Origin of the sequence: Pseudomonas sp. JV241A (assembly GCF_900275665.1) — a bacterium.
GTDB lineage: Bacteria > Pseudomonadota > Gammaproteobacteria > Pseudomonadales > Pseudomonadaceae > Aquipseudomonas > Aquipseudomonas wadenswilerensis.
The window spans coordinates 1-182,865 of record NZ_OPYO01000008.1; the positions used below are offsets into that span (position 1 = coordinate 1).

Annotated in this window: 177 protein-coding genes, 1 other RNA gene, 1 pseudogene and 1 riboswitch; of the genes and pseudogenes, 101 read left to right on the plus strand and 78 right to left on the minus strand. The window is 63.0% G+C overall.

What is annotated here, in order from left to right:
- The coding region (locus tag JV241A_RS04090; RefSeq protein WP_166675642.1) for a transposase at nucleotides 1–238 on the plus strand (238 nt) is incomplete at its 5' end.
- A gap of 87 nt (nucleotides 239–325) precedes the next feature.
- Here the strand turns inward: JV241A_RS04090 and algW are convergent.
- A complete protein-coding gene (algW, locus tag JV241A_RS04095; protein ID WP_100782540.1) occupies nucleotides 326–1,483 on the minus strand; it encodes a Do family serine endopeptidase AlgW in 1,158 nt (385 codons plus the stop codon).
- A gap of 229 nt (nucleotides 1,484–1,712) precedes the next feature.
- On the opposite strand from algW, the gene JV241A_RS04100 reads away from it, so the two are divergent.
- The 4 genes from JV241A_RS04100 to cysN all read left to right on the plus strand — a co-directional run bounded on the left by JV241A_RS04100 (nucleotide 1,713) and on the right by cysN (nucleotide 5,923).
- The gene (locus JV241A_RS04100; RefSeq protein WP_134061422.1) at nucleotides 1,713–2,471 is read left to right on the plus strand and encodes a Nif3-like dinuclear metal center hexameric protein; all 759 of its coding nucleotides are present in this window, start codon (nucleotides 1,713–1,715) and stop codon (nucleotides 2,469–2,471) included.
- A 136-nt stretch (nucleotides 2,472–2,607) separates the two neighbouring features.
- Nucleotides 2,608–3,525, plus strand: a complete 918-nt coding sequence (gene cysD, locus JV241A_RS04105) for a sulfate adenylyltransferase subunit CysD (protein ID WP_038998836.1) — start codon at nucleotides 2,608–2,610, stop codon at nucleotides 3,523–3,525.
- Nucleotides 3,526–3,626: 101 nt separating this feature from the next.
- Nucleotides 3,627–3,968 carry a four helix bundle protein gene (locus tag JV241A_RS04110; protein ID WP_010220745.1) on the plus strand — a complete coding sequence of 114 codons (342 nt, stop codon included), beginning with the start codon at nucleotides 3,627–3,629 and terminating at the stop codon, nucleotides 3,966–3,968.
- Nucleotides 3,969–4,021: 53 nt separating this feature from the next.
- Nucleotides 4,022–5,923, plus strand: a complete 1,902-nt coding sequence (gene cysN, locus JV241A_RS04115) for a sulfate adenylyltransferase subunit CysN (protein ID WP_115085408.1) — start codon at nucleotides 4,022–4,024, stop codon at nucleotides 5,921–5,923.
- Between the two features lie 100 nt (nucleotides 5,924–6,023).
- Here cysN and JV241A_RS04120 read toward each other — a convergent pair whose 3' ends face one another.
- Nucleotides 6,024–6,503, minus strand: coding sequence for an Lrp/AsnC family transcriptional regulator (locus JV241A_RS04120; RefSeq protein ID WP_134061423.1), 480 nt, complete (start codon nucleotides 6,501–6,503; stop codon nucleotides 6,024–6,026).
- A 128-nt stretch (nucleotides 6,504–6,631) separates the two neighbouring features.
- Here JV241A_RS04120 and JV241A_RS04125 point away from each other — a divergent pair, with 128 nt between their 5' ends.
- Nucleotides 6,632–7,828 (plus strand): methionine gamma-lyase, encoded by a 1,197-nt coding sequence (locus JV241A_RS04125; RefSeq protein WP_134061424.1) that lies wholly within the window; start codon nucleotides 6,632–6,634, stop codon nucleotides 7,826–7,828.
- 37 nt (nucleotides 7,829–7,865) lie between these two features.
- Nucleotides 7,866–10,562: an alpha-ketoglutarate dehydrogenase gene (mdeB, locus tag JV241A_RS04130; protein WP_166675643.1), complete on the plus strand. Its 2,697-nt coding sequence runs from the start codon at nucleotides 7,866–7,868 to the stop codon at nucleotides 10,560–10,562.
- Between the two features lie 154 nt (nucleotides 10,563–10,716).
- On the opposite strand, the gene JV241A_RS04135 is transcribed toward mdeB, so the two are convergent.
- The gene (locus JV241A_RS04135; RefSeq protein WP_115085412.1) at nucleotides 10,717–11,151 is read right to left on the minus strand and encodes a DUF1043 family protein; all 435 of its coding nucleotides are present in this window, start codon (nucleotides 11,149–11,151) and stop codon (nucleotides 10,717–10,719) included.
- 138 nt (nucleotides 11,152–11,289) lie between these two features.
- Between JV241A_RS04135 and JV241A_RS04140 the strand changes: the two genes are divergently transcribed.
- From JV241A_RS04140 to zapE, 3 genes are all read left to right on the plus strand, one after another.
- Nucleotides 11,290–11,922, plus strand: a complete 633-nt coding sequence (locus JV241A_RS04140; protein ID WP_115085413.1) for an alpha/beta fold hydrolase — start codon at nucleotides 11,290–11,292, stop codon at nucleotides 11,920–11,922.
- Between the two features lie 24 nt (nucleotides 11,923–11,946).
- Nucleotides 11,947–13,296: a tryptophan--tRNA ligase gene (locus JV241A_RS04145; RefSeq protein ID WP_134061426.1), complete on the plus strand. Its 1,350-nt coding sequence runs from the start codon at nucleotides 11,947–11,949 to the stop codon at nucleotides 13,294–13,296.
- Between the two features lie 82 nt (nucleotides 13,297–13,378).
- Nucleotides 13,379–14,473, plus strand: a complete 1,095-nt coding sequence (gene zapE, locus JV241A_RS04150) for a cell division protein ZapE (protein WP_115085415.1) — start codon at nucleotides 13,379–13,381, stop codon at nucleotides 14,471–14,473.
- 126 nt (nucleotides 14,474–14,599) lie between these two features.
- Here zapE and JV241A_RS04155 read toward each other — a convergent pair whose 3' ends face one another.
- The gene (locus tag JV241A_RS04155) at nucleotides 14,600–15,496 is read right to left on the minus strand and encodes a GlxA family transcriptional regulator (protein ID WP_166675646.1); all 897 of its coding nucleotides are present in this window, start codon (nucleotides 15,494–15,496) and stop codon (nucleotides 14,600–14,602) included.
- Nucleotides 15,497–15,710: 214 nt separating this feature from the next.
- Nucleotides 15,711–16,751 carry an NADP(H)-dependent aldo-keto reductase gene (locus JV241A_RS04160; RefSeq protein ID WP_115085416.1) on the minus strand — a complete coding sequence of 347 codons (1,041 nt, stop codon included), beginning with the start codon at nucleotides 16,749–16,751 and terminating at the stop codon, nucleotides 15,711–15,713.
- A gap of 252 nt (nucleotides 16,752–17,003) precedes the next feature.
- Between JV241A_RS04160 and rplM the strand changes: the two genes are divergently transcribed.
- The 7 genes from rplM to JV241A_RS04195 all read left to right on the plus strand — a co-directional run bounded on the left by rplM (nucleotide 17,004) and on the right by JV241A_RS04195 (nucleotide 21,874).
- Nucleotides 17,004–17,432: a 50S ribosomal protein L13 gene (gene rplM, locus JV241A_RS04165; RefSeq protein ID WP_115085417.1), complete on the plus strand. Its 429-nt coding sequence runs from the start codon at nucleotides 17,004–17,006 to the stop codon at nucleotides 17,430–17,432.
- A gap of 14 nt (nucleotides 17,433–17,446) precedes the next feature.
- Complete coding sequence (rpsI, locus tag JV241A_RS04170; RefSeq protein WP_115085418.1) at nucleotides 17,447–17,839, plus strand: 30S ribosomal protein S9; 393 nt, start codon at nucleotides 17,447–17,449, stop codon at nucleotides 17,837–17,839.
- A 263-nt stretch (nucleotides 17,840–18,102) separates the two neighbouring features.
- The gene (petA, locus tag JV241A_RS04175; protein ID WP_010220763.1) at nucleotides 18,103–18,696 is read left to right on the plus strand and encodes a ubiquinol-cytochrome c reductase iron-sulfur subunit; all 594 of its coding nucleotides are present in this window, start codon (nucleotides 18,103–18,105) and stop codon (nucleotides 18,694–18,696) included.
- Nucleotides 18,696–19,907 (plus strand): cytochrome bc complex cytochrome b subunit, encoded by a 1,212-nt coding sequence (locus JV241A_RS04180; RefSeq protein ID WP_115085419.1) that lies wholly within the window; start codon nucleotides 18,696–18,698, stop codon nucleotides 19,905–19,907. The genes petA and JV241A_RS04180 overlap by 1 nt, the downstream gene beginning before the upstream one ends.
- Nucleotides 19,907–20,686: a cytochrome c1 gene (locus tag JV241A_RS04185; RefSeq protein ID WP_134061427.1), complete on the plus strand. Its 780-nt coding sequence runs from the start codon at nucleotides 19,907–19,909 to the stop codon at nucleotides 20,684–20,686. The genes JV241A_RS04180 and JV241A_RS04185 overlap by 1 nt, the downstream gene beginning before the upstream one ends.
- Before the next feature lie 118 nt (nucleotides 20,687–20,804).
- A complete protein-coding gene (locus JV241A_RS04190) occupies nucleotides 20,805–21,422 on the plus strand; it encodes a glutathione S-transferase N-terminal domain-containing protein (protein WP_010220766.1) in 618 nt (205 codons plus the stop codon).
- A gap of 17 nt (nucleotides 21,423–21,439) precedes the next feature.
- A complete protein-coding gene (locus JV241A_RS04195; protein WP_115085421.1) occupies nucleotides 21,440–21,874 on the plus strand; it encodes a ClpXP protease specificity-enhancing factor in 435 nt (144 codons plus the stop codon).
- Nucleotides 21,875–21,925: 51 nt separating this feature from the next.
- Here the strand turns inward: JV241A_RS04195 and JV241A_RS04200 are convergent, their stop codons facing one another.
- The 5 genes from JV241A_RS04200 to JV241A_RS04220 form a co-directional block, all read right to left on the minus strand.
- The gene (locus tag JV241A_RS04200) at nucleotides 21,926–22,144 is read right to left on the minus strand and encodes a YgdI/YgdR family lipoprotein (RefSeq protein ID WP_038998857.1); all 219 of its coding nucleotides are present in this window, start codon (nucleotides 22,142–22,144) and stop codon (nucleotides 21,926–21,928) included.
- Between the two features lie 80 nt (nucleotides 22,145–22,224).
- On the minus strand, nucleotides 22,225–22,803 hold the full coding sequence (locus JV241A_RS04205) for a BON domain-containing protein (protein WP_134061428.1): 579 nt from the start codon (nucleotides 22,801–22,803) through the stop codon (nucleotides 22,225–22,227).
- Complete coding sequence (locus tag JV241A_RS04210) at nucleotides 22,800–23,393, minus strand: phosphoheptose isomerase (RefSeq protein WP_115085423.1); 594 nt, start codon at nucleotides 23,391–23,393, stop codon at nucleotides 22,800–22,802. Before JV241A_RS04210 ends, JV241A_RS04205 begins: the two co-directional genes overlap by 4 nt.
- Before the next feature lie 134 nt (nucleotides 23,394–23,527).
- On the minus strand, nucleotides 23,528–23,899 hold the full coding sequence (locus JV241A_RS04215) for a YraN family protein (RefSeq protein WP_045197304.1): 372 nt from the start codon (nucleotides 23,897–23,899) through the stop codon (nucleotides 23,528–23,530).
- On the minus strand, nucleotides 23,899–25,719 hold the full coding sequence (locus JV241A_RS04220) for a penicillin-binding protein activator (RefSeq protein ID WP_115085424.1): 1,821 nt from the start codon (nucleotides 25,717–25,719) through the stop codon (nucleotides 23,899–23,901). The genes JV241A_RS04215 and JV241A_RS04220 overlap by 1 nt, the downstream gene beginning before the upstream one ends.
- Before the next feature lie 186 nt (nucleotides 25,720–25,905).
- On the opposite strand from JV241A_RS04220, the gene rsmI reads away from it, so the two are divergent.
- From rsmI to lpxC, 18 genes are all read left to right on the plus strand, one after another.
- Nucleotides 25,906–26,781, plus strand: coding sequence for a 16S rRNA (cytidine(1402)-2'-O)-methyltransferase (gene rsmI / locus JV241A_RS04225; RefSeq protein WP_115085425.1), 876 nt, complete (start codon nucleotides 25,906–25,908; stop codon nucleotides 26,779–26,781).
- Nucleotides 26,782–26,848: 67 nt separating this feature from the next.
- Nucleotides 26,849–27,208: RNase P RNA component class A (rnpB, locus tag JV241A_RS04230), an RNA gene on the plus strand.
- 308 nt (nucleotides 27,209–27,516) lie between these two features.
- On the plus strand, nucleotides 27,517–27,972 hold the full coding sequence (gene mraZ / locus JV241A_RS04235; RefSeq protein ID WP_010220775.1) for a division/cell wall cluster transcriptional repressor MraZ: 456 nt from the start codon (nucleotides 27,517–27,519) through the stop codon (nucleotides 27,970–27,972).
- Nucleotides 27,973–27,974: 2 nt separating this feature from the next.
- Entirely contained in the window at nucleotides 27,975–28,916 is a 942-nt protein-coding gene (rsmH, locus tag JV241A_RS04240; protein WP_134061484.1) for a 16S rRNA (cytosine(1402)-N(4))-methyltransferase RsmH, read from the plus strand.
- On the plus strand, nucleotides 28,913–29,206 hold the full coding sequence (gene ftsL, locus JV241A_RS04245) for a cell division protein FtsL (protein ID WP_115085426.1): 294 nt from the start codon (nucleotides 28,913–28,915) through the stop codon (nucleotides 29,204–29,206). Before rsmH ends, ftsL begins: the two co-directional genes overlap by 4 nt.
- Nucleotides 29,206–30,939: a penicillin-binding protein 2 gene (locus JV241A_RS04250; protein ID WP_166675647.1), complete on the plus strand. Its 1,734-nt coding sequence runs from the start codon at nucleotides 29,206–29,208 to the stop codon at nucleotides 30,937–30,939. Before ftsL ends, JV241A_RS04250 begins: the two co-directional genes overlap by 1 nt.
- Nucleotides 30,939–32,402, plus strand: a complete 1,464-nt coding sequence (locus JV241A_RS04255) for a UDP-N-acetylmuramoyl-L-alanyl-D-glutamate--2,6-diaminopimelate ligase (protein ID WP_115085428.1) — start codon at nucleotides 30,939–30,941, stop codon at nucleotides 32,400–32,402. Before JV241A_RS04250 ends, JV241A_RS04255 begins: the two co-directional genes overlap by 1 nt.
- Nucleotides 32,395–33,765, plus strand: a complete 1,371-nt coding sequence (gene murF / locus JV241A_RS04260; RefSeq protein ID WP_134061429.1) for a UDP-N-acetylmuramoyl-tripeptide--D-alanyl-D-alanine ligase — start codon at nucleotides 32,395–32,397, stop codon at nucleotides 33,763–33,765. Before JV241A_RS04255 ends, murF begins: the two co-directional genes overlap by 8 nt.
- Entirely contained in the window at nucleotides 33,765–34,847 is a 1,083-nt protein-coding gene (gene mraY, locus JV241A_RS04265) for a phospho-N-acetylmuramoyl-pentapeptide-transferase (RefSeq protein ID WP_115085430.1), read from the plus strand. The genes murF and mraY overlap by 1 nt, the downstream gene beginning before the upstream one ends.
- 6 nt (nucleotides 34,848–34,853) lie before the next feature.
- Nucleotides 34,854–36,200, plus strand: coding sequence for a UDP-N-acetylmuramoyl-L-alanine--D-glutamate ligase (gene murD / locus JV241A_RS04270; protein ID WP_115085431.1), 1,347 nt, complete (start codon nucleotides 34,854–34,856; stop codon nucleotides 36,198–36,200).
- On the plus strand, nucleotides 36,200–37,411 hold the full coding sequence (ftsW, locus tag JV241A_RS04275; RefSeq protein ID WP_177414830.1) for a putative lipid II flippase FtsW: 1,212 nt from the start codon (nucleotides 36,200–36,202) through the stop codon (nucleotides 37,409–37,411). The genes murD and ftsW overlap by 1 nt, the downstream gene beginning before the upstream one ends.
- The gene (gene murG, locus JV241A_RS04280) at nucleotides 37,401–38,480 is read left to right on the plus strand and encodes an undecaprenyldiphospho-muramoylpentapeptide beta-N-acetylglucosaminyltransferase (protein WP_115085433.1); all 1,080 of its coding nucleotides are present in this window, start codon (nucleotides 37,401–37,403) and stop codon (nucleotides 38,478–38,480) included. Before ftsW ends, murG begins: the two co-directional genes overlap by 11 nt.
- Complete coding sequence (murC, locus tag JV241A_RS04285) at nucleotides 38,473–39,927, plus strand: UDP-N-acetylmuramate--L-alanine ligase (protein WP_115085434.1); 1,455 nt, start codon at nucleotides 38,473–38,475, stop codon at nucleotides 39,925–39,927. Before murG ends, murC begins: the two co-directional genes overlap by 8 nt.
- Nucleotides 39,924–40,883, plus strand: coding sequence for a D-alanine--D-alanine ligase (locus tag JV241A_RS04290; RefSeq protein ID WP_115085435.1), 960 nt, complete (start codon nucleotides 39,924–39,926; stop codon nucleotides 40,881–40,883). Before murC ends, JV241A_RS04290 begins: the two co-directional genes overlap by 4 nt.
- A gap of 4 nt (nucleotides 40,884–40,887) precedes the next feature.
- A complete protein-coding gene (locus JV241A_RS04295) occupies nucleotides 40,888–41,757 on the plus strand; it encodes a cell division protein FtsQ/DivIB (protein WP_115085436.1) in 870 nt (289 codons plus the stop codon).
- 15 nt (nucleotides 41,758–41,772) lie between these two features.
- The gene (ftsA, locus tag JV241A_RS04300; RefSeq protein ID WP_134061430.1) at nucleotides 41,773–43,032 is read left to right on the plus strand and encodes a cell division protein FtsA; all 1,260 of its coding nucleotides are present in this window, start codon (nucleotides 41,773–41,775) and stop codon (nucleotides 43,030–43,032) included.
- Nucleotides 43,033–43,088: 56 nt separating this feature from the next.
- Nucleotides 43,089–44,276: a cell division protein FtsZ gene (gene ftsZ / locus JV241A_RS04305; RefSeq protein WP_115085437.1), complete on the plus strand. Its 1,188-nt coding sequence runs from the start codon at nucleotides 43,089–43,091 to the stop codon at nucleotides 44,274–44,276.
- Nucleotides 44,277–44,388: 112 nt separating this feature from the next.
- On the plus strand, nucleotides 44,389–45,300 hold the full coding sequence (gene lpxC / locus JV241A_RS04310; protein WP_115085438.1) for a UDP-3-O-acyl-N-acetylglucosamine deacetylase: 912 nt from the start codon (nucleotides 44,389–44,391) through the stop codon (nucleotides 45,298–45,300).
- Between the two features lie 137 nt (nucleotides 45,301–45,437).
- On the opposite strand, the gene JV241A_RS04315 is transcribed toward lpxC, so the two are convergent.
- On the minus strand, nucleotides 45,438–45,905 hold the full coding sequence (locus JV241A_RS04315; RefSeq protein WP_115085439.1) for a DciA family protein: 468 nt from the start codon (nucleotides 45,903–45,905) through the stop codon (nucleotides 45,438–45,440).
- A 283-nt stretch (nucleotides 45,906–46,188) separates the two neighbouring features.
- Here JV241A_RS04315 and secA point away from each other — a divergent pair, with 283 nt between their 5' ends.
- The 4 genes from secA to JV241A_RS04335 all read left to right on the plus strand — a co-directional run bounded on the left by secA (nucleotide 46,189) and on the right by JV241A_RS04335 (nucleotide 51,920).
- Nucleotides 46,189–48,921, plus strand: a complete 2,733-nt coding sequence (gene secA, locus JV241A_RS04320) for a preprotein translocase subunit SecA (protein ID WP_134061431.1) — start codon at nucleotides 46,189–46,191, stop codon at nucleotides 48,919–48,921.
- A 126-nt stretch (nucleotides 48,922–49,047) separates the two neighbouring features.
- Entirely contained in the window at nucleotides 49,048–50,265 is a 1,218-nt protein-coding gene (gene argJ, locus JV241A_RS04325) for a bifunctional glutamate N-acetyltransferase/amino-acid acetyltransferase ArgJ (protein ID WP_115085441.1), read from the plus strand.
- 81 nt (nucleotides 50,266–50,346) lie between these two features.
- Nucleotides 50,347–50,979: a glutathione S-transferase gene (locus JV241A_RS04330; protein ID WP_115085442.1), complete on the plus strand. Its 633-nt coding sequence runs from the start codon at nucleotides 50,347–50,349 to the stop codon at nucleotides 50,977–50,979.
- Entirely contained in the window at nucleotides 50,976–51,920 is a 945-nt protein-coding gene (locus JV241A_RS04335; protein WP_134061432.1) for a Nudix family hydrolase, read from the plus strand. The genes JV241A_RS04330 and JV241A_RS04335 overlap by 4 nt, the downstream gene beginning before the upstream one ends.
- A gap of 48 nt (nucleotides 51,921–51,968) precedes the next feature.
- Here the strand turns inward: JV241A_RS04335 and JV241A_RS04340 are convergent, their stop codons facing one another.
- Genes JV241A_RS04340 through JV241A_RS04350 form a run of 3 tightly spaced genes read right to left on the minus strand, consistent with a single transcriptional unit; the run spans nucleotide 51,969 to nucleotide 55,513 of the window.
- On the minus strand, nucleotides 51,969–52,529 hold the full coding sequence (locus tag JV241A_RS04340) for a cob(I)yrinic acid a,c-diamide adenosyltransferase (protein WP_115085444.1): 561 nt from the start codon (nucleotides 52,527–52,529) through the stop codon (nucleotides 51,969–51,971).
- A gap of 2 nt (nucleotides 52,530–52,531) precedes the next feature.
- Nucleotides 52,532–54,544 (minus strand): ATP-binding protein, encoded by a 2,013-nt coding sequence (locus JV241A_RS04345; RefSeq protein ID WP_115085445.1) that lies wholly within the window; start codon nucleotides 54,542–54,544, stop codon nucleotides 52,532–52,534.
- A 51-nt stretch (nucleotides 54,545–54,595) separates the two neighbouring features.
- Nucleotides 54,596–55,513, minus strand: coding sequence for a putative 2-dehydropantoate 2-reductase (locus JV241A_RS04350; protein WP_115085446.1), 918 nt, complete (start codon nucleotides 55,511–55,513; stop codon nucleotides 54,596–54,598).
- A 113-nt stretch (nucleotides 55,514–55,626) separates the two neighbouring features.
- On the opposite strand from JV241A_RS04350, the gene JV241A_RS04355 reads away from it, so the two are divergent.
- The 3 genes from JV241A_RS04355 (at nucleotide 55,627) to JV241A_RS04365 (ending at nucleotide 58,488) form a co-directional block, all read left to right on the plus strand.
- The gene (locus JV241A_RS04355) at nucleotides 55,627–56,112 is read left to right on the plus strand and encodes a YajQ family cyclic di-GMP-binding protein (RefSeq protein ID WP_010220808.1); all 486 of its coding nucleotides are present in this window, start codon (nucleotides 55,627–55,629) and stop codon (nucleotides 56,110–56,112) included.
- Nucleotides 56,113–56,228: 116 nt separating this feature from the next.
- A complete protein-coding gene (locus JV241A_RS04360; protein ID WP_115085447.1) occupies nucleotides 56,229–57,071 on the plus strand; it encodes a mechanosensitive ion channel family protein in 843 nt (280 codons plus the stop codon).
- A gap of 166 nt (nucleotides 57,072–57,237) precedes the next feature.
- On the plus strand, nucleotides 57,238–58,488 hold the full coding sequence (locus JV241A_RS04365; protein ID WP_134061433.1) for an MFS transporter: 1,251 nt from the start codon (nucleotides 57,238–57,240) through the stop codon (nucleotides 58,486–58,488).
- A 24-nt stretch (nucleotides 58,489–58,512) separates the two neighbouring features.
- Here JV241A_RS04365 and JV241A_RS04370 read toward each other — a convergent pair whose 3' ends face one another.
- Both JV241A_RS04370 and JV241A_RS04375 read right to left on the minus strand, forming a co-directional pair.
- Complete coding sequence (locus tag JV241A_RS04370; RefSeq protein WP_134061434.1) at nucleotides 58,513–60,054, minus strand: AmpG family muropeptide MFS transporter; 1,542 nt, start codon at nucleotides 60,052–60,054, stop codon at nucleotides 58,513–58,515.
- Nucleotides 60,055–60,097: 43 nt separating this feature from the next.
- Nucleotides 60,098–60,451: an MGMT family protein gene (locus JV241A_RS04375; RefSeq protein WP_115085450.1), complete on the minus strand. Its 354-nt coding sequence runs from the start codon at nucleotides 60,449–60,451 to the stop codon at nucleotides 60,098–60,100.
- A gap of 152 nt (nucleotides 60,452–60,603) precedes the next feature.
- Here JV241A_RS04375 and JV241A_RS04380 point away from each other — a divergent pair, with 152 nt between their 5' ends.
- From JV241A_RS04380 to groL, 5 genes are all read left to right on the plus strand, one after another.
- Nucleotides 60,604–61,611: a DUF481 domain-containing protein gene (locus JV241A_RS04380; RefSeq protein WP_115085696.1), complete on the plus strand. Its 1,008-nt coding sequence runs from the start codon at nucleotides 60,604–60,606 to the stop codon at nucleotides 61,609–61,611.
- Nucleotides 61,612–61,718: 107 nt separating this feature from the next.
- On the plus strand, nucleotides 61,719–62,450 hold the full coding sequence (locus tag JV241A_RS04385) for a HugZ family protein (RefSeq protein ID WP_134061435.1): 732 nt from the start codon (nucleotides 61,719–61,721) through the stop codon (nucleotides 62,448–62,450).
- Between the two features lie 64 nt (nucleotides 62,451–62,514).
- The gene (locus JV241A_RS04390) at nucleotides 62,515–63,018 is read left to right on the plus strand and encodes an FxsA family protein (protein ID WP_115085452.1); all 504 of its coding nucleotides are present in this window, start codon (nucleotides 62,515–62,517) and stop codon (nucleotides 63,016–63,018) included.
- Nucleotides 63,019–63,275: 257 nt separating this feature from the next.
- On the plus strand, nucleotides 63,276–63,569 hold the full coding sequence (locus JV241A_RS04395; protein ID WP_003260750.1) for a co-chaperone GroES: 294 nt from the start codon (nucleotides 63,276–63,278) through the stop codon (nucleotides 63,567–63,569).
- A 47-nt stretch (nucleotides 63,570–63,616) separates the two neighbouring features.
- On the plus strand, nucleotides 63,617–65,269 hold the full coding sequence (groL, locus tag JV241A_RS04400) for a chaperonin GroEL (RefSeq protein WP_115085453.1): 1,653 nt from the start codon (nucleotides 63,617–63,619) through the stop codon (nucleotides 65,267–65,269).
- 162 nt (nucleotides 65,270–65,431) lie between these two features.
- Here the strand turns inward: groL and JV241A_RS04405 are convergent, their stop codons facing one another.
- Nucleotides 65,432–66,166, minus strand: a complete 735-nt coding sequence (locus JV241A_RS04405) for a phosphatase PAP2 family protein (RefSeq protein WP_115085454.1) — start codon at nucleotides 66,164–66,166, stop codon at nucleotides 65,432–65,434.
- 189 nt (nucleotides 66,167–66,355) lie between these two features.
- On the opposite strand from JV241A_RS04405, the gene colR reads away from it, so the two are divergent.
- The 5 genes from colR to JV241A_RS04430 all read left to right on the plus strand — a co-directional run bounded on the left by colR (nucleotide 66,356) and on the right by JV241A_RS04430 (nucleotide 70,089).
- Nucleotides 66,356–67,039, plus strand: coding sequence for a two-component system response regulator ColR (gene colR, locus JV241A_RS04410; protein ID WP_100782556.1), 684 nt, complete (start codon nucleotides 66,356–66,358; stop codon nucleotides 67,037–67,039).
- Nucleotides 67,029–68,327, plus strand: a complete 1,299-nt coding sequence (locus tag JV241A_RS04415) for a HAMP domain-containing sensor histidine kinase (RefSeq protein ID WP_115085455.1) — start codon at nucleotides 67,029–67,031, stop codon at nucleotides 68,325–68,327. Before colR ends, JV241A_RS04415 begins: the two co-directional genes overlap by 11 nt.
- A gap of 136 nt (nucleotides 68,328–68,463) precedes the next feature.
- Nucleotides 68,464–69,144 (plus strand): class I SAM-dependent methyltransferase, encoded by a 681-nt coding sequence (locus JV241A_RS04420; RefSeq protein ID WP_115085456.1) that lies wholly within the window; start codon nucleotides 68,464–68,466, stop codon nucleotides 69,142–69,144.
- Nucleotides 69,145–69,151: 7 nt separating this feature from the next.
- Nucleotides 69,152–69,862: a lipopolysaccharide kinase InaA family protein gene (locus tag JV241A_RS04425; protein ID WP_115085457.1), complete on the plus strand. Its 711-nt coding sequence runs from the start codon at nucleotides 69,152–69,154 to the stop codon at nucleotides 69,860–69,862.
- Entirely contained in the window at nucleotides 69,862–70,089 is a 228-nt protein-coding gene (locus JV241A_RS04430; protein WP_134061436.1) for a hypothetical protein, read from the plus strand. Before JV241A_RS04425 ends, JV241A_RS04430 begins: the two co-directional genes overlap by 1 nt.
- 61 nt (nucleotides 70,090–70,150) lie before the next feature.
- Here the strand turns inward: JV241A_RS04430 and JV241A_RS04435 are convergent, their stop codons facing one another.
- The 9 genes from JV241A_RS04435 to JV241A_RS04475 all read right to left on the minus strand — a co-directional run bounded on the left by JV241A_RS04435 (nucleotide 70,151) and on the right by JV241A_RS04475 (nucleotide 83,586).
- Nucleotides 70,151–73,219, minus strand: coding sequence for a multidrug efflux RND transporter permease subunit (locus tag JV241A_RS04435; RefSeq protein ID WP_115085459.1), 3,069 nt, complete (start codon nucleotides 73,217–73,219; stop codon nucleotides 70,151–70,153).
- Between the two features lie 13 nt (nucleotides 73,220–73,232).
- Nucleotides 73,233–74,384, minus strand: a complete 1,152-nt coding sequence (locus tag JV241A_RS04440) for an efflux RND transporter periplasmic adaptor subunit (protein ID WP_134061437.1) — start codon at nucleotides 74,382–74,384, stop codon at nucleotides 73,233–73,235.
- Nucleotides 74,385–74,509: 125 nt separating this feature from the next.
- Nucleotides 74,510–75,607: a DUF1513 domain-containing protein gene (locus tag JV241A_RS04445; protein WP_134061438.1), complete on the minus strand. Its 1,098-nt coding sequence runs from the start codon at nucleotides 75,605–75,607 to the stop codon at nucleotides 74,510–74,512.
- A 2-nt stretch (nucleotides 75,608–75,609) separates the two neighbouring features.
- Nucleotides 75,610–76,674 carry an imelysin family protein gene (locus tag JV241A_RS04450; protein WP_115085462.1) on the minus strand — a complete coding sequence of 355 codons (1,065 nt, stop codon included), beginning with the start codon at nucleotides 76,672–76,674 and terminating at the stop codon, nucleotides 75,610–75,612.
- A 15-nt stretch (nucleotides 76,675–76,689) separates the two neighbouring features.
- On the minus strand, nucleotides 76,690–78,117 hold the full coding sequence (locus tag JV241A_RS04455; RefSeq protein WP_134061439.1) for a di-heme oxidoredictase family protein: 1,428 nt from the start codon (nucleotides 78,115–78,117) through the stop codon (nucleotides 76,690–76,692).
- A gap of 196 nt (nucleotides 78,118–78,313) precedes the next feature.
- Nucleotides 78,314–79,654: an imelysin family protein gene (locus tag JV241A_RS04460; RefSeq protein ID WP_115085464.1), complete on the minus strand. Its 1,341-nt coding sequence runs from the start codon at nucleotides 79,652–79,654 to the stop codon at nucleotides 78,314–78,316.
- 148 nt (nucleotides 79,655–79,802) lie between these two features.
- Nucleotides 79,803–81,854, minus strand: coding sequence for a bifunctional diguanylate cyclase/phosphodiesterase (locus tag JV241A_RS04465; protein WP_134061440.1), 2,052 nt, complete (start codon nucleotides 81,852–81,854; stop codon nucleotides 79,803–79,805).
- A 346-nt stretch (nucleotides 81,855–82,200) separates the two neighbouring features.
- Entirely contained in the window at nucleotides 82,201–82,797 is a 597-nt protein-coding gene (locus tag JV241A_RS04470) for a Fe-Mn family superoxide dismutase (RefSeq protein WP_134061441.1), read from the minus strand.
- Between the two features lie 189 nt (nucleotides 82,798–82,986).
- Nucleotides 82,987–83,586, minus strand: coding sequence for a LysE/ArgO family amino acid transporter (locus JV241A_RS04475; RefSeq protein WP_115085466.1), 600 nt, complete (start codon nucleotides 83,584–83,586; stop codon nucleotides 82,987–82,989).
- Between the two features lie 121 nt (nucleotides 83,587–83,707).
- Here JV241A_RS04475 and JV241A_RS04480 point away from each other — a divergent pair, with 121 nt between their 5' ends.
- The 3 genes from JV241A_RS04480 (at nucleotide 83,708) to JV241A_RS04490 (ending at nucleotide 86,585) form a co-directional block, all read left to right on the plus strand.
- Nucleotides 83,708–84,598: a LysR family transcriptional regulator ArgP gene (locus JV241A_RS04480; protein ID WP_134061442.1), complete on the plus strand. Its 891-nt coding sequence runs from the start codon at nucleotides 83,708–83,710 to the stop codon at nucleotides 84,596–84,598.
- Nucleotides 84,599–84,650: 52 nt separating this feature from the next.
- Nucleotides 84,651–85,655: an NAD(P)-dependent oxidoreductase gene (locus JV241A_RS04485; RefSeq protein WP_115085468.1), complete on the plus strand. Its 1,005-nt coding sequence runs from the start codon at nucleotides 84,651–84,653 to the stop codon at nucleotides 85,653–85,655.
- A gap of 87 nt (nucleotides 85,656–85,742) precedes the next feature.
- Nucleotides 85,743–86,585, plus strand: coding sequence for an ATPase (locus JV241A_RS04490; protein WP_115085469.1), 843 nt, complete (start codon nucleotides 85,743–85,745; stop codon nucleotides 86,583–86,585).
- A 127-nt stretch (nucleotides 86,586–86,712) separates the two neighbouring features.
- Here the strand turns inward: JV241A_RS04490 and JV241A_RS04495 are convergent, their stop codons facing one another.
- From JV241A_RS04495 to JV241A_RS04505, 3 genes are read right to left on the minus strand one after another with little or no spacing between them, the layout of a single operon-like run.
- Complete coding sequence (locus tag JV241A_RS04495; protein WP_134061443.1) at nucleotides 86,713–87,762, minus strand: alkene reductase; 1,050 nt, start codon at nucleotides 87,760–87,762, stop codon at nucleotides 86,713–86,715.
- 17 nt (nucleotides 87,763–87,779) lie between these two features.
- Complete coding sequence (locus tag JV241A_RS04500; protein ID WP_115085471.1) at nucleotides 87,780–88,949, minus strand: MFS transporter; 1,170 nt, start codon at nucleotides 88,947–88,949, stop codon at nucleotides 87,780–87,782.
- A 13-nt stretch (nucleotides 88,950–88,962) separates the two neighbouring features.
- A complete protein-coding gene (locus JV241A_RS04505) occupies nucleotides 88,963–89,265 on the minus strand; it encodes a helix-turn-helix transcriptional regulator (RefSeq protein WP_028943335.1) in 303 nt (100 codons plus the stop codon).
- 155 nt (nucleotides 89,266–89,420) lie between these two features.
- Between JV241A_RS04505 and JV241A_RS04510 the strand changes: the two genes are divergently transcribed.
- Nucleotides 89,421–89,993, plus strand: coding sequence for an ACP phosphodiesterase (locus tag JV241A_RS04510; protein ID WP_115085472.1), 573 nt, complete (start codon nucleotides 89,421–89,423; stop codon nucleotides 89,991–89,993).
- Here JV241A_RS04510 and JV241A_RS04515 read toward each other — a convergent pair.
- Both JV241A_RS04515 and olsB read right to left on the minus strand, forming a co-directional pair.
- Nucleotides 89,990–90,775 carry a lysophospholipid acyltransferase family protein gene (locus tag JV241A_RS04515; protein WP_134061444.1) on the minus strand — a complete coding sequence of 262 codons (786 nt, stop codon included), beginning with the start codon at nucleotides 90,773–90,775 and terminating at the stop codon, nucleotides 89,990–89,992. The two genes, JV241A_RS04510 and JV241A_RS04515, sit on opposite strands and share 4 nt — an antisense overlap.
- Nucleotides 90,775–91,530, minus strand: a complete 756-nt coding sequence (olsB, locus tag JV241A_RS04520) for an L-ornithine N(alpha)-acyltransferase (protein ID WP_134061445.1) — start codon at nucleotides 91,528–91,530, stop codon at nucleotides 90,775–90,777. The genes JV241A_RS04515 and olsB overlap by 1 nt, the downstream gene beginning before the upstream one ends.
- A 133-nt stretch (nucleotides 91,531–91,663) precedes the next feature.
- On the opposite strand from olsB, the gene JV241A_RS04525 reads away from it, so the two are divergent.
- The 6 genes from JV241A_RS04525 (at nucleotide 91,664) to JV241A_RS04550 (ending at nucleotide 96,417) form a co-directional block, all read left to right on the plus strand.
- The gene (locus tag JV241A_RS04525) at nucleotides 91,664–92,551 is read left to right on the plus strand and encodes an acyl-CoA dehydrogenase (RefSeq protein WP_134061446.1); all 888 of its coding nucleotides are present in this window, start codon (nucleotides 91,664–91,666) and stop codon (nucleotides 92,549–92,551) included.
- A 42-nt stretch (nucleotides 92,552–92,593) separates the two neighbouring features.
- A complete protein-coding gene (locus tag JV241A_RS04530; protein ID WP_240047833.1) occupies nucleotides 92,594–93,691 on the plus strand; it encodes a serine hydrolase in 1,098 nt (365 codons plus the stop codon).
- Complete coding sequence (locus tag JV241A_RS04535; RefSeq protein WP_115085476.1) at nucleotides 93,688–93,984, plus strand: amidase; 297 nt, start codon at nucleotides 93,688–93,690, stop codon at nucleotides 93,982–93,984. Before JV241A_RS04530 ends, JV241A_RS04535 begins: the two co-directional genes overlap by 4 nt.
- A 45-nt stretch (nucleotides 93,985–94,029) precedes the next feature.
- Nucleotides 94,030–94,611 (plus strand): YceI family protein, encoded by a 582-nt coding sequence (locus tag JV241A_RS04540; protein ID WP_115085477.1) that lies wholly within the window; start codon nucleotides 94,030–94,032, stop codon nucleotides 94,609–94,611.
- Between the two features lies 1 nt (nucleotide 94,612).
- A complete protein-coding gene (locus tag JV241A_RS04545; protein WP_134061447.1) occupies nucleotides 94,613–95,770 on the plus strand; it encodes a phosphatidylserine/phosphatidylglycerophosphate/cardiolipin synthase family protein in 1,158 nt (385 codons plus the stop codon).
- Nucleotides 95,771–95,835: 65 nt separating this feature from the next.
- The gene (locus tag JV241A_RS04550; protein ID WP_134061448.1) at nucleotides 95,836–96,417 is read left to right on the plus strand and encodes a DJ-1/PfpI family protein; all 582 of its coding nucleotides are present in this window, start codon (nucleotides 95,836–95,838) and stop codon (nucleotides 96,415–96,417) included.
- A 185-nt stretch (nucleotides 96,418–96,602) separates the two neighbouring features.
- Here the strand turns inward: JV241A_RS04550 and JV241A_RS04555 are convergent, their stop codons facing one another.
- Nucleotides 96,603–98,126 carry a fumarate hydratase gene (locus JV241A_RS04555; protein ID WP_045197431.1) on the minus strand — a complete coding sequence of 508 codons (1,524 nt, stop codon included), beginning with the start codon at nucleotides 98,124–98,126 and terminating at the stop codon, nucleotides 96,603–96,605.
- Nucleotides 98,127–98,441: 315 nt separating this feature from the next.
- Between JV241A_RS04555 and JV241A_RS04560 the strand changes: the two genes are divergently transcribed.
- Entirely contained in the window at nucleotides 98,442–99,554 is a 1,113-nt protein-coding gene (locus JV241A_RS04560) for a GGDEF domain-containing protein (protein WP_134061449.1), read from the plus strand.
- Nucleotides 99,547–100,485: an iron-sulfur-binding ferredoxin reductase gene (locus tag JV241A_RS04565; protein ID WP_134061450.1), complete on the plus strand. Its 939-nt coding sequence runs from the start codon at nucleotides 99,547–99,549 to the stop codon at nucleotides 100,483–100,485. Before JV241A_RS04560 ends, JV241A_RS04565 begins: the two co-directional genes overlap by 8 nt.
- 67 nt (nucleotides 100,486–100,552) lie before the next feature.
- Here JV241A_RS04565 and pyk read toward each other — a convergent pair whose 3' ends face one another.
- The gene (pyk, locus tag JV241A_RS04570; RefSeq protein ID WP_115085482.1) at nucleotides 100,553–102,004 is read right to left on the minus strand and encodes a pyruvate kinase; all 1,452 of its coding nucleotides are present in this window, start codon (nucleotides 102,002–102,004) and stop codon (nucleotides 100,553–100,555) included.
- A gap of 229 nt (nucleotides 102,005–102,233) precedes the next feature.
- Here pyk and JV241A_RS04575 point away from each other — a divergent pair, with 229 nt between their 5' ends.
- From JV241A_RS04575 to sbcB, 3 genes are all read left to right on the plus strand, one after another.
- The gene (locus JV241A_RS04575) at nucleotides 102,234–102,620 is read left to right on the plus strand and encodes a tetratricopeptide repeat protein (RefSeq protein ID WP_115085483.1); all 387 of its coding nucleotides are present in this window, start codon (nucleotides 102,234–102,236) and stop codon (nucleotides 102,618–102,620) included.
- Nucleotides 102,621–102,746: 126 nt separating this feature from the next.
- Nucleotides 102,747–103,106: a PilZ domain-containing protein gene (locus tag JV241A_RS04580; protein ID WP_115085484.1), complete on the plus strand. Its 360-nt coding sequence runs from the start codon at nucleotides 102,747–102,749 to the stop codon at nucleotides 103,104–103,106.
- 61 nt (nucleotides 103,107–103,167) lie between these two features.
- Nucleotides 103,168–104,598 (plus strand): exodeoxyribonuclease I, encoded by a 1,431-nt coding sequence (gene sbcB / locus JV241A_RS04585; RefSeq protein WP_115085485.1) that lies wholly within the window; start codon nucleotides 103,168–103,170, stop codon nucleotides 104,596–104,598.
- A gap of 77 nt (nucleotides 104,599–104,675) precedes the next feature.
- Here the strand turns inward: sbcB and mvaT are convergent, their stop codons facing one another.
- Nucleotides 104,676–105,053, minus strand: a complete 378-nt coding sequence (gene mvaT / locus JV241A_RS04590; protein WP_045197447.1) for a histone-like nucleoid-structuring protein MvaT — start codon at nucleotides 105,051–105,053, stop codon at nucleotides 104,676–104,678.
- A 312-nt stretch (nucleotides 105,054–105,365) separates the two neighbouring features.
- On the opposite strand from mvaT, the gene purU reads away from it, so the two are divergent.
- The gene (gene purU, locus JV241A_RS04595; protein ID WP_115085486.1) at nucleotides 105,366–106,217 is read left to right on the plus strand and encodes a formyltetrahydrofolate deformylase; all 852 of its coding nucleotides are present in this window, start codon (nucleotides 105,366–105,368) and stop codon (nucleotides 106,215–106,217) included.
- A gap of 23 nt (nucleotides 106,218–106,240) precedes the next feature.
- Nucleotides 106,241–106,414: a hypothetical protein gene (locus JV241A_RS27395; protein ID WP_166675645.1), complete on the plus strand. Its 174-nt coding sequence runs from the start codon at nucleotides 106,241–106,243 to the stop codon at nucleotides 106,412–106,414.
- On the opposite strand, the gene JV241A_RS04600 is transcribed toward JV241A_RS27395, so the two are convergent.
- The 4 genes from JV241A_RS04600 to JV241A_RS04615 form a co-directional block, all read right to left on the minus strand.
- Nucleotides 106,389–107,393, minus strand: a complete 1,005-nt coding sequence (locus JV241A_RS04600) for a lysylphosphatidylglycerol synthase transmembrane domain-containing protein (protein ID WP_134061451.1) — start codon at nucleotides 107,391–107,393, stop codon at nucleotides 106,389–106,391. The two genes, JV241A_RS27395 and JV241A_RS04600, sit on opposite strands and share 26 nt — an antisense overlap.
- Nucleotides 107,390–108,151 carry a polysaccharide deacetylase family protein gene (locus JV241A_RS04605; RefSeq protein ID WP_115085488.1) on the minus strand — a complete coding sequence of 254 codons (762 nt, stop codon included), beginning with the start codon at nucleotides 108,149–108,151 and terminating at the stop codon, nucleotides 107,390–107,392. Before JV241A_RS04605 ends, JV241A_RS04600 begins: the two co-directional genes overlap by 4 nt.
- Entirely contained in the window at nucleotides 108,144–109,265 is a 1,122-nt protein-coding gene (locus tag JV241A_RS04610; protein WP_115085489.1) for a glycosyltransferase family 1 protein, read from the minus strand. Before JV241A_RS04610 ends, JV241A_RS04605 begins: the two co-directional genes overlap by 8 nt.
- A 209-nt stretch (nucleotides 109,266–109,474) precedes the next feature.
- Nucleotides 109,475–111,355 (minus strand): methyl-accepting chemotaxis protein, encoded by a 1,881-nt coding sequence (locus tag JV241A_RS04615; protein ID WP_115085490.1) that lies wholly within the window; start codon nucleotides 111,353–111,355, stop codon nucleotides 109,475–109,477.
- A 170-nt stretch (nucleotides 111,356–111,525) separates the two neighbouring features.
- Between JV241A_RS04615 and JV241A_RS04620 the strand changes: the two genes are divergently transcribed.
- Complete coding sequence (locus JV241A_RS04620; protein ID WP_115085491.1) at nucleotides 111,526–113,004, plus strand: helicase HerA-like domain-containing protein; 1,479 nt, start codon at nucleotides 111,526–111,528, stop codon at nucleotides 113,002–113,004.
- Between the two features lie 55 nt (nucleotides 113,005–113,059).
- Here the strand turns inward: JV241A_RS04620 and JV241A_RS04625 are convergent, their stop codons facing one another.
- The gene (locus JV241A_RS04625; RefSeq protein ID WP_115085492.1) at nucleotides 113,060–114,532 is read right to left on the minus strand and encodes an inorganic phosphate transporter; all 1,473 of its coding nucleotides are present in this window, start codon (nucleotides 114,530–114,532) and stop codon (nucleotides 113,060–113,062) included.
- A gap of 166 nt (nucleotides 114,533–114,698) precedes the next feature.
- Here JV241A_RS04625 and JV241A_RS04630 point away from each other — a divergent pair, with 166 nt between their 5' ends.
- Nucleotides 114,699–114,878 carry a hypothetical protein gene (locus JV241A_RS04630; RefSeq protein ID WP_134061452.1) on the plus strand — a complete coding sequence of 60 codons (180 nt, stop codon included), beginning with the start codon at nucleotides 114,699–114,701 and terminating at the stop codon, nucleotides 114,876–114,878.
- Here the strand turns inward: JV241A_RS04630 and JV241A_RS04635 are convergent.
- The gene (locus tag JV241A_RS04635) at nucleotides 114,875–115,075 is read right to left on the minus strand and encodes a hypothetical protein (RefSeq protein ID WP_038998948.1); all 201 of its coding nucleotides are present in this window, start codon (nucleotides 115,073–115,075) and stop codon (nucleotides 114,875–114,877) included. The two genes, JV241A_RS04630 and JV241A_RS04635, sit on opposite strands and share 4 nt — an antisense overlap.
- 602 nt (nucleotides 115,076–115,677) lie before the next feature.
- On the opposite strand from JV241A_RS04635, the gene pcaR reads away from it, so the two are divergent.
- The 8 genes from pcaR (at nucleotide 115,678) to pcaC (ending at nucleotide 123,970) form a co-directional block, all read left to right on the plus strand.
- A complete protein-coding gene (gene pcaR, locus JV241A_RS04640) occupies nucleotides 115,678–116,553 on the plus strand; it encodes a pca regulon transcriptional regulator PcaR (RefSeq protein WP_174242307.1) in 876 nt (291 codons plus the stop codon).
- A 277-nt stretch (nucleotides 116,554–116,830) separates the two neighbouring features.
- Nucleotides 116,831–118,177, plus strand: coding sequence for an MFS transporter (locus tag JV241A_RS04645; RefSeq protein ID WP_134061453.1), 1,347 nt, complete (start codon nucleotides 116,831–116,833; stop codon nucleotides 118,175–118,177).
- Nucleotides 118,178–118,431: 254 nt separating this feature from the next.
- Nucleotides 118,432–119,289 carry a CoA transferase subunit A gene (locus JV241A_RS04650; RefSeq protein WP_115085494.1) on the plus strand — a complete coding sequence of 286 codons (858 nt, stop codon included), beginning with the start codon at nucleotides 118,432–118,434 and terminating at the stop codon, nucleotides 119,287–119,289.
- On the plus strand, nucleotides 119,286–120,065 hold the full coding sequence (locus JV241A_RS04655) for a CoA-transferase subunit beta (protein ID WP_134061454.1): 780 nt from the start codon (nucleotides 119,286–119,288) through the stop codon (nucleotides 120,063–120,065). Before JV241A_RS04650 ends, JV241A_RS04655 begins: the two co-directional genes overlap by 4 nt.
- Nucleotides 120,062–121,267, plus strand: coding sequence for a 3-oxoadipyl-CoA thiolase (gene pcaF / locus JV241A_RS04660; protein WP_177414832.1), 1,206 nt, complete (start codon nucleotides 120,062–120,064; stop codon nucleotides 121,265–121,267). Before JV241A_RS04655 ends, pcaF begins: the two co-directional genes overlap by 4 nt.
- Nucleotides 121,268–121,401: 134 nt before the next feature.
- Nucleotides 121,402–122,766, plus strand: coding sequence for a 3-carboxy-cis,cis-muconate cycloisomerase (locus JV241A_RS04665; protein WP_166675648.1), 1,365 nt, complete (start codon nucleotides 121,402–121,404; stop codon nucleotides 122,764–122,766).
- A gap of 11 nt (nucleotides 122,767–122,777) precedes the next feature.
- Complete coding sequence (gene pcaD, locus JV241A_RS04670) at nucleotides 122,778–123,575, plus strand: 3-oxoadipate enol-lactonase (RefSeq protein ID WP_134061456.1); 798 nt, start codon at nucleotides 122,778–122,780, stop codon at nucleotides 123,573–123,575.
- Between the two features lie 2 nt (nucleotides 123,576–123,577).
- Entirely contained in the window at nucleotides 123,578–123,970 is a 393-nt protein-coding gene (pcaC, locus tag JV241A_RS04675) for a 4-carboxymuconolactone decarboxylase (protein ID WP_115085499.1), read from the plus strand.
- 102 nt (nucleotides 123,971–124,072) lie between these two features.
- Here pcaC and JV241A_RS04680 read toward each other — a convergent pair whose 3' ends face one another.
- Nucleotides 124,073–124,597 carry an Mpo1-like protein gene (locus JV241A_RS04680; RefSeq protein WP_134061457.1) on the minus strand — a complete coding sequence of 175 codons (525 nt, stop codon included), beginning with the start codon at nucleotides 124,595–124,597 and terminating at the stop codon, nucleotides 124,073–124,075.
- Nucleotides 124,598–124,685: 88 nt separating this feature from the next.
- Here JV241A_RS04680 and JV241A_RS04685 point away from each other — a divergent pair, with 88 nt between their 5' ends.
- A complete protein-coding gene (locus tag JV241A_RS04685; RefSeq protein ID WP_115085501.1) occupies nucleotides 124,686–125,375 on the plus strand; it encodes a Crp/Fnr family transcriptional regulator in 690 nt (229 codons plus the stop codon).
- On the opposite strand, the gene JV241A_RS04690 is transcribed toward JV241A_RS04685, so the two are convergent.
- The 3 genes from JV241A_RS04690 to JV241A_RS04700 are packed head-to-tail and all read right to left on the minus strand — an operon-like array spanning nucleotide 125,347 to nucleotide 129,374.
- Nucleotides 125,347–126,948, minus strand: a complete 1,602-nt coding sequence (locus tag JV241A_RS04690; protein WP_134061458.1) for an arylsulfatase — start codon at nucleotides 126,946–126,948, stop codon at nucleotides 125,347–125,349. The two genes, JV241A_RS04685 and JV241A_RS04690, sit on opposite strands and share 29 nt — an antisense overlap.
- A gap of 9 nt (nucleotides 126,949–126,957) precedes the next feature.
- Nucleotides 126,958–127,782, minus strand: a complete 825-nt coding sequence (locus JV241A_RS04695; protein WP_134061459.1) for an ABC transporter ATP-binding protein — start codon at nucleotides 127,780–127,782, stop codon at nucleotides 126,958–126,960.
- Nucleotides 127,779–129,374: an ABC transporter permease gene (locus JV241A_RS04700; RefSeq protein WP_134061460.1), complete on the minus strand. Its 1,596-nt coding sequence runs from the start codon at nucleotides 129,372–129,374 to the stop codon at nucleotides 127,779–127,781. The genes JV241A_RS04695 and JV241A_RS04700 overlap by 4 nt, the downstream gene beginning before the upstream one ends.
- A 278-nt stretch (nucleotides 129,375–129,652) precedes the next feature.
- On the opposite strand from JV241A_RS04700, the gene JV241A_RS04705 reads away from it, so the two are divergent.
- Nucleotides 129,653–130,696, plus strand: coding sequence for an ABC transporter substrate-binding protein (locus tag JV241A_RS04705; protein WP_115085505.1), 1,044 nt, complete (start codon nucleotides 129,653–129,655; stop codon nucleotides 130,694–130,696).
- Here the strand turns inward: JV241A_RS04705 and JV241A_RS04710 are convergent.
- Nucleotides 130,653–131,579, minus strand: a complete 927-nt coding sequence (locus JV241A_RS04710) for a LysR family transcriptional regulator (protein WP_036996727.1) — start codon at nucleotides 131,577–131,579, stop codon at nucleotides 130,653–130,655. The two genes, JV241A_RS04705 and JV241A_RS04710, sit on opposite strands and share 44 nt — an antisense overlap.
- A gap of 182 nt (nucleotides 131,580–131,761) precedes the next feature.
- Between JV241A_RS04710 and JV241A_RS04715 the strand changes: the two genes are divergently transcribed.
- Nucleotides 131,762–132,667 (plus strand): TauD/TfdA family dioxygenase, encoded by a 906-nt coding sequence (locus JV241A_RS04715; protein WP_134061461.1) that lies wholly within the window; start codon nucleotides 131,762–131,764, stop codon nucleotides 132,665–132,667.
- A gap of 75 nt (nucleotides 132,668–132,742) precedes the next feature.
- Here the strand turns inward: JV241A_RS04715 and JV241A_RS04720 are convergent, their stop codons facing one another.
- Entirely contained in the window at nucleotides 132,743–133,672 is a 930-nt protein-coding gene (locus JV241A_RS04720) for an IS110 family transposase (RefSeq protein ID WP_134061462.1), read from the minus strand.
- Nucleotides 133,673–134,030: 358 nt separating this feature from the next.
- On the opposite strand from JV241A_RS04720, the gene JV241A_RS04725 reads away from it, so the two are divergent.
- The 4 genes from JV241A_RS04725 (at nucleotide 134,031) to JV241A_RS04740 (ending at nucleotide 136,969) form a co-directional block, all read left to right on the plus strand.
- Entirely contained in the window at nucleotides 134,031–135,221 is a 1,191-nt protein-coding gene (locus tag JV241A_RS04725; protein WP_115087605.1) for an FAD/NAD(P)-binding oxidoreductase, read from the plus strand.
- Between the two features lie 26 nt (nucleotides 135,222–135,247).
- Nucleotides 135,248–135,610, plus strand: a complete 363-nt coding sequence (locus JV241A_RS04730) for a DUF1641 domain-containing protein (protein WP_115087606.1) — start codon at nucleotides 135,248–135,250, stop codon at nucleotides 135,608–135,610.
- Between the two features lie 26 nt (nucleotides 135,611–135,636).
- A complete protein-coding gene (locus JV241A_RS04735; RefSeq protein WP_134061463.1) occupies nucleotides 135,637–136,461 on the plus strand; it encodes a methyltransferase domain-containing protein in 825 nt (274 codons plus the stop codon).
- Nucleotides 136,462–136,618: 157 nt separating this feature from the next.
- Nucleotides 136,619–136,969, plus strand: a complete 351-nt coding sequence (locus tag JV241A_RS04740) for a hypothetical protein (protein WP_134061464.1) — start codon at nucleotides 136,619–136,621, stop codon at nucleotides 136,967–136,969.
- A gap of 6 nt (nucleotides 136,970–136,975) precedes the next feature.
- On the opposite strand, the gene JV241A_RS04745 is transcribed toward JV241A_RS04740, so the two are convergent.
- The 7 genes from JV241A_RS04745 to JV241A_RS04775 form a co-directional block, all read right to left on the minus strand.
- Nucleotides 136,976–137,665 carry a YoaK family protein gene (locus JV241A_RS04745; RefSeq protein WP_115087609.1) on the minus strand — a complete coding sequence of 230 codons (690 nt, stop codon included), beginning with the start codon at nucleotides 137,663–137,665 and terminating at the stop codon, nucleotides 136,976–136,978.
- A gap of 31 nt (nucleotides 137,666–137,696) precedes the next feature.
- Nucleotides 137,697–138,779, minus strand: a complete 1,083-nt coding sequence (locus JV241A_RS04750; protein ID WP_115087610.1) for a helix-turn-helix transcriptional regulator — start codon at nucleotides 138,777–138,779, stop codon at nucleotides 137,697–137,699.
- A gap of 138 nt (nucleotides 138,780–138,917) precedes the next feature.
- The gene (locus JV241A_RS04755; protein ID WP_134061465.1) at nucleotides 138,918–139,889 is read right to left on the minus strand and encodes a PDR/VanB family oxidoreductase; all 972 of its coding nucleotides are present in this window, start codon (nucleotides 139,887–139,889) and stop codon (nucleotides 138,918–138,920) included.
- Nucleotides 139,890–139,946: 57 nt separating this feature from the next.
- On the minus strand, nucleotides 139,947–141,395 hold the full coding sequence (locus tag JV241A_RS04760) for an NAD-dependent succinate-semialdehyde dehydrogenase (RefSeq protein WP_134061466.1): 1,449 nt from the start codon (nucleotides 141,393–141,395) through the stop codon (nucleotides 139,947–139,949).
- A 51-nt stretch (nucleotides 141,396–141,446) separates the two neighbouring features.
- Complete coding sequence (locus JV241A_RS04765) at nucleotides 141,447–142,568, minus strand: ring-hydroxylating oxygenase subunit alpha (protein WP_115087613.1); 1,122 nt, start codon at nucleotides 142,566–142,568, stop codon at nucleotides 141,447–141,449.
- Between the two features lie 187 nt (nucleotides 142,569–142,755).
- On the minus strand, nucleotides 142,756–144,354 hold the full coding sequence (locus JV241A_RS04770; protein ID WP_115087614.1) for a BCCT family transporter: 1,599 nt from the start codon (nucleotides 144,352–144,354) through the stop codon (nucleotides 142,756–142,758).
- 196 nt (nucleotides 144,355–144,550) lie between these two features.
- Entirely contained in the window at nucleotides 144,551–145,642 is a 1,092-nt protein-coding gene (locus JV241A_RS04775) for a tartrate dehydrogenase (RefSeq protein ID WP_115087615.1), read from the minus strand.
- Nucleotides 145,643–145,741: 99 nt separating this feature from the next.
- On the opposite strand from JV241A_RS04775, the gene JV241A_RS04780 reads away from it, so the two are divergent.
- Nucleotides 145,742–146,659, plus strand: coding sequence for a LysR substrate-binding domain-containing protein (locus JV241A_RS04780; protein ID WP_134061467.1), 918 nt, complete (start codon nucleotides 145,742–145,744; stop codon nucleotides 146,657–146,659).
- A gap of 111 nt (nucleotides 146,660–146,770) precedes the next feature.
- Here the strand turns inward: JV241A_RS04780 and JV241A_RS04785 are convergent, their stop codons facing one another.
- From JV241A_RS04785 to JV241A_RS04835, 11 genes are all read right to left on the minus strand, one after another.
- The gene (locus JV241A_RS04785; RefSeq protein ID WP_134061468.1) at nucleotides 146,771–148,912 is read right to left on the minus strand and encodes a TonB-dependent receptor; all 2,142 of its coding nucleotides are present in this window, start codon (nucleotides 148,910–148,912) and stop codon (nucleotides 146,771–146,773) included.
- Nucleotides 148,913–149,020: 108 nt separating this feature from the next.
- Nucleotides 149,021–149,227, minus strand: a riboswitch (cobalamin riboswitch).
- Between the two features lie 172 nt (nucleotides 149,228–149,399).
- Complete coding sequence (locus tag JV241A_RS04790; RefSeq protein ID WP_115087618.1) at nucleotides 149,400–149,957, minus strand: GNAT family N-acetyltransferase; 558 nt, start codon at nucleotides 149,955–149,957, stop codon at nucleotides 149,400–149,402.
- Between the two features lie 95 nt (nucleotides 149,958–150,052).
- On the minus strand, nucleotides 150,053–150,397 hold the full coding sequence (locus tag JV241A_RS04795; protein WP_115087619.1) for a carboxymuconolactone decarboxylase family protein: 345 nt from the start codon (nucleotides 150,395–150,397) through the stop codon (nucleotides 150,053–150,055).
- 193 nt (nucleotides 150,398–150,590) lie between these two features.
- Nucleotides 150,591–151,490: a lipid A hydroxylase LpxO gene (gene lpxO / locus JV241A_RS04800; protein ID WP_010225312.1), complete on the minus strand. Its 900-nt coding sequence runs from the start codon at nucleotides 151,488–151,490 to the stop codon at nucleotides 150,591–150,593.
- Between the two features lie 157 nt (nucleotides 151,491–151,647).
- Complete coding sequence (gene ribD / locus JV241A_RS04805; protein WP_115087620.1) at nucleotides 151,648–152,112, minus strand: bifunctional diaminohydroxyphosphoribosylaminopyrimidine deaminase/5-amino-6-(5-phosphoribosylamino)uracil reductase RibD; 465 nt, start codon at nucleotides 152,110–152,112, stop codon at nucleotides 151,648–151,650.
- Nucleotides 152,113–152,188: 76 nt separating this feature from the next.
- Nucleotides 152,189–153,094: a MurR/RpiR family transcriptional regulator gene (locus JV241A_RS04810; RefSeq protein WP_115087621.1), complete on the minus strand. Its 906-nt coding sequence runs from the start codon at nucleotides 153,092–153,094 to the stop codon at nucleotides 152,189–152,191.
- 82 nt (nucleotides 153,095–153,176) lie between these two features.
- The gene (locus JV241A_RS04815) at nucleotides 153,177–153,941 is read right to left on the minus strand and encodes an ATP-binding cassette domain-containing protein (RefSeq protein ID WP_115087622.1); all 765 of its coding nucleotides are present in this window, start codon (nucleotides 153,939–153,941) and stop codon (nucleotides 153,177–153,179) included.
- An 18-nt stretch (nucleotides 153,942–153,959) separates the two neighbouring features.
- Nucleotides 153,960–155,072 (minus strand): succinylglutamate desuccinylase/aspartoacylase family protein, encoded by a 1,113-nt coding sequence (locus JV241A_RS04820; RefSeq protein WP_115087623.1) that lies wholly within the window; start codon nucleotides 155,070–155,072, stop codon nucleotides 153,960–153,962.
- 9 nt (nucleotides 155,073–155,081) lie between these two features.
- The gene (locus tag JV241A_RS04825; protein WP_115087624.1) at nucleotides 155,082–155,780 is read right to left on the minus strand and encodes an ABC transporter permease; all 699 of its coding nucleotides are present in this window, start codon (nucleotides 155,778–155,780) and stop codon (nucleotides 155,082–155,084) included.
- A 10-nt stretch (nucleotides 155,781–155,790) separates the two neighbouring features.
- Entirely contained in the window at nucleotides 155,791–156,480 is a 690-nt protein-coding gene (locus JV241A_RS04830; RefSeq protein ID WP_134061469.1) for an ABC transporter permease, read from the minus strand.
- 24 nt (nucleotides 156,481–156,504) lie between these two features.
- Nucleotides 156,505–157,281 carry an ABC transporter substrate-binding protein gene (locus JV241A_RS04835; protein WP_115087626.1) on the minus strand — a complete coding sequence of 259 codons (777 nt, stop codon included), beginning with the start codon at nucleotides 157,279–157,281 and terminating at the stop codon, nucleotides 156,505–156,507.
- 149 nt (nucleotides 157,282–157,430) lie between these two features.
- Between JV241A_RS04835 and thpR the strand changes: the two genes are divergently transcribed.
- On the plus strand, nucleotides 157,431–157,970 hold the full coding sequence (thpR, locus tag JV241A_RS04840) for an RNA 2',3'-cyclic phosphodiesterase (protein ID WP_134061470.1): 540 nt from the start codon (nucleotides 157,431–157,433) through the stop codon (nucleotides 157,968–157,970).
- Between the two features lie 172 nt (nucleotides 157,971–158,142).
- Here the strand turns inward: thpR and JV241A_RS04845 are convergent, their stop codons facing one another.
- The 3 genes from JV241A_RS04845 to JV241A_RS04855 all read right to left on the minus strand — a co-directional run bounded on the left by JV241A_RS04845 (nucleotide 158,143) and on the right by JV241A_RS04855 (nucleotide 162,166).
- The gene (locus tag JV241A_RS04845) at nucleotides 158,143–160,593 is read right to left on the minus strand and encodes a TonB-dependent receptor (protein WP_134061471.1); all 2,451 of its coding nucleotides are present in this window, start codon (nucleotides 160,591–160,593) and stop codon (nucleotides 158,143–158,145) included.
- A gap of 86 nt (nucleotides 160,594–160,679) precedes the next feature.
- Nucleotides 160,680–161,663, minus strand: coding sequence for a FecR family protein (locus tag JV241A_RS04850; protein WP_134061472.1), 984 nt, complete (start codon nucleotides 161,661–161,663; stop codon nucleotides 160,680–160,682).
- A complete protein-coding gene (locus tag JV241A_RS04855; RefSeq protein ID WP_115087630.1) occupies nucleotides 161,660–162,166 on the minus strand; it encodes a sigma-70 family RNA polymerase sigma factor in 507 nt (168 codons plus the stop codon). Before JV241A_RS04855 ends, JV241A_RS04850 begins: the two co-directional genes overlap by 4 nt.
- Nucleotides 162,167–162,328: 162 nt before the next feature.
- On the opposite strand from JV241A_RS04855, the gene JV241A_RS04860 reads away from it, so the two are divergent.
- Nucleotides 162,329–163,222 (plus strand): GNAT family N-acetyltransferase, encoded by an 894-nt coding sequence (locus JV241A_RS04860; protein ID WP_115087631.1) that lies wholly within the window; start codon nucleotides 162,329–162,331, stop codon nucleotides 163,220–163,222.
- Nucleotides 163,223–163,227: 5 nt separating this feature from the next.
- Here the strand turns inward: JV241A_RS04860 and JV241A_RS04865 are convergent, their stop codons facing one another.
- A complete protein-coding gene (locus tag JV241A_RS04865; RefSeq protein WP_134061473.1) occupies nucleotides 163,228–164,433 on the minus strand; it encodes an NAD(P)/FAD-dependent oxidoreductase in 1,206 nt (401 codons plus the stop codon).
- 192 nt (nucleotides 164,434–164,625) lie between these two features.
- On the opposite strand from JV241A_RS04865, the gene JV241A_RS04870 reads away from it, so the two are divergent.
- Nucleotides 164,626–165,135 carry an Rrf2 family transcriptional regulator gene (locus JV241A_RS04870; protein WP_115087633.1) on the plus strand — a complete coding sequence of 170 codons (510 nt, stop codon included), beginning with the start codon at nucleotides 164,626–164,628 and terminating at the stop codon, nucleotides 165,133–165,135.
- Nucleotides 165,136–165,144: 9 nt separating this feature from the next.
- Here JV241A_RS04870 and JV241A_RS04875 read toward each other — a convergent pair whose 3' ends face one another.
- Complete coding sequence (locus JV241A_RS04875) at nucleotides 165,145–165,744, minus strand: NAD(P)H-dependent oxidoreductase (protein WP_115087634.1); 600 nt, start codon at nucleotides 165,742–165,744, stop codon at nucleotides 165,145–165,147.
- Nucleotides 165,745–165,833: 89 nt separating this feature from the next.
- On the opposite strand from JV241A_RS04875, the gene JV241A_RS04880 reads away from it, so the two are divergent.
- Both JV241A_RS04880 and JV241A_RS04885 read left to right on the plus strand, forming a co-directional pair.
- The gene (locus JV241A_RS04880; protein ID WP_115087635.1) at nucleotides 165,834–166,424 is read left to right on the plus strand and encodes a TetR/AcrR family transcriptional regulator; all 591 of its coding nucleotides are present in this window, start codon (nucleotides 165,834–165,836) and stop codon (nucleotides 166,422–166,424) included.
- 96 nt (nucleotides 166,425–166,520) lie between these two features.
- The gene (locus JV241A_RS04885) at nucleotides 166,521–167,216 is read left to right on the plus strand and encodes a DUF1963 domain-containing protein (RefSeq protein ID WP_134061474.1); all 696 of its coding nucleotides are present in this window, start codon (nucleotides 166,521–166,523) and stop codon (nucleotides 167,214–167,216) included.
- Between the two features lies 1 nt (nucleotide 167,217).
- On the opposite strand, the gene JV241A_RS04890 is transcribed toward JV241A_RS04885, so the two are convergent.
- Complete coding sequence (locus tag JV241A_RS04890) at nucleotides 167,218–167,832, minus strand: cell wall hydrolase (protein WP_134061475.1); 615 nt, start codon at nucleotides 167,830–167,832, stop codon at nucleotides 167,218–167,220.
- Nucleotides 167,833–167,966: 134 nt separating this feature from the next.
- On the opposite strand from JV241A_RS04890, the gene JV241A_RS04895 reads away from it, so the two are divergent.
- A complete protein-coding gene (locus JV241A_RS04895) occupies nucleotides 167,967–168,818 on the plus strand; it encodes a CAP domain-containing protein (RefSeq protein WP_134061476.1) in 852 nt (283 codons plus the stop codon).
- A gap of 6 nt (nucleotides 168,819–168,824) precedes the next feature.
- Here JV241A_RS04895 and JV241A_RS04900 read toward each other — a convergent pair whose 3' ends face one another.
- Together JV241A_RS04900 and JV241A_RS04905 are read right to left on the minus strand one after the other, a co-directional pair.
- Entirely contained in the window at nucleotides 168,825–170,267 is a 1,443-nt protein-coding gene (locus tag JV241A_RS04900; RefSeq protein WP_134061477.1) for a SulP family inorganic anion transporter, read from the minus strand.
- Nucleotides 170,268–170,324: 57 nt separating this feature from the next.
- The gene (locus tag JV241A_RS04905; RefSeq protein ID WP_134061478.1) at nucleotides 170,325–172,976 is read right to left on the minus strand and encodes an excinuclease ABC subunit UvrA; all 2,652 of its coding nucleotides are present in this window, start codon (nucleotides 172,974–172,976) and stop codon (nucleotides 170,325–170,327) included.
- Between the two features lie 102 nt (nucleotides 172,977–173,078).
- On the opposite strand from JV241A_RS04905, the gene JV241A_RS04910 reads away from it, so the two are divergent.
- Nucleotides 173,079–173,414, plus strand: a complete 336-nt coding sequence (locus JV241A_RS04910; RefSeq protein WP_134061486.1) for an SH3 domain-containing protein — start codon at nucleotides 173,079–173,081, stop codon at nucleotides 173,412–173,414.
- Between the two features lie 113 nt (nucleotides 173,415–173,527).
- Here the strand turns inward: JV241A_RS04910 and argC are convergent, their stop codons facing one another.
- Nucleotides 173,528–174,460, minus strand: a complete 933-nt coding sequence (gene argC / locus JV241A_RS04915; protein WP_115087642.1) for an N-acetyl-gamma-glutamyl-phosphate reductase — start codon at nucleotides 174,458–174,460, stop codon at nucleotides 173,528–173,530.
- A gap of 111 nt (nucleotides 174,461–174,571) precedes the next feature.
- Here argC and JV241A_RS04920 point away from each other — a divergent pair, with 111 nt between their 5' ends.
- On the plus strand, nucleotides 174,572–175,459 hold the full coding sequence (locus tag JV241A_RS04920) for a LysR family transcriptional regulator (protein WP_134061479.1): 888 nt from the start codon (nucleotides 174,572–174,574) through the stop codon (nucleotides 175,457–175,459).
- On the opposite strand, the gene JV241A_RS04925 is transcribed toward JV241A_RS04920, so the two are convergent.
- Complete coding sequence (locus JV241A_RS04925) at nucleotides 175,456–176,178, minus strand: GNAT family N-acetyltransferase (protein WP_134061480.1); 723 nt, start codon at nucleotides 176,176–176,178, stop codon at nucleotides 175,456–175,458. The genes JV241A_RS04920 and JV241A_RS04925 overlap by 4 nt on opposite strands.
- 167 nt (nucleotides 176,179–176,345) lie before the next feature.
- Here JV241A_RS04925 and JV241A_RS04930 point away from each other — a divergent pair, with 167 nt between their 5' ends.
- The 3 genes from JV241A_RS04930 to JV241A_RS04940 are packed head-to-tail and all read left to right on the plus strand — an operon-like array spanning nucleotide 176,346 to nucleotide 179,734.
- A complete protein-coding gene (locus JV241A_RS04930; RefSeq protein WP_240047837.1) occupies nucleotides 176,346–177,680 on the plus strand; it encodes an iron-containing redox enzyme family protein in 1,335 nt (444 codons plus the stop codon).
- 12 nt (nucleotides 177,681–177,692) lie between these two features.
- Nucleotides 177,693–178,643, plus strand: coding sequence for a class I SAM-dependent methyltransferase (locus JV241A_RS04935; protein WP_134061481.1), 951 nt, complete (start codon nucleotides 177,693–177,695; stop codon nucleotides 178,641–178,643).
- Nucleotides 178,640–179,734 carry a carboxylate-amine ligase gene (locus JV241A_RS04940; RefSeq protein ID WP_134061482.1) on the plus strand — a complete coding sequence of 365 codons (1,095 nt, stop codon included), beginning with the start codon at nucleotides 178,640–178,642 and terminating at the stop codon, nucleotides 179,732–179,734. Before JV241A_RS04935 ends, JV241A_RS04940 begins: the two co-directional genes overlap by 4 nt.
- Nucleotides 179,735–179,803: 69 nt before the next feature.
- Here JV241A_RS04940 and JV241A_RS04945 read toward each other — a convergent pair whose 3' ends face one another.
- Entirely contained in the window at nucleotides 179,804–180,013 is a 210-nt protein-coding gene (locus tag JV241A_RS04945) for a 4-oxalocrotonate tautomerase family protein (RefSeq protein WP_115087648.1), read from the minus strand.
- 19 nt (nucleotides 180,014–180,032) lie between these two features.
- Nucleotides 180,033–180,773 carry an SDR family oxidoreductase gene (locus JV241A_RS04950; RefSeq protein WP_115087649.1) on the minus strand — a complete coding sequence of 247 codons (741 nt, stop codon included), beginning with the start codon at nucleotides 180,771–180,773 and terminating at the stop codon, nucleotides 180,033–180,035.
- A gap of 125 nt (nucleotides 180,774–180,898) precedes the next feature.
- Here JV241A_RS04950 and JV241A_RS04955 point away from each other — a divergent pair, with 125 nt between their 5' ends.
- Entirely contained in the window at nucleotides 180,899–181,810 is a 912-nt protein-coding gene (locus JV241A_RS04955) for a LysR family transcriptional regulator (RefSeq protein WP_134061483.1), read from the plus strand.
- A gap of 4 nt (nucleotides 181,811–181,814) precedes the next feature.
- Here the strand turns inward: JV241A_RS04955 and JV241A_RS04960 are convergent, their stop codons facing one another.
- Nucleotides 181,815–181,997 (minus strand): DUF1289 domain-containing protein, encoded by a 183-nt coding sequence (locus JV241A_RS04960; RefSeq protein ID WP_010225542.1) that lies wholly within the window; start codon nucleotides 181,995–181,997, stop codon nucleotides 181,815–181,817.
- A 3-nt stretch (nucleotides 181,998–182,000) separates the two neighbouring features.
- Nucleotides 182,001–182,312 carry a hypothetical protein gene (locus JV241A_RS04965; RefSeq protein WP_115087651.1) on the minus strand — a complete coding sequence of 104 codons (312 nt, stop codon included), beginning with the start codon at nucleotides 182,310–182,312 and terminating at the stop codon, nucleotides 182,001–182,003.
- 68 nt (nucleotides 182,313–182,380) lie between these two features.
- Between JV241A_RS04965 and JV241A_RS04970 the strand changes: the two are divergent.
- Together JV241A_RS04970 and JV241A_RS04975 are read left to right on the plus strand one after the other, a co-directional pair.
- Nucleotides 182,381–182,458, plus strand: a pseudogene (locus tag JV241A_RS04970) (dienelactone hydrolase family protein); the annotation flags it as partial.
- Nucleotides 182,459–182,633: 175 nt separating this feature from the next.
- Nucleotides 182,634–182,865: transposase (locus JV241A_RS04975; protein ID WP_240047835.1), on the plus strand; the 232-nt coding region annotated here is incomplete at its 3' end.

The following is a 182,865-nucleotide window of genomic DNA, read 5'->3' on the forward strand; positions in this document are numbered from 1 at the left end:
TGGTAGCCATCGAGGGCACCGCCAGATATGGGGTGGTCGGGCCCATGTAAGGCGAGTGCTGTACATGTCGAGCTGGATCATCATCCGTCACAACACAGAATTTAAAGCACGCTACGAAGCACTTCGGGCACGTGGCAAGTGCGCCAAGGTGGCACTCGTAGCTTGCATGCGGGTGCTGATCGTCAGGCTGAATGCAATGCTGCGGGACAATACCCCTTGGCGAGAGCAAACAGCCTGATCAAGACAGTTGCTCCCACAGGTTCGGCGGTGGGAGCCGGCCTTGCCGGCGATGGGCTGTGAAACAGCCCCGCTTCTTGGTAGAAGGTCAGTTTTCTTCTTTGGCAGCAAGTGCCGGCGGTGGACGCAAGCCAATCTCGGCGGTCAGCTTGAGCTCCTTGCCGTTGCGCATGACCTGGATCGCCACCTTGTCGTTAGGCTTGATCCGCGCCACCTGGTTCATCGAGCGACGGCCATCGCCAGCCGGCTCGCCGTTGATGCTCAGGATCACGTCACCCAGCTCCAGGCCGGCTTTCTGCGCCGGGCCATCACGGAAAATCCCCGCCACGACGATCCCCGGGCGCCCCTGCATGCCGAACGACTCTGCCAGTTCCTGGCTCAGCGGCTGCACCTCGATACCCAGCCAGCCACGGATCACCTGGCCGTGCTCGATGATCGACTTCATTACCTCCAGCGCCAGTTTGGTCGGGATGGCAAAGCCGATGCCTTGCGAACCGCCGGACTTGGAGAAGATTGCCGTGTTGATGCCGGTAAGGTTGCCGTTGGCATCGACCAGCGCGCCACCGGAGTTGCCCGGGTTGATCGCGGCGTCGGTCTGGATGAAGTCTTCGTAGTTGTTCAGGCCCAGCTGGTTGCGCCCGGTGGCGCTGATGATGCCCATGGTCACGGTCTGGCCGACACCGAAGGGGTTGCCGATGGCCAGGGCGACGTCGCCGATATGGATGTTGTCGGAGCGGCCGATGGTGATCGACGGCAGGTTCTTCAGGTCGATCTTCAGTACCGCGAGGTCGGTTTCCGGGTCGCTGCCGATCACCCGAGCCAGGGTTTCGCGGCCGTCCTTGAGCGCCACCACGATCTGGTCGGCACCGGAGGTCACGTGGTTGTTGGTCAGCAGGTAGCCTTCCGGGCTCATGATCACTGCCGAACCCAGGCTCGATTCCCAACGGCGCTGCTTGGGCAGGTTGTCACCGAAGAAGCGGCGGAACTGCGGGTCTTCGAACAGTGGGTGGGCGGTCTTGTTGACCACTTTGGTGGTGTACAGGTTGGCCACCGCCGGGGCGGCGATGCTCACGGCGTCGGCGTAGGACACCGGCCCCTGCATGATCCGCGTGGTCTGCGGCGCCTGTTGCAGGTTGACGTCCTGGCTGGGCAGGCCGACCCATTGCGGAAAGCGCTGGATGACCAACAGGGCGATCAGCACGCCGACCAGCAGCGGCCAGCCAAAGTAACGCAAAGCCTTGAACATTGAAGGAATCCTGGGAGTTGGCAGAGGGCCGATGACAGCTGGGAGCGTGAACGCGCGCGATCATACTGTGCCCGGGCTCGGGCAGGAACTGCTAAATCGTCACGAAAGCCAACAATGCCGGCCCCCAGGCAACTGCCGTCGGTTTCCCCAAACCCGGCGACGGCCCATAATGGCGTTCATTATACGGGGCCTTGGGCCGCGCTGAACTGCGAAATTGAGGAGTCTTTCCATGGCTGTTGCCCTGAGTACCCTGGTCGAGGAAGCCGAACGCTACCTCGGCAGCGCGAAAATCCAGGACTACTGCCCCAACGGCCTGCAGGTCGAGGGCCGTCCGCAGGTGACCCGCATCGTCAGCGGCGTCACTGCCAGCCAGGCATTGCTCGACGCCGCGGTCGAGGCCGATGCCGACCTGGTGCTGGTGCACCACGGCTACTTCTGGAAGGGCGAGAACCCGTGCATCACCGGCATGAAGCAGCGCCGGCTGAAAACCCTGCTGAAGAACGACCTGAGCCTGCTGTCCTACCACCTGCCGCTGGACCTGCACCCGGAAGTGGGCAACAACGTGCAGCTGGCGCGGCAGCTCGACATCACCGTCGAAGGCCCGCTGGACCCCGAGAACCCGCGGCTCGTCGGCCTGGTCGGGTCGCTGGCCGAACCGATGTCGGCACGGGATTTTGCCCGCAAGGTGCAGGACGTGATGGGCCGCGAGCCGCTGCTGATCGAAGGCGAGCAGATCATCCGCCGGGTCGGCTGGTGCACCGGCGGCGGCCAGGGCTACATCGACCAGGCGATTGCCGCCGGAGTCGACCTGTACCTGAGTGGCGAAGCCTCCGAGCAGACCTTCCACAGCGCCCGCGAGAACGGCATCAGTTTCATCGCCGCCGGCCACCATGCCACCGAGCGTTACGGCGTGCAGGCGCTGGGCGATTACCTGGCCCGGCGCTTTGCCCTGGAGCACCTGTTCATCGACTGCCCGAACCCGATCTGAAGCTAAAACGGCAGGGCATATTCTTATACTGTTTCGTTCTAGTTGGCCGCCTAAATAGAATCGGGTGCTGTGATAAAGTGGCTCGCTCGAACACGGCCCGCTGGCCGTCCATAAGATCGTATTTCCGTGAGTAACCATGGTCGACAAACTGACGCATTTGAAACAGTTGGAGGCGGAAAGCATCCACATCATTCGTGAGGTGGCCGCCGAGTTCGATAACCCGGTGATGCTGTACTCGATTGGCAAGGACTCGGCCGTGATGCTGCACCTGGCGCGCAAGGCCTTCTTCCCGGGCAAGCTGCCATTTCCGGTGATGCACGTCGACACCCAGTGGAAATTCCAGGAGATGTACAGCTTCCGCGACAAGATGGTCGAGGAAATGGGCCTGGAGCTGATCACTCACGTCAACCCGGACGGCGTCGCCCAGGGCATCAACCCGTTCACCCACGGCAGTGCCAAGCACACCGACATCATGAAGACCGAGGGCCTCAAGCAGGCGCTCGACAAGTACGGCTTCGATGCTGCCTTCGGTGGCGCGCGCCGCGATGAAGAGAAGTCGCGGGCCAAGGAGCGCGTCTATTCGTTCCGTGACAGCAAGCACCGCTGGGACCCGAAGAACCAGCGCCCCGAGCTGTGGAACGTGTACAACGGCAAGGTCAACAAGGGCGAATCGATTCGCGTGTTCCCGCTGTCGAACTGGACCGAGCTGGACATCTGGCAGTACATCTACCTCGAAGGCATCCCGATCGTGCCGCTGTACTTCGCAGCCGAACGCGAAGTGATCGAGAAGAACGGTACCCTGATCATGATCGACGATGCGCGCATCCTCGAGCACCTCTCGGAGGAAGAAAAGGCCCGTATCGTCAAGAAGAAGGTGCGTTTCCGTACCCTTGGCTGCTACCCGTTGACGGGCGCGGTGGAGTCGGAGGCCGAAAGCCTCACCGACATCATTCAGGAAATGCTCCTGACGCGCACTTCCGAGCGCCAGGGCCGGGTCATCGACCACGATGGCGCCGGCTCAATGGAAGACAAGAAACGGCAAGGGTACTTCTAAGCTTCAAGTTACAAGCGGCAAGCTGCAAGTTAGAAGCAAGATGCGTAGCTTCTGGATTTTGTCGGCTGCCGCCCCATTGTGGGCGCGTGAGAGTGCTCACCATGGACTTTGAGAAGCTTGCTGTTTGGCAGAGAAGCAAAGATTTGACGGTAGCGATTTACAGGCAGCAGAGGGTGTGCCGGGATCTTGGATTCAAGGATCAGATCACGCGGGCGGCACTTTCCATCCCGTCGAATATCGCTGAAGGCATGGAACGGAGAACGGCAAAAGAAAAGGTTCGTTATCTGTGTATTGCCAAGGCTTCCTGCGGTGAGTTGCGTACGCAGATCATCATCGGGGGAGAGGTAGGCTATCTGCCAAAGCCTTTGTCGAATGAGTGGATTACAGAGACTCGTGAGCTTTCAAGAATGCTGAGCGGGTTGATCAACAAAATTTCTGACTAGTTGTATGCCGACAAGCTTGCCGCTTGAAGCTTACAGCTTGGAGCTTGAATGTAATGAGCCACCAATCTGATCTGATCAGCGAGGACATCCTCGCTTACCTGGCCCAGCACGAACGTAAAGAGCTGCTGCGCTTCCTTACCTGCGGTAACGTCGATGACGGCAAGAGCACCCTGATCGGGCGCCTGCTGCACGACTCGAAGATGATCTACGAAGATCATCTGGAAGCCATCACCCGCGATTCGAAGAAAGTCGGCACCACCGGTGACGATATCGACCTGGCGCTGCTGGTCGACGGCCTGCAGGCCGAGCGCGAGCAGGGCATCACCATCGATGTGGCCTACCGCTACTTCTCTACCGCCAAGCGCAAGTTCATCATTGCCGACACCCCGGGCCACGAGCAGTACACCCGCAACATGGCCACCGGTGCGTCGACCTGCGACCTGGCGATCATCCTCGTCGATGCCCGCTACGGCGTGCAGACCCAGACCCGCCGGCACAGCTACATTGCCTCGTTGCTGGGCATCAAGCACATCGTCGTCGCGGTCAACAAGATGGACCTCAAAGGCTTCGACGAGGGCGTGTTCGAGAGCATCAAGGCCGACTACCTGAAGTTCGCCGAAGCCATCAACATGAACCCGAGCAGCCTGCACTTCGTGCCGATGTCGGCGCTCAAGGGCGACAACGTGGTCAACCGCAGCGAGCGTTCGCCGTGGTACACGGGGCCGGCGCTGATGGAGATCCTCGAAACCGTCGAAGTCGCGGCCGACCGCAACTTCACCGACCTACGCTTCCCGGTGCAGTACGTCAACCGCCCGAACCTGAACTTCCGTGGCTTTGCCGGCACCCTGGCCAGCGGCGTGGTGCACAAGGGCGATGAAATCGTCGTGCTGCCGTCGGGCAAGAGCAGCCGGGTCAAGTCCATCGTCACCTTCGAGGGTGAGCTGGAAAACGCCGGCCCCGGCCAGGCCGTGACCCTGACCATGGAAGACGAGATCGACATCTCCCGCGGCGACCTGCTGGTGCACGCCGACAACGTTCCGCCAGTGACCGACCAGTTCGACGCCATGCTGGTGTGGATGGCTGAAGAGCCGATGCTGCCGGGCAAGAAATACGACATCAAACGCGCCACCAGCTACGTGCCGGGCTCGATTGCCAGCATCGCCCACAAGGTCGATGTGAATACCCTGGAGCAGGGCGCTGCCAGTGCCCTGCAGCTCAACGAGATCGGCAAGGTCAAGGTCAGCCTCGACGCCCCGATCGCGCTGGACGGCTATGACAGCAACCGCACCACCGGTGCCTTCATTGTCATCGACCGCCTGACCAACGGCACCGTTGGCGCCGGCATGATCATCGCGCCACCGGTTGTGCCTCATGGCACCGTCGGCCAGCACGGCAAGCTGGCCCACGTGGACACTGCGGAGCGTGCCCTGCGCTTTGGCCAGCAGCCAGCCACCGTGCTGTTCAGCGGCCTCTCGGGCGCGGGCAAGAGCACCCTGGCCTACGCCGTGGAGCGCAAGCTGTTCGACATGGGCCGTGCGGTGTACGTGCTCGATGGCCAGAACCTGCGTCACGACCTGAACAAGGGCCTGCCGCAGGACCGCGCCGGGCGTACCGAGAACTGGCGCCGCGCCGCACATGTCGCGCGTCAGTTCAACGAGGCCGGCCTCCTGACCCTGGCCGCCTTCGTCGCCCCGGATGCCGAAGGCCGCGAACAGGCCAAGGCGCTGATCGGCAAGGAACGCTTGCTCACCGTCTACGTCCAGGCTTCGCCTCTGGCTTGCCGCGAGCGCGACCCGCAGGGCCTGTATGCCGCCGGCGGCGACAACATCCCGGGCGAAAGCTTCCCGTATGACGTACCGCTGGATGCGGATCTGGTGATCGACACCCAGAACGTCAGTTTGGAAGACGGCGTCAAGCAGGTGCTGGATCTGCTGCGCAAGCGTGGCGCGATCTAAGCGTTAGCGCGCTGAACAGGAAACCCCACCCCGGTGGGGTTTTTTGTTGCGTGCCGACAGGGTGGGAGCGGGCTTGTCCCGCGCATATGACGGCTCGAACTTAGATGTGTTTTTCCGACACCGGAATCACCCGTTTCTCCTTCACCGCCTTGAACGAGAAGCTTGAGTAAATCTCCTTCACCCCCGGCAAGGTCTGCAGCACTTCCCGCGCAAACTCACCGAATGACTCCAGGTCCCGCGCAAGGATTTCCAGCAGGAAGTCATAGCGCCCGGAGATGTTGTGGCAGGCGACGATTTCGGGGATTTCCATCAGCCGCTGCTCGAAGGCGCGGGCCATTTCCTTGGTGTGCGAGTCCATCATGATGCTGACGAAAGCAGTCACGCCAAAGCCCAGGGCCTTGGGTGAGAGGATGGCCTGGTAGCCGGTGATGTAGCCGGACTCTTCCAGCAACTTGACTCGCCGCCAGCACGGCGAGGTGGTCAGCGAGACCTGGTCGGCCAGTTCGGAAACAGTCAACCGTGCGTTGTCCTGCAGGGCCGCGAGCAATGCGCGGTCGGTGCGATCAATGGTCGTAGGCATGTTTTACCCTCCGTGGTCTGAAATCGTTGTTTTTATGTCAATAACCATCCGAAGAGGTGGCTACATTTGGAAAAAAATCAGCACCTCAGTGGCATAAGCTTATAACAAACCACTAGAGGCTGTTTGCCATGAGCGGCACCAACAACAAATCAGGTTTTGCCACCCGCGCCATTCACCACGGTTACAACCCGCTGGACCACAATGGTGCCCTGGTACCGCCGATCTATCAGACGGCCACCTTTGCTTTCCCCACGGTCGAATATGGTGCTGCCTGCTTCGCCGGGGAAGAGGCCGGGCACTTCTATAGCCGCATTTCCAACCCGACCCTGGCCCTGCTGGAGCAACGCATGGCTTCGCTGGAGGGCGGGGAGGCGGGGCTGGCGCTGGCCTCGGGGATGGGCGCGATCACTGCCACCCTTTGGACGTTGCTGCGTCCCGGTGATGAAGTACTGGTGGGGCGGACCCTGTACGGCTGCACCTTCGCCTTTTTGCACCATGGCATCGGCGAGTTCGGGGTCAAGGTCCGGCATGTCGACATGAGCGATCTGCAGGCGGTGGCCGCTGCGATCAGCGATAGGACCCGGGTGATCTACTTCGAAACCCCGGCCAACCCCAACATGCACATGACCGATATCGCCGCCGTGGCCAAGCTTGCGCACCAGCACGATATCAGCGTCGTGGTCGACAATACCTATTGCACCCCGTACCTGCAGCGGCCGTTGGAACTGGGGGCCGACCTGGTGGTGCATTCGGCGACCAAGTACCTCAGCGGCCATGGCGATATCACCGCCGGTCTGGTGGTGGGACGCAAGGCGCTGGTTGATCGGATTCGTCTGGAAGGCTTGAAGGACATGACCGGCGCAGTGCTGTCGCCCCATGACGCCGCCTTGCTGATGCGCGGGATGAAAACCTTGACCCTGCGTATGGAACGCCATTGCAGCAATGCTCAAACCATCGCTGAATACCTGGAGCAACAGCCAGAAGTTGAACTGATCAGTTACCCCGGCTTGCCCGGTTTTGCCCAGTACGAACTGGCACAGCGGCAGATGCGCTTGCCCGGCGGCATGATCGCTTTCGAACTCAAAGGTGGCGTCACTGCCGGTCGGCGTTTCATGAACGCCCTGCAATTGTTCAGCCGTGCCGTCAGCCTCGGTGACGCCGAGTCCCTGGCTCAGCACCCGGCAAGCATGACCCATTCCAGCTATACCCCAGAGGAGCTTGCCCAGTACGGCATTTCCGAAGGGCTGGTAAGGCTGTCGGTGGGCCTTGAGGACATCGACGACCTGCTGGCGGATATCCAACAGGCGCTCAAGGCCTGCGCCTGAACCCTTCACGGACGAGGTCAATGCAATGGTGGCAATGATGAACCTTGTGCCTGGCGAAGGTGTGCCGCGGCGCCTGGGTGATCCACAGCTAGACAGCGACCCGGGGGAAACCGCCGAGTGGCTGGAGGCGCTGGATTCGACCCTGCTGCACTGCGGCCCGGAGCGTGCGCGGTTTTTGCTCGAACAGCTGGAAGCCCACGCTCGTGAGCTGGGCCTGGAACGCGGCGCCCAGGCCTTTTCGGCCTATCGCAACACCTTGTCGGTGGAGCAGCAGGGCGTCTACCCGGGCGACCTCGAACTCGATGAACGCATCACCAGCATCCTGCGCTGGAATGCCCTGGCCATGGTAATGCGGGCCAACCACGCCTATGGCGACCTGGGGGGGCATATCGCCAGTTACGCTTCGGCAGCGGAGATCTTCGAAGTCGGCTTCCAGCATTTCTTTCGCGGCGAAGCGGGCGCTGAACAGCGTACGGCTGACCTGGTGTTTTTCCAGCCGCATTCGGCACCGGGCATTTATGCCCGGGCCTTTCTCGAAGGCCGCCTGAGCGAAGAGCAACTGGCCAGCTACCGCCAGGAAGTGGCAGGCAACGGCCTGTGTTCTTATCCACACCCATGGCTGATGCCCGACTTCTGGCAGTTCCCTACCGGCTCCATGGGCATCGGGCCGATCAACGCCATCTACCAGGCGCGGTTCATGCGTTATCTGCATAACCGCCAGTTGCTCGACACCAGCGCCCGGCATGTTTGGGGCGTGTTCGGCGATGGCGAGATGGACGAGCCGGAGTCCATTGCCGGCCTGACCCTGGCCGCCCGCGAGCAACTGGATAACCTGACGTTCGTGGTCAACTGCAACTTGCAGCGCCTGGACGGCCCGGTGCGAGGCAACGGCCAGATCATCCAGGAACTGGAAGCGCTGTTCAGTGGCGCTGGCTGGAACGTGATCAAGGTGCTCTGGGGTTCGGAGTGGGATGCACTGTTCGCCCGTGACACCGAGCACGTACTGTTGCGTCAGTTGGCGGCAACACCCGACGGGCAGTTCCAGAACCTCGGGGCCAAGGATGGCGCCTACAACCTCGAGCACTTTTTCAATCAGCAGCCGGCCTTGCAGAAACTGGTCGAGCACATGAGTTCGGCCGAGATCAACGCGCTCAAGCGCGGTGGCCACGACTTTCGCAAGCTGTATGCCGCCTTCACCGCCGCCAAGGCCTGCAAGGGCCAGCCGACGGTCATTCTGGCCAAGACCAAGAAAGGCTACGGCATGAGTGCCGCCGGTGAGTCGCGGATGACCGCGCACCAGGCCAAGAAACTCGACGTGCGGGCCTTGCTGGCGTTCCGTGATCGTTTTCATTTGCCGCTGTCGGATGCGCAGGTCGAGCAGTTGCAGTTCTATCGGCCGGCCGAAGGCAGCGCGGAAATGCGTTACCTGCGCGAGCGTCGCTCCGCCCTGGGTGGCCCGCTGCCTGCCCGGCGCAGTGACGTGCGCCCGGTGCCGGTGCCCGCCCTGGAGACCATGGGCGGCTTCGCCCTGCAGGCCGAGGGCAAGGAAATGTCCACCACCATGGCCGCCGTGCGCATGCTCAGCGCCTGGCTCAAGGCGCCGCAGTTGGGGCCACGGGTGGTGCCGATAGTGGCCGACGAGGCGCGCACCTTCGGCATGGCCAGTCTGTTCCGCCAGATCGGCATCTACTCGCCTCAAGGGCAGTGCTACGAGCCGGAAGACGCAGGTTCGCTGCTGTCCTACAAGGAAGCGCGTGATGGCCAACTGCTGGAGGAAGGTATCACCGAGGCCGGGGCGATTTCTTCCTGGGTGGCAGCGGCAACGTCTTACGCCGTGCATGGCGAGCCGATGCTGCCGGTGTACATCTATTACTCGATGTTCGGCTTCCAGCGCGTCGGTGACCTGATCTGGGCCGCCGCCGACCAGCGTGCCCGTGGCCTGCTGCTGGGGGCAACGGCCGGGCGTACCACGCTGGGGGGTGAGGGGTTGCAGCACCAGGACGGCTCTAGCCTGGTAATGGCCTCGATGGTGCCCAACTGCCGCGCCTGGGAACCCTGCTTTGCCGGTGAGCTGGCGGTGATCCTCGAGTACGCGGCGCGGCGCATGCTCACCGAACAGCGCGACGAGTTTCACTACGTTGCGGTGATGAACGAAAACTATCCACAGCCGTCCCTGCCGGCGCAGGTGCATGAAGAGGTCTTGCGCGGCATGTACCGTTATGTCGAACAGCAGGTGGCGGATGCCCGGGGGCAGGTGCGCCTGCTGGGCTCCGGGGCGATCCTGCGGGAGGTCATTGCCGCCAGTGAGTTGCTGGCCAGCGAATGGCAAATTGCCAGTGAAGTGTTCAGTGTCACCAGCTTCAGCGAGCTGGCGCGGGAGGCACGGGATGTTGATCGCGCCAGCCGGCTGGGGCAGGGCAGTGGTGATGTCAGTCATGTGCAGCGCTGCCTGGACGGTGATGCGCCGGTGATTGCCGCAACCGACTATGTGCGTGCCTGGCCGCAATTGATTGCTGAATATGTACAGGCGCCTTATGTGACGCTTGGGACTGACGGTTTTGGCCGTAGTGACACCCGCCAGCAGTTGCGGCGCTTCTTCGAGGTCGATCGCTTCAGTATCGTGCTGGCCAGCTTGCACAGCCTGGTGCGCCAGGGTGGGGTGGAGCGGCGGGTGCTGGATGCGGCGCGGGAGAGGTACGGCTATCGGGAGGGGGAGGCGCCTTGGTATTGCTGAGGCTGGCAGGGGCTACTGCGTAGCCCATCGCCGGCAAGGCCGGCTCCCACAAGTGACCCTGTGGGAGCTGGCCTTGCCAGCGATCGAGCGCATAGCGCTCGCAACGCAGGCGACGCTTATAAAAAAGGCCCCTCACAGGGGCCTTTTATTTTGCTCAGCGCTTGAGCCCGTAATGCTCATCGAGCATGCCCGGCGAGTTGGGCGCTTTCGGTGCGTAGTCGCGCGGCACCTCGGTGTCCTTCGGCGGGGTCAGGCGATCACGCGCAGGCTGCACGGCTTCGGAGTGCAGGGCGGCCAGCAGGCGCTGACGGGTGAGTTCGTCCAGGGCCAGGCGGTTGGCGCCTTCGGCCAGGTGATCCTGGACGTCCTGGTAACTTTGGGTCAGTTTCTTGACCAGCGCAGCCGTACTGTTGAAGTGAGTAACCACCTCATTCTGGTAGCTGTCGAAACGTTCCTGGATATCATCCAGCTGACGCTGGGTGCTGCTCGGTGCAGCATTAGGCAACAGGCGGGCGACCAGGAAACCAACGACGACACCCACGACGAGGGCCAGGGTCGGCAACAACCAAACTAAGAGCGAGAGTTCCACGAGTCCTTCCTCTATAAACGGCTTTGCTTTACGTTAACGGCTCGGACCTGCGCTGTATACCGCGAACCATCGCAAATATCTCAGACAGAATCATTCAGCTAGACGAGTCGACCCTTTCCGAGGTCACGGAGTTTATCCTTGCTTATCCGCGAAACCCCCGTATTCATCGATGGCCCGGTCGGCCAACTGGAAGCCTTGTACCTCGATGTCGCCGACGCCCGCGGCGTTGTGCTGCTGTGCCACCCCAACCCGGTGCAAGGTGGCACCATGATGAACAAGGTGGTGTCGATGCTGCAGCGCACCGCCCGCGATGCCGGCTACATTACCCTGCGTTTCAACTACCGCGGCGTTGGCCAGAGTGCCGGCAGCCATGACATGGGCAGCGGCGAGGTGGACGACGCCGAGGCGGCGGTGAGCTGGCTGCGGGAACAGCACCCTGAGCTGCCACTGACCCTGATGGGCTTCTCCTTCGGCGGCTTCGTCGCAGCCAGCCTCGGTGGTCGCCTGGAAGCCCAGGGCGTTGCCCTCAAGCACCTGTTCATGGTCGCCCCGGCGGTGATGCGCCTGGGCGATAACCCCTTGGCGCAGCAGGGCGAACTCAGCGTGATCCAGCCGGAAACCGACGAAGTGATCGATCCGCAGATCGTCTACGATTGGTCCGACGCACTGCCACGCCCCCATGAGCTGCTGAAAGTGGCAGAATGCGGACACTTTTTCCATGGCAAGCTCACCGACCTCAAGGAACTGGTGCTGCCGCGCCTTTCGAACTGATACAAGCCTGATAAGCGATTACCCATGACTACGCGCATCCTTACCGGTATCACCACCACGGGCACGCCTCACCTGGGCAACTATGCCGGTGCCATCCGCCCGGCGATCCTCGCCAGCCGTGAACCGGGTGTCGACTCGTTCTATTTTCTGGCCGACTACCACGCCCTGATCAAGTGCGATGACCCGCAGCGCATCCAGCGCTCGCGCCTGGAAATCGCCGCGACCTGGCTGGCCGGTGGCCTGGACCCGGAGCGAGTGACCTTCTATCGCCAGTCCGACATCCCGGAAATCCCCGAGCTGACCTGGCTGCTGACCTGCGTCGCGGCCAAGGGCCTGCTCAACCGCGCGCACGCCTACAAGGCTTCGGTAGACAAGAACGTCGAAAGCGGTGAAGACCCGGATGCCGGTATCAGCATGGGCCTGTACAGCTACCCGGTGCTGATGGCCGCCGACATCCTGATGTTCAACGCCAACAAGGTGCCGGTCGGTCGCGACCAGATCCAGCACGTGGAGATGGCCCGTGATATCGGCCAGCGCTTCAACCACCTGTTCGGCCAGGGCAAGGAGTTCTTCGCCATGCCCGAGGCGCTGATCGAAGAAAGCGTCGCCACCCTGCCGGGCCTGGACGGACGCAAGATGTCCAAGAGCTATGACAACACCATCCCGTTGTTCACCAGTGCCAAGGACATGAAGGATGCCATCTCGCGCATCGTCACCGACTCCCGCGCCCCGGGCGAAGCCAAGGACCCGGACAACTCGCACCTGTTCACCCTGTTCCAGGCCTTCGCCACGGCTTCGCAAGCCGACGAGTTCCGCAGCGAACTGCTCCAGGGCCTGGGCTGGGGCGAAGCCAAGCAGCGTCTGTTCCAGCTGCTCGACGGTCAGCTGAGCGAGCCGCGCGAACGTTATCACCAACTGATCAGTCGCCCGGCCGACCTTGAGGACATCCTCCTGGCCGGTGCGCAGAAAGCCCGCAAGGTGGCCACGCCGTTCCTTGAGCAACTGCGCGAAGCGGTGGGCCTGCGCTCATTCCGCAACATCGAGCAGGCCACTGCCCAGGTCAAGAAGAAGGCCGCCAAGACCGCGCGCTTTGTCAGCTTCCGCGAAGACGACGGCAGTTTCCGCTTCCGTCTGCTGGCTGCCGATGGCGAGCAACTGCTGCTGTCGCGCAACTTCGCCGATGGCAAGACTGCGGGTGCGGTGAGCAAGCAACTGCAACAGGGCGGCGAGCTCGACGTGCGCCACGAAGGCCTGGGCTTCAGCCTGTGGCTGGAAGGCGAGTGCGTCGGCGACGGCCCGCAGTTCGCCGATGCCGCTGCCCGCGACAGCGCGATCGAAACCCTGCGCGCGGCCCTGGTGCCCCAGCAGGACTGAACGGCTTATCGCAAGTCTGATTGCCATTATCCCGGGCCGTCGCTACAGTGACGGCCCGTTTTTGTTACCTTGCTAACGAATTATGACGCCCCTAGAACGATATCAAGCAGATCTGAAACGTCCCGAATTCTTCCATGACGCGGCGCAGGAAACTGCAGTGCGTCATCTGCAGCGCCTGTACGACGATCTGATCGCGGCGCAGAACAACAAGCCGGGCGTGTTCGGCAAATTGTTCGGCAAGAAGGACCAGGCACCGGTCAAGGGCTTGTACTTCTGGGGTGGGGTAGGCCGCGGCAAGACCTACCTGGTCGATACCTTCTTCGAGGCGCTGCCGTTCAAGCAGAAAGTGCGTACGCACTTCCACCGCTTCATGAAGCGCGTCCACGAGGAAATGAAAACCCTCAAGGGCGAGAAGAACCCGCTGACCATCATCGCCAAGCGTTTTTCCGATGAGGCCCGGGTGATCTGTTTCGACGAATTCTTCGTCTCCGACATTACCGACGCGATGATCCTCGGCACCCTGATGGAGGAGCTGTTCAAGAACGGCGTGACCCTGGTGGCCACCTCCAACATCGTCCCGGACGGCTTGTACAAGGACGGCCTGCAGCGTGCGCGCTTCCTGCCGGCAATTGCCCTGATCAAGCAGAACACCGAGATCGTCAACGTCGACAGCGGCGTCGACTACCGCTTGCGCCACCTGGAGCAGGCCGAGCTGTTCCACTTCCCGCTCGACGAAGCGGCCCACGAAAGCCTGCGCAAGAGCTTCCGCGCGCTGACGCCGGAATGCACCCAGGCGGTCGAGAACGATGTACTGGTGATCGAGAACCGTGAAATTCGTGCCCTGCGCACCTGTGACGACGTGGCCTGGTTCGAATTCCGCGAACTGTGCGACGGCCCGCGCAGCCAGAACGACTACATCGAACTGGGCAAGATCTTCCATGCCGTGCTGCTGAGCGACGTCGAGCAGATGAGCGTGGCGACCGATGACATCGCCCGGCGCTTCATCAACATGGTCGACGAATTCTATGACCGCAACGTCAAGCTGATCATCTCGGCCGAGGTTGAGCTCAAGGACCTGTACACCGGTGGTCGCCTGACCTTCGAATTCCAGCGGACCCTGAGCCGCTTGCTGGAAATGCAGTCCCACGAATTCCTGTCGCGGGCGCATAAGCCTTAAAAGCAGCTGCAAGTTTCAAGCTTCAAGCTGCAAGCAGGATCAAGAGCCAACCGCGCGCTGCTCTTGATCCTGCTCTTGCTTGCCGCTTGAAGCTTGAGGCTTGAAGCTTGAAGCTGAGGAGGCCTTTCAGGCCTCCTGCATAAACTGCTGCCGATACTGATTCGGCGACAACTCCGTGTGCTGCCTGAACAACCGGGCAAAGAAACTCGCATCGTCATAGCCAACTTCATAGCTGATGGTCTTGATGCTCTTGCGCGTGCCCGACAGCAAGCCCTTGGCCGTTTCGATCCGCAGCCGTTGCAGGTAGTGCAGCGGCTTGTCGCCGGTGGCGCTCTGGAAGCGACGCATGAAGTTGCGGATGCTCATGCCGTGGTTGCGGGCCACGTCCTCGAAGCGGAACTTGTCGGCGAAATGCTCTTCGAGCCAGTGCTGGATCTGCAGGATGATCAGGTCCTGGTGCAGTTTCTGCCCGCCAAAGCCCATGCGCCCCGGGGTGTAGTTGCGCTGCACTTCGTAGAGGATGTCGCGGGCCACCGCTTGCGCCACGTTGGCGCCGCAGAATCGCTCGATCAGGTAGATGTACAGGTCGCAGGCAGAAGTAGTGCCGCCGGCGCAGTAGAGGTTGTCGGCGTCGGTCAGGTGCTTGTCCTGGTTGAGGCTGACCTTGGGGAAGCGTTCTTCGAACTGGTTGAAGAAACGCCAGTAGGTGGTCGCCTCCTTGCCATCGAGCAGCCCGGCCTCGGCCAGCCAGAACACGCCGCTGGCTTCGCCACAGAGCACGGCGCCGCGGGCGTGCTGCTCACGTAGCCAGGGCAGTACTTGCGGGTAGCGCTGGCAGAGGGCATCGAAGTCGTCCCAGAAGGCCGGCAGGATGATGATGTCGGCCTGTTCCAGGCCGCTGTCGACCGGCAGCATCACATCGCTGAAACTACGCACAGGCTGGCCGTCAGGGCTCACCAGGCGGGTTTCGAACATCGGTTGCAGGCCCAGGCCCAACTGCTTGCCGTAGCGCAGGCTGGCCAGGTGGAAGAAATCCTTGGCCTGCATCAGGGTCGATGCGAAGACATTGTCGATGGCCAGGATACTGACGCGCCGCAAGGACGCCGTGGGTTGGGTAAACATCATTTTCTTTATTCTTATAGGGTAGAGTGGTCAATCACCGGCTGGATCGTCTTATTTTTTGGCGATTGTGTCTACCCTCGGTTCCCACCTTGTTTGTGGGAACCGGGATCGCGTCTCAGGGCGCGGGGTTGGGCTGGTCCTGATGGATGGCCTCGATGCCCGCCAGCAGCTCGTCGCTGAGCTTCAGGTCGAAGCTGGCCAGGTTGCTGTCCAGTTGCTCGAGGGTCGTGGCGCCGATGATGTTGCTGGTCACGAACGGCTGGCGGGTGACGAACGCCAGGGCCATCTGGGCCGGGTCCAGGCCGTGGTCGTGGGCCAGCTTCACGTAGCGGCTGCAGGCGGCCACGGTTTGCGGGTTGGAGTAGCGCGAGAAGCGGCTGAACAGGGTCAGGCGCCCTGCGGCCGGGCGCGCGCCGTTCTCGTACTTGCCCGAGAGCATGCCGAAGGCCAGTGGCGAGTAGGCCAGCAGGCCGCACTGTTCGCGGATGGCGATCTCCGCCAGGCCCACCTCGAAGCTGCGGTTGAGCAGGTTGTAGGGGTTCTGGATTGAAACCGCACGGCTCCAGCCACGGCTTTCGGCCAACTGCAGGAATTTCATGGTGCCCCACGGGGTTTCGTTGGACAGGCCGATGTGGCGGATCTTGCCGGCCTTGACCTGTTCGTCGAGCACCTCGAGGGTTTCTTCCAGCGGGGTGAACAGGTCCTGCGGCGCGTGCTGGTAACCCAGCTTGCCGAAGAAGTTGGTGCTGCGCTCGGGCCAGTGCAACTGGTAGAGGTCGATCCAGTCGGTCTGCAGGCGCTTGAGGCTGTCGTCCAGGGCGGCGACGATGTGCTGGCGGTTGTGCTTGAGCAGGCCGTCGCGAATATGGTTGATGCCGTTGCCGGGCCCGGCCACCTTGCTGGCCAGGATCCACTGGGCACGGTCGCCGCGCTGGCTGAACCAGTTGCCGATCATGCGCTCGGTGGCGGCGTAGGTTTCCGGGCGGGGAGGGACGGGATACATCTCGGCAGTATCGATGAAATTGATCCCGGCGGCCTTGGCCCGTTCGATCTGGGCGAAGGCCTGGGCCTGGTCGTTCTGCTCGCCCCAGGTCATGCTGCCCAGGCACAGGGCGCTGACGTTGAGATCGGTTCGGCCCAGCTGGCGATAGTCCATTCGGCTGCTTCCTGTCTAAAAGAAGCATAAAAGCAGGTTGAATTTTTTTTCGCAATCTGGATAATTCAGCCCCTCTCCGTGCAGCGGAAGTGATGCCCCGCTCCATAGAAGAACCCTGCCGAATATTGGACGCGCTGACCCGAGCCCCCGATAGCGTCCGTGTGCGGCTGTGTCCTTGACTTGTCAAGGTGCGCACTATCCAGTAAGATCTGCCGTCTTATTTTCGCTGGGCGGCCCCTGAGGCTATAAAGAATGAAAACTTTTACTGCTAAACCGGAAACAGTAAAGCGTGACTGGTTCGTCGTTGACGCTGCTGGCAAGACCCTGGGTCGTCTGGCCACTGAGATCGCGAGCCGTCTGCGTGGCAAGCACAAGCCAGAGTACACTCCTCACGTTGACACCGGCGACTACATCGTCGTCATCAACGCCGAGCAGGTTCGCGTCACTGGTGCCAAGACTTCGGACAAAATGTACTACTCCCACTCCGGCTTCCCGGGCGGTATCAAGGAAATCAACTTCGAGAAGTTGATCGCCAAGGCCCCAGAGCGCGTGATCGAGACCGCGGTTAAAGGCATGCTGCCTAAGAACCCACTGGGTCGCGACATGTACCGTAAGCTGAAAGTCTATGCGGGCGCTGCTCACCCTCATACTGCTCAGCAGCCCCAAGAACTGAAGATTTAACGGAATAGTTCATTATGTCGGCGACTCAAAATTACGGCACTGGCCGTCGCAAGACCGCAACCGCTCGCGTTTTCCTGCGTCCAGGTACCGGTAACATCTCCATCAACAACCGTTCTCTGGACGTGTTCTTCGGTCGTGAAACCGCGCGCATGGTAGTACGCCAGCCGCTGGAACTGACCGAGACCACCGAAAAGTTCGACATCTACGTCACCGTTATCGGTGGTGGTGTCAGCGGCCAGGCCGGTGCGATCCGTCACGGTATCACCCGTGCACTGATGGACTACGACGAAACCCTGCGTGGCGCTCTGCGTCGTGCTGGCTTCGTCACCCGCGACGCTCGTGAAGTCGAGCGTAAGAAAGTGGGTCTGCGTAAAGCACGTAAGCGTCCTCAGTACTCCAAGCGTTAATTTCGCTTCGGTGTTCAAAAAAAGCCCGGTTCCTGGTGGAACCGGGCTTTTTTTATGTCTTGAATAACTATGCTGTTGTTTGCTGTGACAACTTGCCGCATAGACGCAAGTCAAGAGTTACAAGGGATAGCGGGGTGGCACAAGGCTAATCACCTTGTCAGAGAAGGGTCTTTTCATTACCATGCGGCAAATTTTTAGCAGTTCAGAAATTACTTAGTAGATGCCTGTTGCAACAGGCCATAAAGCTGATGGGAGAGGACTGAATGAGCAATGACGGCGTCAATGCAGGCCGGCGTCGCTTCCTCGTAGCAGCCACGTCCGTGGTGGGTGCTGCAGGAGCGGTGGGGGCTGCGGTCCCGTTCGTAGGGTCATGGTTCCCCAGTGCCAAGGCGAAAGCCGCAGGTGCACCGGTGAAGGTCAATATCGCCAAGGTAGAGCCTGGTCAGCAGATGATTGCTGAGTGGCGCGGCCAACCGGTGTTCATCGTCCGCCGTACCGAAGAGATCCTCGGTAACCTCAAGAAGATCACCGGCGACCTCTCCGACCCTGAGTCCAAGGCATCGGTTCAACCGACTTATGTCGATCCGTCGAACCGCTCGATCAAGCCGGAGATCCTGGTGCTCGTCGGTTTGTGCACCCACCTGGGCTGCTCGCCAACCTTCCGTCCGGAAGTGGCACCTGTCGACCTGGGTCCGAAGTGGGTCGGCGGCTACTTCTGCCCGTGCCACGGTTCCCACTACGACCTGGCTGGCCGCGTCTACAAATCTCAGCCGGCGCCGCTCAATCTGCCAGTGCCGCCGCACTCTTATGAGTCGGACGACATTATCGTCGTCGGCGTCGATCAGGAGAACGCGTGATGAGTAAGTTAATGGACTGGGTTGACGCCCGCTTCCCCGCGACCAAAATGTGGGAAGACCATCTCAGCAAGTATTACGCGCCGAAGAACTTCAACTTCTTCTACTTCTTCGGCTCCCTGGCACTGCTGGTGCTGGTCAACCAGATCGTCACCGGTGTGTGGCTGACCATGAGCTTCACGCCGTCGGCCGAAGAGGCATTCGCCTCGGTCGAATACATCATGCGTGACGTCGAATACGGCTGGATCCTGCGCTACCTGCACTCCACCGGCGCTTCGGCGTTCTTCATCGTGGTCTACCTGCACATGTTCCGCGGCCTGCTGTACGGCTCGTACCAGAAGCCTCGCGAGCTGGTGTGGGTGTTCGGCATGCTGATCTACCTGGCACTGATGGCCGAGGCCTTCATGGGCTACCTGCTGCCGTGGGGCCAGATGTCCTACTGGGGTGCCCAGGTGATCATCTCGCTGTTCGGTGCCATTCCGGTGATCGGCGACGACCTGACCCAGTGGATCCGTGGTGACTACCTGATCTCCGGCATCACCCTGAACCGCTTCTTCGCCTTGCATGTGGTGGCCCTGCCGATCGTCATTCTCGGCTTGGTGGTGCTGCACATCCTGGCGCTGCACGAAGTGGGTTCGAACAACCCTGATGGCGTCGACATCAAGAAGCTCAAGGATGAAAACGGCGTTCCGCTGGACGGTATCGCGTTCCACCCTTACTACACCGTGAAGGATATCGTCGGCGTCGTCGTGTTCCTCTTCGTGTTCTGCGCCATCGTGTTCTTCTTCCCGGAAATGGGCGGTTACTTCCTGGAGAAACCGAACTTCGAACAGGCCAACGCCTTCAAGACCCCTGAGCACATTGCCCCGGTCTGGTACTTCACGCCGTTCTACGCGATCTTGCGGGCGGTTCCGGACAAGCTGCTCGGCGTAATTGCCATGGGCGCTGCGATTGCCGTGCTGTTCGTCCTGCCGTGGCTGGATCGCAGCCCGGTCAAGTCCATGCGCTACAAGGGCTGGATGAGCAAGACCTGGCTGCTGGTGTTCTGCATCTCGTTCGTGATCCTCGGTGTGCTCGGCGTTCTGGCGCCTACCCCGGGCCGTACGCTGCTGTCGCAGGTGTGCACCTTCCTGTATTTCGCCTACTTCCTTCTGATGCCGTTCTACACCCGGCTCGAGAAGACCAAACCGGTTCCGGAAAGGGTGACTGGCTGATGAAAAAGCTATTTGCAGTATTGATTCTGGCAGTGATGCCCGCGTTGACCTTCGCCGCCGAACACGGCCTGGAGCTGGACAAGGTCGATATCGACCTGACCGACAAGGCCGCCATGCAGGACGGCGCACGCACCTTTGCCAACTATTGCATGGGTTGCCACAGCGCCAAGTTCCAGCGTTACGAGCGAGTGGCTGACGACCTGGGTATTCCTCACGAGCTGATGCTCGAGAAGCTGGTGTTCACTGGGGCCAAGATTGGCGACCACATGAAGATCGGCATGAAGCCTGACGATGCCAAGACCTGGTTCGGTGCCGCTCCGCCTGACCTGACCCTGGTTGCCCGCGTGCGTGGCACCGACTGGCTGTACAGCTACCTGCGCAGTTTCTATGAGGACAAGTCGCGTCCGTACGGGGTGAACAACAAGGTTTTCCCGAACGTCGGCATGCCCAACGTGCTGGTTGGCCTGCAAGGCAACCAGGTGATTGGCTGCAAGCAAGTGCAGACCGTGGTCGATGGCAAGAAGCAATATGACCCGCTGACCGGCTCGCCGTTGACTCATGAAGCATGTGACCAGCTGACCGTGGAGCCGAAATCCGGTACCCTGACGCCAGAGCAGTTCGACGAGAAGGTCAAGAACCTGGTGACCTTCCTGGCTTACTCGGCTAACCCGGTCAAACTGGAAAGCCAGCGCATCGGTACCTATGTGCTGCTGTATCTGGCCTTCTTCTTCGTATTCGCTTATCTGCTCAAGCGCGAATACTGGAAGGACGTGCACTGATCACGCAGTAGTTTCTGGTAGTTGAACGCGCCCTGGGGCGCCTCTGGATTCACAGGGGCGCCCGCAGGGCGCGTTTGCATTTGCAGCATTTATAAATTCATACGCGAGGAGGACCACTATGGGCGTGACCAACCGGTTAGCCTGCTACTCCGACCCCGCTGACCATTATTCTCATCGGGTGCGCATCGTTCTCGCCGAGAAGGGTGTCAGTGTCGAGATCATCAACGTCGATCCTGGTCGCCTGCCGCCCAAGCTGGTTGAAGTGAACCCCTATGGCAGCGTGCCAACCCTGGTCGATCGCGACCTGGCGTTGTACGAGTCGACCGTGGTGATGGAATACCTCGATGAGCGTTACCCGCACCCGCCACTGTTGCCGGTGTATCCGGTGGCGCGGGCCAACAGCCGCCTGCTGATTCACCGCATCCAGCGCGACTGGTGTGCACTGGTCGACCTCATACTCGACCCGCGCAGCAAGGAGCCTGCACGCGTGCAGGCGCGCAAGGAATTGCGCGAGAGCCTGACCGGGGTGTCGCCGTTGTTTGCCGACAAGCCTTGTTTCCTCAGTGAGGAGCAAAGTCTGGTCGATTGTTGTCTACTGCCCATACTCTGGCGTTTGCCGGTGTTGGGTATCGAACTGCCGCGGCCGGCCAAGCCGTTGCTCGATTACATGGAGCGACAGTTTGCCCGCGAAGCCTTCCAGGCAAGCCTGTCCGCTGCTGAACGTGAAATGCGCTAGGTTTTAAGGAGCTGTCGATGAACTCCAGTCGCCCCTATTTGGTACGTGCACTCTATGAGTGGATCGTGGACAACGACTGCACGCCGCATATGCTGGTCAATGCCGAATACCCGGCCGTCCAGGTACCCCAGAGCTTCGCCAGTGACGGCCAGATCGTCCTGAACATCTCACCCAGTGCCGTACGTCACCTGCACATGGATAACGAAGCAGTGAGCTTCGAGGGCCGCTTTGGCGGCGTTGCCCACACCCTGTTCGTGCCGGCGGGTGCGATTCTGGGTATTTATGCCCGGGAAAACGGCCAGGGCATGGTCTTCGAGCTCGAGCCGCCGCTGCTCGACGATGAAGACGAAGAAGATGACGATACCGTCGAGCCGGATGACGACGGTCCGCCTACCAGTGGCGGCCAGCCGCCACGGCCAAGCGGGCGTCCGAGCCTGAAGGTGGTCAAGTAACAAAAAAGGCGATCCGCAGGGATCGCCTTTTTTGTGTCTGCCCGGCCTGGATTACAGGTCGGTGATGGTGCGGACCTGGTCCTTGTTGACCTTGATCACCTTGCCATCGAGTTGCTTGAATTCGTAGAAGCCGGCGGCGCGATCGTAGCGAGGCGCGTCGACTGCCTGGAATTCGCGGCCGTCGTTGAGGGTGATCTGGCTTGGGGTGGAGCAGCCGGCCAGGGTGGCGAAGGCGCCAATCAGCAAGGTTGGCAGCAGGCCGTTTTTCATGGGGACTTCCTAGAGATGGTTGGATCGCGGGGCAAGCCCGCTCCCACAGGTGGGAGCGGGCTTGCCCCGCAATGGGTTTATCAGTCGATGTATTCGAACAGTTTGACGATCTTCTGCACGCCCGACACACCCTGCACCAGGTTGGTGGCGCGGGTGGCTTCCTGTTGGGTCAGCAGGCCGAGCATGTAGACGATACCGTTCTCGGTGATCACCTTGATGCGCGAGCCGGGAATGTTGCTGTCGGTGAGCATCTGGGTCTTGATCTTGGTGGTCAGCCAAGCGTCGTTGTTACGCGCCAGGATCGAGGAGGGCGGCAGCACCTGCAGTTCGTTGTGCACCTTCTTCACTCGCTGGACCTGGCCTGCGGCCTGTTCGGCCAGGCTCTTGAGGTCGGCGCGCGGAGTTTGTCCGGCGAGCAGGACGATACCGTTGAAGCTGCTGACGACAATGTGCGAGCTCTTGTCCAGGTCAGGGCTGGCCTTGGCAACGTTGACCGATACCTTGGTTTCGATCAGCGAGTCATCGATCTTGCTGCCGAAGGTGCGGGTGCCGCGGTCGTCCTCGATCGGCTTGTCGCGGGTGGCGGTGAGCACCGAGCTGCAAGCAGTGAGGCTCAGGCACAGGGTCAGGGCCATCAGGCCGAGGCGGTTAGGGGTCATTCTTCACTCCCGAACAATTGGCTGTCGATCAGGTCGCAGAGGCAGTGGATCGCCAGCAGGTGGACTTCCTGGATACGTGCGGTGACGTTGGCCGGTACGCGAATCTCGACGTCTTCAGGCAGCAGCAGCGAGGCCATGCCGCCGCCATCGCGTCCGGTCAGAGCTACGACAATCATTTCGCGATCATGTGCGGCCTGGATCGCCTGAATAACGTTCGCCGAGTTACCGCTGGTCGAAATCGCCAGCAACACATCGCCGGGTTGGCCCAGGGCGCGGATCTGCTTGGAGAAGATTTCGTTGTAGCTGTAGTCGTTGGCGATCGAGGTGATGGTCGAGCTGTCGGTGGTCAGGGCGATGGCCGGCAGGCTCGGGCGTTCGCGCTCGAAGCGGTTGAGCAGTTCGGAAGAGAAGTGCTGGGCATCGCCGGCCGAGCCGCCGTTACCGCAGGCAAGCATCTTGCCCTCGTTGAGCAGCGCATTGACCATAACCTGACTGGCTTGCTCGATGTGTGGTGCAAGGACTTCCATCGCCTGTTGCTTGGTGTTGATGCTGGCCTGAAAAAGCTGGCGAATTCGGGATTGCATGTCCATCAGTGTGACCTTAAGTAGGGCGGCTGGCCGGGCGCGTCGGGAGTATACAAAAAAGGTCCCGGCACATGACTGTGCAGCCCGTGAAGCAAAGAGCAAAAAAGTTGTAGGGGTAATGGGGCGCGGGTATGGCGGGTTCAACACTCGAAGGCATTTTTCAGCCAGTCCAGCGGTGGGCCCGAATGACCTCTGCCTTGCAAGGCGATGACATCGAAACGGCAGGGGTGATTGGCCCAGCGTGTTTCCTTTTGCAGAAAAGACTCGGCGGCTAGCACCAGTTTGTCCTGCTTGCGCCCGTCGATACTGGCGAGCGCACCGCCAAAGTCCGCGTGCAGCCGGTAGCGGACTTCGACGAATACTACTGTATCGCTGTCGAGCATGACCAGATCAAGCTCGCCGCGTTTGCATCGCCAGTTCTGCGCCAGCAGCCGCAGGCCTTGCCCTTGAAGGTATTCAAGGGCTTGCCGTTCGGCGGCCTGGCCGGCCTGTTGGCGCGAACTGTCGGGCATCAGCGTGGGGTGTCGGGCAGGCGTTTGACCTGGCCGCCGGAGAACTCGGCCCAGGGCAGTTGCCGCTCGATGCGCTGGTTCTCGTTCATGCTCAGGCTGCCGGACAAGCCGTCGATGCGGTTTTCAGGCAGCGCGCGCAGCTGGCCCAGACGCGGTGCCAGGCTGAAGGCGTCGATGCCCATGGCGTACAGGCGGCCCAGGCTGCCGGCAGCTTGTGGCCACTGGCGCTCGACCTGCTGACGCAGCGGATTGCCGCTGTCGAGCAGCCACGGGGTATCGCAGAAGCGCACGCCGGTGAGGTCGTTGTACTGGTTGACGTCGCCGCTGGCGCTGTACACGTGCGAGGTGGCGTACACCGGAACATCGCCGGCGTACTGGAAGTTCAGGGTCGGCTTGATCTGCTGGCCTTGCTGCGGGGTGGCGGCAAGGAAGATGAAGTCGATGTCCTGGCGGCGCGAAGGCTGGGCCGATACCGCACCGCCTACAGTGTTTTGCAGGCTCTTGGCGCGGCCTTCGCTCTGGCGCAGCTGGAACAGGTCAGCGATCTGCTGAGCCAGGGCCACTGGCTGATCGATGTGCTGGGCGGCCAGCAGGCTGCCGCCGTTGGCTTCCCAGTCCTGGCGGAAGGCCTTGAGCACGCGGTCGCCCCATTCACCTTTTGGCACCAGGGCTACGGCGCGAACCATGCCGTCGGCGCGGGCGCGACGGGACACTTCACGGGCTTCGTCTTCGGCGGCGAGACCGAACTGATACAGCTGCTCCGGGCCTTTCTGGCCTACGTCGCTGTAGTTCAGGGCCAGGGTGGTAATAGGCAGCTGCGGGTAGGCGGCGAGCTTTTTCACCAGCGGTTTTTCCAGCGGGCCAACCACCAGTTGCACGCCCGAGGCCTGGGCCTGGCGATAGAAGTCATCCAGCGAGGTCAGTCGCGAGCTGTCGAAGACTTCGATGGTTGGCGGCTTCTGCCCGGCTTGCTGGGCCTGGAAGTGCGCAGCCATGAAGCCGTCACGCAGGGCGCGGGCCACACCGGCCAGTTGGCCTTCCTGTGGCAGCAGCAGGGCGATCTTGGTCAGCGGCTGGCTGGTCAGCTCCATCAGTTTGATCAGCGAGGGCGGCAGCTGGGCGGCGGCCGGGTGATCGGCGTGCTGGGCGCGCCAGGCATCGATGGCGGCTTGTTGCTGCTCGACGGTGCCGGCGCCTTTTACTGCCAGGGCCAGGCTGGCCCAGCCGGCCATGGTGTCGGTGCCGGTGCTCAGGTCTTTGAGCTGGTCGCGCGGGACTGCCGCTACCAGGTTCCAGATCGCGTCGTTGTTGGTATTGGCGGCATCACCCTTGAGCAACGGCGTCAGTTGCGCGCGCTCCTGGGCGGCAGCCAGGGGCTGGCCATTGGCTTCGAGCACCGCGGCATGCACGCTGCGGGTACGGATCTGTTGATCTTCCGGCAGCTCGTTGAGGCGCGCCAGGCTCGGGTGGCTCAGGGCGGTCAGGGCCAACTTCGGCTGGTTGCGGCTCATGGCCAGTTCTGCCGCCAGAGTGCTGGCGAAGATCTGCTGGGCCGGTTTGAGCTGCTCCAGTGGCACTTGCTCGAGGATGCGCGCGGCGCGGGCATTGTCCTTTTGCTTGTAGGCCAGGTCGGCGGCGCTCAGGCGCAGCAGTGCAGCTTGCTCCGGCGTCTTGCTGGTGGTGGCCTGTTCAAGCAGTTGCTCGATGCTGGCATCCGGTGTGCGCGGCAGTTCGCCGAGGCTCGACGAGGGCGAGCTGGCGCAGGCTGCCAGCAGGGCGGCGAGGCAAAGGGCTGTGAGCAGCCGCAGGCAAGCGATCATGTAAGGGTCCTGTTACTCGATCAAATTAACTGGCAATTGTACCCAAGCGCTGGCCGGGGCGCGATCTTGCTGGCGTTAATCCTTCAATATAGGTCGTGGAGCGCCGGTTTGCGGCAATCCTGATTGCCCAATGTTGCCGAGTCTCGGGCTACAATGGCGCTTTGATCATGATGACAGGTGTGTGCAGTGACTGATGTTCCAGGGGCTTCCCAATCCACTTCGGGCACGCTTTACGTGGTGGCCACGCCGATCGGCAACCTGGATGACATGAGTGCCCGGGCGCTCAAGGTGCTCGGCGATGTGGCGCTGATTGCCGCCGAGGACACCCGTCACTCCATTCGTCTGTTGCAACACTTTGGTATCAATACCCCCTTGGCCGCCTGCCATGAGCACAACGAGCGTGATGAGGGCAGCCGCTTTCTCACCCGTTTGCTGGCCGGGGACAACGTCGCACTGATTTCCGATGCCGGCACGCCGCTGATTTCCGACCCTGGCTATCACCTGGTGCGCCAGGCCCGTGCCGCGGGCATATCGGTGGTGCCGGTGCCTGGCGCCTGCGCGCTGATCGCGGCGCTGTCGGCCGCTGGCCTGCCGTCGGACCGGTTCATCTTCGAAGGCTTCCTGCCGGCCAAGGCGGTAGGACGTCGTGCGCGCCTGAGTCAGGTAAAGGAAGAACCGCGGACGCTGATCTTCTACGAAGCGCCGCACCGGATTCTCGAATGCCTGCAGGATATGGAAGAGGTGTTCGGGGGTGAGCGTCCGGCGCTGCTGGCCCGCGAGCTGACCAAGACCTTCGAGACCCTCAAGGGCTTGCCGCTGGCTGAACTGCGCGCCTTCGTCGAGGCCGACAGCAATCAGCAGCGTGGCGAGTGCGTGGTGCTGGTGGCGGGCTATACCGCGCCGGAGGATGAGCAGGCGGTAAGCACCGAGGCGATGCGCATCCTCGACCTGCTGCTGGCGGAGATGCCGCTCAAGCGCGCCGCGGCGCTGGCGGCGGAAATCACCGGTGTGCGCAAGAACCTGCTGTACCAGGTGGCGCTGGAAAAACAGAAAGACCACTGATGTTATAGTGCTATTATTGGTTTTATCGCTTGTTCTTGGCGCCCGCTACCGTTAACCTTTGCGGCGGAGAGTCGATTGGACAGTCGCTGCCTTCTATTGTTCCGCAATAGAGGGGGGAGGAAAGTCCGGGCTCCATAGGGCAGAGTGCCAGGTAATGCCTGGGGGGCGCGAGCCTACGGAAAGTGCCACAGAAAATAACCGCCTAAGCACTTCGGTGCCGGTAAGGGTGAAAAGGTGCGGTAAGAGCGCACCGCATGACTGGCAACAGTTCATGGCTAGGTAAACCCCACTCGGAGCAAGACCAAATAGGGTTCCATATGGCGCGGCCCGCGTTGGAACCGGGTAGGTTGCTAAAGGCGTCCAGTGATGGCCGTCGTAGAGGAATGACTGTCCTCGACAGAACCCGGCTTACAGATCGACTCTCCACCTCTTCCCTCCTGCTTGAATCGATAGCAGATGCGTCTTCGTAATACCGAAAAAATCTTACTCTTAATAAATTACTTTAACTTCTCACTCTATCCGTCTGAGTGGGTTTGAGTTTTTTCGTCAAAATCCCTTCCGAATTGTCCTTCTATCTTCTCTGTGCGCGCTAAATCTCCGATCTGTAAGGGATTTCCTTATAAGCGTGCCTTGACGGTGTGGTAGGCGGATTCCTATAGTGTGCGCAAGTGGCAGAAAGTGGCATGAAGTGGGTTTTCTGACACAAAAACGCTAACATTGTGGGGAATCGCAGCCGTGTTCCGCGGAGCCAACGCCATCAACCTCGACGCAAAGGGCCGTCTCGCAATGCCGAGCCGGTACCGTGACGAGCTCGATTCGCGTAGTTCCGGGCAGTTGATCGTGACCATCGATGCGGTTGATCCCTGTTTATGCGTGTACCCGCTCGATGAGTGGGAACTGATTGAAGCCAAGTTGCGCGCCTTGCCGTCATTGCGTGAAGAGAACCGTCGCCTGCAGCGTTTGCTGATCGGCAATGCGGTGGATCTGGAGCTTGATGGCAGTGGTCGTTTCCTGGTGCCGCCGCGTTTGCGCGAGTACGCCAAGCTCGACAAGAAGGCAATGCTGGTGGGGCAACTGAACAAATTTCAGCTGTGGGACGAGGATGCCTGGAACGCGGTTTCGGCAGCCGACCTTGCAGCTATCCAACAACCGGGCGCCATGCCTGATGAACTGCGTGATTTGATCCTGTGACTATAGATAGCGGCTTTAACCACATCACCGTACTGCTTGACGAAGCCGTCGAGGCTCTCGCCGTACGCGCCGATGGCTGCTATCTCGATGGCACCTTCGGACGCGGCGGGCATAGCCGGTTGATCCTCAGCAAGCTCGGGCCGCAGGGCCGGCTGCTGGGTTTTGACAAAGATCCTCAAGCGATTGCCACCGGGCAAGCGCTGGCGGCCGAAGACGGCCGCTTTGTCATTGTGCAGCGCAGTTTTGCCGAGCTGGGCGCCGAAGTCGCCGAGCGCGGCCTGGCCGGCAAGGTCAGCGGCATCCTGCTCGACCTGGGCGTGTCGTCGCCTCAGCTGGACGACCCTGAGCGTGGCTTCAGCTTCCTCAACGATGGCCCGCTGGACATGCGCATGGACCCGACCCGTGGCGTCAGTGCTGCCGAGTTCATTGCCAACGCGCCCGAAGAAGAAATCGCCCGGGTGTTCAAGGAATACGGCGAGGAGCGCTTTGCCAAACGCATGGCCCGTGCCTTGGTACTGCGCCGCGAAGAAACCCCGTTCACCCGCACCGCCGACCTTGCCGAAGTGCTCAAGGTCGCCAACCCGGCCTGGGAAAAGGGCAAGAACCCGGCTACCCGTGCCTTCCAGGGCCTGCGCATTCACGTCAACAACGAGCTCGGTGATCTCGAAGCCGGCCTTGATGTTGCGCTCGAAGCACTGGAAGTCGGTGGGCGGCTGGTGGTGATCAGCTTCCACTCCCTGGAAGACCGCATCGTCAAACTGTTCATGCGCAAGCTGGTCAAGGGCGAGGCCGACAACCTGCCGCGCAACCTGCCGGTCCAGCACAAGCATTTCGAACCGAAGATCAAGGTCCACGGCAAGGCCCAGTTCGCCTCCGAGGCCGAGCTCAAGGCCAACCCACGTTCGCGTAGCGCGGTCATGCGCGTCGCCGAGAAGCTGCGGTGAGCCGCTTGTTCGCCAAGCCTTTGCCAGGCGGAAGCTTCCTGATGCTTCTGCTGTTCATCGGCGTGCTCGTTTCCTCGGTGGCGGTGTCCTACAGCGCGCACTGGAACCGTCAGTTGCTCAACAGCCTGTACGGCGAACTCAGCGAGCGCGACAAGGCGCAGGCCGAATGGGGCCGGCTGATTCTTGAACAGAGCACCTGGACTGCCCACAGCCGCATCGAGAACCTCGCCAGCGAACAGCTGAAGATGCGCATTCCGGCGGCTGACGAAGTGCGGATGGTGGCGCCATGATGAAACTCGACGGCGCACTCTACCCCTGGCGGTTCCGCGTGGTCATCGCCCTGCTGGCGCTGATGGTCGGCGCAATTGCCTGGCGCATCATCGACCTGCAGGTGGTCGACCGTGACTTCCTCAAGGGCCAGGGCGATGCCCGCAGCCTGCGCCATATCCCTATTCCTGCGCACCGCGGGCTGATCACCGACCGTAATGGCGAGCCGCTGGCTGTCAGTACTCCCGTGACCACCCTGTGGGCCAACCCGAAAGAAATGCAGGCTGCCAAGGAGCGCTGGCCGGCCCTGGCCGCCGCGCTGAAGCAGAACCCGCAGCAGTTGGCGGCGCGCCTGGAGCAGCAGGCCAGCAAGGAATTCATCTACCTGGTCCGCGGCCTGACCCCGGAGCAGGGCCAGGTAGTGCTCGATCTCAAAGTCCCCGGTGTCTATGGCATCGAGGAATTCCGCCGTTTCTACCCGGCCGGCGACGTCGCCGCGCACATGGTCGGCTTTACCGACCTCGATGATCACGGTCGCGAAGGGGTCGAGCTGGCCTACGATGAATGGCTGGCCGGCGTGCCCGGCAAGCGACAGGTGATCAAGGACCGGCGCGGCCGGCTGATCAAGGACATCCAGGTAACCAAAAACGCCAAGGCCGGAAAGACCTTGGCGTTGTCGATCGACCTGCGCCTGCAATACCTGGCCACCCGCGAGTTGCGCAACGCCATTGCCGAACAGGAAGCCAAGGCCGGCAGCCTGGTGATTCTCGACGTCAAGACCGGCGAAGTGCTGGCCATGGTCAACCAGCCGACCTACAACCCCAACAACCGCCGCAGCATGTTCCCGGCGGCCATGCGTAACCGGGCGATCATCGACGTCTTCGAGCCCGGCTCGACGGTCAAGCCGCTTTCCATGAGCGCGGCCCTGCAGAGCGGGCGCTGGAAGCCGACCGACAAGGTCGAGGTCTATCCCGGCACCCTGCAACTGGGGCGTTACACCATTCGTGACGTGTCCAGGAGCGAGGGGCCGATCCTTGACCTGACCGGCATCCTGATCAACTCCAGTAACGTCGGCATGAGCAAGATCGCCTTCGATATCGGTGGCGAATCGATCTACCGGGTGATGTCCCAGTTGGGTCTCGGTCAATACACCGGCCTGGGGTTCCCGGGCGAGCGCGTCGGCAACCTACCGAACCACCGTGAATGGCGCAAGGCCGAAACCGCGACCCTGTCCTATGGCTACGGCCTGTCGGTCACCGCGCTGCAACTGGTGCATGCCTACGCGGCGCTGGCCAATGACGGCAAGATGGTGCCGCTGAGCATTCTCAAGGTCGACAAGGCGCCGGAGTCCACCCAGGTGGTGCCCAAGGAAGTCGCCGAGACCATCCAGGGCATGGTCCAGCAGGTCATCGAAGCGCCGCGCGGGGTGTTCCGCGCCCAGGTGCCGTTCTACCACGTGGGTGGCAAGTCGGGTACGGCGCGTAAAGCCACCATCGGTTCCAAGGGCTACACCGAAAATTCGTACCGTTCGCTGTTCGCCGGCTTCGGGCCGATGAGCGATCCGCGCTATGCGGTGGTCGTGGTCATCGACGAGCCGAGCAAAGGCGGCTACTTCGGTGGCCTGGTATCGGCACCGGTATTTAGCAAGGTCATGTCCGGTACGTTGCGCCTGATGAACATTCCGCCGGACAACCTGCCGCCGGCAACCCCACCGCAGCAGGTCAATGCTGCGCCCGCCAAAGGAGGGCGCGGTTGATGACGATGCCATTGAGCAAGCTTTTTACCCAGGCCAGCCGCGATCCGTCGATCCGCGAACTGACCCTGGACAGCCGTAACGTACGCCCGGGCGACCTGTTCCTGGCGGTGCCGGGTACGCGCATGGATGGCCGTGAACACATTGCCGACGCGCTCAAGCGCGGTGCGGCGGCGGTTGCCTACGAAGCCGAAGGCGCCACCGTGCTGCCGATCACCGAAGTGCCGCTGATTCCGGTCAAGGGCCTGGCGGCGCAACTCTCGGACATCGCCGGGCGTTTCTATGGTGAGCCAAGCCGTCTGCTCGACCTGGTGGGTGTCACCGGTACCAACGGCAAGACCAGCGTCACCCAGCTGGTGGCCCAGGCGCTGGACCTGCTCGGTCAGCACTGCGGTCTGATCGGCACCCTCGGTACCGGCTTCTATGGCGCCCTGCAAAGCGGTCGCTTGACCACGCCGGACCCGATCGCCGTGCAGGCCACCCTCAACGACCTGAAGAAGGCCGGGGCCAAGGCCGTGGCCATGGAAGTGTCTTCCCATGCCCTGGACCAGGGCCGGGTCGCCGCCCTGGCATTCGACATCGCGGTGATGACCAACCTGTCCCGTGATCACCTCGATTACCACGGCAGCATGCAGGCCTACGAAGACGCCAAGACGCGCCTGTTCGGCTGGCCGAACCTGCGTTGCCGGGTGGTCAACCTCGATGACGACTTTGGTCGGCGGCTGGCAGCCGAGCAGGGTGAGTCGCGCCTGATCAGCTACAGCCTGAAGGATCCAGCCGCTTCGCTGTACTGCCGCGAAGCGCATTTCGATGATGATGGCGTGCGCGCCGTGATCGTCACTGCCCAAGGTGAGCACTCGCTGCGCAGCCGCCTGCTCGGGCGCTTCAACCTGAGCAACATGCTCGCGGCGGTCGGCACCTTGATGGCCCTGGATTACCCGCTGGACGAAATTCTCAAGGTCACCCCGGTGCTGGAAGGCCCGGTCGGGCGCATGCAGCGCCTGGGTGGCGGCAGCAAGCCGCTGGTGGTGGTCGATTACGCGCATACCCCCGATGCCCTGGAGCAGGTGTTGCAAGCACTGCGCCCGCATGCCAAAGGCCAGTTGCTGTGCCTGTTCGGCTGCGGTGGCGACCGTGATCGCGGTAAGCGTCCGCTGATGGCCGAAGTGGCCGAGCGCCTGGCGGATGGCGTGCTGGTCACCGATGACAACCCGCGTACTGAAGATCCGCAGCAGATCTTCGCCGATATCCGCCCTGGCTTTGCCCAGGCCGATGCCGTCGAATTCGTTGCCGGTCGTGGCCCTGCCATTGCGCAGTTGATTGCCAGTGCTGGCGTTGACGATGTCATCGTCCTGGCCGGCAAGGGGCATGAGGACTATCAGGAAATCAACGGCGAGCGTCACGACTTCTCCGACCTGGTCGAAGCCGAGAAAGCCCTTGCCGTGTGGGAGGCCCCCGATGCTTAAGCCATTGTCCCTCAGCCAGCTGACCGCGCCGCTCAACGGCCGCCTGCAGGGTCAGGATGCAACCTTCAATGGCGTCAGCATCGACAGCCGCGCTATCACTGCCGGGCAGCTGTTTGTCGCCCTGGCCGGGCCGCGCTTCGACGGTCACGACTACCTGAACGACGTTGCCGCCAAGGGCGCGGCCGCCGCCCTGGTGCAGCGCGAAGTGCCGGGCAGCAACCTGCCGCAGCTGGTGGTTAGCGACACCCGCCTGGCCCTGGGCCAGCTGGGCGCGCTGAACCGCGCCGCATTCGACAAGCCGGTTGCCGCCATCACCGGTTCCAGCGGCAAGACCACGGTCAAGGAAATGCTTGCGAGCATTCTGCGTACCCGTGGCCCGGTGCTGGCCACTCGCGGCAATCTCAACAATGATTTCGGCGCACCGCTGACCCTGCTCGAACTGGCCCCGGAGCATACCGCGGCGGTCATCGAGCTGGGTGCCTCGCGCATCGGTGAAATCGCCTATACCGTCGGCCTGACCAAGCCACAGGTAGCGCTGATCAACAATGCCGGAACCGCTCATGTCGGCGAGTTCGGCGGGCCAGAGAAGATTGTCGAAGCCAAGGGCGAGATCCTCGAAGGTCTGGGTCAGGATGGCGTGGCGGTATTGAACCTTGATGACAAGGCCTTCGCCATCTGGAAAAAGCGCGCCGGCAATCGCTCGGTGCTGACCTTCGCCCTGAACAACGCCGGCGCGGATTTCCACGCTGGCAGCATTGCTCACGACGAGCGTGGTTGCCCGTCGTTCGACCTGCACAGCCCGCTGGACGTGGCGCGGGTCCAGCTCAACCTGCTCGGTACCCACAACGTGGCCAATGCACTGGCCGCCGCCGCTGCCGCCCATGCCTTTGGTCTGACGCTGGACGGTATCGTCCAGGGCCTCAATGCCGTGCAACCGGTCAAGGGCCGCACTGTGGTGCAGATGGCGCCCAACGGTGTGCGGGTAATTGATGACACTTACAACGCAAACCCCACCTCCATGTGCGCTGCCGTTGATATACTCGCCGGCTTTTCCGGCCGCACCGTCCTGGTGCTCGGGGATATCGGCGAATTGGGCCAGTGGGCTGAGGAAGGGCATCGGCAGGTAGGCGAGTACGCCAAAGACAAGGTTTCGGCACTCTATGCGGTGGGCAGCAACATGGCCCACGCGGTAGCAGCGTTCGGCACCAATGCCCGACATTTCGCTAATCAAGCTGACCTGATCGACGCCGTTCGCGCCGCCGAGCAGGCCACCAACACCACTATTTTGATCAAGGGTTCGCGCAGCGCTGCGATGGAGAACGTCGTGGCGGCTTTGTGCGGTTCCAGCGGGGAGAAACATTAATGCTGCTGCTGCTGGCTGAGTATCTGCAACAGTTCTACAAAGGCTTCGCGGTCTTCCAGTACCTGTCCCTGCGCGGGATCCTTGGTGTACTGACCGCGTTGTCGCTGGCCCTTTGCCTGGGCCCATGGATGATCCGTACCCTGCAGATTCGCCAGATCGGTCAAGCGGTCCGTAACGACGGCCCGCAATCGCACCTGTCCAAATCCGGCACCCCGACCATGGGTGGCGCACTGATTCTTTCCGCGATCGGCATCAGTACCCTGCTGTGGGCCGACCTGACCAACCGTTATGTCTGGGTGGTGCTGATCGTCACTCTGCTGTTCGGCGCAATCGGCTGGGTCGATGACTACCGCAAGGTGATCGAGAAGAACTCGCGCGGCCTGCCAAGCCGCTGGAAGTATTTCTGGCAGTCGGTGTTCGGCCTCGGCGCAGCAATCTTCCTGTACATGACCGCTCCGACCAGCGTCGAAACCACCCTGATCGTGCCAATGCTCAAAGACGTCACCATCCCGCTGGGTATCGGTTTCGTGGTCCTGACCTACTTCGTCATCGTCGGCTCGAGCAACGCGGTGAACCTCACCGACGGCCTCGACGGCCTGGCGATCATGCCGACGGTGATGGTTGGCGGCGCCCTGGGCATCTTCTGCTACCTGTCGGGTAACGTGAAATTCGCTGAATACCTGCTGATCCCTTACGTGCCGGGCGCAGGTGAGCTGATTGTGTTCTGCGGCGCGTTGATCGGTGCCGGCCTGGGCTTTCTGTGGTTCAACACCTATCCGGCCCAGGTGTTCATGGGCGACGTCGGTGCCCTGGCACTGGGCGCCGCACTGGGCACCATCGCCGTGATCGTGCGTCAGGAAATCGTCCTGTTCATCATGGGCGGTGTGTTCGTCATGGAGACCCTGTCGGTGGTGATCCAGGTGGCCTCCTTCAAGTTGACCGGCAAGCGCGTGTTCCGCATGGCGCCGATCCACCACCACTTTGAACTCAAGGGTTGGCCCGAGCCTCGGGTGATCGTCCGCTTCTGGATCATCACCGTGATTCTGGTGCTGATCGGCCTTGCCACCCTGAAACTGAGGTAGAAACGCGTGTCCTTGATCGCTTCTGACCACTTCCGCATCGTTGTCGGCCTCGGCAAGAGCGGCATGTCCCTGGTTCGCTTCCTGGCGAACCGGGGCGTTGCCTTTGCGGTTGCCGACACCCGTGACAACCCGCCGGAACTGGATACCCTGCGCCGTGATTTTCCGCAGGTGGAAGTGCGCTGTGGCGAGCTGGACGTAGAGTTCCTCTGCCGCGCCGACGAGCTGTATGTCAGCCCCGGCCTGGCCCTGGCCACCCCGGCCCTGCAGCAGGCAGCTGCCCGTGGCGTGAAGCTGTCGGGCGACATCGAACTGTTCGCCCGCAACGCCAAGGCGCCGATCATTGCCATCAGCGGTTCCAACGCGAAAAGCACCGTGACCACCCTGGTCGGCGAAATGGCCGCCGCGGCAGGCAAGCGTGTGGCAGTCGGCGGCAACCTCGGTACCCCGGCGCTGGATCTGCTCAGCGACGACGTCGAGCTGTACGTGATGGAACTGTCGAGCTTCCAGCTGGAAACCACCGACCAGCTCAACGCCGAAGTGGCCACCGTGCTCAACGTCAGCGAAGACCACATGGACCGCTACAGTGGCTTGCCGGCCTATCACCTGGCCAAGCACCGGATCTTCCGTGGTGCGCGCCAGGTGGTGGTCAACCGTCAGGACGCCCTGAGCCGTCCGCTGCTGGCTGAAGGCCAGCCGGTATGGACCTTCGGTTTGAACGCGCCCGACTTCAAGGCCTTCGGTCTGCGTGAAGAAAACGGCGAGAAATACCTGGCGTTCGAGTTCCAGAACCTGATGCCGGTTCGTGAACTGAAAATCCGCGGCGCGCACAATCAGTCCAACGCCCTGGCAGCCCTGGCCCTGGGCCACGCTGTTGGCCTGCCGATGGACGCCATGCTGTCCAGCCTGCGCACCTTCGCTGGCCTGGCGCACCGTTGCCAGTGGATTCGTGAGCGCAATGGCGTGAACTGGTACGACGATTCCAAAGCGACCAACGTCGGTGCCGCCCTCGCGGCCATCGAAGGCCTGGGCGCCGATATCGACGGCAAGCTGGTGCTGGTCGCCGGTGGCGACGGCAAAGGCGCCGACTTCAGCGCGTTGACTGCGCCGGTTGCCGCCAACTGCCGCGCCGTCGTGCTGCTGGGCCGCGATGCCGAGCGCCTGGCCGAGGCCCTGGGTGACGGCGTGCCGCTGATCCGGGTGAAAACCCTCGATGAAGCGGTGCAGCAATGTGCCGAACTGGCCCAGCCCGGCGACGCCGTGCTGCTGTCGCCAGCTTGCGCCAGCCTGGACATGTTCAAGAACTTTGAAGAGCGTGGGCGCCTGTTCGCCCAGGCCGCAGGAGGGCTGGCATGATCTTCGGCATCATCAAGCCTTATCCATCGCCGCTGATCAGCGGGCGCGGCGTCGATCTCGATTTCGCCATGCTCGCCGGGTGCCTGGCACTGCTGGGCCTGGGCCTGGTGATGATTACCTCGGCTTCCTCGGAAGTGGCCGCGGTGCAGTCGGGCAACCCGCTTTACCACATGTTCCGCCACCTGGTGTACGTGGCAATCGGCGTGTTCGCCTGCATCGTCACCATGATGGTGCCCATCGCCACCTGGCAGAAGATGGGCTTCACCATGCTGGTCGGCGCCTTCGCGCTGTTGGTACTGGTACTGGTGCCAGGCATTGGCCGCGAAGTGAACGGTTCGATGCGCTGGATCGGCTTCAGTTTCTTCAACGTCCAGCCCTCGGAAATCGCCAAGGTATTCGTGGTCATTTACCTGGCCGGATATCTGGTGCGTCGCCAGCAGGAAGTGCGCGAAAGCTGGATGGGTTTCTTCAAGCCGTTCATCGTGCTGCTGCCGATGGCCGGCCTGTTGCTGATGGAGCCGGACTTCGGCGCCACGGTGGTAATGATGGGCGCGGCGGCGGCGATGCTGTTCCTCGGCGGCGTCGGCTTGTTCCGCTTCAGTCTGATGGTGGTGCTGGCGGTTGCAGCGGTGTTCATTCTGGTCCAGGCCCAGCCCTACCGGATGGCGCGTCTGATCACCTTCACCGACCCCTGGTCGGATCAGTTCGGCTCCGGCTACCAGTTGACCCAGGCACTGATCGCCTTCGGTCGCGGCGAGTGGCTCGGCGTTGGCCTGGGCAACAGCGTGCAGAAGCAGTTCTACCTGCCCGAAGCGCACACCGACTTCGTCTTCTCGGTACTGGCCGAAGAGCTGGGTGTGGTCGGCTCGCTGGTTACCGTGGCGCTGTTCGTGTTCGTCACTGTGCGCGCGCTGTACATCGGCCTGTGGGCAGAAAAAGCCAAACAATTCTTTGCCGCCTATATGGCCTTCGGCCTGGCGTTCCTGTGGATCGGTCAGTTCCTGATCAACATCGGCGTGAACGTCGGCCTGTTGCCGACCAAGGGCCTGACCCTGCCGTTCCTCAGCTACGGCGGTAGCTCGCTGGTGATCTGCTGTGCCTGCGTCGGCTTGCTGCTACGCATCGAATGGGAGAGCCGTACGCACCTGGGCAGTGAAGAACACGAATTCAATGAAAGCGATTTTGCCGAGGAGCCGAATCATGGCCGCTAACGGCAAGAGCGTATTGATCATGGCAGGCGGCACCGGGGGCCACGTGTTCCCGGCGCTGGCCTGCGCCCGTGAATTCCAGGCGCGCGGTTACAGCGTGCACTGGCTGGGCACCCCGCGCGGTATCGAAAACGAACTGGTGCCCCAGGCCGGCCTGCAGTTGCATCTGATCCAGGTCACTGGCTTGCGTGGCAAAGGCAAGCTGTCGCTGCTCAAGGCGCCGTTCACCCTGGTCAAGGCCGTGCTGCAGGCGCGGCGGATCATTCGTCAGCTCAAGCCGGTGTGTGTGGTTGGCTTTGGTGGTTACGTGACCGGTCCGGGGGGCGTCGCTGCCCGGCTGTGCGGCGTACCCGTGGTGATTCACGAGCAGAACGCCCGCGCCGGTACCGCCAATCGGCTGCTGGTGCCTTTGGCTGGCCGAGTCTGCGAAGCTTTCCCCGACACCTTCGCGGCGTCGGACAAACTGCGCACCACCGGTAACCCGGTGCGCAGCGAACTGTTCATGGAAACCCTGCGCGAGCCCCTGGGTGCGCGCAAGCCTCGTTTGCTGGTGCTCGGCGGAAGCCTGGGTGCCGAACCGCTGAACAAATTGCTGCCCCAGGCTTTGGCCCAGGTGCCTCAGGAGATTCGTCCCGAGGTATTCCACCAGGCTGGCAAGCAGCATGACCAGATTACCGCCGAGCGTTATCGCGAGGCCGGTGTCGAGGCTCAGGTAGAGCCGTTCATCAAGGACATGGCCCATGCCTATGGCTGGGCTGATCTGGTGGTCTGCCGCGCGGGTGCGCTGACTGTCAGCGAGCTGGCCGCGGCCGGCTTGCCCTCGATGCTGGTGCCCTTGCCCCACGCCATCGACGACCACCAGACCCACAACGCCCATTATCTGGCCCGTGAAGGCGCTGCCTTCCTGATGCCACAAGCGACAACTGGCGCAGCGCAACTCGCTGAACGCCTGAACGAGGTGCTGATGCAACCGGAAAAACTCACCACCATGGCCGCCACTGCCCGGCGCCTGGCCAAGCCCGCTGCCACCCGCACCGTGGTCGATATCTGTCTGGAGGTGGCCCATGGTTGAGAACAAAAAAGCCATGCCACAACCGGAAATGCGCCGTATCCGTCGCATCCACTTCGTCGGTATCGGCGGTGTGGGCATGTGCGGTATTGCCGAAGTGCTGCTGAACCTGGGTTACCAGGTGTCGGGTTCCGACCTCAAGACCTCGCCGGTTACCGAGCGTCTGGAATCCTTCGGTGCGCAGATCTTCATCGGTCACCGTGCCGAGAACGCCGCCAGCGCCGATGTGCTGGTGGTGTCCAGTGCCATCAATACTGCCAACCCGGAAGTCGCCACTGCCCTTGAGCGGCGCATTCCGGTGGTGCCGCGGGCCGAGATGCTCGCCGAGCTGATGCGCTACCGCCACGGCATCGCCGTGGCCGGTACCCATGGCAAGACCACCACCACCAGCCTGCTGGCCTCGGTATTCGCCGCCGGTGGCCTGGACCCGACCTTCGTCATCGGTGGCCGCCTGAATGCAGCCGGCACCAATGCCCAGCTCGGCACCAGCCGCTACCTGATCGCCGAAGCCGATGAAAGCGACGCCAGCTTCCTGCACCTGCAGCCGCTGGTGGCCGTGGTCACCAACATCGACGCCGACCACATGGCGACCTACGAAGGCGACTTCAACAAGCTGAAGAAAACCTTCGTCGAGTTCCTGCACAACCTGCCGTTCTACGGGCTGGCGGTGATGTGCCTGGACGACCCGGTGGTGCGCGAGATCCTGCCGCAGGTCAAGCGTCCGGCGGTTACCTACGGTTTCAGCGAAGAAGCCGATGTGCGTGCGATCAATGTTCGCCAGTCGGGCATGCAGACCCACTTCACCGTGCTGCGCCGCGATCGCGAGCCGCTGGACGTGTCGGTCAACATGCCGGGCAACCACAACGTGCTCAACGCCCTGGCGACCATCGCCATTGCCACCGACGAAGGCATCAGCGACGAAGCCATTGTCCAGGGCCTCTCGGGGTTCCAGGGGGTAGGGCGGCGCTTCCAGGTCTACGGCGAACTGCCGGTGGACGGCGGCAGCGTGATGCTGGTCGACGACTACGGCCACCACCCGACCGAAGTCGCGGCGGTGATCAAGGCCGTGCGCGGTGGCTGGCCTGAGCGGCGCCTGGTGATGGTGTACCAGCCGCACCGTTACAGCCGCACCCGTGACCTCTACGACGATTTCGTCCAGGTCCTGGCCGATGCCAACGTGCTGCTGCTGATGGAAGTCTACCCGGCCGGCGAAGAGCCGATCCCGGGCGCCGACAGCCGTCAGCTGTGCCACAGCATCCGCCAGCGCGGCCAGCTCGACCCGATCTACATCGAGCGCGGCATCGAGCTGGCGCCGCTGGTCAAGCCGCTGCTGCGCGCCGGCGACATCCTGCTGTGCCAGGGGGCCGGTGACATCGGTGGCCTGGCCCCGCAATTACTCAAGAGTCCGTTGTTCGCTGGTGCAGTTGCCAGTCAGGGGAAGTCGAAATGACTGATAACGCATACGCCACTTTGCACTCGACCATCGAGCCGAAAGCCTTCGGCCGCGTAGCCGTGCTTTATGGCGGCAAGAGCGCCGAGCGCGAGGTTTCGCTCAAGTCCGGTGCCGCAGTCATCGAAGCGCTGACCAGCGCCGGTGTCGACGTGGTCGCCATCGATGTCGGTGACGACCTGCTGCAGCGCCTGCAGAGCGAGAAGATCGATCGCGCCTTCATCATCCTCCACGGTCGTGGCGGTGAAGACGGCAGCATGCAGGGCCTGCTGGAGTGCCTGGGCATTCCGTACACCGGCAGCGGCATCCTCGCTTCGGCGCTGGCCATGGACAAGCTGCGGACCAAACAGGTCTGGCACAGCCTGGGTATTCCGACCCCGCGTCATGCCGTGCTTAGCAGCGAAGTTGACTGTATTTCTGCAGGTGCGGAACTGGGCTTCCCTTTGATCGTCAAACCGGCCCATGAAGGTTCCAGTATCGGTATGGCGAAAGTGAACGGTGTCGACGAATTGATCGCCGCCTGGAAAGACGCCGCTACCTACGATTCGCAAGTGTTGGTCGAACAATGGATTCACGGTCCGGAGTTCACCGTCGCGACCCTGCGTGGCCAGGTGTTGCCACCGATCGCCCTGGGCACGCCGCACACGTTCTACGACTACGACGCCAAGTACCTGGCCTCCGATACCCAGTACCGGATCCCGTGTGGCTTGAGCCCTGAGAAAGAGCAGGAACTCATCGACCTGACCGCCCGCGCCTGCGACGCCATTGGCATCGCTGGCTGGGGCCGGCTGGACGTGATGCAGGACGAGCAGGGGCGTTTCTGGCTGCTCGAGGTCAACACCGCACCAGGCATGACTGATCACAGCCTGGTCCCGATGGCGGCACGCGCGGCCGGCCTGGACTTCCAGCAGTTGGTGCTGGCGATCCTGGCGGCAAGCGTCGAGGCGCGAGGTTAAGCCCATGCAAGGCGCGATGTTACGTCATCAGCAACCCGCCCCCGGCCGTAACAAGCCGGTGCCGCGTGGTGCCAGCCGGATGGTGGCCAAGGAGCCACTGTCGGCGCGCCTGCCCAAGGCCAACTTCAGCGTGTTCAAGCGCCTGCTCTGGCCGGTGTTGCTGGTCGCCGCCGGGTTTGGCGCCTACGAGGGTGCCCAGCGCCTGATGCCGTACGCCGACCGGCCGATCACCAAGATCGCCGTGCAGGGCGACCTCAGCTACATCAGCCAGCAGGCGGTGCAGCAGCGGATCGCTCCGTACGTGGCGGCAAGCTTCTTCACCGTCGACCTGGCGAGCATGCGTGCGGAACTGGAGCAGATGCCCTGGATCGCCCACGCCGAAGTGCGCCGGGTATGGCCGGATGAAGTGGTGATCCGCCTGGAAGAGCAGTTGCCGGTAGCGCGCTGGGGTGACGAAGCCTTGCTCAATAACCAGGGCCAGGCCTTCACCCCGCGCGAACTTGCCAACTACGAGCACCTGCCGCAGCTGTTCGGGCCGCAGCGGGCGCAGCAAAAAGTAATGCAGCAATATCAGGTCCTGAGCCAGATGTTGCGGCCGATGGGCTTTTCGATTGCCCGGCTGGAGTTGCGCGAGCGCGGCAGCTGGTTCCTGACCACCGGTGCCGGTAGCGCCGGGCCAGGTATTGAACTGCTGCTGGGACGCGATCATCTGGTGGAAAAGATGCGCCGCTTCATTGCCATTTACGACAAGACACTCAAAGAACAGATCACGAACATCGCCCGCATCGATCTGCGTTATGCCAATGGCCTGGCCGTTGGCTGGCGGGAACCGAATGCACCGACAACGGCCCAACCCGCCGTTGCGAAGAATTAGAGAGAGGCAGGACCCATGGCAAATGCGCATAGCGGCAAAATGATCGTCGGGCTGGATATCGGCACCTCCAAGGTTGTGGCACTGGTGGGCGAAGTCGCCGCCGACGGCACCCTGGAAATCGTCGGTATCGGCACCCACCCATCGCGCGGGCTGAAGAAGGGCGTGGTGGTCAATATCGAGTCCACCGTGCAGTCGATCCAGCGCGCGGTCGAAGAGGCCCAACTGATGGCGGGCTGCCGGATTCACTCGGCGTTCGTCGGTGTTGCCGGCAATCACATCCGCAGCCTGAACTCCCACGGCATCGTCGCCATCCGCGACCGCGAAGTCAGCGCGGCGGACCTGGAGCGCGTGCTCGACGCCGCCCAGGCCGTTGCCATCCCGGCCGATCAGCGGGTCCTGCACACCCTGCCGCAGGACTACGTGATCGACAACCAGGAAGGCGTGCGCGAGCCGCTGGGTATGTCCGGCGTGCGTCTGGAAGCCAAGGTCCACGTGGTCACCTGCGCCGTCAATGCCGCACAGAACATCGAGAAGTGCGTGCGTCGCTGCGGCCTGGAAATCGACGACATCATCCTCGAGCAGCTGGCCTCGGCCTACTCGGTCCTGACCGACGACGAAAAAGAGCTGGGCGTGTGCCTGGTCGACATCGGCGGCGGCACCACCGACATCGCCATCTTCACCGAAGGCGCGATCCGTCACACCGCGGTGATCCCGATTGCCGGCGACCAGGTGACCAACGACATCGCCATGGCCTTGCGCACGCCGACCCAGTACGCCGAAGAGATCAAGATCCGTTACGCCTGCGCCCTGGCCAAACTGGCCGGTGCCGGTGAAACCATCAAGGTGCCGAGCGTCGGCGACCGTCCGCCGCGCGAACTGTCGCGCCAGGCCCTGGCCGAAGTGGTCGAGCCGCGTTACGACGAGCTCTTCACCCTGATCCAGGCCGAACTGCGTCGCAGCGGCTACGAAGACCTGGTACCGGCGGGCATCGTCCTGACCGGCGGTACCTCGAAAATGGAAGGCGCGGTAGAACTTGCCGAGGAAATCTTCCACATGCCGGTACGCCTGGGCGTACCGCACAGTGTTCGCGGCCTTAGCGATGTGGTGCGCAACCCGATCTATTCCACCGGTGTGGGCCTTTTGACCTACGGCCTGCAGAAGCAGTCCGACGGCTTGACCCTGACCGGTATCAGCAGCAGCAGCAACGGCTATGGCGATGAACCGAAGGCTCCAGCGTTCGAACGCTTCAAACGTTGGGTCCAGGGCAACTTTTAAAGTTTCAAAGCAGTAGTAGTAGGCGCAAAAACTAGAGAACTGTAAGGAGAGGGAAAATGTTCGAGCTCGTAGACAACGTCCCGCAAAGTCCGGTCATTAAAGTGATCGGCGTCGGTGGCGGCGGTGGCAACGCCGTCAATCACATGGTCAAGAGCAACATCGAAGGCGTCGAATTCATCTGCGCCAACACTGATGCTCAAGCGCTGAAAAACATCGGCGCGCGCACCATCCTGCAACTGGGTACCGGCGTGACCAAGGGCCTGGGTGCTGGTGCCAATCCGGAAGTCGGCCGCCAAGCCGCGCTGGAAGACCGTGAGCGCATCGCCGAAGTGCTGCAAGGCACCAACATGGTGTTCATCACTACCGGCATGGGTGGCGGTACCGGTACCGGTGCGGCGCCAATCATCGCCGAAGTGGCGAAAGAGCTGGGCATCCTCACCGTTGCCGTGGTCACTCGTCCGTTCCCGTTCGAAGGCCGCAAGCGCATGCAGATTGCCGACGAGGGCATCCGTGCACTGGCTGACAGCGTCGACTCGCTGATCACCATCCCCAACGAGAAGCTGCTGACCATCCTCGGCAAGGACGCCAGCCTGCTGTCGGCATTCGCCAAGGCTGACGACGTTCTGGCCGGTGCCGTTCGCGGTATCTCCGACATCATCAAGCGTCCGGGTATGATCAACGTCGACTTCGCCGACGTGCGTACCGTGATGAGCGAGATGGGCATGGCGATGATGGGTACCGGCTGCGCCAGCGGTCCTAACCGTGCACGTGAAGCGACCGAGGCAGCCATCCGCAACCCGCTGCTCGAAGACGTCAACCTGCAGGGCGCTCGCGGCATCCTGGTCAACATCACGGCGGGTCCTGACCTGTCGCTGGGTGAATACTCGGACGTCGGCAGCATCATCGAAGCCTTCGCTTCCGATCACGCCATGGTCAAGGTCGGTACCGTTATCGATCCGGACATGCGCGACGAGCTGCACGTTACCGTGGTTGCCACTGGTCTGGGTGCGAAAATCGAGAAGCCGGTCAAGGTTATCGACAACACCATGCAGACTGCTGCGGCGCAGACCCCGGCACCGGCTCCTGTTCGTCACGAATCTTCGGTGAACTACCGTGATCTGGAGCGTCCGACCGTGATGCGCAACCAGGCTCACGCCGGTGCGGCAGCGGCTGCCAAACTTAATCCGCAAGACGATCTGGACTACCTGGACATCCCGGCATTCCTGCGTCGTCAGGCCGATTAATGAAATTTATCAGGGGTATAAGGGTGATTGGTGTTCAGCAAAGGCCGGGTCTGGTATTATCCTCAGCCTTTGTTGATACCAGTTCGCAATTTGCGCTGAAGCGGCCAATGCCATGATTAAACAACGCACCCTGAAAAATATCATCCGTGCCACAGGTGTCGGCCTGCACTCCGGGGAAAAGGTTTACCTGACCCTCAAACCCGCACCTGTGGATACCGGCATCGTATTTCGTCGTGCCGACCTCGACCCCGTGGTGGAAATTCCTGCCCGCGCGGCGAATGTCGGCGAGACCACCATGTCGACGACACTGGTCAACGGCGATACCAAGGTAGACACGGTTGAGCACTTGCTCTCGGCCATGGCTGGCCTGGGCATCGATAACGCCTACGTCGAGCTCTCCGCGTCCGAAGTGCCGATCATGGACGGTAGCGCTGGGCCCTTTGTATTCCTGATTCAATCTGCCGGCCTGGAAGAACAGGACGCAGCCAAGAAGTTCATCCGCATCCTGCGCGAAGTGACAGTGGAAGACGGCGACAAGCGCGCCACTTTCCTGCCGTTCGACGGGTTCAAGGTGAGTTTCGAGATCGATTTCGATCACCCGGTGTTCCACAACCGGACTCAAAGTGCCAGCGTGGACTTTTCCAGCACCTCGTTCGTGAAGGAAGTCAGCCGCGCCCGTACCTTCGGGTTCATGAGTGACATCGAGTACCTGCGCAAGAACAACCTCGCACTCGGTGGCAGTGTGGAAAACGCCATCGTGGTCGACAAGGACGGCGTGCTCAACGAAGACGGTCTTCGCTACGAAGACGAATTCGTCAAGCACAAGATCCTCGACGCCATCGGCGACCTCTACCTGCTGGGCAACAGCCTGATCGGCGAGTTCAAGGGCTACAAGTCCGGACACGCGCTGAACAACCAGCTGCTGCGCAAGCTGATCGAGGAAAAAGACGCCTGGGAAGTGGTGACTTTCGAAGATGCCAGCACGGCACCGATCTCTTACATGCGTCCGGTTGCGGCAGTGTAAGTACGAACACTCTCTTCTTTAGTTTTTTTGGGCCACCTTCGGGTGGCCTTTTTTATGCCTGGTTTTTGCTCGACACAGTACCTGTGGGAGCCGGTCTTGCCGGCGATGGGCTGCGCAGCAGCCCCATGTACGGAATATCAGCCGTCCGCCGAATCCTTGTCTCGCGCATGACTGGCCAGCCGCTCCAGCGCCGCCCGCAGCTTGGGATCGCTGATGCCCTCAGCCGTCGCCTGAATGCTCTCGGCCGCGCGGCTCGACAGGTCTGCGGTGTGCCCGACCGCCCGGCTCTGGGTGGTCGGTGGCTGCACCTTGAACAGGATCCGGGTCAGGCTGGCGAAGACCTCCAGGGTCTGCAACTGGCGTTGCAGGCGTTTTTGCTGGTACCGCAGGCGGGTGGCCCAGTGGCCGTCGGTGACGATCAGCAGCAGCGTGCCTTCGCGCCAGGAGGCGATGTGGCAATGCTCACGGGCAGCCGGCTGCAACTGGCTGTCGAGCAGCTTCTGCAGTTGCGCCAGGCGCTGGGCCTGGCTGAACAGGGCTTTGAGCGGCCGGGCTTCGCGCAGAAGAACAGCGGGGGCGCGGGCTGGCGAGGGGCGAAAAGCCATGAAGGGACACCTGAAGTTACAGAGCTGCCATCTTAGCAGATCGCCTGTGGTAAGCCTTGGCCAGGCAGTCAGGGTAAAACTTCATGTTGCAATGGGTTGAAGTTGGCGAAAAAGGCCTTATTTTAACCATGCCCCGTCAAAGCGCTGTGCCAGCATCGTGGAAATCCGCCACTTTCCTCACCATCGTTTCCGGGTAGAATGCTCGTTCGCATGCGGCCATAAGGGCTGCACGGGCGACTTACGGGGCCGCCCTCCATCCCCACGTGTGGAAGATCCTGCCGATATGTTTGCGCCTTTGTTAAAAAAACTTTTTGGAAGCAAGAACGAGCGTGAAGTCAAACGCATGCTCAAGACGGTACAGATCGTCAATGCCTTCGAAGAGCAGATGGTGGCCCTCTCGGATGAGCAGCTGCGCGCCAAGACCGCAGAGTTCAAAGAGCGCCTGGCCAAAGGCGAGACCCTCGACCAGCTGTTGCCTGAAGCCTTCGCGGTTGCCCGTGAAGCCGGCAAGCGGGTCATGGGCATGCGTCACTTCGATGTGCAGCTGATCGGCGGCATGACCTTGCACGAAGGCATGATCGCAGAAATGCGTACCGGTGAAGGCAAGACCTTGGTCGCAACCCTGGGCGTGTACCTCAATGCCTTGTCGGGCAAAGGCGTGCACGTGGTCACGGTGAACGACTACCTGGCCCGCCGCGACGCCAACTGGATGCGTCCGCTGTACGAATTCCTCGGCCTGACCGTCGGCGTCGTTACGCCGTTCCAGCCGCCGGAAGAGAAGCGCATCGCCTATGCCGCCGACATCACCTACGGCACCAACAACGAATTCGGTTTCGACTACCTGCGCGACAACATGGCCTTCAGCATGGAAGAGAAATTCCAGCGTGAGCTGAATTTTGCCGTGATCGACGAAGTCGACTCCATCCTGATCGACGAAGCCCGTACCCCGCTGATCATCTCCGGCCAGGCCGAAGACAGCTCCAAGCTGTACATCGAGATCAACAAGCTGATCCCGCGCCTCAAGCAGCACATCGAGGAAGTCGAGGGCCAGGTTACCCAGGAAGGCCACTACAGCATCGACGAGAAGAGCCGTCAGGTTGAACTCAACGAAGCCGGCCACCAGTTCATCGAAGAGATGCTCACCCAGGTCGGCCTGCTGGCCGAGGGCGAGAGCCTCTACTCGGCGCACAACCTGGGCCTGCTGACCCACGTCTACGCCGGCCTGCGCGCGCACAAGCTGTTCCATCGCAACGTTGAATACATCGTCCAGGACGGCCAGATCCTGCTGATCGACGAACACACCGGCCGTACCATGCCGGGCCGTCGTCTGTCCGAAGGCCTGCACCAGGCGATCGAAGCGAAAGAGAACCTGAACATTCAGGCCGAGAGCCAGACCCTGGCTTCGACCACCTTCCAGAACTACTTCCGCCTGTACAACAAGCTGTCCGGCATGACCGGTACCGCCGACACCGAAGCGTTCGAGTTCCAGTCGATCTACGGACTCAACGTGATGGTGATCCCGCCGAACAAGCCGTTGGCCCGTAAGGACTTCAACGACCTGGTGTACCTGACTGCCGAAGAGAAGTACCAGGCGATCATCGCCGACATCAAGGAAAGCATGACCCAGGGCCGCCCCGTCCTGGTGGGTACGGCGACCATCGAAACCTCCGAGCACATGTCCAACCTGCTGCAGAAGGAAGGCATCGATCACAAGGTCCTCAACGCCAAGTACCACGAGAAAGAAGCCGAGATCATTGCCCAGGCCGGTCGCCCGGGTGCGCTGACCATCGCCACCAACATGGCCGGCCGTGGTACCGACATCCTCCTGGGCGGTAACTGGGAAGTCGAAGTCGCCGCCATGGAAAACCCGACGCCTGAGCAAGTTGCGCAGATCAAGGCCGACTGGCAGAAGCGTCACCAGCAGGTGATCGAGTCCGGTGGCCTGCACGTGATCGCCTCCGAGCGTCACGAGTCGCGCCGTATCGACAACCAGCTGCGTGGCCGTTCCGGCCGTCAGGGCGACCCGGGTTCGAGCCGTTTCTACCTGTCGCTGGAAGACAGCCTGATGCGTATCTTCGCCTCCGACCGGGTGAAGAACTTCATGAAGGCGCTGGGCATGCAGTCCGGTGAAGCCATCGAACACCGCATGGTCACCAACGCCATCGAAAAGGCCCAGCGCAAGGTCGAAGGCCGCAACTTCGACATTCGTAAACAGCTGCTCGAATTCGACGACGTCGCCAACGAGCAACGTAAAGTCATCTACCACATGCGTAACAGCCTGCTGGCAGCTGACAATATTGGCGACACCATCGCCGACTTCCGCCAGGAAGTGCTCGACGCCACCGTCGCCCAGCACATTCCGCCGCAGTCGCTGCCCGAGCAGTGGGATGTTGCCGGCCTGGAAGCGTCGCTGGCCAGCGATTTCGGGGTCAAGCTGCCGATCCAGCAATGGCTCGACGAAGACGACCACCTGTACGAAGAAACCCTGCGCGAGAAGCTCATGGCCGAGCTGCTGGCGGCCTACAACGAGAAGGAAGAGCAGGCCAGCGCCGAAGCCCTGCGCACCTTCGAGAAGCAGATCCTGCTGCGCGTCCTCGACGACCTGTGGAAAGACCACCTGTCGACCATGGACCACCTGCGTCACGGTATCCACCTGCGCGGCTATGCGCAGAAGAACCCGAAGCAGGAGTACAAGCGCGAGTCGTTCAACCTGTTCCAGGAACTGCTCGATTCGATCAAGCGCGACACCATCCGCGTGCTCTCGCACGTTCAGGTTCGCCGCGAAGATCCGGTCGAGGAAGAAGCCCGTCTGCGCCGCGAAGCCGAAGAACTGGCCGCGCGCATGCAGTTCCAGCACGCCGAGGCCCCAGGCCTGGAAGCTGAGCCGCAGGAAGAGGGCGCTGACGTTGCCGTGGCCACCGCGCCCGTACGCAACGAGCAGAAGCTGGGCCGCAACGAGCCATGCTGGTGCGGTTCGGGCAAGAAGTTCAAGCAGTGCCACGGCAAGATCGACTGATCAGACCGTCGTTGCACCTCGCTGACATCTGAACACCGCGCCGCGACTGGTACTTACCGTCGCGGCGTTGTTCCATCTCAAGCGCCGGTTATCTCGACCCGGCGCATTTTTTCTAGGAGCGCTTTCATGGCTGTTGGTCTTGGTCCTTTGCCAACGTTGCACCCGGTTCCAGGTTTCGAACTCGGCATCGCCTCTGCGGGCATCAAGCGCCCGGGGCGCAAGGACGTGGTGGTAATGCGCTGCGCCGAAGGCTCCAGTGTTGCCGGCGTGTTCACCCTGAACGCGTTCTGCGCCGCTCCCGTGATCCTTGCCAAGCAGCGCGTGCAGGGCACCGTGCGCTACCTACTGACCAACACCGGCAACGCCAACGCCGGCACCGGCGCGCCGGGCCTGGCCGCCGCCGAACGCACCTGTGCCAAGCTGGCCGGGCTGACTGGCGTCGACGCCAGCGCCGTGCTGCCGTTTTCCACCGGCGTGATCGGCGAGCCGCTGCCGGTCGAGAAGATCGAAGGCGCCCTGCAGGCTGCCCTGGATGACCTGTCGGAAAACAACTGGGCCGCTGCCGCCACCGGCATCATGACCACCGATACCCTGCCAAAAGGCGCCAGCCGTCAGTTCCAGCATGACGGCGTGACCATCACCGTCACCGGCATCAGCAAGGGCGCGGGCATGATCCGTCCGAACATGGCGACCATGCTCGGCTACATCGCCACCGATGCCAAGGTGGCGCCGGCGGTGCTCAAGGACCTGATCCTCGACGGCGCCAACAAGTCGTTCAACCGCATCACCATCGACGGCGACACCTCGACCAACGACTGCTGCATGCTGATTGCCACCGGCAAGGCCGATGTCGCCGAAGTCACCGAAGCCAGCGGCCCGTTGTTCGAAGCGCTGAAAAAGGCCGTGTTCGAAGTGTGTATGGAAGTGGCCCAGGCCATCGTCCGTGACGGCGAAGGCGCGACCAAGTTCGTCACCGTTGAAGTCAATGGCGGCGGCAATCACCAGGAATGCCTGGACGTCGGCTACGCCGTGGCTCACTCGCCGCTGATCAAGACCGCGCTGTTCGCCTCCGACCCGAACTGGGGCCGGATCCTCGCCGCCGTCGGCCGTGCCGGCGTGCCGGACCTGGACGTCAGCCTGATCGACGTCTACCTGGGTGATGTGTGCATCGCCAGCAAGGGCGGGCGCAGCGCCAGCTACACCGAAGCCCAGGGTTCGGCAGTAATGGCCAAGGAAGAGATCACCATCCGTATCGAGCTGGGCCGTGGCCAGTGCAGCGAAACCATCTGGACCACTGACCTGTCCCACGAGTACGTGAAAATCAACGCCGAATACCGTACCTAACCTCATCGCGGGTCAAGCCCGCTCCTACAAAACCAGTAGGAGCGGGCTTGACCCGCGAAAAGTCCCTGATGGAGCCGCACCATGAGCTACCAACTGATCATCGGCGACAAGCTGTATTCCTCCTGGTCGCTGCGCGCCGCCCTGGCCCTTGAGCTGGCCGGTGCTTCCTATGATGAAACCCTGATCAAACTCAACCAGCCCGATACCCGCCAGCGTCTGCTCGAGCATTCGCCCACTGCCAAGGTGCCGCTGCTCAAGAGCGAGCATGGGGTAATCGCCGACTCCCTGGCGATCGCCGAGTACCTGGCTGAACGCTACCCGCACGCCAACCTCTGGCCCACCGACATCGCCGCCCGGGCCCAGGCCCGTTCGGCCTGCGCGCAGATGCACAGCGGCTTTTTCGCCCTGCGCGGCAACATGCCGTTCGACCTGTCCCGGGATGAAGCGCTGGAAACCGTGCCGCTGGACGTGCAGGTGGATATCGACCGCATCGTCGCGCTGTGGTCCGAATGCCGCCTGGCCGCCAAGGAAGCAGGCCCGTACCTGTTCGGCCGCGTCAGCCTGGTCGATGCCTTCTTTGCCCCGATCGCCGTGCGCCTGCGCACCTATCGGGTAGAGGTGCCGGCAGAAGCGGCGGCCTATATCGAAACCATCTACCAGTGGCCAGCCTTCCAGGCCTGGCAAAAGGCTGGCCTGGCGGAGCGTGAAGGGTGAAACGTGTGCATGTAGCCGCTGCGGTCATCCGCGGTACCGACGGGCGCATCCTGATTGCCCGCCGTGCCGACAGCCAGCATCAGGGCGGCCTGTGGGAGTTCCCGGGCGGCAAGGTTGAAGACGGCGAAGCGGTCGAGCGGGCCCTGGCGCGGGAGCTTCATGAAGAGCTGGGCATCGTCGTCACTGCGGCGCGGCCATTGATCAAGGTCAAGCACGATTACCCGGACAAGCAGGTGCTGCTGGATGTCTGGGAGGTCAACGGTTTTACCGGCGAGCCCCACGGCGCAGAAGGCCAGCCTCTGGCCTGGGTAAGCGCGCGGGAGCTGCCGCATTACGACTTCCCCGAAGCCAACCAGCCGATCGTTGCTGCCGCGCGCTTGCCGGGGCAATACCTGATCACGCCCGAAGGCCTGGAAGTTCCGCAGATGCTGCGTGGCATCCAGAAGGCCATTGCCGGCGGGATCAAGCTGGTGCAACTGCGTGCGCCGAACATGTACGACCCCAAGTACCGCGATGTGGCGGTGGATGCGGTCGGGCTGTGTGCGGGCAAGGCGCAGTTGATGCTCAAGGGCCCGTTGGAGTGGCTGGGTGACTTCCCGGCGGCCGGTTGGCACCTGACCTCCGAGCAGTTGCGCAAGTACGCCAGCAAAGGCCGGCCGTTCCCCAAGGAACGCTGGCTGGCGGCGTCCTGCCACAATGCTGAAGAATTGGCGTTGGCCGAGCAGATGGGCGTGGATTTCGTCACCCTGTCGCCGGTGCAGGCGACCCAGACTCATCCGCACGCCGTGCCGTTGGGTTGGGAGCAGGCGCAGCAACTGATCGAAGGCTTCAGCAAGCCCGTGTATTTGCTCGGTGGCGTGGGTGCTGCCGAGCTGGACAAGGCCTGGCTGCATGGCGCTCAGGGTGTGGCGGGGATCCGCGCATTTTGGCCTGAGCTCTGATAGGGGGCTGCTTTGCAGCCCATCGCTGGCTTGCCAGCGATGAGGCCCTCAAGGCTTGGCCGCAGCCTGCCACAACACCTCGGCAACGCCCTGACGCCGCGCAATCAACCGCGCCGCGACAAACAGCAAATCCGACAACCGGTTGATATACGCCAGCCCCACCCCGGCCAAAGGCTCGACACTGTTCAACTGCTGGCAACGCCGCTCGGCACTGCGCGCCAGGCTGCGGCACACATGGGCCTGGGCAATCAGTGCCGAACCACTGGGCAGGATAAAGTTCTCCAGCGGCCCCAGCTCTTCGTTCCAGCGGTCGATCGCCGCCTCCAGGCGCTCCACTTCAGCACTGTTCAGCGCCTGGTAAGCGGGCATCGCCAATTCCCCGCCCAGATCGAACAACCGGTGCTGACAAGGCGCCAGCACCTCGCTGAGTTCATCCAGCCTGTGCTCGGCCAACCCGGCCAGCAACAAACCCAGCTGGCTGTTGAGGCTGTCCACCTCGCCAATGGCTTCGATCCGCGGGTGGTCCTTGGGTACCCGGCGGCCATCGCCCAGGCCGGTCTCACCTTTGTCGCCGGTGCGGGTGTAGATCTTCGACAAACGAAAACCCATGCTCATGACTCCGTCTTCAGGGGGGCAAGCGGCAGGCGCAAGGTGAAGCAGGTGCCTTGGCCAGGTGCCGATTGCACCTCCATCTGCCCCTTGTGATTGTTGGTGATGATGAAATATGACACTGACAGGCCCAAGCCCGTGCCCTGGCCGATTTCCTTGGTGGTGAAGAACGGCTCGAAGGTACGTTTGCGCACTGCTTCGGGCATGCCGATACCGTTGTCCTCGACCTGGATCTCCGCCCACGGCGGATTCAGCCGGGTGCGCAGGGTGATACGCCCGGGCTCGCTGTCATCCTGGCGCAGGTGAATGGCCTGGGCGGCGTTTTTCAGCAGGTTGAGCAGCACCTGTTCCAGTTCGTTGGCGGTGCACGGCACCGGGCCCAGATCAGGGTCGAACTGGCGGACGATGGCCTGGCCCTTGAAATCGAAACCGATGGTCAGGTCGAAGTCGTTGCCGGCAATTTCCACCGCCTGGTCGATCAGCGCCGGCAGGTCGCAAGGCGCCAGCTGGCGATTGCTGCGGCGGCTGAAGCTGAGCATGTGGGTGACGATCTTCGCTGCACGGGCACCGGCCTGCTGGATGCCGTCGAGCAACTGCGGTACTTCGCGGCTTTCCAGGTAGCGGTTGACGGTGGGCAGATCAATGCCGATCTCATCGGCCTGTTCCTGGTTCTTGGCCAGGTCCGGCGACAGCCGCCGGCGAATGTTCTGCACATTGTGCAGGATGGCGCCAAGGGGGTTGTTGATTTCGTGAGCCATGCCGGCTGCCAGGCCGCCGACTGAAAGCATCTTTTCCGACTGAACCATCATTTCTTCCAGCGACAGACGCTGGGTGATGTCGTCGATCCGGATCACCACGCCGCGGCCACCACCGCCCATCAGCGGGTAGAAGGTCAGGGCATAGTGGCGGGCGTCGTCGTCCTTGGTCCAGGTCACCCGCTCGATCTTCGCCACCCGGTGCTTTTCGACGCTCTCCTTGAGCTGCGGCAGGAACGGCTTGAGCGGTTCGAAAGCGAGGAAGATCGGCTGGTTCAACGCTTCGTCAAGCGGTGTGCCGGAGAGCGCGCTGGCTTCCTGGTTCCACTGAGTGACGTAGAGCTGTTCGTCAAGGGCGATCAGCGCCGAGGGCATGGAGTCGATGATGCTGTTGAGATAATTCTGAAAGCCGGTGAGTTTTTTCTCGATCTTGCTGCGTACCTGAACTTCCAGCTCCAGTTTGCGGTTGGTGTGACGGGTTTCTTCGGCCAGACCCTGGGCCTGGTCGTAGGCGTCCTGAAATTCGTCGCGGGTGCGCTTGAGCTGCTGCTCGCGGGCTTCGATGCGCGAAAGCATGGTGTTGAAGGCGTCGGCCAGGCTGCCGATTTCGTCGTCATTGCCGCGTTTGGCGCGCAGGGCGTAGTTCTCTTCGCGGGTGACCTGGCGCGACAGTTCTTCGAGCTGGTAGATCGGCTGGGTGATCAGGCGCTTGATCTGCCGGGCGATGATCATCCACAGCAGGATACTGAACACCAGGATGCCCAGGCTGGCAGTCAGGGTGCCGGTGTAGAAGGCCATCGGCAGTTCGCTGCTGGCCACCAGCAACAGGTGGCCGGGCGGGCCGCCCGCACGGGGCAGGCTCACCAGTTGCGTGCTGCGAAATTCGGTCAGGCGCCAATTGTCGATGTTGCGGTAGCGCTTGGGCAACGGCAGGGCTTCACCATGCTGCAACTGCGCCAGCATCTTGCCGTCGCTGCCGTACAGGGCGGCGGCGCGCAGTGGGGTGTAGCTGTCGAGTTCCTTGAGCAGGGCTTTGGCGGCTTCCGGCGAATCGCTGGCCTGTTGCGCCAGTTGCGGATTGGACACCAGTCGGCCGATAGTCTGCAGGGCCTGCGGGGCCATGCTCTCCTGGGAGATCCAGTAGGCAGCGCTGATAAAGGTCAGGTTGGCCACCAGCAGGATGGTGATCAACAACACCAGCAGGGCGGCCAGCAACTTCTGGCCGACCGGCAGGTTCTCCAGGCGTTCGCGCAAGGTCATGTGAAAGGCGTTATCCCGGTCTGTAGGTGAAAGGGCAGGGTAGCGCCGTGCTCAGTCGCTGGGCAATCCGCGCGTGTTCAGGTGTTCGACCAGGCGCCGGTACAGCCGTTCCAGGTGCGGCAGCTGCCGGCCGTGACGGCTGGCGGTGCGGCAAGCATGGCCGAGCAGATAGTGGATTTCGGTGCGCCGGCCATGGCGAACATCCTGGTACATGGAAGAGTAGTTGGCCGCGGTGGCATGGATCACCCGTTCGACTTCCTCGTTGAGGCCCTCGGCCGCTTCCGGCTGGCCGCAATACTGCAGCAGCTCGGCCAGTTCTGCACACAGGGTGGCGACTTCGCAGTGATGCGCCTGCAGGCCGCCATTGCGACAGTCATGCAGCACGGTCAGCGGGTTGATCGCGCAGTTGAGCGCCAGTTTGCGCCACAGGCGGGTGAGGATGTCCGGGGTCCACTGGTGGGGAATGCCGGCGTCGCTCAGGTCTTCGAGCCAGCCCGGAGGGCCGGGGTTGGCCGGATCGCCCAGCCAGTTGAAGCCGTGACCGGCGAAATTCACCTGCCAGTCCTGTTCGCGGAACGCGCCTTCGGTGCTGGAGGCGAACACGCAGCGGGCGTGTGGCACGCGATTGGCCACTGCTTCCTGGCTGCCCAGGCCGTTCTGCAGCAGGATCAGCTCGGCGTCCCGGGCCAGGCGCGGCGCCAGTTGCGCCACCGCCTGTTCGGCGTCGTAAGCCTTGCAGGCCACCAGCAAACGGTGGATCGGCGTGTTGTCGTCGGCCAGTTGCGCCGGAATCGCCTGCAGTTGCGCCTTGCCCTGTTCGACCAGGGTCAGGCCGCCTGCGGCTTCATAGGCCTGTAACCGCGCCTTGTCGCGCAGGACCAGCCGGACCGGTTTGCCGGCGCGGGCCAGCCGGCAGGCCCAGAGGCTGCCCAGACTGCCGGCGCCGAGAATATGCCAGGTGCTGCTCATCAGCGTTTCGCAACCGTTATAATGATCCGGTATTTTAACCGTCAAACCCTGCGCGCTCCATCGCGCTCTTTCAGCAGAGCCGCGAGGGTGCCTTTATTTTTTGGAGAAAAGGTATGCCGTCGTTCGACGTGGTATCGGAACTGGACAAGCACGAAGTCACCAACGCCGTGGAAAACGCGGTCAAAGAGCTGGATCGCCGCTATGACCTCAAGGGCAAGGGCAGCTTCGAGTTCAAGGAAAAGGAACTGACCGTCAACCTGACCGCCGAAGCCGAATTCCAGCTCGAGGCGATGATTGACATCCTCAAGCTGGCCCTGGTCAAGCGCAAGATCGACGTGCAGTGCCTGGAAGTGAAGGACGCCTTCGCCTCGGGCAAGGTCATGAAGCAGGAAGCGGTGCTCAAAGAGGGTATCGATAAAGAACTGGCGAAGAAGATCGTCGCTCATATCAAGGACGCCAAGCTCAAGGTCCAGGCCGCCATCCAGGGCGAGCAGGTGCGCGTCACCGGCAAGAAGCGCGACGACCTGCAAGAGGCCATCGCCGCCTTGCGCGCCAAAGAGTTCGGCATGCCCCTGCAGTTCAACAATTTCCGCGACTGAAGTCACGGAGCCCGGAACCTTGGCGCCTTTTTGGCGTCCGAGGGCCGAGGTGCCGCTGAAACGTTTGCGGCAGGTCTTATTCAGCTTTGTGCCGCCCGGCATCAGGAGAACACACTATGGATTTGAACGCTGAGGTCGACCAGCTGGTCAAGGCTTCGCAAACCTGGCTTCCGATGATCATGGAATACGGTAGCCGTCTGTTGCTGGCGTTGTTGACCCTGGCCATCGGCTGGTGGGTAATCAACAAGGTCACCTATCGCCTGGGCAAACTGCTTGCCCTGCGTAACGCCGACCTGGCCCTGCAAGGTTTCATCAGCAGCCTGGCCAACATCATTCTGAAGATCCTGCTGATTGTCAGCGTGGCCTCGATGATCGGCATCGAGACCACCTCGTTCGTCGCTGCCATCGGTGCTGCGGGCCTGGCCATCGGTCTGGCCCTGCAAGGTAGCCTGGCCAACTTCGCGGGCGGCGTGCTGATCCTGCTGTTCCGTCCGTTCCGTATCGGCGACTGGATCGAAGCCCAGGGTGTGGCGGGTACCGTCGACAGCATCCAGATCTTCCATACCGTGCTGCGTACCGGCGACAACAAGACCGTGATCCTGCCCAACGGCAGCCTGTCCAACGGCATCATCACCAACACCAACCGCCAGCCGACGCGCAAGGTGGTGTTCGATGTTGGCGTTGACTACGACGCCGACCTGCAAAAGGCCCGCAACGTGCTGCTGGAACTGGCCCAGGACCCGCGGGTGCACCAGGATCCGGCGCCACAGGCAGTGATTTCGACCTTGGGCGACAGCTCGATCACCGTATCGCTGCGCATCTGGGTCAACACCGCCGATTACTGGGACGTGCTGTTCATGCTCAACGAGCATGCCCGTGACCGCCTGAAGGCCGAGGGCATCGACATTCCCTTTCCACAGCGGGTGATCCGCGTGGTGCAGGAAGCGGCGGTGCAGTAACGACCGACGCAATCGCGGGGCAAGCCCGCTCCTACACAATCCTGTAGGAGCAGGCTTGCCCCGCGATGCTTTCAGCAGCCATTACACTTGTTCACGTCTTCGCGCTATCTGCGCCCAGTGCTTTCTGGCATATAGGCTCGCTTACTTCTGTTTGCCCGGTCTTATCATGCTTACCCCCCTGATCAACATTACGCCGCTACGGGCGTTTTGTTTCGCCATGACCCTGGCGCTGTTCGAACTGCTTACCTACCTCGCCAGCGACGTGGTGATGCCGGCCATGCCGGTGGTGGTCGGTGAGCTCAACGCCAGCCCCGAATTCATCCCCCATGCCCTGAACCTCTACCTGCTCGGTGGCGTGCTGCTGCAATGGCTGATCGGCCCGCTGGCCGACCGTTACGGCCGTCGTCCGTTGCTGTTGGGCGGCTGCGCGTTCTTCTGCCTGGCCTGTATCGCCACCTTCTGGGTGCAGAGCATCGAGCTGTTCAACCTGCTGCGCCTGTTGCAGGGGATTGGCCTGGGCTTTGTGGTGACGGTCAGCTACCCGGCACTCAACGAGGCGTTCAGCGAAGCCGATGCAGTGCGGATGATGGCCTTGCTGGCCAATATCGCCCTGCTGTCGCCGCTGCTTGGCCCGCTGGTCGGTACCCTGCTGCTGGAGTGGGTGTCCTGGCGCTGGCTGTTCGTGCTGTTCGGTGCGGCTGCGGTGCTGGCCTGGTTTGCCCTGTACCGGTTCATGCCGGAGACCCTCGGCGTCGAACGCCGGGATGGCTCGCGCCTGGCGTTCCAGCCGATCCACTTGCTGCCGTTGCTGGCCGGCTACGGGCAACTGTTGGCCAACCGCCGCTTTGTCGCCGGCAGTGCCGCGCTGGGCCTGGTCGGCCTGCCGCTGATCGGCTGGATCGGCCTGTCGCCGGTGCTGTTGATCCACGACGAGGGCCTGAGCACCCTGGATTATGCCCTGTGGCAATTGCCGGTGTTCGGCGGCCTGATCCTCGGCAACCTGGTGATCAACCGGATTGCCGATCGCCATGCGCTCACCACCCTGGTGCGATTGGCGTTGTGGCCGTTTCTGATCGGTTTGCTGGGCATGATGCTCGGCACCTGGCTGTACCCTTCGGTACCGAGCCTGGTGATCGGCATGTCGGTGTATGCGCTGGGCCTGGGTATTGCCAACGCCGTGCTGTACCGCATGACGCTGTTTTCCAGCGAGCAGAGCAAGGGTCTGGTGTCGGCGATGCTGGGGATGATCACCATTGCGCTGCTGGGCCTTGGCGGGGCGTTGCTGGCGATGCTCGGGGCTGGCGCCAGCCTTGTGCACTTCGCCCTGGCGGCGGGGGCGGCGGGAATTCTGGCGCTATGGCCGCTGAGGGTCGTTCTGAGCGCTTCCACCAACTTGTCAGAGGCTATCCCGGAGTAGCTCCGGTAATAGCCTCAGCGCGGTTCAGGGGCGTTCTCCAACCTGGTTCTCGAGCGGTTCCTGCTTGCCCCGCTCCTGGCGCCATTGCAGGGCGATCAGGATCAGGGTCGGCACGCCGAGCAGGGCGGTGATCAGGAAGAAGTCGTGGTAGCCGAATTTCTCGACCATGACCCCCGAGTAACCGCCGATCAGCCGCGGCAACAGCAGCATGATCGAACTGAGCAGGGCGTACTGCGTCGCCGAGAACTTCAGGTTGGTCAAACTCGACAGGTAGGCGACGAACGCCGAGGTGGCCAGGCCCGAGCTGAAGTTGTCCAGCGAAATGGTCACCACCAGCATCTGCAGGTTGGCGCCCATGTCGGCGAGCATCAGGAACAGAATGTTGGTCGCCGCCGACGCCACGCCGCCGATGAACAGGATCGGCAGGATACCGAAGCGCACGATCAGCAGGCCGCCAAAACCGGCACCCACCAGGGTCATGATCAGGCCGAAGATCTTGCTGACGCTGGCGATCTGGTCCTTGGTGAAGCCCTGGTCGATGTAGAACACGTTGGCCATCACGCCCATCACCGTGTCGGACATCCGGTAGGTGGCGATCAGCCCGAGCAGCAGCAGGGCCTGCCAGCGGTAGCGGGTGATGAAGTCGTTGACCGGGGTCAGCACCGGTGCCAGGCCACGGCGGCCCATGGACGACAGGCACAGGACGGTCAGGGTGATGTACAGGATCGCCCGCAGGAAGGCGCGGTCTTCGAGCAGCAGGTCGAGCAGGCTCACGCCTTCGAACAGCACGCTGGCGAAATCGGTGTTGTACAGCTGGGTGAACGTTGCCGGTACCGATACCAGCAGGATGATCAGCACGAACACCGACACCAGCTGGTGGCTCAGGCCGTAGCGCGCCGCCGACAGCTGGGTGCGCAGCGGCACCGGAGGCTCGCGCATCAACAGGGTGGTGATCACTGCCGGCAGCATCATCACACCGAACAGCACGTAGGTGCCGGTCCAGGCCTTGTGCAGGTAGCTGAAGCCGGTGGAGCCGAAGCCCTCGGCGAAGAACAGCGCACCGGCGGTGGCCAGCAGCGCGGCAACCCGGTAGCCGGCCATGTAGCTGGCGGCAAGCGCAGCCTGGCGCTGGTCGTCGGCGATTTCCAGGCGATAGGCGTCGACGGCGATGTCCTGGGTGGCCGAGGCAAAGGCCACCAGTACCGCCAGGGCAATCAGCCACGACAGGTGTTTTTGCGGGTCGCAGAAGCCCATGCCGACCAGGCCGATGACCACCAGCACCTGAGACAGCACCAGCCAGGAGCGACGGCGCCCGAGTTTGCCGAGCAAGGGCAGGCGCCATTGGTCGAGCAGCGGCGACCACACCCATTTGAAGGCATAGGCCAAGCCGATCAGGCTGGCATAACCGATGGTTTCACGGGCCACGCCGGCCTCGCGCAGCCATACCGACAGGGTCGAAAACACCAGCATGTAAGGCAAGCCGGCGGCAAAGCCGAGCAACAACAGTACCAGTGTCGACGGGCTGGCATAGGCAGCGAGCGCAGCGCGCCAGGTTTTACGGGGCATGGGCCAACATCTGCCTCAAGTTTACGAAAACAAAGCGCGCACTCTAACCGCTGTGCTCCATCGGGCGCCAGCCATGGCGCAACATATCCACACGATTATTGTGCAGGGTGATGCCTTCTGCCCGTAGCCGGGCACGCTGCTCGTCGCCCGATGGGGTGCCCAGCGCCAGGCTCAGGCGACCGCCGGCGCCCAGCACCCGGTGCCAGGGCAACTGGGTGTCACTGGGCAGCTGGCTCAGGGTACGCCCGACCCAGCGCGCTGCACGGCCAAGGCCGGCCAGGTGGGCGAGCTCGCCGTAGCTGATCACCTTGCCGGCGGGTACCTGGCCAAGCACCAGATAGAGTGCCATTCGTCGGGCTTCGGCGCTTTCGGTCGGATCGCCAGGAATCCCGCTCATCGCGCAATTGACCCAGACCACGCGGAATGTGCCGGGTAGAGCGGGCAAATAAGAATTGAACTCATCGACATGGTGCAGGTCAGTCCTTGCTCTGATGGCGGGTATCTGGATAATGCCCGACTTTTTTCGCGAACCCGAGTCCGTTGCTGCTTATGTCTCCTAGAGCCCTGTTGTGCGTTGCCCTGGCCGCTGCCTGTACCCCAGCCCTTGCCGATACCGTGTGGATGAAAAACGGTGACAAGCTGAGCGGCAAGATCAAGGTCTTTGATGGCGGTAAACTGCTGCTCGAAACGCCCTATGGCGGCTCCATTGCACTGGACTGGAAGCAGGTCAAGACTCTGGAAAGCGACCAGGAACTGCTGGTCAAGCAGGACGCCTACACCGGCGAGAAGGCCAAGTCGCTGCACGCTGCGGACAACGGTAAGGTCACTCTGGCCAACGGCGAGACACCCAGGACGGTCGAGCTGGCCAGCATCCAGCAGATCATGAAGCCAAAGCCGGTGGTCGAGGACCTGACCTGGAAGGGTAACGTCGACCTGGCCCTGGACTACAAACGCGCCGAAACCAACAGCGACGACTACGACATCGACTTCAAGACCACCGCCCGTCACGGCCGCTGGCGCCACCAGGCCGAGGGCGAATACAACCGCGAGAGCAAGGACGACGTCACCACCACCAACAACTGGAGCGCCGAATACGCGCTGGACCGCTTCATTACCGAGAAGTGGTTCTGGCAGGGCCGTCTGGAATACAAGCGTGACCATATCGAAGACCTGGCCCGCCAGCGCACCGTGGGTACCGGCCCGGGTTACCAGTTCTGGGACAACGAGCTGGGCGCGTTCTCCCTCGGCTCGCTGATCAACCGTACCGACTATGAATACGCTGATGGCGGCAAGGACAACTTCTACTCGCTGGCCATGAAGTGGGACTACAACCGCTACCTGATCGGCAAGCGCGTCGAGTTCTTCACCAACGGCGAGGTCGGCAAGCCGCTCGGCGGCGTCGCCGAGTACGCCCTGGATGCCGAAGTCGGCCTGCGCTACAAGGTCACCGAATGGGCCTCGCTCAATCTCAAGGCCGAGAAGGACATCATCAGCGGCACCCGCGACAGCGACCTGGACAAGACCCGCTACACCGCAGGTTTTGGCGTCGCCTGGTAAGCACGCTGGCAACCCCGGGCGATAATGATTATTTTGTCGGTTAACCAGGCTGGTCGGGCACTTTCACCGCCAGCCACGACGACGATTATCGAGCGGGGAGACATACAGTGAGCGCGAAAGCCGCAACACAGGCACGGGAGCTGCTGCTCAAGGAATACCGCGGGGTGCTGTCGACCCATTCCAAGTCGATGCCGGGGTTTCCCTTCGGTTCGGTGGTGCCCTACTGCCTGGATGCCGACGGCAACCCGCTGATCCTGATCAGCCGCATTGCCCAGCACACCCACAACCTGCAAAAAGACCCCAAGTGCTCGTTGCTGGTAGGCGAGCGTGATGCCCAAGACGTCCAGGCAGTGGGCCGCCTGACCGTGCTGGCCGAGGCGCACAAGCTGGTTGAGCCCGAAGCGGTCGAAGCCGCAGCAGAGCGCTACTATCGCTATTTTCCAGAGTCGGCCAACTACCATCAAGCCCACGATTTTGACTTCTGGGTGCTCAAGCCGGTGCGCCATCGCTACATCGGCGGCTTCGGCGCGATCCACTGGGTCGATCACCTGAGCCTGGCCAACCCCTTTGCCGGCAAGGCCGAACAGAGCATGATCGAGCACATGAACAGCGATCATGCCAATGCCATCGAACACTACGTCCAGCTCCGCGGCCTGCCCCAGGGCGTGGCGGCGCAGATGGTCGGCATCGACAGCGAGGGCATGCACCTGCGCATTGGTCAGGGCTTGCACTGGTTGCCGTTCGCTGCGCCCTGCAATACGCCGATACAAGTGCGCGAGGCCCTGGTTTTTCTGGCCCGCGCCGATCAATGGCCGCAACGTGCAACCGCCGAGGCTTGAAATGGCGATGGATCGCATCCATTAAAGGTCTACTGCAAGGACATCTTGCGCAGAGGAACCGTTGATGCGTGCTTTTCTATTGCTGTTTCTGATTTTTCCGGTGCTGGAGCTGTATGTGTTTTTCAAGGTCAGCACCGCGATCGGCTTCTTTCCGGCGCTGCTGCTGATCATCGCCGGCTCTGCCCTGGGCGTGCTGGTGGTGCGGGTGGCGGGTCTGGCCACCGCCCTGCGTGCCCGCGAGAGCCTGCAGCGTGGCGAATTGCCTGCCGAAGACATGTTCCACGGGCTGATGCTGGCGCTGGGTGGCGGCCTGCTGCTGTTGCCAGGTTTCATCAGTGACGTGATCGGCCTGGTCTGCCTGTTGCCGTTCACCCGCCGCCTGCTCGGGCGCAAGATGCGCGAGCGCGCCGAGGCCCAGGCCATGCGCCAGCGCGCCTTTGGCGATGACCCGTTCATGGCGCGCCCAGGTCAGTCCAGCCGTGGCCATCAGCCAACGGTGATCGAAGGCGAAGTGGTCGGCCGTGAAGATCCTGCTCAGCCCAACCTGCGCAATCCTCGGGATCTGTAAAGGTTGCTTGTGCTGTGCCAGCGGCCCCTTTTGGGGCCGTTTTGCTGTACAGGGGGCTGATCGCTAAAAATTTTCATCAGCAAGCCTTGTAATTGCTCTTGGCGACCTCATGTATGGGTCACCGCAAGGTTTCTGGTGATTTGCACCAGACATTACATGTGTGGTCCGCCCCGCGGGCTACGAGCGGCCAAGCCGCAAGCATCAACCCGCCGGTGTCGATACCGGCCGATGAAAACCACAATTAGGAGAGATCGACAATGAAGCTTCGTCCTCTGCATGACCGCGTCGTTATCCGTCGCAGCGAAGAAGAATCGAAAACCGCTGGCGGTATCGTTCTGCCAGGTTCGGCCGCTGAAAAACCTAACCGTGGCGAAGTCGTCGCTGTAGGTACCGGTCGCATCCTGGACAACGGTGAAGTGCGTGCGCTGGCCGTGAAAGTGGGTGACAAGGTGGTTTTCGGCCCTTACTCGGGCAGCAACACTGTGAAAGTTGACGGCGAAGACCTGCTGGTGATGGCTGAGAACGAAATTCTCGCTGTCATCGAAGGCTGATTCCGCTGGTTTCCCGTTACTCCAAAGTATTCAAGGATTAAACGATCATGGCTGCTAAAGACGTAAAATTCGGCGACTCCGCCCGTAAGAAAATGCTCGTTGGTGTCAACGTTCTGGCTGACGCTGTAAAAGCCACCCTGGGCCCGAAAGGCCGTAACGTTGTTCTGGCCAAGAGCTTCGGCGCTCCGACCATCACCAAAGACGGTGTTTCGGTTGCCAAAGAAATCGAGCTGAAAGACGCTTTCGAAAACATGGGCGCCCAGCTGCTCAAAGACGTTGCCTCCAAGGCCAACGACGAAGCCGGTGACGGCACCACCACCGCAACCGTTCTGGCTCAGGCCATCGTCAGCGAAGGCCTGAAAGCCGTTGCTGCCGGCATGAACCCGATGGACCTGAAGCGTGGTATCGACAAGGCCACCATCGCCATCGTCAAAGAGCTGAAGACCCTGTCCAAGCCATGCGCCGACTCCAAGGCCATCGCCCAGGTCGGTACCATCTCGGCCAACTCCGACAACTCCATCGGTGACATCATCGCCGAAGCCATGGAAAAAGTCGGTAAAGAAGGCGTGATCACCGTCGAAGAAGGCTCGGGCCTGGAAAACGAACTGTCGGTCGTGGAAGGCATGCAGTTCGACCGTGGCTACCTGTCCCCTTACTTCGTCAACAAGCCAGACACCATGGTCGCCGAGCTGGATGGCCCGCTGCTGCTGCTGGTTGACAAGAAGATCTCCAACATCCGCGAACTGCTGCCAGTTCTGGAAGCCGTTGCCAAGGCCGGCCGTCCACTGCTGATCGTGGCTGAAGACGTCGAAGGCGAAGCGCTGGCTACCCTGGTAGTCAACAACATGCGCGGCATCGTCAAGGTTGCAGCGGTCAAGGCACCTGGCTTCGGCGACCGCCGCAAGGCCATGCTGCAGGACATCGCTGTCCTGACCGGCGGTACCGTGATCTCCGAAGAAATCGGCCTGAGCCTGGAGTCCGCTACCCTGGAGCACCTGGGTAACGCCAAGCGCGTGACCCTGTCCAAGGAAAACACCATCATCGTCGACGGTGCTGGCGTAGAAGGCGACATCCAGGCGCGTATCGCCCAGATCCGCACTCAGGTCAACGAGACTTCCTCGGACTACGACCGTGAAAAACTGCAAGAGCGTCTGGCCAAACTGGCTGGCGGTGTTGCCGTGATCAAGGTCGGTGCTGGCACCGAAGTCGAAATGAAAGAGAAGAAAGCCCGCGTTGAAGACGCCCTGCACGCTACCCGTGCAGCCGTCGAAGAAGGCGTGGTGCCTGGCGGTGGTGTTGCACTGGTTCGCGCTCTGCAAGCCATCGAAGGCCTGAAAGGCGACAACGAAGAGCAGAACGTTGGTATCCAGCTGCTGCGTCGCGCTGTTGAAGCGCCGCTGCGCCAGATCGTTGCCAACGCCGGCGACGAGCCAAGCGTAGTGGTCGACAAGGTCAAGCAAGGTTCCGGCAACTTCGGTTACAACGCTGCTACCGGCGAGTACGGCGACATGATCGAAATGGGTATCCTGGACCCTGCCAAGGTAACCCGTTCGGCCCTGCAAGCTGCAGCTTCGATCGGCGGTCTGATGATCACCACCGAAGCCATGGTTGCTGACGCTCCAGTTGAAGCTGGTGCTGGCGGCGGCATGCCAGACATGGGCGGCATGGGTGGTATGGGCGGCATGGGCGGCATGATGTAAGCCAGCCTTACCCGTTCGATAAAAAGCCCCGTCTAGTGCGGGGCTTTTTTTTGCCTGAATTCTGGGGTTGCTGTGCAACCCATCGCCGGCAAGACCGGCTCCCACGGGGGACTGTATGTGGGAGCTGGCTTGCCAGCGATGCAGTCACCGCACATTCCAGCCTTACGAGGTCGGCACGGTAACCGCAGCCTTGTGCTTCAGTTCAACCGGCCGGCGATACAACACCCAGTAGTAACAGCCCAGGCTGATCAACCAGCAAAACACCGCGGTCCACACGTTGTGCGAAAAGAAGTGCGCGCCCTGCAGCATGCGCCCTACCGAAAACAGCGTGCCCAGGCCAAAGGCGAACAACAGTGCCGCCTTTGCCAGGCGCGGGCGCCGGTCGCGCAGGACAAAGAACAGCGCAAACAGGGTAAAGCCAGTCGCCGCGTGGCCACCCGGCCAGCAGCGCCCGGGCTTGTCCGTCGCCGGGCGCGGGCTGAGCAGCTCGCTGTAGGTCTCCTTGCCACCAAACTCGGTCAGGCTCCACGGGCACTGCACCGCCGTCACTGCCTTGACCGGTGTGACAAAGCTGGTCGACAACCCCATGGCCAGCACCAGGCAGCCCAGTTCCCGACGCCAGCTGAACAGCCGCGACCAGAAGAAACTCATCGCAAAGGCGACGATCGCCAGCAGACCCAGGACGATCACGGCCTGTTTCGCCCGGTCATGCAGGATGTCTTCGAGGAAGTAGCTGTGCCGGCCAATGAACTGCCCGGCCAGCGGGTCGAACGCCAGCTTGGCCAGGTCCATGTCCAGTGAGGTCAGCTCCAGCAGGATCAATATCACCGCGGTGACGGCGGGGATGCCCAGGGCAATCCAGAAATTCAGCGGACGGGAGTAGGCAGGTAGCGACATGGCAAGTCCAGGTGAATGGAGGGGACAATCCGACCGGCAATTCTCGGGCAGCCGCCATCACCTGTCCGTGAAGGCTCGGTGAAAAAAACGTTAACCTGCAATAAAGTCGCGCCGACCTAGCCGGGCGTCGCCGATGGCCTTAAGCTGCGCCTGCCAAGCAGGCAAAAGCGCCAGACGGGAGATACCCCAATGCGAATTCTACTGGTTGAAGACAACCGCGATATCCTTGCCAACCTGGCCGACTACCTTGGCCTGAAGGGCTATACGGTGGACTGTGCCCAGGATGGTCTGTCCGGCCTGCACCTGGCGGCGACCGAACACTATGACCTGATCGTGCTCGACATCATGCTGCCGGGCATCGACGGCTACACCCTGTGCAAGCGCCTGCGCGAAGATGCCCGTCGTGACACCCCGGTCATCATGCTCACCGCCCGTGACCAGCTGGATGATCGCCTGCAGGGCTTTCGCTCCGGCGCCGACGATTACTTGCTCAAGCCTTTTGCCCTGTCGGAACTGGCCGCGCGCATCGAAGCGGTGCTGCGCAGGGCCCAAGGCGGCGGCCGGCGTACCTTGCAGGTCAGCGACCTGGTGTATGACCTCGACACCCTGGAAGTCAGCCGCGAAGGGAAGCTGCTCAAGCTCAACCCGGTCGGCCTGAAGCTGCTGGCGGTGCTGATGCAGAAGAGCCCCCACGTGCTGCGCCGCGAAGTGCTCGAAGAGGCCCTGTGGGGTGATGATTGCCCGGACAGCGACAGCCTGCGCAGCCACGTTCACCAACTGCGCCAGGTGATCGACAAGCCGTTCGAAAAGCCCCTGCTGCATACCGTTCACGGCGTGGGCTATCGTCTGGCCGAGGGCCGTGATGGAGTTTAGACAGAGCCTTGCCCAGCGGATCATCATTGCCTTTGCCCTGATGAGCGCGCTGGTGGCCGGGGCTTTCGCTTTCGGCATTGTCGCTACCGTCCACCTGGTTGAAGAACGGCTGATTTCCGCAGTGCTGGGCGGCGACCTCCAGCGTTTGCTGCGCATGGACAGCGTCGGCGACTGGAGCCACCGGCCGCGACCGGATCAACTGTTCTATTTCAGCGGCGGGCGCGATGACTTCGAGCTGCCCAAGGATCTGCGCCACCTCGACCGTGGCTTTCACGAAGTGTTTCGTGAAGATCTGTCCTACCACGCGATGGTTGAGATCGTCGATGGCCGGCACTATGTACTGCTGCAGGACCAGAGCGACTTCGAAGAACGCGAGCGCGTGCTGTTCGCGGTGGTGGTGGTCGGCTTCATCCTCAGCCTGGCACTGGCGGTGTTCCTCGGCTGGGTCCTGGCCCGGCGGGTGATGGCACCGGTGATCCGCCTGGCGCGCCAGGTACGTCACCGTGACCAGTTGCTCGGCCTGGCGCCACCGTTGGCACCTGATTACGCTGCGGACGAAGTCGGCCAGCTGGCGGTGGCGTTCGACGACACCCTGGGGCGTCTGCGTGATGCCCTGACCCGTGAGCGGCTGTTTACCAGCGATGTCAGCCATGAGCTACGCACCCCGTTGATGGTGCTGGCCAGCTCCTGCGAGCTACTGCTGGTCAATCCCAACATTGACACCCGTGCGCGTTCTCAGGTCGAGCGCATCGCCCGCGCCACCGAAGAAATGCAGGAACTGGTGAAGACCTTCCTGATGCTCGCCCGCGCCCAGCGCGACGAAGGGGCCGTGGCGTCGCAGGCGAGCATGAAGGAAGTGGCGGACGACCTGATTGGCGTCTGGCGCGACACCATCGAGCAAAAGGGCCTGACCTTGCTGTACGACGTCAGGGCTGCAAGCGCGACCCTGTATAACGCCACGTTCCTCCAGGCAGTGATGGGCAACCTGTTGCGCAACGCCGCGCACTATACCGATCAGGGTTTTATCCGCCTGACCCTGGAGCCGGCCGGGTTCCTGGTCGAAGACAGTGGCGTCGGGATTCCTGAAGAGCAGCGCGAAGCCATGTTCCGGCCGTTCGTGCGCGGTGATGAGAGGCGTGGTGAAGGGCTGGGCCTGGGGCTGTCATTGGTGCAGCGGATCTGCGACGACCAGGGCTGGACGGTGAGCCTGACCGCCATGGTGCCCCACGGCTGCCGCTTTCATGTGGACCTGAGCCTGGCCCCGGATCGGACGGTCGAGGCGCAATAGGGCCATTGGCCAGCTGTGAAAGTTTGTAATTAATTGAAACCTTTGCCGCGCTAACTCACAAATTTTTCACACCCGCATGACCTGACGCCAACGCTTGCCTGCCTAAGGTGGGCGTATTGGAGTCAGGAGATGCACCATGCGTAGCCCCATCAAGCTCGAGTTTTCGGAAAAGTACGACCAGCAGCACGCCAAGGAATACTTCCACAAGCACCAGGACGGTCTGGCGCGCAGGATGTCCCACCAGCGTGACGAGCAAATGGCCCGTCGCGCCCTGGCGCTGGCTGGCGAACCCGGGCTGGTCCTCGACCTGCCGTGCGGCGCCGGGCGTTTCTGGCCCCTGCTGGCAGAAAAACCCAACCGGGTAATCATCGGCGCCGACAACTCCGAAGCCATGCTCGAAACGGCACGTGCCTCGCAACCGGCCGAAGTGGTGGAACGGGTACGCACTTTGCAGACATCTGCGTTCGCCATCGATTTACCGGATAACTCGGTCGACAGCATTTTTTGCATGCGCCTGATGCATCACATCGGCGAGGCCGCCCACCGCAAGACATTACTTTCGGAATTTCAACGAGTTACCCGCGACAGCGTGATCGTGTCGCTGTGGGTCGATGGCAATTTCAAAGCCTGGCGGCGCAAGAAGCTCGAACAGCGGCGTTACACCGAAAAGGGGCAGGGCAGTTACCAGAATCGCTTTGTGTTACCAGCTGCTACGGTTGAGGAAGAGTTCGAAGCCGCAGGATTCCGTATTCAGGAACGATTGGACTTCTTGCCGTTCTATGCCATGTGGCGAGTCTATCTATTGCGTAAGGGGTAAGCTGGGCATGGGGTTTGAGCGCACAACAGCATCGACGAACAAGGATCAGTTCGATCATTTCTGGCACCAGCAGGGCGAATGGGTGGAAGAGCCCAATCAGCGCCGCGGCGGCGAGAGTGGTGTACAGCGACTGAGCGATGACACTGGCCATACGTTCTACGCCAAGCGCCAGATCGGCCATATCTACCGCAGCCTGTTGCATCCCTTCGGCCGCCCTACCGTGCTGCGTGAGTACGATGCCTTGAACAGTTTCGAGCAGCTCGGCGTGCGGGTGCCGCATATTGTCTATTGCGGTGTTGACCGCGACACCGAGCATCAGTGGCGAGCCCTGCTGGTCAGCGAGGCACTGGAAGGTTTCGAGGATATCGACAGCTGGTTCGCCGACGGCGCCCGTGAACGTTACCACCCGGCGCTGCATGAGCGGGTCCTGCAGGACCTGGCGCAGAACCTGGCGCGGATGCACCGTGGCCACTGGCAACATGGTTGCCTGTACGGCAAGCATGTGTTCGTCAAGGTTATCGGCGAAGGCGCCGAAGCCAGGGCTGAGGTGGCGTTGCTCGACCTGGAGAAATGCCGCCGGCGTATCAGCTGCCAGCGCGCCGCCGCCAACGACCTTAAACAATTGCGCCGCCATTCGTCTTTCACTGACGCAGAGTGGCAAAAACTGCTCTATTTTTATCAGAGGGCGTTTGGCAGCGCAGTCAAAGGTTTAGAGTAATGAAACTAGAAATTGCTCGAGGTGTGTTTCTGTTGATTGCGCTGGGGGTGGCAACCGCCGCCGTGGCCGCGTGGGAGGAGCCGCGCCCGGAGATTTTCAGCAAGGTCGATGCGGGTGCGCAATGCCCGCTGCCACGGGTAGTGAAACCCCAGGTCGATGCCAAACCTGACCACGATCTGCTGCTGTTGCTGTTCGGGCTGAGCCAGGGCGTACGCGCCAGCGGCTGAACCCTGAGGGAGCGGCGGTGCGACGATTCGACTTGCCCCGCGGTCGATCCCGAAGCGAAGGTTATTCAGGCAGCACCTCATCGCGGGTCAAGCCCGCATTCACCTGCGGCGCGTCGGCCTTGGCCAGCAGGGTGTAGATACAAGGCAGCACGAACAGGGTGAACAAGGTGCCCACCGACATGCCGGTGGCGATTACCGTGCCGATGTCGAAGCGGCTGACCGCACCGGCGCCGGTGGCGAGGATCAGCGGCACCATGCCAAACACCATCGCCGCAGTGGTCATCAATACCGGACGCAAACGGATGGCCGCCGCTTCTTCCACCGCTTCGCGGGCACTCAGGCCTCTTTGCTGGCGCAACTGGTTGGCGAACTCGACGATCAGGATGCCGTGCTTGCTGATCAGCCCGATCAGGGTCACCAGCCCCACCTGGGTGTAGATGTTCATGCTCGATATGCCCAGGAACAGCGGAATTAACGCCCCGCAGATCGACAACGGTACCGTCACCAGGATCACCAGCGGGTCGCGGAAGCTTTCGAATTGGGCTGCCAGCACCAGAAAGATGATCGCCAGGGCCAGGCCAAAGGTTACCCACAGAGCACTGCCTTCCTGGACGAACTGGCGCGCCGCGCCGCCATAATCGAAACCGTAGCCCTCCGGCGCTTCTTCACGGGCGATGCTGCGCACGGTTTCCAGTGCTTCGCCCATGCTGACCATCGGGAAACCCTGGATGATCGCCGAGTTCAGTTGCTGGAACTGGTTGAGCTGACGCGGGCGGGCACGATCGCTGATGCTGATCAGGGTCGACAGCGGCAGCATCTGCCCTTGCTGGTTCTTCACGTAGTAGTTGTTCAGCCAGTCGGGATTGTCGCGGTAGGGCCGCTCGACCTGGGCAATGACCTTGTAGCTGCGCCCGTCGATGGTAAAACGGTTGATCTCCGCCTCACCGAGCAGGGTCGCCAGGGTGCCGCCAAGGGCGTCCATGGACACGCCCATCTGCGCGGCCTTGGCCCGGTCGATATCGACCACCACTTCCGGCTTGTCGAAGGCCAGGTCGATGTCGAGGAAGGCGAATTTACCGGACGCCTGGGCACGCGTCTTGACCCGCTCGGCCACCTCCAGCAGCGACGCGTAGTCGTTGGCTGTGTTGATCACGAAGGCAAATGGCAAGCCTTCGCCGGTGCCGGGCAGCGAGGGCAGGTTGAAGCCGAAAATCTGCAGGCCGCTGATGCCTTCAAGCTTGGCCTGTACCAGCGGTAGCAGCTCCATCTGGGTGCGCTCGCGCTCGTTCCACGGTTTGAGCAGGAAGCCGCCGATACCCGACTGCACACCGTTGAAGCCGTTGATCTGGAACGACGAGTAGTACTCGGGAAACGCCTTGAAGATCTTGAGGAACTCCTCGGTGTAGCTGTTCAGGTAGTCGAGGTTGGTCGGCTGCGGGGCGGTGGCCATCATGAAAATGATGCCCTGGTCTTCATCTGGCGCCAGTTCGTTCTTGGTGAACATCAGGAACACCGGAATCAGGCACAGCATGATCAGTGCGAACACCAGCACCACCGGCCGTGTGTTGAGGGTGCCGTGGAGGATTGTCTGGTAGCGCTGCTTGAGCCGCTCGAACAGTACATCCAGACGGTGGGCCAGGCCGGTGGGGTTCTGTTCGTGGCGCAAGAGCAGGGCGCACATCATCGGTGACAGGGTCAGGGCGACGATCCCGGAGATCACCACGGCGCCTGCCAAGGTCAGGGCGAACTCCTTGAACAGCGCGCCCGTGAGCCCTTCCAGGAAGCCGATAGGGGCATAGACCGCCGCCAGCGTGATGGTCATCGATACCACCGGCATGGCGATCTCCCGCGCGCCTTCCAGGGCTGCGTCGTAGGGCGATTTACCTTCTTCGATATGCCGATGGATGTTTTCCACCACGACAATGGCGTCATCGACCACCAGGCCGATCGCCAGCACCATCGCCAACAGGGTCAGCAGATTCAGCGAGTAGCCCATCAACTGCATGAAGAACAGCACGCCGATCATCGACAGCGGGATGGTGATCACCGGGATCAGCACCGAGCGCAGGGCGCCGAGGAACAGGAAGACCACGACGATGACGATCAGCACCGCTTCGACCAGGGTTTTCACCACTTCGTCGATCGAGGCCTGGATGAACAGCGTGGCGTCGTAGGCGATCGAGGATTTCAGGTTTGGCGGCAACTGGCTCTCAAGCTCGGGCATGAGCTTGCGCACCTCCTTGATCACCTCCAGCGGGTTGGCCGCCGGGGTGGCCTTGATGCCGATGTACACCGATGGCGTGCCGTCGAAGGAGCTGACCGTGTCGTAGTTTTCCGCACCCATTTCGACCCGTGCCACATCACCCAGCAGCACCCGGCTGTCGCCACTGGTCTTGAGCGGGATGTTGGCAAAGGCTTCGGCGGTTTTCAGCTCGGTGGTGGCGTTGATGCTGGTGACGATGTACTCGCCCTTGAGTTCGCCGGCCGCGGAAAGGAAGTTGTAGCCGCGCACCGCCTGGGTCACGTCATTGGCGCTCAGGCCGTAGCCGGCCAGCTTGACCGGGTCGATCCACAGGCGCATGGCGAACAACTGGTTGCCGAGGATCTGCGCTTCGGCCATGCCCGGCAGGGTTGCAAGCTTGGGCTGGATCACCCGTGACAGGTAGTCGGTGATCTGCGGGTTGCTCAGTTCACTGCTGTAGAAACTGATGTACATCAGCGCCGAAGCGTCGGCGGCTTCCTTGCTCAGCACCGGGTCTTCGGCGTCCTGAGGCAGCTTGTTCTTGACCTCGTTGCCCTTGGCCAGCAGCTCGGTAAACAGCCGGTCGCTGTCCGAGCCGATGCGCGCGTAGATCGAAATCACCGAGAAGTTCTGCCGGCTCACCGAGGTCATGTAGTCGATGCCTTCGGCGCTGGCCAGGCTCTGTTGCAGTGGCTGGGTGATATAACCCTGGATGGTCTCGGCGTTGGCTCCGGGGTAAGCGGTGGTTACCGTGATCAGGGCATTTTCCATCTGCGGATACTGCCGGATCGGCAACTTGCTCCAGGCCTGAAAGCCGAGCAGGACGATCAACAGGCTGACCACAGTGGCCAGTACCGGGCGGCGGATGAACGGATCGGTAAAAGCCATGACGGTTCCTCGCTCAGTTGACGCGCGACTGGCTGTTCGGTGCTGCCTGGGTCTTGTCCGGACTGATGCTGATCGCCGCGCCCTGGGTGAGTTTCAACTGGCCGGCGGTCACAACGGTTTCACCGGGTTTCAAGCCTTTGCTGATCACCACCAGGCCGTCACGCCGTTCGCCGGTCTCGACGAAGCGCCGCTCGGCGATCAGCGCCGGCGGCTGGCCATCGGCGTTGTGCGGCGGCTGAGCGTCGTCGGTTTTTTGCGGTACGGCGACATACACCGAGTTGCCATACAGGGTGTAGGTCACCGCGCTTTCCGGGACCACCACCTGTGGCTGCGGGTCGGGCAGCAGCACCTGCAGGCTGGTGAACATGCCGGGTAGCAGCTTGCCCTCGGGATTGGCCAGGGTGGCGCGAACCTGCACGTTGCGCGTGCTGTCCTCGACCTTGGGATTGATTGCGCTGATGCTGCCGGGGAAGTTTTCTTGCGGGTAAGCGGCGACGTTGACCAGCACCTGCTGGCCGATGCTCAACTTGGGAATCGACTGTTCCGGGACGAAGAAATCGACGTAAAGGCTGCTAAGGTCTTGCAGGGTGGCGATTACCGTACCGCTGGCCAGGTAGTCGCCGACGTCGACCTGGCGGATGCCGATGGTACCGCTGAAGGGCGCATTGATGCTCTTTTTCGCCAGTGAGGCCTTGAGCTGGTCGACCACCGCCTTGTTGCGCTTGAACTGGGCGCTGAGCCGATCGAACTCGCCCTTGGAAATGGCCTGGCTGCCGACCAGCTGGCTGCCGCGGTTGTAATCGACCTGGGCCAGGCCCAGATCGGCCAAGGCGGTACCGAGCAGGGCAGTTTCGACATCGCTGTCCAGTTGCAGCAGCGGTTGACCCTTGCTGACCTGCTGCCCGGACTCGAACAGCAGCGTCTTGACCGTACCGGCGATCTCCAGGCTCAGGTCGACCCCTTGCAGGGCCTTGAGGCTACCGACGGCGGGCAGGCGGTTCTGCCAGGCGCGCTCGCGGGCCTCGGTCGCCGCCACGCTGATCGGCGGCTTGGGGACCGAGAACATCTGCACCTGCTGGTAAATCGTGAAGGCTTTATAGCCCCCCAGGATCAGTACGAGCAGCAGGACAACACCTAACATGATCAGCATGCGGCGGCGCAGCATAGTCCAGTTCCTTGGATACGATTTTTTGTTCGATTGGCACGACTGCGGGCGCTCCTGCCCACGTGCGATGTAGCCGAATATTACTCTGTTGACCGGGCCTGGGAAGCCTGTGTTCCAGGCTAATTTCAGGCCAGGTGCAGGTGGTTGTCCCAGAGCCCTGAAGGCAGTTGCAGCGGCTGGCCGATCAGCTCGCTTTTGCGGCAATCGTACAGGCGGCAGCGGCCCTGGCCGGAGGTCACGACAAAGCCGTCTGCCACGGCGCCGACGCCGGCGCAATCGGGCATCGGTGCATCCAGGCGCACCTGGGCAGTGTCCAGGTCCCAGATGAACAGGCGGTTGGCCCGTGGCGCGGTCAGGGCGACCAGGCGCAGCTCGTTGTGAATGGCGACGCTGGCGGTGTAGTGGGCCATGGACTGCAACTGCTGCTCGGGCACCGGAAAGGCTTCGAAAGCCTGGCCCGGGCGCTTGATCGCCAGCAGCTCGGCGGTTTCGTGGCTGGCCCCCATGAACTGCTGGCCGGCAACGATGGTGCCATCGGCGGCAATCGCCAGGTGGCGCACGCTGTTCATCTGCTGGCTCAGCACCTCTTTGCTCAGCAGGGTGCCGTCGCGCTGCATCAGCACCAGGCTTGGCTGCATGGCGTCGAGGTTCATCTCTACCCGGCTTTCGGCTTCGGTGCGGATGCCGCCGTTGGCCACCACCAGGGTTTCGCCGTCGGGCATCCACGACACCTGATGCGGGCCGATACCGTGGGTGGAGATTTCACCGCTGTGCTGCAGGCGTTCGCCGTCGAACCGATACACACCCAGCACGCCACGACCGGGCTCGGTGGTGTCGTTCTCGGTGGCGTACAGCCATTCACCGCTCTTGTGAATCACCGCGTGGCCGTAGAAATGCCGGTTCGGCTGCGAAGTGATGGTCTGCAGCAAGCGACCATCACGCAGGTCGATCAGGTAGCTCTCGGTGCCGGGGCGGCGGGCGACGAACAGGGCAATCGGCTGCTCGGGATGGTTGATGATGTCGTGGCAACGCAGGCCCACCTGGGTGGCGAACACCTGGGTACCGTCCAGGCGGTAGCCGACGGCGTAGTGCTTGCCATCGCCATCGTCCCGCGCCGAGAGCAGCAGCGGGGTGCTGCCCTTGTTGCGAAACAGGGCCCAGCCGCCGAGGGTGAGGGCACTGAGCACAACGCTACCGAGTTTGAGAGCCTGGCGTCGCAACATGATCAGTCACCGTCGTTGGCGTTGAAGCCCAGCTGGATGCCCAGCGCCTTGGCCAGCTCGCCTTCGTGCAGGCGGTGGACGACGTTGAGGCTGTCGTAAAGGGTGTTCAACTGCTGGCGACCGGCTTCGTCGTCGAGCAACTCGCCCAGGGTTTTCTGGTTGCTGGTCAGCAGCTTGATCGCGTTGGCGTAGGCGGCGTCGATCTTGTCGGCCAGGGCTTGCTGGTCTTTGCCCAGCAGGCCGCGCAGGCCCTTGTTGTCGACCCCGACCCAGACAGTCTGGGCAGCGTTCAGGCTGGCTTCCAGGCTTTTCAGCGAAGAGTGGCTGCGCCAGGCTTCGGCCTGCAGTGGCTGCGGGATGCCCTTGCTCAGGCGGCCCATGGGTGCGCCGAGCTTCTTCTTCAGGGTGTCCAGGGCGGTGACCTGGGCACGCAGCAGGTCGGCAATGGCCTCGTGGGAATCGGCATAACGCTGGTTGGGGAACTTGGTCATCTGCGCCAGCATGCCGTCGGTGGTGTTCCAGCCTTTGAGGATTTCTTCGGCCAGGGCCTTCTGGTGCTCGCCGATGGCCACCAACAGCGGGCAGTAGCGGGCTTTCTGTTCGGCGTTGGCGGTATCCGGCTTGCTGTCGAAGAGGATGTATTCGTAAGCCGACAGGCCGCGCACGACGACACTGGATTTGCCCAGGGTTTCGGCGTCGACCGGCTTGTCACCGTTGACCAGTTGCTCGACCTGACGGCCGACCAGGTTTTTCTTGTCGGGCCAGAACTGCACCTGCCAGGCGCGGTTGCCTTCAGCCAGCGGGCCGATCAGCAGCGGCTGCAGCTCTGCCCAGGCTTTTTGCGCGTGGAGGAAGTCGGCGCGGGCAGTGGCAAGGTCCGCCTTGCCTTCGCAGAAGGCCAGGGCACTGACGGCCAGTTGGCGGTCGGCTTCGACCCAGCGGCTGTAGGTCGGCAGGATCACTTGTTTGGCGATCGCTGCCGAAGTCACCGCTTGCGGGTCTTGCGGCGAGCAGGCGCCGAGGGCGAGGGCGGCAAGGCTGGTGAACAACAGTTTGGGACGGAACATGCCCGGCTCCTTTGCTTAAAGTGAATTCAGGAAGGCCAGCAACGCGGCGCGCTGCTCGGCATTGAAGGTCAGTACGTACTGCTTGGCCGCTTCGGCCTCGCCGCCATGCCAGAGCACGGCTTCGAGCAGGCTGCGGGCGCGGCCATCGTGGAGAAACTGGGTGTGACCGCTGACGGTCTCGTTCAAGCCGATGCCCCACAGTGGCGGGGTGCGCCAGTCCTGGCCGCTGGCGGCGAACTCGCTGCGGTTGTCGGCCAGGCCCGGGCCCATGTCGTGCAGCAGCAGGTCGCTGTAGGGGCGGATCAGCTGGTTGGCCAGCTCCGGCTCGGCGGCGTTGCTGGCGGTGGTGAATTGCGGGGTGTGGCAGCTCTGGCAGCCGGCCTGGTGGAACAAGTTCTTGCCGGCCAGCACCTGGGGCGAGTCGACGTCCTTGCGCACCGGCACCGCCAGGTTGCGGGTGTAGAACAGCACCAGGCGCAGGATGTTGTCGCTGACCTCCTGCTCGCCATTGGCGCCGTTGCCGTTGGGGGCGTTGAGGCAGTCGGTCTGCGCCGGGGTGCAATCGTCCATCGGCCGCAGGCTGGTGGTCAGGCCCATGTCGCCGGAAAACGCGTGGACATTCTGTTGGTTGAGGTTCGGTTGCCCGGCCTTCCAGCCGAAGCGGCCGACCACGGTCTTGCCCAGGGCATCATCCCAGACCCGGTTGGCGCGACCACGGATACCGTCGCCGTTGCGGTCATCGGGGTCGGCATTGGCCAGGATCGCCGCCTCGGGGATGGCCTCGAGCAGGCCCAGGCCGATCATCGGCGGGGCGACGCGGGCGGAAAAGCGCGTGTCCGGATGCATCGGACCGTAGCCCAGTTGACTGATTTGCAACCTGGGCTGGCGCAGCTCGACCTGAGTGCCGTCCTTGAAGGCCACGGCTACCGGGTCGTATTCGACCCTGACCTTGCCCTCGGGGGCGACACCGGGCACTGCCATGTCCTGAAACTGACCGCCATACACCGGCTCCGGAACGATGCCCAGTTGCTCGATGACCTTGGCGTACTGCGGCTGATCCGGGATCGACAGGCGCACCAGCATCGACACCGAGTTGGCGGCGGTGGGCCCGGGCGGGTGGCCGCGGCCGTCCTTGATGTGGCAGTTCTGGCAGGCATTGGTATTGAACAGCGGGCCCAGGCCGTCGCGGGCGGTGGTGGTCGACGGCGCGATCACCCAGGGGCTGCGGAAGAAGCTGTTGCCGACACTGAAGTCCAGGCGCCGGCTCGGCGGCAGGTTCGCCGAAGGCATGGAATAGGCGTTCTGGTCGCGCTTGTTCACCGTCGCCTTGCCACCGGCCAGCGCTTCACCGGGCTCGGCCTGGGTGAAACGCGGTGCGTCGTCGCAACCGGCCAGAAGGACGGCCAGAAGCAGGGGACTGAGGCGGGGAAGCAACGAGGACATCAATAATCCTGGGGCTTGGGCAAAAAACCGGCGTGCAAGCTTAGCAGGCTCAGGGTAATTGAATAAGAGGGATTTGCGTTTGCTGGATGAAATCTATCGCGGGGCAAGCCCGCTCCTACAGGTGGTAGCGGGCTAGCCCGCGATGATGCGCATAAAAAAGGCGACCCGAAGGTCGCCTTTTTAAACCGCCGCTGAATCAGAACTCGTGATCGGCGGTGTCTGGCGCCAGGTTGGCGATGCCCAGTTTGCTCGACGCCTGTTCGATTGCACCGGTCTGCTTGACCAGGGCGGCGATGGCGTCACGCACGATCTGGTTGCCGGCAGCATTGTCGGCTGCGATCAGCTGGTCGTAGTGCTCGCCTTTGGCCGCGTGGTCGACCATGACCTGGATCTTGGCTTCGGTCGCTTCCAGGTCGGCCTTGAGGGTGGTGTCGGTGGCCGCGTCGACCTTGGCCACCAGCGACGACAGGCTCGGGCCGGTCAGCTTGGTGCCGTCGGTGCGGGTGTACTCGCCCAGGTAGACGTTGCGGATGCCTTTGGCGTCGTAGAAGTGCGAGTTGTGGGTGTTGTCGCTGAAGCAGTCCTGCTCGTCTTCAGGCGAGTTGGCCTCCAGGGAAACCTTCATGCGCTCGCCAGCCAGTTCGCCCAGCGACAGGCTGCCCATGCCGAACAGCATTTTGCGCAGGCCGTCGGCAACCGGCTCGGCTTCGAGGGTGGCGCGGTAGTTGGTGGCGACGTTCGGCGCCCAGTTGCCGACCATTTCTTCGAGGTCGTTGACCAGCAGTTGGGTCACGGCTTTCAGGTAAGCGCGACGGCGTTCATTGTGGCCACCGGTAGCGCCCTTGCCTTCGAGGTAGTCGGAAGCAGGACGAGCGCCAGCGCCTGGGCCGGTGCCGTTGAGGTCCTGGCCCCAGAGCAGGAATTCGATGGCATGGTAACCGGTGGCAACGTTGGCTTCGGAGCCGCCCAGCTCGTTCAGGCTGGCCAGTTTCTCCGGGGTGATGTCCTTGACGTCAACCTTGTCTTCGCCGACCTGCACTTGCGTGTTGGCGATGATGTTGGCGGTGGCGCCAGGGTTGCCCAGGGCATGCTCGTAGCTCTTGTCGACGTAGTCGATCAGGCCTTCGTCCAGCGGCCAGGCGTTCACCTGACCTTCCCAGTCGTCGATGATGGTGTTGCCGAAGCGGAACACTTCGCTCTGCAGGTACGGCACACGGGCAGCGACCCAGGCGGCCTTGGCGGCGTTCAGGGTTTCATCGTTGGGCTTGGCGAGGAAGGCATCGATGGCGGTTTGCAGGGTCTTGGCGGTGCTCAGCGAGTCGCTGTAGACGGCATGGACCATGTCGGCGTAATGCTTGACCACGGCTTTTGCCGCTGCCTCGTCGACGGCGCCAGCGGCGGCCGGTGCGGCAGCCGAGGAGGTGGCAGCCGGGGCTTGCGGTGCGGCGGCCTTGTCCTTGTCCTTGCTGTCGCCGCAACCGGCGAGAGAGATGGCAATGGCCAACAGACTGGCGGTGGCCAGAGGCATACGAATCATGGCGAATTCCTGCGTCGAGAGGTTGGACAGGCGTACCGGGGCACGCAAAACTGCAACATAATGCGAAAGATTTGCATTTTGTGTAAAGGGGCAGTCACGTAAATATTCAAATGCGTGTTTCCACCCCTTCGGGCAATGCGAACAGGGGTTACAGAATCGAAACCTGGTTGCGCTGCGCCTGCTTGAGGAACGCGGTCAACTCCCGGGCAGGCAGCGGTTTGCTGTAGTGATAGCCCTGACCTTCGTGGCAACCCTGGGCGATGATGTAGGCCTCTTGTTCAGCTGTCTCGACACCCTCGGCAATGACCTGCATGCCCAGGCTCTTGCCCAGCTGGATGATGGCGCGAACGATGGTGGCATCGTCGTCGTCATCGAGCAGGTCCTGGACGAAACTCTTGTCGATCTTGATCTTGTCCAGCGGCAGCGACTTCAGGTAGCTGAGCGATGAGTAGCCGGTACCGAAGTCGTCAATGGCGATCAGCGCCCCGGAGCGGCGCAGGCTCAGCAGGTGCTGGGCGGCGGTGCTGATGTCTTCCATCAGGCCGGTTTCGGTGACTTCCAGCTCCAGGCTGCGCGGTGGCAGGCGGTAGATCTGCAGCAGGTTGTTGACCACCCGCGGCAGCTCGTTGTGGTGCAGTTGCACGGTCGACAGGTTGACCGCCATGCGCAGTTCGCTGAAGCCCTGGTCGTGCCAGTCGCGCAGTTGCCGGCAGGCCTGGTCGAGCACCCACTCGCCGATGGTGATGATGTTGCCGTTCTGCTCGGCCAGGGGGATGAACTGGTCCGGCGGAACCATGCCCAGTTCCGGATGCTGCCAGCGCAGCAGCGCTTCCACACCGACCACGCGATGGTCGCGGTAGCTGATCTGTGGCTGATAGACCAGAAACAGCTGGTTGCGCGGCAGGGCTTCGCGCAAGTCTTTTTCCAGTTCGCGACGGCGGCGCATCTCGCTGTCGACGCTGGCAATGTAGAACTGATAACGGTTGCGCGAGCGGGCCTTGGCCAGCGTCATGGTCTGTTCGGCCTTTTGCAGCAGCTTCTCGGTGCAGTCGCCGTCCTCGGGGAACAGGGTGATGCCGATGGTGGCACGCAGGCGGATTTCCTGATGGTCGAGGGCGAACGGCGCCTCGAGATCATCAAGAATGCTCTGGGCCAGCTCGGCAGCTTCGTAGGGCTGCTCGATATCGGCCTGGACCAGGGCGAACTGGTCGCCGCCCAGGCGCGCCAGGGCGCCAAGCCGGCCACTGTGGGCACGCAGGCGATCGGCCAGGGCCAGCAGCAACTGGTCGCCGGCCTGGTAGCTGAACTGCTCGTTGATGCCCTTGAAGTCGTCCAGGCCGACGCACAGCACCGCTACCCGGCGTTGCAGGCGGCCGGCGTCGACGAGGATCTTGTCCAGTTGCTGCTGCAGTTGCTGGCGGTTGGGCAGGCCGGTGAGGAAGTCGTACTGGGCCATGCGCAACAGGCTGTTCTCGGCTTCGTGGCGCAGGTGGGTGTTGCGCTCGATCGACGCCAGCAGCTGGTTGGCGGTATTGACCCACAGGCCCAGCTCGTTCTTTTCGTGGCCCTTGATCAGCGGCAGTTGATGCTGGCTGGGACGGTCGGGGTTGATCTGGGTGAGGTGCTCGATGATCTTCGACAGCGGCTTGGTCAGCATCCAGTGATAGACCAGGTACAGCACCAGGCCCATGGCCAGGGCGCGCAGCACGCCGGAAATGAAGATGATCACCGAACTGACCAGGAAGCCCTCGCCATATGCGGCGGTGTCGAGGGTGATGCTCAGGTCGCCGTAATATTCGCTATAGGGGCCACGGCCGACCAGTTGGGTGGTGAAGCTACGTTCCTGGCCGAGAATCAGGTCGGTTAACCAGCGGCTGGAAACTTCCTGCAGCGGGCGGGATTTTTCCGCCAGCATGGTTTCGTTGGGATGGCCGATGGCGGCCATGCGCACGGATTCGTCCTGGAACAAGCCCTCCATGACCTGCATGCCCATTTCCTTGTCGAGGCTGTACACCGCCTGGGTCGAAGGGTCACGGAACATGTCGAGGATCCGTTGAGCGTCATTGGCGACGGCCTGGCGGGTCTTGTAGACATCGAAGACGATCTGCGCACAACTGAGAACTACACCGACGACCAACGCCGAGAGCAGTACTACCCTGAGCAACTTGACCGATAAGCTGTTCTTGAGTTCCAGCTTCAATGGGGTTTCCTTAATCCATGCGCATGGCATCATTTTGCCATCAAACTTGGCAATCCACTATCGGCCGTCAACAGGACTTCTCCAGCTCCGCGAGGGCGCTTTTTTTGCACCCGGAGCAGGTTGGCTACCTGCCGTCACTGTATCGGTTGCCCGGCCTCGCGACTTTAATCCGTGGGAACGAGTTTCCCAACGTTTGATGTTAGCGCGCTCTGCGTGCGCGGCAAGATACACGGCGCGTGAATAGGATGAAAAATGTTGCAGCGAAGGCGCCCATAAAAAAGCCCACCGCTAGGGTGGGCTTTTCGGTCGCTCGATACCTTGTGCAACGTATCGATCAGCAGCCGGCTCAGGCAGTGAAGGTCTTGCCTTCGAAATGCTCGGCCACGAACTTCCAGTTGACCAGGTTCCAGAACGCCTCGACGTACTTCGGACGCAGGTTGCGGTAGTCGATGTAGTAGGCGTGTTCCCAGACGTCGCAGGTCAGCAGCGGGGTGTCGCCGCTGGTCAGCGGGTTGCCGGCGCCGATGGTGCTGGCCAGGGCCAGGGAACCGTCGGCTTTTTTCACCAGCCAGCCCCAACCGGAACCGAAGGTGCCGACCGAAGTCTTGGTGAACTCTTCCTTGAACTTGTCGAAGGAACCGAACGCGGCGTTGATGGCTTCAGCCAGGGCGCCGGTTGGTTGGCCGCCAGCGTTTGGCGCCAGGCAGTTCCAGTAGAAGGTGTGGTTCCAGACCTGAGCGGCGTTGTTGAAGATACCGCCCGAGGAGGTCTTGACGATCTCTTCCAGGGTTTTGCCTTCGAACTCGGTGCCTGGCACCAGGTTGTTCAGGTTCACGACATAGGTGTTGTGGTGCTTGTCGTGGTGGTATTCCAGGGTTTCCTTGGAAATGTGCGGCTGCAGGGCGTCGTGGGCGTAAGGCAGCGGCGGCAATTCAAAAGCCATGGTGATTCTCCTAATCAGGTCTGTTGCGGTGAGCGCAAGGCCGATCACGGGCGGCCGGTGTGCGTCGGCGAGTTTGTACTCTTTGCGACGCAAGGGCTGGATCATAGCACCGGGCCCGGTGCTTAACCACGCAACAAGTGTACGGGAAAGAGGTTCCAGAGCCTTTGCCGGTGCCGGACGAGCGGCGCCTCAGGTAAAGATCAACTGTGCCGCCACGGCAAACATCATCACCGCCACCATCAGGTCGAGCAGCCGCCAGGTGCCTGGTCGCGCCAGCCACGGTGCCAGCCAGGCGGCGCCCAGGGCCAGGGTGAAGAACCACAGCAGCGAGGCGCTGGCGGCACCGGCCACGTAGGCGCCGGGCACGGTTTGCTGGGCACCCAGGGAGCCGATCAACAATACGGTATCGAGGTACACATGCGGGTTGAGCAGGGTCACCGCCAGGGCGCTGAGCAGCACCGCCCGGCGCGAGCGCAGGCCCTGGCCCTCACCCTGATGCAGGCTCTGTTGCGAGCAGGCGCGCAGCAGGGCCTTGCCGCCGTACCAGATCAGAAACACCGCGCCGCCCCAGCGCGCCACTGCCAGCAGGGTCGGGTTCTGCGCCAGCACCGTGGCCAGGCCGAATACCCCGGCCGCCACCAGGATGGCATCGCAGACCACGCACAGCGCCGCCACCGGCAGGTGATGTTCACGGCGCAGGCTTTGCGCCAGGACAAAGGCGTTTTGTGTGCCGATCGCCATGATCAGGCCGAAGGCGACCAGCAGGCCGTTCAGGTAGCTTTGCCACATAGGGAAGACTCCGCAGACACCCGCAGGGCGCGGGCGCAAACACAAAGAAGATGCTGGCCATTGTGGGGATTTCATCTGTATAAGAAAAACAAATAAAGCTGATCAGGCATTAGGAAAAATAATGTTCGATTACAAACTGCTTTCAGCCCTCGCTGCCGTTGTCGAGCAGGCCGGCTTCGAGCGCGCCGCCCAGGTGCTGGGTTTGTCGCAGTCGGCGATTTCCCAGCGCATCAAGCTGCTCGAGGCGCGGGTCGGCCAGCCGGTGCTGGTGCGCGCCAATCCGCCGAGCCCCACCGATGTCGGCCGGCGCTTGCTCAACCATGTACAGCAGGTGCGCCTGCTCGAACGCGACCTGCAAAGTCAGGTGCCGTCGCTGGACGAGGAGGGCATGCCCGAGCGTCTGCGCATTGCCCTGAACGCCGACAGCCTGGCGACCTGGTGGGCAGGAGCGGTGGGTGAGTTTTGTGCCGATCAGCAAGTGCTGCTGGACCTGGTCGTGGAAGACCAGGAAGTCGGCCTCAAGCGCATGCGCGCCGGTGAAGTGGCCGCCTGCCTGTGTGGCAGCGAACGCCCGGTGGCAGGCGCACGCAGCCTGTTGCTCGGCGCCATGCGCTATCGGGCCCTGGCCAGCCCGGCGTTCATGGCCCGCTACTTTCCAGCGGGCTTCGATGCCGCCCGCTTGTCGCGCACCCCGGCGCTGGTGTTCGGACCGGATGATTTTCTCCAGCATCGTTATCTGGCTTCCCTGGGTATTCAGGACGGTTTCCTTCATCACCTGTGTCCCTCTTCCGAAGGCTTTTTGCGCATGACCGAGGCAGGCCTGGGTTGGGGCCTGGTGCCGGAACTGCAGGTACGCGATCAGCTGGCCAGCGGGCGTCTGGTAGAAATATCAGCGGATAAACCCATCGACGTGCCCTTGTACTGGCATCATTGGCGCAATGGCGGGCAGTTGCTCGGCCAACTGACGGAACACCTGCGCCTCACAGCCGGGCAGTGGCTGGTGCCCTTGTAGGCCCTGGCGGCGTCAGCAGTATCTGAAAAACCTGTTTTAGGCGGAGTGCTACATGCGAATTCTGGTCACCGGCGCGAGCGGCTTCATTGGCGGGCGCTTTGCGCGCTTTGCCCTGGAGCAGGGCTTTGACGTTCGGGTCAACGGCCGACGCGCCGAAGGCGTCGAGCACCTGGTGCGGCGCGGCGCGCAGTTCATCCCGGGTGACCTGAACGACCCGGACCTGGCCCGGCGCCTGTGCCAGGGCGTCGAGGCGGTGGTGCATTGTGCCGGTGCGGTGGGTAACTGGGGGCGATACCAGGACTTCTATCAAGGCAACGTGGCGGTCACTGAAAACGTTGTCGAGGCTTGTTTGAAGGAGCATGTGCGGCGGTTGGTGCACCTGTCGTCGCCATCGATCTACTTCAATGGCCGCTCGCAGCTGGGTATCACTGAAGACCAGGTGCCGCGGCGCTTCCATGATCATTACGGGGCGACCAAGTACCTGGCCGAGCAGAAGGTCTTTGGGGCCCAGGAGTTCGGTCTCGAAGTGCTGGCCTTGCGTCCACGCTTCGTCACCGGCGCGGGCGACGTGAGTATCTTCCCGCGCTTGCTGCAGATGCAGCGCAAGCGGCGCCTGGCAATCATCGGCAATGGCCTGAACAAGGTCGATTTCACCAGCGTGCAGAACCTCAACGAGGCGTTGGTCAGTGCCTTGCTCGCCGACGAGGCAGCGCTGGGCCAGGCCTACAACATCAGCAATGGTCACCCTTTGCCATTGTGGGATGTGGTCAATTACGTGATGCGGCAAATGCACCTTCCGCAGGTTACCCGCTACCGTTCCTACGGCCTCGCCTACAGCCTTGCCGCCTTGAACGAAGGCGCCTGCCTGCTCTGGCCGGGCCGCCCGCAACCGACCCTGTCGCGCCTGGGGATGCAGGTGATGAGCAAGGACTTCACCCTCGACATCAGCCGCGCCCGGCAGTTTCTTGATTACCGCCCCAGTGTCAGCCTGTGGTCGGCGCTGGATGAGTTCTGCGGCTGGTGGAAAGCCCAGGACCTTCCGTCCGGCAAGGACTGAACCGGATCAAGGCTTTGCGGTCGATCAGTGCGCTGATCAGGCTTTATACTACTGACCATTTGCTATCACCGTGGTTGAAGGGATCCCATGCGTAACGATGCTCCAGATGATTTCGATAACGTGCCGACCTTGACCGCCGGTAGCCGTGATGACGATGATTTCGTACCGGTAGCGGGTGCGCGACGTGGCCATGCATCGGCTCCGCGCGCTGTACCGAAGGCGGCAAATACTGGCCCGCTGTGGGCATTGCTCGGCGCCTCGTTCATTGCCCTGGCCGGCCTTGGCTGGTGGAGTTTTCAACAGATTTCCCTGATGGAGCAGCAACTGGTTGCCACCCAGGAGAGCTTTGCCCGCATCAGTGAAGACGCGGCGGGGCGCCTGCAGGCGATCAGCGGTAAGGTTGCGGCCAGCGAGACCAGCGTCAGCACCGACAGCGAGGCCCTGAAGCTGCAGATCAAGCAACTGCAGGCGAGCCTGACCGAGCAGGGTAAGCAACAGCAAGGTGTGGCCGGGCAGACCGGCGATCTGGGCAAACGCCTGGAACTGGTACTGGCTCAGGCCAGTGAGCAACAGGCGGCCAATGCCAAGTTGCAGGAACAGCTGCAGGCTCAGCTCAAGCGGGTGAACGACGAGCTGGCTGCATTGAAGACGGCCCAGGTGGATGGCGGCAAGCTTGATGGTGAGCTCAAGAGCCTGAACGCTGAGGTGACGGCGTTGAAGAAGCAGGGCAACCCGACGGCGGCGATCCAGCGCCTGGAGCAGGACCTGATCGTGCTCAAGAGCGAGCAGGAGAACCGCCCGGCGCCTGCGGCCAGTGGCGGTGCGTCAACGGCGGAGTTCGATGCGTTTCGTGGCCAGGTGACTCGAAACATCAATACCTTGCAAAGCCAGGTGCAGAACCTGCAACAGCAGATCAACGCCCGGCCTTGATCGGCGCTAAACAGGGTCGCTGTTGCGGCCCATCGCCGGCAAGGCCAGCTCCCACACTGGATCTGCTTGCAGCGGACTTTGTGGGAGCTGGCCTTGCCGGCGATGGGCTGCAAGGCAGCCCCAAGGTTTACATCCGCGGATAATCGATATAACCCACCGGCCCCTTGGCATAGAAGGTCTCCGGGTGCGGCTCGTTCAGCGGTGCATCCGCCGCCAGCCGCGCCGGCAGGTCCGGGTTGGCAATGAACGGGATACCGAAGGCCACTGCATCGGCTTTGCCACTGGCCAGCGAAGCATTGGCGCTGGCTTTGGTGAAGCGCTCGTTGACGATATAAGGGCCGCCAAAGGCTTGCTTGATCAGCGCGCCAATGCTGTCGTCCGCTTCCTTCTCCCGCGAGCAGATAAAGGCAATACCGCGCTTGCCCAGTTCCCGGGCCACATAGGTGAAGGTATCGGCACGGTTGGCATCGCCCATGTCATGGGCATCGGCCCGTGGCGCCAGGTGCACGCCAACCCTTTGCGCGCCCCAGACTTCGATCACCGCGTCAGTCACTTCCAGCAGTAGCCGTGCACGGTTCTCCAGCGAACCACCGTACTGGTCATTGCGCTGGTTGGTGCTGCTCTGCAGGAACTGGTCGATCAGGTAACCGTTGGCGGCATGCACTTCGACGCCATCGAAACCAGCCGCCTTGGCGTTCTCGGCACCGGTGCGGTAGGCCTCGACGATGTCGGCGATTTCTGCGCTTTCCAGCGCACGCGGGGTTGGGTAGTCGGCCAATGGACGCACCAGACTGACATGGCCTTTCGGCTGGATGGCGCTCGGCGCGACCGGGGCTTCACCATTGAGGTAGCTGGGGTGCGAGATACGCCCCACATGCCACAGTTGCAGGAAAATCCGCCCGCCGGCGCCATGCACCGCCTTGGTCACGTTGGTCCAGCCACGCACCTGATCGTTCGACCAGATGCCCGGGGTGTCCGGGTAGCCCACGCCCATCGGCGTGACCGAGGTGGCTTCGCTGAGGATCAGCCCGGCACTGGCCCGTTGTACGTAGTACTCGGCCATCAGTGCGTTGGGCACCCGGCCTTCATCGGCGCGGCAACGGGTCAGCGGGGCCATGATGATGCGGTTCGGCAGGTCGAGGTCGCCGAGGGTGATCGGATCGAAAAGAGTCGTCATATGTACCTCAAGGCCTATCAGTGAGTGGCAGGTGCCAGTTCGGCTTTGTTACCGCCCTGGCTGAAAGTGATCAGGGTGACGATCAGCGCCAGTACCGCCAGCGCTGCGGCGGCCAGGGGCACGCGGGTCAGGCCCAGGCCCTGGGCGATGACGGTGCCGCCGACCCAGGCGCCGAGGGCGTTGCCCAGGTTGAACGCGCCGATGTTCAGGGTCGAGACCAGGTTCGGGGCAGCCTTGCCGAAGGTCACCACGTTGACCTGCAGGGCGGGGACGGCGGCAAACGCTGCAGTGGCCCAGAGGAACAGGGTGATTTCCGCCGGAATCAGCGCAACGCTGGTCCAGCTCAGTACGGTAGAGACTACCGCCATGCTGGCGAACACGCCGATCAGGGTGGCGCCCAGGCGCTTGTCGGCAAGCTTGCCACCGAGGATGTTGCCCAGGGTCAGGCCCACGCCGATCAGCAGCAGGGTCCAGGTCACGCCTCGTGGCGACACCCCGGTAACATCACCCAGCAGCGGCGCGACATAAGTGAACAGGGCGAACATCGAGGCCGAGAACAGCACGGTCATCGACAGCGACAGCCAGATGCCGGCGCCTTTGAGCGCAGCCAGTTCGGCGCGCATGTCGAGTTTTTCTTCGTCATGCCGGAACGGCAGGAAGCGGATCAGGCCGATCAAGGCAATCACGCCGATCACGGTTACCGCCCAGAAGGTCGAGCGCCAGCCGTATTCCTGACCCAGCGCGGTACCCAGCGGCACACCCAGCACGTTCGCCAGGGTCAGGCCGGTGAACATCAAGGCGACCGCCGAGGCACGGCGGTTGGCCGGCACCAGGCTTGCCGCCACCACCGAACCGATACCAAAGAAGGCACCGTGGCACAGGGCGGTCACCACCCGGGCGAACATCAGCAGGTTGTAGTCGCTGGCCACCGCACACAGCAGGTTGCCGACGATGAACACGCCCATCAGCGCAATCAGCGCCGCTTTGCGCGGCAGGCGCGAGGTGGCCAGGGCCATGAACGGCGCACCGATGGCCACGCCCAGGGCGTAACCGGTGACCAGCCAGCCGGCGCCGGGAATCGATACCCCCAGGTCTGCCGCCACATCGGGCAGCAGACCCATGATGACGAACTCGGTGGTACCGATGGCGAAGGCGCTGAGCGCCAGGATTATCAGCGAAAGGGGCATTGCAAGGTCCTTGTCAGAGCTCTTGGCTCATCTGCTTGAGGAAGGCCTGGATGGTTTCCTCGTTGCGTTTGAAAAAATGCCACTGGCCAATCTTCTGGCTGCTGATCAGGCCCGCGCGCTGCAAGGTCGCCAGGTGGGCGGAGACGGTCGACTGCGACAGGCCGCAGCGTTGATCGATCTGCCCGGCACACACACCGTGTTCGGTGCTGTGGTGCTGGTCGGGGAACTGCGCGTCGGGGTCCTTCAGCCAGTTGAGGATTTCTCGCCGTACTGGGTGGGCCAGGGCTTTTATTATTTCGTCGAGATCGAGAGGCATGGTTGGGCTCGTGGTGTGTGTAGCGTTATATCGCGATGGGGCGAAATATAAATCGGTATTTCGCGATATACAAATATGATGTGGTTCTGAGCTCAGCTTGAATCGCTATATCGGGTTATAACGATATGGGTGGCAGGGTGCTAGAATCCCTCCCCATGAACTACCTCGCACACCTTCATCTCGGCGGTCAGCAGCCTGAGCAATTGCTCGGCAGCCTCTATGGCGATTTCGTCAAAGGGCCGCTGCAGGGGCGCTTCCCCTTGCCGCTGGAAGCGGCGATCCGTCTGCACCGGCAGATCGATGTCTACACCGACAGCCATCCGCTGGTGCTGGCGGCGCTGTCGCGCTTTCCGCGGGAGCGGCGGCGTTACGCCGGGATCATCCTCGATGTGTTTTTCGACCATTGCCTGGCCTTGCACTGGCAGGACTATGCCGAGCAGCCCTTGAGCCAGTTCACCGACCGCGTGTATCGGGTGCTCGCCGCAGAGCCGGCCCTGCCCGGGCGCCTGGCGCAGATTGCACCGTACATGGCCGCTGATGACTGGCTGGGGTCTTACCGCGATTTTGCGGTACTTGAACAGGTGTTTCGCGGTATCGCCCGGCGCCTGTCGCGGCCCGAAGGCATGGACGGCGCGGTGGAGGAGGTGGCGGCGCTGTATGCGCCGTTGCTGGATGACTTTCGCAATTTCTATCCGCAGCTGCAGCGCTTTGCCCGGGCCAATACCTAGGCAGCCCTGGCCCGGCGTTGCTGTTGGACCGCCGGTTCGCTACCGAACAATGCCTGCTGGATCGCCTGCTGCGCCTTGAAGGCCAGGGCAGCGCGTTCTTCACCGGCGCTGGCAATCGGCGCGAGCAAATGGATCTCGACCTCAGCGCAATCATTGCTGAACAGCCGCAGCAGGTGCGAGAGCAGGTCGTCATCACCGATAAACGGCGCGATCGAATCGGTTTGCCCGTTGCGCAGGTAGCGCAGGGCCACCGGTTGCAGCGGTGTTTGCGTGTCGATGGCGCTGGCCAGCAGACGGCCGTGGAAGGTGCGCAGGCTGCGCCCGTCGGTGGTGGTGCCTTCAGGGAAAATCAACAGCGCGCAGTCTTGTTGCAGGTGCTGGCTGATTTGCTTGCGCAGCAACTGGCTGTCGTTGCCGCCACGGCGGATGAACAGGGTGCCGGCCTTGAGCGCCAGCCAGCCGGCCACCGGCCAGGTGCGCACTTCGGCCTTTGACAGGAACGACAGTGGCGCAAGCATGCCCAGCAACGGGATGTCGGTCCACGATACATGGTTGCTGACCCAGAGCGTCGGCTGTTGCGGCAACTGGCCCACCACCCGCACCTTGAACGGCAGGGCGTTGCTCAGTTTGCCCATGAACAGTTGCGACCAGCGCTGGCGGCGCTCGGTCGAGGCCGGCACGCGCAGGCGTTCATAGAGGGTGAACAGTGCGGCCATGGCCAGGCCGAACAGCACCACCAGCAGCACCCGAACCACGCGCCCATAGACGCGCAGGCGCTGCATCAGACCGCCGCCTTGAAGTGACGGGCATAGCGCGGGCACAGCTCGTCGCGCTTGAGCAGGATGAACACGTCGGCCACCTGGAAGTCTTCGTCCCAGCACGGCTCGCCGCAAATCTTCGCTCCCAGGCGCATGTAGGCCTTGAGCAGTGGCGGCATTTCGGCGATGACGTTGCTCGGCAGGGCCAGGCTCGGCAGCGGCTTCTTCGGTTCGGCGCGCAGATGCTCGGTACACAAGTAGCGTTCGCGCAGGCGCTGCATGATCGCATGGGCCTGCACGCCACCATCCTGCATGGGAATGCTGGCGCAGCCCATCAGGTAGCTGTAGCGGCCTTCGTTGAGCACTTCGGCCAGTTCCGCCCAGAGCACGGCGATGGTGCCGCCGTTGCGGTAGGCCGGGTCGACACAGGTGCGGCCCAGCTCGAGGATCGGCCCTTGCAGGTGGCCGAGGCCGTGCAGGCTGAACTCCTCTTCGCTGTAGAAGCGCCCCAGGCTGCTGGCCGCCTGATGATCGAGCAGGCGGGTGGTGGCGACCAGGCGCCCGCTATTGAGGTCGCGCACGCCGATGTGGCGGCAATGAATGTCATAGTCATCCATGTCCAGGCCCAGTTCGGCGCCTTTGAGCTTGGCCTTGAATTCACCGCTGAATACGCTGAAACGAAGGGCCTGTGCTTCCTGCAGGGCCGCCGGGCCGACCAGGCGTTCGGCTTGCAGACGGCGTTCAGTGCTGTTGTCGCCAGAGCGAGCGATCCGAGTCATTGCGTGTCTCCATAAGCCAGCCATGGGGTTGCGGCCGGTCGACTTTGTTGTGCAAGCTCAGCCTAGGTAGATGCGGTGTCACCCCCATGAACAATTGGTGATGCTTGTATGACAGCCCTCAAGGAGCGCTTCGATGACCTGGCTGCAACGACTCAACGACCGACAGCGACACCCTCAGGCGGCCAATCTGGCCGACACCTATTCCAGCCTGCTGGCGCGCCTGGGCCCGGTCAGCCCGTTCGAGCTGGCGGTGCTCGGCGGGCGGGCCATGGCCACCCCGGGCCTGGCCTTTCTGGTCGGTTATCAGGCAGCCCTGAGGGTGCTGTGGCCGAGCGCGCCGCAGAGCCTCGGTGCCCTGTGCGCCAGCGAGCGGCGCAGCGTGCGCCCGGCGGACATGCAGGTGCGTCTGGATGACCTGCGCCTGAGCGGCAGCAAGGACTTTGTCACCGCTGGGCTCGATGCCGAATGGCTGCTGGTGGCGGCGCGCTGCGAGGCGCAAGGGCAGCCGGTGGAACTGAGCCTGGCGGTGGTCTATGCCGGCGAGCCTGGCGTACGCCTCGAACCGCTGCCGGCCTTGCCGTTGATGCCGGAAGTCGGCCATGCCCGCCTGCATCTGCAAGGGGCGTTGTGCGAGCGCCTGGCGGGGGACGGCTGGGATGCCTACGTCAAACCCTTCCGCTCGCTGGAAGATCTCTATGTGCTCAGTGCCTTGTGTGCCTGGCTCTATGGCGTCGGCCAGGAAACGGGCTGGCCGCAAGGTCTGCAATTGCGCCTTATCGGCCTGCTCGGCGCGTGTGCCGAAAGCACCCGCCAGAGCGCTGATGCCGCGGCCAGTCATCTGCTGCTGGGCGGTCTGTTTGCCCAGTTCAACGCTTTGAAGGAGGAACTCAACCAGGCGCTGCTGGCCAGCCCAGGCGAGTGGGCAACCCTGTGGCAACGCGATCAGGGCTTGCTGGAGATCGCCAGCGCCGCCCGGGCCAAACGCCTGGCCAAGGCCTGGGCCGCCGCCGGACTGTCATGAAACGCTGGCAGGCTGGGCGAACCCTGGCCTTGAGTAAGCGGCATGAGCAAAGTGGCGTGGTGGATGCTGGCTGTGTTCGCCTTCAGCAAGGCAGTGCCGGCCGAGGAATACTGGCCTGTACCTGACTGGGCGGTTGCGCACGCTACCCGCCAAAACGCCTGGCAGGCGGTCGAACGCTATGCCTTCGCCCCACGCGATGATCAGCAACGCCGGGGTGTACGCACCGACGCGCTGCTGGTGATCGCCGACGGGCGCATTGTCTACGAGCACTATGCCGCGCCCAGCACCGCCGAAACTGCGCACCTGACCTGGTCGATCAGCAAGAGCGTACTGGCGACCCTGCTCGGCGTTGCCCACGCCGAAGGCCGCTTTGACCTGCAGGATCCGGTCGCGCGTTTTTATTCACCGATGCGTGCCCATCCCCAGGTGCGCATCGAGGACCTGATGCACTGGGCCAGCGGCCTGGACTGGCAGGAAGACTACGAATATGCACCGCTCAAGTCCTCGGTGGTGGCCATGCTCTACACCCGCGGGCGCGGCGATATGGCCGGCTACACGGCGGCCAGGCCCGAAGCGGTCAGCCCCGGGCAACGCTTTCGCTACTCCAGCGGCGACAGCAACGTGCTGGCGGCTGCTTTGCGTGGCATGGTCGGCGACGCTGGTTATGCGGAGTATCCCTGGCGCGCTTTGTTCGAACCGTTGGGCATCGGCAGTGCAGTCTGGGAGCGTGACGCCAAAAGTACCCTGGTGGGTTCTTCCTACCTGTACATGAGTGCTCGCGATCTGGCCCGCATCGGCCTGCTGATGTTGCGCGAAGGGCGCTGGCACTCACGGCAGTTGCTGTCCAGCGAGTGGGTTACCTTCAATCGCCGGCCGTTCCTGCAGGCTACGGCCCAACCCGGTGAAGCCAATCCGGGTGGGCACTGGTGGCTCAACCTGCCGTTGCCCGGCAGCCCGCCACCCTGGCCGGATGCGCCGCCTGATACCTACGCAGCCCTGGGACACTGGGGCCAGGCGATGTATGTGCTACCGACGCACAGGCTGGTGATCGTGCGATATGCCGATGATCGCGACGCCAGTTTCGCCCACAACGAACTGCTCAAGCGGGTACTGGCTGCGCTCAACGAGGTGCGGCCATGAAGCGCGTGTTGCTGGTGCTGTTGCTGCTGACAGGCGGCTGGGCCTGGTACGAACGCCAGGCCTTGATGGATTTCCCCGGCATTCTCAGTGCCTACTCGGCCAAGGAATACTGTTCGTGCCGTTATGTCATGGGCTTTGATTCGCAGTATTGCCAGGGCTACGTGCAGCAGTACCTGCCGCTGAGTCGCCTGGACGAGGACCTGCAGCAGCGGCTGATCAGCGCTGCCGGGCTGGGGGTAGAGAATCGTGCGCAGTGGCTGGGCCCGCGCGAGGGCTGTCGCTTGCTGCCGTGAAGGCAGCCGGGTAAGGTTGGCGATCATTGTGTTACAGGATTTCACATGTTCAGTCTGCCGCGTCTTCTGCTTGCCCTGCTGGTCGTCTTGAGTCTCCCTGCCCAGGCCAATTGGCACCTGGATGGCGAGTCGTCACGCCTGTCGTTCGTTTCCAGCAAGAATGGCGACACCGCCGAGGTGCATCGCTTCCTCGTCCTGCATGGCAAGGTCGATCGCAAGGGCGCCGCCGAGTTGCAGATCGAGATGGACTCCAACAGCAGCAGCGTGCCGCTACGTGATGAGCGCATGCGCAAGGAGCTGTTCGAGTTCAGCAAATTCCCCGAGGCCAAGGTCAACGCACAGATCGACCTGCGCCCGATCAACGACCTGGCCAACGGCGCCCAGGTGGAACTGCGCCTGCCGCTGACCGTCAGCCTGCATGGCAAGCAGCACAGCTACAGCGCCCTGTTGCTGGCCACGCGCCTGGATGAGCGGCGCTTTCAGGTGGTAACCCTGGAGCCGTTGATGCTGCGTGCTGATGATTTCGATCTGCTCCCGGGGCTTGCCACTCTGCGCAAGCTGGCCGGGCTCAAGTCCATCAGCCCGTCAGTGCCGGTGGCCGCGGTGCTGATCTTCACGGCGCGCTGATATGGCCGGACCGGTCTTTCCCTGGCGCGATGGCAATCAGTTCGAGCTATTGATCGACGGTCCGCAATTCTTCCCGCGCATGCTCACCGCGATCGTGCGCGCTGAGCATCAGGTCGACCTTGAGTTGTACCTGGTCGAAGCGGGGGCCTGTGCCGAAACCATGGTCCAGGCCCTGGTACAGGCCGCCGAGCGCGGTGTGCAGGTGCGTTGCCTGTTCGATGACTACGGTTCACTGGCCTTCACCCTGAGCTTGCGCCAGCGCTTGCTGGCCGCCGGCGTCGAGTTGCGCTGGTACAACCGCCTGCGCTGGCGCCGGGGCTTTCGCAACTTGTTTCGCGATCACCGCAAGTTGCTGTTGGTTGACCAGAGCTGGGCAGTGGTGGGCGGCACCGGCGTTACCGACCAGTTCTGGACGCCAACGGAAGACGTCAGTGAATGGCACGAAGTGATGGTGCAGATGCAAGGCCCGCTGGTGGCCGACTGGCAGATGCTGTTCGACCGCCAGTGGCGGGCCAACTTGCGCCGTACGGCCTGGCGGCCACCGACCCATTTCGGCCTGTCGCGTTTGCCACGGATACCGCTCAGTGGCGCCGGCATGGGGCGGGTAGCCTACGCCGATGCCCGCCAGCACCGGGATATCCTGCAGTCGCTGGTGCGTGCCCTGAACAGCGGCCAACGGCGCATCTGGCTGGCCACGCCGTATTTCTTGCCGACCTGGAAAGTCCGTCGCTCCCTGCGCCGCGCCGCGTCCCGGGGTGTCGATGTGCGATTGCTGCTGACCGGGCCACGCACCGATCACCCTTCGGTGCGTTACGCCGGCCATCGCTATTACCCGCGGCTGTTGCGCGCCGGGGTGAAAATCTTCGAGTACCAGCCGTGCTTCCTGCACCTGAAAATGGTGCTGGTGGATGACTGGGTGAGCATCGGCTCGTGCAACTTCGATCACTGGAACCTGCGCTTCAACCTTGAGGCCAACGTCGAAGCAATCGACCCGCCGTTGACCGCAGACGTGGCGGCAAGCTTCGAGCGCGACTTTGCCCAAAGCCTGGCCGTCGACCTGGCCCACTGGCATGCGCGGCCGTTGTGGAAGCGGGTGCAGCAACGCTTGTGGGGCTGGCTTGATCGCCTGGTGGTCAACCTGCTCGACCGGCGTGATTGAGCCTGTCGCAAGCTGACGGTCTATGGTGTCTTTACCTTTCCATTGCACCTGAAGGAGTTGATGACATGGCTGCGAAGAAGATTCTGATGCTGGTTGGCGACTACGTTGAAGATTACGAAGTGATGGTGCCGTTCCAGGCCCTGCAGATGGTTGGCCATAGCGTGCATGCAGTGTGCCCGGGCAAGAGCGCCGGGCAGACGGTGCGCACTGCGATCCACGATTTCGAAGGCGATCAGACCTACAGCGAAAAACCCGGGCACAACTTTGCGCTCAACTTTGATTTTGCCCAGGTCAAGGCTGATGACTACGACGCGCTGGTGATTCCGGGGGGCCGGGCACCGGAGTATCTGCGCTTGAACGAACAGGTGCTGGCGCTGGTCAAGGCGATCGATCAGGCCGGCAAACCCATTGCCGCGGTGTGCCATGGCGCACAGCTGCTGGCGGCGGCTGGCGTGCTCGAAGGGCGCGAGTGCAGCGCTTACCCGGCCTGTGCCCCGGAAGTGCGTCTGGCCGGAGGGCAGTATGTCGAGATCGCCGTCGATCAGGCCCATGTGCAGGGCAATCTGGCCTCGGCACCTGCCTGGCCGGCGCACCCGGCGTGGCTGGCGGGTTTCCTGCAACTGCTGGGTACGCGCATTACCCTGTGAACCAAGGTGCTGGCCGAAATACGAGCGCTTCGCGCTCGATCGTCGGCAAGGCCGGCTCCCACAGGTCAGGTGCATGAAGAGCCATTGTGGGAGCTGGCTTGCCAGCGATGAGGCCGGTACAGGCAAAAAAAAGCGGCAGGGGAATAATCCCCTGCCGCTTTTTTCTATCAGCAAACCTTTACGGCTTACTTCACTTCCACCGCCAGGCTTTCAGCGATCTTGTGCTGCCAGATCGCTGGGCCGGTGATGTGTACCGATTCGCCGTTGCTGTCGACCGCGACGGTGACCGGCATGTCCTTGACCTCGAACTCGTAGATCGCTTCCATGCCCAGTTCGGCAAATGCCAGGACCTTGGACTTCTTGATCGCCTGGGCTACCAGGTAGGCAGCGCCGCCGACGGCCATCAGGTACACGGCCTTGTTGTCCTTGATCGCTTCGATGGCGGTCGGGCCGCGCTCGGATTTGCCGATCATGCCCAACAGGCCGGTTTGCTCGAGGATCTGACGGGTGAACTTGTCCATCCGCGTCGCGGTGGTCGGGCCGGCCGGGCCAACCACTTCGTCACCAACCGGATCAACCGGGCCAACGTAGTAGATGAAGCGACCCTTGAGGTCGACCGGCAGTTCTTCGCCCTTGTTGAGCATCTCGACCATGCGCTTGTGCGCAGCGTCGCGACCGGTGAGCATCTTGCCATTGAGCAGGATGGTCTCGCCCGGCTTCCAGCTCTGCACGTCTTCCGGGGTCAGGGTGTCGAGGTTGACACGGCGGGCCGACGGGCCGGCTTCCCAGACGATTTCCGGGTAGGCGTCCAGCGATGGCGCTTCCAGGTCGGCCGGGCCGGAACCGTCGAGCACGAAGTGGGCGTGACGGGTGGCGGCGCAGTTAGGGATCATGCACACCGGCAACGAGGCGGCGTGGGTCGGGTAGTCCATGATCTTGACGTCGAGCACGGTGGTCAGGCCGCCCAGGCCCTGGGCGCCGATGCCCAGCTGGTTGACCTTGTCGAACAGCTCCAGGCGGATCTCTTCGATGCGGTTCTGCGGGCCACGGGCCTTGAGCTCGTGGATGTCGATGGATTCCATCAACACTTCCTTGGCCATCACCGCGGCTTTCTCGGCGGTGCCGCCGATGCCGATGCCGAGCATGCCCGGTGGGCACCAGCCAGCACCCATGGTCGGAACGGTCTTGAGCACCCAGTCGACGATCGAGTCGGACGGGTTGAGCATGGCCATCTTCGACTTGTTCTCGGAGCCGCCGCCCTTGGCCGCCACGTCCACTTCCACGGTGTTGCCCGGGACGATGGAGTAGTGGATGACCGCCGGGGTGTTGTCCTTGGTGTTTTTACGCGCACCTGCCGGATCGGCCAGGATGGAGGCACGCAGGACGTTTTCCGGCAGGTTGTAGGCGCGGCGCACGCCTTCGTTGATCATGTCGTCCAGGCTCATGGTCGCGCCGTCCCAGCGAACGTCCATGCCGACGCGCACGAACACGGTGACGATACCGGTGTCCTGGCAGATCGGCCGGTGGCCGGTGGCGCACATGCGCGAGTTGATCAGGATCTGGGCGATGGAATCGCGCGCAGCAGGCGACTCTTCACGCAGATAGGCCTCATGCATGGCCTGGATGAAATCAACGGGGTGGTAGTACGAAATGAACTGCAGGGCGTCGGCAACGCTCTGAATCAGGTCGTCTTGCTTGATCACGGTCATGCAGCGCGCTCCTCTTAAAGACGGGAACATTCATTAAGGTATTCCGACGCGGACTGGCCGAGGTGTCGAAACGACCTTCAACAGGCGCCAACGCAAGGCTGTCGGCGCAAAAAAGGCGCGGCAGTATAGCGCGCATCCGCCGCTGGTACACGTACCAAAGGTCCCCACCAAGGTCGGCAGTGGCCGGGCACTGTTCTTGCCTGAGCGTTTGCCCGAGCGATTTGTGCAAACATGGCAATTATTCTTCACACACCCTAAAGTGGCGGTTGGCCATGCCCCATTCCTCTGCCCTGGCCAGAGCACGGTGAGTCACCTGTGACCGAAACAGCGCTGCAGAAACTTCTCCTCAAACGCTTTCTCATGGCGGCTGGCACTTATCTGCTGGTGTTGACGCTGGTCTGGGTGGCGCTTTTGAGCGGTCATCTGCAAGCCTCCCTGAATGCTTTGCTGCTGGGTAGTGGCCTGTTGCTGGTGTGCCAGTTGCTGCTCGGCTGGGTATTTGCCAGCGGCCACAACCTGCGTTTTAGCGACCCGAGCCTGACCGAATTCCAGGTGCTGCTGGCGATCGCCTGGCAAACCTGGCTGTTGGCCCAGCTTGACCAGGGCCGCGGCACCTTCCTGATGTTCTACCCCTTGATCCTGATGTTCGGCCTGTTTCACCTGAGCGGGCGGGTGTTTGTGCGCTGCGCGCTGCTGGTGTTGTGCAGTTTCGTTGGGCTGATTGCCTGGGAGGCTTGGCAGGCAGCACATTTCGATGGGTCGTTGCTGGCGTTGCAGGCCTGTGCCTTGCTGGTGGTGCTGTGCTGGTTGTGCCTGTATGCCCGCTATGTTCAGGCCGCACGCCAGCGCATGCGCCAGCGGCGCTATGCCCTGCAAGCCCATCAGGACACCTTGCGCGGCATGATGCGCCAGCTTGAAGACCTGGTCGCCACCGACGAGCTGACCGGCCTGTTCAACCGTCGGCACTTCCTGAGCCTGGCCACCTGCGAACTGGAGCGGATGCGCGCGGACAGTTGCCATGGCCTGGCGCTGATCGACCTCGACCATTTCAAGCGTATCAATGATGTGTATGGTCATGCCGCCGGTGACCAGGTGCTGCAGGTGTTTGCCACGATCGCCAGCGACTGCCTGGGTGACACTGCAGTACTGGCCCGTTACGGCGGTGAAGAGTTCGTGCTGTTGCTGCCTGATTGCAGCGAAGAGCAATTGGCCAGCTGTTGCGAGCGGCTGCGCAAGGCCTTTGCGCTGGCCCAGCCACCGGCCGTCGGATTGCGGGTCGAACCGTTGAGCCTGTCGGCAGGGATGACTCTGCTGAGCGAAGGTGATGACCTCGATGATGCCCTGCAGCGCGCCGACCAGGCCCTGTATCGGGCCAAGCGCAGCGGACGCAATCGCTGCCTGGCCGCCTGGGAGGCCGTCGATGCCTGAGTTGCGGGTCGGTGAGCGGCAATGGACGGTGGCGCCGGGCAGCAACCTGCTCGATGCCTTGAATGATGCCGGGTTGTCGGTGCCCTACAGTTGCCGCGCGGGCAGTTGTCACGCCTGCCTGGTGCGCTGCCTGCAGGGCCAGCCGGGGGATGCCCGGCCCGATGCCCTGGCGGCGGACAAACGCCAGCAAGGCTGGCGCTTGTCGTGCCAGTGCAGCGTCGAGGAAGACTTGCAGGTGGCCTTGTTCGACCCGCTCCAGGATGGCTTGCCGGCCCAGGTTACCAGCCTCGACTGGCTGAGCCCGACCGTGCTGCGCCTGCGTCTTGAGCCACAAAGATCGCTGCGCTATCAGGCCGGCCAGCACCTGGTGTTGTGGAGCCCGAACGGGGTCGCCCGGCCTTACTCGCTGGCCAGCCTGCCGGGGGAGGAGGGCTTTCTGGAGTTTCATCTCGATTGCCGGCAACCCGGCGCTTTCTGCGATGCCGCGCGGCAACTGAGTCTCGGTGCAACGCTGCGCCTGGGCGAGTTGCGCGGCGGGGCCCTGCATTACGATCCGGACTGGCAGGAACGCCCGTTGTGGCTGCTGGCCGCCGGTACGGGGCTGGCGCCGTTGTGGGGGATTCTGCGCGAGGCGCTGCGCCAGGAGCATCACGGCCCGATTCGCTTGCTGCACTTGGCCCATGACGAACAGGAACATTACCTGGCGCCGGCCCTGGCGGCGCTGGCCAGCCGCCACCCGCCGCTGCAGGTCGAGCTGCTGACCCCGGCTCAATTGCCCCAGGCCCTGGCGGCGTTACGTTTGCAGTCACGCCAGACCGTGGCCCTGGCGTGTGGCTCTGCAGCCAATGTCGAACAGTTTTCCCGGCGCATGTTCCTCGCCGGCCTGCCGCGCAACCAGCTGTTCGCCGACATTTTCATCGGTCACGCCTGATTCCGGCCAGGCAAAAAAAAAGCCCCGCAGCACAGGCTGCAGGGCTTTGTTCAGCAGTGTCCGAGCATCAGACCAGCGAATCACCGACGTGCAGGATCTTCATGCCGTTGGTGCCACCGATGGTGTGGTAGCTGTCGCCTTTGGTCAGGATCGCCCAGTCACCTGGCTCGACCGCGCCACGCTGCAGCAGCTCGTCGACTGCCGCCTGGCTGACTTTCTCGGCCGGCAGGGCTGCCGGGTCGAAGGCCACCGGGTACACACCACGGAACATCGCGGCGCGGGCCAGGGTGGCGCGGTGCGGCGAGAAGGCGTAGATCGGCACCGAAGAACGCAGGCGCGACATGATCAGCGGGGTGTAGCCACTTTCGGTGAGGGCGATGATCGCCTTGACGCCGGGGAAGTGGTTGGCGGTGTACATGGCCGCCAGGGCGATGCTTTCGTCGCAGCGCTCGAAGCGGGTGTGCAGACGGTGGCTGGACTTCTGGCTGGTCGGATGCTTTTCCGCGCCCAGGCAGATGCGCGCCATGGCCTGTACGGCTTCGATCGGGTAGGCACCGGCGGCACTTTCGGCCGACAGCATCACCGCGTCGGTGTTATCCAGCACGGCGTTGGCCACGTCGGATACTTCGGCACGGGTCGGCATCGGGTTCTGGATCATCGACTCCATCATCTGGGTCGCAACGATCACCGCCTTGTTGTTGCGGCGGGCGTGCTGGATGATCTTCTTCTGGATCGCGATCAGCTCGGCATCGCCGATTTCCACGCCCAGGTCGCCACGGGCAACCATGACCGCGTCACTGGCGGCGATCAGGCCGTCGAGGGTCTCGTCATCGGCGACCGCTTCGGCGCGCTCGATCTTGGCCACCAGCCAGGCGCTGCCGCCGGCTTCGTCGCGCAGGCGACGGGCGTATTCCATGTCGGAGGCATCGCGCGGGAAGGAAACGGCCAGGTAGTCCAGGTCCATTTCGGCTGCCAGCTTGATGTCGGCCTTGTCTTTTTCGGTCAGGGCCGGGGCGGTCAGGCCGCCGCCGCGACGGTTGATACCTTTGTGGTCGGACAGCGGGCCGCCGATCAGTACTTCGCAGTGCAGGGCATCGGCAGTGGCGCTGGTTACGCGCATGACCACGCGGCCGTCGTCGAGCAGCAGTTCATCACCGACGCCGCAGTCCTTGACCAGGTCCGGATAGTCGATGCCGACGATTTCCTGGGTGCCTTCGGTCAGCGGGTGGGCGGTGGAGAAGGTGAAGCGGTCACCGACCTTGAGTTCGATACGCTTGTTGCTGAACTTGGCGATACGGATCTTCGGCCCTTGCAGGTCACCGAGCAGCGCCACGTGGCGGCCCAGGCGGGCGGCGATTTCGCGGATCAGGCGCGCGCGAGCCTTGTGCTCGTCAGGCGTGCCGTGGGAGAAGTTCAGGCGAGCGACATCCAGGCCGGCGAGGATCAGTTGCTCGATCACTTCCGGCGAGTTGCTGGCGGGGCCAAGGGTGGCGACGATTTTGGTACGGCGGATGGTCATGCACAGACTCCTATAGTGAAGCGCAGCGAAAGGCTACTCCGGAAAATCGCTGTAGTCATTGTTCCTTTGCACTACCTGCCGGTTAGCGCGGGTGGCGTTTGAACGGCGGCAGGGCCCGAGCGCGGCCGCTGTGGGGGCGGGCTTGCCCGGCGATGAGGCCCTTGCAGCCAGCAACGTCTACAGATTTTCCGTACAAAGCCGATACACTGCTCAATACAGGAGATCCCCCATGCGAGCCTTGATCGTTTTAGCCCTGGCCACCAGCGTCGTCGGCTGTACCCGCTGGTCGATGGACCATCATTTGAACAACGCCTACCGCGCCTATGACCGGGGCAACTGCGAGAAGGTGATGCTGGAGCTGTCCCAGGTCGAACGCACCAGCCGTGCCCGACCGTTCATCCAGCCGGAAGTGTCGCTGCTGCGCGGCCAGTGCCTGGAACGGCAGAAGCTGTTCGTCGATGCGGCACAGACCTACCAGTTCATCCTTCAGCGCTACCCACAGAGCGAATACGCCTTCCGTGCCCGTGCCCGCCTGCAGACCCTCGAGCAACTGGGCCACTACCGCACCGGCGAAGCGGCGATTGCCCGCCCGGTCACGACCACGCCTTGGCGTTAATACTAAAGTCAGCAGGTCTGATTGTGACGCGCGGGTCAGGGTGCGCTAATCTTGTTGCTGAGATGAATGAAAATCAGCAGCCCTAGCGCGGCCCTGCTAAAAGGGTCTTCGACAGCGATCCCGACCATGTTTGACGAGCGCCGCATCGAGCGTCACCAGCTCCCTTATTTTCTCAAAGTCTTCAACCGCTTCACCGACCAGCCCATCGGCTACCTGGGAAATGTGTCTGAAGACGGCCTGATGCTGATCAGCCAGTTGCCGATGCTGGTCGGCCCGGATTTCGAGTTGCAACTCAAAGTCCCTGGTCGCGACGGCACCGTGCACCCGATCAACCTTACCGCCAGCTGCCTGTGGAGCCATGAAGACCAGACGCCCGGGCATTACGACTCCGGCTTCATGCTGCTACAGGCGCCGCGCGACTACGAGCAACTGGTGCGCGCCCTGCGCAACTATTTCAGCTTCCATCCGTTGAACGCTTCGGCCTGACGCTGGCCGTGACGGGCCTGTGGCCCTAGACTCTGGTCGATCTTCTGTTCAGGACGACCCCGTGAGCTCCAGCATTTTCTGGCACGACTACGAAACCACCGGCATCAACCCGCGCAACGACCGGCCCTTGCAGGTCGCCGGGGTGCGCACCGACCTTGACCTCAACGAGATCGAGGCGCCGATCAACTTCTATTGCCAGCCCAGCGACGACATCCTGCCCCACCCCAAGGCCTGCCTGGTCACCGGCATCACCCCGCAGCAGCTGGCCAGCCAGGGTTTGAGCGAAGCCGAATTCATGACCCGGGTGCATGCCGAACTGGCGCGCCCAGGTACTTGTGGTGCTGGTTACAACAGCTTGCGTTTCGACGATGAGGTCACCCGGTACAGCCTCTACCGCAACTTCTTTGATCCGTACGCCCGCGAGTGGCAGGGCGGCAACAGCCGCTGGGATTTGATCGACATCGTCCGCACTGCCTATGCCCTGCGCCCGGACGGGATTGTCTGGCCGCAACAGGACGGTCGCACCAGTTTGCGCCTGGAGTTGCTGACTGCCGCCAACGGCATCGACCATGGTCAGGCCCATGAAGCGCTGTCAGACGTGCGCGCCACCATTGCACTTGCGCGATTGATCCGACAGAAACAGCCCAAGCTTTATGACTGGTTGTTTCAACTGCGCAGCAAGCAGAAAGTCCTCGACCAGATTCGATTATTACAACCGCTGGTGCATATTTCCGGACGCTTCTCTGCCGCACGCAATTATTTAGGCGTGGTATTACCCCTGGCCTGGCATCCGCGTAATCGCAATGCCTTGATTGTCTGTGACCTGCATCTGGATGCTCAACCCTTGATAGATGAGGATGCTGATTCACTGCGTCAGCGTTTATACACACGTCGCGAGGAAATGCCTGACGGACAATTGCCGGTGCCGCTGAAACTAATCCATATCAATCGCTGCCCGGTGGTCGCGCCCTTGAGTGTATTGCGCGGCGAAGATCAGCAGCGTCTGGAACTGGATATGGCTGTTTATCAGGCGCGAGCCGCGAGCCTGATAGCTGCAGCAGGACAATGGCAGGACAAATTGCCGGTGATCTACAGCGCCGAGGAGTTTGCCCCCAGTGAAGACCCGGAACAGCAGTTGTATGACGGTTTTCTTGGCGACCGCGATCGTCGTTTGTGCGAGCAAGTGCGCAGTGTCGATCCGCAGCAATTGGGGCAGGGCCAGTGGATGTTCGATGATGAACGTTTGCCGGAACTGTTGTTTCGCTACCGCGCGCGTAATTTTAGCGAAACCTTGAATGCCGAAGAACGCCAGCGCTGGCAAACCTTCTGCCAGCAACGCTTGAGCGATCCGCTGATGGGCGCACCCAATACCCTCGGGGATTTCGAGCGGGCCTTGCAGGACTGCTGGGCGCAAGCCGATGCCGAACAACAGGCGCTGCTTGGCCAGTGGCGCAGCCATGTGCAGGCATTGAAGTTGCAATTGGGGATGTAAGCAATCGTTGAAAATAAAAAACGCCAGCTAAGCTGGCGTTTTTTTTAGCGAGTAACACATGGTTACCAGCGGGCGTATTAACCCAGCAGGGTTGCCCAGCCTTCAACCACGTCACCACCCCATTTGGCTTTCCATTCTTTCAGGGTTTTGTGGTTGCCGCCTTTGGTTTCGATGACTTCACCGTTGTGCGGGTTTTTGTATTGCTTGACCTTGCGCGCACGTTTGGTGCCGGTGGTCTTTACCGCGCCACGAGGGGCTTTGTTCAGTTTGGCTTCTGGATCCAGCAGCGCAATGATGTCACGCAGGGACTTCGAATATTCGCCCATCAGTGCACGCAGTTTGCCTTCGAACTCCAGCTCGGTTTGCAGCTTGTCGTCTTGCGACAGGTTCTGCAAACGCGCCTGCAGTTCTTTGATGGCTTCTTCGGTAGCGCGATATTCGTTGATCAGGGACATGAGGCGTTCCTTGGAAATGAAGGTTTAGAGAGACAGTGCGGCAATAATAATCAGACGGTACCCCCAAGTAAACATTAAAGCGGGCAATTAGCTCAATGAATTGTTAATCACCTCGATAGAATAGGTTAAGAAAAATTTACAAACTAAGACTTTTTTCCAATAGTTAACTTAGTCGCCGGCCCACCGCACCAGGCGGGTGCACCCCGTACGGTGCTACCTGGGCAGGCGACAGGCCGCGCGCAATGAGTACTGCAGTTTTGTCGGGCACTCGCTAGAATGTGCGCCTTTGCGAAAGTTTCTGGAGTCCATTTCATGCGCACCTACCGGCTGGTGATTGCCTGCCCCGACCGTGTTGGCATCGTCGCCAAAGTCAGTAATTTCCTGGCGTCCTATAACGGCTGGATCAACGAAGCGAACCATCACTCCGATGAGCAGAGCGGCTGGTTCTTCATGCGCCACGAAATCCGCGCCGAAACCCTGCCATTCGGCATCGAGGCGTTCCGCGAAGCGTTCGCGCCGATCGCCGAAGAGTTCTCGATGGTCTGGCGTATCACCGATACCGACCAGAAGAAGCGCGTGGTGCTGATGGCCAGCCGTGAGTCCCACTGCCTGGCTGACCTGCTGCACCGCTGGCACACCAAGGAACTCGATTGCGATATTCCCTGCGTGATCTCCAACCACAATGACCTGCGCAGCATGGTCGAGTGGCACGGCATCCCGTTCTTCCATGTCCCGGTCGACCCGCAGAACAAGCAGCCGGCCTTTGCCGAAGTGTCGCGCCTGGTCAAGGAGCACGGTGCCGACGTGGTGGTGCTGGCGCGCTACATGCAGATCCTGCCGCCGCAACTGTGCCAGGAATACGCCCAGCAGGTGATCAACATCCACCATAGCTTCCTGCCGTCGTTCGTTGGCGCCAAGCCGTACCACCAGGCTTCGTTGCGTGGGGTCAAGCTGATTGGTGCTACCTGCCACTACGTCACCGAAGAGCTGGATGCCGGCCCGATCATCGAGCAGGACGTGGTCCGCGTCAGCCATAGCGACAGCATCGAAGACATGGTGCGTTTCGGCCGTGATGTCGAGAAGATGGTCCTGGCCCGTGGCCTGCGCTACCACCTGGAAGACCGCGTGCTGGTGCACGGCAACAAGACCGTGGTGTTCAACTAAGCCTCAGTGCAGGAGGTTGCCCCATGGCCGATCCCCTCGACAAGGCCACCTCCAAGGCCCCGCCGACCCTCGGCGAGGGCTGCCTGAGCCGCTACGACCCGGATGCGCTGGACAGCGAAGACGGCACCGATTTTCCCGGTGCCGCCGAGCTCTGGGAGCGGGTCAAGCCGGCTAGCGACGAATCCGCGCTTGACTGAGCCGCAAGCGCTGCAGCAATGGCCGACCCAGCAGGCAGAGGAACACCGGGCCACCGGCGAGCAGATAGAAGTAATAGGTCACCAACCGCCAGATCAGGATTGCCGCCGCCGCGGTGGACGTTCCCACCATGGGCGAAAGCAACGCGGCCGAGGTCATTTCGGCGGCGCCCGCGCCGCCCGGCAGCAGGCTGAACTGACCGGCGCTGAGCGACAGCATCTGTACCAGAAAGCTCGGTATCCATTGCAGGTCGACGCCCAGCCCGCGCAGCGCCAGGTACAGCACGCTGTAACGTAACCCCCAATGCACGCAGGTCAGGGCAAAAACCAGTGCCAGGGTGCGCTTGGGCAGGCGCCAGGTTTCGCCGAAGGCGCGAAAGAAGTGCAGCAGCTTGCGCGTCCAGCGCCGACGCCTGGGGGCGGCCATCTTGAGCCTGCGCAGCAGCCGGCCATTAAGGCACAGCAGCGCGCGGCGGTAGCGCACCAGGCCGAGCAACGCGCCAAAGGCTGCGAACATCAAGACCGCGCTGCCGAGCAACATGCTTTCCAGGCTGCGGTTGAGGTTGTGGAACAGCGTGTAGCCGGCGATCCCCAGCATGGCGCAGAAAAAGAACAGCAGGTCGTTGAGCTGGTCGGCGGCAAACACTGCGCTGCTGCGCGCAGGACCAATGCGGTCGCGGGCCAGAAAGGCCATCAGCGCCAGCGGGCCACCGCTGCCGCCCGGGGTGGTGCAGATGGCGAACTCGGTGGCCATGATCACGCCGAGGCTGCGCCAGCGTCCCAACGCCGCGCCCTGGCTGCCGAGCAGCAAGCGCAGGCGGACGGCGTTGATGATCCAGCACAGCACGATCATGGCGAACAGGCCGAGCAGCAGGTGCGGGGCAAAGCCACGCAGACGCGGCAACAGCTCGCTGCCGCCGAGCAACGCCGGCACCAACAACGCCACAATCAGCGCCAGGAGCAGCCAGAGCAGGCGGTTCACCGGCCGTGCCTGCTGGCCAGCCAGGCGGATTTGGTCAGCGGTTCGCGGCCTTGGCGCAGCAGGCGTTGCACGGTTTGCAGCCAGTAGCGGCGGGAAAAGCCATGGCGCATGTCCACCGGGTGCAGGCCCAGGCGGATGACCGGGGCCTGGCGCAGGCGCGTTTCACGCATATCACAGAGCACTTTCGACAGGCCTCGCCGCCAACGGCTACGGGCGCTCCAGACCAGGCCGGGCGCGGGGATCGGGCTGAAGTCTGGCAGTTGATAGATGTGCTGCGAGTCGCTGGTATAGCGCAGCGGCAAGCTGCGCAATACCTGGCGTGTACCGTCGCTCATCAGCCATGCCGGGGCGACGAAGCCCGCCAGTGGCCAGTCATAACGCTGGAACAGCGCGATGCCGGCCTCCAGACGCTCGCGTGCCTGGGCCTGGTCGAGGCTGTAGAACTCGCCTTCCCAGGTGTAGATCCGGCGCATGAAGTAGTCCCGCGGCGAGCGTGGCGGCGGGCTGTCATCAGCATGAAAGTAGCCATGCAGCGCCATTTCGTCGCCACGCTGCAGGCGCCGGTCAAGCATCAGGCGAAAACCGGGCGAATGCTCCAGGGCATTGCGTTTGTGAAAGTCCGGCACCACCAGCCAGGTCATGGGAATGTCGCCCAGGGCATCGACCGCTTCGACGAAGGGCTGGTAGTCCGGCCAGGTTTCCGGCGCAACATCATGCAGCACCAGCAGCAGGCTTTGTCGATCAGCATGCTCAGGCATGAGCGCGCACCAGCATCGGGTGGCCCAGCACTGCCCGGTAATGTTCCAGCAGCCCGTTGACCACGGTGTCCCAGGCGTAGTGCTGCTCGACATGGGCGCGGGCCTGCAGGCCCATTTGCCGGGCGCCGACCTCGAACACCTCCCTGACCGTGCGGGCCATGGCCAAGCCATCGTTGGGCGTACACAGGCGGCCGCACTGGTCATTGACGATTTCGGTGAAGGCCCCGGCGGCCACGGCAATGACCGGGATGGCGCTGGCCATGGCTTCGAGAATGACCAGGCCGAAGGTTTCCTGGTCGCCAGCGTGCAGCAGGGCATCGGCACTGGCCAGCAGGCGGGCGACTTCGCTGGCCGGGCAGAAGTGATCGATGACACTGACATTGGCTGGCACATTGGCCGGCATGTGCGAGCCGACCAGCAGCAGATGGTAGTGCTTGCCCAGGCGTTTCATGCAGTCGAGCAGCACCGGCAGGTTCTTCTCCCGCGAGCCGCGCCCGGCGAACACCAGCAGGCGGGTGGTATCGGTTATACCCAGTTCACGGCGCAGAGACAGGTCGCGGTGCTGCGGGTTGAAGGTCGTCAGGTCGACGCCCAGGCGTTGCACGTGAACATTATCGATGCCCAGGCCGCGCAGCTTGTCGGCCATCACCTGGCTCGGCGCCAGGACCCGGTCGAAGTTGCCGTAGAGCTTGCTGACGTAGGCTTCGACATTGGGCGTAAACCAATTGCCCATGCGGTTGCTCACCAGCAGCGGGAGGTCGGAATGGTAGAAGCCGATCACGGGTACGTCGAGCTGGCGGCGGGCATCCAGGGCTGCCCAGGCGGTCAGGTAAGGGTCGCCGACTTCGATCAGATCGGGCTGAAGATCCTGCAGGACGTTGCGCCAGGGCGCCAGGCGCAGAGGAAAGCGGTAGCCGTTGCCGAACGGCAGGGCCGGTGCCGGTACCTTGTAGATACCGTTGTCGTGGCTGGCGCTGGCGCCGGGGATCAACAGGCTGTGACGGACACCGGGAGTAAGGCCCAGGCGGCGGTGTTTGGCATCAAGATAGGTACGCACGCCGCCACTGGCAGGGGCGTAGAACATGGTGATGTCAGCGATGTGCACGATCAGCATCCCTCCGAGATCGTCTCCAGAGTGTGTCGCCAGGCAGCTTTTCGCCGCTGGAGACGCGCCCTAAGGTTGACCTCTATGAAGGATAGTTTGTTCGATGGGGTTCGGCAGCGGCTGGCTGCAAGCTACAAGCTGCAAGAAAAAGACAAGCGCACTCGGCTCTGTTTCTTCTTGCAGCTTCAAGCTTGCCGCTTGCCGCTTGCAGCTCAAGTTCAGATACGGAAGCTGCCCACCAGTTGTTTCAGGCGGCTGGCCTGCTGCTCCAGGTCGGCGCAGGCGCGCAGGGTCGACTGCAGGTTCTCGACGCCTTCCTGGTTGAGCATGTTGATTTCGTTGATGTCCATGTTGATCGAATCGACCACGGCGGTCTGTTCCTCGGTGGCGGTGGCCACCGACTGGTTCATGCCGTCGATCTCGCCGATGCGCAGGGTCACGCTGCCCAGGCGCTCGCCGGCCTGGTTGGCGATCTCGACGCTGTCCTGGCTGTGGCGCTGGCTCTGGCCCATGGTGTCGACCGACTCGCGGGCGCCGACCTGCAGCTCTTCGATCATGTTCTGCACCTGTTGCGCCGACTCCTGGGTGCGGTGCGCCAGGTTGCGCACTTCATCGGCGACCACGGCAAACCCGCGACCGGCTTCACCGGCCCGTGCTGCCTCGATGGCGGCGTTGAGCGCCAGCAGGTTGGTCTGCTGCGAGATGCTGGTGATCACTTCGAGGATCTGGCCGATGTTCACAGTCTTGCTGTTGAGCGTCTCGATGTGCGCGCTGGAGGTGCAGATCAGGTCCGACAGACGGTTCATCGCCTGGATGCTGCGATCGACCACCTGCTGACCTTCTTCGGCCAGATGCCGTGCCGAGCTTGCCTGTTGCGAGGCTTGCGCGGCGTTGTGGGCAATTTCCTGGGCGGCAGCACCCAACTGGTTGATCGCCGCGGCCACGCTGTTGGTGCGGTTGGACTGCTCGTCGGAGTTGACCATCGACGAGTTCGAGGCGCTGACCACCCGCAGGGCCACTTCGTTGACCTGCTCGGTGGCCGAGGACACTTCGCGGATCGAGCCATGGACGCGCTCGACGAAGCGGTTGAAGGCGCTACCGAGGATGCCGAACTCATCGTGGTTATGAATGGCCAGGCGCTTGGTCAGGTCGCCTTCACCTTCGGCGATGTCTTCCATGGCCCGGGTCATGGTGTGCAGCGGTTGCATGAGCACGCGGATCAACAGGCCGAGCAGGGCGATGATGATGACCACGGCGACCAGGGTGGCAATCACCGCGGAGGTGCGGAACTTGCTCAGCATCGAGTAGGCCTCGTCCTTGTCTACCGACAGGCCGATGTACCAGTTGGCCGAAGGCAGGCCCTTGACCGGGGCGAAGCTGAGGATCCGGGTCTTGCCGTCGAGCTGGACTTCACTCGGTTCCTTGCTGATGCGCGGGGTGTTCTGCGGGAACAGGTCCGACAGCGACTTCATCACCAGGTTCTTGTCCGGGTGCACGAGGATCTTGCCTTGATCGTTGATCAGGAAGGCGTAGCCCATGCCGCCGAAGTTCAGCGAGTTGATGATCTCGGTCAGGCCATCGAGGGCCAGGTCGCCACCGACCACGCCGACATTGCGCGCAGCGGTCGCGACTACCGAGATGACCATCTTGCCGGTGCTGACATCAATATAGGGTTCGGTCAGGATCGGTCCGTTGGCCGCCATGCCGTCCTTGTACCAGGGGCGTACGCGCGGGTCGTAGCCGTCCGGCATCTTGGTTTGTGGGCGGATGGTAAAACCACCGTTGACGTCACCCAGGTAAATCGTCAGGAAACTTGAGACCAGGGCCTGTTGGCCGAGCAGGGTGCCGATTTTGTCGGCCTCGGGAAACGCGGCAATGTTTTGTGCAACGTTTTGTACCAGCAGAATACGACCGTCAAACAGGTTCTTGATATTGGTCGAAGTGGTTTCGCCCATTTCCTCAAGATAGTTTTCCAGATCCTCGCGAATGGCATTACGCTGCAAGAAATCGTTGTACAAAGTAAACAGGGTAAAGGCGATCATGACGATCAGCGAGGCGGCCAATAGGATCTTGTGGCTGAATCGGAGGCTTTTGTTCATAACGTGTCGGTCCGCTAAGGTCTTGTTATCCGGGTCGTTCGCACAAAGAACAGCGTGAAAAGCGGTGCAGGTCCCAATTCCTTGTCGGGCTATTCCTGTCTTCCTGGTGGTCTATCGCTATTTAATATCGGCCGTTTCAAGCCAAAGCTTTAAACAGAGGGTGAAAAAACATGCCTGACTCTTCGCAATTCGTGCTCGGCGCCGACCTTGCCGGACAGCCGGTGGCCCAGGCCATGCGCCTGGCCAATCGTCACGGCCTGGTGGCCGGGGCGACCGGTACCGGCAAGACCGTGACCCTGCAACATATGGCCGAAGCCTTCAGTGACGCGGGCGTGGCGGTATTTGCCGCCGACGTCAAAGGCGACCTGTGCGGGCTGGGCGCAGTGGGCAACCCCCAGGGCAAGGTGGCCGAACGCATTGCCGGCATGCCCTGGCTGGGGCATCGGCCTCAGGCTTATCCAGTAAGCTTGTGGGATATCCACGGTCAGTCCGGTCATCCGTTGCGCACCACCCTCAGTGAAATGGGCCCGCTACTGCTGGGTAATCTGCTGGAACTGACCGACAGCCAGCAGGCCGCACTGTATGCCGCGTTCAAGGTCGCCGACCGCGAAGGCCTGTTGCTGTTGGATATCAAGGACCTCAAGGCCCTGCTGGCGCACTTGAAGGACAACCCGCAACTGCTCGGTGAAGACAGTGCGCTGATGACCACAGGCTCCAGCCAGGCCCTGTTGCGGCGACTGGCAACCCTGGAGCAGCAGGGCGCCGAAGCGCTGTTCGGCGAGCCGGCCTTGCAGCTGGAAGACATCCTGCAACCGGATGCCGATGGCCGCGGACGCATTCACCTGCTCGATGCCAGCCGCCTGGTGCATGAAGCGCCGAAGGTCTATGCGACCTTCCTGCTCTGGCTGCTGGCCGAGCTGTTCGAGCAATTGCCCGAGCGCGGCGATGCCGACAAGCCGTTACTGGCGCTGTTCTTCGATGAAGCTCATCTGCTGTTCAACGGCACCCCCAAGGCCCTGCAGGACCGCCTGGAACAGGTGGTGCGGCTAATCCGATCCAAAGGCGTAGGGGTGTATTTCGTCACTCAGTCGCCGAGCGACCTGCCGGATGATGTCCTGGCGCAGTTGGGCTTGCGCGTCCAGCATGGCCTGCGGGCCTTTACCGCCAAGGAGCAGAAATCCCTCAAGGCCGTGGCCGATGGCTTCCGTCCCAACCCGGAATTCGACACCCTGAGCGTATTGACCGAGCTGGGTATCGGTGAGGCACTGGTCGGTACCCTGCAGGAAAAAGGCACGCCGGGCATGGTCCAGCGTGTGCTGATTGCGCCGCCGCAGTCGCGTATCGGGCCGCTGAGCGCTGCTGAACGGGCGGCGCTGATTGCCGCTTCGCCATTGGTCGGGCGTTATGACAAGCCGGTAGACCGTGAATCGGCCTATGAGCTGCTCAATGCCCGCAAAGGCGGCGCGGTTGCGCCTGAACAAGCACCGGCAGCGGCTGAAGAGAGCTTTGCCGACAAGGCCGGCGAGTTCCTCCAGAGCGCGGCGGGGCAGGCGATCAAGTCGGCGGTACGCCAGGCGGCGAACCAGTTCGGTCGCCAGCTGGTGCGTGGCCTGATGGGCTCGTTGCTCGGTGGCAGCAAGCGCCGCTGATTGTATCAGGCATAAAAAAGGCGCCCCTCGGGGCGCCTTTTTACTGCGGGGTGCTTTAGCCGATGGCTTTGGTCGCCAGCCAGAACAAGCCTGCCGACAGGCCCACAGTGGCCGGAAGGGTCAGTACCCAGGCCAGCAGGATGGTCCTGACGGTGCCACCTTGCAGGCCGCTCTTGTTCGCCACCATGGTACCGGCCACACCCGAGGACAGTACGTGGGTGGTCGATACCGGCAGGCTGAAGATGTTGGCCATGCCGATGGCGCAGGCTGCGGTGATCTGTGCCGACATGCCCTGGGCGTAGGTCATGCCCTGCTTGCCGATCTTCTCGCCGATGGTCAGCACTACGCGTTTCCAGCCGACCATGGTACCCAGGCCCAGGGCCAGGGCGACCGCGAGAATCACCCAGAACGGGGCGTACTCGGTGGTGGCAGTGAGGTCCTTGCGCAGTTTGTCCAGGTCCGCCTTCTCGCGTGCCTGCAGGCCTGGCAGCTTGCCGACCTTCTTGGCGGTGTCGTCCAGGCAGAGCAGGTAACGACGTACTTCAATGCGTTTTTCCGGCGTCAGCGACCGGTAGTCGGCCACGCCTTTGAGCGAATCGAGCAAGGCATTGATGGTCGGCTCGGTCTGCTGCGGGTTGCAGCTGAACTGTTCTGGCAGGTCGCCTTCTTTGGCTTTGCCCAGGGCCAGGAATTCGCCCAGGGTCGCTTCGTTGCGCTGATAGAACTGGTTCAGGTGCAGGGTGGCGTCGCGGGTCCGCTCGATCTGGTAGGTCGTGCTGTTCAGGTCGAGAACGAACGCGGACGGAACGATACCGATCAGCACCAGCATGATCAGGCCGATACCTTTCTGACCGTCGTTGGAGCCGTGCACGAAGCTTACGCCCATGGCTGAAATCACCAGGACCAGGCGGTTCCAGAATGGCGGGTGCTTCTTGTCGTCGAGCTTGCGGCGCTGTTCCGGCGTCTTGTGCATCTTCGACAGCGGCCGCCACCATTTCAGGCCCAGCAGCACCAGCGCGGCGACAGCGAAACCGGCCATCGGCGACAGTACCAGCGACATGCCGATATCGATTGCCTTCTGCCAGTTGACCCCGTCACCCAGTGGAATGTCGCTGATCAGGGCGTTGGCCAGGCCCACGCCCAGGATCGAGCCGATCAGCGTATGCGAACTGGACGCCGGGATCCCGAAGTACCAGGTGCCCAGGTTCCAGGTGATGGCGGCAGCCAATAGAGAGAAGACCATCGCCAGGCCGTGGCCGGTGTTCACATTGATCAGCAGTTCGACCGGCAGCAGGTGAACGATGGCATACGCCACGCCGACACCGCCGAGCAGAACCCCGAGGAAGTTGAACACGCCGGAGAAGAACACGGCCAGGTGCGGCGGCATGGCTTTGGTATAGATGACTGTAGCTACCGCGTTAGCGGTGTCATGAAAGCCATTGATGAACTCGAAGGCGAGTACGAAGGTCAGAGCGAGCAGCAAGCTCACCAGTACCCAGGCATCAAGTCCGCTGAATAAATCGATCATGAAGGAATTCTGACCCGGTCATAAGGGGGCGCGATTATGCCAGAAATCCCCGGTAATCGATGCCCCTGCTGCTGACCGCTCGACGACTTTTCTAGCCCGGCGCCCAACCCGTTGAGGCGGCGATGCTTCGCTTAACGTCGGCTAAAATGCTAAAAAATCGAGAAAAATGAAAGGTTTGCACTCAGGTCTGGTTGTCAGGAAAAAATCAAACGACCGTATGAAATTTGTGAAATTCCGTTACGGCATGCTGTGGACCGCGCAAAAATCCGCAGCATTGCGGGCCGGCAAAAGCGCCCCCGGTACGCCGTTCAATGGCCTGCTTGCGCTGCCTGCAGCAGCGGGCTAGGGCGCCTGGTCCTTGAGTTCTTTCTCGATTTTTTCCAGTTCCTGGGCGAAGGCCTGGTCAAGCACGCTTGCTCGCTTGCGCCATGGCTTGCGCTCCGGATCGGGTTGCGCGGCGTAAGTGGTGACTTCACCACCATAGACTTCCTTGTAACGTTGCTCCTGGCGCTCTAGTTCTGCGCGCAGTTCATCTTTGGTCACAGTACTACCTGTAGTGTGGATATAAACCCTGGCGTTTACGCGGGCAAACAGCGCGGGGCGCAATATGCACACGGCTACGCTGCCAGAGCGGCATAACTGTCGCAGCAACAGTAGGTTCTGGTTGTGCAAGCGAATGTGAACAACGGGCTATTCACGTTAATGGCACTTGCAGCGGTCCGCTTCTGTCTGCCTGGGCAGAGGCGGTTGGATCCGCAGCAACCCTACTTGGGGCAGGGTTACGAAGTTTTATTATAGCAAGCAGATAGTCTGACAGTAGCACTCTCTATTGTAGATAGGACCAAACAAGCGCCAGTTTTGTTACCAAGTTATGAAAGTCGTCAGACGGCCGAGATTGGCATTGGCACAGGAGGCAATAGAAAAGTTTTCGGCTTACAGCCCCGCGTTGTACGGAGGAAGGAAAAACGGCCTCGCTTCGTGGGCAAGGCCGTGCCTGGGACTTCTACGGTGGGTACCTGACCAGTCTCTCCAAGAAGCCACGTTGTGGCGGTAGAAAGGTATAAGCAATTGTGGGTAGCGGTCAATTGCGATTATCGGTCGATGGTTCGATAATCGCACCAGTGACCGTTTTTCCGAGGTTAGCCATGACAGAAGAAACAACGCCCAAAGGGCCAGGGTTGAACGATAACGTGCGTAGCTCGTTTGCGTCCCTGGCGCCGCCCATCGTCGCCTCGCCGGCCAAACGCATCCAGGCCTTTACCGGTGACCCCGATTTCATGACCTCGCTGGCCCGCGGCCTTGCAGTGGTGCAGGCATTCCAGGAGCGCAAGCGTCACCTGACCATCGCCCAGATCAGCCACCGCACAGAGATTCCTCGGGCGGCGGTGCGGCGTTGCCTGCATACCCTGATCAAGCTGGGCTATGCCACCACCGACGGGCGCACTTACTCGTTGCTGCCCAAGGTGTTGACCCTGGGCCACGCCTATCTGTCGTCGACCCCCCTGGCGGTGTCGGCGCAGCCTTATCTGGACCGGATGAGCGATCAACTGCACGAGGCCTGCAATATGGCTACCCTGGAAGGCGATGACATTCTTTACATCGCCCGTTCGGCCACCGTGCAGCGTCTGATTTCGGTCGACCTCTCGGTCGGCGGGCGCCTGCCGGCCTATTGCACCTCCATGGGCCGTATCCTGTTGGCGGCGCTGGACGACGCGACCTTGCACGAATACCTCGAGCATGCCGACCTGCAGGCCAAGACCAGTCGCACCATTCACGACCCGGTGGCTTTGCTCGAGTGCCTGCAGCTGGTTCGCCAGCAGGGCTGGTGCGTGGTCGATCAGGAGCTCGAACAAGGGTTGCGCTCGATCGCCGTGCCGGTCTATGACGCCTCTGGCCAGGTCCTGGCGGCGCTCAACGTCAGCACCCATGCCGGCCGGGTCAGCCGCACCGAGCTTGAGCAGCGCTTCCTGCCGATCATGCTCGCCGCCAGCCGCGACCTCAGCGCGCAACTGTTCGCCTGAACGTTCCTGTTCGATAAACGCACAGAGATGCGTTTATCGAATTGCGCCGCGCCCGCCTGCTTATTAATGTCCCTCGCAGCGGTCAACCTGCCTTGACCGCCCATAATAATGAGCGAGAGGCAAACGCCCCATGACCGACTTCCTGTCCCCGCACGGCTTGCACCTGTCCTACGCTGGACTGCGCGGCAGCTGATCCAGCTTTCCGAACCTGTTCCTGTTCGCCTGTGCCGTTCATGCGCGCACCCGCACCCTCGCGCGCTTCTTCTGGATAAAAATAATGAATAGTCCTCAAGCTGCTGTCGGAAACTGCCTTGATGTGCAGTCCTTTATCAATAGCCAACCGCTGTCGCGCTACCAATGGCGGGTGGTAATCCTGTGCTTCCTGATTGTCTTCCTCGACGGCCTCGATACCGCCGCCATGGGCTTTATCGCCCCGGCCCTGTCCCAGGAATGGGGCATTGACCGGGCCAGCCTGGGGCCGGTGATGAGTGCCGCCTTGATCGGCATGGTCTTCGGTGCGCTGGGTTCCGGGCCGCTGGCCGACCGTTTCGGGCGCAAGGTGGTACTGGTGGGGGCGGTTGTGCTGTTCGGCGCCTTCAGCCTGGCGTCCGCCTACAGCACCAACGTCGACCAGTTGCTGGTGCTGCGCTTTCTGACCGGGCTGGGCCTGGGCGCGGGCATGCCCAATGCCACCACGCTGCTGTCCGAATACACCCCGGAGCGGCACAAGTCGCTGTTGGTGACCAGCATGTTCTGCGGCTTCAACCTGGGCATGGCCGGTGGCGGCTTCATTTCCGCCAAGCTGATCCCGGCGTTCGGCTGGCACAGCCTGTTGCTGATCGGCGGTCTGCTGCCGTTGGTGCTGGCAGTGGTGCTGGTGTTCTGGCTGCCGGAGTCGGCGCGCTACCTGGTGGTACGCAACCGTGGCACCGACAAGGTGCGCAAGACCCTTGCCCCGATCGAGCCGGCCATTGTCGGCCAGGCGTCGAGCTTCAGCGTGCCGGAGCAAAAGACGGTCAAAGCCCGCAACGTGTTTGCGGTGATCTTCTCCGGTACCTACAGCGTCGGCACCCTACTGCTGTGGCTGACGTATTTCATGGGCCTGGTGATTGTCTACCTGCTGACCAGCTGGCTGCCAACGCTGATGCGTGACAGTGGCGCGAGCATGGAACAGGCCGCCTTTATCGGCGCGTTGTTCCAGTTTGGGGGTGTGCTCAGCGCCGTGGCAGTGGGTTGGGCCATGGACCGTTACAACCCGCACAAGGTCATTGGTGTCTTTTACCTGCTGGCAGGGGTATTTGCCTACGCAGTAGGGCAGAGCCTGGGCAACATCACCTTGCTGGCAACCCTGGTGCTGGTTGCCGGTATGTGCGTCAACGGTGCGCAATCGGCGATGCCGTCACTGGCGGCGCGTTTCTACCCGACCCAGGGCCGCGCCACCGGTGTGTCGTGGATGCTCGGCATCGGCCGCTTCGGCGCGATCCTCGGGGCCTGGATGGGCGCGACCCTGCTGGGCCTGGGCTGGAATTTCGAGCAGGTGCTGACCGCGCTGGTGATCCCGGCGGCCCTCGCCACTACCGCGGTGATCATCAAGGGCATGGTCAGTCACGCGGATGCGACCTGATATCGGCAGCCTGTGGGAGCTGGCCTTGCCGGCGATGGTATCGACGCTATGCCTGGCTTTGCGCGGTGCCCGCATCGCTGGCAAGGCCAGCTCCCACAAGGGTTCTTAGCAAGACAACAATCGGTTCGATAATCGAACAATTAGTCGATTATCGGATTGAACCGCCCCCAAGCCCCCCTTAATCTGAACCCATACCCGGCGCCGCCCAAGGCGCCTTGAAACCGACCCCGACTCAGCATATCCAGGAGTCTGCAATGGCTGAAATCCTCTCGCTCCACGACGCCGTGAAGCAGTTCGTCAACGACGGCGACAGCGTCGCCCTCGAAGGCTTCACCCACTTGATTCCGACTGCCGCCGGGCATGAAATCATTCGTCAGGGCAAGAAAGATCTGACCCTGGTACGCATGACCCCTGACCTGATCTACGATCAGCTGATCGGCGCCGGTTGCGCCCGCAAGCTGATCTTCTCCTGGGGCGGCAACCCGGGTGTCGGTTCCCTGCATCGTCTGCGCGACGCCGTTGAAAAACAGTGGCCGCACGCGATCGAAATCGAGGAACACAGCCACGCCGACCTGGCCAACGCCTACGTCGCCGGTGCCTCGGGCCTTCCGTTCGCAGTACTGCGGGCTTACGCCGGTTCCGACCTGCCCAAGGTCAACCCGCTGATCAAGAGCGTTACCTGCCCATTCACCGGCGAAGTCCTCGCCGCCGTGCCATCGGTACGCCCGGACGTTACCGTGATCCACGCGCAAAAGGCCGACCGCAAAGGCAACGTGCTGCTCTGGGGCATCCTTGGCGTGCAGAAGGAAGCGGCCCTGGCGGCCAAGCGCTGCATCGTTACGGTCGAGGAGATCGTCGACGACCTCAAGGCACCGATGAATGCCTGCGTGCTGCCGACCTGGGCGCTGTCTGCGGTGTGCCTGGTACCCGGTGGTGCGCATCCGTCCTACGCCCATGGTTACTACGAGCGCGACAACCGCTTCTACCAGGCCTGGGACCCGATTGCCCGCAGCCGCGAAAGCTTCACGGCGTGGATCGACCAGTACATTCGCGGCACCGCCGACTTCACTGAATTCAAGGCAAAACTGGCCAGCGCGGAGGTTGCACAATGAGCTACTCCACCAATGAAATGATGACCGTTGCCGCAGCCCGTCGCTTGCGCAATGGCGCAGTCTGTTTCGTCGGCATCGGTCTGCCGTCCAAGGCCGCCAACCTGGCGCGCCTGACCTCGTCGCCGGATGTGGTGCTGATCTACGAGTCCGGCCCGATCGGTGCCAAGCCGAGCGTGCTGCCGTTGTCGATTGGTGATGGCGAGCTGGCTGAAACGGCCGACACCGTGGTGCCGACCGGCGAGATCTTCCGCTACTGGCTGCAGGGCGGGCGCATCGACGTGGGTTTCCTTGGCGCCGCCCAGGTCGACCGCTTCGGCAACATCAACACCACTGTGGTCGGTGATTATCACCAGCCGAAAGTGCGCCTGCCGGGTGCCGGTGGCGCGCCGGAGATCGCCGGTTCCGCCAAGCAGGTACTGATCATCCTCAAGCAGTCGAACCGCGCCTTTGTCGACAAGCTCGACTTCATCACTTCGGTCGGCCACGGCGAAGGCGGCGATTCGCGCAAACGCCTGGGCCTGCCAGGCGAAGGTCCGGTGGGGATCATCACCGACCTGTGCATCATGGAGCCGGAAGCCGGCACCCATGAGTTTGTCGTGACCTCGATCCACCCGGGCGTGACCCGCGAGCAGATCACCGACGCCACCGGCTGGGCCATCCGTTTTGCCGACGACGTGCAAACCACCGTCGCGCCGAGCGAAGTCGAGCTCAATGCCTTGCGTGACCTCGAAGCGCGCACCGCCGCCGCCCACGGCCAAGCGCCAGGAGAAGCCTGATGCGTGACGTCTTTATCTGCGATGCCATTCGCACCCCCATTGGCCGCTTCGGTGGCGCCCTGGCCGGCGTGCGCGCCGACGACCTGGCGGCGGTGCCGCTCAAGGCGCTGATCGAGCGCAACCCGCAGGTACAGTGGGAGCAACTCGACGAAGTGTTCCTCGGCTGCGCCAACCAGGCCGGTGAAGACAACCGCAACGTCGCGCGCATGGCGCTGTTGTTGGCGGGCTTGCCGCAAAGCGTGCCGGGAGTGACCCTCAACCGCCTTTGCGCTTCGGGTATGGATGCGGTGGGCACGGCCTTTCGCGCCATCGCCAGCGGTGAAATGGAGCTGGCGATTGCCGGTGGCGTCGAGTCGATGTCCCGTGCGCCGTTCGTCATGGGCAAGGCTGACAACGCCTATTCGCGCAACATGAAGCTGGAAGACACCACCATCGGCTGGCGCTTCATCAACCCGCTGATGAAGGCTCAGTACGGGGTCGATGCGATGCCGCAGACCGCCGACAACGTCGCCGATGACTACCAGGTATCACGTGCCGATCAGGACGCCTTCGCCCTGCGCAGCCAGCAGCGCACGGCCGCCGCCCAGGCTGCGGGCTTCTTCGCCGAAGAGATCGTGCCGGTACGCATCGCCCATAAAAAGGGCGAAACCGTGGTCGAGCACGACGAGCACCCGCGCGCCGACACCACCCTTGAAGCCCTGGCCCGGCTCAAGCCGGTCAACGGCCCGGACAAGACCGTCACCGCCGGCAATGCCTCGGGCGTCAATGACGGCGCCGCGGCGTTGATCCTGGCCTCGGCCGAAGCCGTGAAGAAACATGGCCTGACCCCGCGGGCGCGGGTGCTGGGCATGGCCAGTGCCGGCGTTGCGCCACGGGTCATGGGCATCGGCCCGGTACCGGCCGTGCGCAAGCTGACCGAGCGCCTGGGCGTGGCGGTGGCCGATTTCGATGTCATCGAACTCAACGAAGCCTTTGCCAGCCAGGGCCTGGCCGTGCTGCGCGAACTCGGCCTGGCCGACGATGCACCGCAGGTAAACCCCAACGGTGGCGCCATTGCCCTCGGTCATCCGCTGGGCATGAGCGGCGCGCGTTTGATCCTCACCGCCTTGCACCAACTGGAGAAATCCGGCGGGCGCAAAGGCCTGGCGACCATGTGTGTCGGCGTCGGCCAGGGCCTGGCCCTGGCCATCGAGCGGGTGTAAAGCAATGATCCCGAGCCGCCGGCCTCCACGCAAGGTTGGCGGCCTGGGGTGATTGTTCTGTGGATCGTGGATGTTACTGGGTGTATCTAGACTCTCTGTAGTTCCAAGAGAAAGTAGCCATGACTTCAGCCAATTTGAAGCAACGACCGGGCAATCAGCTGTTCGATGCCTATTTCACCGCGCAGGGGATGCGCGAGATCTTCAGCGACCGTGGCCGGGTGCAGGGCATGCTTGATTTCGAAGCAGCCCTGGCCCGTGCCGAAGCGGCCACCGGGGTTATCCCCCAGGTGGCGGTGGCAGCGATCGAAACCGCCTGCCATGCCGAGCGCTATGACTTTGCCGCGCTGGCCGAAGCCATTGCGGTGGCCGGTAACTCGGCGATCCCGCTGGTCAAGGCGCTGGGCAAGGTGATTGCCAGTGGCGTGCCGGAGGCCGAGCGTTATGTGCACCTGGGCGCCACCAGCCAGGATGCCATGGACACCGGCCTGGTGTTGCAACTGCGGGCGGCGCTGGCATTGATCGAAACGGATCTGGCGCGGCTGACGGATGCCCTGGCCCGCCAGGCCCAGACCTACGCAGAGACCCCCTTGGCCGGTCGCACCTGGCTGCAACATGCCACGCCAGTCACCTTGGGCATGAAGATCGCCGGCTGGCTCGGCGCCTTGAACCGCCACCGCGAGCGCCTGCAGGAACTCAAGCCGCGCCTGCTGACCCTGCAGTTTGGCGGCGCTTCCGGCACCCTGGCGGCGCTGGGCGACAAGGCCTTGCCGGTGGCTGAGGCCTTGGCCGCAGAGCTGAAACTCACACTGCCTGAACAACCCTGGCACACCCAGCGCGACCGCCTGGTGGAGTTTGCTTCGGTGCTTGGCATGATCGCCGGCAGCCTCGGTAAGCTCGGCCGTGACGTCAGCCTGCTGATGCAGACCGAAGCGGCCGAGGTATTCGAACCCTCGGCGCCCGGCAAAGGCGGGTCCTCGACCATGCCGCACAAGCGCAATCCGGTCGGCGCCGCGGTGTTGATCGGCGCTGCCACCCGGGTGCCGGGTCTGCTGGCCACGCTGTTTGCCGCCATGCCCCAGGAGCACGAGCGCAGCCTCGGCCTGTGGCATGCCGAATGGGAAACCCTGCCGGAAATCTGCTGCCTGGTGTCCGGTGCACTGCGCCAGGCACAGATCATCGCCGACGGCCTGGAAGTGGACGCCGAGCGCATGCGTCGTAACCTCGACCTGACCCAGGGCCTGGTCCTGGCCGAAGCGGTCAGTATCGTTCTGGCCCAACGCCTGGGTCGTGACCACGCCCACCATTTGCTGGAAACCTGCTGCAAGCGTGCAGTGGCCGAGCAGCGCCACCTGCGCGCCGTGCTTGGTGACGACCCGCAAGTCAGCGCCGAACTTTCGCCAGACGAACTTGATCGTCTGCTCGACCCAGCCCACTACCTCGGCCAGGCCCGTGCCTGGGTCGAGCGGGCGCTGGCTGAACATCACCGCGTCAATGCCTGAAGGAGGCTGCAGTGGCACAGGTACAACTCGCCGATGGCGTACTCAATTATCAACTCGAAGGCCCGGAACACCTGCCGGTGCTGGTGCTGTCCAACTCCCTGGGCACCGACCTGCACATGTGGGACACCCAGGTACCGGCCTTGACCGCGCATTTTCGCGTGCTGCGCTACGATACCCGCGGCCATGGCGGCTCGCTGGTCACCGCAGGGCCGTACAGCATCGAGCAACTGGGGCAGGATGTGCTGGCCCTGCTCGATGCCTTGCACATCGAACAGGCGCATTTCTGCGGCCTGTCCATGGGCGGGCTGATCGGCCAGTGGCTGGGGATCAATGCCGGTCACCGGCTCAAGCGCCTGGTCGTGTGCAACACCGCGGCCAAGATCGGCGCGCCGGACACCTGGAACCCGCGTATCGAGATGGTCCTGCGCGATCAACAGGCGGCAATGGTCGGCCTGCGTGATGCGTCGATCGAGCGTTGGTTTACCCCGGCCTATGCTGCGGGCAACCCCGAGCAGGCCAAGCGTATTACCGACATGCTCGCCGCCACCTCGCCTGAAGGTTATGCGGCTAACTGCGGGGCAGTGCGCGATGCCGACTTCCGTGAGCAGTTGGGCGAGATCAAGGTGCCGCTGCTGGTGATCTCCGGCACCCATGACGCGGTCACGCCGCCGTCGGGCGGGCGCTTCATCCAGGAGAACGTGGCGGGCGCCGAGTATGCCGAGTTCCACGCTGCGCACCTGTCCAACGTTGAAGTCGGTGCGCCGTTCAGCCGCCGGGTGATCGATTTTCTGCTGGCCCGTGAGGAATGACCATGGACGAGAAACAACGTTATGAAGCCGGCATGCAGGTGCGCCGCGCGGTGCTGGGCGATGCCCATGTCGAGCGCAGCCTGGACAACCTGACCGAGTTCAACGGCGAGTTCCAGGAAATGATCACCCGCCACGCCTGGGGTGACATCTGGACCCGCCCGGGCCTGCCCCGGCATACCCGCAGCCTGATCACCATCGCCATGCTGATCGGCATGAACCGCAACGAGGAGCTGAAACTGCACCTGCGCGCGGCGGCCAACAATGGCGTGACCCGTGAAGAGATCAAGGAAGTGCTGATGCAGAGCGCGATCTACTGCGGGATCCCGGCGGCCAATGCCACCTTCCACCTGGCCGAGTCGGTGTGGGATGAGTTGGGGGTTGAGTCGCGGGGCTGACCTTCAGGGCCTTATCGCCGGCAAGGCCGGCTCCCACAGGTATTGCAACCACCCAACCTGTGGGAGCTGGCTTGCCAGCGATGGGCTGCAAAGCAGCCCTAATCAGACCGCCGCCTTCTTCTGCCGAATCGCCACCGGCCCGACAGTGTCTTCAATGGCTTTTTTCAGCTCCAGGCGCATGCCCAGCAAGAACCCCAGCTCCACCACCACAAACAACGGCCCGATGATCAACCCCATCAGATCATCGACAAACGCCGGCTTGCGCCCTTCATAGTGGTGGCCGACAAACTGGATCACCCAGCCAATCACGAACAGCGCAAGCCCGGCACTCAGCCACACCAGGGTGCTTTGCCCGGCCAACGCCTGCCCGGCCCACAGGCACAAACCAAGCAATACCGCCATCAGCAGGCCCAGGCGTTGATCCAGGCGCAAGTAGAACCAGCCGGTAACCAGCGCCACCAGCAGCGCCGGCGACACCCAGACGCCGCCCACCGCAACCCCCGGTCGTGACAACAAAACCGTCACCGCCAGCACAATCAGCGGAATACCGATAAAGTGGGTGACGATGTTGCGCGGGTCGCGGTGGTAGGCGGCGTATTGACTCAGGTGTTCGACCAGGTTTTTCATTGTTGTTCCTCCTGTAGGTGGCGTGAGCATGTCCTACAGATTTCCGCCTGTCTGTCGGCTAGCCGACAGAGCTCACCTTCGAGGCGCTATGCGCGAAACCCTGCTGCAAGGTCATTGGTTCCAGGCGTTGCCTCCCTGCTTTCAGGATAGCCTGTTGGCGCTGGCCCGGCAGCGTGAGCTGGCAGCCGGGCAATACCTGTTCCAGCGCGGTGATGCGCCGTGCGGGCTGTATGCGGTGCTAGACGGGGCGATGCGCGTGGGCGCGGTGGCTACCGATGGCAAGGAAGCGCTGTTGACCCTAATCGAAGCGCCGCACTGGTTCGGTGAGATCAGTCTGTTCGACGGCCAGCCGCGTACCCACGACGCCCAGGCTGAAGGGCCGACCCGGCTGTTATGGATACCCCAGGCGCCGCTGTTGAAGTGGCTCGAACAGCAGCCACAGCACTGGCGCGACGTGGCGTTGCTGATGAGCCATAAACTGCGCGTGGTGTTTGTTGCCCTGGAGCAGCAGAGCCTGCTGGCGGCGGCGCCGCGGGTAGCCCACAGGCTGTTGCAGATCGCCGCCGGTTATGGCGAGTTGCGGGGCAGCCGGCGCGTGCTGCAACTGTCCCAGGAGCAGTTGGCGCTGATGCTCTCGCTGTCGCGCCAGACCACCAACCAGATCCTCAAGTCGCTGCAACAGGAGGGCGCCTTGCGCCTGGGCTATGGCGAGATCGAAATCATCGACCCCGCACGCCTGCAGGCGCTGGCTAATCCGGCTGGAACGGTGACTGACTGAGGATCACCCCGGTCTCCTCGACATACTTCTGCCATTCGCCGAGCAGCGCCTCCAGTTTCGCTGGTTGTGCCGTGGCCAGGTCATTGATTTCGCCCGGGTCGCTGGCCAGGTCGTAGAGCTGCCAGGTGGCCGGGCCGACCGGGCCGGGGATGTACACGGCTTTCCAGTGGCCCTGGCGAATCGCCCTGCGGCCGAACAGCTCCCAGCCGGTGACGGTGTTTTCGTCGTGTACCTGCTCGGTCTCGCCTGACAGGAAACCCAGCCAGGACTTACCGCGCAGCGGCGCCACGTCGCGACCGCGCCAACGCTTGCCGGGGTGACGCACGCCGGCAAGATCAAGCAGGGTCGGGGTGATGTCCATCACCGTGCTGAACTGATGGCTGATCTGGCCCTGGCGCGCCAATGCCGGGTAATGCACCAGCGCCGGCACGCGAATTCCGCCTTCGCTGGTGAAGGCCTTGTACAGCCGTGACGGTGCAGTGGCCGCCTGGGCCCAATGTGGGCCGTACCAGACATAGGAGTTGGCCCGGCCGATGTTCTCCAGGCTGTTGTCGTAGTGCTGGTCGAGATAGCTGGCCAGTTGCGGGCCGAATTTGGGGAAGGCTTCGAGCAGCGCCCCTTCGGCACCGTTGTCGGACATGAACAGCACCAGGGTGTTGTCGAGCAGGCCCTGGTTGCGCAGGTAGTCCAGCACCCGGCCGATGTTCCAGTCCATGCGCTCGACCATCGCCGCGTACACCTCCATCGCCCGCGCCGAACGCTGGCGTTGCTCAGCGCTGAGGCTGTGCCAGTGGTTGTCCACCGGGTGGGCCTGGGTATCGGCGGCGATCAGGCCCAACTGACGTAGTTTTTCCAGGCGCTCCTGGCGCAGCACTTCGGGGCCGGCGTCGTAGCGGCCCTGGTAGCGCGCCACCACCTCGGCAGGCGCTTGCAACGGCCAGTGCGGCGCCGAGAAGGGCAGGTAGGCGAAGAATGGCCGGCTCTGGTCGCGCTCCTTCAGGTACTGCAGCAGCTTGTCGCCGAAGGCGTCGGAGGAATAGAAATCCTTGGGCAGTTCTTCGATAAAGGTCTGGTCTTCGATGTACAGCGCCGGCGTCGACTTGAGCAGGCCGGGGGTGTGTTCGTCATAGGTTGGCTCAAAGCCATAGTGGTTGGCAGCGCCGGGCAGCAGGGCGAAGGAGCGCTCGAAGCCGCGGGCCTGGGGCGCCAGTTCGGCGGTCAGGCCCAGGTGCCATTTGCCGCTCATCAGGGTCTGGTAACCGGCATCGCGAAGCAGCTCCGGCAGGGCAACCACGCGGTCATTGAGATAGCCTTCGTAGCCTGGCTTGCCGATCAGCTCCGGGGTCAGCGCTTCGGCCATGGTACCGATGCCGGCGATATGGTGGTCGGTGCCGGTGAGCAGCATCGAGCGGGTTGGCGAGCAGGTCGGCGCGGTATGGAAATCGGTCAGGCGCAGGCCGGCAGTGGCCAGCGTGTCGAGGTTCGGCGTGGCGATTTCACCGCCGAAGGCGCCGAGGTCGGAGAAACCCAGGTCGTCGGCAACGATGACCAGAAAGTTGGGGCGTTGGCTCATGGTCGGTTCTCAGTAGGCAAGGTAGGTCAAAGGCAGGTCGCGGATCTGTTCCAGCGCCGGCGGCAGATAGCGTTCGTCGGCGGTCAGTTCGTGCAGCAGGTCTTCGCGCAGACGGTGGAAGGCGTAACTGGCGCGTTGGCGCGGGTGCGCCAGGTCGATGTCGACGATGCGCTTGATCCGCCCGGGGCGCGGCTCCAGTACCACCACGCGGTCGGCGAGAAACAGCGCTTCTTCGACATCGTGGGTCACCAGCAGGGTGGTAATGCGTGCCCGCTCGCGAATCGCCAGCAGCTCGTCCTGCATCTGCTGGCGGGTCAGCGCGTCGAGGGCGCCGAAGGGTTCATCGAGGAGCAAGATACGCGGGCTGGCCACCAGGCCACGGGCAATTGCCACACGCTGGACCATGCCACCGGAGAGCTGGTGCGGGTAGGCCTGGCTGAAGTCCTGCAGGCCCACCAGGGCGATGTACTGGTCGATGCGCTGCTGGCGCTGCTCGCTGTTCAACGGCTCGTTGACCAGGCCCAGGGCGATGTTCTGCGCCACGCTCAACCAGGGGAACAGGCGGTGCTCCTGAAAAACGATGCCGCGTTCGCTGCCGATGCCATTGAGCGGCTGGCCGTCGATCAGGATCTGCCCCTGGTAGTCGTTGTCCAGGCCGATCAGCAGGCGCAGCAGGGTAGATTTACCGCAGCCACTGGCGCCGACGATGGCGACGAACTCACCGTCGGCGATTTGCAGGTTGAAGTCGCGGATGGCTTCCAGCTCACCGCCGGCCACGGCGAAGTGTTTGCCGACCTGATTGAAACTGACCAGGGCAGGGGCGATGGCGTTCATGCTCGTCTCCAGCGCGTGGCGCGCAATTCGAGGTGTTGTCCAAAGGCGCCGAGGAGCGCGCCAGTGAGGCCGACCAGGAGCATCCCGGCCATGATGATGTCCATGCGCAGCAACTGCTGGGCGCCGATCATCAGGCTGCCGATACCGCCGCCCGAGGGCATGAAGTATTCGGCGCCGATGGTACCCAGCCAGGCGTAGATCAGGCCGATGCGCAGGCCGGCGAAAATCCCCGGCGCAGCGCCTGGCAGCACCAGTCGGTGCAGGCGCTGGGGCAGGTTGAGGTGCAGCACGCGGGCGACTTCCTCCAGCTGTGGCGAGCGGTTGGCCACCGCCCGTTGGGTGGCGATGAACAGCGGGAAGAACGCCGCCAGGCCGACGAATACCCACTTGGCCAATTCACCGAGGCCGAACCAGGCGGTCAGCAGCGGCACCCAGGCGAAGATCGCGATCTGGCGCAAACCGGCCAGGCTTGGCCCGAGCAGCCGTTCGGCGGGCGTCGACAGCCCAAGCCACAGGCCCAGGGCGAAGCCCAGGCTGCCGCCGAGCAGCAAACCGCCCAGGGCCCGACCGACACTGATCGCCAGGGCGCCGCTGAGCGAGCCGTCGAGCAGGCCATTCCAGGTGGTCTGCAGGACTTGCAACGGGGCAACCAGAATCTGCGTGTCGACCCAGTCCAGTTGATTGGCCAGCTGCCACAGCACCAGCAGCGCGATCGGCAGCAGCAAGGCCTGCAAGCGCTGGGCGCCTTGCAAACGCGACACCCGCAGCTCGGCGCTGGGCGGATGCGGCCAATGCACCAGGTGCCGGTCGAGCCAGCCGAGGATGCGATCCATGACAAAACCCAGCAGGCCAATGACCAGGATGCAGACAAACACGATATCGAGCATGAACAGCTGCCGGGCCCAGACCATCAGGTAACCGATACCTTCACTGGAGGCCAGCAGTTCCACCGCCAGCAACGATGTCCAGCCGGTGGCCAGGGCCAGGCGCACGCCGGCGAGAAAGGCCGGCAGGGCCGCCGGAAAAATCAGTTGGCTGACCAGCAGGTGCGGCGGCAGGCGCAACACCGTGGCCGCCTCGCGCAGCCGTGGCTGGGTGTCGCGCACCCCCACCAGGGTATGCAGGGTCACTGGCACGATGATCGCCTTGACCAGCACCACCAGCTTGAGCACCTCGCCGATACCGAACAGCACCATGAACAGCGGCACCCAGGCCAGGGTCGGGATCTGCGCCAGTGCATTGAAGGTTGGCAGTACCAGGCGTTCGGCGCGACGGCTGAAACCCAGCCAGGCACCGAGCAAGGCGCCGCTGGCGACGCCCACCAGCAGGCCCAGGGCCAGGCGTTGCAGGCTGATCGCCAGGTGCGTCCACAGCTCGCCCTGGGCCAGCTCCAGGCCGCTCTGCCAGACCAGGCTCGGTGCCGGCAATATCTGTTCGCTCATCCACTGGTTGCGACTGGCCAGCCACCACAGTGCTGCCAGTAACAGGGGCAGATACCAGGCTTGCAGGCGGCTCAGGTACAGGCCGTCGAACCGTCGCGTCCGGCCTGGCGGGCTGGCCAGTGGCAGGCTGGAAAGTGAAGCTCGGGCCATGGAAACCTCTGCGAGTTGAAATTTGCTTATTCTTAAATTGAATTACAGATTTGAATATCAATTCGTTTAGGTGATAAGAATCTGCATTTAAAGCTGCTGTCACAACGCGCAGCCAATGCATTCGAAGCATATTTTTCTTGTGCCTGATGCATGGCGCGCTGGAACGCCCGTAGAACGGCTTTTATGCTTACAAGTTATTAAAATGTAATTTATTAGTATTTATTTACTGGTCTGGGTTGTCGGTAGCGTGGCCGCACCATTACAAGGAGTCGCGTGCCATGAACCTGTCGATCAACCGTGTGTTCAATCTGTTTGCCGTTCCCGCCCTAGCCGCGGTGGTCGGCTGGCTGCCGCCGGCCCAGGCTGGCGAGGTCAGGGAAATCCGCATCGCCGTGCCCGACCTGAGCGCCGGCACCCAGCATTCCGGCGGCGGTGTGACTGACGTACTGCGCGACCAGCAATTGCTGGAAAAAGCCTTCGCCGCCGATGGCATCAGCATCCAGTGGAACTACTTCAAGGGCGCGGGCCCGGTGATCAACGAGGCATTCGCCAACGGCCAGGTCGACTTCGCCTACCTCGGCGACCTGGCGGCGATCATCGGCAAGGCCAATGGCCTCGACACCCGCCTGCTGGCCGCCACCGGGCGCGGCATCAAGCATTACCTCGGAGTGGCGCCGGGCAGCAACATCAAGACCCTGCAAGATCTCAAGGGCAAGCGCGTGGCGGTGTTTCGCGGCACTGCCACCCAGCTGTCGTTCGACGCCGCCCTGGCCAGCCAGGGCCTGAGCGAGAAGGACCTGAAAGTCATCAACCTGGATTTCAACGCGGCGATCGCCGCCCTGGCTGCCAGGCAGATCGACGCCACCTGGGGCTCGACCGGCATCAGCGCCCTCAAGCAACGCGGCCTGGCCGAGCTGCCGCTGAACACCCGTGACCTGGGCGGCGCCGGTAATGTTCAGGCGGTGCTGGTAGGGGCTGGGCGCTTTGTCGACGAGCACCCGGAACTGGTGGAAAAACTGCTAGCTGCTCAGGAGAAGGCCGTGCACTGGCTGACCCAGGACGACAACAAGGAGGCTTACATTCAGTTGGTCTCGGGGCTGGCCAGCTACCCGCCGGCGATCCTGCAGCAAGACTTGCAGAACGAGCAGCTGAGCAAGATCTTCCCCTCGACCCTGGATGCCGACTTTCTGGCCAAGTTGCAGGCTTCAGTTGACCTGGCCGCCGGGCAGCGGCTGATCCGCAAACCGTTCAAGGTCGAGCAGTGGCTGGCGCCTCAGGCTATCCGGCCAGCACCTGCACCTCTGGCTGCCGATCGAGGCTGATCAGGGTTTCGATCATTGCCCGGGCGGCGGGCGAAAGGCGATAACCGCTGCGGCTGACAATGCCGCAGCGGGCATTGAGGCTGTCGAGGTTGGCCGGCAGGTTGCGCCAGTGCAGGCGTATCAGGCGGCCCTGTTCGATGTCCTCGGCAAAGGCTTCTTCGGTGCCGATACCAATGGCGTCGGTGCCCAGCACGATCTTCACCAGGGTCGGCAGGTGCTCGGTCTGCACCTGCGGGGCGAAGTCGGTCTTGCCGCTGAGGTTGGCCAGCAGCTTGCGCACCCCCGGCGGGATCAGGGTGGTGGCCAGCGGGTAGTCGAACATGTCGTTGGTCGACAGGCTGTCCTTGGCCAGCAGCGGGTGCCCCGGACGGCAGAAGAACAGGCCGCGGCGCGGGCTCAGCGGCTGGGTCTGGAAGTTCGGGTCGGCCTCGAAATGACGGATGTCGGCGACGAAGAACTCGATCTCTTCTCGACTCAGCGCACGGCTGAGTTTTTCCCAGTTATCCACGTCGAAGCAGGTGCGCACCTTGGGGTGGGCGCCGAGAAAGCGTGCCACCGCCTGCGGCACCAGGTGCACCGCAGGCGCCGGGCCGCAGCCGAAGCGCAGCTCGCCGGCATCGAGCTTGGTCATCTGCTGCACTTCGCTGTTCAGCTGCGCCGCGCCTTGCACCAGGCGCAGGGCGTGCTGCAGCACCACCTGGCCTTCGGGCGTGGGGCGCAGATCCTTGTTGCCGCGATCGATCAGCACGCAGCCGAACTCCTGTTCCAGGCCCTGGATGCTGCGGCTGAAAGCCGGCTGGGTGATGCCCATGGCATCGGCGGCGCGGACAAAACTGCGGTGTTCAGTGAGGGCGATGAAGTAACGCAGTTGGCGAAGATCCATATGCTTTCCCGGCATTCCAAAAATACGGCGAAGGTATTTGCCGCCGTGCAGGCTCAGGTTTTAAATGCAAGCTCTTATTCCGTCAATGAAGCATCTGTTTATTTGTTAGAGCTTATTTGCATATCAATAGAGCAGAGCTTTCATCGGCACTTCGCGCAACCTAGCCAGATGAGGGTCAAACCATGAGCAATGCCGCACGCGTCGTAGCACCTGTCACCCACGCGCTGGACATCCACCCGGTGGCCGGTCGCATCGGTGCCGAGATCCGCGGGGTCCAGTTGAGCGCCGACCTTGAACCTGCCGTGATCGAGGCCATCCAGGCCGCGCTGGTGCAGTACAAGGTGGTGTTCTTCCGCGCCCAGACTCATCTTGATGACCAGGGCCAGGAAGCCTTTGCCCACCTGCTCGGCGAGCCGATCGCCCACCCGACCGTGCCGGTGCGCGAAGGCACGCGTTACCTGCTTGAACTCGATGGTGGCGAAGGGCGCCGGGCCAATTCCTGGCACACCGACGTGACCTTCGTCGATGCCTACCCCAAGGCGTCGATCCTGCGCTCGGTGGTAGCGCCCGCGTCCGGCGGTGATACCGTATGGGCCAATACCGCCACGGCTTATCAGGACCTTTCTGCCGAGTTGCAGGCCCTGGCTGACCAGCTCCGGGCGGTGCACAGCAACGAGTACGACTACGCCGCAGCCAAGCCCAACGTGAGCCTCGAGCAGCTGGAAAATTACCGGAAGATCTTCACCTCGACGGTGTATGAAACCGAGCACCCGGTGGTGCGCGTGCACCCGGTCAGCGGCGAAAAGAACCTCTTGCTCGGGCACTTTGTCAAACGCATCAAGGGCTACTCGCAGAGCGACTCGGCACATCTGTTCAACCTGCTGCAAAGCCATGTCACACGGCTGGAGAACACCGTGCGCTGGCGCTGGCAGGTGGGTGACGTGGCGATTTGGGATAACCGCGCGACCCAGCATTACGCGGTGGACGATTATGGCACCCAGGGACGCGTGGTACGCCGGGTGACCTTGCAGGGCGACGTGCCGGTGGGGGTGGCCGGGCAGCATAGCCGCACCACACGCGGGGCTTGAAGCAATCGCGGGGCAAGCCCGCTCCTACAGTCCGGGTGTTGTGCACAGCGGACATTGTGGGAGCAACTGTCTTGATCAGGCTGTTTGCACTCGCCAAGGGGTATTGTCCCGCAGCATTGCATTCAGCCTGACGATCAGCACCCGCATGCAAGCTACGAGTGCCACCTTGGCGCACTTGCCACGTGCCCGAAGTGCTTCGTAGCGTGCTTTAAATTCTGTGTTGTGACGGATGATGATCCAGCTCGACATGTACAGCACTCGCCTTACATGGGCCCGACCACCCCATATCTGGCGGTGCCCTCGATGGCTACCACTATCGTTGTTGTAAGGCGCTACGCCCACCAGAGCGGCGATCTGACGGCGGTCCAACTGCCCCAGTTCAGGCAGTGAGGCGAGCAGATTTGCGGCGGTTACTCGACCGATTCCGGTCACTGCCAATAACTGACGCGCCCTGGTATCGTCCAGTTGCACCATCGCCTGGTCAATTTCTTCGTCGAGGCGTTTGATCAGCACTTTCAGCTGCTCTATATGCTCATCGAAGTGGGCCATCACTGTTGCCGAGCGACATTGCTGGCGACGCCGCTTGTCGTCATCACGGCTCTGCACAAATTGGGCGCGCTGCTTCACCAGCTCTCGCAGCTCTTCGCGTTCAGGGCTGACCGGTTGGCCTTGAGGAGCGCTGAGGTGTGCAGCGAAGTCCGCAAGGACCTCGGCGTCGATCTTGTCGGTTTTGGCTTTTTTACCCATGGCATCGGCGAATTTCCGGGCACGGGCTGGGTTGATGCAGATGGTTTCCAGTCCTGCTGAGGCTAGGGCGATCAACACATCTTTCTCGTAGCCGCCTGTCGCTTCGATCAGCACTCGACTGATATTGAAGTCCTTCAGACGCTCAAGCAACGCCTCGAAGCCTGCGGAGTTGTTGGCCACTTCGAAGCGGATTTTCTGAGGTTTGATGCAGATTTCCAAAGTGGCTTTGGCAGTGTCGATTCCAACAGAAGACAACATGGCTGAACCCTCTTACACTCAGTTGTGAGAGCGCTCTGGCTTGGCCCACGCTTGTGATTCGAGAGGCGCTCAATCAACTGTTCGGGCTCGGGCCAGAGTGGAGAGGTGAATGGCAGCTTTGCTCCCACACGTGCTTTAAGCACTACCGGCGTACAGCTTGCCATTCACCGCTCTCACTTCTGATTCTATTCCTACCTCAAGACACAAGCCGGCGTTGCCGGCGATGGGCTGCAGAGCAGCCCCTGATGCGCTCACACTTCTTGGGCCAACGGATTAATACTTATAGCCAAGGAGTATTTGCTTATTGTCGCCAGTGCTTGAACCATGGGCGTTGGCTCCACAGCAAGGATGCGACTCAATGGCCAGGCATATTGTCATTGTGGGCGGCGGCGTCGGCGGTACGATGCTGGCCAATCAACTGGTGAGCAAACTCTACCCGGAAGTGCTCCGCGAGCAGGTGCGCATTACCCTGCTGTCCAATTCCCCCGATCACTACTACAAACCCGCGTTCATGTACGTGGCCTTCAATCAGTTCTTCCAGGAAGAGCTGAAGCGCCCGCAGCGGTCATTGCTGCGCCCGGAAATCGACTTCCAGGTGCAGGAAGTCACCCGCTTCGACTTTACCGGACAGGCCCTGCACACCCGCTCGGGCCGGTGCTACGGCTATGACTTCCTGGTAATCGCCACCGGCTGCGTGCCTGCCCCCGAGCGCATCGAGGGCCTGCAACAGGCGGGCGATCACTTCTACCAGTACGAAGCGGCGCGGCAACTGGCACGGCGCCTGGCGAGCATCGACAAGGGGCGGATCTTCATCACCGTGTCCTTTCCGCAAACCCCCAACGTGCCGCACCAGTGCGGCATCGCCCCGGTGGAAACCACCCTGATGCTCGATGACTACCTGCGCCAGCGCGGGGTGCGCGACAAGGTCGAGATCATCTACACCTACCCGACCACCGCTCAGCTGTTGCGCAACTGCTTGTTCCTGCAGCGGCCCACCGGCGAGATCCTGCCGAGCATCTTCGAGCAAAAGAACATCCGCTTTCAGCGCGGCTTCACCCTGAGCAAGGTCGACCCCGAGCAACGCATCGCCTACTCCGAAGAAGGCGACGCGCAGCCGTTCGACATTCTCATGGCCACACCGCCGATCCGTGCGGTGGACGCCGTGCTGCAAAGCGGGGCCTCCCGCGCGCCGAACAACGAAGGCTGGCTGCCGACCAACCACGAAACCCTGCAGGTTTACGGCCTGGAAGGCGTCTACGTGATCGGCGACACCGTCGACCTGCCGATCAGCAAGGCCGGCGGTGCCTGCCACAACCAGGCACCGGTGATCGCCAACAATATCGCCGGCGAAATCCGCCTGGGCAGCACCTGCGCGGTGTACGACGGCAAGGTCCAGGCTGCGGCGCAGATGGGCCTGGGGGCGGGCATGCCGCTGTGCTACGACTACCGTCACGACGTCTTGCCGACGCCGCCGACCAAGCTGGGCAGCCTGCTGCGCAATGGTTTCAACCGCGGCCTGTATTGGGCCGTGGCCCGTGGAATGCTTTGACCCGACGACGGGAGGAGCCGATTGTCATGGATGCCACCGATTTACCCGCGGTTTTGAACGCCAACCCGGGGCTGGACGCCCTGTTGCGCAAACTGCAACCGCTGCTCGACAGCGGCCGGATGGACAACGTGGTCGATCTGCTGTCGCTGAGCGCCGACCTCGTTGACCTGCTCGATGCGGCCATGGTCGAGAAACTCTCAGGGCTGTTCGAGGAGGCCACGGCCCTGAGCTGGAACCTGGGCAATGCCATGCGCATGGCCTCGGCGCAAACCCGCAATGAACCCACTCCCAGCCTGTATGGCCTGCTGTTGCTGCTACGAGACCCGCAAACCCGTCGAGGGCTTGCCCTGGTACTCAGAATATTGAATGTCATTGGACGACAGGATTGATCGCACGGAGCTAGAGGACCACCGTCATGCTCGAACAGCGTAAACGCTCCACCGCACCCGGCGCCAATAGCGCCTGGGACCCGAAAAGCTACCTGCAATTTGCCCGCTTGCGCGAGCGCCCGGTGCTGGAACTGCTCGACCGCCTGCACCTCGATTCGCCCCAGTGCATCTACGACCTGGGCTGCGGTACCGGCATCGCGACGCGTCTGCTGGCCGAGCGTTGGCCACGGGCCGAGCTGTTCGGCGTCGACAGTTCGGTAGAGATGCTCCAGGAGGCGTTGGCCCTGCCGATCAGCGTCAACTGGCTGCATGTCGATGTCAGCCAGTGGCAGGCGCAAAAACCGGCCAACCTGCTGTTCGCCGCCGCAGTGCTGCACTTTATCGAGGACCACCAAAGCCTGTTGCCGCGCCTGCTCGGGCAGTTGCAGGAGGGCGGCTGCCTGGCCGTGCACATGCCCAACTGGCGCGATGCGCCCTGGTATCAGCTGATGCTCCGGGCCCTCGGCGAGCCCGGGCCCAGCGGCCGGCCATTGGCGACCCTGGAATTGCGCAAGTTCATGGCCTCGCGCAATGTGCTGTCGCTGGACGGTTACTACCGCCTGCTGGCGCCGCTGACCCGTGAGCTGGATATCTGGGAAACCGAGCACCTGCAGGTGGTCGAGGGCAACTCGCCGATCTTCGACTGGGTCAAGGTCTCGGCCCTGCGCCCGGTGCTCATTGCCCTGGATGATGCCGAGCGTGAAGCCTTTCTCGGCAAGTACCTGAAGCTGCTGCACGCGCACTACCCGCAGGAGGACGACGGGCGCACGCTGTTTCCGTTCAAGCGTACCTTCATCATTGCCACGCGGTGAATGCGTGCCGATTCAGCGACGGGCAATGTCGTAGGGCAGCAGCACGACATCCTGGGTCAGGTCCACCGGCAGTGAAACGATGAAGTCTGCCTCCGGTTTGTCTCTTTGATGCCCGGGCAATGCTACAGTCACGTCTTTTTTCTGACGAGGAAGAGTCATGCGGGTAGTAATGGCGATGGTCGCTGCAGCGTTGTTGGCCGGGTGTGCGTCTTCGGCCATGGAGGCGGCGCGCAGCCAGGCGCCGACCAAGGCGTTTACTTCGAGCAAGTCGGCGGATGTGGTTGCCCAGTGCATCCAGTTCGGCTGGCAGGATGAAGCAGTGTTCGGCGTCGATGCCAGCGGCTACCTTGAGCCTGCCAAGCAAGGCGGCTTCACCGTCTACACCCGCGAGGCGGAGTCCTTTGCCGACATCAAGTCCCAGGGCGCCAGCACCGCAGTGAGCTACTACGCGAAGCACAACGACAACGTCGCCCTGCGGCGCATGGCGGCCCTGGCCACCTGCCTGTAAATTTGCCTAGCGCGGCATGTACCTGAGTTGCCAGCGCCGCGGGATCTTCAGCGAGATCAAGCCCAGCGCCGCCGCCAATAGGGCGCTGAACAGCAGCGCGGCGAGGTCGAAGGCCTGCTCCAGCAACACCCCGAGCACGGCGCCGACGAACATCCCGGTCCAGGGGATCAACTGCACCCGCCAGCCTTGCCGGCGCTCGCCCAGCAGCGCCCGGCCGAGGCCGCGGCCAAAACGCGAAAGCGCGCCGGTGACATAGGTCAGGCCAATCGGCAGGCCGTTCACTTCCTCGACCACGGCGTTGATCATGCCCATGGCGGTGACTGCCGACACCAGTGCCGGCAACTGCAGCGCAGTGGGCAGCAACGCCGCCAGGGCCAGCAGCGCGGCGATGATCAGCAGCAACGGGCACGGGCGGCGGCCGCTCAGGCGCGCGATCACCACGCCCAGGGCATTGCCCACGACAAAGGCCAGCAGTACTGCAGCAATGCGCAGGATCGGCCCCGGTTCGCCTTCGCCCAGCGATACCGCCAGGCGCGTGGTATTGCCGCTCATGAACGAAACGAAGTCGCCGGTGGCCATGAAGCCGATGGCATCGGTCATGCCGGCCAGCACCGACAGCGCGGCGACAAAGTACAGGCCGACCTTGCCACGCAGGCGGGCGACCCTGGCAGAGGTGGAAGTGGAACCTGGCAGCATCCTTGGCGCTCCCGATACGCGATGAGTGGGCTTAGCTTTTTTCCGTCAGCCGTGCTTCGAGCCCGGCGATATGCGCCTCCAGGCGCTCGTGCTCGCAACGTTCGGCGCTGATGTCTTCGAACACGCTGATCAGGTGCTCCGGCGCACCGTCCTGGCGGCGTTGCAGCGAGGTGCGGGCACGGACCCAGAGGTACTCGCCGTTCTTGTGGCGCACGCGTTTTTCCACCTCGTAGCGCTCGCTCTGGCCCTCGAGCATGCCCTGCAGCAGTTGCAGGTTGGCGGCGAGGTCATCGGGGTGGGTGATCTGCTGGAAGGTCATGCCGTAGAGTTCTTCGGCGCGGTAGCCGAGCAGTTCGCAGAGGCTGTTGTTGACCCGTTGCCAGGTGCCGTCCGGGTCGATGTAGGCGAGGGCGCCCCAGGCCAGTTCGAAGATCGCCCGGAAGCGCTCCTCACTGTTGCGCAGTTCCTCTTCGGCGACCTTGCGTTCGGTGTTGTCCATGCTGATGCCGACCATCTTCACCGAACGGCCGGCACTGTCGCGCACCACCGTGGCGCGGGAAGAAATCCAGCGCACTTCGCCGTCGGGGCGCGTGATACGAAAATCGCATTCGCAGCCACTGCCATCGGCCACTGCCTGGGCGTACATGGCCTGCATGTGCTCGATGTCTTCAGGCGGCAGGTGGGCCCAGAAGTCTTCGTTGCGGTTGACCGGCCAGCCGTAGACCTGCTCGACGTTGGGCGAGTAGGTGACTTCGTCGCTGATCAGGTTCCACTCCCAGGTGACGATGCGCGCGCCTTCCTGGGCCAGCTTCATGCGTGTTTCGCTTTCCATGATCTCGGCGGTGTAGCGCCGGCGCAGGTCGGTCATCGGCAGCTCGACCACCTGTGGCTGCTGGATGTTCTGCAGGGCTTCTTCGCCGTAGCGCAGCCAGATCCAGTTGACCTTGAGAAAGTCGGCCAGCTTGCGCAGGTTGTCGTAATCGATTTCGCCGCCGCGGGTCCATTTGTGCACCGCGGTGCGCGAGATACCCAGGGCCGTGCCGACGGCTTGCAAGGTCAGCTTGTGATGCTCGAGCAGTTCCTTGAGGCGGAAGGCGAAACTGTTTTCCATCATCGGCAGGGTGTCCTGATCGGGGGCCAAGAGCCTGCCAGTATACCTGTGGGGCAGCTTCAAGCTTCAAGCTTCGAGCTGCAAGAGGAGCCTGAGCGTACCTGTCTTGCAGCTTGAGGCTTGAAACTTGGAGCTTGATGCCTACAAATCCAGCACCAACCGCGCCGAGCGGGCCCGCGACACGCAGAGCATCATGCTTTGCTGCGCGGCCTTTTCGTCATCACTCAGGTATTGGTCGAAGTGCTCGGCTTCACCTTCGAGGATCGCCGTCTCGCAGGTGCCGCACACGCCTTCACGGCACAGGCATTCGACCTTGGCCGCCTTGGACTTTTCGATGGCCTGGAGGATGGTCATGCCTTCCTCGACCTGCAGTTCGGTACCGGAACGGGCCAGCACCACGGTGAAGGCGGCGCCGGTGACCGGTGCTGCAGCGAACTGTTCCCAGTGCACGCGCTGCTCGGCGATGCCGGCCTTGGCGGCAGTGGCGATCACTGCATCGATCAGCGGTTTGGGCCCGCATACATACAGGTGAGCATCCTCGGCCAGGCCGGCGCACAGCGCGGTGAGGTCGAGCTTGCGCTCGAGGCTGTCGATGTAGAAACGGGTGTTGGCGGCATGCGGGCCGCTTTCCAGCTGCTGCTGGAACGCACCGTGCTCCGGGGCGCGGAAGGCGTAATGCAGTTCGTAATCGCTGGCGCCGCCTTCAAGCTCGTGCAACTGGGCCAGGAACGGGGTGATGCCGATGCCGCCGGCAATCAGCACATGACGCCCGGCACTGGGGTCCAGGGCGAACAGGTTGTTCGGCGAGGAGAGGGTCAGGCGGGTGCCGACTTCAACCTGCTGGTGCATGAACGCCGAGCCGCCCTTGGACTGCTCTTCAAGGCGCACGCCGATCTGGTAGCTGCGGGTGTCGCGCGGGTCGCTCATCAGCGAGTAGGCATTGCTGAACTGGCTGCCATCGGCGCCTTGCATCTGTACGATGACATGGCTGCCGCCGGTGAAGGCGGGCATCGGCGCGCCGTCTTCGCGGGCCAGGGTGAAGCGCTTGATCAGCGGCGTTGCCTGTTCGACTTCAGTTACCAGCACGCTGAACATTTCATACTTGTTGGCCATGTTTCACCTCGACTGCAACAGCACGCGGCAGGCCCTGCCGCGTGGCGGAACCTGTGCTCAGACCGCCAGGCACAGGTATTTGATTTCCAGATAATCCTCGATGCCGTACTTGGAGCCTTCACGGCCCAGGCCCGATTGCTTGATGCCACCGAATGGCGCGACCTCGTTGGAGATCAGCCCGGTGTTGACCCCGACCATGCCGTATTCCAGCTGCTCGGCGACCTTGAATACCCGGGCGATATCGCGGCTGTAGAAGTAGGCGGCCAGGCCGTATTGAGTGGCGTTGGCCAGGGCAATGACCTCGTCGTCGCTGCTGAAGCGCACCAGCGCCGCTACCGGGCCGAAGATCTCTTCTTCGAGCAGCTCCATGCCCGGGCCAATGCCGGCCAGCACGGTCGGCTCGAAGAAGTTGCCGCCCAGGGCATGGGCCTGGCCGCCGAGCACCAGCTCGGCGCCTTTGCCGAGGGCGTCGTCGATCAGGCTGCGCACCTTGGCCACCGCCTTGTCGCTGATCAACGGGCCGATCTGGCTGGTGGCGGCGCTGCCATGGCCAACCTCCAGGGCACGCACGCGCTCGACGAAGCGCTGGGCAAATTGCTCATACACGCTGTCGTGCACGTAGAAGCGGTTGACGCACACGCAGGTCTGCCCGGCGTTGCGGTACTTGGCGACGATGGCGCCTTCGACCGCAGCGTCGATATCGGCGTCGGCGAAGACAATGAACGGCGCGTTGCCACCCAGCTCCAGGCTGACCTTCTTGATGGTTTCGGCGCACTGGCCCATCAGCAGGCGGCCGATCGGCGTCGAGCCGGTGAAGCTCAGCTTGCGCACCGAAGGGTGGCCAGTGAACTGCGCGCCAATCGCCGGTGCATCGCCGGTGACCACGCTGAACACACCGACAGGCACGCCGGCGCGTTCGGCGAGCGCGGCCAGGGCCAGGGCGCAGAACGGGGTTTCATTGGCCGGCTTGACCACCATGGTGCAGCCTGCGGCCAGGGCCGGGGCGACTTTGCGGGTGATCATCGCCGCCGGGAAGTTCCACGGCGTGATGGCGGTGCATACGCCGATGCCTTGCTTGATCACCAGCAGGCGTTTGTCGTTGGACGGGCTGGGGATCACGTCGCCGTAGACGCGTTTGCCTTCTTCGGCAAACCATTCGACGAAGGAGGCGGCGTAGCGGATTTCGCCCAGGGCTTCGTGCAGCGGCTTGCCCTGTTCGAAGGTCATCAGCCGGGCCAGGTCCTGCTCGTGTTCCAGCAGCAGTTCGAACCAGCGGCGCAGCACCTGCGCACGCTCCTTGGCGGTACGCCCGCGCCAGTCGGCCAGGGCCGCTTCGGCGGCTTCGATGGCGCGCACGGCTTCGGCACCGGCCATCAGCGGCACGCTGCCGAGCAGCTCGCCGTTGGCCGGGTCGGTCACGTTGAGGCTGCGCCCGTCATCGGCGTCGCACCAGCGCCCGGCAATGTAGGCCTGCTGGCGGAACAGCTTGTTGTCATTGAGTTTCACGCAAGGCACTCCGAAGCGCGCCGCAGGCGGTGAAGCCTGCGGCGAGCGGTATCAGTCGTTGAGGTGGGCGACGGCGATCAGGTTGTGGAAGTGAGCAATGCCGTGCTCGCTCATGCCGCTGCGCTCGCGGTCGGCCATGATCCGGCCCTGGCCACGGTAGCCGCGGGACTTGAGGCCCTTCTGCACGCTTTCGACCAGGCGCAGGTCTTCCGGACGGAACACTTCGCGGTACCAGTCGATCAGCTTCTGCTGCTCTTCGCTGATGTCCTTGTTGAGGAAGTAGATGTCGTAGTGCTGCAGGGTGGTTTCGGCATCGACCGGGAACTCGTAGATCACGGTCATGAAGTTGGCGCCTGGCGGCACGTTGAACATGGTGCACGGCCAGGCCCAGAAACCGGCGAAGGACGGATCCTTGACGCTTTCGTCGAACTTGAACGACTGCTCCGAAGGTTTCGCCAGGCCGTACTGCAGGGTCCAGTTGCCGTGCATGCTGTGGCTGTACTGGCCGACGTCGACCGAGTCGGCGAAGCCGGGGTGGGCCGGGGCGCAGTGGTAGCACTCGAGGTAGTTGTCGACGATCGACTTCCAGTTGGCCGGGGTGTCACTGACAAAGCGCGCGGCCAGGTGCAGGTCGTCGATCACCGCGCAGGCTGCACGCATGCGCGCTTGCAGGCCGGGCAGCTGGTCTTCGACGGAGCCGGCCTCCATGTCCATGTTGATGAAGATGAAGCCTGCGTATTCTTCGACACGCAGCTGCACCAGGGTCGAGTTTTCTTTGTCGAAGTTGACCACGTTGTCGCAGTTGCGCGCGTGGGCCAGGTCGCCGTCGAGCTTGAAGGTCCAGGCGTGGTACGGGCAGGTGATGACGTTCTTGGCCTTGCCGCTGCCGCTGAGCAACTGGTGGCCACGGTGCGGGCAGACGTTGTAGAAGGCGCGCAGGACGCTGTCGCGGCCGCGCACGACGATGATGCTTTCGCCGATCACTTCACGGGTGATGTAGGCGTTGTTCTCGGCCACTTCGCTGCGGTGGCCGACGCAGATCCAGCTGCGGGCGAAGATGTTTTCTTTCTCGTGCTCGAACACTGCGGCCTGGGTATAGAAGCTGGCGGGAATGGTGAACGCCTCTTCGGCGTTGGCGCAGAAATCGGCGGGCAGGCGTTTGAAGTCATTCATGGTTGGGGTCTCACAAGCACGGTTTTTAGTTGTTGGTTAACGCGTATCTATCAGTTAACAAGCCAGGCAAAAAAATTTACTGCTGTTGCAGGAGCGGGCTTGCCCCGCGATTAGGCCTGCAATGGCTCAGATCGCTATCGCGGGGCAAGCCCGCTCCCACAGCAAGCCCGCTCCCACGGGTGTGTGATCAGTGCACGGCAGCGGCGCTGCGCGGCGCTTGTTGCGCAGGCTCTTCACCGGCCATGCGCGCCGCTTCTTCCTCGATGCGGTAGGCCGGCATCTGGCCGTAGTCTTCGATCATCCATTTGAAGAAGCCGTAGATCTTCACCAGCAGGATCACCATGAACGGAATGGCGGTGAGCACCACGGCGGTTTTCATGGTCGACAGCGAAGCCTTGGCGAACAGCATGGCCAGCGGCACCAGGGTCAGCACCACGCACCAGAACAGGCGGTGGGTCGGCGTCGGGTCGTCGCCTTCACGCAGGTTGCGGGTGCTGGTGGCGGCCACGGCATAAGCGGCAGCGTCCATGTGCGAAGCGCAGAAGATCGCCATGATGAACAGGTACACGCCGAGGAACACCTGGCCCCACGGCAAGGCCAGCAGCAGGTGGGTCACCGCCGATTCGCCGCCTTGTTCACTGAGCATCTTCGGCACGTCGACGGCGCCGGTGATGAACTGGTGCATGCTGTAGCTTTCCAGGGCGCCGAAGAAGAACCAGCAACCGAAGCTGCCACCGAGCAGCAGGGCCATGACCACTTCCTTGATCTGCCGGCCACGCGACACGCGGGTCACGAACATGGCCACGCCTGGCGCGTAGGACACCCACCAGAGCCAGTAGAACACCGTCCAGTTGCGGGTGAAGGCACCGTCGCCCGCCGGGTCGGTGAACAGGCTCATGTGCACGTAGTTCTGGATCATCAGGCCAATCGAGTTGGCGGTGTTGTTGATGGTGAACTGGGTCGGGCCGACCAGCAGCACCACCAGGGCAAACACCAGGGCGCCGATGCAGACTATCTTGCTCAGGCGCTGCAGGCCGCCATCGATACCGATGTAGGAGCTGAGCGAGAACATCACCGCCACCGCACCGATCACCAGCAGTTGCACGGTGAAGGTGTCCGGGGTGCCGGCCAGGTCATGCAGGCCGCGGGTCAGGGTCGAGGCGGTGAGCGCCAGCGACACGGTCAGCGCGCCCATCATGGTCAGCAGGAAGATCAAATCGACGCTGCGCCCGACCGGGCCGGTGGCCTTGAAGCCGGTCACCGCTTCGACGATCGAGGCCAGGTTCAGGCCGCTCTTCTTGCGCACGTGGAAGTGATAGGCCATGGCCAGCGAGGCCAGGGCATAGATCGACCAGGCACTGACGCCCCAGTGGAAGAACGAGTAGCTGATGCTGTACTCGAGTGCCTTGGGGGTGGCGGCGGCGATGTTCAGGCCCGGGGTCTGGTAGTAGTAGGCCCATTCCATCACGCCCCAGTACAGGGTCGAAGAGCCCATGCCGGCGCAGATGAACATGAACACCCAGGTGGCGGTGGCGTACTCGGGTTTGCCACTGCCCAGGCGGATGTTGCCGTACTTGCTGAAGGCCAGGTACAGCACCGCCAGCGAGCTGCCGAACACCAGCACCTGAACACTGGTGCCGAAGGTCCGGGTCGACAGTTCGAACAACTGGTTGGCCGCGCTTTCGGCTTCGCCCGGGAAGGCTGCAAGGCCGATGACGGTGAGCAGCACGGCAATCAAACTCACGGTAATCAGGAACACATCAATCTTTTTATTTTTGTGCGACATCATCGTCTCCTGGACGTTGGCGTTCTTAGCTATACCCGGCAGGCACTCCGGGGTGTTGCGGCAGCACTCCCTGCTTCGTTGTTAACTTAAAGTTAACGTGAATCTTTTGGTTAACAGATTCTGCAGATAATCCGCTTCACCCGCAAGAGCCAAGGGGCCGTTTTGTCAGACAATTCTGACAATCGGCCCCTGGTCATCAACCTTCGATCAGCGCGCTGATAGCTTCACCGACTTGCTGGGTCGACTTTTGCCCGCCCATGTCGCGGGTGGTATCGCCGGCGGCGATGACCTGCTCGATGGCTTTGAGAATGTCGTCGTGGGCGGCGCGGTAGCGCGGGTCGGCGCCGTCGTTGCCAAGGAACTCGAGCATCAGCGCGCCCGACCAGATCATCGCGATCGGGTTGGCGATGTTCTTGCCGAAGATGTCCGGGGCCGAACCGTGCACCGGTTCGAACAGCGACGGGAATTTGCGCTCGGGGTTGAGGTTGGCCGATGGCGCGATGCCGATGGTGCCGGCGCAGGCCGGGCCGAGGTCGGAGAGGATGTCGCCGAACAGGTTCGAGGCCACCACCACGTCGAAGCGATCCGGCTGCAGCACGAAGCGGGCGCAGAGGATATCAATGTGCTGCTTGTCCCAGCTGATTTCCGGATAATTGGCAGCCATGGCCGCGGTGCGCTCGTCCCAGTAGGGCATGCTCACGGCCATGCCGTTGGACTTGGTCGCCGAGGTCACGTGCTTGCGCTCGCGGGTTTGCGCCACCTCGAAGGCGTACTTGAGGATGCGGTCGACACCCCGGCGGGTGAACACCGACTCCTGCAGCACGAACTCGTTGTCGGTGCCTTCGAACATGCGCCCGCCCAGGGACGAATATTCGCCTTCGGTGTTCTCGCGGATTACCACAAAGTCGATGTCGCCAGGCTCACGGCCGGCCAGCGGGCAGGGTACGCCGGGGAACAGGCGCACCGGGCGGATGTTCACGTACTGGTCGAAGTCGCGGCGAAACTTCAGCAGCGAGCCCCACAGCGAAATGTGGTCCGGGACCTTGTCTGGCCAGCCCACGGCGCCGAAGTACAGGGCGTCGAAATCCTTGAGCTGCTCGAACCAGTCGTCCGGCATCATCTTGCCGTGGGCCAGGTAGTAGTCGCAGCTGGCCCATTCGAAGAATTCGAAGCTGATGTCCAGGCCATGCTTGCGCGCGGCGGCCTCGACCACGCGGATGCCTTCGGGGAGTACTTCGTTGCCGATGCCGTCACCGGGAATGGCGGCGATTCTGAAAGTCTTGCTCATGAGGGGCGCACTCGTTGTCTAGGGAACAGGTGCGGCTCATGCTATAAGGGCAGGATTCAGAGATAATCTCGTGATTCATGGATTCTTAGTGCACGCATCGTGAATAATCTTCCCAGCCTCGACGACCTCAATATCTTCCTCCAGGTGGCCAAGCGCGCCAGCTTCGCGGCGGTGGCCGAAGAGCTCGGCATGTCGGCCGCGTTCATCAGCAAACGCATCCGCGTGCTTGAGCAAACCCTTGAAGTGCGCCTGCTGCACCGCACCACCCGGCGGGTGACGGTGAGCGAGGAGGGCGAGCGGGTGTACCAGTGGGCGCAGCAGATTTTCGATGCGGTGCAGCGCATGGGCGACGACATCAGCGCCCAGCACCGCGAACCGGTGGGCCAGCTGCGGATTGCCAGCAGCCTTGGCCTGGGCCGGCGATTTGTGGCCCCGGCGTTGTCGGAACTGGCCGAGCGCTACCCGCGCCTGGATGTGCGCCTGGACGTGCATGACCGCCTGGTGGACCTGATTGAAGAGGGCGTCGACCTGGATATTCGCGTCGGTAACGCCATCGCCCCCAACCTGATTGCCAAGCCGCTGGCCAGAAACCGCCGGGTGCTGTGCGCTTCCCCGGCCTACCTGGCCCGGCGCGGCACGCCCAAGGTGCTGGCCGAGCTTGCCAGCCATGATTGCCTGGTGATCAAGGAGCGTGACCACCCGTTTGGCGTCTGGCAGCTGGAAGGGCCGGGGGGCGAGGAGAGCGTGCGGGTGACCGGCAGCCTGTCGAGCAACCATGGTGAAGTGGCGCACCAGTGGTGCCTGGATGGGCGAGGAATTTTGCTGCGCTCGTGGTGGGATGTGCACGACAGCCTGGCCGATGGGCGCCTGGTGCAGGTGCTGGCGGAGTATCACCAGCCGGCGGACATCTGGGCGGTGTATACCTCGCCGCTGGCCAGTTCGGCCAAGGTGCGGGTGGCGGTGGAGTTTTTTCGCCAGTATTTTGCCGAGCGCTATAGCTTGCCTGAGCTAGGTTGACAGGGCCGGCCTCATCGCTGGCAAGGCCAGCTCCCACAGGCCCGGTGTACACAGGCCCATTGTGGGAGCCGGCGTTGCCGGCGATGGGCTGCAACGCAGCCCCGGTTCACCTCAGAACGTGTAATCCACCGTCGCAAAATACGACCGCGGCTCACCCATCAGCCACTGCTCGCCACTGTGCGCAGTGGCCGCATAACGGCGGTCGAGCAGGTTGTTCAGCTGCAGGCCCAGACGCACATCCGGCAGCACCTGCCAGCCCAGGTTGGCATCGACCACGGTAAAGCCCGGCACGCTCTGGGAGTTGGCGGTGTTGGCATAGCGCTCATCGACATAACGCAGGCCCATGCCGGCGTCTACGTTGTGGCTGAAGCCTTTGCTGACCCACAGGTTGGCGGTCCGCCGCGGTACGTTGCTTGGGCGATTGCCAGCACGGGAAACGGTTTGCCCGCCCACCGTCTGGTCGAAATCGTCGTACTTGGCGCGCACCACCGAGGCGTTGGCCGAGACATGCCACTGGTTGGCCAGGGCCAGCTCCAGGGTCGCTTCCAGGCCATCGGAGGTCTGCTGCCCGGCCTGTTCCTTCTGGTGGGTGTCGGGGTTGTCGACCAACAGCTTCTTCTTGACGATGTGATAGGCCGCCAGGGTCCACTCGCCACGGCCATCCCAGAACAGCTGCTTGAGGCCGAACTCGGTCTGCTTGGCTTCGGTCAGGTCGAACTTCTGTTGGCTCGGGCTCAAGGTCACCAGGTCGCTGACGCCATCTTCACTGGTGGAGTACTGGCCGTACAGACTCAGCTCGTCGTTGACTGCGAACACCAGCCCGGCGCGCCAGTTGCCGCCGTTGAGGCTGCGGTCAGTGCGGGTGTCGTTGACCAGGTTGTTGCGGTCGATGTGGTTCTGGTCGCGACGAATGCCGGTGACCAGCGACCAGCGCTCCGACAGCTGGGTGCGGTTCTCGGCGAACAGGGCGAAGGTGCGGGTGGTGCTGTCGGTTTGCGGGCGGGTCGGGCTGGCGCTGTGGAAGTAGCCCGGCGCCGGCTGCCACGGGTCGATGAAATCGCCGCCAATGTCGTTGTACGGCGAGTTGCTGTCGATGCCGAAACGGATGCGGTTGTACTCGGCGCCGACCACGGTTTTGCTGGCCAGGCCAAACAGCGAATGGTCGAAGGTGAAGCTCTGGCGGTCGCCGACCTGTTCCTGGTCGTGCTTGATCTCCAGGTAGCTGCCGCGCTCAAGCTGGCCGACGCCGCTGTTCCAGGTGTAGTCCTCGGCGTTGCGCCAGTGCCGGCGGCTCTTGAGGTAGTACAGCTGGTTGCTGGCGCTGATCGAATCGCTGATGGCCCAGTCGGTGTTAAAGCGGGTCCACTCGTCGTGGTAGTGCTGGGCCGAATCCTTGAGGTTGTAGTTTTTCTTGCGCAGGCTGTCGCGATAATGGCCGTCGATCAGCGGCGTGCCGAAGTAGTTCATCGGGTCGGCATCGCCGCGCTCGTGGGCGAGGGTGAAGCTCAGGTCGTCGCTGGCATCGAAGCGCAGGGCGGCGCTCATGGCCAGGTTCTTCGAGTCGCCGCGGTCGACCCAACCGTTGCTTTCCTGGCGGTTGAGGGTCACCCGGTAGCTCAGCCGCTCGCTCAGCGAACCGCCGCTGTCCAGGCCCAGTTGCTGGCGGTCGTAGGAACCATAGCCCAGGCGCAGGTGGTTACGGATCTCGCCGGTAAAAGGTTTTTTCGGAATCACGTTGATCACCGCACCCGTGGCGCCTTCGCCGTACAGCACCGAGGCCGGGCCACGGATCACGTCGATGCGCTCGACCATCCACGGGTCGACCGGGAAGCTCTGGGTACCGGCGCCGGTGTACATGCGCGAGCCGTCGAACAGGGTCATCACCGAGCCGTGGCCGCTGAAGCCGCGGGCCGACAGCGCCGTATTGCCGTTGCCCGGGGTGGCGACCGAGGTGATGCCCGGCGAGCGGGTCACGGCGTCCTGCACGGTGAGGTTGTTGCGCCCGTCGATGACCTCGCTGGCGAGGCTGCTGGTGCTGGCCGGGGTGTCCATGGCACTGAGGTCCAGGCGCGAGCCGGTCGGCAGCGGGGTGGCCAGGCTGATGGTTTGGTTGTCGCTGCTGCTAGTGATGGCCGTCGAGGGCAGGGCCAGGGCAGAGGGGCTGGTGTCTTCGGCGAAAGCCGGCACGGAGAATGCCAGGCAGGGGGCCAGGGCATTGGCTGCCAGGGTATGAAGCTTGGAATTTCGGGACATGTCGTTCCACAGTCAACAGGAAGAATGAATCCCGGAGGGAACAACGCATGGAGGCATGGCGCACGCGCAGGCGGACGCCAACCGGCCTGCGCCCGCCCACCGCGGGGTTGCCAAACAGAAGCTTCAGGCCGGTCTCCGGGCTTGCGAGGGTCGTGAAGGCCTTCACCTTCCCATGCCGAGGCACAGTGGTGTTTCGAAGGCTTCGCTCGCTTACCGTTGCGGGGGCAGCGCCGGACTGGTCATTTGCATGACGCACCGGCTTCCCGTTTCACCCTGCGCACGGCGGCGCAGGACACCTGAAACTGGCGCGCATCTGAACACCGAAAACCTTTGCAGTCAACGGCTTGCGTATCTGAACAGATCAGTTTTTGGGTGGCGCTTCTAGGTCAACAGCATCGCCGGCAAGCCGGCTCCCACAGGGTTCGGTGTGCACCGTAGCTGTGGGAGCTGGCTTGCCAGCGATGAGTCCAGCTCAGACAGCGACGTCTCAACGCCCGCGCTTGCGCGACACCACCGCCTCGATATTCTTGCGCCCGATCAGCATTGGCTGCTTCGGCTCTTCCAGCCACTTGTACATCACCAGGCTGTCCACCAGCCCCAGGCGCGCATGCCGGTAGGCATTGGGCAAACGCCCGACGATGGCAAAGCCAAGCTTCTGCCACAAGGCCACCGCGACCTCATTGCTCGACACCACCGAGTTGAACTGCATGGCCAGAAAACCCAGCTCCCGGGCCAGCTGCTGCGAGTGCTCGCACATCAACCTGGCGACACCGCGCCCACGGGCGGCGTCGCAGACCATGTAGCCGCAATTGCTGACATGGTTGCCGGGGCCGGCGGCATTGGCCTTGAGGAAGTAGGAGCCGAGCAGCACGCCATCCTCTTCGGCCACCAGGGTTCGCAGCGGCGCTTCCAGCCACAGCTGGCGGGCTTGCTCCTGGCTCATGGCCGGGTCGAAGGCATAGGTTTCGCGGGCGCTGACAATGCCCTGGAAGGTCGGCCAGAAAAGCTCGAAGTCGGCGGCGGTCATGGGGCGGATGTGGATCATGGCGGTTCCTGAAAACGGTTCGCCCGCTAGCTTATGCGAAAACGCCAGGAAGTGGGTGAGGCGCGGCGCGACCGCGCGCTCACGTGAGGGAGAGGTTACAGCCCAGCCTTGCCCACGGCATCCAGTGCCCGCGCCGAATACACCAGCGCCGCCCCGGCGTTCATGGCCACGGCCACGCCCAGGGCTTCGGCGATTTCTTCGCGGGTCGCGCCTTGCTTGACCGCCTGGGCCGAGTGCACGGCGATGCAGCCGTCACAGCGGGTGCTGACTGCCACGGCCAGGGAAATCAGCTCACGGGTCTTGGCGTCCAGGTGGTTGGTCCTGGCTCCGGCGCCACTGGCGGTCATGTAACCGTTAACCGTGTCGGGAGAGAGTTGCTTGAGATCGCCGATGCCGCCCATCAACTGATTACGGTAGGCATCCCAGTCCATCATGCTCATTGTCTTCACCTTGGTGTGGTTGGCAACTAGAACAGTGACGTTAGTTTTTTTTGCGGCAGGGCGCCGTTGGTCGATGGTCGGGGAAAGGCAAGACTTTGGGAGGGAGAGGGTCTCATCGCTGGCAAGCCAGCTCCCACAGAGAAAGCATGCACTGAACCTGTGGGAGCTGGCTTGCCAGCGATAGCGGTCTGAGTCAGATATAGATGAACACCAGCACCAGCGCCGCCACCACCGCCCATTTCTCCAGGTAGTAACGGGTGCGGTTGCGCTTCTTCAGCGCCTTGCCGCGCTCGCGGATCTTGTAGATGCGGGTGAACAGGCGGTTGATGCCGCCGGTCTTGTCACCGGCATCGTTGGGCGCGGCGGCTGCGGCCATCACGCTGCGGCTGAACCAGCGGTTGAACGCCGTGGCCCAGCGGTACTTGAGCGGACGCTCGACGTCGCAGAACAGAATGATGCGGTTGTGCTCGGTCTGGTTCGAGGCGTAGTGGATGTAGGTTTCATCGAACACCACCGCCTCGCCGTCGCGCCAGGCGTAGTTCTCGCCGTCGACGCAGATGTAGCAACCGTCATCGTTTGGCGTGTCCAGGCCCAGGTGGTAGCGGTACGAGCCTGCGTAAGGGTCGCGGTGGCGCACCAGCTTGGAGCCCGGCGGCAGGGTGGCGAACATCGCCGCCTTGACCGTGCCGATGCCCTGCAGCAGCTCGGTGGTGCGTGGGCACAGCTTCATTGCCGAAGGGTGGCTCTCGCCGTACCACTTCAGGTAGAAGCGCTTCCAGCCGCTCTTGAAGAACGAGTTGAAGCCGACGTCGTCGTAGTTCTGCGAGCTCTTGATCTCGCCGACGTGCAGCAGTTGCTGGGCCTCGGCGCGGATTTCCTGCCAGTTGTCCTGCAACGGCTTGAGCTCGGGGAAGGACTCGACTGGCAGGTACGGCTTGGCCGGCAGCTTGGAGAACAGGTACAGGAACACGTTGACCGGGGCCAGGAAGCTCGAATGATCACCCAGCTGGCGGGTGACCTTGTGCCGTACCCGGCCGCGGAAATGGACGTAGGCAATCGAGAAAACAAACAGTAGAACTAAGAAAATTTTCATGGGCGAATACTTGTCGATGTGGCGATGCGCCATGGCATAAGCCCGCCAGCATAAACAATCATGTCCACGGTTTGAACTAAATGTTACCGGTTATGTGCCCGACCATAGTGCTAGGCGCAACCGTTTGCCTTAACGATTCAGCCCGCGCGGTTGTCCCTCAGCAAACGTCGAGCGCTGCCCCGGCCCTGTTCAGGTAGGGCGTCAGGTCACCCGCCGCCTGTGCCTGGAGCAAGCCGATGATCACCTCTATGCCGGCCTGTTCGAGCAACGCGATACCCGCCCCGGCATTGCGCGGGTCGGGGTCGAGCATGGCAACGAACACGCGCTTGATGCCGCGCTTGATCAAGGCTGTGGCACAGGACGGCGTGCGGCCATGGAAGGAGCAGGGCTCGAGGGTCACGTAGGCCGTCACCCCGTCGGCATCGCCGTCGAACTGCGCCATGGCCATGGCTTCAGCGTGGTGTTGCCCTGGTGCTTGGGTAAAGCCGCGGGCAATGATCCGGCCGTCGCGCACCAGCACGCAGCCCACCGGGGGATTGGGCAGGCAGGTGGGCAAGGCGCGGCGGCCTTCGCTCAGGGCCTGGTGCATGAACAGCTTATCGCTGGGTGAAAAACAATCCATTGTCGTTCAGCTCCTGGGGTAGTGATGGCGCGAGTGCGCGTACACAGCGTAATCCAGCTTGCGCGCTTTTGCCGCCTCACTTGCGGGTGATTTTGCCGCCAGGGACATGCAGGTACGACATCACGCTTTCGGTCAGCTCGGTGGCCAGCTTCACCGCTTCCTTGTTGCGCGCCATGACTCCGGCCACCAGGCCTTCGATCAGCGCCAGCACGGCAATGCTGGAACTGGTCAGCACCGGGTGATCGGCAGCGGCGAACAGCACGTGACGGGCAATCGGCGTCAGCGGCGAGGCTGGCGAATCGGTAATGGCCAGCACCGTGGCGCCACGCTCATGGGCAAAGCGCGAGAGTTGCAGGGTGTCCTGGGAGTAGCGCGGCAGCGAAATAGCCAGCAGCACGTCCTGGTCAGTGATCGCTGCCAGGCGGTAGGCGGCGTTTTCGTTGCCGCCTTCCATGCTGATGGCGCAGGCATCGGCGCAGAACGGCACCAGGGTCGAGGCCGCCAGGCCCGCGAGGTAGACGCTGTTGCCAAAGCCCAGCACGTACACCTTGCGCGCCTGGGTCAGGCTGGCGATGAAGGCCTCGAAGGTCTCCGCCTGGTTGATGTCGCGGGTGGTCGCCAGGTTGCTGCTGGCGCTATGGATCTGCTCGTGCAGGCCGAACTCGCCCCCGGGGCGCTGGGCCAGTTCATTACGCAGCTTGTCCACGGGCGAGACCATCTGTTGCAGGGTGCTCACCAGCTCGGCCTTCATGCCGCTGTAGCCGCCCAGGTCCAGGGCCTTGGCCAGGCGGTTGACCGCGGCGGGCGAGGTGGCGGTGGCCTGGGCCATCTCTTCGATGGTCAGGGTTGCCGCCTTGAGCGGGTGACGCAGGATGTAATCGGCCACCTTGCGCAACGAGGGTTGCAGTTCGGCGAGGCTTTCCGACAGCTTGCGCATGACCGGCGAGGCGTAGACGGTGGTGTTCTTCGAAGTGCTCGACATCCGGCGCAAGGCTCCCTGAAAGATGGGTCGCAGTGTATCCCAAGCCACTCCCCGGCGTGCAGCCGGGGCGTGGCCTGGAGGCTTACTTGAGGCTGCCGGCAAGAAACTGGCGCAGACGTTCGGACTGCGGCCTGGCCAGCACTTCACGGGGGTGGCCGCGTTCTTCGGCAATGCCCTGGTGCAGGAACAGCAACTGGTTGGACACCTCGCGGGCAAAGCCCATTTCATGGGTGACCACCACCATGGTCCGGCCTTCGCTGGCCAGGTCCTGCATGACCCTGAGCACTTCGCCGACCAGTTCCGGGTCAAGCGCCGAAGTCGGTTCGTCGAACAGCATCACTTCCGGCTCCATGGCCAGGGCGCGGGCGATCGCCACGCGTTGCTGTTCGCCGCCGGACATGTGCGCAGGGTAGGCATTGCGGCGATGGCTGACGCCGACCTTGTGCAGGTAGTGTTCGGCCTTCTCGCGGGCTTCCTTGCGGTTGATGCCCAGCACTTGCACCGGCGCTTCCATGACGTTGTCCAGGGCGCTCATGTGCGACCACAGGTTGAAGTGCTGAAAGACCATGCTCAGGCGTGCGCGCAGGCGTTGCAGCTGACGCGGGTCGGCGGCCCTGAGCCCGCCGCGGGAGCAGTTGCGCAGCTTGAGCTGCTCGCCGTTGACCAGGATCTCGCCGGCGTTGGGTTGCTCGAGCAGGTTGATGCAGCGCAGGAAGGTGCTCTTACCCGAGCCGCTGGAGCCGATGATGCTGATCACGTCACCGGCGCTGGCCTGCAGCGAGACACCCTTGAGCACCTGATGGTTGCCGTAGCTTTTATGCAGGTCGTTGATTTGCAGTTTGTTCATCAGTAGGTACTCGGTGGGTCAGTCGGTGAGCAGGCGGCCCTGGCGAATCGGTGTGGTGCCGGCGACCTTGGCCAGCCACAGACCGGGCTGGGCAAAGCGCAGGCGTTCGCGGGCATAGAGGACGCCGTCGGTGCTGGCGCGGACCACGCTGTGGCGATCGGTCAGCGGGTCGATCACTTCGAACAGCGGGTCGCCGACCGTGACCCGCGCCCCCAAAGGTTGCAGGTAGCTGACCACGCCGGGATGTTCGGCATAGGCATACTGGGCGCCGGCAAAGGGTGTGGCGGCGCAGCACTGGCTGGGCGCCGCGGGCCAGTCGCCGTTGATCAGGCCCTGGTCGGCGAGGTAGCCGAGAATCTGTTCGGCGCTGGCCTGGCATGCTTCGCGCCCGGTGTCGGCCATGCCGCGCAGTTCGACGGTGGTGGCCACGCAGGCCAGGGGAATCTCGGCCTCCGGGAAGTACTCGCGCAAGCGCAACCAGGGCACCGCACAGGCTTCATCGAATGCGTCGCCGCCGGCGTCTTCGGCCAGCAGCACCGCTTCGGCACCCAGGCGTGCTGCCAGCGAGCGCAGGGTTGGCCAGTTCTGCGGCAGGGCGTAGAGCAGCATCACCGATTCGAAATCGCAGTGCAGGTCGAGCACCAGGTCGGCATCGCAGGCGCTTTGCAGCAACAGGCGGCGCAGGCCGTCGAGCTCGCTGCGCGCTGCGGGCAGCTCGGCAAGGGTCGCGGCCATGGCCTGGCGAATCGTTGCCACGTTGGCTTCGCCATCGCTGCCCAGTTGGCCCTCCAGGCGCGCTACCAGCGCTTCGGTCAAGGGTGGGAAATCGCGGTTGAAGTTCTTGCCGCTGTTGAACTCGAATCGGCCCTGGTGCGTGGCCTGGAACATCTGGCCGATGCCGATCGGATTGGCCAGTGGCACCAGCTCGATCACACCGCTGAGCCGGCCCTGGGCCTCGAGTTCGGCCAGGCGCCGCTTGAGCTCGACCGCCACCCGCATGCCGGGCAGTTCATCAGCGTGCAGCGAAGCCTGGATATAGGCCTTGCGTGCGCCACTGCCGAAGCGAAACAGGCGCAGGGTGCGCTGGGTGCCGCAGGCACTCCAGGGCAGAACATGGTCAATTTGCTGCATGAAAGCTCCTTAGTGCTTGCGCGGGGCGAGGTAGGCCAGCCAGCGGCGCTCGGCCAGCTTGAACAGGCGCACCAGCATGAAGGTCAGGACCAGGTAGATCAGCCCGGCGGTAATGAAGGCCTCGAAGGGCAGGTAGTAACGGGCATTGAAGGTTTTTGCCGCGCCGGTGATATCCACCAGGGTCACGATCGAGGCCAGGCTGGTGGTCTGCAGCATCATCAGCACTTCATTGCTGTATTGCGGCAGGGCCCGGCGCAGGGCCGAGGGCAGCAGGATGCGCCGGTACATCGTCAGGCGCGACATGCCCATGGCCCGGGCCGCCTCGACCTCGCCACGGGCCGTGGACCGCAGGCTGCCGGCCAGCAACTCGGCGCTGTAGGCGCTGGTGTTGATGGCAAAGGCCAGGCAGGTACAGAAGGTCGCGCTGGACAGGTACGGCCACAGCACACTGTTGCGCACCGCCTCGAACTGGGCCAGGCCGTAGTAGATCAGAAACAGCTGCACCAGCATCGGCGTGCCGCGGATCACATAAGTGTAGAGCCAGGCCGGGTAACGCAGCAGGCAGTTGCGCGAGACCCGCATCAGGGCCAGCGGAATTGCCAGCGCCAGGCCACAGGCCAGGGAGATCATCAGCACCTTCAAGGTCAGCAGAATGCCGTTGAGGTACAGCGGCAGGTTTTGCCAGATCAGGTGATAGTCGAGCATCAGGCAACTCCCCTCAGAGTTCGGCGGCTTTGCAGCCGACCGAGTAGCGTTTCTCGACGCCGCGCAACAGCAGCAGCGACAGGCTGGTCAGCAGCAGGTACAGGCCGGCCACGGCCAGGTAGAAGGTGAACGGCTGGTGGGTGGCATCGGCCGCGTTCTTGGCCTTGAACATCATGTCCTGCAAGCCGATCACCGAAATCAGCGCGGTGGACTTGGTCAGCACCAGCCAGTTGTTGGTAAAGCCCGGCAGCGCCAGGCGCACCATCTGCGGCACGCTGATCCGCCAGAACACCTGCAGGGGGCTCATGCCATAGGCCGCGCCGGCTTCGGCCTGGCCCTTGGGAATGGCCAGGAAGGCGCCGCGGAAAGTCTCCGAGAGGTAGGCGCCGAAGATGAAGCCCATGGTGCAGACCCCGGCAATGAACGGGTTGATGTCGATGTACTGCTCGTAACCCAGGGCCAGTGCCAGGCGGTTGACCAGGTCCTGGCCGCCATAAAACACCAGCAGGATCAGCACCAGGTCGGGGATGCCGCGCACCACCGTGGTGTACAACTCGCCCAGGCCTGCCAGCCATTTGACTGGCGACAAGCGACAGGCCGCGCCGATCAGGCCGAGGCTGATGGCCATGGCCATGGCCAGCAAAGCCAGGTTGATGGTCAGCCAGGCGCCATCGAGAATGCTCGATCCGTAGCCATGAAGCATGATGAAAGTCCTCGCCAGCCGGGGTTAGTGGCCGTAGATATCAAACGGGAAGTACTTGCTTTGCACCTGCTGGTAGGTGCCGTTGGCGCGGATTGCCGCGATGGCGGCGTTGAGCCTGGCCAGGTTGGCGCTGTCGCCCTTGCGCACGGCAATTCCGGCACCACGGCCGAAGTATTGCGGGTCGCTGATATCCGGGCCGACCAGGGCAAAGCCTTGCCCGGCGGGGGTCTTGATGAAGCTTTCTTCGGTGTTGACGATGTCGGCGAGGGTTGCGTCCAGGCGCCCGGCGGTAAGGTCGAGAAAGGCTTCGTTCTGCGAGGCGTAGCGCACCACTTCGACCCCGGCGCTTTCCAGCTGCTCGGTGGCGAAGCGGTCATAGGTCGAGGCGCGCTGCACGCCGACCCGCTTGCCCTTGAGGTCGGTGGCCGGGTCGCTGATCTGGTTGCCGGCCTTCATCGCGAACTTGCCGGGCGTGTGGTAGTACTTGTCGGTGAAGTCGACCGATTTCAGTCTGTCTTCGGTGATCGACATCGACGACAGCACAGCGTCGATCTTGCGGACCTTCAACGACGGAATCATGCCGTCGAACTCCTGGATCACCCACTGGCACTTGACCTGCATCTGTGCGCACAGGGCGTTGCCGATGTCGTAGTCAAACCCTGTCAGTTCGCCTTGCGGCGTACGGTAGGAGAAAGGCGGGTAGGCAGCTTCGATGCCGATGCGCAGGCTGCCTTGATCGGCCTGGGTCATTGCGCTGCAGGCACAGAGGGCCAGTGCGCCGAGAAGTCCGGTCTTGTTCATATTCTTGACTCCGGTGGGTGGGGTGCGCATAGAAATGACATGATTTATTTCAGAAATCAATTTCATGAAAATAAAAATATCAATCGGCCGACTGACGGCACCTCCGTCCAGGCGGTAGACTCAAGCACTCGACCCCAGGAGTGCATGGCATGGACCCAGGCATTGGCGAAACCGGTGAACCCTTCAAGCGCCTGTTCTTTGCCCTCGACTGCGTGGCAGAGCAACGCCGGGCCATTGCCCGGTGGCGCAGTGAGCTGGATATGGAAACGGGGCGGCCAGTGCCCTCGGCGAATTTTCACCTGACCCTGATGTTCATCGGTGCGGCGGGCACTGCGCAGTTACCTGCGATCCTCGCTGCCGCTGCGGGCGTGAAGGTGCCGGGTGAGGCGCTGACGCTGGTGCTCGACCGGCTGGAGGTGTGGCGCTCGGCCAAGGCGTTGGTGCTGGTGCCCAGCCAGATGTCGGCGGCCTTGCGCCAGTTGGCCTATGCCCTGCAGCAGGCCATGCTGCCGTTGGGCTTTGCCCAGGACCCACGGGACTACCGCCCGCACCTGACATTGGCTCGTGACTACCGTGGCAGTGAGCCGGAGGCGCTGGTGCCGGCGGAATTTGTGCTGCGTGCGCGGCACTTCACCTTGTTCGAGTCGCGCAAGGGCCAGTACTGGCCGTTGGCGCAGTGGCCGTTATAGTCTACGACGCGCTTCGCGCTTGGCCCGTGATGAGGCCGGTACAGCCAGCACATCAGGTGGTGCCTGGATTACGACCGCTTCGCGCTCGATCGCTGGCAAGGCCAGCTCCCACAGGATTGGCGCTATATCTGTAGGAGCGGGCTTGACCCGCGATGAGGCCGGCACTAGCAACCTAGAACTGCGGCGTGTACTTCACGGTAAAGGTGAAGTTGCGCGGGTCACCAAAGTTGTTGTTGCCGTTGAGCTGGTTGTAGGCCGCAATGTAGTAGTGCTTGTCGAACAGGTTGTTGGCATTCAGCGCCAGGCCCACTTCCGGGCTCAGCTGGTACGCCAGGCGCGCGTTCCACACCGCGTAGCCGGGCACGTCGTAGGTGTGCTCGTAGCCCAGGGTATGCGACTGCGCGGTGAAGCCCAGGCCGGCGCTGACCTTGCTCCAGTCCCCCGGCAGTTGGTAGTTACCCCACATGCGCAACATGTGCTTGGGCGTCCAGGTGCTGAACACCTTGCCCTTGTCGTCCGGGTCGTCGAGGTAGGTGGTGGTGTTGTAGGTGTAGCCGGCAAACAGCTGCAGGCCGCTGAGCACTTCGCCGCTGACTTCAGCCTCGATGCCCTGGCTGCGCACCTTGCCGGCGGCGGTGGAGCAGTACCAGTCATCGCAGGCAAAGCCTGAGGCCTTGTCGATGATCGCGCGGTTTTCCTGGTCGTAGCGGAACACCGCCAGGGAGGTATTGACGCGGCCATCGAGCAGTTCGCCCTTGATGCCCATTTCGTAGTTGCTGCCAATGATCGGCTTGAGCGCCGCGCCGCCGACGCTGCGTTCGGTCTGCGGCACGAAGACGTCGGCGTAGCTTGCATACAGCGACCATTCGCGGCTCAGGTCGTAGACCATACCGAGGTACGGGGTAACTTCACCGCTTTCGGTCATGGTGCTGGTCGGGCTGACCGAAGGGGCGCGGGTGACACCGGCATGCATGGTCGTGTCATAGCTGTAGTCGAACCAGCTGACCCGCGAACCCAGCACCAGGGTCAACGGCTCGGCCAGCTTGACCCGCCAGGCGCCATACAGGCCTTTCTGGCGCACGTCATAGGCACTGCTGAAACCACGGCCGTTGGGCTTGTCGAGCAAGCTGTCGTAGCTGATATCCGGGCGGTGATGGTCGATATCGAAGATGTTGTCAGTGCTGTCGTTGAACGTGCGCGCGAACAGATCATCGGTGGTCAGCTTCGAGTAGTTGCCGCCCAGGGTGATTTCCTGCTCGAGGTTGAAGGCGTTGAATTTGCCCACCAGGTTCATGTCGACACCCACCTTGGTGGAGTCGAAATCGGTCACCCAGTCGGCATAGCTGACACCGCTGCCATCGAAGTTGATGGCATCGTCAACGGTCTGTACGCGCTGGTGGGTCGACTCGTTGGTTTCACTCATGCGAATCGCACCAACGTGGAATTTCCAGTCGTCGTTGAAGCGGTGCTCAAGGTCGGCGTACAGGGTGGTGACGTCGATTTCCGAATGGTTCCAGCGCGAGCCGGTAAAGGTCGAACGCGGCACATCCAGGCCGCTGCCGTCGGCATAGCGCGGCAACCCGCGCAGCATTGGCCGCGACTCGGCGTTGGACTGGCTGACCGCGAAGCCCAGGGTGGTGGCCTCGTTCAGGTCGAAGTCCAGCGCGCCGTACAGCGAATGGGTCTTGCTCCATTCGTAGTCGACGAACGAATCGCTCTGGTCCTCGTCGGCGACGAAGCGCCCGCGCACGGTGCCGGCATCGTTCAACGGGCCGCCGGCGTCCAGTTGCAGGCCGTAGTGGTCCCAGCTGCCGGCCTTGCCGGTGACCGTCACGGTCGGCGCAGCCTGGCCGCGCTTGCGCACCAGGTTAACGGCGCCGCCCGGGCTGCCGGTGCCTTGCAACAGGCCGGAAGCGCCGCGCAGCACTTCCATGCGGTCGAAGAAGATCAGGTCCTGGGTCGCCCAGTTGCCCAGCGAATAGGTGTTACGCGGGATCGCCACGCCGTCGTACTGCCAGTCGTCGATCTGAAAGCCGCGCGAATAAATGATCAGGCCCGGGCCCACGCCCTGCAGGCCGACCAGGCCAGTGGTCTGGTTGACCGCGTCCTTGAGGTCGACGATGTTCTGGTCGTCCATCTGCTGGCGGGTCATCACCGTGACCGACTGGGGAATTTCCCTGAGGGTATGGCTGCCCTTGCCAATGGTGATCGCCCGCGCCGCATAGGAGCCGGTGCCCTCGGTGGTGGCCGCATTGAGATCGCCGCCGATGCCGCTGATGCTGGTGGCGCCCAGCTCCAGGGCGTTGCCGGCGTCGATGCTCGGCAGCACGCTGAAGTTGCCCTGTTCGGTGACCAGCAACTGCAGGCCGCTGCCGGCCAGGGCCTTCTGCATGGCCAGCATCGCGCTCATCCTGCCGATGATCGCCGGCGCCTGCTTGCCCTGTACCAGCGCTGGGTCCAGCGAGACGATGCGGCCGCTCTGGCTGGCGATGGCATTGAGGGTGCTGGCCAGGGAGGCGGCGGGCAGGTTGAAGCTCAGGGCCTGTTCCTGGGCCTGGACGGTGCTGGCCAGCGTGGCCAGGGCCACGGCGACAGGAAGGGCGTGGGACCAAGGGTTGAGCACGGAATTCTCCTGATTATGTTGGCGTGTCAGGAGATAGGTGCGATGAGAAATGAAAACCGGACACAAATACGAGTGATTTGCATAAATTATTTTTGCAGCGGGTTTTTCGCCCGAATCAGCGTCAGCCACGGGCTGTACTGATCGACCTTGACCGGCAGGGTTTCGGCCAGTGCGGCGAAGGCCCGCTGCGGTTCGTCCAGCGGGAAGACCCCCTGCACCCGCAGCCCGCGCACTTCGGGTTCGACCCGGACAAACCCGCGGTAGTAAGGGCGCAGCGCCTCGACCACTGACTCGAGGGAATCATCCAGCACATTCAGGCGTCCGCTGAGCCAGTCGGCGCGCTGACGCTCGTCATTGCCCAGGGCTTCGATGCGTTCGCCGTGCAGCAGCGCGGCCTGGCCTTCCTGTACATCCAGTTCGCTGCCGTTGAACAGCCGCGCGCGTACCGAATGCTCAAGCACCACCAGGCGCGTGGCCTCGGCCTCCTGGCTGACCAGAAAGCGCGTGCCCAGGGCGCGCATTTCACCCTGGGCGCTACGCACCCGCAACGGCCGCTGCGGGTCGGCGGCGACCTGGATGATCAGCTCGCCCTGGCGCAGGATCAGCAACCGCTGATGGCCATCGAACTGCAGGTCGACGGCGCTGCCGGCGTTCAGGCTCAGGCGGCTGCCATCGGCCAGGGTGAAGTCGCGACGCTCGCCCTTGGCCGTGCGCAAATCGGCCAGCAGTGCTTCACCCACCTCACTGCGCGCGCCCAGCCACAGGCCACCGCCGAGCACGCCGATGCCGACGAAGGCGCGCAGCAGTTCGCGCCGCGAGCCGTTGGGCTGCAGCAACAGTTGGCGAACCTCACCGGTGTGCCCCGGGGCGCGGCGCTCGAAATTGCGCACGGTCTGGCAGGCGCCGCCCAGGCGTTCCTGCAAGCGTGCCCAGGCCTGGGCGTGGGCCGGGTCGCTGCCCAGCCACTGGCTGAAGTCGCTGTGCAGCTGGGCGTCGGTGTTGCCCGAACTCAAGCGCACCATCCAGTCGATGGCGGCTTCTGCGCTGGGGTCGAGACGGCGCTGGCTCATGGCGCCAGCTCACTGAGGTAGCACTGGCTCAGGGCCTGCTTCATGTAGCGGCTGACAGTGCGCTCGGAGAGGTCGAGCTTGCGCGCGATATCGACATAACTCATGCCGTCGAGCTGGCTGTAGAGGAAGGTGGCCTTGACGATCATCGGCAGGCCGTCGAGCACCTGGTCGATGCTCACCAGTGCTTCGATCAGCAGCAGTTGCTCTTCCGGGGAGGGCGCCAGCGGCTCAGGCAGGGCCGCCAAACGTTCCAGGTAAGCCTGCTCCAGCTGGCGACGGCGATGGCGATCGAAGATCAACCGGCGGGCGATGGTCGACAGATAGGCGCGCGGCTGCTGGATGCTCGCCGGATCGACCTGGGCGGCGAGCATCTGGCAGAAGGTCTCGGCGGCGGTGTCTTCGGCGTCGGCGCGGTTGCGCAGGCGCTTGTGGATGTGCTGCAGGAGCCAACGGTGGTGGTCGCTGAAAAAGAAGCCCAGCTTGCGGGTGGAGGAGGTTGGCACCGGTTGGCGTTCCCGAAGGTGTTAGTGTGAATCGTTCTCAATCTTACCTGTGCGGCGAGGCAAGGTGCAATCACCGCCGCCAACCGTGCTTTACAATTTTCCTACAGACTGCCCTTGGGCGCAGTAATAGGGTGGCGGCCAGACGAATCAAGGGAAAAGAGAATGGACCTGTCGCTCGCGGGCCAGCGGTTCACCCTGCTGGAGAACTTCAAGGACGATACACGGCTGCGCGCCAGCTTCAACGCCTTGACCCACCAGACGTTCGAATTCGATTTCGAGCAGTGGTACCAGGACGGCTATTGGGGCGAAGGCTACCAGCCCTGTGCGTTGGCCCATGACGGGCGCATCGTCGCCAACCTTTCGGTCAACCTCATGCACTTCGAGGTGCTCGGCGAGCCTAAGCGCTGCATCCAGCTAGGTACGGTCATGGTCGCGCCGGAGTATCGTGGCAAAGGCCTGAGCCGCGTGCTGCTGGAGCGGGTGCTGGACAGATGGCAGGGCCAGTGCGAGCTGATCTACCTGTTTGCCAACGATACAGTGCTGGATTACTACCCCAGGTTCGGTTTTCGCCGGGTGCTCGAACATCAGTACAGCGCGGCGTTAAGCCCATCAGCGCAGCCTTGCAGCTTCTACAGGGTCGACATGAGCGACGTGCTCGAGCGCCTGCGCTTCATCAGCGCGGTCGCCAGCGCGGTACCCGCTGCACGCTTGGCGATGCGCAGTAATCCTGACCAGACGATGTTCTATTGCACGTCGTTTTTCAAAGACTGCGTTCACTACTCGGCAGCGCTGCAGGCCTATGTGGTGATGGAAATCGTCGACGGCGTGATGACGCTCTATGAGGTGTTCGCCAGGCAAGCGCTCGACCTGCAGGCACTGATTGCAGAACTGAGGACACCCCAGACCACCCGGGTGGTACTGGGGTTTACGCCGCTGGATGTCAGCGGCTTCGAGGCGCAGCCGCTTGAGTCGGATGACAGCCTGTTCGTGCTCGGCCAGGCCGGTCAGTTCATCGAGCATGCCAGGCTGATGTTTCCGTTGCTGTCACACGCCTGAGTCGCTCAGGCCACCACCGGAATCAGCGGATCGGCAGCGGCGAGGGCAATCGCACGATCGGCCACGGGCGGGTAGATCCACACCGAGTTGATCTGCTGCTTGAGGGTCTTGGCTTCGTCCTTGATCAGCTTGACCTCACGCTGCCAGCCCTCGGTGTACACCGCGCCCCAGGCCCCCAGGTCCAGGCAGGTGACGTACTTGGGCTGGCGGTACGGCAGCGGTTCGACACCCAGCAGGTCGGCGGCGACGTTGTTGCCCGAATGCCGGCCCAGGGCGATGGCGTGCTGGCAGGTCATCAAGGCGTGGTTTCCGAGGTCGTCGGTGGCGGCGTAGGCCACGTCACCGGTGGCGAATACATGCTCCTGACCAATGACCTTGAGGTTGCCGTCGACATGCAGGCGGCCATGGCCATCGCGTTGCCCCGGCACTTGTTCGGTGAGCGCGCTGGCGCGGACGCCGACGGTCCAGACCACGGTGCTGGCCTCGATGCGCTGGCCGTCGGCGAGGGTCACGCCGTCGGCATCCACGGCGGCCACCGAGGCATTGAGCCGCCACTCGACCCCCAGCGCCGCGCTGGCTTCGACGATCGCCGGGCTGATGCCTTCGCCCAGGGCCGCGCCGATCTTGTTGCCGCGATCGACAATGATCACCTTCACCTCAGCGTCCTGGCCCAGCACTGCGCGCAGGCGGGCGGGCATTTCGCTCGCGGTCTCGATGCCGGTGAAGCCGCCGCCGGCCACCACCACGGTGTTGCGCGCCGTTGATCCAGGCCGTTGCGCCAGGGCCTTGATGTGCTGCTCCAGGCGGCTGGCCGATTCGATCTGGTCGACGTCGAAGGCGTGCTCATCAAGCCCGGCCAGGTTTGGCCGGACCACGCCACTGCCGCTGGCCATGACCAGGCGATCGTAGCCAAGCACCTGCTGCAGGCCCTGGCCGTCGCGGTAGCCGACACGCTTGCCGGCCACGTCGATCTCGTCCACCGCGCCCTGGATGAAGTTCACGCCCACGGCGGTAAACAGTTCAGCCAACGGCGCTTTCATCTGCTGCACATCGGTTTCGTAGAAGCGCGGACGGATGCGCAGTTCGGCCTGGGGGGCGAGCACGCTGACGCTGACGTCGTTGCGCCCGTGCTGGTCCAGCAGGCGAGTGGCGCTGAGGGCGCTCCACATACCGCCGAAGCCGGCGCCGATGATCAGGATGTGCTGTTTCATGTTCTGCTCCGAGAAAGAAGGGCTGTTGTTTGCCGGTCGCAGGTACGTCGTGACCCGCAGCGGATAACTACGACTGTATTGGTCGTAGTTATCAAGTGCAAGTTTTTTTTCAAACCGGTTTGTGCCTGCCCCGGTTTGCTGGTGGTCGTAGTGAACTGGTAGTATTGGCGACAAATCCAGTCGGAGATTGACATGTCCCTGTATAGCGCCGGCGTCGAGTACGGCTTGCACTGCCTGCTGTTTCTGGTCGACGACCTGGGCGAAAGCCGCGAAGCCAGCGTGCGCGACCTGGCCGAGCTGCAGGGTGTGCCCCATGAATACCTGGCCAAGGTCTTTACCAAACTGGCCAAGGCCAGACTGGTGGTTGCCACCGAAGGCGTGCGTGGCGGCTTCAAGCTGGCCAGGCCTGCGGACGAAATCACCGTGCTGGATATCGTCACGGCCATCGACGGGCACAAGGCGATCTTCGATTGCCGCGATGTGCGCGACCGCTGCACGCTGTTCGACGGTGCGCCGCCGGCCTGGGCCATTGACGGCACCTGTGCCATTCACGCGGTGATGCTGACCGCGCAAAAGCGCATGGAAGAAGCCCTGGCCCAGCAGACCATCCTCGATCTGTCGCGGCGCTTGGGGCGCAAGGCGCCAGCGGAGTTTTCCACCCAGGTGGTCAGGTGGATCAACGACCGCCGCGACAGCAAGTAAGGCGCGGTTTCAGGCGGGCTCGGCGACTTCGGCGAACAGCGTGCGGCCGTGCTCGAACATGCTTTCAAGGTGGGCGCTGGGGTCGGCGCTTTCCGAGTCCAGCAGCAAGGTCGAGCTCAGTACCCGGGCGCCGCAGTAATCGAAGATGCCGTGGTCGATCTGGGTTTTCATCGCCCGCTCATAGCCATGTTTGCTGAAGGTCGCGGCATCGGCGCCACCGACACCGATCAGGTGTACGTTCAAGCGGCCAAGCATTTTTACCATCGGCGCCTGCGTGCTGAAGTCGAACGCCCAGCCATTGCTGAACACCCGGTCAATCCAGCCTTTGAGCAGCGCCGGCATGGACCACCAATACACCGGAAAGACCAGCACCAGAGCGTCGCTGCGGTCGATGCGTGCCTGCTCGGCAAGCACATCATCGGCAGGCGCTGCGGTGCGATGATGAACAGCGTGGTCGGCCGGGCCGAACAGCGGGTTGAAGCCTTCGGCGAACAGGTCGGCGACCTCGGCGCTATGGCCGTTGTGCACCAGGCCTTCGGCGAGCTTGGCGGCCAGGCTGTGGGTCAGCGAGCGTGGATCATGATGAGCGACAACCACAAGTGCGTGCATGGCAAGGACTCCTGCGAATTGCGGGGAAGGGGCGTAAGTTGTATGCTGGGCATAAGTTACCTTTGGTAAGTTACTTTTGGTAGGTAAGCATGTCAAGCGATCCGCAACCGCGTCGTCGTCTGTCGCGTCAAGACCGTCAGCAACAACTCCTGGACGTGGCCTGGCACCTGATCCGTGAGGAGGGCACCGAAGCCCTGACCCTGGGGCGCCTGGCTGAGTTGGCCGGGGTTACCAAGCCGGTGGTGTATGACCATTTTGGTACCCGTTCGGGGTTGCTGGCGGCGCTGTATCAGTCCTTTGATGTGCGCCAGACAGCAGTGATGGATGCCGCCCTGGCCGCCTGTGAGCCGACGCTTGAAAGTACCGCTGCGGTGATTGCCAGCTCCTACGTCGACTGCGTCTTGACCCAGGGCCGGGAGATTCCCGGGGTGATCGCCGCGCTGGCCAGCTCGCCGGAGCTTGAGCAGCTCAAGCGCGAGTACGAGGCGGTGTTCATGGGCAAATGCCGGGCGCTGCTGGAGCCGTTCAGTGGCCGTGGCGAGATTGGCGTCGCGGGATTGCGGGCGATGATCGGCGCGGCCGAGGCGTTGTCTCATTCTGCGGCGAACGGTGAGATTACGGCGGAGCAGGCGCAGCAGGAGTTGTTCGAGACCATCAAGGCGATGGTTGTGCGCAGTTAAAATACATCGCGGGGCAAGCCCGCTCCCACAGGCTGCTCACCCCCCTGTAGGAGCGGGCTTGACCCGCGATAGGGCCTTATTAAGCGGACGAGAAATATGGACATTCAAGCAATCAAGCAACGCCTGGCCAAACCCGCCACGCGCTTTTTCGCCGGTGGCTTTCGCCCCACTAACAGCGACGAAGAAAGCTGGCTCGGCCGGGTGTTCCTCTACCGCCCCGACGAAGGCGTACCGACCAACGCTGCCGGCGAACAACTGTTGCCGGTGGCCCAGTTCCACCTGCCCAGCCTGCCGTTCAGCAGCCCGGCGCTCAAGGACATCCGCGTCCTCACCCTGTTCGTCGGCTACCCGTTTCCGGATGAGTTCGAGGCCATGGGCGACAACTGGCTGATCCGTGAATACCGCGCCGACGATGAGCTGGTGCGCAAGGACCTGCCGGTCGCCAACTCCTTCCTCAAAGCCTTTCCCTTGCGCGCTGAAGAACTCGCCGAAGACTATCCACTGTGGGATGGCGGCGGTGTGCCGGATGAGCTGGTCACGGAAATCGTCAAGCTCGAACGGGCAGGGGACATCGAGTGTTACTACGAGGTCATCACCCACGCCTACGAGCACAAGATCGGCGGCTATCCGTCGTTCTGCCAGTCGGGCGTATACCCGGGCGACGGCTTCGAGTTCGTCTTCCAGGTTTCATCCGATGCCAAGATCAACCTCAACGTGGTCGACAGCGGCAGCCTGATGTTCTTCAAGCACCGCGACACCGGCGAGTGGACGATCTACTACGACTTCTATTGAGCTAGTGCGACGCACCGTTACGCGGCTTGTAGAACAGAAACTCGGAGGTCTGCGCAGTCCTGGCAAAGGTCTTCGACCAGTCCGGGCGCACGCGCCGGTCGTGGAAGTACAGGGCGCCACCGGTACGGTCAGGCAACTGCTTGTTCAGCGCCTTGCGGGCGATCTCCTTGGCCAGGGTGTAGCGCACTTCTTCCTGGACATCGTCCGAGCGGCCATCGCACCACCAGGAGAACTGGCAGGCGCCTTTCTCCGAGCCTTGCTTGACCACGCCGCAGACCGAATCGGGAAAGCCCTCGTGGCCGACCCGGTTCATCACCACGTTGGCCACCGCCTCCATGTCCGCTGATTTACCGCCCTTCGATTCCCAGTAGATACTGCGCGCCAGGCAGGTGATGGCATCGTCCAGCGCGGCTGCACCGGCCGGGTCGACGGCCTGGACTTCGGTCTTGGTGATGGCTTGGGACTTTGGTGCGGGCGGGGCATCGGGGCTGCTCGCGGCTTTTTGTTCCAGCACCTGGGCCTTTTCTTCGGCCACCTGGGCCTTGGAGTCAGCCGCCATTGCCACGGCGCCGGAGAGCGCCAGTACCAGGCACGTTGCAATCGTTAGCAGGCGCATGCTCGAACCTTTGGGTGGCGTAGAAGTACAACTTCCCGTTACAAGGTCGACCGCGCCGGGCGCAAAACATTCCCGCTGTCAGACCACGGGCAACTTCGTGCATCATCTACGCAGTCCGATCAAGGGAGATTTCCATGCGCGTCACGTCATCTGTTGCACCTCTGGCCTTGTTGGCGTTGGGCCTGGCGTCTACCGTGACGGCCCAGGCCAGCGACGAGTCGCAGCTGGTCGAGTCGATCAACGCCTACCGCAGCCAGGCCCAGCGCTGTGCCGGCCAGGTTTCGATGGAGCTGCCGCCGCTGGCCAGCGATCCGCGCCTGGTGTTGCCGGCCAACAGCATGGGCGATCTGCGCGAGGCCCTGGCGCAAAAGAGCTACCCGATGGTCAACGTCCAGGCCATCAGCCTGTCCGGGCCGCGGGATGTGCAATCGGCCATGAAGGCGGTGCAGGAGAGTTTCTGTCAGGTGGTGCTCAACCCGCAGTTCGTCGATGTCGGGGTCAGCCGCGAGGGCCGCGACTGGCGCATCGTCCTGGCGCGGCCGTTGCTGGCAGGGCGCCTGGGCGACTGGCAGGCCGAAGGGCAGAAGGTCCTGGAGATGATCAACGCGGCGCGCAGCCAGACGCGCCAATGCGGTGGCCAGGCATTCAACGCCACCGCGCCGCTGGCCTGGAACGCCACCCTGGCCGGCGCCGCCGAGAGCCACACGCGGGCCATGGCCAACAACAACTTCTTTGACCACAAAGACCGCGACGGCCGTACCCCGGGGGATCGCGCCGAGCTCTCCGGGTATGCCGGCCAGCAGGTCGGCGAGAACATCGCGGCCGGGCAGGACACCCCGCGCAAGGTGGTCGATGGCTGGCTGGCCAGCGCCGGTCACTGCGCCAACCTGATGAACCCGCAGTTCAGCGAGCTGGGCGCGGCCTACGCGGTCGATCCCAAGAGTGACGCCGGGATCTACTGGACAGCGATGTTCGGCGCGCCCTGATGCGCCTTAGTGCTCAAGCCCGGCACGCTTGAGCAGTTGCTTGCAGCGCTCGGACAGGTGCACCACGCGCAGGTGCTTGCCGGTGTTGCTGTAGCGCTCGCGCAGGGTCTTGAGCGCGGCAATCGCCGAGTAGTCGACGAAGTTCAGGTGACGACAGTCGAGGGTCACCCGGGCCGGGTCATTGGCCGGGTCGAACTGGTTGAGGAACGGCGTGGTCGAAGCGAAGAACAGCGTGCCATGGACCTTGTACAACCGGCTGCCGTCGCTTTCGTCATGGCTGTCGGCATACAGCTCGCGGGCCTGTTGCCAGGCGAAGTTGAGCGCGGCGATGACGATGCCGCACAGCACCGCAGTCGCAAGATCGGTGAACACCGTCACCAGGGTCACGGCGATGATCGCCAGCACATCGTTGACCGGCACCTTGTGCAGCACCCGCAACGACGCCCACGAGAAGGTCTGCTGGGCAACCACGAACATCACCCCGACCAGCGCCGCCAATGGAATACGCTCGATCAGCGGCGAGAGGAACAGCACGAACATCAGGATCATCACCCCGGCGACCACCCCGGACAGCCGCCCGCGGCCGCCGGAACTGAGGTTGATCGCGGTCTGGCCGATCATCGCGCAACCGCCCATGCCGCCGAACAGCCCGGAGGTCATGTTGGCCACGCCCAGGGCCACGCACTCGCGGTTGGGGTGGCCGCGGGTTTCGGTGATCTCGTCGGTGAGGTTGAGGGTCAGCAGGGTTTCCAGCAGACCGACCAGGGCCATGAGCAGCGCGTAGGGGGCGATGACCTGCAGGGTTTCGAGGTTCCACGGTACTTGCGGCCAGCTCAAGGCCGGCAGGCCCCCGGCGATGTGCGCGAGGTCTCCCAGGGTGCGGGCCGGCAGGTCGAGCAGGTAGACCCCGACGCCTACGCCAAGGATCGCGACCAATGCCGGTGGCACGCTGCGGGTCAGGCGTGGCAGCAGGTAGACGATGGCCATGGTCAGCGCCACCAGCCCCAGCATCAGGTATAGCGGCGAGCCGCTGAGCCAGGCGCCATCGGCCTTGAAGTGCTCAAGCTGGGCCAGGGCAATGATGATCGCCAGGCCATTGACGAAGCCGAGCATCACCGAATACGGCACCATGCGCACCAGCTTGCCCAGGCGCAGCAGGCCGAAAGCGATCATGATCAGCCCGCCGAGCAGTACCGTGGCCAGCAGGTACTGCACGCCGTGGGTCACCACCAGGGCGACGATGACCACGGCCATGGAGCCGGCCGCGCCGGAAATCATCCCCGGGCGGCCACCGAGCAGGGCGGTCAGGGTGCAGATGATGAAGGCGCCATACAGGCCCATCAGCGGGTTGAGGTGCGCCACCAGGGCGAAGGCGATGCACTCGGGCACCAGGGCGAAGGCTGTGGTGAGTCCTGCCAGGACATCGGCGCGTAGCGGGGTTGTTCTCATGACCTACCTGAAAAACGGCCCGGCAGCGGGGTGCTGCCGGGAAAAAAGCGTAGGATGCTACGTAATTTCCCGATCGCAAGCCAGCGCCCTGGCCAGGAATCCCGCCGTGCGGCTGTCGGCACAGGCCGCGACCTGCGCAGGTGGCCCGCTGACCACCACCTTGCCGCCCGCGCTGCCGGCCCCGGGGCCGATATCGATGACCCAGTCGCTCTGGGCCACCACGCGCATGTCGTGCTCGACCACAATCACCGTATGCCCGGCCTCGACCAGGCGCTGCAACTGCACCAGCAAACGGTCGATGTCCTGCGGGTGCAGGCCGGTGGTGGGTTCGTCCAGCACGTACAGGGTGGCGCCACGGGCCAGGCGCTGCAGCTCGGTGGCCAGTTTGATGCGCTGGGCTTCACCGCCCGACAGCTCGGTGGCCGGCTGGCCCAGGCGCAGATAACCCAGGCCGATCTCCTGCAGTACCCGCAAGGCGCGGCTGATGGCGGGTTGTTCGGCGAAGCGCTGGCTAGCCTGGTCGACGGTCAGTTGCAGCACCTGGGCGATGTTCAGGTCTTGCCAGGTGATGGCCAACGTCTCGGGGTTGTAGCGATCGCCATGGCAGGTCGGGCAGGGCGCATAGACGCTGGGCATGAACAGCAGTTCGACGCTGACAAAGCCTTCGCCTTCGCAGGTTTCGCAGCGGCCCTTGGCGACGTTGAACGAGAACTGCCCGGCATCGAAGCCTTGCGCCTGCGCCGCGGATGTTGCCGCGAACAGCTTGCGCACGTGGTCGAACAGGCCGGTGTAGGTCGCCAGGTTCGAGCGCGGGGTACGGCCGATGGGCTTCTGGTCTACCGGCACCAGGCGGCGGATATGCTCAAGCCCGGCGCTGATCCAGCCGTCGCTGGTTTGATTCGGTTCATCTTCCAGGCTCTGCTCTGGTGGCTCTTCCTCGCTGCGGGCCTGGCCCAGGTGCTCGCCGAGCAGGTCGAGCAGCGCCTGGCTGACCAGGCTCGATTTGCCCGAGCCGGAAATCCCCGTGACCGCACTGAAGCAGCCCAGCGGGAAGGCCACCTCGAGCTGGTCAAGGTTGTTGCGGCTGATGCCTTCCAGCTGCAGCCATGCTTGAGCCTGGCGCGGTTGGCGAGGCGCAGGCAGGTTGTCGTTGAACAGGTAATGGCGGGTGCGCGAGGCATCGATCTTCGCCAGGCCGGCCGGCGGGCCGCTGTACAGCACCTGGCCGCCGTGTTCACCGGCATCCGGGCCGACGTCCACCAGCCAGTCGGCGCGGCGCATGGTGTCCAGGTCGTGCTCGACCACGTACACCGAGTTGCCCGCCTGCTTGAGCCGCTGCAAGGCCTCGAACAGCGCCTCGCTGTCGGCTGGATGCAGCCCGGCCGAAGGCTCATCGAGCACGTAGATCACCCCGAACAGCTGCGAGTTGAGCTGGGTCGCCAGGCGCAGGCGTTGCAGTTCGCCCGAGGACAGCGTCGGCGTGCTGCGTTCCAGGTCCAGGTAACCGAGGCCCAGGTCGATCAGGGTGGTGATGCGCTCCAGCAGCTCCTCGGCGATGCGTTGCGCGGCCAGGCGTTTTTCCACCGACAGGTTGGGCGTGTGGCGCACGTCCGCGCCGCCTGCGTGGGGGTTGTCGCCCCGAGCCGCGCGTTGCTGGCGCGCCTGGCGGGTTTGCGCATGGCTGAGCACCGCGCCGGCTTCGTCAGGCTGATTCAGGTAGTCGGCAGTAGCCACGGTCTTGAGCAGCTCGGCCAGGGCCAGCAGCGGCAGGCGCGACAGCTCGGCGATGTCCTTGCCGGCAAAGGTCACTGTCAGCGCCTCGGCTTTCAGGCGCTTGCCGGCGCAGGCCGGGCAGGGGCTGGCGCGCATGAAGGCCGAGACGCGTTTGCGCATCAGCGCGCTTTGCGAATGGGTGAAGGTGTGCAGCACGTAGCGTCGGGCGCCGCTGAAGGTGCCCTGGTAACTGGGTTCGAGCTTGCGCTTGAGCGCCTGGCGGGTCTGCGCAGGCGTCATTCCCGCGTACACCGGCACGGTCGGGGTTTCTTCAGTGAACAGAATCCAGTCGCGCTGTTCCTGGGGCAGCTCGCGCCAGGGGATGTCGACGTCATAGCCCAGGGTCACGAGGATGTCGCGCAGGTTTTGCCCCTGCCAGGCCATGGGCCAGGAGGCCACCGCCCGTTCGCGGATGGTCAGCGACGGGTCGGGCACCATCGACGCCTCGCTGACATCGAACACCCGGCCCAGGCCATGACACTGCGGGCAGGCGCCTTGCGGGGTATTGGCCGAAAAATCTTCGGCGAACAGCATCGGCTGCTCGGCCGGGTAACTGCCGGCACGCGAATAGAGCATGCGGATCAGGCTCGACAGGGTGGTGACACTGCCGACCGATGAGCGCGCGCTGGGCGTGCCGCGTTGTTGCTGCAGGGCCACTGCTGGCGGCAGGCCCTCGATCGAATCCACCGCTGGCACCCCGACCTGGTCGATCAAGCGCCGGGCATAGGGCGCCACCGATTCAAAATAGCGGCGCTGGGCTTCGGCATACAAGGTGGAGAATGCCAACGACGATTTGCCCGAGCCGGACACCCCGGTGAACACCACCAGCGCATCGCGGGGAATGTCGACGTCGACACTCTTCAGGTTGTGTTCACGGGCGCCGCGCACCCGGACACATCCGCTGGCGTTGGCGGGACCTACTGGTTTTGCGCACATGACGATATTCTTCCCTGCTGACCGATCCGCATAAGAGGCAGACCGCTGAGCATGGCGCCAGTGCCGTCGATTTTCAAATGGAGGTGAAACCCAGTGAAGTTCATGGTGATCGAAGCGCATCGAAGTGAATACCCCGCGCCCATTACCTTTGCCAAAGGCGCGCCACTGAACATCGGCGAGCGCTATGACGGTGAGGAGGGTTGGGATAACTGGTACTTGTGCAGCACTACCGGGCAACAGGATGGCTGGGTGCCGGGGCAGGTGATCGAGCGGCTTGGCGATGATCAGGGTATCGCCCTGGAAGACTACTGTGCCCGGGAGCTGGATGTGGAGGTGGGCGATTGCCTGGTGGGTGGCCGGCAGTTGAACGGCTGGGTGTGGTGTCGCAAGGGGAGTGCGTCGGGGTGGGTGCCGTTGCGAGTGTTACGGGACAAATGAGGGGCCGCTTCGCGCCCCATCGCCGGCAAGGCCGGCTCCCACAATAGTCTTGCGTACACCAGACCTGTGGGAGCTGGCCTTGCCAGCGATGGGCTGCGCAGCAGCCCCGATACTCAGCCCATGGCCGCCAGCATCAGCTCCAGGTTCTGCACCGCTGCCCCCGACGCACCTTTGCCGAGGTTGTCGAACACCGCCGTCAGCAATACCTGGCCGTGCTGCTCATGGGCAAACACGGCCAAGCGCAGGTCGTTGCTGTCGTTGACCGCTTGCGGGTCCAGTTGCACCGCTGATGCACCCAGTTGCAGCGGCGCCACCTGGACATAGCGCGCGCCGTTGTAATGTTCAGCCAGGCACGCCTGCAAACGCGCGGCAGTGACGCCCGCCGGCAAAAGCCGGGTCTGCAGGGCGATGGTCAGCACGATGCCCTGACGGTAGCTGCCATAGCTGGGCACGAACACCGGCCGTTGCGACAAACCGGCATGCTGCTGAATCTCCGGCACATGCTTGTGGTCCAGGTGCAAGCCATACACCAGCACGCCTTGGGCCGCCTGCGCGTCGGGCCCTTCATGGCGCTCGACCGCGGCACGGCCACCACCGGAATAACCCGACACCGCGTTCACGGTCAGCGGATAGTCCGCCGGCAGCAGGCCTGCGGCAATCAACGGCCGCAGCAAGGCGATGGCGCCCGTCGGGTAGCAGCCAGGATTGCTGACCCGCTTGGCCCGGGCGATGCGCTCGGCCTGTTGTTCGTCCAGTTCCGGCAAGCCATACACCCAACCCGGTGTCGTGCGGTGCGCAGAACTGGCGTCGATCACCCGCACGTCCGGGTTGACGATGGCCGCCACTGCGTCACGCGCGGCATCGTCCGGCAGGCACAGGATCGCCACGTCGGCGCTGTTGATGGCCTCGGCGCGCAGTTGCAGGTTCTTGCGCTCGGCCGCTGGCAGGGTCAGCAGGCGCAGGTCGTTGCGGCCGTTCAGGCGGGCGTGGATCTGCAGGCCGGTGGTGCCTTGATCGCCGTCGATAAAAACCAGGGGCTGGTGCATGGGTGCTCTCGTGCAAAGGCTACAAATGAGCGGCCATCTTCACCTGTGGCTGGACGAAAGAAAATTTGAATATCATGATGCTCACCTTCATCTTTTCTGAACGACAAGCCCATGCGCGAGATCAGCCTCGACCGGCTACGTACCCTGGTGGTGATCGCCGACCTCGGCTCCTTTGCCCAGGCGGCGCGGGCGCTGAACCTGGCGCCGCCCACGGTCAGCCTGCACATTGCAGACCTTGAAGCGCGCATTGGCGCACCGTTGCTGTCGCGCAAACGCGGGCAGGTCCGCCCCACGGCCATCGGTGAAACCCTGCTCGAACGCGCCCGGCGTCTGCTGACCGATGTCGAACAGGCGCTGGATGATGTCCAGCGTCAGGTCCAGGGCCTGGCCGGGCGAGTACGGCTGGGCGCTTCGACCGGCGCCATTGCCCACTTGCTGCCGCAGGCACTGGACATCCTCGGCGTGCAGCATCCGGGCATCGATGTGCAGGTGCAGGTACTGACTTCAAGCGAATCCCTGGCGCGCCTGCAGGATGGCAGCCTCGACATTGGCCTGGTGGCGCTGCCGCAAGCGGCGATCAAGGGCCTGGAGATCCGTCCGTGGCGGCGCGACCCGATCATGGCTTTCATTCCGTCGAGCTGGTCGCCACCGGCGCGCATCAGCCCGGGCTGGCTGGCCAGCCGCGCGCTGATCCTCAACGACAACAGCACCCAGCTGTCACGGGTCACCAGCGACTGGTTTGCCAGCGCCGGCCTGCAGCCGCCGGCGCGCATCCAGCTCAATTACAACGATGCGGTGAAAAGCCTGGTAGCCGCGGGCTATGGCGCCACCTTGCTGCCCCATGAATCGGCAGCGCCGGAGCATGATCCGCGTATCTGCATGCGCCCGTTGCGCCCAGGCCTGTGGCGGCACCTGGGCATCGCCTGCCGCCAGGGCGAGGTGGAGCAGGGGGCCCGCTTCGTGCTGCAGGTGCTGATGAGCCAGGTAGCGAAAAGCTAGACCAGCCGCGGCTCGCGGCCGCCGTCCAGCCACGGCCCTTCACCCAGGCGTTCGAGGGCCAGGGTGCGCGCTTTGCGGCTGAGCTGGTCGAGGTGGCGGTCGCGCTGTTTCTCGGCATCGACCATCGCCCGCTTGCCGTGTTGCTTGAGCAGGTAGCTGTGGATCTGCTGCACTTCCAGGGTGCGGTAGATCGGCGCCACGTCCAGTACCGCCGCCATGCCGGTGCTGGGCTGGGCGCGGGTGTTGAGCAACACCTGCGGGCCGCGTGCGCCGGTCACCTGGAAGCCCAGGGACTCGAAGACCGGCACTTTGCTTGCCACGCAGCCGAGCTCGGCATGGGGGTAGCGTGCGGTCATCTGCGCCAGCATGGCGCGGGCGATACCCTGGCGACGGTGGCTGGCCTGGACGGCGAGGTAGGCCACGGAACACGCCTCGGGATCATCCTTGAGCGGCAAGTACAGCAAGAAACCCACCACCTGCTCGGGATCGTCGAGGTCCATGGCCACGATCAGTTCGACCGGAATGCCGCGCGAACCGTTCATGGCCTCCAGGTACAGGTGCACTTCGAAGCCGATGCCGTACTGGTACAGGCTGTACAGCGGGTTGCTCGGCGGCAGGGCGACGCTGCTGATGTCGGTCAGGTAGTCGACCACCATCTGCAGGATCTGGCTTTTGATCGGCTCCGCTGGCGGGGCGACGAAGTGGTGGAGGGCGGGCATCGGTAGGGGTGACTCCAGGGAAAAACGGCAATGGCGCGATTCTACCGCGCTGGCCTGCCATCCGTCCCTTCAACGCGCGGTTGATCTGAACTTCATCTTCAGCGCAGCGCTCCCTTGCTTAGAGGGCACTTTTCGCCCGACTGCCGAAGGCTGCCGCCATGACCGTGATGACCGCCGCACCCGCGCTCGACCCGTTGGCCTTGAACCCCCGTGCCGGCCATGAGGCACGCTACCATGCCTTGCTGCGGGGCGACCTGAGCGGCAGCGCCACCTGGCTGGCCGAGCAGCTGCAGCAGGCCGAAGCGTTGCCTGATGAACTGCCGAACAACCCTGCCGAGCTCGGGCAATGGACCGCCGACCGCGCGGCGGCCGTGGCCGGGCACTACGCCGGGTACCTGGCCGAACGCAAGGCGGGCGGTGCCCGGCGTTATTTCAGCAACCGCGCCCATGCCCTGTATTTTCTCCAGCATGTCGCCCCGACCAAGGCGGTGGATGGCGCCTGGCTGTTCGGCATGCTCAGGCACTGGGCCGACCCGCGCTACCACGGCCTGATCCGCATCTACCTGGAAGAACTCGGCGATGGCGACCCGGCCTGCAACCATGTGCTGATCTACCGGCGCCTGCTCAGCGAGCTGGGCTGCCACGAGGTGTTGCCGCTGGCTGACGACCGTTACCGGCAGGGCGCACTGCAACTGGCGCTGGGCTTCAACACCGAGGCTTTTTTGCCCGAGGTGATCGGCTATAACCTGGGCTATGAACAGCTGCCCCTGCATTTGCTGATAAGCGCTTATGAGCTGGACGAACTGGGTATCGATCCGCAGTACTTTCGCCTGCACGTGACCATCGACAACGCCAGCAGCGGCCATGCCTGCAAGGCGGTGCAGGCGCTGGCGCAGCTGTGGCCGGAGCAGGGGGGCAGCGAGTTCTATCGGCGGGTTGCCCGGGGTTATCGGCTCAACGAGCTGGGCCCTTGTTCTCCCACGATCATTGCCGGCTTTGACCTGGAAACCGAGCTGCTGGCGGCCTTCGAGCGCAAGCGCAGTTTTGGCCAGCACATGCACTCCGATTACTGTCGCATCGAAGGGCGCACGGTCAACCAGTGGCTGGCCGAGCCTGGCAGCATTCCAGGCTTTCTCGCCGCCTTGCAGGACAAGGGCTGGATCAAACGCGGCGAGGACCCGGCGCACAGCCGCTTCTGGCAACTGATCGAAGGCCCGGCAGCGGCAATGTTCGGCGTCTTCAGCCCCTATGAAAAGCAGCTGCTGCATGACTGGATCGCTGTCAGCTGGCAGCCGCGCCGGCCGCGCCATGGGCCGGTTAAAGCTGAAGTGCCCATGCACGATGATGCCGTGCTGAATGCGCTTGAGCGCGAGCTCCACGACCTGCCCCCTGAAGCGCGGATCGCCTACCTGATCAGTGAAATGGCCGGCGCCCGCCACGCTTTGCCCCAGGGCCTGGCGGCGACCCGCAAATACGCACAGATGACCGGGCTTGAATCTTGAGGGAGGGTGACCATGCAATTGACCGAGGCTCAACGCCAGGCCGACCAGGCCTTGCTGCAACTGGGGCGGCGGCTGTTGGCCGATGGCTATTGCTTTACCAGCGTCACGCCGTTGACCCAGTTGCGCAATAACCAGCGTGAGGGCGCGCAACAGGCCGGCACTCTGCGCGATATCTTCGGCTGGAACCGGCCCTTTTCCTCCTCGTTGCTGTCGCCGGACGAGGTGGCGCAGATGCAACTGGCGCAGATCATCGACGAACAGGGAGAGCTGCTGCGCAGCCGGGTGCGTTGGTCGAGCCTGCATGATCTGTTGTTCGTTCATTCCGCCTTTCCCACCGACAGCAGCGACGCGGTGTTCTTCGGCCCGGACAGCTACCGCTTCGCCCAGTTGATCGAAGCGCACTTGCAGCAAAGTTTCGCCTGCATCAATCACGCCGTGGATATCGGCTGTGGCGCCGGGGTCGGCGCGGTGCTGATCGCCCGTGCCCGCCGGCATGCGCAGGTCAGCGCCGTGGATATCAACCCGCAGGCCCTGCGCCTGACCGCCATCAACGTGGCCCTCGCGGAGCTGGCCAACGTTTCGGTCGAGCACAGTGACGTCCTTCAGGGCATCACCGGTACGTTCGACCTGATTGTCGCCAACCCACCCTACATGCTCGACGCCAGCGAGCGTGCCTACCGTCATGGTGGCGGTGCCCTGGGGGCCGGGCTGTCGTTGCGGATAGTCGAAGAAGCGCTGCCACGCCTGGCGCCGGGCGGCACCTTGCTGCTGTACACCGGGGTGGCCATGCTCGAAGGGCGCGACCCGTTCCTGGCAGCCTTGCAAGCGCCGCTGGCGTCACCCGACTGGGCCTGGCATTACCACGAACTGGACCCGGATGTGTTCGGCGAGCAACTGCTCGAACCCGGTTACCAGCAGGTCGAACGCATTGCCGCGGTGGCCTTGAGCGTTACCCGTCGATGAACAGCCCCTGCGGCTTTGGCATCGAGGAAGAATACCTGCTGGTCGATCTGGCCAGCGGGCGCATGCTCGCCGCGCCCTCGGCGGCGCAGATCGACCTGTGCCGCCAGGTGCTCGGCGCGCACTTTGCCCAGGAGATGTTCAAGGGCCAGATCGAGGTGGCGTCGCCAGTGTTCTGCAGCCTGGCCCAGGCCCGGGAATTTCTGGCCGGATGTCGAACGCAACTGGTGCAGGTACTGGCCGAGGAAGGCATCGGCCTGCTGACCGCCGGCAGTCACCCCATGGGCGGCTGGCGCAACCAGCAGCCTGCCGACGATGAGCACTTTCGCCAGCTGTTCGCTGACTACCAGCAGGTGGCCCGGCGCAGCCTGTTGTGTGGCTTGCATGTGCACGTTGGCGTGCCGCCCGGGCACGACCGCATTCAACTGATCAACCAGTTGCTGCCCTGGTTGCCGTTGCTGTTGCTGCTCAGTAGCTCCTCGCCGTTCTGGGAAGGCCAGGCCACGGGCTACATGAGCTATCGCCAGGTGGCGTGCGGGGAATGGCCGCACATGGGCCTGCCGGAGCGCTTGAGTGACTGGCAGGCTTACGAGCGTTACCTGGCCCTGCTGCGGCGCACCGGCTCTTTGCGCGAGGGGTTTGACTGCTGGTGGGCGATCCGGCCGTCGCGGCGTTTCCCCACCGTGGAGCTGCGAGTCGCCGATGCCTGCCCGAACCTTGAAGAGGCATTGTGCATTGCCGGCATGTTCCGCTGCATGGTCGAACATTATCTGGCGCAACCACGCGCTGCCGTGCACCTGAGCCGCGAGGCGCACTGGATTGCCCAGGAGAACTACTGGCGGGCCATGCGCCATGGCCGGCATGGCCGGTTCATCTGCCTGGAGGACGAAGGGCAGGGTAGCGCCGGGCAATGGCTGGCCCGGGCGCGGGCGGTGTTTGCTGACGCTGCGCAGGGTTTTGACGGTGATCGCAGTTTTGCCCGGGCTGCGGTGATTATCGCTCAGGGGAGCAGTGCGGACCGGCAGTTGGCGATGGCGCAGCAGGGGATGTTGGCAGTGGTGCGGGAGTTGCTGCAAGAGGTCAGATCGTGTTGACGCTATCGCGGGGCAAGCCCGCTCCCACAGGGGATTACTGTGGGAGCGGGCTTGCCCCGCGACAGGTGCCTACTCTGTTTTCTCTCGCTTGCGCAGCGTCGTCACTGTTTCGCCACCCACCCCCCAGTTGTCGGTGTTCACTTCCTCGATCACCACAAAGGTCGACGCCGGCGGTTTGTTCAGCACCCGCTTGAGCATCGCGGTGGTCTGTTCGATCAACTGCTGTTTCTGCTCGCGGGTGACGCCTTCATCGGTCACGCGAATATGGACATACGGCATGTTCATTTCCTCGCTGTAATTACCAGGTACCCGTCGCCGAACCACCGTCCACGGCAATCACCGTGCCGGTGACAAAAGTCGAGTCCGTCAGGTATAGCACCGCGTCGACCACATCCTCGGGCGAACCGATCTGCCCGGTCGGCGCCAGCGCTTTGAGGGCCTCGCGGGCCTGCGAGTCGTCGCCATGCAATGGGGTATCGATGATCCCCGGGGCCACGGCATTGACCTGCACCTGCGACGGTGCCAGCTCCAGGGCCAGGGCACGCACCGCCTGGTTGATGCCGCCCTTGATCAGCACCGGCAGCAGCGCCGGCACCTTGATGTTCGGCTGCAGGGCGATCGACGCGGTGATGTTGACGATATGCCCGGCGCCATTCTTGGCCATGTGCCGTGCTGCGGCCTGGGCCGGGTAGAAGAAGCCCTTGAGGTTGGTGTCGACGATGGCTTCGACCTCGGCCTCGGTGTAGTCGGTCACCGGCTTGGCAATGAAGATCCCGGCGTTGTTGACCAGGATATCGACCTTGCCAAACGCCTCGATGGCCTGGTCGAACAGTTTTCGCGCCGTTTGCGGCTGGGCGATATCGCCTTCGACCAGCAGCAGATTGGCCGGGTTGCCGAGTTTGGCGGCGGCCTCCTGCAGGCGGGCGAGGGTGCGGGCGTTGCCGACGACATTGTCGCCGCGCTCAAGGTAAGCCTTGGCGATGGCGAAACCCAGGCCGCTCGAGGCGCCGGTTACGATGACAGTCTTGGCGGTGTGCATGGTCAGTCTCCAGTGGGCCAGGCGGGTCGCCGGGCAAGTGAGGCAGACTTTAATTTGCAATCAGGTCTTGAAAAATGGCGTGTATGGAATTTGAATTGATACTTCATGTAATCAATTGAGCCGCCATGACCCGCCACTTCGATGACCTTCAACTGGGCAGTATCGAGCTGTTCTGCCTGGCCGCCGAAACCAGCAGCTTCACCGGTGCGGCGACCCTGGCCGGGGTGACGCCGGCAGCGGTCAGCCGTTCGGTGGCGCGCCTGGAAGAACGCCTGGGTGTGCGCCTGTTCGTGCGCACCACCCGGCAGATGCGCCTGACCGAAGGCGGGCGCAGTTACTACGCACAATGCCGCCAGGCCCTGAGCCAACTGGTGGAGGCCGAACGTGCCGTCAGCGGTGGCCAGGCCGTGCCGTCCGGGCTGTTGCGCATCAGCGTGCCGACGCCCTATGCCCACTATCGTTTGCTGCCGAGGCTGGCCAGGTTCCGCCAGCTGTATCCGCAGGTACAGATCGACATTCACGCCAGCAACCGCAACATCGACTTTGCCGATGAAGGCTACGACCTGGCCATCCGCGGCCGCGAGCCGGCCGACTCCAGCCTGATCGCCCGACGCCTGGAAGACGCCGAGCTGGTGATCGTGGCGACGCCGGAGTATCTGCGTGTAGCGGGCACACCGCAGACGCCGCAAGACCTGGCCGCTCACGAGTGCATCCAGTTCGAACTGCCCAGCAGCGGGCGCAAGGTGCCCTGGTCGTTTCTGGTCGGGGGCAAGCGCGAGGAGCTGGAGGTGTCCGGTGGCATCACCTGCCTGGAAGATTTCCTGGCCACCGTCACCCTGGTCAAAAGCGGCGCGGGGTTGATGCAGGCGTATCGCTTTACTGTGCAGCAGGAGCTTGACAGCGGCCAACTGCTGGAAGTGCTGACGCCCTATGGCGGCACTTCACGGCCGTTCATCCTGCTCTACCCTCATGCCCGCCATGTGCCGCTACGGGTTCGGGCCTTCATTGATTTTCTGACCCAGGGTGCGGGTGCCTGAAGCGCTAGCCTTTGGCTTTTTTCAGGCTTTTCATCCGTTGGGTGGCGCGTTGCACGGCAGCCATTTTTTCCGGGCGTTTCATGCGCTTCCATTTGCGGATGTCGTCCTTGCTGCGGCCGCAGCTCAGGCACAGGTCGCCGCTTAGTTGGCACACGGCGATGCAGGGGTTCTCGATGTCCTTGGCCATGTGTCAACCTCGTTTTTCGACGTCGAACTGCACGTGGGGGGCAAGCGGGCGCAATTCGACGTCGGCATCCTGCAACGCTAAAGCAGTCAGCTCGATCATCCGCTCACCTTGCCCGCTGGCCAGGGCGTGGTCTTTGGCGGCCCGGCTTTCGAATACCCAGATCACCTGCAAACTGGAAGGGAAGCGGGTGTAGTCGACCAGGTGAGTGAGCCAGGCAAAACCGACGATTTCGGCCTTGGCGGTCTCGCAGGCATCGGTCAGGGTAGCGACCAGACGGCGGTCAAGCTGCGCCTGTTCGCGTTTGCTCATTGGCATGGGATGAGGAGCCTCGTGGAAGGGCGGGCAGATCATACGCTATTTGCCCACGCCTACTATGCTTGTGGGCCATCGAATGGCTGATGAAGCATCCGGCAACCACCGGCAAGGTTGGCATCACCGGCTTTTGCTATGGTGATGGCCTGATCGCGGGTCCAGCGCCAACCCTGTGGGAGCGGGCTTGCCCGCGATCGGGCGCGCAGCGCTCGTAATTCAGGCAACACCTGGTGTGCTGGCTGTACCGGCCTCATCGCTGGCAAGCCAGCTCCCACAGGGTCGGTGTGTACAGTTCCATTGTGGGAGCGGGCTTGAACTGGCCTAATGATTTTGGACACCTTCGTCGGGCGCTATTATGGCGCCCAATTGGAGGCAAAATCAGTGCGAAAATCTTACTCGAACGAATTCAAAATCAAAGCTGCCGAGATGGTGCTGGACGATGGTGAGTCAGTCCCTGATGTCTGCGAGAGCCTTGGTCTAGGGCGGACCGCGCTTCGTCGCTGGGTCGAGCAACTGCGCCAGGAACGAGAAGGTCAAACACCGGTCGGCGCGAAGG

Coding starts and splice junctions, on each gene's coding strand:
- algW (WP_100782540.1), bottom strand. CDS start 1,483: ATGTTCAAGGCTTTGCGTTACTTTGGCTGGCCGCTGCTGGTCGGCGTG.
- JV241A_RS04100 (WP_134061422.1), top strand. CDS start 1,713: ATGGCTGTTGCCCTGAGTACCCTGGTCGAGGAAGCCGAACGCTACCTC.
- cysD (WP_038998836.1), top strand. CDS start 2,608: ATGGTCGACAAACTGACGCATTTGAAACAGTTGGAGGCGGAAAGCATC.
- JV241A_RS04110 (WP_010220745.1), top strand. CDS start 3,627: ATGGACTTTGAGAAGCTTGCTGTTTGGCAGAGAAGCAAAGATTTGACG.
- cysN (WP_115085408.1), top strand. CDS start 4,022: ATGAGCCACCAATCTGATCTGATCAGCGAGGACATCCTCGCTTACCTG.
- JV241A_RS04120 (WP_134061423.1), bottom strand. CDS start 6,503: ATGCCTACGACCATTGATCGCACCGACCGCGCATTGCTCGCGGCCCTG.
- JV241A_RS04125 (WP_134061424.1), top strand. CDS start 6,632: ATGAGCGGCACCAACAACAAATCAGGTTTTGCCACCCGCGCCATTCAC.
- mdeB (WP_166675643.1), top strand. CDS start 7,866: ATGAACCTTGTGCCTGGCGAAGGTGTGCCGCGGCGCCTGGGTGATCCA.
- JV241A_RS04145 (WP_134061426.1), top strand. CDS start 11,947: ATGACTACGCGCATCCTTACCGGTATCACCACCACGGGCACGCCTCAC.
- zapE (WP_115085415.1), top strand. CDS start 13,379: ATGACGCCCCTAGAACGATATCAAGCAGATCTGAAACGTCCCGAATTC.
- JV241A_RS04160 (WP_115085416.1), bottom strand. CDS start 16,751: ATGGACTATCGCCAGCTGGGCCGAACCGATCTCAACGTCAGCGCCCTG.
- rplM (WP_115085417.1), top strand. CDS start 17,004: ATGAAAACTTTTACTGCTAAACCGGAAACAGTAAAGCGTGACTGGTTC.
- rpsI (WP_115085418.1), top strand. CDS start 17,447: ATGTCGGCGACTCAAAATTACGGCACTGGCCGTCGCAAGACCGCAACC.
- petA (WP_010220763.1), top strand. CDS start 18,103: ATGAGCAATGACGGCGTCAATGCAGGCCGGCGTCGCTTCCTCGTAGCA.
- JV241A_RS04180 (WP_115085419.1), top strand. CDS start 18,696: ATGAGTAAGTTAATGGACTGGGTTGACGCCCGCTTCCCCGCGACCAAA.
- JV241A_RS04185 (WP_134061427.1), top strand. CDS start 19,907: ATGAAAAAGCTATTTGCAGTATTGATTCTGGCAGTGATGCCCGCGTTG.
- JV241A_RS04190 (WP_010220766.1), top strand. CDS start 20,805: ATGGGCGTGACCAACCGGTTAGCCTGCTACTCCGACCCCGCTGACCAT.
- JV241A_RS04195 (WP_115085421.1), top strand. CDS start 21,440: ATGAACTCCAGTCGCCCCTATTTGGTACGTGCACTCTATGAGTGGATC.
- JV241A_RS04200 (WP_038998857.1), bottom strand. CDS start 22,144: ATGAAAAACGGCCTGCTGCCAACCTTGCTGATTGGCGCCTTCGCCACC.
- JV241A_RS04205 (WP_134061428.1), bottom strand. CDS start 22,803: ATGACCCCTAACCGCCTCGGCCTGATGGCCCTGACCCTGTGCCTGAGC.
- JV241A_RS04210 (WP_115085423.1), bottom strand. CDS start 23,393: ATGGACATGCAATCCCGAATTCGCCAGCTTTTTCAGGCCAGCATCAAC.
- JV241A_RS04215 (WP_045197304.1), bottom strand. CDS start 23,899: ATGCCCGACAGTTCGCGCCAACAGGCCGGCCAGGCCGCCGAACGGCAA.
- JV241A_RS04220 (WP_115085424.1), bottom strand. CDS start 25,719: ATGATCGCTTGCCTGCGGCTGCTCACAGCCCTTTGCCTCGCCGCCCTG.
- JV241A_RS04250 (WP_166675647.1), top strand. CDS start 29,206: ATGAAACTCGACGGCGCACTCTACCCCTGGCGGTTCCGCGTGGTCATC.
- JV241A_RS04255 (WP_115085428.1), top strand. CDS start 30,939: ATGACGATGCCATTGAGCAAGCTTTTTACCCAGGCCAGCCGCGATCCG.
- murF (WP_134061429.1), top strand. CDS start 32,395: ATGCTTAAGCCATTGTCCCTCAGCCAGCTGACCGCGCCGCTCAACGGC.
- mraY (WP_115085430.1), top strand. CDS start 33,765: ATGCTGCTGCTGCTGGCTGAGTATCTGCAACAGTTCTACAAAGGCTTC.
- murG (WP_115085433.1), top strand. CDS start 37,401: ATGGCCGCTAACGGCAAGAGCGTATTGATCATGGCAGGCGGCACCGGG.
- murC (WP_115085434.1), top strand. CDS start 38,473: ATGGTTGAGAACAAAAAAGCCATGCCACAACCGGAAATGCGCCGTATC.
- JV241A_RS04290 (WP_115085435.1), top strand. CDS start 39,924: ATGACTGATAACGCATACGCCACTTTGCACTCGACCATCGAGCCGAAA.
- JV241A_RS04295 (WP_115085436.1), top strand. CDS start 40,888: ATGCAAGGCGCGATGTTACGTCATCAGCAACCCGCCCCCGGCCGTAAC.
- ftsA (WP_134061430.1), top strand. CDS start 41,773: ATGGCAAATGCGCATAGCGGCAAAATGATCGTCGGGCTGGATATCGGC.
- ftsZ (WP_115085437.1), top strand. CDS start 43,089: ATGTTCGAGCTCGTAGACAACGTCCCGCAAAGTCCGGTCATTAAAGTG.
- lpxC (WP_115085438.1), top strand. CDS start 44,389: ATGATTAAACAACGCACCCTGAAAAATATCATCCGTGCCACAGGTGTC.
- JV241A_RS04315 (WP_115085439.1), bottom strand. CDS start 45,905: ATGGCTTTTCGCCCCTCGCCAGCCCGCGCCCCCGCTGTTCTTCTGCGC.
- secA (WP_134061431.1), top strand. CDS start 46,189: ATGTTTGCGCCTTTGTTAAAAAAACTTTTTGGAAGCAAGAACGAGCGT.
- argJ (WP_115085441.1), top strand. CDS start 49,048: ATGGCTGTTGGTCTTGGTCCTTTGCCAACGTTGCACCCGGTTCCAGGT.
- JV241A_RS04330 (WP_115085442.1), top strand. CDS start 50,347: ATGAGCTACCAACTGATCATCGGCGACAAGCTGTATTCCTCCTGGTCG.
- JV241A_RS04340 (WP_115085444.1), bottom strand. CDS start 52,529: ATGGGTTTTCGTTTGTCGAAGATCTACACCCGCACCGGCGACAAAGGT.
- JV241A_RS04345 (WP_115085445.1), bottom strand. CDS start 54,544: ATGACCTTGCGCGAACGCCTGGAGAACCTGCCGGTCGGCCAGAAGTTG.
- JV241A_RS04350 (WP_115085446.1), bottom strand. CDS start 55,513: ATGAGCAGCACCTGGCATATTCTCGGCGCCGGCAGTCTGGGCAGCCTC.
- JV241A_RS04355 (WP_010220808.1), top strand. CDS start 55,627: ATGCCGTCGTTCGACGTGGTATCGGAACTGGACAAGCACGAAGTCACC.
- JV241A_RS04360 (WP_115085447.1), top strand. CDS start 56,229: ATGGATTTGAACGCTGAGGTCGACCAGCTGGTCAAGGCTTCGCAAACC.
- JV241A_RS04365 (WP_134061433.1), top strand. CDS start 57,238: ATGCTTACCCCCCTGATCAACATTACGCCGCTACGGGCGTTTTGTTTC.
- JV241A_RS04370 (WP_134061434.1), bottom strand. CDS start 60,054: ATGCCCCGTAAAACCTGGCGCGCTGCGCTCGCTGCCTATGCCAGCCCG.
- JV241A_RS04375 (WP_115085450.1), bottom strand. CDS start 60,451: ATGAGCGGGATTCCTGGCGATCCGACCGAAAGCGCCGAAGCCCGACGA.
- JV241A_RS04380 (WP_115085696.1), top strand. CDS start 60,604: ATGTCTCCTAGAGCCCTGTTGTGCGTTGCCCTGGCCGCTGCCTGTACC.
- JV241A_RS04390 (WP_115085452.1), top strand. CDS start 62,515: ATGCGTGCTTTTCTATTGCTGTTTCTGATTTTTCCGGTGCTGGAGCTG.
- JV241A_RS04395 (WP_003260750.1), top strand. CDS start 63,276: ATGAAGCTTCGTCCTCTGCATGACCGCGTCGTTATCCGTCGCAGCGAA.
- groL (WP_115085453.1), top strand. CDS start 63,617: ATGGCTGCTAAAGACGTAAAATTCGGCGACTCCGCCCGTAAGAAAATG.
- JV241A_RS04405 (WP_115085454.1), bottom strand. CDS start 66,166: ATGTCGCTACCTGCCTACTCCCGTCCGCTGAATTTCTGGATTGCCCTG.
- colR (WP_100782556.1), top strand. CDS start 66,356: ATGCGAATTCTACTGGTTGAAGACAACCGCGATATCCTTGCCAACCTG.
- JV241A_RS04415 (WP_115085455.1), top strand. CDS start 67,029: ATGGAGTTTAGACAGAGCCTTGCCCAGCGGATCATCATTGCCTTTGCC.
- JV241A_RS04420 (WP_115085456.1), top strand. CDS start 68,464: ATGCGTAGCCCCATCAAGCTCGAGTTTTCGGAAAAGTACGACCAGCAG.
- JV241A_RS04425 (WP_115085457.1), top strand. CDS start 69,152: ATGGGGTTTGAGCGCACAACAGCATCGACGAACAAGGATCAGTTCGAT.
- JV241A_RS04430 (WP_134061436.1), top strand. CDS start 69,862: ATGAAACTAGAAATTGCTCGAGGTGTGTTTCTGTTGATTGCGCTGGGG.
- JV241A_RS04435 (WP_115085459.1), bottom strand. CDS start 73,219: ATGGCTTTTACCGATCCGTTCATCCGCCGCCCGGTACTGGCCACTGTG.
- JV241A_RS04440 (WP_134061437.1), bottom strand. CDS start 74,384: ATGCTGCGCCGCCGCATGCTGATCATGTTAGGTGTTGTCCTGCTGCTC.
- JV241A_RS04445 (WP_134061438.1), bottom strand. CDS start 75,607: ATGTTGCGACGCCAGGCTCTCAAACTCGGTAGCGTTGTGCTCAGTGCC.
- JV241A_RS04450 (WP_115085462.1), bottom strand. CDS start 76,674: ATGTTCCGTCCCAAACTGTTGTTCACCAGCCTTGCCGCCCTCGCCCTC.
- JV241A_RS04455 (WP_134061439.1), bottom strand. CDS start 78,117: ATGTCCTCGTTGCTTCCCCGCCTCAGTCCCCTGCTTCTGGCCGTCCTT.
- JV241A_RS04460 (WP_115085464.1), bottom strand. CDS start 79,654: ATGATTCGTATGCCTCTGGCCACCGCCAGTCTGTTGGCCATTGCCATC.
- JV241A_RS04470 (WP_134061441.1), bottom strand. CDS start 82,797: ATGGCTTTTGAATTGCCGCCGCTGCCTTACGCCCACGACGCCCTGCAG.
- JV241A_RS04475 (WP_115085466.1), bottom strand. CDS start 83,586: ATGTGGCAAAGCTACCTGAACGGCCTGCTGGTCGCCTTCGGCCTGATC.
- JV241A_RS04480 (WP_134061442.1), top strand. CDS start 83,708: ATGTTCGATTACAAACTGCTTTCAGCCCTCGCTGCCGTTGTCGAGCAG.
- JV241A_RS04485 (WP_115085468.1), top strand. CDS start 84,651: ATGCGAATTCTGGTCACCGGCGCGAGCGGCTTCATTGGCGGGCGCTTT.
- JV241A_RS04490 (WP_115085469.1), top strand. CDS start 85,743: ATGCGTAACGATGCTCCAGATGATTTCGATAACGTGCCGACCTTGACC.
- JV241A_RS04495 (WP_134061443.1), bottom strand. CDS start 87,762: ATGACGACTCTTTTCGATCCGATCACCCTCGGCGACCTCGACCTGCCG.
- JV241A_RS04500 (WP_115085471.1), bottom strand. CDS start 88,949: ATGCCCCTTTCGCTGATAATCCTGGCGCTCAGCGCCTTCGCCATCGGT.
- JV241A_RS04505 (WP_028943335.1), bottom strand. CDS start 89,265: ATGCCTCTCGATCTCGACGAAATAATAAAAGCCCTGGCCCACCCAGTA.
- JV241A_RS04510 (WP_115085472.1), top strand. CDS start 89,421: ATGAACTACCTCGCACACCTTCATCTCGGCGGTCAGCAGCCTGAGCAA.
- JV241A_RS04515 (WP_134061444.1), bottom strand. CDS start 90,775: ATGCAGCGCCTGCGCGTCTATGGGCGCGTGGTTCGGGTGCTGCTGGTG.
- olsB (WP_134061445.1), bottom strand. CDS start 91,530: ATGACTCGGATCGCTCGCTCTGGCGACAACAGCACTGAACGCCGTCTG.
- JV241A_RS04525 (WP_134061446.1), top strand. CDS start 91,664: ATGACCTGGCTGCAACGACTCAACGACCGACAGCGACACCCTCAGGCG.
- JV241A_RS04530 (WP_240047833.1), top strand. CDS start 92,594: ATGAGCAAAGTGGCGTGGTGGATGCTGGCTGTGTTCGCCTTCAGCAAG.
- JV241A_RS04535 (WP_115085476.1), top strand. CDS start 93,688: ATGAAGCGCGTGTTGCTGGTGCTGTTGCTGCTGACAGGCGGCTGGGCC.
- JV241A_RS04540 (WP_115085477.1), top strand. CDS start 94,030: ATGTTCAGTCTGCCGCGTCTTCTGCTTGCCCTGCTGGTCGTCTTGAGT.
- JV241A_RS04545 (WP_134061447.1), top strand. CDS start 94,613: ATGGCCGGACCGGTCTTTCCCTGGCGCGATGGCAATCAGTTCGAGCTA.
- JV241A_RS04550 (WP_134061448.1), top strand. CDS start 95,836: ATGGCTGCGAAGAAGATTCTGATGCTGGTTGGCGACTACGTTGAAGAT.
- JV241A_RS04555 (WP_045197431.1), bottom strand. CDS start 98,126: ATGACCGTGATCAAGCAAGACGACCTGATTCAGAGCGTTGCCGACGCC.
- JV241A_RS04565 (WP_134061450.1), top strand. CDS start 99,547: ATGCCTGAGTTGCGGGTCGGTGAGCGGCAATGGACGGTGGCGCCGGGC.
- pyk (WP_115085482.1), bottom strand. CDS start 102,004: ATGACCATCCGCCGTACCAAAATCGTCGCCACCCTTGGCCCCGCCAGC.
- JV241A_RS04575 (WP_115085483.1), top strand. CDS start 102,234: ATGCGAGCCTTGATCGTTTTAGCCCTGGCCACCAGCGTCGTCGGCTGT.
- JV241A_RS04580 (WP_115085484.1), top strand. CDS start 102,747: ATGTTTGACGAGCGCCGCATCGAGCGTCACCAGCTCCCTTATTTTCTC.
- mvaT (WP_045197447.1), bottom strand. CDS start 105,053: ATGTCCCTGATCAACGAATATCGCGCTACCGAAGAAGCCATCAAAGAA.
- purU (WP_115085486.1), top strand. CDS start 105,366: ATGCGCACCTACCGGCTGGTGATTGCCTGCCCCGACCGTGTTGGCATC.
- JV241A_RS27395 (WP_166675645.1), top strand. CDS start 106,241: ATGGCCGATCCCCTCGACAAGGCCACCTCCAAGGCCCCGCCGACCCTC.
- JV241A_RS04605 (WP_115085488.1), bottom strand. CDS start 108,151: ATGCCTGAGCATGCTGATCGACAAAGCCTGCTGCTGGTGCTGCATGAT.
- JV241A_RS04610 (WP_115085489.1), bottom strand. CDS start 109,265: ATGCTGATCGTGCACATCGCTGACATCACCATGTTCTACGCCCCTGCC.
- JV241A_RS04615 (WP_115085490.1), bottom strand. CDS start 111,355: ATGAACAAAAGCCTCCGATTCAGCCACAAGATCCTATTGGCCGCCTCG.
- JV241A_RS04620 (WP_115085491.1), top strand. CDS start 111,526: ATGCCTGACTCTTCGCAATTCGTGCTCGGCGCCGACCTTGCCGGACAG.
- JV241A_RS04625 (WP_115085492.1), bottom strand. CDS start 114,532: ATGATCGATTTATTCAGCGGACTTGATGCCTGGGTACTGGTGAGCTTG.
- JV241A_RS04630 (WP_134061452.1), top strand. CDS start 114,699: ATGAAAGGTTTGCACTCAGGTCTGGTTGTCAGGAAAAAATCAAACGAC.
- pcaR (WP_174242307.1), top strand. CDS start 115,678: ATGACAGAAGAAACAACGCCCAAAGGGCCAGGGTTGAACGATAACGTG.
- JV241A_RS04645 (WP_134061453.1), top strand. CDS start 116,831: ATGAATAGTCCTCAAGCTGCTGTCGGAAACTGCCTTGATGTGCAGTCC.
- JV241A_RS04650 (WP_115085494.1), top strand. CDS start 118,432: ATGGCTGAAATCCTCTCGCTCCACGACGCCGTGAAGCAGTTCGTCAAC.
- JV241A_RS04655 (WP_134061454.1), top strand. CDS start 119,286: ATGAGCTACTCCACCAATGAAATGATGACCGTTGCCGCAGCCCGTCGC.
- pcaC (WP_115085499.1), top strand. CDS start 123,578: ATGGACGAGAAACAACGTTATGAAGCCGGCATGCAGGTGCGCCGCGCG.
- JV241A_RS04680 (WP_134061457.1), bottom strand. CDS start 124,597: ATGAAAAACCTGGTCGAACACCTGAGTCAATACGCCGCCTACCACCGC.
- JV241A_RS04685 (WP_115085501.1), top strand. CDS start 124,686: ATGCGCGAAACCCTGCTGCAAGGTCATTGGTTCCAGGCGTTGCCTCCC.
- JV241A_RS04690 (WP_134061458.1), bottom strand. CDS start 126,948: ATGAGCCAACGCCCCAACTTTCTGGTCATCGTTGCCGACGACCTGGGT.
- JV241A_RS04695 (WP_134061459.1), bottom strand. CDS start 127,782: ATGAACGCCATCGCCCCTGCCCTGGTCAGTTTCAATCAGGTCGGCAAA.
- JV241A_RS04700 (WP_134061460.1), bottom strand. CDS start 129,374: ATGGCCCGAGCTTCACTTTCCAGCCTGCCACTGGCCAGCCCGCCAGGC.
- JV241A_RS04705 (WP_115085505.1), top strand. CDS start 129,653: ATGAACCTGTCGATCAACCGTGTGTTCAATCTGTTTGCCGTTCCCGCC.
- JV241A_RS04710 (WP_036996727.1), bottom strand. CDS start 131,579: ATGGATCTTCGCCAACTGCGTTACTTCATCGCCCTCACTGAACACCGC.
- JV241A_RS04715 (WP_134061461.1), top strand. CDS start 131,762: ATGAGCAATGCCGCACGCGTCGTAGCACCTGTCACCCACGCGCTGGAC.
- JV241A_RS04720 (WP_134061462.1), bottom strand. CDS start 133,672: ATGTTGTCTTCTGTTGGAATCGACACTGCCAAAGCCACTTTGGAAATC.
- JV241A_RS04725 (WP_115087605.1), top strand. CDS start 134,031: ATGGCCAGGCATATTGTCATTGTGGGCGGCGGCGTCGGCGGTACGATG.
- JV241A_RS04730 (WP_115087606.1), top strand. CDS start 135,248: ATGGATGCCACCGATTTACCCGCGGTTTTGAACGCCAACCCGGGGCTG.
- JV241A_RS04735 (WP_134061463.1), top strand. CDS start 135,637: ATGCTCGAACAGCGTAAACGCTCCACCGCACCCGGCGCCAATAGCGCC.
- JV241A_RS04740 (WP_134061464.1), top strand. CDS start 136,619: ATGCGGGTAGTAATGGCGATGGTCGCTGCAGCGTTGTTGGCCGGGTGT.
- JV241A_RS04745 (WP_115087609.1), bottom strand. CDS start 137,665: ATGCTGCCAGGTTCCACTTCCACCTCTGCCAGGGTCGCCCGCCTGCGT.
- JV241A_RS04750 (WP_115087610.1), bottom strand. CDS start 138,779: ATGATGGAAAACAGTTTCGCCTTCCGCCTCAAGGAACTGCTCGAGCAT.
- JV241A_RS04755 (WP_134061465.1), bottom strand. CDS start 139,889: ATGGCCAACAAGTATGAAATGTTCAGCGTGCTGGTAACTGAAGTCGAA.
- JV241A_RS04765 (WP_115087613.1), bottom strand. CDS start 142,568: ATGAATGACTTCAAACGCCTGCCCGCCGATTTCTGCGCCAACGCCGAA.
- JV241A_RS04770 (WP_115087614.1), bottom strand. CDS start 144,354: ATGTCGCACAAAAATAAAAAGATTGATGTGTTCCTGATTACCGTGAGT.
- JV241A_RS04775 (WP_115087615.1), bottom strand. CDS start 145,642: ATGAGCAAGACTTTCAGAATCGCCGCCATTCCCGGTGACGGCATCGGC.
- JV241A_RS04785 (WP_134061468.1), bottom strand. CDS start 148,912: ATGTCCCGAAATTCCAAGCTTCATACCCTGGCAGCCAATGCCCTGGCC.
- JV241A_RS04790 (WP_115087618.1), bottom strand. CDS start 149,957: ATGATCCACATCCGCCCCATGACCGCCGCCGACTTCGAGCTTTTCTGG.
- JV241A_RS04795 (WP_115087619.1), bottom strand. CDS start 150,397: ATGAGCATGATGGACTGGGATGCCTACCGTAATCAGTTGATGGGCGGC.
- lpxO (WP_010225312.1), bottom strand. CDS start 151,490: ATGAAAATTTTCTTAGTTCTACTGTTTGTTTTCTCGATTGCCTACGTC.
- ribD (WP_115087620.1), bottom strand. CDS start 152,112: ATGGATTGTTTTTCACCCAGCGATAAGCTGTTCATGCACCAGGCCCTG.
- JV241A_RS04810 (WP_115087621.1), bottom strand. CDS start 153,094: ATGTCGAGCACTTCGAAGAACACCACCGTCTACGCCTCGCCGGTCATG.
- JV241A_RS04815 (WP_115087622.1), bottom strand. CDS start 153,941: ATGAACAAACTGCAAATCAACGACCTGCATAAAAGCTACGGCAACCAT.
- JV241A_RS04820 (WP_115087623.1), bottom strand. CDS start 155,072: ATGCAGCAAATTGACCATGTTCTGCCCTGGAGTGCCTGCGGCACCCAG.
- JV241A_RS04830 (WP_134061469.1), bottom strand. CDS start 156,480: ATGCTTCATGGCTACGGATCGAGCATTCTCGATGGCGCCTGGCTGACC.
- JV241A_RS04835 (WP_115087626.1), bottom strand. CDS start 157,281: ATGAACAAGACCGGACTTCTCGGCGCACTGGCCCTCTGTGCCTGCAGC.
- thpR (WP_134061470.1), top strand. CDS start 157,431: ATGGACCCAGGCATTGGCGAAACCGGTGAACCCTTCAAGCGCCTGTTC.
- JV241A_RS04850 (WP_134061472.1), bottom strand. CDS start 161,663: ATGAGCCAGCGCCGTCTCGACCCCAGCGCAGAAGCCGCCATCGACTGG.
- JV241A_RS04860 (WP_115087631.1), top strand. CDS start 162,329: ATGGACCTGTCGCTCGCGGGCCAGCGGTTCACCCTGCTGGAGAACTTC.
- JV241A_RS04865 (WP_134061473.1), bottom strand. CDS start 164,433: ATGAAACAGCACATCCTGATCATCGGCGCCGGCTTCGGCGGTATGTGG.
- JV241A_RS04870 (WP_115087633.1), top strand. CDS start 164,626: ATGTCCCTGTATAGCGCCGGCGTCGAGTACGGCTTGCACTGCCTGCTG.
- JV241A_RS04875 (WP_115087634.1), bottom strand. CDS start 165,744: ATGCACGCACTTGTGGTTGTCGCTCATCATGATCCACGCTCGCTGACC.
- JV241A_RS04880 (WP_115087635.1), top strand. CDS start 165,834: ATGTCAAGCGATCCGCAACCGCGTCGTCGTCTGTCGCGTCAAGACCGT.
- JV241A_RS04885 (WP_134061474.1), top strand. CDS start 166,521: ATGGACATTCAAGCAATCAAGCAACGCCTGGCCAAACCCGCCACGCGC.
- JV241A_RS04890 (WP_134061475.1), bottom strand. CDS start 167,832: ATGCGCCTGCTAACGATTGCAACGTGCCTGGTACTGGCGCTCTCCGGC.
- JV241A_RS04895 (WP_134061476.1), top strand. CDS start 167,967: ATGCGCGTCACGTCATCTGTTGCACCTCTGGCCTTGTTGGCGTTGGGC.
- JV241A_RS04900 (WP_134061477.1), bottom strand. CDS start 170,267: ATGAGAACAACCCCGCTACGCGCCGATGTCCTGGCAGGACTCACCACA.
- JV241A_RS04905 (WP_134061478.1), bottom strand. CDS start 172,976: ATGTGCGCAAAACCAGTAGGTCCCGCCAACGCCAGCGGATGTGTCCGG.
- JV241A_RS04910 (WP_134061486.1), top strand. CDS start 173,079: ATGGTGATCGAAGCGCATCGAAGTGAATACCCCGCGCCCATTACCTTT.
- argC (WP_115087642.1), bottom strand. CDS start 174,460: ATGCACCAGCCCCTGGTTTTTATCGACGGCGATCAAGGCACCACCGGC.
- JV241A_RS04920 (WP_134061479.1), top strand. CDS start 174,572: ATGCGCGAGATCAGCCTCGACCGGCTACGTACCCTGGTGGTGATCGCC.
- JV241A_RS04925 (WP_134061480.1), bottom strand. CDS start 176,178: ATGCCCGCCCTCCACCACTTCGTCGCCCCGCCAGCGGAGCCGATCAAA.
- JV241A_RS04930 (WP_240047837.1), top strand. CDS start 176,346: ATGACCGCCGCACCCGCGCTCGACCCGTTGGCCTTGAACCCCCGTGCC.
- JV241A_RS04935 (WP_134061481.1), top strand. CDS start 177,693: ATGCAATTGACCGAGGCTCAACGCCAGGCCGACCAGGCCTTGCTGCAA.
- JV241A_RS04940 (WP_134061482.1), top strand. CDS start 178,640: ATGAACAGCCCCTGCGGCTTTGGCATCGAGGAAGAATACCTGCTGGTC.
- JV241A_RS04945 (WP_115087648.1), bottom strand. CDS start 180,013: ATGCCGTATGTCCATATTCGCGTGACCGATGAAGGCGTCACCCGCGAG.
- JV241A_RS04950 (WP_115087649.1), bottom strand. CDS start 180,773: ATGCACACCGCCAAGACTGTCATCGTAACCGGCGCCTCGAGCGGCCTG.
- JV241A_RS04955 (WP_134061483.1), top strand. CDS start 180,899: ATGACCCGCCACTTCGATGACCTTCAACTGGGCAGTATCGAGCTGTTC.
- JV241A_RS04960 (WP_010225542.1), bottom strand. CDS start 181,997: ATGGCCAAGGACATCGAGAACCCCTGCATCGCCGTGTGCCAACTAAGC.
- JV241A_RS04965 (WP_115087651.1), bottom strand. CDS start 182,312: ATGCCAATGAGCAAACGCGAACAGGCGCAGCTTGACCGCCGTCTGGTC.